Annotated in this window: 211 protein-coding genes and 8 tRNA genes (2 of these 219 cut by a window edge); 76 read left to right on the top strand and 143 right to left on the bottom strand. The window is 70.0% G+C overall.

Translation table 11 applies throughout. From position 1 onward, the window contains the following. Both ACFQ58_RS08645 and ACFQ58_RS08650 read left to right on the top strand, forming a co-directional pair. Positions 1-185: the 3' portion of a DDE-type integrase/transposase/recombinase gene (locus ACFQ58_RS08645; protein WP_376950667.1), read on the top strand. 157 nt of this gene lie to the left of the window's left edge; only the last 185 of its 342 coding nucleotides appear in the window; its start codon lies beyond the left edge, outside the window; it ends in the stop codon at positions 183-185. Continuing rightward, on the top strand, positions 185-346 hold the full coding sequence (locus ACFQ58_RS08650) for a hypothetical protein (RefSeq protein WP_376951112.1): 162 nt from the start codon (positions 185-187) through the stop codon (positions 344-346). The genes ACFQ58_RS08645 and ACFQ58_RS08650 overlap by 1 nt, the downstream gene beginning before the upstream one ends. Before the next feature lie 109 nt (positions 347-455). Here ACFQ58_RS08650 and ACFQ58_RS08655 read toward each other — a convergent pair whose 3' ends face one another. The 5 genes from ACFQ58_RS08655 to ACFQ58_RS08675 all read right to left on the bottom strand — a co-directional run bounded on the left by ACFQ58_RS08655 (position 456) and on the right by ACFQ58_RS08675 (position 6,989). Beyond that, positions 456-1,436, bottom strand: coding sequence for a hypothetical protein (locus ACFQ58_RS08655; protein WP_376950668.1), 981 nt, complete (start codon positions 1,434-1,436; stop codon positions 456-458). Between the two features lie 364 nt (positions 1,437-1,800). Further along, positions 1,801-3,750, bottom strand: a complete 1,950-nt coding sequence (locus ACFQ58_RS08660) for an AAA family ATPase (protein WP_376950669.1) — start codon at positions 3,748-3,750, stop codon at positions 1,801-1,803. A 12-nt stretch (positions 3,751-3,762) separates the two neighbouring features. Beyond that, the gene (locus tag ACFQ58_RS08665; RefSeq protein ID WP_376950670.1) at positions 3,763-4,497 is read right to left on the bottom strand and encodes a PaeR7I family type II restriction endonuclease; all 735 of its coding nucleotides are present in this window, start codon (positions 4,495-4,497) and stop codon (positions 3,763-3,765) included. A gap of 2 nt (positions 4,498-4,499) precedes the next feature. Next, the gene (locus ACFQ58_RS08670) at positions 4,500-6,197 is read right to left on the bottom strand and encodes an Eco57I restriction-modification methylase domain-containing protein (RefSeq protein ID WP_376950671.1); all 1,698 of its coding nucleotides are present in this window, start codon (positions 6,195-6,197) and stop codon (positions 4,500-4,502) included. A 372-nt stretch (positions 6,198-6,569) separates the two neighbouring features. Continuing rightward, on the bottom strand, positions 6,570-6,989 hold the full coding sequence (locus tag ACFQ58_RS08675) for a DUF3846 domain-containing protein (protein ID WP_376950672.1): 420 nt from the start codon (positions 6,987-6,989) through the stop codon (positions 6,570-6,572). 161 nt (positions 6,990-7,150) lie between these two features. Here ACFQ58_RS08675 and ACFQ58_RS08680 point away from each other — a divergent pair, with 161 nt between their 5' ends. From ACFQ58_RS08680 to ACFQ58_RS08690, 3 genes are all read left to right on the top strand, one after another. Next, a complete protein-coding gene (locus ACFQ58_RS08680) occupies positions 7,151-8,152 on the top strand; it encodes a DUF2971 domain-containing protein (protein WP_376950673.1) in 1,002 nt (333 codons plus the stop codon). Between the two features lie 115 nt (positions 8,153-8,267). Next, complete coding sequence (locus ACFQ58_RS08685) at positions 8,268-8,588, top strand: Lsr2 family protein (protein ID WP_376950674.1); 321 nt, start codon at positions 8,268-8,270, stop codon at positions 8,586-8,588. 14 nt (positions 8,589-8,602) lie between these two features. Further along, entirely contained in the window at positions 8,603-9,241 is a 639-nt protein-coding gene (locus ACFQ58_RS08690; RefSeq protein WP_376950675.1) for a hypothetical protein, read from the top strand. A gap of 62 nt (positions 9,242-9,303) precedes the next feature. Here the strand turns inward: ACFQ58_RS08690 and ACFQ58_RS08695 are convergent, their stop codons facing one another. From ACFQ58_RS08695 to ACFQ58_RS08730, 8 genes are all read right to left on the bottom strand, one after another. Further along, entirely contained in the window at positions 9,304-10,578 is a 1,275-nt protein-coding gene (locus ACFQ58_RS08695) for a hypothetical protein (RefSeq protein WP_376950676.1), read from the bottom strand. Positions 10,579-10,586: 8 nt separating this feature from the next. Further along, on the bottom strand, positions 10,587-10,856 hold the full coding sequence (locus ACFQ58_RS08700; RefSeq protein ID WP_376950677.1) for a hypothetical protein: 270 nt from the start codon (positions 10,854-10,856) through the stop codon (positions 10,587-10,589). A gap of 98 nt (positions 10,857-10,954) precedes the next feature. After that, entirely contained in the window at positions 10,955-11,347 is a 393-nt protein-coding gene (locus tag ACFQ58_RS08705; protein WP_376950678.1) for a sulfate permease, read from the bottom strand. Between the two features lie 111 nt (positions 11,348-11,458). Further along, positions 11,459-14,908 (bottom strand): MobF family relaxase, encoded by a 3,450-nt coding sequence (gene mobF, locus ACFQ58_RS08710; RefSeq protein WP_376950679.1) that lies wholly within the window; start codon positions 14,906-14,908, stop codon positions 11,459-11,461. 142 nt (positions 14,909-15,050) lie between these two features. Beyond that, on the bottom strand, positions 15,051-16,196 hold the full coding sequence (locus tag ACFQ58_RS08715; protein WP_376950680.1) for an alpha/beta hydrolase family protein: 1,146 nt from the start codon (positions 16,194-16,196) through the stop codon (positions 15,051-15,053). Then, positions 16,193-17,098: a DUF6545 domain-containing protein gene (locus ACFQ58_RS08720; RefSeq protein ID WP_376950681.1), complete on the bottom strand. Its 906-nt coding sequence runs from the start codon at positions 17,096-17,098 to the stop codon at positions 16,193-16,195. The genes ACFQ58_RS08715 and ACFQ58_RS08720 overlap by 4 nt, the downstream gene beginning before the upstream one ends. Positions 17,099-17,211: 113 nt before the next feature. Then, on the bottom strand, positions 17,212-17,676 hold the full coding sequence (locus ACFQ58_RS08725; RefSeq protein ID WP_336570207.1) for a hypothetical protein: 465 nt from the start codon (positions 17,674-17,676) through the stop codon (positions 17,212-17,214). A 59-nt stretch (positions 17,677-17,735) separates the two neighbouring features. Further along, positions 17,736-18,158, bottom strand: coding sequence for a hypothetical protein (locus ACFQ58_RS08730; protein ID WP_336570206.1), 423 nt, complete (start codon positions 18,156-18,158; stop codon positions 17,736-17,738). A gap of 321 nt (positions 18,159-18,479) precedes the next feature. Here ACFQ58_RS08730 and ACFQ58_RS08735 point away from each other — a divergent pair, with 321 nt between their 5' ends. Genes ACFQ58_RS08735 through ACFQ58_RS08775 form a run of 9 tightly spaced genes read left to right on the top strand, consistent with a single transcriptional unit; the run spans position 18,480 to position 25,559 of the window. Further along, positions 18,480-19,538, top strand: a complete 1,059-nt coding sequence (locus ACFQ58_RS08735; protein WP_376950682.1) for an ArdC-like ssDNA-binding domain-containing protein — start codon at positions 18,480-18,482, stop codon at positions 19,536-19,538. Beyond that, positions 19,538-20,437, top strand: a complete 900-nt coding sequence (locus tag ACFQ58_RS08740; protein ID WP_376950683.1) for a bifunctional DNA primase/polymerase — start codon at positions 19,538-19,540, stop codon at positions 20,435-20,437. Before ACFQ58_RS08735 ends, ACFQ58_RS08740 begins: the two co-directional genes overlap by 1 nt. Positions 20,438-20,469: 32 nt before the next feature. Next, the gene (locus ACFQ58_RS08745; protein ID WP_376950684.1) at positions 20,470-21,099 is read left to right on the top strand and encodes a DUF2637 domain-containing protein; all 630 of its coding nucleotides are present in this window, start codon (positions 20,470-20,472) and stop codon (positions 21,097-21,099) included. 34 nt (positions 21,100-21,133) lie between these two features. Beyond that, positions 21,134-21,493: a hypothetical protein gene (locus ACFQ58_RS08750; RefSeq protein WP_376950685.1), complete on the top strand. Its 360-nt coding sequence runs from the start codon at positions 21,134-21,136 to the stop codon at positions 21,491-21,493. A 56-nt stretch (positions 21,494-21,549) separates the two neighbouring features. Continuing rightward, a complete protein-coding gene (locus tag ACFQ58_RS08755) occupies positions 21,550-22,377 on the top strand; it encodes a hypothetical protein (protein ID WP_376950686.1) in 828 nt (275 codons plus the stop codon). After that, positions 22,374-23,462 carry a ParB N-terminal domain-containing protein gene (locus ACFQ58_RS08760; RefSeq protein WP_376950687.1) on the top strand — a complete coding sequence of 363 codons (1,089 nt, stop codon included), beginning with the start codon at positions 22,374-22,376 and terminating at the stop codon, positions 23,460-23,462. The genes ACFQ58_RS08755 and ACFQ58_RS08760 overlap by 4 nt, the downstream gene beginning before the upstream one ends. Further along, positions 23,462-24,115 (top strand): hypothetical protein, encoded by a 654-nt coding sequence (locus ACFQ58_RS08765; protein WP_376950689.1) that lies wholly within the window; start codon positions 23,462-23,464, stop codon positions 24,113-24,115. Before ACFQ58_RS08760 ends, ACFQ58_RS08765 begins: the two co-directional genes overlap by 1 nt. A gap of 9 nt (positions 24,116-24,124) precedes the next feature. Then, the gene (locus ACFQ58_RS08770; RefSeq protein ID WP_376950690.1) at positions 24,125-25,291 is read left to right on the top strand and encodes a M23 family metallopeptidase; all 1,167 of its coding nucleotides are present in this window, start codon (positions 24,125-24,127) and stop codon (positions 25,289-25,291) included. Between the two features lies 1 nt (position 25,292). Next, positions 25,293-25,559 carry a DUF6112 family protein gene (locus tag ACFQ58_RS08775; RefSeq protein ID WP_376950691.1) on the top strand — a complete coding sequence of 89 codons (267 nt, stop codon included), beginning with the start codon at positions 25,293-25,295 and terminating at the stop codon, positions 25,557-25,559. Between the two features lie 109 nt (positions 25,560-25,668). Here ACFQ58_RS08775 and ACFQ58_RS08780 read toward each other — a convergent pair whose 3' ends face one another. Both ACFQ58_RS08780 and ACFQ58_RS08785 read right to left on the bottom strand, forming a co-directional pair. Then, positions 25,669-26,505: a hypothetical protein gene (locus ACFQ58_RS08780; RefSeq protein ID WP_376950692.1), complete on the bottom strand. Its 837-nt coding sequence runs from the start codon at positions 26,503-26,505 to the stop codon at positions 25,669-25,671. Positions 26,506-27,053: 548 nt separating this feature from the next. Beyond that, the gene (locus ACFQ58_RS08785) at positions 27,054-27,245 is read right to left on the bottom strand and encodes a hypothetical protein (protein ID WP_376950693.1); all 192 of its coding nucleotides are present in this window, start codon (positions 27,243-27,245) and stop codon (positions 27,054-27,056) included. 236 nt (positions 27,246-27,481) lie between these two features. Here ACFQ58_RS08785 and ACFQ58_RS08790 point away from each other — a divergent pair, with 236 nt between their 5' ends. Both ACFQ58_RS08790 and ACFQ58_RS08795 read left to right on the top strand, forming a co-directional pair. Beyond that, entirely contained in the window at positions 27,482-28,306 is an 825-nt protein-coding gene (locus ACFQ58_RS08790; protein ID WP_376950694.1) for a DUF4062 domain-containing protein, read from the top strand. Between the two features lie 171 nt (positions 28,307-28,477). Next, a complete protein-coding gene (locus tag ACFQ58_RS08795; protein ID WP_376950695.1) occupies positions 28,478-29,086 on the top strand; it encodes a hypothetical protein in 609 nt (202 codons plus the stop codon). 76 nt (positions 29,087-29,162) lie between these two features. Here ACFQ58_RS08795 and ACFQ58_RS08800 read toward each other — a convergent pair whose 3' ends face one another. Continuing rightward, positions 29,163-30,596: a hypothetical protein gene (locus tag ACFQ58_RS08800; RefSeq protein WP_376950696.1), complete on the bottom strand. Its 1,434-nt coding sequence runs from the start codon at positions 30,594-30,596 to the stop codon at positions 29,163-29,165. A gap of 235 nt (positions 30,597-30,831) precedes the next feature. Between ACFQ58_RS08800 and ACFQ58_RS08805 the strand changes: the two genes are divergently transcribed. From ACFQ58_RS08805 to ACFQ58_RS08835, 7 genes are read left to right on the top strand one after another with little or no spacing between them, the layout of a single operon-like run. Next, positions 30,832-31,101 carry a DUF6112 family protein gene (locus tag ACFQ58_RS08805; RefSeq protein ID WP_336570201.1) on the top strand — a complete coding sequence of 90 codons (270 nt, stop codon included), beginning with the start codon at positions 30,832-30,834 and terminating at the stop codon, positions 31,099-31,101. Positions 31,102-31,131: 30 nt separating this feature from the next. Then, a complete protein-coding gene (locus tag ACFQ58_RS08810) occupies positions 31,132-32,553 on the top strand; it encodes a conjugal transfer protein TrbL (RefSeq protein WP_376950697.1) in 1,422 nt (473 codons plus the stop codon). Between the two features lie 2 nt (positions 32,554-32,555). Beyond that, positions 32,556-34,016: an SCO6880 family protein gene (locus ACFQ58_RS08815; protein WP_376950698.1), complete on the top strand. Its 1,461-nt coding sequence runs from the start codon at positions 32,556-32,558 to the stop codon at positions 34,014-34,016. Between the two features lie 58 nt (positions 34,017-34,074). Then, the gene (locus ACFQ58_RS08820) at positions 34,075-34,512 is read left to right on the top strand and encodes a hypothetical protein (RefSeq protein WP_376950699.1); all 438 of its coding nucleotides are present in this window, start codon (positions 34,075-34,077) and stop codon (positions 34,510-34,512) included. Then, complete coding sequence (locus ACFQ58_RS08825; RefSeq protein WP_376950700.1) at positions 34,509-36,023, top strand: ATP-binding protein; 1,515 nt, start codon at positions 34,509-34,511, stop codon at positions 36,021-36,023. The genes ACFQ58_RS08820 and ACFQ58_RS08825 overlap by 4 nt, the downstream gene beginning before the upstream one ends. Continuing rightward, a complete protein-coding gene (gene dprA / locus ACFQ58_RS08830; RefSeq protein ID WP_376950701.1) occupies positions 36,020-37,015 on the top strand; it encodes a DNA-processing protein DprA in 996 nt (331 codons plus the stop codon). Before ACFQ58_RS08825 ends, dprA begins: the two co-directional genes overlap by 4 nt. Before the next feature lie 27 nt (positions 37,016-37,042). After that, complete coding sequence (locus tag ACFQ58_RS08835) at positions 37,043-38,851, top strand: type IV secretory system conjugative DNA transfer family protein (RefSeq protein ID WP_376950703.1); 1,809 nt, start codon at positions 37,043-37,045, stop codon at positions 38,849-38,851. A gap of 89 nt (positions 38,852-38,940) precedes the next feature. On the opposite strand, the gene ACFQ58_RS08840 is transcribed toward ACFQ58_RS08835, so the two are convergent. Next, on the bottom strand, positions 38,941-40,287 hold the full coding sequence (locus ACFQ58_RS08840) for an alpha/beta fold hydrolase (protein WP_376950704.1): 1,347 nt from the start codon (positions 40,285-40,287) through the stop codon (positions 38,941-38,943). A 190-nt stretch (positions 40,288-40,477) separates the two neighbouring features. Between ACFQ58_RS08840 and ACFQ58_RS08845 the strand changes: the two genes are divergently transcribed. The 3 genes from ACFQ58_RS08845 to ACFQ58_RS08855 all read left to right on the top strand — a co-directional run bounded on the left by ACFQ58_RS08845 (position 40,478) and on the right by ACFQ58_RS08855 (position 42,106). After that, positions 40,478-41,023, top strand: a complete 546-nt coding sequence (locus ACFQ58_RS08845) for a hypothetical protein (RefSeq protein WP_376950705.1) — start codon at positions 40,478-40,480, stop codon at positions 41,021-41,023. A gap of 68 nt (positions 41,024-41,091) precedes the next feature. Beyond that, on the top strand, positions 41,092-41,544 hold the full coding sequence (locus ACFQ58_RS08850; RefSeq protein ID WP_376950706.1) for a single-stranded DNA-binding protein: 453 nt from the start codon (positions 41,092-41,094) through the stop codon (positions 41,542-41,544). A gap of 7 nt (positions 41,545-41,551) precedes the next feature. Next, on the top strand, positions 41,552-42,106 hold the full coding sequence (locus tag ACFQ58_RS08855; RefSeq protein ID WP_376950707.1) for a hypothetical protein: 555 nt from the start codon (positions 41,552-41,554) through the stop codon (positions 42,104-42,106). A gap of 44 nt (positions 42,107-42,150) precedes the next feature. Here ACFQ58_RS08855 and ACFQ58_RS08860 read toward each other — a convergent pair whose 3' ends face one another. The 12 genes from ACFQ58_RS08860 to rplU form a co-directional block, all read right to left on the bottom strand. Beyond that, entirely contained in the window at positions 42,151-43,197 is a 1,047-nt protein-coding gene (locus ACFQ58_RS08860; protein ID WP_376950708.1) for a tyrosine-type recombinase/integrase, read from the bottom strand. A gap of 244 nt (positions 43,198-43,441) precedes the next feature. Next, entirely contained in the window at positions 43,442-43,669 is a 228-nt protein-coding gene (locus tag ACFQ58_RS08865; RefSeq protein WP_310517934.1) for a helix-turn-helix domain-containing protein, read from the bottom strand. 175 nt (positions 43,670-43,844) lie between these two features. Then, positions 43,845-43,920: transfer RNA gene (locus ACFQ58_RS08870), tRNA-Ala, on the bottom strand. A 78-nt stretch (positions 43,921-43,998) separates the two neighbouring features. Next, complete coding sequence (gene rsfS / locus ACFQ58_RS08875; RefSeq protein ID WP_376950709.1) at positions 43,999-44,406, bottom strand: ribosome silencing factor; 408 nt, start codon at positions 44,404-44,406, stop codon at positions 43,999-44,001. 31 nt (positions 44,407-44,437) lie between these two features. Continuing rightward, complete coding sequence (locus ACFQ58_RS08880) at positions 44,438-45,355, bottom strand: hypothetical protein (protein ID WP_376950710.1); 918 nt, start codon at positions 45,353-45,355, stop codon at positions 44,438-44,440. 404 nt (positions 45,356-45,759) lie between these two features. Continuing rightward, on the bottom strand, positions 45,760-46,359 hold the full coding sequence (nadD, locus tag ACFQ58_RS08885; protein ID WP_376950712.1) for a nicotinate-nucleotide adenylyltransferase: 600 nt from the start codon (positions 46,357-46,359) through the stop codon (positions 45,760-45,762). Between the two features lie 16 nt (positions 46,360-46,375). Next, a complete protein-coding gene (locus ACFQ58_RS08890) occupies positions 46,376-46,594 on the bottom strand; it encodes a hypothetical protein (RefSeq protein WP_376950713.1) in 219 nt (72 codons plus the stop codon). 79 nt (positions 46,595-46,673) lie between these two features. Next, a complete protein-coding gene (locus tag ACFQ58_RS08895) occupies positions 46,674-47,969 on the bottom strand; it encodes a glutamate-5-semialdehyde dehydrogenase (RefSeq protein WP_376950714.1) in 1,296 nt (431 codons plus the stop codon). 47 nt (positions 47,970-48,016) lie between these two features. Continuing rightward, complete coding sequence (gene proB, locus ACFQ58_RS08900; protein ID WP_376951113.1) at positions 48,017-48,796, bottom strand: glutamate 5-kinase; 780 nt, start codon at positions 48,794-48,796, stop codon at positions 48,017-48,019. A 5-nt stretch (positions 48,797-48,801) separates the two neighbouring features. Next, on the bottom strand, positions 48,802-50,364 hold the full coding sequence (obgE, locus tag ACFQ58_RS08905; RefSeq protein ID WP_376950715.1) for a GTPase ObgE: 1,563 nt from the start codon (positions 50,362-50,364) through the stop codon (positions 48,802-48,804). A gap of 70 nt (positions 50,365-50,434) precedes the next feature. After that, entirely contained in the window at positions 50,435-50,692 is a 258-nt protein-coding gene (rpmA, locus tag ACFQ58_RS08910) for a 50S ribosomal protein L27 (RefSeq protein WP_234659018.1), read from the bottom strand. A 21-nt stretch (positions 50,693-50,713) separates the two neighbouring features. Then, positions 50,714-51,022: a 50S ribosomal protein L21 gene (rplU, locus tag ACFQ58_RS08915; protein WP_376950716.1), complete on the bottom strand. Its 309-nt coding sequence runs from the start codon at positions 51,020-51,022 to the stop codon at positions 50,714-50,716. A gap of 242 nt (positions 51,023-51,264) precedes the next feature. On the opposite strand from rplU, the gene ACFQ58_RS08920 reads away from it, so the two are divergent. Together ACFQ58_RS08920 and ACFQ58_RS08925 are read left to right on the top strand one after the other, a co-directional pair. Further along, the gene (locus ACFQ58_RS08920; RefSeq protein ID WP_376950717.1) at positions 51,265-51,678 is read left to right on the top strand and encodes a hypothetical protein; all 414 of its coding nucleotides are present in this window, start codon (positions 51,265-51,267) and stop codon (positions 51,676-51,678) included. A 22-nt stretch (positions 51,679-51,700) separates the two neighbouring features. Then, positions 51,701-51,976 (top strand): DUF4031 domain-containing protein, encoded by a 276-nt coding sequence (locus ACFQ58_RS08925; RefSeq protein WP_376950718.1) that lies wholly within the window; start codon positions 51,701-51,703, stop codon positions 51,974-51,976. Here the strand turns inward: ACFQ58_RS08925 and ACFQ58_RS08930 are convergent. After that, positions 51,962-54,661 carry an Rne/Rng family ribonuclease gene (locus ACFQ58_RS08930; RefSeq protein WP_376950719.1) on the bottom strand — a complete coding sequence of 900 codons (2,700 nt, stop codon included), beginning with the start codon at positions 54,659-54,661 and terminating at the stop codon, positions 51,962-51,964. The genes ACFQ58_RS08925 and ACFQ58_RS08930 overlap by 15 nt on opposite strands. Before the next feature lie 271 nt (positions 54,662-54,932). Between ACFQ58_RS08930 and ACFQ58_RS08935 the strand changes: the two genes are divergently transcribed. Next, complete coding sequence (locus ACFQ58_RS08935) at positions 54,933-55,556, top strand: vitamin K epoxide reductase family protein (RefSeq protein WP_376950720.1); 624 nt, start codon at positions 54,933-54,935, stop codon at positions 55,554-55,556. 48 nt (positions 55,557-55,604) lie between these two features. On the opposite strand, the gene ndk is transcribed toward ACFQ58_RS08935, so the two are convergent. The 5 genes from ndk to ACFQ58_RS08960 all read right to left on the bottom strand — a co-directional run bounded on the left by ndk (position 55,605) and on the right by ACFQ58_RS08960 (position 61,777). After that, entirely contained in the window at positions 55,605-56,027 is a 423-nt protein-coding gene (gene ndk / locus ACFQ58_RS08940) for a nucleoside-diphosphate kinase (RefSeq protein ID WP_376950721.1), read from the bottom strand. Beyond that, positions 56,024-56,482, bottom strand: a complete 459-nt coding sequence (locus tag ACFQ58_RS08945) for a DUF4233 domain-containing protein (RefSeq protein ID WP_376950722.1) — start codon at positions 56,480-56,482, stop codon at positions 56,024-56,026. Before ACFQ58_RS08945 ends, ndk begins: the two co-directional genes overlap by 4 nt. Further along, positions 56,479-57,855: a bifunctional folylpolyglutamate synthase/dihydrofolate synthase gene (locus ACFQ58_RS08950; protein ID WP_376950723.1), complete on the bottom strand. Its 1,377-nt coding sequence runs from the start codon at positions 57,853-57,855 to the stop codon at positions 56,479-56,481. Before ACFQ58_RS08950 ends, ACFQ58_RS08945 begins: the two co-directional genes overlap by 4 nt. Then, on the bottom strand, positions 57,852-61,190 hold the full coding sequence (ileS, locus tag ACFQ58_RS08955) for an isoleucine--tRNA ligase (RefSeq protein WP_376950724.1): 3,339 nt from the start codon (positions 61,188-61,190) through the stop codon (positions 57,852-57,854). Before ileS ends, ACFQ58_RS08950 begins: the two co-directional genes overlap by 4 nt. A 236-nt stretch (positions 61,191-61,426) precedes the next feature. Further along, positions 61,427-61,777 (bottom strand): GntR family transcriptional regulator, encoded by a 351-nt coding sequence (locus ACFQ58_RS08960; RefSeq protein ID WP_376950725.1) that lies wholly within the window; start codon positions 61,775-61,777, stop codon positions 61,427-61,429. Between the two features lie 104 nt (positions 61,778-61,881). Here ACFQ58_RS08960 and ACFQ58_RS08965 point away from each other — a divergent pair, with 104 nt between their 5' ends. From ACFQ58_RS08965 to ACFQ58_RS08980, 4 genes are all read left to right on the top strand, one after another. Then, entirely contained in the window at positions 61,882-63,225 is a 1,344-nt protein-coding gene (locus tag ACFQ58_RS08965; protein ID WP_376950726.1) for an MFS transporter, read from the top strand. Between the two features lie 165 nt (positions 63,226-63,390). Continuing rightward, positions 63,391-65,985: a valine--tRNA ligase gene (gene valS / locus ACFQ58_RS08970; RefSeq protein ID WP_376950727.1), complete on the top strand. Its 2,595-nt coding sequence runs from the start codon at positions 63,391-63,393 to the stop codon at positions 65,983-65,985. Beyond that, positions 65,982-66,428: a GNAT family N-acetyltransferase gene (locus ACFQ58_RS08975; RefSeq protein ID WP_376950728.1), complete on the top strand. Its 447-nt coding sequence runs from the start codon at positions 65,982-65,984 to the stop codon at positions 66,426-66,428. The genes valS and ACFQ58_RS08975 overlap by 4 nt, the downstream gene beginning before the upstream one ends. Continuing rightward, on the top strand, positions 66,428-66,658 hold the full coding sequence (locus ACFQ58_RS08980) for a hypothetical protein (protein ID WP_376950730.1): 231 nt from the start codon (positions 66,428-66,430) through the stop codon (positions 66,656-66,658). Before ACFQ58_RS08975 ends, ACFQ58_RS08980 begins: the two co-directional genes overlap by 1 nt. A 10-nt stretch (positions 66,659-66,668) precedes the next feature. On the opposite strand, the gene ACFQ58_RS08985 is transcribed toward ACFQ58_RS08980, so the two are convergent. From ACFQ58_RS08985 to sufB, 6 genes are all read right to left on the bottom strand, one after another. Beyond that, entirely contained in the window at positions 66,669-67,493 is an 825-nt protein-coding gene (locus tag ACFQ58_RS08985) for a class I SAM-dependent methyltransferase (protein WP_376950731.1), read from the bottom strand. A gap of 4 nt (positions 67,494-67,497) precedes the next feature. Then, positions 67,498-67,827, bottom strand: coding sequence for a metal-sulfur cluster assembly factor (locus tag ACFQ58_RS08990; RefSeq protein ID WP_092669939.1), 330 nt, complete (start codon positions 67,825-67,827; stop codon positions 67,498-67,500). Positions 67,828-67,846: 19 nt separating this feature from the next. After that, positions 67,847-68,614: a Fe-S cluster assembly ATPase SufC gene (sufC, locus tag ACFQ58_RS08995; protein WP_376950732.1), complete on the bottom strand. Its 768-nt coding sequence runs from the start codon at positions 68,612-68,614 to the stop codon at positions 67,847-67,849. A 64-nt stretch (positions 68,615-68,678) separates the two neighbouring features. After that, positions 68,679-69,005, bottom strand: coding sequence for a non-heme iron oxygenase ferredoxin subunit (locus ACFQ58_RS09000; protein WP_376950733.1), 327 nt, complete (start codon positions 69,003-69,005; stop codon positions 68,679-68,681). Position 69,006: 1 nt separating this feature from the next. Further along, positions 69,007-70,188, bottom strand: coding sequence for a Fe-S cluster assembly protein SufD (gene sufD, locus ACFQ58_RS09005; RefSeq protein WP_376950734.1), 1,182 nt, complete (start codon positions 70,186-70,188; stop codon positions 69,007-69,009). Between the two features lie 2 nt (positions 70,189-70,190). Next, positions 70,191-71,609 (bottom strand): Fe-S cluster assembly protein SufB, encoded by a 1,419-nt coding sequence (gene sufB / locus ACFQ58_RS09010; protein ID WP_376950735.1) that lies wholly within the window; start codon positions 71,607-71,609, stop codon positions 70,191-70,193. A gap of 250 nt (positions 71,610-71,859) precedes the next feature. Here sufB and ACFQ58_RS09015 point away from each other — a divergent pair, with 250 nt between their 5' ends. Next, complete coding sequence (locus ACFQ58_RS09015) at positions 71,860-72,798, top strand: heme A synthase (RefSeq protein ID WP_376950736.1); 939 nt, start codon at positions 71,860-71,862, stop codon at positions 72,796-72,798. A gap of 12 nt (positions 72,799-72,810) precedes the next feature. Here the strand turns inward: ACFQ58_RS09015 and ACFQ58_RS09020 are convergent, their stop codons facing one another. Next, the gene (locus tag ACFQ58_RS09020; protein WP_376950737.1) at positions 72,811-75,714 is read right to left on the bottom strand and encodes an AAA family ATPase; all 2,904 of its coding nucleotides are present in this window, start codon (positions 75,712-75,714) and stop codon (positions 72,811-72,813) included. A 143-nt stretch (positions 75,715-75,857) separates the two neighbouring features. On the opposite strand from ACFQ58_RS09020, the gene ACFQ58_RS09025 reads away from it, so the two are divergent. Further along, positions 75,858-76,100: a hypothetical protein gene (locus ACFQ58_RS09025; RefSeq protein ID WP_376950738.1), complete on the top strand. Its 243-nt coding sequence runs from the start codon at positions 75,858-75,860 to the stop codon at positions 76,098-76,100. Positions 76,101-76,110: 10 nt separating this feature from the next. Here the strand turns inward: ACFQ58_RS09025 and ACFQ58_RS09030 are convergent, their stop codons facing one another. Then, a complete protein-coding gene (locus ACFQ58_RS09030; RefSeq protein ID WP_376950739.1) occupies positions 76,111-77,031 on the bottom strand; it encodes a heme o synthase in 921 nt (306 codons plus the stop codon). Positions 77,032-77,343: 312 nt separating this feature from the next. Between ACFQ58_RS09030 and tkt the strand changes: the two genes are divergently transcribed. Genes tkt through pgl form a run of 6 tightly spaced genes read left to right on the top strand, consistent with a single transcriptional unit; the run spans position 77,344 to position 85,462 of the window. Beyond that, positions 77,344-79,440, top strand: coding sequence for a transketolase (gene tkt / locus ACFQ58_RS09035; RefSeq protein WP_376950740.1), 2,097 nt, complete (start codon positions 77,344-77,346; stop codon positions 79,438-79,440). Positions 79,441-79,466: 26 nt separating this feature from the next. Then, positions 79,467-80,579, top strand: coding sequence for a transaldolase (gene tal, locus ACFQ58_RS09040; protein ID WP_376950741.1), 1,113 nt, complete (start codon positions 79,467-79,469; stop codon positions 80,577-80,579). Then, entirely contained in the window at positions 80,576-82,177 is a 1,602-nt protein-coding gene (locus tag ACFQ58_RS09045) for a glucose-6-phosphate isomerase (protein WP_376950742.1), read from the top strand. The genes tal and ACFQ58_RS09045 overlap by 4 nt, the downstream gene beginning before the upstream one ends. A gap of 14 nt (positions 82,178-82,191) precedes the next feature. Continuing rightward, positions 82,192-83,733: a glucose-6-phosphate dehydrogenase gene (zwf, locus tag ACFQ58_RS09050; protein WP_376951114.1), complete on the top strand. Its 1,542-nt coding sequence runs from the start codon at positions 82,192-82,194 to the stop codon at positions 83,731-83,733. Then, entirely contained in the window at positions 83,730-84,695 is a 966-nt protein-coding gene (locus tag ACFQ58_RS09055; RefSeq protein ID WP_376950743.1) for a glucose-6-phosphate dehydrogenase assembly protein OpcA, read from the top strand. Before zwf ends, ACFQ58_RS09055 begins: the two co-directional genes overlap by 4 nt. Continuing rightward, positions 84,692-85,462, top strand: coding sequence for a 6-phosphogluconolactonase (gene pgl, locus ACFQ58_RS09060; protein WP_376950744.1), 771 nt, complete (start codon positions 84,692-84,694; stop codon positions 85,460-85,462). The genes ACFQ58_RS09055 and pgl overlap by 4 nt, the downstream gene beginning before the upstream one ends. Positions 85,463-85,526: 64 nt before the next feature. Here pgl and ACFQ58_RS09065 read toward each other — a convergent pair whose 3' ends face one another. The 16 genes from ACFQ58_RS09065 to ACFQ58_RS09140 form a co-directional block, all read right to left on the bottom strand. Continuing rightward, a complete protein-coding gene (locus tag ACFQ58_RS09065; protein WP_376950745.1) occupies positions 85,527-85,895 on the bottom strand; it encodes an RNA polymerase-binding protein RbpA in 369 nt (122 codons plus the stop codon). Between the two features lie 11 nt (positions 85,896-85,906). Further along, complete coding sequence (secG, locus tag ACFQ58_RS09070) at positions 85,907-86,158, bottom strand: preprotein translocase subunit SecG (protein ID WP_376950746.1); 252 nt, start codon at positions 86,156-86,158, stop codon at positions 85,907-85,909. A 107-nt stretch (positions 86,159-86,265) separates the two neighbouring features. Next, positions 86,266-87,054, bottom strand: coding sequence for a triose-phosphate isomerase (gene tpiA, locus ACFQ58_RS09075; RefSeq protein ID WP_376950748.1), 789 nt, complete (start codon positions 87,052-87,054; stop codon positions 86,266-86,268). Beyond that, positions 87,045-88,259: a phosphoglycerate kinase gene (locus ACFQ58_RS09080; RefSeq protein WP_376950749.1), complete on the bottom strand. Its 1,215-nt coding sequence runs from the start codon at positions 88,257-88,259 to the stop codon at positions 87,045-87,047. The genes tpiA and ACFQ58_RS09080 overlap by 10 nt, the downstream gene beginning before the upstream one ends. Before the next feature lie 10 nt (positions 88,260-88,269). Beyond that, positions 88,270-89,274 carry a type I glyceraldehyde-3-phosphate dehydrogenase gene (gene gap / locus ACFQ58_RS09085; RefSeq protein WP_376950750.1) on the bottom strand — a complete coding sequence of 335 codons (1,005 nt, stop codon included), beginning with the start codon at positions 89,272-89,274 and terminating at the stop codon, positions 88,270-88,272. Positions 89,275-89,378: 104 nt separating this feature from the next. Next, entirely contained in the window at positions 89,379-90,005 is a 627-nt protein-coding gene (locus ACFQ58_RS09090; protein ID WP_376950751.1) for a superoxide dismutase, read from the bottom strand. A 129-nt stretch (positions 90,006-90,134) separates the two neighbouring features. Then, positions 90,135-91,115, bottom strand: coding sequence for a DNA-binding protein WhiA (gene whiA, locus ACFQ58_RS09095; protein WP_376950753.1), 981 nt, complete (start codon positions 91,113-91,115; stop codon positions 90,135-90,137). 55 nt (positions 91,116-91,170) lie between these two features. Further along, entirely contained in the window at positions 91,171-92,043 is an 873-nt protein-coding gene (rapZ, locus tag ACFQ58_RS09100; protein WP_376950754.1) for an RNase adapter RapZ, read from the bottom strand. A gap of 42 nt (positions 92,044-92,085) precedes the next feature. Continuing rightward, a complete protein-coding gene (gene uvrC, locus ACFQ58_RS09105) occupies positions 92,086-94,041 on the bottom strand; it encodes an excinuclease ABC subunit UvrC (RefSeq protein ID WP_376950755.1) in 1,956 nt (651 codons plus the stop codon). A 5-nt stretch (positions 94,042-94,046) separates the two neighbouring features. Next, entirely contained in the window at positions 94,047-96,938 is a 2,892-nt protein-coding gene (uvrA, locus tag ACFQ58_RS09110; protein WP_376950756.1) for an excinuclease ABC subunit UvrA, read from the bottom strand. A gap of 109 nt (positions 96,939-97,047) precedes the next feature. Next, complete coding sequence (uvrB, locus tag ACFQ58_RS09115) at positions 97,048-99,111, bottom strand: excinuclease ABC subunit UvrB (protein ID WP_376950757.1); 2,064 nt, start codon at positions 99,109-99,111, stop codon at positions 97,048-97,050. A gap of 85 nt (positions 99,112-99,196) precedes the next feature. Next, positions 99,197-99,814, bottom strand: coding sequence for a dephospho-CoA kinase (coaE, locus tag ACFQ58_RS09120; protein WP_376950758.1), 618 nt, complete (start codon positions 99,812-99,814; stop codon positions 99,197-99,199). Between the two features lie 102 nt (positions 99,815-99,916). Continuing rightward, positions 99,917-101,365 (bottom strand): 30S ribosomal protein S1, encoded by a 1,449-nt coding sequence (gene rpsA, locus ACFQ58_RS09125; RefSeq protein WP_376950759.1) that lies wholly within the window; start codon positions 101,363-101,365, stop codon positions 99,917-99,919. 142 nt (positions 101,366-101,507) lie between these two features. Next, entirely contained in the window at positions 101,508-103,172 is a 1,665-nt protein-coding gene (locus ACFQ58_RS09130; RefSeq protein WP_376950760.1) for a DUF885 domain-containing protein, read from the bottom strand. A 68-nt stretch (positions 103,173-103,240) separates the two neighbouring features. Next, on the bottom strand, positions 103,241-105,928 hold the full coding sequence (gene polA / locus ACFQ58_RS09135) for a DNA polymerase I (RefSeq protein ID WP_376950761.1): 2,688 nt from the start codon (positions 105,926-105,928) through the stop codon (positions 103,241-103,243). A gap of 119 nt (positions 105,929-106,047) precedes the next feature. Then, positions 106,048-106,653 carry an ANTAR domain-containing response regulator gene (locus tag ACFQ58_RS09140; RefSeq protein WP_376950762.1) on the bottom strand — a complete coding sequence of 202 codons (606 nt, stop codon included), beginning with the start codon at positions 106,651-106,653 and terminating at the stop codon, positions 106,048-106,050. 36 nt (positions 106,654-106,689) lie between these two features. On the opposite strand from ACFQ58_RS09140, the gene ACFQ58_RS09145 reads away from it, so the two are divergent. Beyond that, positions 106,690-106,775: transfer RNA gene (locus tag ACFQ58_RS09145), tRNA-Leu, on the top strand. Between the two features lie 85 nt (positions 106,776-106,860). Here the strand turns inward: ACFQ58_RS09145 and pyk are convergent. The 29 genes from pyk to pyrR all read right to left on the bottom strand — a co-directional run bounded on the left by pyk (position 106,861) and on the right by pyrR (position 140,778). Further along, positions 106,861-108,276 carry a pyruvate kinase gene (pyk, locus tag ACFQ58_RS09150; protein WP_376950763.1) on the bottom strand — a complete coding sequence of 472 codons (1,416 nt, stop codon included), beginning with the start codon at positions 108,274-108,276 and terminating at the stop codon, positions 106,861-106,863. 70 nt (positions 108,277-108,346) lie between these two features. After that, positions 108,347-109,804 (bottom strand): glutamate synthase subunit beta, encoded by a 1,458-nt coding sequence (locus ACFQ58_RS09155; protein WP_376950764.1) that lies wholly within the window; start codon positions 109,802-109,804, stop codon positions 108,347-108,349. Beyond that, on the bottom strand, positions 109,797-114,320 hold the full coding sequence (gene gltB / locus ACFQ58_RS09160) for a glutamate synthase large subunit (protein WP_376951115.1): 4,524 nt from the start codon (positions 114,318-114,320) through the stop codon (positions 109,797-109,799). The genes ACFQ58_RS09155 and gltB overlap by 8 nt, the downstream gene beginning before the upstream one ends. Before the next feature lie 165 nt (positions 114,321-114,485). Next, positions 114,486-115,478: a prolipoprotein diacylglyceryl transferase gene (gene lgt, locus ACFQ58_RS09165; RefSeq protein WP_376950765.1), complete on the bottom strand. Its 993-nt coding sequence runs from the start codon at positions 115,476-115,478 to the stop codon at positions 114,486-114,488. A 64-nt stretch (positions 115,479-115,542) separates the two neighbouring features. After that, positions 115,543-116,328, bottom strand: a complete 786-nt coding sequence (gene trpA, locus ACFQ58_RS09170; protein WP_376950766.1) for a tryptophan synthase subunit alpha — start codon at positions 116,326-116,328, stop codon at positions 115,543-115,545. Beyond that, positions 116,325-117,530 (bottom strand): tryptophan synthase subunit beta, encoded by a 1,206-nt coding sequence (gene trpB, locus ACFQ58_RS09175; RefSeq protein WP_376950767.1) that lies wholly within the window; start codon positions 117,528-117,530, stop codon positions 116,325-116,327. The genes trpA and trpB overlap by 4 nt, the downstream gene beginning before the upstream one ends. Position 117,531: 1 nt before the next feature. After that, positions 117,532-118,302 (bottom strand): indole-3-glycerol phosphate synthase TrpC, encoded by a 771-nt coding sequence (trpC, locus tag ACFQ58_RS09180; RefSeq protein WP_376950768.1) that lies wholly within the window; start codon positions 118,300-118,302, stop codon positions 117,532-117,534. A 3-nt stretch (positions 118,303-118,305) separates the two neighbouring features. Further along, positions 118,306-118,536, bottom strand: coding sequence for a DUF6704 family protein (locus tag ACFQ58_RS09185; protein ID WP_376950769.1), 231 nt, complete (start codon positions 118,534-118,536; stop codon positions 118,306-118,308). Positions 118,537-118,569: 33 nt separating this feature from the next. Beyond that, positions 118,570-119,256, bottom strand: coding sequence for a Trp biosynthesis-associated membrane protein (locus ACFQ58_RS09190; RefSeq protein ID WP_376950770.1), 687 nt, complete (start codon positions 119,254-119,256; stop codon positions 118,570-118,572). An 8-nt stretch (positions 119,257-119,264) separates the two neighbouring features. Beyond that, positions 119,265-120,800 carry an anthranilate synthase component I gene (locus ACFQ58_RS09195; protein ID WP_376950771.1) on the bottom strand — a complete coding sequence of 512 codons (1,536 nt, stop codon included), beginning with the start codon at positions 120,798-120,800 and terminating at the stop codon, positions 119,265-119,267. Further along, positions 120,797-121,237: a phosphoribosyl-AMP cyclohydrolase gene (hisI, locus tag ACFQ58_RS09200; RefSeq protein ID WP_376950772.1), complete on the bottom strand. Its 441-nt coding sequence runs from the start codon at positions 121,235-121,237 to the stop codon at positions 120,797-120,799. Before hisI ends, ACFQ58_RS09195 begins: the two co-directional genes overlap by 4 nt. Further along, positions 121,234-121,995 carry an imidazole glycerol phosphate synthase subunit HisF gene (gene hisF / locus ACFQ58_RS09205; protein WP_376950773.1) on the bottom strand — a complete coding sequence of 254 codons (762 nt, stop codon included), beginning with the start codon at positions 121,993-121,995 and terminating at the stop codon, positions 121,234-121,236. The genes hisI and hisF overlap by 4 nt, the downstream gene beginning before the upstream one ends. A gap of 10 nt (positions 121,996-122,005) precedes the next feature. After that, positions 122,006-122,845: an ATP phosphoribosyltransferase gene (gene hisG, locus ACFQ58_RS09210; RefSeq protein ID WP_376950774.1), complete on the bottom strand. Its 840-nt coding sequence runs from the start codon at positions 122,843-122,845 to the stop codon at positions 122,006-122,008. 47 nt (positions 122,846-122,892) lie between these two features. Continuing rightward, complete coding sequence (locus tag ACFQ58_RS09215; protein WP_376950775.1) at positions 122,893-123,156, bottom strand: phosphoribosyl-ATP diphosphatase; 264 nt, start codon at positions 123,154-123,156, stop codon at positions 122,893-122,895. Positions 123,157-123,165: 9 nt separating this feature from the next. Beyond that, positions 123,166-123,834, bottom strand: a complete 669-nt coding sequence (rpe, locus tag ACFQ58_RS09220) for a ribulose-phosphate 3-epimerase (protein ID WP_376950776.1) — start codon at positions 123,832-123,834, stop codon at positions 123,166-123,168. A 41-nt stretch (positions 123,835-123,875) separates the two neighbouring features. Then, the gene (locus tag ACFQ58_RS09225; RefSeq protein ID WP_376950777.1) at positions 123,876-125,339 is read right to left on the bottom strand and encodes an RsmB/NOP family class I SAM-dependent RNA methyltransferase; all 1,464 of its coding nucleotides are present in this window, start codon (positions 125,337-125,339) and stop codon (positions 123,876-123,878) included. Continuing rightward, positions 125,336-126,277 carry a methionyl-tRNA formyltransferase gene (gene fmt / locus ACFQ58_RS09230; protein WP_376950778.1) on the bottom strand — a complete coding sequence of 314 codons (942 nt, stop codon included), beginning with the start codon at positions 126,275-126,277 and terminating at the stop codon, positions 125,336-125,338. Before fmt ends, ACFQ58_RS09225 begins: the two co-directional genes overlap by 4 nt. A gap of 20 nt (positions 126,278-126,297) precedes the next feature. Continuing rightward, complete coding sequence (locus ACFQ58_RS09235; protein WP_376950779.1) at positions 126,298-128,253, bottom strand: primosomal protein N'; 1,956 nt, start codon at positions 128,251-128,253, stop codon at positions 126,298-126,300. A gap of 1 nt (position 128,254) precedes the next feature. Then, entirely contained in the window at positions 128,255-129,448 is a 1,194-nt protein-coding gene (gene metK, locus ACFQ58_RS09240) for a methionine adenosyltransferase (protein WP_376950780.1), read from the bottom strand. Between the two features lie 16 nt (positions 129,449-129,464). Next, positions 129,465-130,775, bottom strand: coding sequence for a bifunctional phosphopantothenoylcysteine decarboxylase/phosphopantothenate synthase (locus tag ACFQ58_RS09245; protein ID WP_376950781.1), 1,311 nt, complete (start codon positions 130,773-130,775; stop codon positions 129,465-129,467). Between the two features lie 13 nt (positions 130,776-130,788). Next, the gene (gene rpoZ / locus ACFQ58_RS09250) at positions 130,789-131,046 is read right to left on the bottom strand and encodes a DNA-directed RNA polymerase subunit omega (protein WP_092669843.1); all 258 of its coding nucleotides are present in this window, start codon (positions 131,044-131,046) and stop codon (positions 130,789-130,791) included. After that, the gene (gene gmk / locus ACFQ58_RS09255; RefSeq protein ID WP_376950782.1) at positions 131,039-132,025 is read right to left on the bottom strand and encodes a guanylate kinase; all 987 of its coding nucleotides are present in this window, start codon (positions 132,023-132,025) and stop codon (positions 131,039-131,041) included. The genes rpoZ and gmk overlap by 8 nt, the downstream gene beginning before the upstream one ends. Next, the gene (gene pyrF, locus ACFQ58_RS09260; RefSeq protein ID WP_376950783.1) at positions 132,018-132,896 is read right to left on the bottom strand and encodes an orotidine-5'-phosphate decarboxylase; all 879 of its coding nucleotides are present in this window, start codon (positions 132,894-132,896) and stop codon (positions 132,018-132,020) included. Before pyrF ends, gmk begins: the two co-directional genes overlap by 8 nt. Beyond that, entirely contained in the window at positions 132,893-136,186 is a 3,294-nt protein-coding gene (gene carB / locus ACFQ58_RS09265) for a carbamoyl-phosphate synthase large subunit (RefSeq protein WP_376950784.1), read from the bottom strand. The genes pyrF and carB overlap by 4 nt, the downstream gene beginning before the upstream one ends. Next, on the bottom strand, positions 136,186-137,397 hold the full coding sequence (gene carA / locus ACFQ58_RS09270) for a glutamine-hydrolyzing carbamoyl-phosphate synthase small subunit (protein ID WP_376950785.1): 1,212 nt from the start codon (positions 137,395-137,397) through the stop codon (positions 136,186-136,188). The genes carB and carA overlap by 1 nt, the downstream gene beginning before the upstream one ends. After that, complete coding sequence (locus ACFQ58_RS09275; protein WP_376950786.1) at positions 137,390-137,956, bottom strand: hypothetical protein; 567 nt, start codon at positions 137,954-137,956, stop codon at positions 137,390-137,392. Before ACFQ58_RS09275 ends, carA begins: the two co-directional genes overlap by 8 nt. Then, entirely contained in the window at positions 137,949-139,292 is a 1,344-nt protein-coding gene (locus tag ACFQ58_RS09280) for a dihydroorotase (protein WP_376950787.1), read from the bottom strand. The genes ACFQ58_RS09275 and ACFQ58_RS09280 overlap by 8 nt, the downstream gene beginning before the upstream one ends. Beyond that, on the bottom strand, positions 139,289-140,242 hold the full coding sequence (locus ACFQ58_RS09285; protein ID WP_376950788.1) for an aspartate carbamoyltransferase catalytic subunit: 954 nt from the start codon (positions 140,240-140,242) through the stop codon (positions 139,289-139,291). The genes ACFQ58_RS09280 and ACFQ58_RS09285 overlap by 4 nt, the downstream gene beginning before the upstream one ends. After that, the gene (gene pyrR / locus ACFQ58_RS09290) at positions 140,239-140,778 is read right to left on the bottom strand and encodes a bifunctional pyr operon transcriptional regulator/uracil phosphoribosyltransferase PyrR (RefSeq protein WP_376951116.1); all 540 of its coding nucleotides are present in this window, start codon (positions 140,776-140,778) and stop codon (positions 140,239-140,241) included. The genes ACFQ58_RS09285 and pyrR overlap by 4 nt, the downstream gene beginning before the upstream one ends. A 126-nt stretch (positions 140,779-140,904) precedes the next feature. Here pyrR and ACFQ58_RS09295 point away from each other — a divergent pair, with 126 nt between their 5' ends. Next, positions 140,905-141,567 (top strand): hypothetical protein, encoded by a 663-nt coding sequence (locus tag ACFQ58_RS09295; protein ID WP_376950789.1) that lies wholly within the window; start codon positions 140,905-140,907, stop codon positions 141,565-141,567. Between the two features lie 63 nt (positions 141,568-141,630). Here the strand turns inward: ACFQ58_RS09295 and ACFQ58_RS09300 are convergent, their stop codons facing one another. Continuing rightward, complete coding sequence (locus ACFQ58_RS09300; protein WP_376950790.1) at positions 141,631-142,161, bottom strand: DoxX family protein; 531 nt, start codon at positions 142,159-142,161, stop codon at positions 141,631-141,633. A 226-nt stretch (positions 142,162-142,387) separates the two neighbouring features. Between ACFQ58_RS09300 and ACFQ58_RS09305 the strand changes: the two genes are divergently transcribed. Next, positions 142,388-143,680, top strand: coding sequence for a glycosyltransferase (locus ACFQ58_RS09305; protein ID WP_376950791.1), 1,293 nt, complete (start codon positions 142,388-142,390; stop codon positions 143,678-143,680). Between the two features lie 31 nt (positions 143,681-143,711). Here the strand turns inward: ACFQ58_RS09305 and nusB are convergent, their stop codons facing one another. The 13 genes from nusB to ACFQ58_RS09370 all read right to left on the bottom strand — a co-directional run bounded on the left by nusB (position 143,712) and on the right by ACFQ58_RS09370 (position 156,556). Then, positions 143,712-144,125 carry a transcription antitermination factor NusB gene (nusB, locus tag ACFQ58_RS09310; RefSeq protein WP_376950793.1) on the bottom strand — a complete coding sequence of 138 codons (414 nt, stop codon included), beginning with the start codon at positions 144,123-144,125 and terminating at the stop codon, positions 143,712-143,714. Further along, on the bottom strand, positions 144,125-144,685 hold the full coding sequence (efp, locus tag ACFQ58_RS09315; RefSeq protein WP_092669819.1) for an elongation factor P: 561 nt from the start codon (positions 144,683-144,685) through the stop codon (positions 144,125-144,127). The genes nusB and efp overlap by 1 nt, the downstream gene beginning before the upstream one ends. 77 nt (positions 144,686-144,762) lie before the next feature. Then, complete coding sequence (gene aroQ, locus ACFQ58_RS09320; protein WP_376950794.1) at positions 144,763-145,200, bottom strand: type II 3-dehydroquinate dehydratase; 438 nt, start codon at positions 145,198-145,200, stop codon at positions 144,763-144,765. A gap of 44 nt (positions 145,201-145,244) precedes the next feature. After that, entirely contained in the window at positions 145,245-146,324 is a 1,080-nt protein-coding gene (gene aroB / locus ACFQ58_RS09325) for a 3-dehydroquinate synthase (protein ID WP_376950795.1), read from the bottom strand. Then, a complete protein-coding gene (locus tag ACFQ58_RS09330) occupies positions 146,321-146,869 on the bottom strand; it encodes a shikimate kinase (protein WP_376950796.1) in 549 nt (182 codons plus the stop codon). The genes aroB and ACFQ58_RS09330 overlap by 4 nt, the downstream gene beginning before the upstream one ends. Next, positions 146,862-148,076: a chorismate synthase gene (gene aroC / locus ACFQ58_RS09335; protein WP_376950797.1), complete on the bottom strand. Its 1,215-nt coding sequence runs from the start codon at positions 148,074-148,076 to the stop codon at positions 146,862-146,864. The genes ACFQ58_RS09330 and aroC overlap by 8 nt, the downstream gene beginning before the upstream one ends. 24 nt (positions 148,077-148,100) lie before the next feature. Further along, positions 148,101-148,976: a shikimate dehydrogenase gene (locus ACFQ58_RS09340; protein ID WP_376950798.1), complete on the bottom strand. Its 876-nt coding sequence runs from the start codon at positions 148,974-148,976 to the stop codon at positions 148,101-148,103. Then, positions 148,977-150,752 carry an endolytic transglycosylase MltG gene (mltG, locus tag ACFQ58_RS09345; RefSeq protein WP_376950799.1) on the bottom strand — a complete coding sequence of 592 codons (1,776 nt, stop codon included), beginning with the start codon at positions 150,750-150,752 and terminating at the stop codon, positions 148,977-148,979. Between the two features lie 6 nt (positions 150,753-150,758). Next, positions 150,759-151,229, bottom strand: a complete 471-nt coding sequence (gene ruvX / locus ACFQ58_RS09350) for a Holliday junction resolvase RuvX (protein ID WP_376951117.1) — start codon at positions 151,227-151,229, stop codon at positions 150,759-150,761. Between the two features lie 2 nt (positions 151,230-151,231). Beyond that, positions 151,232-153,889, bottom strand: a complete 2,658-nt coding sequence (gene alaS / locus ACFQ58_RS09355; RefSeq protein WP_376950800.1) for an alanine--tRNA ligase — start codon at positions 153,887-153,889, stop codon at positions 151,232-151,234. A gap of 70 nt (positions 153,890-153,959) precedes the next feature. Beyond that, on the bottom strand, positions 153,960-154,163 hold the full coding sequence (locus ACFQ58_RS09360) for a hypothetical protein (protein ID WP_376950801.1): 204 nt from the start codon (positions 154,161-154,163) through the stop codon (positions 153,960-153,962). Positions 154,164-154,311: 148 nt separating this feature from the next. After that, positions 154,312-154,935: a 30S ribosomal protein S4 gene (gene rpsD / locus ACFQ58_RS09365; protein WP_376950802.1), complete on the bottom strand. Its 624-nt coding sequence runs from the start codon at positions 154,933-154,935 to the stop codon at positions 154,312-154,314. A 202-nt stretch (positions 154,936-155,137) separates the two neighbouring features. Continuing rightward, positions 155,138-156,556: a replication-associated recombination protein A gene (locus tag ACFQ58_RS09370; protein ID WP_376950803.1), complete on the bottom strand. Its 1,419-nt coding sequence runs from the start codon at positions 156,554-156,556 to the stop codon at positions 155,138-155,140. A gap of 115 nt (positions 156,557-156,671) precedes the next feature. On the opposite strand from ACFQ58_RS09370, the gene ACFQ58_RS09375 reads away from it, so the two are divergent. The 3 genes from ACFQ58_RS09375 to ACFQ58_RS09385 all read left to right on the top strand — a co-directional run bounded on the left by ACFQ58_RS09375 (position 156,672) and on the right by ACFQ58_RS09385 (position 159,472). Continuing rightward, entirely contained in the window at positions 156,672-157,439 is a 768-nt protein-coding gene (locus ACFQ58_RS09375) for a peptidylprolyl isomerase (protein WP_376950804.1), read from the top strand. A 127-nt stretch (positions 157,440-157,566) separates the two neighbouring features. Then, positions 157,567-158,799 carry a DUF349 domain-containing protein gene (locus ACFQ58_RS09380; RefSeq protein ID WP_376950805.1) on the top strand — a complete coding sequence of 411 codons (1,233 nt, stop codon included), beginning with the start codon at positions 157,567-157,569 and terminating at the stop codon, positions 158,797-158,799. A 106-nt stretch (positions 158,800-158,905) separates the two neighbouring features. Next, entirely contained in the window at positions 158,906-159,472 is a 567-nt protein-coding gene (locus ACFQ58_RS09385; protein WP_376950806.1) for a type IV toxin-antitoxin system AbiEi family antitoxin, read from the top strand. Here the strand turns inward: ACFQ58_RS09385 and ACFQ58_RS09390 are convergent. The 13 genes from ACFQ58_RS09390 to pdxS form a co-directional block, all read right to left on the bottom strand. Then, positions 159,459-161,711 (bottom strand): RelA/SpoT family protein, encoded by a 2,253-nt coding sequence (locus ACFQ58_RS09390; protein WP_376950807.1) that lies wholly within the window; start codon positions 161,709-161,711, stop codon positions 159,459-159,461. The genes ACFQ58_RS09385 and ACFQ58_RS09390 overlap by 14 nt on opposite strands. A gap of 75 nt (positions 161,712-161,786) precedes the next feature. Then, positions 161,787-162,809 (bottom strand): protein translocase subunit SecF, encoded by a 1,023-nt coding sequence (gene secF / locus ACFQ58_RS09395; protein WP_376950808.1) that lies wholly within the window; start codon positions 162,807-162,809, stop codon positions 161,787-161,789. Beyond that, entirely contained in the window at positions 162,809-164,548 is a 1,740-nt protein-coding gene (gene secD, locus ACFQ58_RS09400; protein ID WP_376950809.1) for a protein translocase subunit SecD, read from the bottom strand. The genes secF and secD overlap by 1 nt, the downstream gene beginning before the upstream one ends. A gap of 61 nt (positions 164,549-164,609) precedes the next feature. After that, positions 164,610-164,981, bottom strand: coding sequence for a preprotein translocase subunit YajC (gene yajC / locus ACFQ58_RS09405; RefSeq protein WP_376950810.1), 372 nt, complete (start codon positions 164,979-164,981; stop codon positions 164,610-164,612). Between the two features lie 67 nt (positions 164,982-165,048). Continuing rightward, positions 165,049-166,092 carry a Holliday junction branch migration DNA helicase RuvB gene (ruvB, locus tag ACFQ58_RS09410; protein ID WP_376950811.1) on the bottom strand — a complete coding sequence of 348 codons (1,044 nt, stop codon included), beginning with the start codon at positions 166,090-166,092 and terminating at the stop codon, positions 165,049-165,051. Then, positions 166,089-166,709: a Holliday junction branch migration protein RuvA gene (gene ruvA, locus ACFQ58_RS09415; protein ID WP_376950812.1), complete on the bottom strand. Its 621-nt coding sequence runs from the start codon at positions 166,707-166,709 to the stop codon at positions 166,089-166,091. Before ruvA ends, ruvB begins: the two co-directional genes overlap by 4 nt. Further along, the gene (gene ruvC, locus ACFQ58_RS09420; RefSeq protein WP_376950813.1) at positions 166,706-167,326 is read right to left on the bottom strand and encodes a crossover junction endodeoxyribonuclease RuvC; all 621 of its coding nucleotides are present in this window, start codon (positions 167,324-167,326) and stop codon (positions 166,706-166,708) included. The genes ruvA and ruvC overlap by 4 nt, the downstream gene beginning before the upstream one ends. 9 nt (positions 167,327-167,335) lie before the next feature. Further along, positions 167,336-168,091, bottom strand: a complete 756-nt coding sequence (locus tag ACFQ58_RS09425) for a YebC/PmpR family DNA-binding transcriptional regulator (protein WP_376950814.1) — start codon at positions 168,089-168,091, stop codon at positions 167,336-167,338. A gap of 125 nt (positions 168,092-168,216) precedes the next feature. Continuing rightward, on the bottom strand, positions 168,217-168,936 hold the full coding sequence (locus ACFQ58_RS09430) for a hemerythrin domain-containing protein (RefSeq protein WP_376950815.1): 720 nt from the start codon (positions 168,934-168,936) through the stop codon (positions 168,217-168,219). A gap of 115 nt (positions 168,937-169,051) precedes the next feature. Next, positions 169,052-169,579 (bottom strand): DUF1697 domain-containing protein, encoded by a 528-nt coding sequence (locus ACFQ58_RS09435; RefSeq protein WP_376950816.1) that lies wholly within the window; start codon positions 169,577-169,579, stop codon positions 169,052-169,054. After that, entirely contained in the window at positions 169,576-170,211 is a 636-nt protein-coding gene (locus ACFQ58_RS09440; RefSeq protein WP_376950817.1) for a hypothetical protein, read from the bottom strand. The genes ACFQ58_RS09435 and ACFQ58_RS09440 overlap by 4 nt, the downstream gene beginning before the upstream one ends. Positions 170,212-170,243: 32 nt before the next feature. Next, complete coding sequence (pdxT, locus tag ACFQ58_RS09445) at positions 170,244-170,909, bottom strand: pyridoxal 5'-phosphate synthase glutaminase subunit PdxT (protein ID WP_376950818.1); 666 nt, start codon at positions 170,907-170,909, stop codon at positions 170,244-170,246. Next, on the bottom strand, positions 170,903-171,793 hold the full coding sequence (gene pdxS / locus ACFQ58_RS09450) for a pyridoxal 5'-phosphate synthase lyase subunit PdxS (RefSeq protein WP_376950819.1): 891 nt from the start codon (positions 171,791-171,793) through the stop codon (positions 170,903-170,905). The genes pdxT and pdxS overlap by 7 nt, the downstream gene beginning before the upstream one ends. Positions 171,794-171,903: 110 nt before the next feature. Between pdxS and ACFQ58_RS09455 the strand changes: the two genes are divergently transcribed. Together ACFQ58_RS09455 and pdxY are read left to right on the top strand one after the other, a co-directional pair. Next, positions 171,904-173,256 (top strand): aminotransferase class I/II-fold pyridoxal phosphate-dependent enzyme, encoded by a 1,353-nt coding sequence (locus tag ACFQ58_RS09455; RefSeq protein WP_376950820.1) that lies wholly within the window; start codon positions 171,904-171,906, stop codon positions 173,254-173,256. A gap of 7 nt (positions 173,257-173,263) precedes the next feature. Beyond that, positions 173,264-174,115, top strand: coding sequence for a pyridoxal kinase PdxY (pdxY, locus tag ACFQ58_RS09460; RefSeq protein ID WP_376950821.1), 852 nt, complete (start codon positions 173,264-173,266; stop codon positions 174,113-174,115). 6 nt (positions 174,116-174,121) lie between these two features. Here the strand turns inward: pdxY and ACFQ58_RS09465 are convergent, their stop codons facing one another. Together ACFQ58_RS09465 and thrS are read right to left on the bottom strand one after the other, a co-directional pair. Beyond that, entirely contained in the window at positions 174,122-174,685 is a 564-nt protein-coding gene (locus tag ACFQ58_RS09465; RefSeq protein WP_376950822.1) for an HIT family protein, read from the bottom strand. Next, positions 174,682-176,628 carry a threonine--tRNA ligase gene (gene thrS / locus ACFQ58_RS09470; protein ID WP_376951118.1) on the bottom strand — a complete coding sequence of 649 codons (1,947 nt, stop codon included), beginning with the start codon at positions 176,626-176,628 and terminating at the stop codon, positions 174,682-174,684. The genes ACFQ58_RS09465 and thrS overlap by 4 nt, the downstream gene beginning before the upstream one ends. 155 nt (positions 176,629-176,783) lie before the next feature. On the opposite strand from thrS, the gene ACFQ58_RS09475 reads away from it, so the two are divergent. Beyond that, positions 176,784-177,422, top strand: a complete 639-nt coding sequence (locus tag ACFQ58_RS09475) for a glycosyltransferase (protein ID WP_376950823.1) — start codon at positions 176,784-176,786, stop codon at positions 177,420-177,422. A gap of 70 nt (positions 177,423-177,492) precedes the next feature. Here ACFQ58_RS09475 and ACFQ58_RS09480 read toward each other — a convergent pair. The 3 genes from ACFQ58_RS09480 to ACFQ58_RS09490 form a co-directional block, all read right to left on the bottom strand. Next, positions 177,493-177,567: transfer RNA gene (locus ACFQ58_RS09480), tRNA-Val, on the bottom strand. A gap of 31 nt (positions 177,568-177,598) precedes the next feature. Beyond that, positions 177,599-177,669, bottom strand: a tRNA-Cys gene (locus tag ACFQ58_RS09485). A gap of 53 nt (positions 177,670-177,722) precedes the next feature. Next, positions 177,723-177,795 (bottom strand) — tRNA-Gly (locus ACFQ58_RS09490). Between the two features lie 285 nt (positions 177,796-178,080). Between ACFQ58_RS09490 and ACFQ58_RS09495 the strand changes: the two genes are divergently transcribed. Both ACFQ58_RS09495 and ACFQ58_RS09500 read left to right on the top strand, forming a co-directional pair. Next, positions 178,081-178,153, top strand: a tRNA-Val gene (locus ACFQ58_RS09495). A 167-nt stretch (positions 178,154-178,320) separates the two neighbouring features. After that, positions 178,321-178,680, top strand: a complete 360-nt coding sequence (locus ACFQ58_RS09500) for a VOC family protein (RefSeq protein ID WP_376950824.1) — start codon at positions 178,321-178,323, stop codon at positions 178,678-178,680. A 7-nt stretch (positions 178,681-178,687) separates the two neighbouring features. Here the strand turns inward: ACFQ58_RS09500 and ACFQ58_RS09505 are convergent, their stop codons facing one another. The 3 genes from ACFQ58_RS09505 to zapE form a co-directional block, all read right to left on the bottom strand. Beyond that, a complete protein-coding gene (locus tag ACFQ58_RS09505; protein ID WP_376950825.1) occupies positions 178,688-179,230 on the bottom strand; it encodes a type II toxin-antitoxin system PemK/MazF family toxin in 543 nt (180 codons plus the stop codon). Between the two features lie 42 nt (positions 179,231-179,272). Next, on the bottom strand, positions 179,273-180,535 hold the full coding sequence (locus ACFQ58_RS09510; RefSeq protein WP_376950826.1) for an ammonium transporter: 1,263 nt from the start codon (positions 180,533-180,535) through the stop codon (positions 179,273-179,275). 198 nt (positions 180,536-180,733) lie between these two features. Further along, positions 180,734-181,789 (bottom strand): cell division protein ZapE, encoded by a 1,056-nt coding sequence (gene zapE / locus ACFQ58_RS09515; protein WP_376950827.1) that lies wholly within the window; start codon positions 181,787-181,789, stop codon positions 180,734-180,736. A gap of 142 nt (positions 181,790-181,931) precedes the next feature. On the opposite strand from zapE, the gene ACFQ58_RS09520 reads away from it, so the two are divergent. Together ACFQ58_RS09520 and ACFQ58_RS09525 are read left to right on the top strand one after the other, a co-directional pair. After that, positions 181,932-182,831 (top strand): sulfurtransferase, encoded by a 900-nt coding sequence (locus ACFQ58_RS09520; RefSeq protein WP_376950828.1) that lies wholly within the window; start codon positions 181,932-181,934, stop codon positions 182,829-182,831. Between the two features lie 40 nt (positions 182,832-182,871). Further along, complete coding sequence (locus tag ACFQ58_RS09525; protein WP_376950829.1) at positions 182,872-183,312, top strand: SufE family protein; 441 nt, start codon at positions 182,872-182,874, stop codon at positions 183,310-183,312. A gap of 7 nt (positions 183,313-183,319) precedes the next feature. Here the strand turns inward: ACFQ58_RS09525 and ACFQ58_RS09530 are convergent, their stop codons facing one another. Next, a complete protein-coding gene (locus ACFQ58_RS09530) occupies positions 183,320-184,498 on the bottom strand; it encodes an alpha/beta hydrolase family protein (RefSeq protein ID WP_376950830.1) in 1,179 nt (392 codons plus the stop codon). Positions 184,499-184,587: 89 nt separating this feature from the next. Here ACFQ58_RS09530 and ACFQ58_RS09535 point away from each other — a divergent pair, with 89 nt between their 5' ends. The 5 genes from ACFQ58_RS09535 (at position 184,588) to ACFQ58_RS09555 (ending at position 190,391) form a co-directional block, all read left to right on the top strand. Beyond that, the gene (locus ACFQ58_RS09535) at positions 184,588-185,175 is read left to right on the top strand and encodes a DUF3000 domain-containing protein (RefSeq protein WP_376950831.1); all 588 of its coding nucleotides are present in this window, start codon (positions 184,588-184,590) and stop codon (positions 185,173-185,175) included. Continuing rightward, positions 185,168-186,364, top strand: a complete 1,197-nt coding sequence (locus ACFQ58_RS09540) for an HRDC domain-containing protein (protein ID WP_376950833.1) — start codon at positions 185,168-185,170, stop codon at positions 186,362-186,364. Before ACFQ58_RS09535 ends, ACFQ58_RS09540 begins: the two co-directional genes overlap by 8 nt. A gap of 78 nt (positions 186,365-186,442) precedes the next feature. Next, positions 186,443-187,648 (top strand): thiolase family protein, encoded by a 1,206-nt coding sequence (locus ACFQ58_RS09545; protein WP_376950834.1) that lies wholly within the window; start codon positions 186,443-186,445, stop codon positions 187,646-187,648. A 5-nt stretch (positions 187,649-187,653) separates the two neighbouring features. Further along, entirely contained in the window at positions 187,654-189,798 is a 2,145-nt protein-coding gene (locus ACFQ58_RS09550) for a 3-hydroxyacyl-CoA dehydrogenase NAD-binding domain-containing protein (RefSeq protein ID WP_376950835.1), read from the top strand. Positions 189,799-189,860: 62 nt separating this feature from the next. Beyond that, positions 189,861-190,391 (top strand): dihydrofolate reductase family protein, encoded by a 531-nt coding sequence (locus tag ACFQ58_RS09555; protein ID WP_376950836.1) that lies wholly within the window; start codon positions 189,861-189,863, stop codon positions 190,389-190,391. A 6-nt stretch (positions 190,392-190,397) separates the two neighbouring features. On the opposite strand, the gene dxs is transcribed toward ACFQ58_RS09555, so the two are convergent. From dxs to dut, 5 genes are all read right to left on the bottom strand, one after another. Continuing rightward, positions 190,398-192,341 carry a 1-deoxy-D-xylulose-5-phosphate synthase gene (gene dxs, locus ACFQ58_RS09560; RefSeq protein WP_376950837.1) on the bottom strand — a complete coding sequence of 648 codons (1,944 nt, stop codon included), beginning with the start codon at positions 192,339-192,341 and terminating at the stop codon, positions 190,398-190,400. 128 nt (positions 192,342-192,469) lie between these two features. Continuing rightward, a complete protein-coding gene (gene acnA / locus ACFQ58_RS09565) occupies positions 192,470-195,295 on the bottom strand; it encodes an aconitate hydratase AcnA (protein ID WP_376950838.1) in 2,826 nt (941 codons plus the stop codon). A gap of 157 nt (positions 195,296-195,452) precedes the next feature. Then, a complete protein-coding gene (locus ACFQ58_RS09570) occupies positions 195,453-196,232 on the bottom strand; it encodes a DUF3159 domain-containing protein (RefSeq protein WP_376950839.1) in 780 nt (259 codons plus the stop codon). Next, the gene (locus ACFQ58_RS09575) at positions 196,229-196,849 is read right to left on the bottom strand and encodes a DUF3710 domain-containing protein (protein ID WP_376950840.1); all 621 of its coding nucleotides are present in this window, start codon (positions 196,847-196,849) and stop codon (positions 196,229-196,231) included. Before ACFQ58_RS09575 ends, ACFQ58_RS09570 begins: the two co-directional genes overlap by 4 nt. Continuing rightward, positions 196,846-197,304, bottom strand: coding sequence for a dUTP diphosphatase (dut, locus tag ACFQ58_RS09580; RefSeq protein ID WP_376950841.1), 459 nt, complete (start codon positions 197,302-197,304; stop codon positions 196,846-196,848). Before dut ends, ACFQ58_RS09575 begins: the two co-directional genes overlap by 4 nt. Before the next feature lie 38 nt (positions 197,305-197,342). Between dut and ACFQ58_RS09585 the strand changes: the two genes are divergently transcribed. Further along, positions 197,343-197,807, top strand: a complete 465-nt coding sequence (locus tag ACFQ58_RS09585; RefSeq protein WP_376950842.1) for a DUF3093 domain-containing protein — start codon at positions 197,343-197,345, stop codon at positions 197,805-197,807. Here the strand turns inward: ACFQ58_RS09585 and ACFQ58_RS09590 are convergent. Continuing rightward, positions 197,804-198,097 (bottom strand): DUF4193 domain-containing protein, encoded by a 294-nt coding sequence (locus ACFQ58_RS09590; protein WP_092669728.1) that lies wholly within the window; start codon positions 198,095-198,097, stop codon positions 197,804-197,806. The two genes, ACFQ58_RS09585 and ACFQ58_RS09590, sit on opposite strands and share 4 nt — an antisense overlap. A 191-nt stretch (positions 198,098-198,288) precedes the next feature. On the opposite strand from ACFQ58_RS09590, the gene sepH reads away from it, so the two are divergent. Both sepH and ACFQ58_RS09600 read left to right on the top strand, forming a co-directional pair. After that, positions 198,289-199,413: a septation protein SepH gene (gene sepH / locus ACFQ58_RS09595; RefSeq protein ID WP_376950843.1), complete on the top strand. Its 1,125-nt coding sequence runs from the start codon at positions 198,289-198,291 to the stop codon at positions 199,411-199,413. 97 nt (positions 199,414-199,510) lie between these two features. Continuing rightward, entirely contained in the window at positions 199,511-199,795 is a 285-nt protein-coding gene (locus tag ACFQ58_RS09600; RefSeq protein ID WP_376950844.1) for a hypothetical protein, read from the top strand. 33 nt (positions 199,796-199,828) lie between these two features. Here ACFQ58_RS09600 and clpX read toward each other — a convergent pair whose 3' ends face one another. The 6 genes from clpX to ACFQ58_RS09630 form a co-directional block, all read right to left on the bottom strand. Next, complete coding sequence (gene clpX, locus ACFQ58_RS09605; protein ID WP_376950845.1) at positions 199,829-201,106, bottom strand: ATP-dependent Clp protease ATP-binding subunit ClpX; 1,278 nt, start codon at positions 201,104-201,106, stop codon at positions 199,829-199,831. A 141-nt stretch (positions 201,107-201,247) separates the two neighbouring features. Further along, positions 201,248-201,916: an ATP-dependent Clp protease proteolytic subunit gene (locus ACFQ58_RS09610; RefSeq protein ID WP_376950846.1), complete on the bottom strand. Its 669-nt coding sequence runs from the start codon at positions 201,914-201,916 to the stop codon at positions 201,248-201,250. A gap of 16 nt (positions 201,917-201,932) precedes the next feature. Next, entirely contained in the window at positions 201,933-202,538 is a 606-nt protein-coding gene (locus ACFQ58_RS09615) for an ATP-dependent Clp protease proteolytic subunit (protein WP_376950847.1), read from the bottom strand. Between the two features lie 104 nt (positions 202,539-202,642). Next, the gene (locus ACFQ58_RS09620) at positions 202,643-203,152 is read right to left on the bottom strand and encodes a tetratricopeptide repeat protein (protein ID WP_376950848.1); all 510 of its coding nucleotides are present in this window, start codon (positions 203,150-203,152) and stop codon (positions 202,643-202,645) included. 83 nt (positions 203,153-203,235) lie between these two features. After that, positions 203,236-204,711 (bottom strand): trigger factor, encoded by a 1,476-nt coding sequence (gene tig, locus ACFQ58_RS09625; protein ID WP_376950849.1) that lies wholly within the window; start codon positions 204,709-204,711, stop codon positions 203,236-203,238. A 50-nt stretch (positions 204,712-204,761) separates the two neighbouring features. Continuing rightward, positions 204,762-204,836 (bottom strand) — tRNA-Pro (locus tag ACFQ58_RS09630). 190 nt (positions 204,837-205,026) lie between these two features. Between ACFQ58_RS09630 and ACFQ58_RS09635 the strand changes: the two genes are divergently transcribed. The 6 genes from ACFQ58_RS09635 (at position 205,027) to ACFQ58_RS09660 (ending at position 211,788) form a co-directional block, all read left to right on the top strand. Further along, positions 205,027-208,779 carry an SCO7613 C-terminal domain-containing membrane protein gene (locus ACFQ58_RS09635; protein WP_376950850.1) on the top strand — a complete coding sequence of 1,251 codons (3,753 nt, stop codon included), beginning with the start codon at positions 205,027-205,029 and terminating at the stop codon, positions 208,777-208,779. 75 nt (positions 208,780-208,854) lie between these two features. Continuing rightward, positions 208,855-208,925, top strand: a tRNA-Gly gene (locus tag ACFQ58_RS09640). A 160-nt stretch (positions 208,926-209,085) separates the two neighbouring features. Then, a complete protein-coding gene (locus tag ACFQ58_RS09645; RefSeq protein WP_376950851.1) occupies positions 209,086-209,475 on the top strand; it encodes a hypothetical protein in 390 nt (129 codons plus the stop codon). After that, complete coding sequence (locus tag ACFQ58_RS09650; protein WP_376950852.1) at positions 209,472-210,380, top strand: alpha/beta fold hydrolase; 909 nt, start codon at positions 209,472-209,474, stop codon at positions 210,378-210,380. The genes ACFQ58_RS09645 and ACFQ58_RS09650 overlap by 4 nt, the downstream gene beginning before the upstream one ends. 112 nt (positions 210,381-210,492) lie before the next feature. Further along, positions 210,493-211,011, top strand: coding sequence for a Dps family protein (locus ACFQ58_RS09655; protein WP_376950853.1), 519 nt, complete (start codon positions 210,493-210,495; stop codon positions 211,009-211,011). 60 nt (positions 211,012-211,071) lie between these two features. After that, the gene (locus tag ACFQ58_RS09660; protein ID WP_376950854.1) at positions 211,072-211,788 is read left to right on the top strand and encodes a hypothetical protein; all 717 of its coding nucleotides are present in this window, start codon (positions 211,072-211,074) and stop codon (positions 211,786-211,788) included. Between the two features lie 7 nt (positions 211,789-211,795). Here ACFQ58_RS09660 and ACFQ58_RS09665 read toward each other — a convergent pair whose 3' ends face one another. From ACFQ58_RS09665 to ACFQ58_RS09695, 7 genes are all read right to left on the bottom strand, one after another. Beyond that, positions 211,796-212,458: a response regulator gene (locus ACFQ58_RS09665; RefSeq protein ID WP_376950856.1), complete on the bottom strand. Its 663-nt coding sequence runs from the start codon at positions 212,456-212,458 to the stop codon at positions 211,796-211,798. Beyond that, positions 212,455-213,870, bottom strand: a complete 1,416-nt coding sequence (locus tag ACFQ58_RS09670; protein WP_376950857.1) for a sensor histidine kinase — start codon at positions 213,868-213,870, stop codon at positions 212,455-212,457. The genes ACFQ58_RS09665 and ACFQ58_RS09670 overlap by 4 nt, the downstream gene beginning before the upstream one ends. After that, positions 213,857-215,413 carry a multicopper oxidase family protein gene (locus tag ACFQ58_RS09675; protein WP_376950858.1) on the bottom strand — a complete coding sequence of 519 codons (1,557 nt, stop codon included), beginning with the start codon at positions 215,411-215,413 and terminating at the stop codon, positions 213,857-213,859. The genes ACFQ58_RS09670 and ACFQ58_RS09675 overlap by 14 nt, the downstream gene beginning before the upstream one ends. A 100-nt stretch (positions 215,414-215,513) precedes the next feature. Further along, on the bottom strand, positions 215,514-217,052 hold the full coding sequence (locus ACFQ58_RS09680; RefSeq protein ID WP_376950859.1) for an amidohydrolase: 1,539 nt from the start codon (positions 217,050-217,052) through the stop codon (positions 215,514-215,516). After that, a complete protein-coding gene (locus tag ACFQ58_RS09685; protein ID WP_376950860.1) occupies positions 217,049-217,693 on the bottom strand; it encodes an FMN-binding negative transcriptional regulator in 645 nt (214 codons plus the stop codon). Before ACFQ58_RS09685 ends, ACFQ58_RS09680 begins: the two co-directional genes overlap by 4 nt. Before the next feature lie 13 nt (positions 217,694-217,706). After that, positions 217,707-218,711, bottom strand: coding sequence for an Fpg/Nei family DNA glycosylase (locus ACFQ58_RS09690; protein ID WP_376950861.1), 1,005 nt, complete (start codon positions 218,709-218,711; stop codon positions 217,707-217,709). A gap of 5 nt (positions 218,712-218,716) precedes the next feature. Next, a complete protein-coding gene (locus tag ACFQ58_RS09695) occupies positions 218,717-219,235 on the bottom strand; it encodes a ribose-5-phosphate isomerase (RefSeq protein WP_376950862.1) in 519 nt (172 codons plus the stop codon). 181 nt (positions 219,236-219,416) lie between these two features. On the opposite strand from ACFQ58_RS09695, the gene pepN (ACFQ58_RS09700) reads away from it, so the two are divergent. The 8 genes from pepN (ACFQ58_RS09700) to ACFQ58_RS09735 all read left to right on the top strand — a co-directional run. Further along, entirely contained in the window at positions 219,417-221,969 is a 2,553-nt protein-coding gene (gene pepN, locus ACFQ58_RS09700) for an aminopeptidase N (RefSeq protein ID WP_376950863.1), read from the top strand. A 119-nt stretch (positions 221,970-222,088) separates the two neighbouring features. Beyond that, complete coding sequence (locus tag ACFQ58_RS09705; protein WP_376950864.1) at positions 222,089-223,000, top strand: ATP-binding cassette domain-containing protein; 912 nt, start codon at positions 222,089-222,091, stop codon at positions 222,998-223,000. After that, the gene (locus ACFQ58_RS09710) at positions 222,997-223,851 is read left to right on the top strand and encodes an ABC transporter permease (protein ID WP_376950865.1); all 855 of its coding nucleotides are present in this window, start codon (positions 222,997-222,999) and stop codon (positions 223,849-223,851) included. Before ACFQ58_RS09705 ends, ACFQ58_RS09710 begins: the two co-directional genes overlap by 4 nt. A gap of 10 nt (positions 223,852-223,861) precedes the next feature. Further along, positions 223,862-225,145 carry a sensor histidine kinase gene (locus ACFQ58_RS09715; RefSeq protein ID WP_376950866.1) on the top strand — a complete coding sequence of 428 codons (1,284 nt, stop codon included), beginning with the start codon at positions 223,862-223,864 and terminating at the stop codon, positions 225,143-225,145. Continuing rightward, positions 225,142-225,837, top strand: a complete 696-nt coding sequence (locus tag ACFQ58_RS09720) for a response regulator (protein WP_376950867.1) — start codon at positions 225,142-225,144, stop codon at positions 225,835-225,837. The genes ACFQ58_RS09715 and ACFQ58_RS09720 overlap by 4 nt, the downstream gene beginning before the upstream one ends. 59 nt (positions 225,838-225,896) lie before the next feature. Continuing rightward, a complete protein-coding gene (gene pepN / locus ACFQ58_RS09725; RefSeq protein WP_376950868.1) occupies positions 225,897-228,464 on the top strand; it encodes an aminopeptidase N in 2,568 nt (855 codons plus the stop codon). 81 nt (positions 228,465-228,545) lie between these two features. Then, positions 228,546-229,724 carry a mechanosensitive ion channel family protein gene (locus ACFQ58_RS09730; protein WP_376950869.1) on the top strand — a complete coding sequence of 393 codons (1,179 nt, stop codon included), beginning with the start codon at positions 228,546-228,548 and terminating at the stop codon, positions 229,722-229,724. 2 nt (positions 229,725-229,726) lie between these two features. Further along, positions 229,727-229,771, top strand: partial view of a globin gene (locus ACFQ58_RS09735; RefSeq protein ID WP_376951119.1) — the 5' end (the start) only. 339 nt of this gene lie beyond the right edge of the window; only the first 45 of its 384 coding nucleotides appear in the window; the start codon lies at positions 229,727-229,729; its stop codon lies off the right edge, out of view.

The raw sequence follows: 229,771 nt of genomic DNA on the forward strand, positions 1-229,771 counted from the left end.
CCCGGGAAGGCACGGCCGGGTTTGCCGGGTTGACCCATCACACGGATGCGCGCAGCGTCTACACCTCGATCGCGTTCACGGACCGGCTCGTCGACGAGGGCATCGACCCGTCAGTCGGGTCTGTTGACGACGCGAACGACAATTCCCACGCTGATCCCAGATCGGGCTCTACAAGTCCGAGCTGATCCATCACGAGGGCCCGTGGCAGGACGTCGACCAGGTCGAAGCGTCCGCCGCCCGGTGGGTGCAGTGGTTCAATACCGACCGCACTCACGGCTCGATCGACGACCTCACGCGGCTCGAGCTCGAACGCCTCGACAACGCTCGCACCGAACCCCTCGAATGAGCGTGCTGACACCAGCGAACCGCTTTCCGAACACGCCGGCTGGACTCAATCACCTACTCGTGCAGCAGACCCATACCCACTCCGTCGTGCTTGGTTGTGGCAGGTCCCGTCAAAGGAGGCGTCGAATCAGCCAGTTGGGAACCCCGTAGTCGACAAGCGCACGGCGAGATGCAGCTGGCCACGTGGCACCGTTCGGATTCCCGAGCACGACGGGCGCAGGCATCGCAAGCGCATGCGAGACGTTCGCGTCGAACCATGCCGGTCGTTCGAGCTTCTTCGCGTTGACCTTAACGGGCTGCGGCCCATAAGCGTGCCGCCAACGGCGCAGGAACTCGTCAAGGCCGATCGTGCTGAGCAGAATCCTCGCGTCGATCGTGAAGACCAGTCGCTGCAACAGGGCGATGGTGTCGCGCACAAGCGGCAAGTCGATGACGATCGGGTCTCCGAGCGAGAGTACAGGGACCGCAGCTGGACGAAGCGTGGTCGAGGCCTGAAGGTTCTTCAGCGCGCCTTGCGCGTCGTTTGAGGCATCGGCCAACCGTTGATGAGCTCGCCCATCCGAATGCACTAGAGAGTTCCGAACTTCCTTGAAGTAGCGATAAAGCAAAAGTGCCGCCCGGACATCGCTGTCAGACGGGAGCCAGTAGCGATCCACGTGCACAGACGTTTGATAGAGATCCAGCATGAGGGCGTCGGGCGTTAGCACGGAAAAGACCTCGACGAACCCGGGGCTACCATTCGCCAGATAAGGGAACTGACAGCCGCGCTTGGCATTCGAGATTCCGTACTCGAGTTCGAGACTCTCAGCCCAGGACTCGTATCTGGCGAACACCACGAAGAGCCACATCTCCGCAAGATCGCGGTCCTTTTCCGCTTGAGGTCGAAGGGTGTGAGCCCGTAGGTTCTGCCCCGTTGTGCCGTTGGGCATGGGGAAGAGCGCCTCGATGACCCGATCGTCGGCACCCGCATTGACGATGCGCGCAACCTGCGACGAGAGAAGTTCGACACCGGCGCGGCTTGTGTTGATGAGATGAAAGGACTCGGTGATTGCCCTCATGAAGGTGCGTGACTGCTCCAGAAACGTCTCCACAAAGCGAGACTAAGCGTCGCACCGCGCGCACCTTCGTTTCGACGCGCCTTGGCCGGGCCGATGCGAACGGTTCGGCGCGCCTCAGTCCATTTCGAGCAACTCAGACCACGACCTCTTCACCTGACCGGGCCGAGCCTGCTTCGTGCCGCAGCTCGTGCACACCATCAGGAGTCTCTGTGTGATGTCGCGCTCGTCCAGGAACTTGAAGTTCTGGCCAGACCGACAGATGGGGCAGGACAGGTGAACGTAGCGGGCGGGCATGAATGGAGTATTCCGTACCAAACAGTATGCATGCTAGCGGATATGACAGAAGCCCTCGCCCGCCTCTTCGTCGAGTACGCAGCCGCCTCCAACGTCCGCAACGCTACGTATTGGTGGGGCTCGACTTGCGCTTCAGTATCGCCGTAATCTCAGCGTGCAGGTCGACGAGCTTCGCCGTCCCAAATGTACTGGGGCGAGCCAGCCCTTCCTCCACCATCCGGCTCGCGACGACACGCTTGCCGGGTACGCTGAGTCCCTCACGATCCGCCCACTCCTCAATCGCCTTGGGCCACAATGTGGTGCTGGGGTCAGGCATTGCTGGGAGCCCCGGTATCGCCTTCACGGGGTTGCACTCCACGAGCAGCTTTCCGAGCACGTCAAGGTAGGACGCCTCGTCCAGGACGTTTTCGAGCGTCAGTGCGTCAAGAACTACGATCCGGTCCGCAGGAACCCCACCACGTTCGAGCGCTACCTTCTGGTCTCGCCCTCCTCGGTCTCCATCGACAAGGTACGCGACGCGTGCTCCCTCCAGGTCGAGCTCCGGGTACATGGCTGATGGAGTCTCAGAGAGTCCCGGAGCGACCTGGTACTCAAGATCATCGTCCGAACCGATCGCGGCGCGGATCAAGGAAGGCAGGAGGAGCATCTCGGTCGCGCCTTCCGCCAATACAACGAATCGCGCGGAGGAGAATGCCGCCGTGCCCGCGCCCATGGCAAGCATCAGCGGGGAGAAGCCCGCAGCCTTATGCCAGAAGCTGCTCTCAATCACGCTTCGCTCGCCGTTTGTCTTGTCTGGCAATACAGCCCGGATGTTCGAACCTAGGTCCGGAGGCAGACACGCAGGTGAGTGGGTCGTATAGATGATCTTGGCAACCTGATCCTGCTTCATGAACGTGCTGACGAGATCCGCCTGCGCATCGATGTGCAAATGGGTCTCTGCCTCGTCGATGAGGAGCACCGGCTTGACCTCGGTGTCCCGGGACGCCAGGAAGGCCGTTAGCGCTACAAACATACGCAGGCCTGCGCTTCGTTCAGCGAATGGCGTGATAACGACGCCATCCTGACGGATCCTGACGAAAAGCGTGGACCCCTCAGTCTTGAGATCGACGGTCACATTCGATTGACGCCAGGACTCGGCGAACTTCGCTGCCAGCGTCTGGTTGGCCCGTAGTACTCGCGTCTCGCGGTCCGATTCGTTGCCGGTCTGGAGCGCGCTGAATAGACCAGACAATGAGAGGTCCGCCATGCTGGCCAGGTTGGCAAGTGCTGCGGGAGGGGAATCAACGGTCGCTTGGTCGATGGCATAGGTCGTACTCAACGTGCGGGCGGCGTCGTCGAAGAACAGGAACTGCGGCATCCGCGCATGGAGACGCGCGAGCACCTCATCGGACGGATCCTCACGCTCGATCCACGACACAAGTTCTTGGAGCGCCTGTCGCTTGGACGGAAGCAGACCGAACTCAGTGAGTTCGGCCAGTAGTGTACGGATCTCGGAATCGTGCCGGGTGGCGGCGCTGGCTGGGCCGTGCTCGATGCGGTCGCCATCGAAGGCACCGACTAACGCGACGAATCGATCCTGGAGGGATGACCTGCGTGGGTCGGGCTCGTCGTCCTCAGCTATTGGTGGTGCGGTCAGGGATTCAAGCTGCTTCTGACTCACCGCTCGCAAGGCAGAGAGCGCATGTTCGATCGTCTTTGTTTCCTTACGAGGTTCGGGCGAGATCCCGACCCGGGGCACGCCACCTCCCGCAAGGCGGCTGACGGCCATAGATTCCGGCGCCTCGTCTAGCTCGAGATCGTTCACCAGCGCAATGTCATCTGGATCGAGTCGAAATCGCACTCGGACCACAGTCTGGTCATCGTTGACCGTCATATGGCGTGAACGTTCATGAACGGCCAGCGTATCGCCGCTGGAGATGTACTCGAGAGCACGGAGGAGTGTCGTCTTGCCAGCCTCGTTCGGACCAACGATCGCGATGACTCGGTTGTCCAGATTAACCGAGCCAGCCGCCAGCCGTCCGAACCCACTTACCTCAGCGCTGATGAGCCGCATGCCTGCCCGGCGCTAGAGCGCCGCCTCCGCAGCGATGTGGGCCGAGAACGCCGCAACGAATCGTCGCAGGCTTGTCGCAGTGCTCAGGTTGTCCCACTCGCCATATCTGCCGCCGTTACGGGTCGACGTGATGACCGCGGTCTCGGTGTAGAGGTTCTCCAGCACGAGGCGCCGACAAAGGATTTCGTAGCGTTCCAGGTACGACGCGTCCCGCAGTTCACCGATCACCGGGAAGTGAATGCCACCGGTTCTTGTCGGCCTCCGCGAAGCGGGCGCGTCCTCGACATGCATTAGCCAACCGACGAATGGACGCGGCCCGTCCCCAAACGCACCTTCTCGGTACGCCGTCCAGAGGTCAACCGCCGACCCAATCGCCTCCTCGGTGCGATTGTTGAAGTTGTTACTGAACGACGGACCGACGTGGCTCTTGAGTTCGATCGCGGCTACGAGCGCACCATGGAGCGTGACGACGACATCCCAGTCCTTCGTGGGCCGGAAGTAGCCGGGGAGGGTTGTGACGCTTCTCGTGAGATGCACCTTGGCGTCGAACAGCCCGTTCGCGTATACGAGTTCGGCGATGAGTTCCACGAACCCATCCATGTTCTTGCCGCTAGTGACACCAGCCCGTTCGCCAGCGTCTACATTGCCGCTTAGGCGCTGCGTCGCGGCGGCCGCGGCGCGGGTATCCCAGAAAGCACCGACGGCTTCCGCCGTCCGTGCTTCAAAATCCGCAAGGTCAATCGGCATTCCTAGACGTCTCCTTCCAGGAACGCCAACGTCCCGGGATCAAGCTGGTAGATGCGCTCAAGCAGTGCAGACGAAAGCTTCTCGCCCATCTCCCCCGCCCGAGTCATCGCTAGTCTGTCGTCCGAAGAAATGCTTGACCAGTGCGGCACGCGGATCCGCTTGAGATTCTGCGCCTGGAATCGGAGATACCCACCGCCGATCTTCACCGAGTAAGCCGCGACGAACAGATGTGCGATACCACTCCGAAGGAGCGCCTGAAGCGCCCGAAGGTTCCAGTCCTTCGATGTGATGAAGTACAAGTTGTGGTGCGGGTACAACGTTCCGGGATCGTACGCAATTGCATCGCCGTTGCCCTTGATGTCTGGAATCAGCAGCTTGGGTTCCCACGTCAGGTCAGGGAAGATGCGGTCGATCGTCTTGTACCAGCGCTGTGCGGTGTTCTGCTTTGCGGTGTGTCGTCCGCTGAGCTGTTCGCGGTACACCTCCAGATGCGCTGCGAGCTTCGGGTACTGCCGTAGGTCGACGAGTGATCCGTCATCGGCGTAAGGGTTCACGACGCCTTTGCCGGTCCATACGAGCTTCCCCTCCGGGACACAGCGGTTCGTCGCCAAGGGCAACTTACGGTCGTCTTCGACATCTAGCTCATCGAGCGGGGCGATGAAGGCCTTGTCTGCTCCTGTGGCAACGCCGATGCCGACACGGCATCCGGCTTCCTGAACGGTGGGAAAACGTTCTTCGAGGACTCGAATCACCGACAGCCCTTCGTTAACACTCAGCAACCACGGTTGCGCGCCGCGAACAGCGTCCAGTTCCTGCACGCCGGGATTCGAAGTTGGGCTTGTCCAGCTCGTCAGATCAGCCATGAGCTGATTCAGGTACGCCCGGTCGACTGACTCCGCCCGTGCGACGCGTGAAGGACCCGGGTCACTTCGCTCGATGACCGTGATCGAAGGGTAAGCGCCGACTTGGACCTCAAACGCATCGAGCCCGTACATGTCGACATAACTGCGCAGTCGGAAGCCATCGGCAATGCGGGCGCGAATGCCCCGACCGTAGTCGTTCTTCACCCACGCGTCCGCACAGATGAAGCTGAGGCGACCACCTGGCCGAAGGAGGTCAAGTGAGCGCTCCATGAACGCGACGTAGAGATCGGCGCGGCCCACCATGCTGGAGAACATCGACCGGTACGTGGCGAGCAGGTGATCCTCGATTAGTTCCTGCCTCACGTACGGTGGGTTCCCAATGACGAAATCGAACTCGAATGGGAATGAAGCGAGCAAGTAGTCGTCGTGGACGAGCCAGCCGTCCGCGAGACCAGTAGCCGCGTCAAGGTCGATGCCGGCAGCTGCGAGATGCTCAATCAAGACCGTGCGGAAGCCAATGAACGTGTCGGAGTCCAGTTCAACAGCACGAAGCGCGTCTCGTAGCTCCTCGGTGTCGCCGCTACCGAACGCCCGCCAGGAGGCAAGGAGACGGTCAACCGCGGACAAGACGAAGCGCCCACCACCGAACGACGGCTCGAGCAACGCGAGACTCTGAAGCGGTCGATCAGGCGTGTACTCAATCAGGTCCAACATGAACTCAACGACCGCGTGCTTCGTGAAGATCGCTCCGCGCTTCTTCTCTTCAAAGCCGTAGCTGCGCTCGGCTTCGGTGACCCGTAGTGCTTCGGCGGGGGGCTGGGAGATTGCAATCGTCATGGCTCGATCAGCGTACTCGCGGCCACCGACACGGCACGCGCGGACACTCGACTGGCGAGCCGTTCTGATGGGTGGCGGTGTGATGGTTCCTTTCATGCGCATGTCCCCCTGGTCGTGCAGCGGCCCTGCTGGCCCCGATAATGAGCGTTTGTCGACCTCTGGTCTACGGCAATCGCACCGCGACGTGTCGGGCGGCTTCTTGCCAGCAGCAGCTGGTCCGCGCAGTGAAGAGCGCGGCCTCCAATCGTCGCGGGTGGCGACTCAATGAAGACCGGGCAGGGCGGACAGCTCAGGAGCGCGCGTCGTCGCCAAGTGCGATGACGCGCACGTCCCCTGCGAGCGTCCACCGCTCGAGAAGGAGCATCCCCCAGATCATGGCTTCCGCGAACTCATCGAACGCGAGCTCGTTGCGATATACCACCCGTCGTCGCCGATGACCTTCACCTCGATCGCGAAGCTGCGCGCGTGCATGAGCAGCGCGCGCACTTCTTCGGGGATGTCCGTCGAGTCGCCGGCCCGATCGGGGACTCCGACCGCAACGGCATCGCCGACGAGCATGGCGCGCTGCCTGCCAGCCCGCGTGTAGAACCACCAGATGAAGGTGGCCCTGGGGTTCAATGGCAGCCGCCGAAGCAGTCCCTCCTCGTTGACATAGATAGTGCAGCCCTGACTAACGACGTCCACCGGTTCGAAGTAGCCATCGCCGGCGGCCTGGTAATCATCGAGCCTCGCGAACTCTCGCTCAGCGATCGGAGCGATGTCATCCCATTGGATCAGCCGACCTTTCACCATCTGTCCCTACCTCCTTGATGCGAGCGGCCGACATCCGAACTGGTTCTCGTTCGAAGCCGCATCGCAGCAAGGAGGCGTGCTCGCATTGAAGAGGGGCTCTCGGGACGGTCAACCGTGCGATCGCTCCTGGACTGAGAGCGTGACGCGGCTACATTCGTCTTGTGCCTGAGTTGTTGCCGTTCGAAGACCCAAGCCACGCGTTGTACCTCGGCGACGATGGGTTCGAGGTTGCGCTACCCCCCGAGGTGCTCGTCTGGCATTACACCCAGCACAAGACGCTCAAGACCATCATCAGCAGCCACATCCTGCGCGCATCAGACATTCGTTCGATGAATGACCGCAACGAACTGCACCAAGGCATCAAACGAGTACGACAAGCCTTCAAGAAGCTCAAGCGCGACTGGGACTATCGGGAAGGCGGACCCGAGATAGGTTTCGATGAGCTCGAGGAGGAGCTTGATGTTGCGGCCGACGACGCCTTCGACGGCAGCGCGTTCGTTACGTCGTTCTCGCGCACCAAGGACAGCACCGACCAATGGAAGGCGTACGCGAAGCCCGACGGGTTCGCGATCGGAATCCCACGCGATGTGCGGCTCCCCGTTCTTGGCTCCGAGCCGAGCGAGTATTCGCGCGGACGCTATATCGAAGAGATACCGCTCCGTTGGATCTCGCTAAGGTATGGCAAGGCGGACCAGATCGCGCATGCCGACGAGGGCCTGGGGCGCGTCATGTCGGAGCTAGGTGAGGCCGCTTACATCTCCGCCAAGCACGACGACATCGATTTCGGCAGCATCTTCCGAGATCGCGCGAAGAGTCTCTATGTCGACAGCGTCGCCGCCATCAAGCACAAGGCATTCAAGTCCGAACGCGAGGTTCGCTACGCCGTCACGCGGCCGACGAATCCGGCTGCGATAAAGACCCTCCCTGGAACGGGACGAATGTACATCGAGCTCACGGGCGCGCTGCCCGATCCGTTCGACCGGCACTGGCAACCGAATGAGCCGGAGTACTACCAGCCGACCCCGGCAAATCTACCGATTCGTGCGATCTGCATCGGGCCGGGGAACTCGTTCGAGCGCACGAAGGCTGAGGTCGAGCGCTGGCTATCCACTGCTGGCTACAGCGGCGTAGAGATCATCAGATCGAAGAGTCCGCTTCGCTAGGCCCGTCGATTGAAGGGCCGTGAATAGTGCCATCAGTCAAGGCTCGCTTGTCGCCGAGTTACTCATCTACCGAGGTGTCATACAATCGGCGGATCCTCACTCTTGAAGGCAAACAGTGGCCAAGAAGACGGTAACCACCCTCATCGACGATATCGACGGCAGCGAAGCAGTCGAAACTGTCGCGTTCATCATCGACGGCACGAGCTACGAGATTGACCTCTCAGCAGACAACGCCGGCGCATTCCGCGCCGCCGTTCAGCCGTACATCGATGCGGCTCGGAAGACACCGCGCCGAGGCAGCGGCCGCCGCACTTCAAGCGCATCCACGTCCTCGAAGGAGATCCGCGCCTGGGCGGCCGAGCAGAGCATTGACGTCCCAGCACGTGGCCGCATTCCTGCTGATGTGCAGGAGCGCTACCGCGCCGCTAACGGCTAGCGCCTGGCCCGGGAATGGCGCGCACTGGCGCACGAGCGGCTCGGCTCAAGAAGCTGCTGACTGAGGCGGGCCTTGAGCCGACTGCTTCGAAGAAGCCACTGTGGCCTCTAGCATTCGACACCGGCCAGCAACGGCAGCTCCTGCGGCTGTATCGGGCCCTCGGCGGTCAGCTCGAAGCGCCCCAGTTCGCACCGGGCGCCTGGGACCTCGTTTTCGCAGACGGCCTGCATGTGGAACTCGACGAGCAACTGCACTTCAACAGGTATCGGGCGGCGACGTTGGACTCTCCGTGGACGTCAGAACTCGCCTGGACGCCGGCGTACAAGGCGTACTGCACCAGCGAGGAAGCACGCTGCCTCAAGGATGGCCGAAGCCAGAAGCGGTGGACAAGTCCGCCCGCAGAGCGGATGTTTGGTGTCTCCGGGCCACCGGGAGATCTCGAGATCCTCGGCTCCGCTCGTTGGCGGCAGCGCGCCCTTTACGACTGCATGAAGGACACGCTGGCGGCAAGTGGCTCGGTGCACTTGGCGCGCGTATCGATCTTTGACGAGGTGGACGGGACTGCCCTCGAGAAGGTCCTGACCGGGCGCGCGGACGTCTCACCTGCGGCCCTTAGGAGTCTTACTCTGGAGCGCGCACAGCTGCATGGATGAAATTGCAGTGAGTCCCCCGGCGTGTCCGGAGACAGATTTCCTTGGAACGATCGTCATGACGTTCACCAGCTTCGTCGCTTCAACGATTGCCCCGAGTATTGATGAGGCGAGTTGTATGCGCCCGATGACACATCGAGCGGAGCGATACGGGCGCGCGCGGCGCGACCGGCGGCCCGCGCGTCCGCTGTGGTGAGCCGGCTCGTATTGAGCAGCGGCACCACCTCCTGAGCGGCAAGCTGGACGAGGATCGACTCAAGGCTTCCCGATTCGCGGCCCCGGCGACGGCGCGCCACGATCTCAAGCGCCGCCTCAGAGGTCAGTCGCTCGCGGTGTCCCTCGACCTGCCGAACGATCGCTCGCACCAACTGGTCAAGCTGTTCATGCCGCTCATGGTGTTGCACCACCACCCTGGCACTGCGAACGGCTGCGGCGATATCGCGACTGGTCAGCAGGTCAACCGAGCGTAGCTGACGGATCACGACCTCGACAGCGCGCGACTCCACGATACGGTTTACGTCGACCGGAGGAAGACCCAGCCGGTCGCGCCTCTCTGCATAGGCACGTGCGAACTCCATCATCCGACCGCCATTCTCGACCATGTACTCCTTGAGCGTTTCGGCGAAAATCGAAAACTGGCGCAGATGCTCGTCACGCTTCGGGTCGTCGAAGTAGGCCGCGGCCTCCGACTCGTTCGCGCGACGATCGGCGGCGGTAGTCGGGTGGATTCGCTTCGGCGGCAGTCCCGCGCGAGCCAATCTTCGCTTCAACCGCCGGGCCGCAGCGTTCGCCTCGAGCTCGGCCTGATAGATCTCAGGGTCACTCCGACGCCGACGCTGGAGCTCAGCGCGACGCTCCTTGTTCCGCTCCGCCCATTCCCTCGACACTTGCTTCGAACGCTCCGGGTCCGCATCCCGCCGGGCTGCCGCACGCTCGCTCACCTCATCGCGGTGCGTCGCGTAGTAGCGGTTGTAGTACTCGCGCACCTTGTCACGATTGGCCTCGACCCAGCGCTGCTGGTACGCCCGAACCCGCTCGGGATGTTCCTCCCGCCACCGCTTCGCTCGCTCCCGCGCCTTCCGCCGCGTGTCGGCCTCGCGCCGCTTCCGTGCGGCCGCGCGACGCGCCGAGTCGCGATTCTGCTGTCGCGAACGGTCGAGGTGCTCCTCACGCCAGCGACGATTGAGCTCCCGCACGCGCTCCGGATGGGCTGCCTTCCAGGCCCGACTCTGTTCGTGCAACCGATCGAGGTTGGCCTGCCGCCAGCGACGCTTGAGCTCGCGCGTATGCTCCAGCTTCGCCGCAGCCTCAGCGTCGTCGTCGTGATCAATTGAGGCCACGACGGCTCCTACTCACGCGGCGGCGGCGGCGCGAGCTCGATCACCAGTGCGAGCAGCTCTGAGCGATGCGCCGAGGGGTTCGTGATCACGCGGCCGACCGCGGTTCGAAGGCGCTCGACATCTCCGTCCGCCAGTCCCTCGATCGGTTCGATGCAGTACGCGATGTCGCGCTGAAGGTCGTACTCGGCGTCGTCGACCGCGATCTCCGGGTAGTAGAACAGCGCCGCGAGCGCAGTTCGGCTGAGGAGGTCATCGAACTGCTCCTGCGGGACCGTCATGGCTGTTCCTCCTGCTCGCGGCGTTCGTCGTGCCACAAGACTTACGCGAAGAACAGGTGCACCGACAGTGCCGTGCCGATGCGGCGGCGATGAACGCTCTACCTGACGAGTTCGATCGTCTCGCGCTGAGGCGCCGCTCCGGTGACCTCCCGGTCCCCCGCCGCGCTGTGCATCGCCGCACGGGCCATCCGCGCCTCGCGCAAGCGAACTCGCACGAGCCGGGCCAGCGTCACCGGGCCGGCGACGAGGAACTTGAGCGCGTTCCAGATGAAGAGCAGCCCGATGAGATACAGCCAGCCCGGGCCGCCGGCCTCGGCGAGCCCCACGCACACGAGCGCTCCCCCGCCGTAAGGAATCGCGAGCAGCATTGCCGGCATGCCCCACTTGAGGCCGCGGCGCGTGTGGATCACATCGAGGAGCAGGTTCGTCGGCATGAATCGACGGAACGCGAAGCGCGCGCGGGCGACGAGCGCCCAGATGAGTCCGAACATGCTGCAGTCCTCCACGTGTTCGGCGACGAGAACCTGGAAGAACCGCCGGAGACCGGAGGTCAAGCCATCGCGACGAGCGATGCAACGAATGAGGTCGCCTTCAGCCGCAGTCTAGATCCGAGGCCCGACACTCGGAAGCGTGCTCGGGACACTCGGCTCCGGGCGCTGGAAGCCCACCTCTCGCTCCGAGAGGCTCCGGGCGATGCCCAGCGCGCGCCGCGCCTTCGCGGCATCCTCCCGCTGGACGTCGCTCTGCGGCTTAGCGCCCAACGCGTTCGTGCCCGCGATGCCATAGCGATCGCGATACGCCGCGACCGTCCTCGCGAGACGACGCCACTCCGCTGCGCCGTCTCGTGGCTGCTGGCCGAGGGCGCGCATCCAGCGGTCGTTCGCGAGAAGCGCCTGATCGAGCACGGCATCCGCTCGCGTCTCCATGAGCGCGCACCGCTCGTCGAGCGCTCGCCGGACCTCTGCGTCCACCGCCGTCATCACGGTCGGGAGCAGCCCGACGACCAGTCGGGGCGCGCGGGGCGCTCCGCCGCGAGTCCCGAGTCCACGAGCGGATGCCGCGGCGATCCGCTCGCGAAGCACGGCTGCGATGTCGTGCGCATCATCGAACGGACGAGCGCGAACTGCGGCGGCGAGCAGGTGCCCAACATCGAAGCCAGCAGCCTCGGCTCTCCACAGCTCGGCGCCGAGCGGCCCGAAGGCATCCGACTCGATCGCCGCGTCGACCTGCTCACGTGCAAGCCCTGACCGGCGCACGGCAGTCGCCCACCGGTCCCGCTGCGCCGCGGCGGCGATCGTTTCGTACTCCGCCGCGAGCTGAGCGATAGAGCCCCATGCATCGTGCTCGGCCGCGAGCGTCTCGTGCGCCGACGGCTCGGCTCCGACGCGGTTCAGCACTCCGTAGAGGATGCTGCGTGCGGTCGCCGGCTCGGCGTCGCCGGGTCGCGGGCCGGCGTGCGCGACATCCGGATGGTCAATCGCAACGTACGCGATGTTGGATTCGCGTCCTCGCGTCATTCCCACGTAGAAGTTCTCCCGGGTGGTGCCCGATGCGGCCACGACGTGCGAGGTGTCCGTGGTGATCCCCTGCGCCCGGTGCGCGGTCACGGCGTATCCGAGCTCGACGTGGCGACGGACATAGCCGGGAGGGAGCACGACCGTGGAACCCCAGCGCGATCTCGGGCGACGCACCTCGAGCGCGCCGCTCCTACGCACCCCGACGACCGCCCAGCGATCGCCGTTGCGCACCCAATGGCGGCCGGCGCTCAATCGGCGATCGTTCCGCCGAGTGATCACGGTGTCGCCGACGGATGCCGCGGTGCCGTCATGGAGCTGTGCTTCACGCAGTGCGTCGACTCGGCCCTCCAGGATGAGCTCGGTCCGTGCGCGCACGTTAAGCGCCGTGACCGCCTCATTCGATTCGGCGATCAGGACGCTCGCCTTGCGTGCGCAGATGTCCGCACGCCAGGCCAGGTACGCGGCATCCGTCATCGCCTCGGTGCTGCCCTCGATCACACGCGAGTGCGCGACGAATTGATCGATCGCGTCAGCGTCGCCGTCGCGGAGCGACAGGGACGCGCGCCGCTCCCACTCGTGAACGAAGCGGTGTACCTCGACGAGTTCGGGAGCGTCCGCTCGAGCATGGACGAGCAGCGAGAACGCACCTCCGGCTTCGACCGACTGGAGCTGCGCGGGATCTCCGACGAGCAGCACCTTGGCGCCCGCCGCTTCGGCGAGCGCGGTCACGCGTTCGAGGTGCAATGTGCCCGCAAGGGATGCCTCGTCGACGATGACGAGCTGCCCCTCTGTGAAGGTCTTGCCACTCCGCAGTCGTTCGTGCCACCACTTCGCGAGGTTCTCGGTCGGGATGCCGAGGTCCTCCGCGAGCACGTGGGCTGCGGCAGCGGATGGCGCGAGGCCGATGACCGACCCGCTGCCGTAGGTCTCCTCCCACACCCGGCGAAGTGCACTCATAGCGCGAGTCTTGCCCGTACCGGCCGGACCGACGAGCACATCCACCACTCGCCCGGAGCTGACGATCTTTGCGAGGGCCTGGTACTGCCCCTCCCCGACGCGCGCAGCGCCACGGCCGACGCTGAGCGTTGCTCGCAACGTCGCACGTTCGATGCGCGGCCCGCTGGTCTGAGCAGCTCGATCGAGCAGGTTCGATTCGGCTTCGATGACCTCGGTCGACGTGTAGGTGATCGAATGTCTCGGGCGGAAGACCGAAGATCCGTCCGTGCGACGAAATCGCTCAGGACTCGTGGCGAGTTCCGGCGGGGTCAGCCGAAGCGAGAGCTCCTCGGCCCCGTCGACGATCAACCCGACTACCGCCTCGCGATCGGACGCGGAAGCGAACCGCATAGCCATCGTCTGTCGAGCCGCCTCGGCGACGAGGTTCCAGTGCCGCCAGGTGGAGCGCTTCTCGCTCACTAAGTCCACCACTGCCCTGGCGAGCGCGCTGACATCATCCGGCGCGATCTGGTCTGCGCGAATTCCGAGATGCGGAGTGCTCGCGATCGCCCCTTTCGTCCACGCCGTCGCATCCGCGCCCAAGACGCGACCCGCGCGCTCGCGCCACTCGCTCGTGAGATCGGTCAACGAGCGCACGTGCTTCACGGGCCTGGTCGACAGGGTCGCCTGTGCCCGCAGCTTCATGATCGTCACGCGACCGGGTCGCCGACCGTGCACCGCGATGTGCGACTCGATCAGGCGGTCGGTCTCGACGTCGATGTGCCTCGAGCGCGTCGAGAATTCGGCCACGAGCTTCTCCGGCACGGTCGCGATCGCCCACGCTGGATTGCGGTCGCGTCCTCGTGCGCGCCGCTCCCAAGGCACGCCGATCAGCCGGGTCAGCGCGTCGGCGAAGAGCGCTTCGTGCAACTCCGACACGGCAACGACCGCCGCGTGCAGCGGTCGCCCGTCGAGCGAGCGCCACTTGCCGTCGAGCACGGTCATCGCCTTGGTGCTGATGACGACGTGCGTGTGCAGGTGCGGGTCGCCGGCGCGGCTGTCGAAGTGATCGAACGCGGTTGCGATCACCCCCGAGACGGCGACCTGCGCAATCGCACCGTCGCGCGCGGCAACGCCGGTACGAGTCGCTGCAACTTCGCGCTCGAGGAACGCAAGCGACTCCGCAACCGCTGCATGGTGCGCTTGCACGATGAGCGCCTGCGTCGTTGCATCCGCAATGCCCCAGAGCACGCTCGCCGACTTCGGAATCGAGAACGTGAAGTCGTATCCGGCGACCGCGCGGCGACGGGAGGTCTCGCCAACCAACGCCTTCGCGTACGAGGGGTAGGCGCGACCCAACGCCTCGCCAGATGCCGGATGACATCCCCAGCCGATCAGTCGCTGGAGCTGCTTCTCAGTGACCTCGGTGCCGCCGCCAATCTCCCTCGAACGAAGCGACGGAAGGCCGCTGCCCATCCAACGGCCCGGCGGCGTTCCCTCCGCGCTGTAGTAGCGGGTCAGCGGCGTGGAGAGCGATCGGTCGCCGTCACCGATCGCCACGCTGCGCAGCAAGTACCTGAACCCGTCGCCGGCGCTCATCACCCTCATCGAAACCGTCACCGCCATCACCACCCCCGCCGGGGAGAAGGTGCGCCTCGATCTGCAAGAGGCGTGGCGGCATGTGGGGTCGTGGATTCGAGGCGGCTGTCGGGGAGCCTGGACCTGGTCGGGTCGGGTCAGATCAGATGCGCGGAGACAGCCAGGTGCGGACGGCGAGCCGCCAGCGATCCGGATCCGAGTTCCAGTTCATGGTGTGGTCGGCTTCGAAGGTCTCGAGCTCGACGAGATCCGGGCGCCGATCTCGGAGACGCGCCACGGCGTCGAACGGCGAGGACGAATCGAAAGTGCCATGGAGAATGAGCGTCGGCACCCGGATCTCGGTGGCGCGCGCAACCCAGTCGAAGCGACCAAGGCCGATCGCGTTCGGCAGCCCGACCAGCCGAGCGAGCGCCGGACGATCAAGCCACGGCTGAGCAAGCCCGCCTGCCCAGGCTGGGAGCCCGGATCGGACGCAGTTCGCCCGTATCGTCGCGACCCAGTCGACGACCGGCGAATCGAGCACGAGCGCGGTGATGTCAGACCTCGACTCTGGATCGGACGCGATCTGCAACGCGATCGCCCCACCCATCGACCACCCGAAGAGGATGAAGCGTTCGGCGCCGTGCTCGCGCGCGTAAGCCATCGCCGACCGAACGTCGTCTGTTTCCGTGCGGCCGAGCGTGGAGCGCCCTGACCCGACCCGTGGCCCCTCGCCGTCGTTGCGGTACGTCACGACGAGCGACGTCAATCCGAGCTCAGCGGCGACCTGCACTCCCCGTATCGTGCCGGCCCGAGGACTCCCGAGTCCATGGATGTGGATCGCCCACGTAGATGACGCTGCACCGGCTGTCTCGACAAGCCAAGCTGGAGCCGGCCCGACGGCAGTGGGAACCCGGACGTCGGTCGCTCCGGGGCCGGCGTCTGACGGGTCGGCGAAGTAGATTCCGCTCCATGACGCCCGGTCCCCCGCGCTCACGCCGGCCAGTGTGTTTCGACCCACGGCCTCACGTGCGATCAGCTGCGGACCCCGATCCTCGACCTCGTTGCCAAGCCGGATCAACAGACCGTCCTCGAGGAGCAGGCTGTGCTTCCCGGGCGACGTCGTCTGAGACGTCCGATCCAACACCACCCACTCCCGATCCGCAGTCGACTCCACTCTGCGGACGACGAGGTCGAATCGCCGGCCGGACGACGGCGCGGTCAGCCGCCGAGCGATGACGAACCCGAGCCCACCGAAGGATGCCGCCGCGGCAGCGCCGAGAGCCGCGAACGCCCATCCGGCCCTCATCGATCACGCCTCTCCGCATCCGCGGTCACGGGCACATCCGCCGGCTCAATTGACTCCGGCGCCCCCTCGCCGACCAGGTGTTGCTCTGCCCGGTCGAGCAGTTCTCGCTCCGCCTCCGTCAGCTCGAACGAGACGCGACTGTCGATGACCGCGTCGCGGATCTCGACGATCTCCCGGTGCAGCATCGCCTCAGGCTGCGCCGTGCGGAACGCGGCATCCGTGCTCTGACTGATCCCCGGCCGAGCCGTCGTGGCGCGTGTCCAGACTGGCTCGAGCTCGGCGATGAGCGCCTCGGTCGCCCGAATGCGTGAGTGGGTCTGCCGACTCCGGAGGATCGGCTGTGAGGCGAACCCGAGCACTAGGAAGATGAACGTGCCGAGGTACAGCGGGCCGTACACCCCAGACACGCTGCGCATGAGGTCGAGGTTACCGAGGAGGTGGCTGACATCCATGGCGATGACGACTGCGCTGAGTGCGAGCCCGAGGAGGCTGCCGATGAGGAGCGAGGTCGGTGGAAACCGCTGGCCTCCATGGCTGACGCGGATCCGATTCACGGCGAGGACTGCCATCGCCGCGAGGACGATGCCGTAGTAGGCGAAGTGGATCATCGAGTACGCCACTGCGGCGGGCTGGTCGCCGAGGTGGAGCATGAAGGTCGTGGTCGTGCCGCGCTGATCGATGAAGACGAACGAGACGATCGAACCCACCAGCGCGGCGGCGAGTACCGTCCGGCCGAGCGCGATGCGGACGATGCGGGCCGGTCGATCGGAGGCCTTCATCACCCCGCGTCCGAGGAAGAAGACGCCGATCATCAAGGCGACGTCCGCGAGGAGTGTCACGACGTTCCGCCCGCCGACCGCGCGGTCGAGTGCCTCGTACACCGGATCGACGTTGAGCGTCATGGACACCGCGATGGTGAGGGTTGCGTAAGTGATGGTCCGTTCCTCACGCCCTCGTCGGAACACGAGCAAGCTGATGAGGAGAATCCACATCAGCGTGGAGACCAGGACGGGAATCACCCGAATATCTCCAGGAATCGGGACTCGTGCATGGCGGAACCGCGGATCGCCGCAGCGAGTTGGTCCGCGAGCGACTCGGCGCTGATCTCCTCGAGGGTGTCGAGGTTCTGCCGGCGGAGCAGACGCCGTCGCGTCTCTGGCGGGATATCTGGCAGCAGGAAGTCGGGCGTCTCGGCGGAGTTCTCGGTGCCGTGGCCGAGGATCATGTGCGCGAGTTCATGCAGGACGAACTGCTGGCGATGCAGTCCGGAGTCGCTGTGCGCGTGGAGCACGATGTCCTCGGTGTCCGTCATCAACCAGATCGCGCAGAGCCCCTCGTGATCGCTGAGGCCGCCCAGCTCGACGATGCGGAGCCCCCGCTGGCGTCGCGCCTGCACCGCATCCACGAGCTCGTCGAAGCTGAAGACGTCACCGAGCGCGAGCTCGCAGAACGCCGTCGAGACATCCGCTTCGCTGTTCACGGTCTCGTCACCCCCTGACGTCGTCGGATGCTGCGACAGCGCGCACCACCCGCGGATCCCTATGTCTGCCTGATCTCCTCGTCGAGGAACTTGCTGATCGCCTGGAGCGCGTTCGGCGAGATGTCGCCGAGCGTGCGGGCCGCGTAGGACTTGACGCGTGCAGCCCGCATCGAGCGGACGAGGTCGAGCTGCGCGTTCACTTTCGCCGGCGTCTCGGCTCCGTCGAGTCCCATGAGGAAGTCAGCTTCGACATCGAAGAAGTCTGCGAGCCCTTCGAACAGTGCGCGGTCCTGTACGTACCGGTGCCCGTTGACCATGTAGGTCCAGCGCGAGCGCGAGAGATTGGTTCCACGCGCTTCGAGGAATTCGGCGATTTGGGAGTACGTCGGCTCTGAGCCGGACTCCGCTGTGGCGACGTCGAGGAGAAGCCGGAGGCGCTTAGCGAGGTCTTCGGCTGCGGTGTTGCTCGCGTCTTCGGTCATGTGTCGGAACACCTTCCACCCGCTCGGGTCAGGCGAGGCATCGTCATCTCGATCCCATTTCCGGGTCCGAGTTGGGCATGCTCAATCTACGCCTTGAGCATGCTCAACACAAGGATTGCACATGCTCAAATGTGGTGATAGGAACGGATCGAGTGAACTGTTTGAGCATGCTCAATTGAGCACCGTCGACGAGCCCATCCACGCCGAGCGCGACACGGCGCCCGGCACGTTCCCGTCATGCCTGGAGCCATCCATGACGAATGCGCACACCTATGCGTCAGCCGCGCCGAACCGGCGCGGCCCGCTCGGAAGGTGAACGACGTGTCGACGAAGCCGGTACCGCATCAAGGCTGGGATACGAAGCTCGACGAGATCCACAAGGACCTCGTCGCATCCGTCGAGTCGCTCGTCTCCGGTGAGAAGTGGAAGCGTGCACTCGAGTTCGCCGCCCGCTTCCGCACGCGCTCGTTCAACAACACGATGCTCATCTGCTGGCAGCACGAAGCGGCCTACCGTCGTGGCAGGGTGCCCGAGCCGTTCCCGACTCAGGTCGCCGGGTTCAAGCAGTGGCAGGCCCTCGGGCGCCGCGTGCTCGCGGGCCAAGCCGGATACATGATCCTCGCCCCGAGGACCGCGCGCTTCTCCACGCCGGAGCCCACTGATCCGGGCTCATGGCGACGCCTCGAACGTGGGGAACGTCCTCGCCCAGGCGAGGTCGTCCGCCCTCGGATGATCGGAGTGCGTCCCGCGTACGTGTGGGATGTCTCGCAGACCGACGGCGCCCCACTTCCGTCGCTCCCGATGCCGCATCTGCTCAGCGGCGAGGCACCGGTCGGCCTCTGGGACGGGCTCGCCGATGTCGTGCGGGCCGAGGGCTACCGCCTGACGGCGGCGGACGGCTCGCTCCTCGGCGGCGCGAACGGCGTGACCGACTTCGGCTCACGCGTCGTGCAGGTCCGGTCCGACATGGATGCCGCGGCGCAGGTCAAGACGCTCGCGCACGAGTTGGCTCACATCCGACTCCATGACCCGACGACGGATGCTGCGATCCATCGGGGTATCGGCGAGGTCGAGGCGGAGTCCGTGGCCCTCATCATCGGCGCCGCGCATGGCATGGACACGAGCAGCTACACCATTCCGTACGTCTCGACGTGGGCGACCTCGGTGAAGGAAAGGACGCCGGTCGAGGTCGTCCAGGAGGCGGGCGAGCGCGTGCGCCGCGCCGCCGTCGCCATCCTCAATCTGCTTCCGACCTCACAGGTCGGCGCAGGCGCTTCGCCAGGGCTCGACCGGTCGAAGATTACAAGGAACGCCGTTCCTACGGCTCTCGCATCGCTCCCCAACGGCGAAAGCCATCGAGTCGACGCGAGGAGCCTGTGATGGCCATCTCGGATGTGCTCCTCTCGACGGGACGGATGCCGGCGCGCGACGCGGCCCTCGGCTTCACCCGGGCCGGCATCCCGGTCTTTCCATGCGTCCCCGGCGGCAAGGTGCCGTTGACCCGAGCAGGCTTCCACGACGCGAGTCGGGACGACGAGCAGGTGGTCGCGTGGTGGACACGCTGGCCGAACGCGAACCTCGGGGTACCGACTGGCAATGCCTCGGGCATCGATGTCGTCGACGTCGATGTCGCGGGTGAGACATCCGGATTCACCGCATTCGAGAGGGCCGCCCGCGCGGGCCTCGTCGACGGCGAGCTCGCGCGGGTGCGCACCCCGTCCGGCGGACTTCACGTCTACTACCCAACGTCGCCTTCTCGCCCGCAGCGGTGCTGGCAGGCTGCGGCCGCACACATCGACTTCCGCGGCACTGGTGGATACGTTCTCGTTCCGCCGTCCATCGTGGCCAACGGGGACGGAGCCGCGGGGTATCGGCTCTTCGCGCTGTCGTCGTCGGATGCCCGACCGATCGATGCCGAGTCGCTTCGGAACTTCATCGATCCGCGACCCGTCCGCGAGCCGATGAGCAGTGCGACGGGCTCCTCTCCGGATCCCGCCCGGCTCGCGGGATGGGTCGGCCGGCTGCGGCAGGGCGAGCGGAACCATGGCTTGTTCTGGGCGGCCTGCCGTCTCGCCGAAGCGGGGTATGCATCGTCGGATGTCGAGGCGGCACTCGCGCCAGCCGCGGCCGGAATCGGTCTGCCCGCACGGGAGATCGCCACCACGATCCGCTCTGCGGTCCGCCAGGCGAGAGGCGATCCACCTCGACCCGTGCATGGCGTCTGGGGTTCGACGCCGACCCGCCGCTGCCATGGAGGCGAAACCCCATGCCTGCCGTGACTCGCTCCGGCGTCAACGGCGTACGGATCGCGATGCTAACCGCGATCATCGGCACCGTCTTCATCGCCGCCGGCGCCTTCTGGCTCTCGTTCACCTCCCTCAGCGACCTCGCACGCCGTTCCGGGCTCGACTCGGCCCAAGCGTGGGTCTGGCCGCTGATCGTCGACGGCATCATCGTCGTCGCGACCGTGGCCGCCGTCGCCCTCGCCCGGACTCGCGTCGCCTGGTATCCGTGGGCGCTGCTCATCGCGGGCGCGGCGATCTCGGTCACGGCGAACGCGATACACGCGATCGTCGCCGAAGCTACCGACGTGCCGCTCGTGCTCGCGGCGGCCGTCTCAGCCGTGCCACCGCTCGTGCTGCTCTCGATCACGCACCTCACGTCGGTGCTCATGCGTCACCAGGTCGCGCGCAGCGTCGCGCCGAGTCTTGAAGCGGATGCCGCTGAGGCGAGCACCTCCCAGGCCACGTCGATAGAACTCGAGACCACCGTTCCAAGGCGCACGGATGCCTCGTCGCTCCGGGCGCTCGGATGGTCGAACTCTGCCATCGCCAAGCAGCTCGGTGTTCACCCCTCGACCGTCGGGCGTTGGCTCCGTGAGCGCGTCGTCACACCTGCTGTGCAGGCCAACACGGTGAGGGAGGGCACGAGCGATGGATGAGGACGACTTCGAGAAGACGCGCGCCGCTGCATCCGTGGGATACGAGGTCGCGGAGGCGCATGCGATCGATCGATCTGGGGAGCGCTCGGCGTTCGCTCGCTCGTCGACCATCGCGAGACCCCACGATCGCCTCCGGGGCGACCTCCTCGGCGGCGCCCCTGGGCAGCCCGGAATCATCTGGGTCCGCGCCTCGGACCTGCTGAACAGCGGCACCGGTCGAGTCGCCGGCCGCGGCCTCGATCTGGAGGCGGAGCTGGCGCGGCGCATGCGGCGAACAGCCGGTACCACCCGGCGTGCGATCCGCGAACGCGCTGACCGGCTTTCGCCCCTCTCCGCGTTCGGTCAATCGCGGATCCGCCCCAACTCCATCCGGCACGACCTCGGACGGCACTGATCATGCGCAACGTGGTGACCGCGGACACGCACATCACCGTGTCGGGAGGTGCCGGAATGGACGAGCGAACTGACGACGATTCTCGTCGGGATGCATTCCGCGGCTCCGAAGGCCTTCGCATCGTGCTCGAGCGGCTCCAATCCGACGGCGGTGCCGGATGGCGCACCGACACCGAGGCCGCAGAGCTAATGCGGTACGCCGCAGACCGGTACGCCGCGCTCGCGCGCAAGCACGGCCTGGACCCGTGGGAGGCCGCCGCCGCGGCGTTCGACGCCATGCGAGCGCCCGCTACGTTGCGAGCGGATGACCCGTGGGCGGTCGTCACGCGAGCCGTGCAGGTCACCTGCATCGCCGAGGAGCGCGCCCAGGGCTTGCTCTGCTCGGTGCACCAAGCGCGTCGCCCCCGACTCTCCGGCTACCACGACGCCGAGCGATTCAGCGATCGCGAGCATGCTCTCCCCGACTATCACCCGGCGTTCTGGACCGACCCGGTCGACATCGCTCCTGATCACGCTCCTCCGGGAGTCGAGTCGGCGGTCGAAGACGCGATCTCGCTTTTCACGCTGCTCGGCTGGCCGCCCGATCGCGCCCGCGGCGGCATCGAGTACATCTGCGGCCGCCTGGCGGATGCCCCGTCACGCGCCTCCGCATACGAGTCGCTCCGTCGCGACTACGCCGCGCGGGCTCTGCTCGATGTCCCGAAGGGGGCGTGGCTCTGCATGCTGCGTGCGGTGTTGGGATGCGCGGATCCGTCGCAGGCATATACGGCCGCCGGCCGCGGCATCCTGCTTCGCCTGCTGGTCGGCGAGCCGCTGCGCTCGCTGTTCGGCGACGACGACCTGATCTCCGAGATCGTGGTCAACCTTCCCGGGGCACGGGTATGACGAGCAGCGCCGGCCACATCGAACTGGAGCGCTCGATCGACTCCATCCGCATCGGCGCGCGGCATCGCGTCGACCTCGGGGACGTCGATGCGCTCGCGACATCCATCGAACGGCAGGGTCTGCTGCAGCCGATCACGGTCACGCCAGAAGGGGTCCTCGTCTGCGGTGCTCGTCGGCTCGCGGCGCTGCGGCAGCTCGGCGTGCGCAAGCTCAACGTCTGGGTTCGGTCCGGCATCTCCGATCGGCTCACGGAGCTGCTCGCCGAGCAGGATGACAACCTCCTGCATAAGCCGCTGACCGCGACCGAGGCGGCAACCCTCTACCGGGAGCTGAAGGTACTGCTCGCCGAGGAGGCCGCGCGACGGCAGGAAGCGTCGCGCTTTCACGCCCGCGCCGACGAGTCGAGAGCGGATTGTGCCGCCGAATCGGCGGCACCATCGGCAAGAGGTGACGGCGACGCCCGCTCGCAGGCGGCACGGGTCGTGACCGGCCAACGCGCGTACTCGCGGCTCGAGGAGATCAACGACCTACAGCGCGTTGCGCGGGACCGCGACCTCGACGCCGAGATCCGAGCGCAAGCACTGAAGGAACTCGACGCCATCGACCGCGGCGGTCCCGTCCACCCGGCACATCAGCGGATCCGCGCACGACTCTCACTCGCCGAACTCGAGGTGATCGCATCGGACGTCTCGCAGCCGGACGGCGTTCGCCGAACCTCATCACGTGGCGTCGCCCAGCTGCGGGCGGTCGAGCAGTCCGCGAGCGCCGGCGAGCTCGAGCAACTCGCCCGCGAAGCGCTCGCCCGAGTGAAGGGCGGCACCGGTTCCGGTGACGCGCCCCTCCACAGGCCGACGTCGCCTGTGGAGAACTCTGAGCCCGTGCTGCCGGTTCGAGCGTTCGTGTTCCAGTGGAACGACTTGCGCGACTGGTGGAAGCGATACGACGTCGAGGAGCTCGCTGAAGCGCTCACGGACGAGCAGTGGGACCAGTTCGAGACCACGCTCGCGGGGACGAACGCGTTCGCCGAGGCGCTCCGGTCGCTGAGAACGCGCTCGCGCCAGCCCGCGGCCTTGAGGAGCCGGTGATGTTCGCCCTGCATCGACGCCGGGTGACCATCGCGGCATCCGTCGGCGCGGGTCTGCTGCTCGTGCTGGTGGCGGTGGGAGTCGTCGGGCTGGTGCGCGGCGCGGAACCAGCCGCAGAACCGGAGCGAGTGGCCCACGAGTCATCCGCTCCTGCGAGCAGCCCGACGCCAGTGGTGCGGCCGCGGCCGATCGCGGACACGACGGATCCGAAGCGATTCGCCCGAGCGGTCACCCGGGCGCTGTTCTCCTGGGACAGCAGGTACCCCGGCGGTGTCTCCGAATGGGCGCAGGTCGTGGTCGATGTTGCCGACGCTGACGAGGCATCCGCCGTCGCCGCTGATGTTCGCGAGTATCTGCCGAGTCCGGAGTACTGGGCGCGGCTCGCCGACTACGGCACTCGTCAGTGGATTGACGTCGAGTCGGTCGTCGTGCCCAACACCTGGTCGACGGCGCTGGCGCAGGCTGCACCCGGGCAGATCCCCGCGGATGCCACGGCATTCACAATCGTCGGTGTGAGCAGACGGGCAGGAACATGGGGCGACGAGGAGATGCGAACGAAGCGACGAGTCGCCTTCACGTTGTTCGTCGCCTGTCCATCGAGTGACCCCTGCGTTCTCCTCCGACTCTCCCGGCTCGATTCCCCGCTGGACTGAGGACCAGCGATGAAGAAGCTCATCGGGCTCGTGCTGCTCCTCGTGTTCGTCGCACCTCCGGCTTCGCTCGTCAGCGTGGCGGCGCTCGTGAACCCCGCCGCGATCTCCTGCGGGTCAGGATCGCTGCTCCTTGGCTCCATCCCCGACTCGCTGACCGCGAAGACTCGCGACGGCCAGACGATCACGCTGAATCGCCGACAACTCGAGCACGCCGCGACGATCATCACAATCGGGGGCAAGATCCCGGGGGTCGGCCGACCCGGCGCGCTCATCGCCCTGATGGCGGCGCTCACCGAATCCTCGCTGCGCATGCTCGCGAATCCGAGCGCCTACCCCGAATCGCTGGACTACCCCAATGACGGAGTCGGCTCGGATCACGACTCCCTGGGACTGTTCCAGATGCGCCCCGTGTCGGGCTGGGGCACCGTCGCCGAGCTCATGGACGCCGACTACCAGGCTCGGGCATTCTTCGGCGGACCCGGTGGCCCGAACGGTGGGTCGCCACGCGGGTTACTCGACATCTCAGGCTGGCAGCTGCTCGACGCCGGCGAGGCGGCGCAGGCCGTCGAGGTCAGCGCGTACCCCGATCGGTACCAGAACTACGAGCCCGTCGCCGAGGAGATCCTCACTGCGCTCACCCGCCCGCAGTCGACCTCCGCGAGCACCTCGGATGCGATCGTGCCCGAGACCTCTCGCGTCGTGTTTCCACTCCCCGCCGGCACCTACACCACGTCCGACAGCTTCGGTCCCCGGATCGATCCGTACACCGGAGAGCACCGGTTCCACGCCGGGAGCGATCTGCCTGCTACCGCCGGAACACCGATCCTCGCGATCGCCGACGGCATCGTCACGTTCGCCGGTGAGCGCGGTACCTACGGCGGGCTGATCATCCTCGAGCACACCATCGGCGGCGAACGCGTCGCCTCGTACTACGCCCACATGTACGACAACGGCATCCACGTCGCCGTGGGCGACAGCGTCGCTGCCGGCCAGCACATCGGCGACGTCGGCTCAGCCGGCAAGTCGACGGGACCGCATCTGCACCTCGAGATCCACCCCGGAGGAGCGAACGAGCCGGCCGTCGATGCGTTGGCGTGGCTTGCCGAACGCGGCGCGGCCGGCCTCGCAGGCGCCGAAGTCACGACGGCCGGATGCCGTCCAGGGAAGGCAGCGTGAGATGGACATCTTCCCCGACTTCGGAGCCGTCGGCGGCACAGCCGAACTCGAAAGCATCGCAGGCGCCCTGCTGACCTTCGTGCTCATCGTCGCGGTGCTCATGATGATCATCAGCGGCGTCACGTGGGCGGTCGCATCCGCCATCGGTCACTTCCAGACAGCCACTCGAGCGCGGATCGGGCTCTGGGTAGCGTGCGGAGCCGCGGCGCTCGCCGGTTCCGGTGTTGCCTGGGTCAATTTCCTGCTCGGTGTCGGGTCGGATCTCTAGATCGTCGGTCGTCGCTCGGGTTCTCGATGGATTCGATATACGCCCCGTCGACGGGCGAGTCTGCGGGACAGTCAAACGAATATCTACGCTGCGACCCGTCTCCGGCGGCTCATCGGTCGCGGCGGTCCAAGTTCGAAATGTACTCATTCACGAGCTCGTCGTCGGAGACACGTAAGTCCCCTAAGCGGTACGAGCGCCGCCGTCGGCGCTCGAACACGTGGGTGACGGCCACCATCAACCCCATGAATAGCAACGGAGCCCAGAGCGGAGCGAACGTCAACAACACGATGATCCCAGGCCCGACGGCCCCACTATTCGCAATCAGAACACTGATCACGCACGTTGACAGTGTAAGGACGATGCACAAGACGACCATGGCAGGCCCTGCGACGCGATCACGTTCCTGCCAGCGCAGCACCTGGGCCAGTGGAACGCGCCCTGCTTGGTGATGCTTAAGCAGGTCAGGAGCCTCCTTCAGGTTTGCGAGTGCCGCACGGTAGATCTGATTTCGTTCCTGGCGCTCCGCTTCCAGTCGTTGGCGTTCGCGCCCCGCTGCCTCTTCGGCTGCTCGTTCCTGTTCGCGCTGTTCCTGTTGGCGCTGTTCCTGTTCGCGCTGCCGTTCGCGCTGTTTCTGTTCGCGTTGTTCCCGTTCGCGCCGTTCCCGTTCACGCTGCTCCTGCGTGCGCTGTTCCCGTTCGCGCTGTTCCTGTTCGCGCTGTAGCTGCTCGCGCTGTTCCTGTTCGCGCTGTCGCTGCTCGCGCTGTTCCTGCTCGCGCCGCGCCCGTTCGGGTAGCCACAGCCGTTTCGGCTCATTGTGGTGGGGAGCCCCGGCGGGCTGTGAACCTCGTGCGCGACCTAGACGCTCCAGAGCTATGGAAAGACCCGCGCCCGGGGTACCGTGAATCAGATCTCCGGCATCCCGATTGCCCCAGACGCCGTCACCCACGCAAGATCGGTCAGCGTAGTCGAGACGCATCGCAAGTTGGCCGTCTATCGGCTTCGCATAGCACCTTGCGTCGTAGCGAGTCCGCCAGCTGTCTCGCTCGGTGATAAGCCATTTTGTGACGAACTGGAGGCCTCCATCCCTCGTAAGGACCCAGTAATAGTCCTCTTCGGTTTCCTCGAATCGGCTATTTCTTGTCTTCTCCATCCGAAAATACGTCTGGTGCAGCACCCAATGAGGCCCCACGGCTTCGACCGATCTCAGTCCGGCTTCGGAGCTCACGTGCTGGGACGTGGAATGTTGAGAGCTTGGTCCAACAATGGAGGGGACGGTAGGTGCCAGAGCGTGCGCCGCGACCCGAAGTGCCATCCGTTGGATTCGCGGAAGGTCGAGGTCAGCTGGGTCGTATGTCATCGGGATGCGCTGCCTTCCCCCGGCGGAACCAGTCGCACCGGGTCGCTGCAGTCCGGGATCGATGATCAGCGCCGGCGAGGCTCAGAGACATCGCCCCTCTGAGTCAACCCGTTACAGCCGGTTTGCGCCGATTGCGTTTACGGCTTACCTGACGTTGTGGGCTTGCCGGTGACATCCCCGCGACCTGGCTTGTTCCGCTCCTGCGCGATACCCTGCGCATCCGCGAGCTGGCTGGTGTTCGGCGCTGGAGCCGGCCCGCCGGTGACAATGCCGGCCACCGTGATGGCGGCTGCGAGGCCATTCTTAACGTTGTCCTGAGCGTTTCCCATGAGGGAATCCTCCCGAGAAGACCCGCGGCGTCGCTACCACCCGAACGGGTGCACTGGCTGGTGAGAACGACTGGGCGATTTACCACGCTAGCCTCGGCCTTCATCATTGAGATATCCCGGGACTCCCTTGTTGGCGTAAGAGTGCTCCTGATCTGGAGGACCTTCTTTCCTGACGCCATAGCAATTTGGGGCGTCAAGCGCTCGGCGAGGTCGTGACCGGCCGATAGGTTGAGGCAATGGTCTACTCGGCAACCGTCGTCCGCGTCATGATTGCGTCACCGTCGGATGTCGTCGACGCTCGGGACGCTGTAGAGCAGGCCCTTCATGGCTGGAACGACGCGCACTCAGAAGCCCAAGCGATAGCGCTTCAGCCGTGGCGGTGGGAAACCGCATCAGTGCCGGTCCTAGGGAATGCCCCACAGGCACTCATCAACGCGCAAGGACTCGACGAAGCAGACATTGTCATTGGGCTATTCGGTAGCCGCCTCGGGTCACCGACACCGGCGGCGGTATCCGGCACGGTTGAAGAAATCGAGCGCGCGGCTGCGGCGGGGAAGCCGGTTCACCTGTTCTTCTCGCTGGCCCCATTGCCGCCCGACGTCGACACACGCCAACTCGATGGGCTGCGAGAGTTCAAGCAGGCTATCCGTGAACGCGGCCTTTACGGCGAGTACCACAATCCGACCGAGCTCGGGGTCGAGGTGTGGAAGCTGATCGCACATGACCTGGCAACTCTTGTTCGCGCGCCTACCTCATCGGCGCCCGAACACGATCCTGTCAGCTTCCGCGTCCAATCCCACAGCGCAGGCAAGGACCACTGGATCGAGATCACGAACCGCAGCTCTTCGCACGACGCGGAGCAGGTAGTGGTTGAGCAGGAGGGCAATTGGGCCGGTCGGATACTCGCGACTTGGCACGGGAAAACCATCATTCACCCTGAACAGACGCGCACAGTGAAGGTTCTCTACTTCCTGGGTGGCGGCAGCGGCGACCCCCGAGCGATCCGGATCACGTGGCAATCGGAAGGCAGGGACCACTCGAAGGTCTTCTTCATCGACTGAGGGCGATCTCTCCACAGCGGCAACCTGCCCGATAGCGCTTCCCATGCCGATCTTTGGCCGGTCATCAAGAGAAACCAGTGAGCGGCAAGTGTGAGTGGTTGAGGTATCAACGCCGATCGACCGTTGGTACCGGGACTCACCGTTTGTCCATTGAGGGATACGCTCGGCGGCATGACTCTTGGCCCGTTTGCCGATGCTCTCACCGCGTCGGATTGGTTCGCCTTCCTCGGTGTCCTCGTCGCCGCGATTCTCGGTGTGCTCGTTGCGGTCTGGGGCCAATGGGTGGCGCGGCGCGCGGCGAATGTCGAGAGGTTCGATGCAGCACTCGCTGGCGTCATCGTGGCGCTGGGCAAGCGCGCGACTGAGCTTGACGAGTGGGCATCGCCGGCCGAGGTAGCCGTCGTGGGCAGCCTCGGGATGCGCGCTACGCGAGATGCGCGCTTCGGGGACGCTGGGGGCCCGGTCGACATCGAGTTGCAGACCGCTGTCGAGGCTGCTTGGCTCGTCGCCCCAGGACGAAAGGATCGCGAGTGCATGGATGCGCTATCCGCAGCGGTCTACAACTTCAAAGAGGGGACCGTGCAGTGGCAAATCGACTCCCTCGCGAGGCTCGCCGCTGACATTCGGGCGTGGCGAACAGGCACATTGTCGCCGAATCACTTTCGCTACGGGATGGAGACGTGGTCAGGTGCTGCCTTCGGCGTGGGTGCGCGCGCGAAGGAATCGGCAGTGGAGATCTTAGGGCCTGCAGCCTCTAAATCGGACAAGGCGCAACAATAGCGAATGCCAGGGCGGCATAGTCTTCCGATCCAGATCGCTGAAGGATCGTCCGTGCGCCGCCTGATGTGCGCGCTGCCTAATCCGTCAGCTTCTGAGCCTCTTCCTGCGGGGTGGAGACCCAGGTGCCATCGTCGTCATCGATCCGAACCTCGTTTGCTTCGAAGCGCTGTTGGAGCTGCCAGAGTTCAGACCCGCTCCGGTAGCGCTGCAGTAGTTCGTCGGCGGCGCCGGTGAGGCTTGCGGCGAGCAGTCGCACGACGAGTTCGTTGATCTCGCCGATCAGGGTCGTCTCGACATGGTCGGGGAAGGCTCCATTGTCAGCGTGCTTGACGCGCTTGTAGTTGTTGGAGATCGCGCGGGCCAGCCCAACCTGGCTGTGGATGTAGTCACCCCAAGCGATGCCGAGGTAATCGAGGCAGCGGAAGACATACGTTGCCATGGAGGGCCTTCCACGGCCGTAGGTGGCCTCCTCCCCGGGCCGCTCCCCGATGAGTTGCCCCGCTGCTTCGAGGGCCATCGAGGTTGACATCACTACGTCTTCAATGAAGCGATTGCGCCGACCGATCACCGCCACTGCCGGCAGGATGAAACGCTCCCACTCATCGTACCGTTCGGCCCACGAAGTAAGTCCTTCGATCCCCACCTCTTGAAGGACCAACATGGGTCGTCCGAGTTCCTGCTTCGTCGGCGTCGGTTGCGCGCGCTCACGAATCGTCCGGGCGCTGATCAGCTCAACGTACGGATGCTCGATCAGCGTCCCGCCCATGGTGCGCAAGGCGATGGTCTCGTCGCGCACCTGATGCTCGCGAAAGGACAGCGCAGTCCCGAACAAGAACACAAGCAGATTCATTACCTTGCGGTGCTCGACAAGATGGTGAAAGAACTCTCTCGGGCCCGCCCACTCCGATTCGAGCAGCACGTTGTCGTGGAGCTCGTGGATGCGTTCGTACCCGTCCTGTCTTGCCGCGAATCGCCAGGACGTCTGGATCCGCATCGTGGCTTCGCCTTGCTGCCACTCAATCGGCTCCGGACTCTTGACCGTGACCTCGAGCACGTTCGTTCGGCTCTCTTCGTCCCGGTGCGCTTCTGACTCCACTGCGGTCAGTCGTGTCCAGTGGTTCAGTCCGTCAGCGCGACTGCGACAGGACTTGACGGTGAGCGGCTCGGAGAGCGACACTTCGCGATCATGCAGCAGCGCCTCGTCGGGGGCGATTCGTCCACTTCCGATGCTCGACCCTGCCGCGCTGGAATGGCCCCGCCAACGACAGCCATAGAACGTGGCTGCGCCCTCCCTCGTCCGTAGGAGCATGTTCGTCGGCGGAGTTCGCTGCCGAAACCACTCGTCCACGTGAGCGAATTGTTGGACCGCGTAGCCCGGGAGATACGGAACCTCAATCTCGACACCCATATCGGTGAGCCGTAGCGTGGCGCCAACGTAGGGGGTGTCTTCGACCCCGTCGACCAGGAGACCGGCGAAGCTGTCGCCGAAGTCAAGCTTCTCGATACTCATTCGCATACTCCGTTCGTCCCGCCGCCCAGGCGAGCAGGGCAACCACATGATGGAGCTCTGCGCTCGCGGGCAGTGCGACACTATCGGCGCGCACCGACCATAACGGTCATCAAAGAACGCCCGCTGACGAATCCACACACGACGACCGGCATTAGCCGATGGCTACCGTTTCGCACAACCGTGATACTCAAGGCGCACCTCTCTCTCGAATCCATCCAGGCGAGAGGGAGCTCAAGTGATCGACATCGACCCGAACGGCACGGGCCTTCCCGGCATCGACCAGCTGCGCATCATCGTCGGCGCCGTGATGACGGTCGGGCTGATCCTGAGCGTGCTCGCACTATTGGTCTCCGCGATCGTGTGGGGCTTCGGCTCCAACTCGTCGAACCCCCACCTCGCGTCGCGTGGCAAGCTCGGTGTCCTGGTGGCGTGCGGTGCGGCAATCATCTGCGGTGGGGCAGTAACGCTCATCAACTTCTTCTGGAACGTCGGCCAGGCCGTCTGATCCACGGCGCACGATCGCGATGGAGCGCCGATGAGTGTCTGCGACATCCCGGTGATCGCCGAGGTCTGCAACTCGGTGGGCGAGGGCACCGCGTCGCTGATCGCGGCACCGTTCGACTGGCTCGCGCATGCGATGGGCTCGGCGGCCGCGTGGCTGTTCGAGGCGGTCTGGGACGCGTTCGACACGACGACGCTGGTCGACCTCACCGATCCCGGCTACATCGCCGTCTTCAACGTGCTGTTCGGTGTCGCGGTGCTCCTCGCTCTGATCTTCTTCTGCCTGCAGCTCATCACAGGCCTCGTTCGACGTGACGCGGGGGCGCTATGGCGGGCAGTGCTCGGCCTCGCGAAGGCGGTGCTCGGATCCTTCATCATCGTGACGATCACGGGCCTCCTGCTCGAAATCACCGATCAGCTGACGATCGGGATCGTGCAGGCCAGCGGCAACACCATGGAAGGCATGGGCGATCGCATCGCCCTGCTCGCGTCCGGGCTCGCGGCGATCAACATCGGCGCCCCCGGCGTCGGTGCGATCGTCACGATCTTCTTGTCCGCGCTCGCGATCAGTGCGGCCGCGATCGTGTGGTTCTCGCTGCTGATCCGCAAGGCGCTGCTGCTCGTCGCGATCGTGTTCGGGCCGGTTGCGCTGGCGGGTGCGACGTGGGATGCCGCGAAGGGATGGTTCTCGAAATGGGTGGCGTTCGTGATCGCGTTGATCCTGTCGAAGCTCGTGCTCGTCGTGATCTTCCTTGTCGCGGTCGCTCAGGTTTCTGCGCCGATCGATGCCGACCTGGCTTCCATCAGCGATCCGATCGCCGGGATCGTGCTCATGTTCATCGCCGCGTTCGCGCCCTACATTACGTACAAGTTCCTGAACTTCGTCGGCCTCGACATGTACCACGCGATGTCGAGCGAGCAGGAGGCGAAGTCCGCGCTGAACCGTCCGGTGCCTGTGCCCAACGGACCCATGTCCGACAGCGCGAAGAAGATCCTCGGCCCCGACACCGACAGCGGCTCCGCCTCACCAAGTCGAGCGAGTCATCCCGGTGCTCGAGTGAGCACCGGTGGCGGCGCCACCGGAGGCCGACCGTCCGGCGGCGTTAGGCCCTCAGGCGCTTCGGGTCCCGGTCCCACGACGAGCGGCGCTGCCGCACAAGGCGGAACGACCGGCGGGGCATCCAGCACTGCAGGCGCTGGAGCAGCGGCCGGCGGCATCGGCGCCGGCATCACGGCCGGCGCCGCCGTCGCGGCATCGGCAGCGAACGCCGGCCCGACAGCCGGGCGCGCCGTCGGCGGCGCCGCAGACACGCACACGGCATCGGCCGGCGACACGGCGGCATCCGCCCCGCCGACCGCGCCCCCAGCCGTACTCGGACCGTCGACACCGAAGCCCCGCCCACCATGGCCGGATGCTGCCTCTGAGGCGGCCGGCCGAGCACGAAAGGACGTCTAGCCATGGACTCCGACACGAGCGCCGCCTACCAGCTCGCCCCGGTCCAGTTCTCAAGGCTCACGCGCCGAGGCATCCTGCTCGGTCTCTCGCTCCCCCAACTCATCGCCCTCGCGATCGCCGTGCTCACCGTCGTCATCTCGCTGTACTTGGCCGGCGCATCGGGCATCGCATGGACGAGCCCCATCTGGGCGACCGCGGCAGCCATCGCTGCCATCCCCATCGGCGGACGGAAGATCGTCGAGTGGGTGCCGATCCTCAGCCGCTGGCTGTGGCGCGCCGCGCACGGACAGCTCACCTATCGACGCCGCATCGTCAAGCCCCGGCCGGCCGGCACGCTCGCGCTCCCCGGCGACGCGGCCCCGCTGCGCGAATGGAACGACCCCGAGTCGGGCGCGGTCATGATCCACGATCCGCACACGCAGACCCTCACCGCGGTCGTCGCGGTGTCCCATCCGGCGTTCGCGCTCCTCGACCCCGGCGAGCAGCATCGGCGCGTCGCCGGATGGGGCCGCGTGCTCGCCGGCGCATGCCGATCCGGTCGCATCGCACGCCTCCAGGTGACCGAGCGCACGCTGCCCGACTCGGGCACCGGGCTCGCGGAGTGGTGGGAGCGGCACGGCATCGAAGACGACAGCTGGGCGTCTTCCACGTACCGCGACCTCATCGAGCGTGCCGGACCTGCCGGGGAGCGTCACGCCACCACGATCAGTCTCTCCCTCGATCTCAGAGCTGCCTCGCGCCAGGTCCGTACGTCGGGCGGTGGGATGCGAGGCGCAGCGACGGTGCTCCGTCAGGAGATGACCGCGCTGACCGGCGCGCTTCGGGCGGCCGATCTGATCGTGGGCGGATGGCTCGCCGCCGACGAGCTCGCAAGCATCCTGCGCACCGCCTACGACCCCGCAGTTGGCGTCGAGCTCGACCGCCATCCCACAGTCGGCCGAGTACTGGACGCGGCTGGCCCGGTCGCCGTGGCGGAGAGCTGGGATCGGCTCCGCTCCGACAGCGCGTTCCACGCCGTGCTCTGGATCAGCGAGTGGCCACGATCGCAGGTCTACCCCGGGTTCCTCTCGCCCCTCGTGTTCACGACCGGCGTCCTCCGAACCGTCTCGCTGCACTACCTCCCGGTCCGTGCCGACCAGGCAGCGAGGGACCTCCGCAAGAAGAAGACCGAGCTCATCAGCGATGCACACCAGCGTCGCCGGATCGGGCAGATCGAGGATGCCGGCTCGAGCGCCGAGTACGCGGACGTGCTGCAGCAGGAAGCCGATCTCACCGCGGGCCACGGCGTACTGCGCACGACCGGTCTGATTTGCGTCACCGCACCGACGATCGGCGACCTCGACGCCGCGGTGTCGACAATCGAGCAGGCCGCAATCCAGGCATCCTGCGAAGTCCGACGCCTCGTCGGACAACAGGCGCAGGCATTCACCGCTGCCGCGCTCCCCCTCTCCCGAAGCGTGTGAGCCCGAGCACACCTCCTGAGCGAACACCTTCCGTCCGAAGCATCCGATTGGAGTCATCATGATCGACGACCGCATGGACGCTCCCGCGTCCCGCTGGATCAGCGTCGTCTTCCTCCAGGACGAGGATGCCGGTGAGCTCCTGGCCATGATCGACCATGACGGCGAGACCGCCGCGATCGAGTACCTGCGGCAGTGGGACTACGGCGATGAGACGACGGATGCCGCGCTCGTGAACGGGTACGTCTACGACCGCATCCCGGAGGGATCGGCCGATCGCACCCTCGAGGATCCCGACTCCCCGTACGCGCTCACCTACAGCGAGCTCTACGGGTACGTCTCGCTCCTACGCCGTTACCAGGCGTCGCCCGATCCCGTGCTAATTCAGACGGAGGCGTCGGTCGAGACCTCCGCACCGTTCCGAGACACCGTTCCCCACCACTGGGATATCGATCCCGACATGTCGGCGCACCGGTCCCGGCACTCGATCGCGCTGTGAACACGACCGAGGAGCGGCTGCACACCGCAGCGCTTGCCGTGCCGCACGACGAGCGTCGCCGCGATCGGCGCGCGCGGAAGCGCTCCGCGTCCGAGATCGAAGCGGACGCGCGTCGAGCGAAGACGCTCGAGGCCCGCGCGCGCTGGCAGGCCGAGCGAAACGAAGCGCACGCGGCCGCGTACCTCCCGGCGGCCGGCGAGGCCGGCCCGGCGCAGCTCAGGTCGCCCGGCCGGTTGAAGCTGCCGAAACATCAGGACACCTCGGCGACCCTCGCCGGTCACTACCCATTCCTCGCCGAAGCCGGCCTCGGCTCGGCAGGGGTCTTCGTCGGCCAGGACCTCTACTCCGGCGGTTCCTTCGTGTACGACCCCTGGGTCCTGTACCAGCGCGGCATGATCACCGCACCGAACATCGTTCTCGCCGGGATCGTCGGGTCGGGGAAGTCGTCGCTCGCCAAGTCGCTCTACACCCGGTCCCTGCCGTTCGGCCGACGCGTCTACGTGCCGGGCGATCCCAAGGGCGAGCACACCGCCGTCGCCGAGGCCGTCGGCGGAAGGGCGATCATCCTCGGCCATGGGCTGCGCAATCGGCTGAACCCGCTCGATAAAGGGCACCGCGCGGCATCCGCGTCTGATGCTGAGTGGGCTGCGCAATTGGCGTCCCGCCGCCGTGAGCTCATTGGCGCGCTCGCGGAGACCGTCCTCGATCGGGTGCTGAGTCCGCTCGAGCACACCGCGATCGATCTCGCGCTGGCCGACGCAGTCCGGAGCGCCGAGGTGCCCATCCTCCCGATGGTCGTCGACCGCATCCTCGAGCCGAGCAGTGATGATGACCCGGATGGCCGTCTTGCCGAAGATGGACGCCTGGTCGGCCACGCGCTGCGCCGCCTCGTCGCCGGCGACCTCGCGGGGCTCTTCGACGGCCCATCAACCGTCAGGTTCGACCCATCGCTGCCAATGGTGTCGCTCGACCTCTCCCGAGTCGCGGAGAACTCGACGCTCATCTCGGTGTTGATGACGTGCTCGTCGGCGTGGATGGAATCCGCCCTCGCCGACCCGGATGGCGGGCAGCGATGGGTGATCTACGACGAGGCGTGGCGGCTCATGGCGTATCCGGCGCTCCTGCGGCGCATGGACGCGCAGTGGCGCCTCGCCCGCCACTTCGGCATCGCGAACATGCTCGTCTTCCACAAGCTCAGCGACCTCGACAACGTCGGTGACTCGGGTTCCGCGATGCGCGCCTTGGCGTCCTCGCTCCTCGCGAACGCAGAAACCCGGATCGTGTACCGCCAAGAACCCGACCAGCTCGGCTCGACGGCGATCGCGCTCGGGCTCAGCGGCACTGAGCAGCAGCTCTTGCCCGCGCTCGGTACCGGGCAGGGGCTGTGGCGCGTGAAGGACCGCAGCTTCGTCGTCCAGCACCAGCTGCACCCCGATGAGCTCGCCGCCTTCGACACGACGGCGCGGATGACCGCGAGCCGAGAGCGCTCGCATGAGGAGGCAACCCAATGACCGAGACATCCGCCCTGGAGCGGGAAGCGCGGATGACGCTTGCTACCCTCTCCGAACCGAACGACATCATCACGGGAACGCTCGTCGGCAGGGTCGGCGCGGCAGCGACCGTGGAGCTCGTCACGACAGCCGAACGACTTCCGAACGGCATCGATCCCGCCGAGGGCGAGCTGTGGCGGCGGCGCCTCGCGCCACGTCTCAACCCGGGGATGGTCGATCGTATACGCGTCGACATGGAGCGCCACGACCTGCGCCTGCTCACGCCCGAGGACCTCGACTGGCCGGGCGAACTGCAGCAGCTCGGTGCGAGCGCACCGCTCGCGCTCTGGCTCAAGGGCAGCCCGAGTCTGCTCGCTTCGCCACTGCCCGGCCGGGTCACCGTCGTCGGCGCCCGCGCGTCGACCGGGTACGGCGACCACGTCGCGACGGAACTCGTCTCGGGTCTCGCAGCGCAAGGGCGCGTCATTGTCTCCGGCGGGACGTACGGCATTGATGGGGCGGCGCACCGAGCCGCGACCGCAACCTCCCCTGGATCCACCATCGCGGTGCTCGCGACCGGGCTCGATCGCGCCTACCCGGTCGGCCACGAGCAGCTCTTCGACCGCATCGCCGAGACCGGCGGACTGATCGTCAGTGAACTTCCGCCGGGCGCCGCGCCCACGCGATGGCGGTTTCAGCAGCGCAACCGGATTCTCGCGGTGCTTTCTGGTGCCACCGTCGTGGTCGAGGCCGGACACAAGTCCGCATCGCTCAACGTCGCCGGTCAAGCGCACTCGCTCGGTCGGCCTGTCGGTGCGGTCCCGGGTCCGGTGACGAGCGCAGCGAGCGCCGGTTGCCATCGGCTCATCCAGGAAGGCATCGCAAGCCTGGTGACCGATGCGCAGGATGTCACCGACCTGCTCGACTCCACCTCGGGATTCTCAGGCGACCGCATCTTCGCCTACTCCCCCACTCGACGCTTCGATCGTGCTGGCCCCGGCCTGGTGCTCTGACTGTCAACGACGAACTGAGAGCGGTCGATGAGCACAACACGGGCAGGCACGCTCGGCGACGAGTTCGCCAACCTCGGCATCACGCTCCTGCTCGGCGCGGCTGGACTCGCGCTCCTGCTCCGCGTCGCCGGCAGCATCGCCGCGTGGGCAACTGGGCTCGAGCAACCTGCCGGCGGCCCCGAGGCCGGGCTCGCCGTGCTCCTGAATCCCGGCGATCCATCCGGCGCGCTCGGCGCACCAGGACTGCACCCCGTCGCATTCTGGCTCACCGCTGGCATCCTGATCGCCACCGCGATCGCGGCGGCCGTCTGGTTGTGGCGGATGCTTCGTAGTACGAGCCGCACTCGGAAGCTCGATCCTCACCGCATCCCAGGCATCGCAACGCGTAGCGATGTGTCGCGCTCCGCCTCCCGCTCGGCACTCATGCGACGCGCCGCACACTTGCGCCCCTCACTCCCGGACGCCCGGCCGGCCGACGTAGGCTATGTCCTCGGCCGCGCCCGCGGCACTACGGTCTGGGCCAGCGTCGAGGACTCGATGCTCGTGATCGGCCCACCGCGATCCGGCAAGGGCGCTCACATTGTGATCAACGCGATCCTCGACGCCCCAGGGCCTGTCGTCACGACATCGACCCGACCCGACAACCTCACCGTCACGCTGCGAGCCCGCCAACGGACCGGTCCCGTCGCGGTATTCGACCCGCAGCAACTCGCCGCCGGCGTCCCCGCGGGGATGCGCTGGTCGCCTATCCGTGGATGCGAAGACCCACTCACCGCCATGATCCGCGCCACGGGCCTCGCCGCCGGTACCGGACTCGCTGCCGGCGGCGTCGAAGGCGGCGGATTCTGGGAAGCCAAGACCCGCACCGCCCTCCAATCACTGCTGCATGCCGCGGCGCTGGACCGCCGCCCACCCGCCGAGCTCTTCCGGTGGACCCTCGACCCGTCCGCCGCCCACGACGCCGTCTCCATCCTGCTGAGCAACCCGAACGCCGCGACCGGCTGGGGTGACTCACTCCAGGCCATGCTCGAAGCCGACCCCCGCACCCGCGACTCCATTTGGCAAGGCGTGTCACTCTCGCTCGGCGCCCTCGCCGACCCCCGCGTGCTCGACGCCGTCTCCTCCGGCGACGGCGAAGCCTTCGACCCCGAACAGTTCCTCCGCAGCAACGGCACCCTGTACCTCCTCGCCACCGGCGCCGGCGCGAACAACTCCGCCGCCCTCGTCTCGGCGTTCGTCGAAGACCTCATCGAGACCGCCCGCCGGATGGCCGCCTGCAGCGCCGGCGCACGCCTCGACCCGCCGCTCCTGCTCGCGCTCGACGAGATCGGCAACCTCGCACCGCTGCCCTCACTCCCGAGCCTGATGGCCGAAGGCGGGGGCACCGGGATCACGACGATGCCCGTCCTGCAGTCCCTGGCGCAGGCCCGCACGAAGTGGAGCGACAACGCCGCCAACGCGATCTGGGACTCCTCGATCGTCAAGATCGTCCTCGGCGGAGCATCCAACTCTCGCGACCTGCAAGACCTCTCGATCCTCATCGGCGAGCGCGACGAAGCGACCGACTCCACCTCCGTCGGCGACCGGGGATCGCGGTCCTCCCAGCGGTCGTTCCGACGGGTCGCGACCATGCCGCCCGACACCATCCGAATGCTCCCCTTCGGCACCGGGCTCATCCTGCTGCGGGCCGCTCCCCCGGTCATCGCCAAGCTCCGTATGTGGACAAACCGAGCGGATGCCGCGCAGTTGCGGGCACATCGAACCGAGATCGAGCGGCTCCTGAGGGTGCCTCCACGGGCGGTGCCATCTGATGCGCTATCGATCCACGACGACTGAGTTCCGGCCTTCGGTCTTGGAACATGTGTTCCGCATAAGCGCTTAGCCGAGTGCGATCGCTTATGACAGTCACTCCGCGTCATGCAGCGTCAGATGGCCGCACCCGGATCGACCCCGATCACGAGGCGGAACAACGGCCACGTGCCTGGGACGCCCTTGAGTGGGAACTCGCCCGCGGGTTCGAAACGCAGGCGAGAGCCCAGAACCATTACGCGAACCGCGTCGGTCACAAAGACCTGTCCGGGAGTCGCTGCGGCCTCGACTCGGGCAGCGATATGCGCCGCGATACCGATCACGTCCGAATCCCGAAGGATTACCTCCCCCGTGTGTACGCCGACGCGAAGGCCGATGCCCGTTCGGGTTGCGTCCGTGACAGCCTCCTCGGCGAACCGGAGCGCCAACGACGTTAGCGGGAAGGATGCGAAGAAACCGTCGCCAGCCGTCACGACCTCCCGGCCGAAGTACCTTGCGATCGATTGCCGCACGGATTCGCGATGAGCGACAAGCAGGTCTCGCCATACTGCGTCGCCGGTCTGAGCGAGCGAGTCGGTCGAGCCGACGACATCGGTGAAGACGAGTGTCGCGATCTCGCGCCGCCCGCCGCTACGCGTTCCGGCGAGAAACTCCTCGACCTCGTCGATGAACGCGTCACTGATCGGTGCGATTGGCGACGAGGAATCCGAACGAACGACTTTCAGTCGGCCGTCGGGAAGCTGATCGGCAAGCCAGCGAAATGCCCCGATCGGCAACATCTTGGCGTTCAGGTCGTGCACGACGAGGACGGGAACGTGCACATGCGGGAGGTAGCCGCGGACATCAAGTTCCACCGATTCTTCGAGCAGCCGCGAAGCCCCGCTTGGCGACGCCGAGAGCTGTTCGTACCGTTTCCACCATTCGAACAATCGTGAATCGGATGTCCACGACGGCACGACCATCTTGGCGATCTGCCCTTTGCCCCACCCGGCCCGCACCAACGCCTGCATCGCTGGTCCGGTCAACCTGGCCCGGAATCCCCACGGGAACTGGGCGTCCCGATGACCGACCGCGAGCACTTCCGTGGCGACGATCGCCTCGACGCGGTCGGGATACCGGGCCGCCGTCACGAGACACACGGCACCACCCTCAAGGTATCCGAGCAGCACCGCGCTCGCGCTTCCCACTGCGTCGAGGACGGCAATGATGTCATCGCTCCGCTGATCGACCGAGACGAGATCAGTGGAGCGGTCCGAGAGGCCGGTCCCCCGCTTGTCGAACAGGATGACCCTACCCAGCTTCATAATGCGCTCGAGGAACTCGACGTTCTCAGAGAGCTCGAAGAACACGTCGATGTTCGACGCGAACGAGAACGAAACCAGCAGGTCGCGTTCACCGTCCCCGCAGACCTTGTACGCGATATCCGCGTCGCCGCTTCGGACGTAGTTCGTGATCGGAATCACTGCAGACTCCCACCTCGTTGTCGACGGAGCGACAACGAGATCTCGAGGTCCTTGGGGCCCGACCCGCCCACAGTCCTCACCCTATAGCGAGCCAACGCTACGGGTGCCTCCGCGCGCGAACCCATCCGAGCCGCCATCAATCCACGAGCACTGAGTTCCGGTCCTTCTCCTTCGAATGTATGTTCGAATCGTGCGATATTGGCAGCCGAAGCTCCGGGCCGTCGGGCCCGGCACCTGGCTGCAGTTCGACGGGAGCCGGCGCATTGCAGTCATCCGCACCGTCAACGCCGGCTATCCCCCGCGACCGCTCCTGCGCGCCGACACGTGGGCAGCGGATGACGGCGCGCGAGACTTCATCGGCTACTTCCCCGTCGAAGAGCTCCGCCTCTGCGCCGAGATGGTCTGGAGCCTCTATCAGGAAGCGACCGCCACCCCGCCGGAGGACACCACGATGAACGCCAAGCTGCCCGCCCCCGGCCAGTGGCACCCGCTCCTCAACGCCGACGAGAACCGTCCCGGCTTCTGGACGCTGCGCGACTCGGACGGCCACGCATACGGCGGAATCCGCATCACACGTCAGGGTGCCGACGTCTACTACCTCGCCCAATACCGAGGGAACCCGATCGGCCGATTCGACCGGCTCCGAACCGCGGTCGAGAACGTCCACCTCGCCCATGTCCGTGCGACGCAGCATCCGCGCGCGCCGTTCGACCCGCACTCAGCGCCGCGACCGTGAGTCGCCCGGCACACCTCCTATTCGGAGCGGGCCGTATGGTCCCTCAAACGATCAGGAGGTCGAGTCCCATGGCTCTTCACACGCAGCAGTCGCTCTCCGGGTTCATCGCCTCGGAGCCGCAGCAGTCGGTCACCGAGAACGGCGACACGCGCTTCTACGTCCGCATCGGCCAACCGCACTTCCGCCGCGAGGACGACGGCACCTTCAGCGAACTCGAGCCGAGCTTCCACGACCTCGTGACGTATCGCGCTACCGCGGAGCGCGCACTCGCCCGCTTCGCGAAGGGCGATAGCTTCGTCGCCGAGGGCTACGTCCGCACCTTCGAAGTCGAGCGTGACGGTGCGATCGTCGAGCGCGAGGAGTTCGTCGCGAAGAAGATCGGCCACGACCTCGCCCGCACCAACTACGACGTCGACCGCTCCCGCCGACCCGGCCCGACCGTCGAGCACGGCGCAGCCGACGCGCTCGCGGCCCGGCGCCCCGCGCTCGTGCGCGACGACCGCTCCGGCCTCGGCCTGTGAGCCGACGATGGCGGATGCCTCCTTCCCCTGGCAGGTGGACGACGACGCCCTCGGCGCCGACGCGTTCGACGACCTCGACGGACCCCTGACCCCGGAGCCGCCGCACCCGATCAACTGGAACCTCCTCACCGCCGAGGAAGCCGAGATCGAGTGGATGGAACTCAACCGCTGGGTCAACTGGCTCCGCCGAACCTACGGCCTGCCTGCGTCGGTCGTGCCACCCTTCTGGCACCGCCACTCCGAGCTCGTCTGGGAACTCTCAGCGCTCCACCTGCACTGGCTCAGCGCCTACGACCCTGACCAGCACGGCTCAGCCCCATTCGGCTGGCATCGCGACTTCGCTGACGCCCGCCAACGCCTCCGCGACTGGGTCGCGATCTCTGGCACGCGGCTCGACCGCGACCGACCTACACGACAGACCACGTGGCCTGGCGAGGTCACCGCCGTTGCCGCCGGGGACGTATCCATCGACGATCGTGACGCAGACTTCGCCACGAGCGTCATGGAAGACGTGGACCGCCGACGCAGGTCCGCATCGGGTTTCGATTCGCCTCGCATTTAGGTAGGCTCGCAGCTCCGGGCTCCGTGCGGGCCACCTCGATCCGCTCATCGTCTGGCCCCTCGTGCGCCCCGTTCGTCGCCATCCCGGCCGGCAGTCATGGGGAGCACGGCGCCATCGGGCCGCCGCGCCTGCAGCGCCCCAAGGACGGTCGACGTGTCCGGTGCCAGCACCGCCCGCTTCGCGTAGTACTGCTCCGTCACGCGGGATCGCTTGTGCCCGGCGAACTGCGCGGCCCCTTCGATTCCGAGTGCATCCGCCACCGCAGTCACCGCGGACTTGCGGAGCGCGTGCGGCACGAGTTCCTGATCGAGGCAGGCCCATTCGCGAACCCTCCGCAACGCTCGGTGGACGTCCTGCGTGCCATTGGGTGCTCCCGTCCGCGTGTGGAAGACGAACTCGTTCCCGTCGCCGGCGAGCCTGCGGCGCCGGAGCATCGGCACCAACTCAAGGGGAATCGTGACGACTCGCCAGCCGGCCTCGGACTTCAAGTAGTCCTCGTACCGCTTCGCCTGCCCCTTCGAGTCGACGATCTTGCCGGCGATCGTCACCTGCGGCGGGGTCGCGTCGAGGTGGACATACTGCCACTTGAGCCCCACGGCTTCGCTGACCCGAGCGCCGGTGGCAAGGATCAGATCGACGACATCGCCCAAGAGGTCCGACGGCCTCGGGCCGATCCGATCCTTGCGTTCCTGGAAGTCGCGGATGATCGAGCGGAACTCGCTCAACTGCATCGCGTCCGGCGCGTAGATCGGCTTCGGCCGACGCTTCACGCTCTTCACCTCCCGCGCCGGGTTCGCGAGCATGAGGTCGTTCATGACGGCGTACGAGCAGATCTGGCTGATCAGTGCCTTGCAGGTGTCGGCCTGCCGCGGCGTGTCGGCGTGGATCTCCTTGTACACGCGCAGCACCGTGGTCGCCTTGATCTCGCGAAGCGTGAGCGCGCCCATCAGCGGCGAGAGCTTCTTCTCGATCAGCCTGAGGTTCTCATGCCGCGTCGTGTCGCGTTGATCGCCCGTGAAGGCCATGTGCTCCATGTACTCGCGGGCGAGGTCGATGAACGGCGAGTCCGGCGTCAGCCCACCGGGCGCCACACGGACGGCGTCGTACTCCTCGCGAACGAGCTCGAGGAGGGTCCTGCGTGCCTGCGCCTTGGAAGCGGCCCGCGTGCGAAGCCGGCCGTGGGTCCCGTCGAGCCGCCGGAATCGGATGGTGGCGTGCACCCGCCCGTCCGGCAGCTCCTGGTACGAGATCTCGCCGTGCGATCCGGGCTCCAGTTTGCGTCGTGCCATTGTGTTCGTCCTCTGCTGGAGCAGAGCAGACGTCCCGTCAACGCCGTCACCGTCGGTCCGTCCGATCCTTCAGCCAGGCCGCGACGTTCTCGCGGCTGTACCGAAGGTGCTTGCCGAGCTTCGTGGCCTTCGGGCCGACGCCCTCGAGCCGCCAGTGGTAGATCGTCTCCCTGGATAGCTGGAGGTACTGCGCGAGCTCGTCGACGCTGAGGTAGTCGCCGAGGTTCTCGACGAAACGGTAGGCCGGGACGTTGGGTTGCGGTGATCTGCTCATACTCCGTAGGAGTGCGCGTCACGCCGTGATGCCGACCGTCAGTGGGATCAGGATGTGGATGCCTGTGGAAGCCGTTCGCCGAACGAAAAGAGCCCCAAAAAGGCCGCACCGGCCTTCCACAGGCCCCTCAGCAACGAGAAAACCCCTGAGAATCTTGCGATTCATCAGGGGTTCTTGGTGGATCTGAGGGGACTCGAACCCCTGACCCCCTGCATGCCATGCAGGTGCGCTACCAGCTGCGCCACAGACCCGTTTGAGGTGTGCTGCCCGCTCGGGGCAACGGATTCAGACTACACCAGCCTCCATCGCGAAATGAAATCGAGGCGACCTCAGGACGACGAGCCGGTGGCCGATGACGCAGCCGAGCCGTCGCGCTCGATGAGCGGCGCGACGGGGATCGGCGGGCAGTCGCGCCAGAGTCGCTCGAGGCCGTAGTACATGCGCTCCTCCCGGTGGAAGACGTGCACGACGAGGTCGCCGAAATCGAGCAGTGCCCAGCGGCCGGCGTCCCGTCCCTCGCGCCGCAGCACGTCGTTGCCGGCATCGCGCACCGACTCGACGACGGCATCGGCGATGGCGACGACGTTGCGCTCGGAGTTGCCGCTGACGAGCAGGAACACGTCGGTGAAGGGCAGCGGCTCCGAGACATCCAGTGCGACCAGGTCCTCACCTCCCTTGGCGTCCGCGGCGCGGGCGGCGGCGGCGAGCAGGCGGTGTGCGTGGTCGGATGCGGTCATGTCCTCGACTTCCTGGAAACGGTCATGACGATCAGAAGAGTCCCGCGACCGCACCGACGACGAGCGTGGCGACGACGCCGAGTGCGAGCACGCCGGCGGTGACCGCGAGCACGAGCGGCACGTTCATGCCCTCCTTCGAGGGCGGCGCCATCATCGCCTTGCTCGGAGCCTGCGTGCTGATCGCGCGCGTGGCCGCCACGGGGGCGACACCGGGGCCCGCGACATCCTCGACGCTCCTGTCGAACATGCGGTCGACCTCGCTCGAATCGATCTGGCTGGGGTGCACGCCCGTCGAGCCGTAGCTGCGCGGCAGGTCGATGGAACCGGTCACGATGATCTCCCCGCTCGGCGCAAGCGGGGTGCCGAGGGCACCATGGTCGGGCAACGTCGGGAGGATCAGCGCGTTGGTCGTGGTGGGGACGCCACCGGACGAGCCGCCGCGCGACAACAGTTGGTCGTACGGTTCGACGCGCTCATCGGGCAGGTTCAGCTGCGAGGTCCAGTGACCGACGGGCTTGGGGGCGACCACCGGCTCGTCGAGTCCGGCGTCGACGGTGGTGTGCGGCGCCGCCGCTCGGCCCGGGGCGGGCTGATGCGGATGGCGCTGCGGCCCGGGCGGCTGGGGCGATGGCCGGCGCTGCTCGGGCCCGCCCTGCGGCGGCCGCTGGGGACCGGGGGCGCGCTGCGGTTGCGCTGTCGGCCGGTGGGGCGCATCGTCGAATTCCTCGGCGTCGAAGCCGTCGGCCGCGTGCGCGTCGAGCATCGCGCGGAGCTCACGCCGCGTGAGCGTGCGCTCAGGCGTGGTCTGCGGCGCCGGTGCGCTCCGCGGCGGACCCTGCGGCGGCCGTGGCGCCGATCCCTGCGGTGGGCGCTGCTGGCCCTGCGCCCGCGGATCGCCCGACGGAACCGGCATGGAGCCGGAGGTGTACGCGTCACGAGGGACGGGCATCGAACCCGAGGTGTACGCGTCACGAGGGCGCGCGGCGGGTGCGGGAGCCGGTGAGGACGCAGGTGCGCCCTGCGGGCCCCGTGCCGGCGCATCCGACCATGCCTGGGGTTGACGAGCCGCCGGTTGTGCCTGACGCGGCTCGGCCGGTCGTTGCGGCTGCGGTGCCGCGCTCGGCCCGCCTCGCGTGGGAGCGGGATGGCCGCCGCCCTGCGGACCACCCGTCGACTGGGGGACGCGCGGCGGCGAGTACTGCTGCGGAGCCGACGGGTACGACGGTGGAGTCGGCTGCTGGGGCGTCGGGCCCGCGGGATCCGGTTGCTGGGACGCCGCGGCAGCCTGCTGCTCCCGCAACCGCTCGCGCTCGCGAATCTCGCGGCGCGTGAGCGGCGGTTCCTGCGACGACGTCATTCGACACTCCGATAGAGGTGGTGCTTGGAGATGTACTGGACGACCCCGTCAGGCACCAGGTACCACACCGGGAAGCCCCGGTGCACTCGGTCCCGGCAATCCGTCGACGAGATCGCCAGCGCCGGAACCTCCAGCAAGCTTACGTCCTGCTCAGGCAGACCCGAAATGGAGAGCATGTGTCCCGGTCGACTCACAGCCACGAAGTGGGCGAGCGACCAGAGCTCCTCGACGTCCTTCCACGAGAGGATCTGCTCGATGGCGTCGGCACCCGAGATGAAGAAGAGGTCGGCCTCGGGGCGCTCGGCCCGGAGGTCGCGGAGCGTGTCGATCGTGTACGTCGGCTTCTCGCGGTCGATGTCGACCCGGCTCACGGTGAACCGCGGATTCGAGGCCGTCGCGATCACCGTCATGAGATAGCGGTGCTCGGCCGGGGTCACGACCTCTTTGTAGTACGGACGGCCCGTGGGGACGAAGATCACCTCGTCGAGGCCGAACGACTGGGCGACCTCACTGGCCGCCACGAGGTGGCCGTGATGGATGGGGTCGAACGTGCCGCCCATCACGCCGATGCGTGGTCGGCGCGCCTGGGTGGTCACGACGGGCTCGACAGCCTCAGTGACCGCCGTGCTCCGCTCCGGAGTGGCGAGCGGCGTAGGCCTCGGCCTTCGCACGGTGGCGGTTCGCGACATCGCGGTAGGAGTATGCGACGCCACCGAGCACGGCGAACAGGGCGATCGCGATCAGGCCGTAGGCGAAGGCCTCCATGGGGAGTTCCCTCGCGTGGACGGTCTCGGTCATCACCGTGCCGGTCAGCACTGTCGCAAGGCTCATTCGCCGCTCCTTCGGTTCTCGCGGGGGTCGCGGGGTAACGCTCAGGACAGTCTAGCGGGGAGGCGGGTGCTGGTCCGCGTCAGGCGCGCACATGGCCGGCGCCGCGGACCATCCACTTCGTGCTCGTCAGCTCGGGCAGGCCCATGGGCCCGCGTGCGTGGAGCTTCTGCGTCGAGATGCCCACCTCGGCACCGAAGCCGAACTCGGCGCCGTCGGTGAACCGCGTCGAGGCGTTGACCATGACGGCCGCGGCATCCACCTCCTCGAGGAAGCGCTCGGCGTTGCCGAGGTCGTTCGTGACGATCGACTCCGTGTGCCGGGTCGAGTACCGGCGGATGTGCGCGAGCGCATCATCGAGCGAGTCGACGACGCCCACCGAGAGGTCGAGGCTCATGTGCTCGGTCGCCCAGTCCTCGTCGGTGGTGGGCACGGCCGAGGGGTGCAGGGCGCGCACGCGATCGTCGCCGTGCACGGTCACGCCGGATGCCTCGAGCTTCGCGAGCACGGGCGGCAGCAGTCGCTCGGCGGCGTCGGCGTGCACGAGCAGCGTCTCGAGGGCGTTGCAGACGCTCGGACGCTGCACCTTCGCGTTGTGCACGAGGTCGATCGACCAGTCCTCGCGCGCGCTGGCATCGAGGAACATGTGCACGACACCGGCGCCGGTCTCGATGACGGGCACGGTCGCCTCGTCGACGACCGCGCGGATGAGCGCCGCACTGCCTCGAGGGATCAGCACGTCGACGTAGTCGCGCGCCCGCATCAGGTGGCGGGCGCCGTCGCGGCCGAAGTCGTCGACGGTCTGCACCGCCTCGCCCGGCAGGCCTGCGCTCGCGATCGCCTCGCGGAGCACGTCGACCAGCACCGCGTTGGTGCGTTCGGCCGCCGATCCGCCGCGGAGCGCCACCGCGTTGCCGCTCTTGAGCGCCAGTGCGGCGATGTCGACCGTGACGTTCGGGCGGGCCTCGTAGATCGCACCCACGACGCCGAGCGGGACCCGGACCTGCTCGATCCGCACGCCGTTCGGCAGGGTCCGTCCGCTGACCGTCTCGCCGATCGGGTCGGTCAGCGCGACGACGTCCAGCACGGCGTCGGCGATCGCGCCGATGCGGCGTGCGTCGAGCGTGAGGCGGTCGAGCAGCCCGGAACCGAGGCCTGCGACGCGGCCGGCCTCGAGGTCGAGTCGGTTCGCGGCGACGATGTCGTCGACGCGGGCGCGCAGCTGATCGCTGATCGCCTGCAGCGCGGCATCCTTCTCGGCCGTGGTCGCGCGCGCGAGACGGCGCGAGGCGTCCTTGGCGGCGGCGAGCCGCCCATCGAGCACGGTCTCGAGGTTCGCCATGAGGTCGGCGGCAGGATCGGAGCGGACGTCGGTCATGCTGCCAAGCCTAGTTCGCGGCCCGGACGACGGCGCCCCGTGTGACGTCAGCTCGCGGGCTCGAACCAGGTGCCGATCGCCTCGCCGCTGAGCGCCTCGGACACGAGCGCGGTGGCCGTGACGAGCACGCCGGTACCGGATGCCGCGGCGATGCGGGCTGCGGAGACCTTCGTCTCGGCGCCGCCCGTGCCGACGCCGGCGCGGCCGATCGAGCCGATCTCGACGCCGGCGAGTTCGTCGCCGAACGGCACCTTCGGGATGCGCTCGGCACCCGCGAGATGCGGAGGCCGCGTGTAGAGGGCGTCCACGTCGGAGAGCAGGACGAGCAGCTCGGCATCGACCAGCTCGGCCACCATCGCGGCGAGCCGGTCGTTGTCGCCGAATCGGATCTCGTGGGTCGCGACCGTGTCGTTCTCGTTCACGATCGGGAGGATGCGCAGGCCGAGGAGGCGCTCCATCGCACGCTGCGCGTTGAGCCGGTGCGTATCGTTCTCGAGGTCGCCCGCGGTGAGCAGCACCTGCCCGGCGACGATGCCGTAGCGTCGCAGCGAGTTCTGGTAGCGGTAGATGAGGACGTTCTGCCCCACCGAGGCCGCGGCCTGCTGCGTCGCGAGGTCGTCGGGCCGTGCGTCGAGCTGCAGGTACGGCATGCCCGTCGCGATCGCACCCGAGGACACGAGGATGACCTCGGCCCCGCGCGCGTATGCGGTCGCGAGTGCGTCGACGAGCGGGTCGATCTGGTCGGCGTTCTCGCCGGAGATGGACGACGAACCGACCTTCACGACGATCCGCCGGGCGGCCGAGACCGCGTCGCGCGTCAGGCGCACCCGCGTCACCGCGTGTCCCCGTCGACGGCCCCCCGAGTGTCGTCGTCGTCCCCGCCGTTCGGGTCGTCCTCGTCGGCCCAGAGGCCGGCCTCGCGTTCGCGGTCGAGTTCCGCCCGCGCCTCGGCCTTGGCGTCCATGCGCTCGTGGTAGCCGCTGCGCCGCTCGGCCCGAGTGGCGCGCCGGTTGTCGTCGAGGCGGAGATCCGATCCGCGCGGGGAGGTCATGAGCTCGGCCGTCGAGGTGAGCGTGGGCTCCCAGTCGAACACGACGCCCGCGCCGGGGCCGATCACGACGGTCGAGCCGGCGACGGCACCCACCCGGACGAGCTCGTCCTCGACGCCCAGGCGCGCCAGCCGGTCGGCGAGGTAGCCGACGGCCTCGTCGTTCTGGAAGTCGGTCTGCGCGACCCACCGCTCGGGCTTCGTCCCCAGGATCCGGTAGAACGTGCCGTAGCTGCCGCCCTCGGGGCGCACGACGAAGTCGACCTCGCGGACGGCCTTCGGTCGCAGCACGATGCGCGGGGCGGCGGCCGCCTGGGCGGCGGCGTCGGCGCGCGCACGGTCGACGACCTCGCCGAGGGCGAAGCCGAGCGGTCGGAGCCCCTCGTGGCTGACCGTCGAGATCTCGAACACGCGGTAGCCGCGCGACTCGAGCTCGGGCCGGACGAATTCGGCGAGCTCGCGCGCCTCGGGCACGTCGACCTTGTTCAGCGCGACGAGCTGCGGGCGCTCGAGCAACGGCACCTGCCCCTCGGGGACCTCGTAGGCCGCGAGCTCGGCGAGGATCACGTCGAGGTCGCTGATCGGGTCGCGGCCCGGCTCGAGCGTGGCGCAGTCGAGCACGTGCAGCAACGCCGAGCACCGCTCGACGTGACGGAGGAACTCGAGTCCGAGGCCCTTGCCCTCGCTGGCGCCCTCGATGAGGCCGGGTACGTCGGCCACGGTGAACCGATGGTCGCCGGCCTGCACGACCCCGAGGTTCGGATGCAGCGTGGTGAACGGGTAGTCGGCGATCTTCGGCCGGGCCGCGGACATGGCCGCGATGAGGCTGGACTTGCCCGCCGAGGGGAAGCCGACGAGCGCGACATCCGCGATCGTCTTCAGCTCGAGGGTCACCTCGCCCTCGAACCCGGGCGTGCCGAGCAGCGCGAAGCCGGGCGCCTTGCGCTTCTGCGAGGACAGCGCGGCATTGCCGAGTCCGCCCTGGCCGCCCGGGGCGATCACGAAGCGCATGCCGGGCTCGGTGAGGTCGGCCAGTTCGCCGCCGTCGGCATCCTTCACGACGGTGCCCACGGGCACCGGGAGCTCGAGGGCCTCACCGGTCGCGCCCGAACGGTTGTCGCCCATGCCGGGCTGCCCGTTCTCGGACGACCGGTGCGGTCGCCCGTGGTACGAGAGGAGCGTGGTGACCTGGGGGTCGGCGACGAGGACGATGTCGCCGCCGTCACCGCCGTTGCCGCCGTCGGGGCCGGCAAGCGGCTTGAACTTCTCGCGGCGCACCGACACGCAGCCGTTGCCCCCGTGGCCGGCGCGCACGAAGAGCCGCACCTGGTCGACGAAGCTCACCATGGCCGCGTCACTCCTCTCTGGAAACACGTGAGGGCGAGCCGAAGCCCGCCCTCACGAAACCGACCGACGACTACGCGTCGACCGTGACGATGTTCACGACCTTGCGGCCGCCCTTGTTGCCGAACTCGACCGCGCCGGCCTCGAGGGCGAACAGCGTGTCGTCGCCGCCGCGACCCACACCCGCACCGGGGTGGAAGTGCGTGCCGCGCTGGCGGACGAGGATCTCGCCCGCGGAGACGACCTGGCCGCCGAAGCGCTTCACGCCGAGGCGCTTGGCGTTCGAGTCACGACCGTTGCGAGTGGAGCTCGCACCCTTCTTGTGTGCCATTGTCCCTGTCTCCTCTGGCCGTTACTTGATGCCGGTGATCTTGACGCGCGTGAGCTCCTGGCGGTGGCCCTGGCGCTTCTTGTAGCCGGTCTTGTTCTTGAACTTCTGGATCACGATCTTCGGGCCGCGGAGGTCGCCGAGGACCTCGGCGGTGACCGTGACCTTGGCGAGCGACTTCGCGTCGGAGGTGATCTTGTCGCCGTCCACGAGGAGGACCGGGATGAGCTGGACGTTGCCGTCCTTGTCGGCCTTGATCCGATCCATCGTCACGATGGTGCCGACCTCGACCTTCTCCTGCCGGCCGCCGGCGCGCACTACTGCGTAAACCACTTCTCGTACCTATCTCCGGGGAGCCTCTCGGCTCCGTCAACTTGATGGGATGTCACTGCGCGGATGACCCCAGCGGGAAGGAGGGTCGTCACTGCCAGAAAACTGTGCGGGCACACCGGGATAAGACGGTGGCACCAGCGGTCGAGTCTACCGGATGCCGAGAGGGCGGTCAAACGAGGGTCGGCCGCGTGTCGCGGCCCCTTCGAGCGGATGCCGCGGGGTCCCCGGCGTACACTCGCCGCATGGCCGTGCTCATCGATCCCGCGGTGCGACCCGCCACGACGACGTGGGCGTCGGCCTTGTCGACCATGAACGGCGGACTGTTCCTTGTTCCAGTCGCGGCTCTGCTGGTATTCGGTCTCTTGCCCCAGATGGAGCCGAGCAGGCTCACTACGCCCGTCGTGCTGGCGGTACTCGGCGCCTCTCTGCTGTTCGCGGCGCGAGCCGCCTGGCGGGGTGCGCACTGGCCCCGACAGTACGTGCTCGTCGTGGTCGCGGGCGAAATCTTGGGCCTCGCGCTCGGTTACCTGTACCTCGGCGCCGCGCTCCTCTTCGTGGCCCCGGCGGCATGGTTGCTCTGGCGACCCTCGGCGCGAACGTTCGCCGGTAGCGCGAGTCAAGCCTCCGTCCCCAGCCGACGCAACCCGAGCAGATGACGACGCGACTGGCGGTGCTCAAATGATCCTCATCGATCCGCCGCTCTGGCCGAAGCACGGCACCGTGTGGTCGCACCTCGTGAGCGACACGTCGATCGAGGAGCTCCAGGAGTTCGCCGACCGCAACGGGATTCCCCGGCGCGGCTTCGACCTCGACCACTACGACGTCCCGACCGAACGCTACGACGAACTGGTCGCCGCCGGGGCGGAGCCGGTGCCGCCACGCGAGCTCGTGCGCAGGCTCGCCGCGAGCGGCCTCCGCGTCACGCCTCGCGAGCGCCGGTCACTCGGCGCCTGAGCCCGGCGAGCCGTCGGGGCGCGTGATCACGGGCGGCGAACCCGCCGGGCTCAGCGCGGCGGTCGAGACCCGACGGCCACGCGAGCGTGCGCGCCCCTCCCCTGCGGCCTTCGGCGCCGGCAGCGCGTCGAGCACGGAGTCGAGCAGCGTCTCGGCCTCGGCGACGCGAGCGGGACGTTCGCGACGGACGGGAGCGTCGGGCAGGTCGATGATCGGTGCCGACTGCTCGACTCGCTCGCCCTGCGGCACCGCGTCGGCGCTGGCCGCGACGGGCTCCGACGGCTCGGCGACCTGCGCCTCGGACGGCACCTCGGCGGCTGCGGCCGTGCCGCGATCGCCACCCGAACCCCGCGACGCGCGGCGGCGACCGCGCCGGCGGCCACCCGACGACTCGGACGGCTCGGCGGCGGCCTCGGCAGGCGCCTCGGACGGCTCGCTCGCCCGGAGGTCGGCTTCAGCGATACCGGCGTCCGCCGAGGACTCCGCCGTCGACGCGGCGGGCCGATGCTCGGGATGCGAGACCGTCGACGCCGCGATCTGCGCGAGCGCGTGCTTGACGTCCTCGGTGATGGCGTGCGTGCCCTGGTGCGCCTTGTCGTTCGCGGGCGCGGACGACCCGGACCCGTTGCCGCCGCCGCTTCCCCCTCCGCCGCGGTTGCGACGACGCTCGACCTGCTGCTGCGGCGCGCGGTGCTTGGCGATCGGCTCGTGGTGCACGATGATGCCGCGGCCGGCGCACACCTCGCACGGCTCGCTGAATGACTCGAGCAGCCCGAGGCCGAGCTTCTTGCGGGTCATCTGGACCAGCCCGAGCGAGGTGACCTCGGCCACCTGGTGCTTCGTGCGGTCGCGCGACAGGCACTCGACGAGACGCCGCAGCACGAGGTCGCGGTTGGACTCGAGCACCATGTCGATGAAGTCGACGACGATGATGCCGCCGATGTCGCGAAGCCGCAGCTGACGGACGATCTCTTCGGCGGCCTCGAGGTTGTTCTTGGTGACCGTCTCCTCGAGGTTGCCGCCCGAGCCGACGAACTTGCCGGTGTTGACGTCGATGACGGTCATCGCCTCGGTGCGGTCGATGATCAGCGAGCCGCCCGAGGGCAGCCACACCTTGCGCTCGAGCGCCTTCTCGATCTGCTCCGTGATGCGGAACTCGTCGAACGCGTCGCGTTCGCCCGAGTACGCCTCGACGCGCTCGAGCAGGTCGGGAGCGACCTGGCCGAGGTACTTCTCGATCGTGCGGCGCGCCTCGTCGCCGGCGATGATCATCTTCTGGAAGTCCTCGTTGAAGACGTCGCGGACGATCTTGATGAGCAGGTCGGGCTCGGAGTGCAACAGGGCCGGCGCCTGGACCTTCTCGATGGTGGTCGAGATGTCGGCCCACTGCGCGATGAGCCGGTTGACGTCGCGCGTGAGCTGCTCCTCGGTGGCGCCCTCGGCCGCGGTGCGGACGATGACGCCCTGGTTCTCGGGGAGCACCTCCTTGAGGATCTTCTTGAGGCGGGCACGCTCGGTGTCGGGGAGCTTGCGGCTGATGCCGTTCATCGAACCGTTCGGCACGTACACGAGGTAGCGTCCGGGGAGCGAGATCTGGCTCGTGAGCCGGGCGCCCTTGTGGCCGACCGGGTCCTTGGTGACCTGGACGAGCACGCGGTCGCCGGGCTTGAGCGCAAGCTCGATGCGTCGGGGCTGGTTCTTCTCGCCGTTCTCGGCCGCGGCATCCCAGTCGACCTCGCCCGAGTAGAGCACCGCGTTCCGGCCCCGCCCGATGTCGACGAACGCGGCCTCCATGCTCGGCAGCACGTTCTGGACGCGACCGAGGTACACGTTGCCGATCAGCGATGCGTCCTGGTTGCGGGCGACGTAGTGCTCGACGAGCACGCCGTCCTCCATCACGCCGATCTGGATCCGGCCGCCCTTCTGGCGGACGACCATCTGGCGGTCGACCGACTCGCGACGGGCGAGGAACTCGGCCTCGGTGATGACCGCACGCCGGCGACCGGCGTCACGGCCGTCGCGACGGCGCTGCTTCTTGGCCTCCAGGCGCGTCGAGCCCTTGACCTTCTGGGGCTCGGTGATGAGCTCGGGCTCGCGCGGCTTGCGCACCTTGACGACCGTGTTCGCCGGCTCGTCGCCCGCGCTGCGCGACTCCTCGCCGCTGCGGCGCCGGGCACGGCGTCGCACGCTCGAGCCATCACCGGCATCGCCGTCGCGCTCCTCGCGCTCTTCAGCGGGCGGAGCGAACACCGGCGGTGCGTGGAAGATCAGCGACGTGGTCGAGAGGGCGGCCGGGATCGGCGACTCGGTCGCGGGCGGCTCCTCGGCGGTAACCGGCTCGGGCTCGGACTGGGCGTCGGTGGCATCGCCGGCGCCGTCGGCCGGGGACTCGACGGACGGGCTCGGCGCCACGTCCTGCTGGGCCTGCGCGTCGGTGGCGCCCGTGTCGCGCTCCTGCGCTTCGGTGGTCGAAGGCTCGAGGTCCGCATTGGCGGCGGCGGTCTCGTCGGGAGCCCGGCCGGTGTCATCCGTCATCGTGGGCTCGGGGGTGCCGTCGCCCGCCCCGGCTTCGCGGGGCACGACCAGTGCGCGCCGACCGCTGCGACGCGACCCGAAGAGACCCGCGCGACGGCGCGGCGCCTCGTGCTCGGATGCGTTCGGCGGTGTTCCGTTGTCTTCCACCATCTCTGGTGCACTCCTACGCCGGGACCGATGGCCGCGCCATCTCGCCCGTACTCCTCAGAGCGATCCGCTGCCGTACGGCGGGATCGCCAATCCTTCACTGCTGCGCCCGGCGGGTGCCGGTGACGCCAAATCTCGCGGTTGCTCCGCGGATGGGATGCGGTGCATCCTCAAAGCCCTCGTTGGCGTCGCACCGGGCGCGGCCCGGACGACTCATCCGATTATCGCACGGTCTCCCATCCCTGCGCGGAATCGGCGTGCCAGAATACGGCTCATGCCCGACTCCCCCCGCACGGCGCGGCCGCTCGCGTTCGCCGTCTTCCTCGTGATCGTCGGCGGGCTGGGGCTCCTCGCAGCATTCGAACTCTCGATCGAGAAGATCCTCACGCTGTCGGATCCGAGCTACGAGCCGGGCTGCAACGTGGGCGTGCTCGTCGGGTGCAGCACCAACCTCGCCTCGCAGCAGGGCGCGATCTTCGGCTTTCCCAATCCGTTCATCGGTCTCATGGCGTGGCCGGTCGTCATCACCATCGGGATGGCGCTCCTCGCGCGCGCCCGGTTCGATCGCTGGTTCTGGATCGGGCTGAACGTCGGCGTGACGGGTGCCCTCGCGCTCGTGGCCTGGCTCATCGCGCAGAGCATCTACGTGCTCGACGTTCTGTGCCCCTGGTGCATGCTCACCTGGGCGGTCACCATCCCGACGTTCCTCGCCGTGACGTTCCGCAACCTCCGCGAGGGGGTGTACGGAGGGGACGAGCGCGTCCAGCGCGTCGGCGCCGTGGGCCTGAGCTGGATCGTCGTGATAACGCTCGCGTGCTACGTCCTCGTGATCGTGCTCGCGCAGCTGCAGATGAACGCCATTCCCCGCGTGATCACCGACCTGAGCACCCTGTTCTGAGCCGGGCGGGGCATCCGGGTCGGCCGGATGCCTCCGCCCGCGGATCGCTCAGGCGAACCAGAGCGCGAGCTCGCGCTCGGCCGACTCGACCGAGTCGGAGCCGTGCACGAGGTTCTGCTGCACCTTGAGTCCCCAGTCGCGGCCGAAGTCGCCGCGGATGGTGCCGGGCGCGGCCGTGGTCGGGTCGGTCGTGCCGGCGAGCACGCGGAACCCCTCGATCACGCGGTTCCCGGCGACGCGCATCGCGACCGACGGCCCGGACTGCATGAACTCGAGGAGCGGCTCGTAGAACGGCTTGCCCTCGTGCTCGGCATAGTGGTGCGCCAGCAGCTCGCGGTCGGCCTGGACCATCCGGAGGTCGACGAGCGAGTAGCCCTTGGCCTCGATGCGGCGGAGGATCTCGCCGGTGAGGTTGCGGGCGACGCCGTCGGGCTTGATCAGGACGAGGGTCTCCTCGATGGCGGTGGTCATGCCGGTTCCTTTCCTGGTTCGGTTCCCGGTGCGGCCTCCGCCGCCCGGGCGCGGTCGATGCGCGCGCCGACGATCATGCAGTAGGCCCACATGCCGCCGAAGATCGCGCCGACGAGGTACATCGCGGGGTTGAGCAGCCCGGCCGCGAGGATGAGCACCTGCAGCGCCCAGCCGAGCACGTAGGCCCATTCGAAGCGCAGGAGCGTGATGGTCACGAGCGCGAGCAGGATGAGCACGCCGCCCGCGGCCAGGGGCACCCAGCTTGGCAACCCGAACGGGCCGCCGTCCTCGCGCGACAACCCCCAGATCACGAGCGCGGCGAGGAAGATGATGAGGAGCTCGAAGGTCAGCACGATCGAGGCGAGGGTGCGGCGGAGCGGGCGGGCCGGCCGTGTCGTCGGCTCGACGGCAGCGTCGGGCGCGCCCTCGGGCGCGTCCGGTGCCGTGCCGGTCATCGGGTGCCCCACTCTCGGTCCTCGGCGATGGCGATGGCGTCGCCGACGAGCGTGATCGACCCCGTCACGACGACGCCGCGCTTCTCGCCGCGGGTCGCCCAGTCGCGGGCCTCGTCGAGGGCGTCGTCCAGGCGATCGGCCACGTCCACGCGGTCGGCGCCCACGAGGGCGGCGACGGATGGCGCGAGCTCAGCTGCCGGGACGGCCCGGTCGGACTCCGACTGCGTGACCAGGAAGCGGGCTCCACCCGGCTCCAGCGCACGGACGATGCCGGCCGCGTCCTTGTCGGCGAGCACGCCGAACACGAACAGCACCTCGTCGAAGTCGAAGTACTCGCCGAGCGCCTCGACGAGGGCCGCGGCGCCGTGCGGGTTGTGCGCGGCGTCGACGAGCACGGTGGGCTCGGTCGAGATCGGGTGCAGGCGGCCGGGCGAGGTCACAGTGCCGAGGCCCTCTTCGAGGATGTCGTCGGCGAGGCGCACGGCCCCGCCGCCGAGGAACGACTCGACCGCCGCGACGGCGACGGCCGCGTTCTCGGCCTGGTGGCGCCCGTAGAGCGGCAGCGCGAGATCGCGATACTCCCCCGCGAGTCCTCGGATGCCGACGAGCTGGCCGCCGACCGCGACGCGGGAGTCGAGCACGGCGAAGCCGCCGCCCTCGATCGCGACCGTCGCGTCGTTCGTCGCAGCGACCTCGTGCAGCACCTCGAGCGCCTCGGGCGCCTGGAACGCGGTGACCACCGCGGCGCCGGGCTTGATGATGCCGGCCTTGGTCCGGGCGATCTCGGCGACCGTGCGACCGAGGCGCGACTCGTGGTCGAGGGAGATGGGCGTGAAGACGGCGACCTGGCCGTGGGCGACGTTCGTGGAGTCCCATTCGCCGCCCATGCCGACCTCGAGCACGACCACGTCGACGGGCGCGTCGGCGAAGGCCGCGAACGCGAGCACCGTGAGCGCCTCGAAGAACGTCAGTGGTTCCTCGCCGCGATCGGTGAGCTCGGCGTCGACGAGTCCGATGAACGGCTCGATCTCGCCCCAGATCCGGGCGACGGCCTCGTCGGTGATCGGCGCGCCGTCGATGCGGATCCGCTCGGTGAAGCGAACGAGGTGCGGGCTCGTGAGCAGGCCCGTGCGCAGTCCCTCCGCGCGGAGGATGCTCTCGATCATCCGGCTCGTCGACGTCTTGCCGTTCGTGCCGGTGAGGTGGATGACGGGCGCCGCGCGATGCGGGTCGCCGAGGAGTTCGACGGCGCGCCGGGTCGCGTCGAGTCGCGGCTGCGGTGCGGCCTCGCCGACGCGGGCGAGCAACGCCGCGTACACGCCGTCGGCCGCGTCGCGCTCCTCGGGCGTCGCCTCGGGGATGGCGTCGGTCACGGGACGGTCACCTCCGAGGTCTCGGAGGCCTTCGCCAGGGACACCAGCAGCGCCGATCCGTCGCCGACCGCACGAGCGCCGTCGCCGCCGACGTCGCCGGCGGCGATGCGCAGGTCGGTCGCGAGCGTCTCGCGCGCGATCAGGTCGCGGTGCGCCTCGGCCGCGGCGGCACCCGCGGCGTCGAGCGTGAGCTCGAGCCGGATGCGGTCGCCGACCTCGAGGCCGGCGGCCTTGCGCGACTCCTGCACCGCGCGGACGACGTCGCGAGCGAGGCCTTCGGCCTCGAGCTCAGGCGTCGTGGCGGTGTCGAGGATGGCGAAGCCGCCGTCCGCGAGCAGCCCGAGCGCGCTGCCGCCTTCGCCGGCGCCACCGGCCTCGAGCACCAGCTCGTACTCGTTCGGCTCGAGCGCGATCCCGCCCGCCACGACGGTGTCGCCGTCGAGCGACCAGTCGCCCGAACGCGCCGCCTGGATGGCCTGCTGCACCTGCTTGCCGAGGCGCGGTCCGGCGGCGCGCGCGTTCACCGTGAGCCGCTTGGTCACGCCGTAGGCGGCGGCGCTCGACTCGTCGAGCGCGACCAGGTCGACGCGCTTCACGTTGAGCTCGTCGCGCAGGATCGCCTCGAACGGCGCGAGCGCCGCGGCATCCCCCGTCACCACCGTGAGCGACGCGAGCGGCAGCCGCACCCGGCGGCCGGCCTGCTTGCGGAGCGCGAGCACCGTGCCGGTCACCTCGCGCACGCCGTCCATCGCGGCCACCAGCTGGGGATCGGCCGGGAACTCGTCGGCCACGGGCCAGTCCTCGAGATGCACGCTGCGCCCGCCCGTGAGGCCGCGCCACACCTGCTCGGTCACGAGCGGCAGCATGGGAGCGGCGAGCCGCGTGAGCGTCTCGAGCACGGTGTACAGGGTGTCGAACGCCTCGGCGCCCACGCCATCGGCCTCGACGCCCTGCCAGAACCGGTCGCGCGACCGGCGCACGTACCAGTTCGTGAGCACGTCGGCGAAGTCGCGCAGCTTCTGGGCAGCGAGCGGCGAGTCGAAGTCCTCGAGGTCGGCCGTCACGGCCTTGACGAGGTCGCGCAGCTTCGCGAGCAGGTACCGGTCGAGGACGTCGGTCGAGTCGGTGCGGCGGGATGCCTCGTAGCCGCCCTCGCGCGCCGTGTTGGCGTAGAGCGAGAAGAAGTACCACGTGCTCCAGAGCGGCAGCATCAGCTGCCGCACGCCCTCGCGGATGCCCTCCTCGGTCACGACGAGGTTGCCGCCGCGGAGCACCGAGCTCGACATGAGGAACCAGCGCATCGCGTCGGAGCCGTCGCGGTCGAACACCTCGTTGACGTCGGGGTAGTTGCGCAGCGACTTCGACATCTTCTGCCCGTCGTTGCCCAGCACGATGCCGTGGCTGACGACGTTCTCGAAGGCCGGCCGGTCGAACAGGGCTGTCGAGAGCACGTGCAGCGTGTAGAACCATCCGCGGGTCTGCCCGATGTACTCGACGATGAAGTCGGCCGGATGGTGCGTGTCGAACCAGTCGCGGTTCTCGAACGGGTAGTGCACCTGCGCGAACGGCATCGAGCCCGAGTCGAACCACACGTCGAGCACGTCGGGGATGCGGCGCATCGTGGACTTCCCGGTCGGGTCGTCGGGGTTCGGGCGCGTGAGCTCGTCGATGAACGGGCGGTGCAGGTCGGGCTCGCCGTGCTGGTTGACCGGCAGGCGGCCGAAGTCGCGCTCGAGTTCCTCGAGCGAGCCGTAGACGTCGATGCGGGGGTGCGCGGGGTCGTCGGACTTCCACACCGGGATCGGCGAGCCCCAGTAGCGGTTGCGGCTGATCGACCAGTCACGCGCCCCCGAGAGCCACTTGCCGAACTGGCCGTCCTTGACGTTGGCGGGCACCCACTCGACGTCCTGGTTGAGCTCCTCCATGCGGTCGCGGAACTCGGGCACGCGCACGAACCAGCTCGACACCGCCCGGTAGATGAGCGGGTTGCGGCAGCGCCAGCAGTGCGGGTAGGAGTGCTCGTAGCTCGCGTGGCGCAGCAGTCGGCCCTCGGCGCGGAGCAGGCGGATGAGCGGCGTGTTCGCGTCGCTCCACAGCTGCCCCGCGACATCCGTCACGTCGGGGAGGAATCGACCGCCGTCGTCGAGCGAGAGCCACACCGGGATGCCGGCGGCCTCGCACGCCTTCTGGTCCTCCTCGCCGTAGGCGGGGGCCTGGTGCACGATGCCGGTGCCGTCCTCGGTCGTGACGTAGTCGGCGACGAGCACCGTCCACGCGTTCTGCAGGCCCCAGCGCTCGACGTCGGCGTAGTAGTCGAACAGCCGGTCGTACGTGACGCCCTCGAGCTCGGCGCCGCGAACGGTGCGGGCCACCGCCGCGCGCGCCGCTTCAGGAGAGTCGTAGCCGAGCTCCTTGGCGTAGCCGCCCACGAGATCGAGCGCGATGAGGTACTCGGCGCCGAGCACCTCGGTGTCGGATGGCGCGTCGCCGGCGCGCTCGCGCAGGACGGTCGCGTCGGGGGTGCCGTTCGGGCCCGCGGGCACGACGGCGTACTCGATGTCGGGTCCGACCGCGAGCGCCGCGTTCGTCGGGAGCGTCCACGGCGTCGTCGTCCAGGCGAGCGCGCGCACGGCGGTGAGCCCGAGCGACTCGGCCTTCGCGCCCGTGAAGGGGAAGGTCACGGTGACCGACGGGTCCTGGCGCATCTTGTAGACGTCGTCGTCCATGCGCAGCTCGTGGTTCGACAGCGGCGTCTGGTCGCGCCAGCAGTACGGCAGCACGCGGTGGCCCTCGTACGCGAGGCCCTTGTCGTGCAGCTGCTTGAACGCCCAGACCACCGACTCCATGAACGTGACGTCGAGCGTCTTGTAGTCGTCCTCGAAGTCGACCCAGCGGGCCTGGCGCGTGACGTACTCCTCCCACTCCTCGGTGTAGCGGAGGACGGCGTCGCGCGCGGCCTGGTTGAAGGCCGCGATGCCCATGCGCTCGATCTCGCTCTTGTCGATGATGCCGAGCTGGCGCTCGGCCTCGAGCTCGGCCGGCAGCCCATGGGTGTCCCAGCCGAACCGGCGGTGCACCTGGTGCCCGCGCATGGTCTGGAAGCGCGGGAAGAGGTCCTTCGCGTACCCGGTGAGGAGGTGGCCGTAGTGCGGCAGGCCGTTGGCGAACGGCGGGCCGTCGTAGAAGACCCACTCGCGTGCGCCCTCGCGCTGGTCGATGGACGCCTGGAACGTCCCGTCGGCCTTCCAGTGCGCGAGCACGGCCTGCTCGATCGCCGGGAAGGACGGCGACGGCGTGACGGACGACTGCTCGGGGTCCTGGCCCTTGGGGTACAACGCTCGCTCCTGCTGGATTCGCCGGTTCCACGAGGACGGTGCGCCCGTCGAGCGCCACCGCGGTACCACCCCGCTTGCCCCGGCAATGCCGGAGCCTCTCGTTCCTCAGCTGTGACGGGCTGGTCCCGTCCGGTTCTAGTGACGAGCCGAATGCCGCAGCATCCGTCACGCGTTCTTCCGGAGACTCCCCGGTGATGGCCGGATCGCAGTCGTTGGGTCCCAGCGTACCGGACGGCTCAGCGGTACGCCTCGCGGATGAGCGAGATCAGCGCGTTGGCGTCGACGCCGTTCAACCGCGCCTCGTCGACGAGGTCGTGGATGGCGCCGGCCAGCGCGGTGTGGTGCCCGAGCCGCTTGGCGACCGTCGCGCCGCGGCCGGGGTGCAGCTCGATCAGTCCCTCGTCGCGGAGCACCCGATAGGCCCGGAGCACGGTGTGGACGTTGACCTGGAGCACCGATGCGAGCTCGCGCGCGGCGGGGAGGCGCTCGCCGTAGCCGATGCGTCCATCGACGATCGACGCACGGAGCGACGAGGCGAGCTGCTCGAACAGCGGCCCCGGGATGGTGTGGTCGAGTCGGATGCGCACGGTGCGACACTACGTCGCGTGCACGACCGCTTCAAGCACTCGTGCTAGTGCGAATAGCGCAATTGCCTTGTCGCGCCATCCGCTCGCTGTCAGGATGGTCAGCCGTGACCACTGCAGTCCCCTCCACTGAACCCCTCCCTCCGAGCTCCTCCCCTGTGCGACGCGTCGCCTGGGCGTCGATGGTCGGCACCTCGCTCGAGTCGTTCGACTTCTACGTCTTCGCGTACTTCAGCGCCTACTTCATCGGCCCGCTGTTCTTCGACCCGCTCGGCGAATTCGGCGGCACGCTCGCGGCGTTCGCCACGATCGGCGTCGCGTTCGTCGTGCGACCGATCGGTGCGGCGATCTTCGGCCACCTCGGCGACCGCATCGGCCGGCGAGCGACCCTCCTCTGGACGGTCGGCGTCATGGGCGTCGCCACGGGCCTCATCGGCCTCCTGCCGACGTACGCGCAGGCCGGATGGCTCGGCGCCGTGCTGCTCGTGCTGCTCCGAGTCGCGCAGGGCCTGTCGCTCGGCGGCGAGTGGGGCGGTTCGATCCTGCTCGCGACCGAGCACGCGAGCCCCGTCAAGCGCGCGTTCTACGCCGCGGTGCCGCAGCTCGGCTCCCCCGTGGGCTCCATCCTGTCGGCCGTCGTGTTCATCGTGATGACGCTCGTCCTGCCGGCCGACCAGCTGGCCGAGTGGGGCTGGCGCATCCCGTTCCTGCTCGCGTTCCCGCTCCTGCTCGTCTCGCTCTGGCTGCGGCTCTCGATCGACGAGACGCCCGTGTTCAAGGCGGTCGTCTCGGAGCAGCGCCGCGACCGCGTGCCCTTCGCCACCATGTTCCGCGCGCAGCCCGTCGCGCTGCTCGTCGCGTTCGGCGCGGCGCTGCTCGGCATCGGCTCGTACTCGCTCATGAACACGTACACGGTCAACTACGGCGTGACGACCCTCGGCTTCAGCTTCCAGGACCTCCTCGTGGCGACCACGATCGGCGGCCTGCTGCAGCTGGTCACGATCCCGCTGTTCGGCTGGTGGGCCACGCGCGTCGGTTCGGCGCGCGTCGTCGCCTACGGCGCGCTCGGCACGCTGCTCATCACGTTCCCCATGTACTGGCTGCTGCAGTTCGCGAGCTTCCCGGTGCTGGTCGGCACGATGATCGTGGGCGGCATCCTGCCGACCATGTCGTGGGCGGCGCTCGGCGGGCTCATGAACGACCTGTTCGCCGACCACTACCGGTACTCGGCGCTGTCGGTCGCGTACGCCGTCGCAGCCGCGATCTCGGGATTCATCCCGCTCGTCACGCTGTGGCTCGGCGGGCTGACCGGGTTCGCCTGGTGGCACCCCGGCGTCGTGCTCGCCCTGCTGTCGGCCATCACGCTGGTGTCCGCGTGGGCGGCAGCGCGCATGCGCCACGCGCCGATCGCGGAAGACGGCCGCGAGGTGGCCGAGCCGGTCGCCGCATAGACGGTCGACGGATGCCGCGGCGCGCGGCCGCGGCATCCGCCACGTCTCGGCAACGCGCACCGTTCGGGCCGGTCACGGCATGGATGCGCCGACTCCGGTAGGCTTGAGCGTCCACATTCAGGCACCCCCATGGACTCGGTGCCGCATATACCGAACCGGAGCATCATGACCGACACCGCGCGCATTCCCGACAAGCCCGCTCTCGAGGGCCTCGAGTCGAAGTGGGGCGGCGTCTGGGAATCCGAGGGCACCTACCGGTTCGAGCGCGAGGGCGCGACGCGAGAGGCGATCTACTCGATCGACACTCCCCCGCCCACCGCATCGGGGTCGCTGCACATCGGCCACGTGTTCTCGTTCACGCACACCGACCTCGTCGCCCGCTTCCAGCGCATGCGCGGCAAGTCGGTCTTCTACCCGATGGGATGGGACGACAACGGCCTGCCCACCGAGCGTCGCGTGCAGAACTACTACGGCGTCCGCTGCGACCCGTCGCTGCCGTACGTGCCCGGCTTCACGCCGCCGCACGAGGGCACCGAGGGCAAGACGATCAAGCCGGCCGACCAGGTGCCCATCAGCCGCCGCAACTTCATCGAGCTGTGCGAGCGGCTGACGGCCGAAGACGAGCAGCAGTTCGAGGAGCTCTTCCGTCAGCTGGGCCTGTCGGTCGATTGGACGCAGACCTACCGCACGATCGCCGACGAGGCACTGTTCACCTCGCAGCTCGCGTTCATCCGCAACGTCGCGCGCGGTGAGGCCTACCAGGCGCTCGCGCCGACGCTGTGGGACGTCACGTTCCGCACCGCGGTCGCGCAGGCCGAGCTCGAGGACCGCGAGCAAGCGGGCCACTACCACCGCGTGGCGTTCCACCGCCCCGACGGCGGCCAGGTCGAGATCGAGACCAGCCGGCCCGAGCTCATCCCCGCGTGCGTCGCGCTCGTGGCGCACCCCGACGACGAGCGCTACCAGCCGCTGTTCGGCACGACCGTGACGACGCCGGTGTTCGGCGTCGAGGTGCCCGTGGTCGCGCACCACCTCGCCCAGAAGGACAAGGGCACCGGCATCGCCATGATCTGCACGTTCGGCGACGTCACCGACGTCGTCTGGTGGCGCGAGCTCGACCTGCCCAACCGCGCGATCATCGGCTTCGACGGTCGCATCATCGCCGAGGCGCCCGAGGCGATCTCCTCCGACGCCGGGCGCGAGGCCTACGCGAAGCTCGCCGGCAAGACCGCGTTCTCGGCCAAGCAGGCCGTGGTCGAGCTGCTGCGCGAGTCGGGCGACCTGCTCGCCGACCCCAAGGCGATCACGCACCCCGTGAAGTTCTACGAGAAGGGCGACCGCCCGCTCGAGATCGTCTCGACGCGGCAGTGGTACATCGTGAACGGCGCACGCGACGAGTCGCTTCGCGACCGCCTCGTGGGCCGCGGCCGCGAGATCGACTGGCACCCCGACTTCATGCGCGTGCGCTACGAGAACTGGGTGGGCGGGCTGTCGGGCGACTGGCTCATCTCGCGGCAGCGCTTCTTCGGCGTGCCGATCCCGGTCTGGTACCCGATCGACGCCGCAGGCGACCCGGTGTTCGACCAGCCCATCATCGCCACCCGCGAGATGCTGCCGGTCGACCCGTCCTCCACCCCCGCCCCCGGATTCGACGAGTCGCAGCGTGATCAGCCCAACGGGTTCACCGGCGAGCACGACATCATGGACACGTGGGCGACGTCGTCGCTCACGCCGCAGCTCGCGGCCGGCTGGGAGCGCGACCCCGAGCTGTTCGAGCTCCTGTTCCCGTACTCGCTGCGCCCGCAGGGCCAGGACATCATCCGCACCTGGCTGTTCTCGACCGTGCTCCGCGCAGAGCTCGAGCACGGCGCCGCACCGTGGGGCAACGCCGCGATCTCGGGCTTCATCGTCGACCCCGACCGCAAGAAGATGTCGAAGTCCAAGGGCAACGTCGTCACGCCCGCCGGGCTGCTCGAGCAGCACGGCTCCGACGCGGTGCGCTACTGGGCGGCCTCGTCGCGCCTCGGCACCGACGCGGCCTTCGACCCGCAGAATCCCACGCAGGTCAAGATCGGCCGGCGCCTCGCGATCAAGGTGCTGAACGCCGCGAAGTTCATCCTCGGCTTCGAGGGCCGGTCGGATGCCGCGGTCACCGTGCCGATCGACCGGAGCATGCTCGCCGGACTCGCGACGGTCGTCGAGCAGGCCACGCGGGCTCTCGACGGATACGATCACGCCCGCGCGCTCGAGGTGACCGAGACGTTCTTCTGGACGTTCTGCGACGACTACCTCGAGCTCGTGAAGGAGCGCGCCTACGGCGAGCCGAGCGAGGAGCAGGCGTCGGCGGTCGCCGCGCTGAAGACCGCGCTCAGCGTGCTGCTGCGCCTGTTCGCGCCCGTGATCCCGTTCGCAGCCGAGGAGGCGTGGCGCTGGTCGCACGACGGCTCGGTGCACCAGGCCTCGTGGCCGACGGGCGACGAGCTCGCCGCGCGCGGCGACGCGGGCGTCGAGCTGCTCGAGCTGGCGAGCCTCGCGCTCACCGGCATCCGTCGCGCCAAGACCGATGCGAAGGCGTCGCAGAAGACTCCCGTCGCCCGCGCGGTCATCGCCGCACCCGATGCGGCGACGGCGCTGCTCGCGCATGTCGAGTCCGACCTGCGCGCCGTCGGGCGGATCCGCGTGCTCGAGTTCGACGCATCCGACGAGCTCGAGGTCCGCGACGTCGAGCTGGAGACCCCCGCCGAGGAGGCACGCGCATGAGCGTCACCGTCCGCGACATCGCCGAGAACGACTTCTTCGGCTGGCTGCCCCTCTTCGATGCCTACTGCGCCGGGCGCGGTGCCCCCCTCGACGACACGAAGGCACTCATCGTGTGGAGCTGGATCCAGGAGCCGCGGAACCCGCTGCGCGCCGCCCTCGCGGTCGACGACGAGGGCACACCGGTCGGGCTCGTCCAGTTCCACGCCGAGTCGCGCACCTTCGATGCGAGCACCGGCGTCGTGGTCGACGACCTTTACGTCGGCGACGCCCACCGCGGCAACGGGGTCGGCCGCCAGCTCCTCGAGCTGGTGCGCGCGCAGGCCTCCGAGCTCCACGCGTCGCGCATCACGTGGACGAACGATCCGGGCGACGCGGAGTCGCTCCGCCTCTCCGACGAGCTCGGGCGGCGCAGCGCCGCGATCGGCTTCGAGCTGGACGTCTGATGCGGCTCGGCACGCGCTGGTCCTTCGGCGATGAACCGCCGGCCTCGGTGCCGGCCGACCTGCGACCGCTCATCACGGCGGCCGAAGCGCGCGCCGCCGAGGGTGCCGGGCACCACTGGACGCTGACCTGGCTCGAGGGTCGGCCGATCGCCGAACTCGACGACGGGACGGTCGTGACGACCGGGCCCGTGGACACCGGGGCGGCGCCGGCCACCGACGACGACTGGTGAGTCGACGCGCTCAGGCTCGCGCGATGATCTCCCCGTGCGGCATGAGCAGCCAGCCCTCGGGATCGGCGGCCCACGTCCGCCACGCCTCCGCGACGGCCTCGAGCTCGGAGACCGAGGCGTGACCCGACTCGATCGCGTGCGCCGCGAACTGGGACTTCGTCGCCCGGTCCGACCAGGCGCCGCCCCACCACTCGCGGTCGCGGTCGGATGAGAACACCCAGACCGAGCCCGTGGCGTCGACCTCCTCGAACCCCGCCGCGAGGGCCCAGCGCTTGAGCAGGCGGCCCGCCAGCGCCTCTCCGCCGTTCCATCGGTAGATGTCGCGATTCAGCTGCAACCAGCGGGCGAGCCCGGCGGACTCGGGACTCCAGATCACGCCGCCGTAGTCGGCGTCGCGCGCGGCCAGCACGCCGCCCGGCGCGAGGACCCGTCGGATCTCTCGCATGGCGTCGACCGGTCGGCCGAGGTGCTGCATCACCTGATGTGCGTGCACGACGTCGAAGCTGTCGTCGTCGAAGTCGAGCGCGTACGCGTCGCCGACGCGGAACTCGACGTTCGTCACGCCCTGGCTCGCGGCCAGGCCCGCGGCTCGTTCCACGATCTCGGCCGACGCGTCGATGCCCACGACGGATCCGGGACGGACGCGGCGTGCCAGATCGATGGAGATCGTGCCCGGTCCGCTCCCGACGTCGAGGACCCGCAGGCCGTCGCGAAGGTGCGGGATCAGGTACGCCGCCGAGTTGTCGACCGTGCGCCACTCGTGCACGCGGATGACGCTTTCGTGGTGGCCGTGCGTGTAGCCCTCGCGCGAAGCGGGAGCCGGCGCGCCGTCCATGGGATCAGATCGCGAAGCCGAGTGCGCGCATCATGTCGCGCCCGTCGTCGGTGATCCGCTCGGGACCCCACGGCGGCATCCACACCCAGTTGATGCGGAATCGCTCGACGGTCCCGTCGAGCGCCTCGGCGGTCTGCTCCTCGATCACGTCGGTGAGCGGGCACCCCGCACTCGTGAGCGTCATGTTGATCACGAGCGCATCGTGCTCGTCATCCCAGTTGAGGTCGTAGATGAGCCCGAGGTCGACGATGTTCACGCCCAGTTCGGGGTCGACGACGTCTTTCAGCGCCTCGCTGATCTCGTCGAATCGCTCGGGAGCGAGTGAGGTGACCATGTCTGGAGTCTACCCGCGCCTACTGGATGGCCGACTCGGCCACGTTGTAGCGGTCGTAGCCCTCTTCCTCGAGGCGCTCGGCGAGCTCGGGGCCGCCCTGCTCGGCGATCTTGCCCGCCACGAAGACGTGCACGAAGTCGGGCTTGATGTAGCGAAGGATCCGCGTGTAGTGCGTGATCAGCAGGATGCCGACGTCGGTGTTCGCGTGGGCGCGGTTCACGCCCTCGGAGACGATCCTGAGCGCGTCGACGTCGAGGCCGGAGTCGGTCTCGTCGAGCACCGCGAACTTCGGCTTGAGCAGCTCGAGCTGGAGGATCTCGTTGCGCTTCTTCTCGCCACCGGAGAAGCCCTCGTTGACGTTGCGCTCGGCGAAGGCCGGGTCCATCTTGAGGTTGTTCATCGACTCCCGGACGTCCTTCACCCAGCCGCGGATGGAGGGCGCCTGGCCGTCGATGGCGGTCTTCGCGGTGCGGAGGAAGTTGGTCACCGTGACGCCGGGGATCTCGACGGGGTACTGCATGGCGAGGAAGAGTCCCGCCCGTGCGCGCGCGTCGACCGTCATCTCGAGGACGTTCTCGCCGTCGAAGAGGATCTCGCCCTCGACGACCGTGTACTTCGGGTGGCCAGCGATCGTGTACGCCAGGGTGGACTTGCCGGAGCCGTTCGGCCCCATGATGGCGTGGATCTCGCCCTCGTTGATGGTCAGGTCGACGCCGCGGAGGATCTCGCGGGTGCCCTGGTCGGTCTCGACGTTGACGTGCAGGTTCTTGATCTCGAGTACGGACATGGTGATTCGGTGGTCTCTTTCGTTGCGGGCCGCGCGGCGGCCGGAGGTCATGGGAAGTCGGGGATCAGACGGCGAGCTTCACCGCGGGGTCGATGACGACGCCCCCGTCGGTGATGTCGACCTTGAAGACGGGTACGGGCTCGTAGGCCGGCAGCGTGAGGGGCTTGCCCGTGATGAGGGAGAATTTCGAACCGTGGGCCCAGCACTCGAGCGTGTCGTCCTCGACGAATCCCTCGGAGAGGGAGATGTCGCCGTGCGTGCACGTGTCGCCGATCGCGAAGATCTCGCCCGCGGCATCCTTCACCACGGCGATGGGAACGCCGTCGATGACGAACCGCTGTGCCTCGTTCACGGCGAGGTCGTCGACCCCGCACACGCGCGTGCCTGCCACGTCAGCTCCCCTGGAGTTCGGCTTCGAGCGCCGCCATCAAGCGCTCCTCGAGTGCGGCGTCGCCGATCTGCTGCACGACCTCGGCGAGGAATCCGCGCACGACGAGGCGCCGGGCCTCGTCTTCGGGGATGCCGCGGGCCTGGAGGTAGAACAGCTGCTCGTCGTCGAAGCGACCGGTCGCGGACGCGTGACCCGCGCCCTCGATGTCGCCTGTCTCGATCTCGAGGTTCGGGACGGAGTCCGCGCGGGTGCCGTCGGTCAGCACGAGGTTGCGGTTCTGCTCGTAGCTGTCGGTGCCGGTCGCCGCGTTGCCGATGAGGACGTCGCCGACCCAGACGCTCCGCGCACCCTCGCCCTGCAGTGCACCCTTGTAGGTGACGCGCGAGCGGGTGTGCGGCGCGTCGTGGTGCACGAACACCTGCTGCTCGAGGTGCTGGCCGGCGTCGGAGAAGTACAGGCCGAGGGCCTCGACGTCACCGCCCTGCTCGGCGAGGTGCGTCGACGGGTTGACCCGCACGACCCTGCCGCCGAGCGAGACGACGATGTGCTTGAGCTTGGCGTCGCGCGCGATCCGCGAGAAGTGGCTCGCGAGGTGGACCGAGTCGTCGGTCCACTCCTGCAGGGAGACGACCGTCAGGTTCGCCCCCTCGCCCACCACGACCTCGACGTTCTCGGCCAGGCGGGCGTCACCGGTTCCGCGCAGGACGACGAGCGCGCGGCTGTTCGGCGCCGCCTCGATCACGGTGTGCGCGCCGCGGGGAGCTGCGCCGAGCCCCGAACGCGTCACGGTGACCGTCTTCGCCTCCTCGCCGGAGATCGCGACGAGGAGCGCCTCGCCGAAGCTCGACCAGGCGTTCGCCGACGCGCGGTCCTCGGGAGTGCCGGCACGGCCGATGCGGGCGTCGTCGCGCGGGATCCACGAGAGCGACACCCCCGCGACATCCGTCGACTCGACCTCGGGTCGAGCGCCGTCGAGCTCACCCGAGGTGAGGTCGGCGAACGCCGCGACCGGCGAGTACTTCCACTCGTGCTCGCGGCCCGTGACCGGGGCGAACTCCGAGACATCCGTCGACCGGAATCGCTCGGACCGCGTCTGCACGGGCACGACGGCGCCGTCGGAATGGGGTCGGAAGCCGTGCTGCTCGGAAGTGGGCATGGCGGTGCTCTGCATAGTGTCGGTCATTCCTAGCCGACCGATCCTTCCATGCCCATCTCGATGAGCTTGTTGAGTTCCATCGCGTATTCCATGGGCAGCTCGCGCGCGATCGGCTCGATGAAGCCGCGCACGATCATGGCCATCGCCTCGTCTTCGGGGATGCCGCGCGCCATGAGGTAGAAGAGCTGCTCCTCGCTGACCTTCGACACCGTGGCCTCGTGGCCGAGCTGCACGTCGTCGACGCGGATGTCGATGGCGGGGTACGTGTCGGAGCGCGAGATCGTGTCGACGAGCAGCGCGTCGCAGCGCACGGTGTTCGCGGAGTGGTGGGCGTTCGCGTCGACGCGCACCTCGCCGCGGTAGCCTGCGCGGCCACCCCCGCGGGCGATCGACTTCGAGACGATCGACGACTGCGTGTACGGCGCCATGTGGATCATCTTGGCGCCGGCGTCCTGGTGCTGCCCCGGGCCTGCGAAGGCGACCGAGAGCGTCTCTCCCTTGGCGTGCTCGCCCATGAGGAAGATCGACGGGTACTTCATCGTCACCTTGGAGCCGATGTTGCCGTCGACCCACTCCATCGTGGCGCCCTCGTGGGCGACCGCGCGCTTGGTGACGAGGTTGTAGACGTTGTTCGACCAGTTCTGGATCGTGGTGTAGCGAACGCGCGCGTTCTTCTTCACGATGATCTCGACGACGGCCGAGTGCAGCGAGTCGGACTTGTAGATCGGGGCCGTGCAGCCCTCGATGTAGTGCACGTAGGAGTCCTCGTCGGCGATGATGAGGGTGCGCTCGAACTGGCCCATGTTCTCGGTGTTGATCCGGAAGTAGGCCTGCAGCGGGATCTCGACGTGCACGCCCTTCGGCACGTAGACGAACGAGCCGCCCGACCACACCGCGGTGTTCAGCGCCGCGAACTTGTTGTCGCCCGCGGGGATCACCGTGCCGAAGTACTCCTCGAAGATCTCGGGGTGCTCCTTCAGCGCCGTGTCGGTGTCGAGGAAGATGACGCCCTGCTCCTCGAGGTCCTCGCGGATCTGGTGGTAGACGACCTCGGACTCGTACTGGGCGGCGACACCGGCGACGAGACGCTGGCGCTCGGCCTCGGGGATGCCGAGCCGCTCGTACGTGTTCCGGATGTCCTCGGGCAGGTCCTCCCAGGTCTGGGCCTGCTTCTCGGTGGAACGGACGAAGTACTTGATGTTGGCGAAGTCGATGTCCGACAGGTCGGCGCCCCAGCTCGGCATGGGCTTGCGGTCGAACAGCTGGAGTGCGCGGAGCCGACGCTGCAGCATCCACTCCGGCTCGTCCTTGAGCCGAGAGATGTCGGCCACCACCTCGGGCGACAGGCCGCGGCGAGCGGATGCCCCGGCAGCGTCGGAGTCGGCCCAGCCGAACTCGTACGTGCCGAGCCCTTCCAGCTCGGGGCGGTCGATCAGTACGTCCGTCATGTTCTCCCTCTTCTCCTCCCGCTCACCGGATATGAGTCCGGCCCACCCCTGCCGCCCGGTCGAGGCGCCGGTACGGTCGTGGAGTGATGTGCGGGTGGCGTCGTCGCGAACCTACAATGGCTGTGCCCCGGTGGCGCGCCATGGCGCGCGCGTCGGGCTGTGCCAACCCATCAAGTCTATAGGGTCCGAGGTCCCGGAGTCCTGACTCCCAGAACCCTCCCACCGCGACCCGGATCAGGATTCCACGAGCGTGAACCGCGTGACCGCCTGGCTGCCCGACCGCATCGATCGCCGCGTGCGGGTCGTGGCGTGGCTGTCGTTCCTCGCCCAGACGACCATCATCGCCACGGGCGGAGCCGTTCGGCTCACCGGCTCGGGCCTCGGCTGCCCGACCTGGCCGACCTGCACGGCCGATTCGCTCGTGCCGACGCAGGAGCTCAGCTACCACTCGCTCATCGAGTTCGGCAACCGCCTCATGACGGGCGTCGTCGGCATCGTCGCGCTGCTCCTCGTGGTGTTCGTGTGGCGTCTCCGCCGCGAGCGGCGCGACCTGTTCGCACTCGCGCTCACCGTCCTCCTCGGCGTCGTCGCGCAGGCGGTGGTGGGCGGGATCACGGTCTGGACGGGCCTCAACCCGTTCATCGTGGGCTTCCACTACGTGGCCTCGCTCCTGCTCGTGTGCGTGACCGCCGCGTTCCTCGTTCGCATGCACGCGGTGCCCGGTCCTCGCGAGCGAGCCGTGCCCGGATGGTACGCGGGCCTCGCCCATGCGACCACGGGCGTGCTCGCCCTCACGATCGTGTTCGGCATCCTGACCACGGGCGCCGGCCCGCACTCGGGCGACGCGGCGGCCGGACGCAACGGCTTCGCCGCCGAACTGCTCGAGCACGTGCACGCCTGGCCGGGGTATGCCCTGCTCGTGCTGACGATCGTGCTCGCGGTGGCCGCGTGGCGCCTGGAGCTGCCCACACTGCGCTGGTCGCTCGTCCTCCTGGGCGTCGAGCTCCTGCAGATCGCCGTCGGCCTCTACCAGGCGCGCAACGGCCTGCCGCCGCTCGCCGTCGGCGTGCACATGGTGCTCGCGGCCCTCACGGCGGCCGCGATGACCGTGCTCGTGCTGAAGCTCAAGCGTCCGGTCGCGACGGATGCCGCGGCGAGCGACGCCACGGTCGCGGCATCCGCCCGCTGACCGACGGGGGCGTCAGCCCTCGACGTCTCCGTCCGAGGTGACGCGGTGCACCAGCCGCGCCAGCTCGACGCGGTTGGACGCGCCGGTCTTGGCGAGCAGGTGCGAGACGTGCGTGCTCACGGTCTTGTCGCTGATCATGAGCGATCGGGCGATCTCCGAGTAGGTCCGGCCCACGGCGAGCAGCGCGAGCACCTCCCGTTCGCGTGCCGTCAGCCCGGGCATCGGGCCGGTCGAATTCGCGCTGTTCCGCGTCGGTTCCTCGACCGGCACCCTGGCCCGGCGCGCGAGATCGAGCAGCTCCGCCTCGACCGGATGCATTCCCAAGGCGCGTGCACGGGCCAGCCCGCTGCGCAGCATCTCGGCGCCGACCTGGCGGTTCCGGTCCCTGCCGAGCAGTGACTCGGCCGCCCGGGCGCGAGCGTAGGCCTCCTCCCAGGCGAACCCGCAGGCCTCGAGCCCGTCGACCGCGTCGAGCCACGCCGAGGACTCGGCGGGATCGGCCCGGGCACGCAACCGCTCGGCCAGGTAGAGCGCCTCGAGCGCGTCGAGCTGTCCCCGGTAGATCGGAGTCACCTCGCCGACATCCTTCAGGACGTGCGGGAACCGGCGCTCGAGTCGGTCGAGCTCGGCCACAGGCTCGACTGCGGACGAACCGTGGTCACGCGCGCGTTGCGCGAGGTCGGCCAAGGCGCGCCCGGCGAGCGGCATGAGCCACTCGCACATCGTCGGGAGGCTGCCGGGCGCGGTGGCCCCCTTCATCGCGGCGTCGAAGGCACCACGGGAGTCGCCCGAACCCAGGCGCACCTCGGCGCAGACCGCGTCGTATTCGAGCGCGTGGAAGGCCGACCCGTCGATCATCAGCTCGTCGACCCGCAGCAGGTGACTCTCGGCCTCGTCCTGCCGGCCCTGGCGCGTGGCGAGCAGCGCCCCCGCCAGCCGTGCGTGGACATCACCGAACGGTCCGGGATCGGAACCCAGCGCCACCCGCAATGCCGCCTGGGCTTCGTGCCAGCGGCCGATCATGACCCAGTTCGATGCCTCGATCGCGGACAACCACGCGGCGTAGGCGTGCGGTCCATCCTCGGCTTCGAGCTCGAGTCGACCATCCCGCATGGCTTCGGCCGTGCCCGCCGTGCCCCAGTCCACGGTCGCGTTGGACTCCCAGAGCAGTGCATGCACGTAAGCGAACCAGTCGCGGGACTCCCGGCCGGCGCGGACCGCTTCGTGCGCGATCTCGCGCACGGTCGACGAAGCGTCGCGGAAGACCGCTTCCATCACCAGGGCAGACAGCGCGTGCGAGAGCGCGCGGAGGTCCCCAGCGGCCCGGGCGATCTCGACGGCGCGCCCTGCATGCTCCGCGGCACCGTCCACTCCGGCCCAGAGCTCCGCGTGCGCGAGCTCGGCCAGGGCCAATGCGTACACGGAGTCGGATGGATCCGCTGCAGCGAGCCGCTCGGCCTCCTGCAGGTCGGACAACTCGATGAACGCCTGCCCGCTGAGGAATCGGAGGTGCACTCGCCGCACGACCAGCTCGGCCGCGACGAGCGGGTGCGCCTCGCGATCGGTCATCGCGAGCAGGGCCTCGACGGCGTCCAGCTCCTCTGCGACCGCGCCGACCTCCGCGGCGACCGCCCGGATGCGTCGGAAGATCGACTCGACCGGTTCGGCCGGGCCCGGGAGGTCGGCGCGGAGGTGCGCCGCCTGCCGGAGCAGGCGCAGCTGCTCCGAATGCCCGGACACGGCACCGGCCGTCTCAGCGGCCGCGAGCGCGGCGTCGAAGGCCTCGCGCTGCTGGCCGGCGCGATACCGGTGGTCGGCGAGCGCGATCGCGGAGCCCGACGAACGGGCGGTGCCGCTCGTGTTCGTGATGATGTCGTCCGCGAATCTCCGATGCCAGTCGCGACGCTCGTCCTCGCCGAGCGTCGCTTCGAGGACCTCGGCGTTCAACGGATGGTGGAACCAGAAGGAGTCGTCGGCGAGGCGATCGAGCGTGCCCGAGTCGACGGCTTCCAGGAGCGATGCTCGCACCTCCGACCCGTTCGCCGCGGTGTCCGCGATGCGCGCCAGTTCGTCGGCCCGCATGGCGCGTCCGCCGACGGCCAGCACCGACGCGAGCCTGCGCGTCGGCTGCGACAACCGGAACCACGACTGCAGGACGGCGGAGCTCAGGTCGGACGGGAGCGAGGCCGGGATGGCACGAGCCTCGGGCGTGAGGTCGGCGAGGAGCAGCCGGGTGAAGTACGGGTTGCCGCGACTCCGTGCGTACACCTCCTCGATGAGCGACTGGTGTGGAGAACCACCGAGAAGCGCCTCGATCTGCGCGGCGGTCGCGGCACGGTCGAGTGGCCCCAGCTCCAGCTCCGAGGTGCGAGGCAGGCGGCGGATGTCGGCGAGCCAGCGCTGCAGCGGATGCCCGAGACCCACCTCGCCCGCGCGCAGGGTCATCACGATCGCGAGGCGGCGGGAGGACGGCCCCGCGATGGCGTACATGAGGGTGTCGAGCGTGCTGCGGTCGGCCCACTGGACGTCGTCCACGGCGAGGACGACCGGGGTTCGTGCGGTCTGCTCGTCGAGCCAGGCGTCGAATCGCAGCGCGAACTCGCGTTCACCGCCGTCGACGGGAGCCTCCGGCGGGGCGACGAGATGCGGGTTCGCTCGCAGCGCGGAGCGGATGGGGAGGAACGGGATCGACATCGATGTCAAGGGAAGGCAGGTTCCGATCAGGGCCTCTCCTGCCCCTCGGTGATCGGCGCAGGCCCGCATGACGAGCGCGGTCTTGCCGACACCTGAATCGCCCGAGACGACGACCGTGTGCGCCTCCTCGGCCCAAGCACGGTCGAGGAGCTCCCCCAGGAGGCCGAGCTCCCGCTCACGGCCGACGAAGTCGGCCCCGGCGATCGCGGCCGAAACGACCACCGAACCAGTGTCGCATCCACCGCAGCGGGAATCAGGACTTTCGTCCGGGATCTCAGGGGGTGCGCCCGATCCGATCGCATCGCGGAGCGACGAGCCTCGAGCCATCGGCCATCCGCCGAACCATTCCGGGAAGGAACGACATCATGCGCACCACCACCACCGTGACCGCCGCGGCTCTCGTGGCGTCGGCCGCCGCGCTTCTCAGCGGCATCGCCGCCGCGCCGGCCGTCGCCATACCGGATCCCGGGCAGTGGCCCGCAGGGCACGTGCAGCTCGTCGACCACGACCGCTGCGAACTCCAGCGGGTCGGCACCCAGTTCGTGAAGTGCGACGATCTCACCGGTGCCGGCGTCGCCGCCCCGAGTTACATCCCCGAGCACCCGTGAAGTGCACGGATCAGAACGGCAGCAGCGGGTCGATCCCGACCGCGAGGAACAGCAGCGAGAGGTACACGATCGACCCGTGGAAGACGCGCATCGGCGAGACCTCGACGCCGCGGATGGCGAGGCTGTAGAGGCGGTGGCACTCGGCGATGAACCAGACGCCCGTGACGAGCGCCACGCTCGAGTAGAGCAACCCCATCCCGGCGACGGGGATCAGCAGCAGTGAGGCGGCGACCGTCGCGTAGGCGTACAGGATGACCTGCAGGCCCACCTGGGCGCGTCCGCGCACGACCGCGAGCATGGGCACCCCGGCGGCCGCGTAGTCATCCTTGTACTTCATGGACAGCGGCCAGTAGTGCGGCGGCGTCCAGAGGAAGATGATCAGGAACAGGATGAACGGCGCCCAGTCGAGGCTGCCGGTCACGGCCGCCCAGCCGATGAGCACGGGCATGCACCCGGCGACGCCGCCCCACACGATGTTCTGCGCGGTGCGGCGCTTGAGGATCAGGCTGTAGAAGACGACGTAGAGCAGGATGGCGACGAGCGAGAGCCCGGCAGCGACCCAATTGGCGAACACGCCGAGCCAGACGATCGAGGCGATGCCGAGGGCGTAGGCGAACACGAGCGCCTCGCGGTCGGTGAGTTCGCCCGTGACGAGCGGTCGGCCCTTCGTGCGCCGCATCACGCGGTCGATGTCGCGATCGATGTAGCAGTTGAAGGCCCCCGCGGACCCGGCGCTCATCGCGCCGCCGATGAGCGTGGCGATGAGCAGCCAGAGGTCGGGCAGCCCGTTCGACGCCAGGATCATGGTCGGCGCCGTCACGACGAGGAGGAGCTCGATGACCCGTGGCTTGGTGAGTGCGACGTAGGCGGCGACCTTGCGTCGCACGCTCATCGCTGGACGAGCTTCACGGGTGATGGGAGCGGCCTGCATCGATTCCTCTTCCGGGGCGCGCGCGAATGGCGGGCGTGCGCATCCCGTTCGATTCTAGGACATCGCGGCGCCCGATCCCGGCCTCTCCGGCGGCTCCGGCGCCCGAGTCGCGCCGCGTCAAGGCCCGTCACAGAGTGAGGACTACTCCATATACTGAACCCAGCGCGCCCGGCGGCGCGGATTCGACGTGCACCTCCACCTGCGCATGTCCGGATCGTTGCCGGGCTCCACCGCGCCGTCGCGTTTCCCGGCGGGTCGGGAGCCACCTGAGAGCTCCTCGACGCCCGTCACAACCGGAAGGAACAGCTACCCGTGGCACCTCTGCACTGGGACCCCATCGACGACCGCGCGGTCGACACGGCGCGCGTGCTCGCCGCCGACGCCGTGGAGAAGGTCGGCAACGGCCACCCCGGCACGGCGATGAGCCTCGCGCCCGCCGCCTACCTGCTCTACCAGAAGGTGATGCGCCGCGACCCGGCCGACCACCACTGGCTCGGGCGCGACCGGTTCATCCTGTCGGCCGGTCACAGCTCGCTCACCCAGTACGTCCAGCTCTACCTCGCGGGCGACGGGCTCGAGCTCGTCGACCTCGAGTCGCTCCGCACCTGGGGCTCCAAGACCCCCGGCCACCCCGAGTACGGCCACACCGACGGCGTCGAGATCACGACCGGCCCGCTCGGCCAGGGACTCGCGTCGGCAGTGGGCTTCGCCTACGCTGCGCGCTACGAGCGCGGCCTGTTCGACCCCGACACGGCCCCCGGCGAGAGCCCGTTCGACCACCACGTCTACGTCATCGCGAGCGACGGCGACCTCGAGGAGGGCGTCACCAGCGAGGCATCCTCCCTCGCCGGGCACCAGCAGCTCGGCAATCTCGTCGTCATCTACGACTCGAACCAGATCTCGATCGAGGATGACACCGACATCGCCTTCACCGAGGATGTCGCCAAGCGCTACGAGGCCTACGGCTGGCACGTGCAGACCGTCGACTGGAAGAAGACCGGCGAGTACGTCGAGGATGTCGCGGAGCTCGACGCCGCGATCGAGGCCGCCAAGGCCGAGACGGGCAAGCCCTCCATCATCGTGCTGAAGACGATCATCGGATGGCCCGCCCCGAACAAGCAGAACACGGGCAAGATCCACGGCTCGGCGCTCGGCGCCGACGAGCTGGCCGCGACGAAGGAGGTGCTGGGCTTCGACCCGGCGAAGCACTTCGTCGTCGCCGACGAGGTCATCGAGCACACGCGCGGCAATGCGCGCGACCGCGCCGCCGAGGCGAAGGCCGCCTGGCAGGAGTCGTTCGACGCCTGGGCGTCGGCGAACCCCGAGCGGAAGGCCCTGCTCGACCGCCTGGAGGCCGGCGAGCTCCCCGACGGACTCGAGGAGGCACTGCCCGTCTTCGAGGCCGGCAAGGACCTCTCGACGCGCGCCGCGTCGGGCAAGGTCATCAACGCGCTCGCCGCGCACCTGCCCGAGCTGTGGGGCGGTTCGGCCGACCTCGCCGAGTCGAACCTCACGACCATCAACGGGGCGGCGTCGTTCATCCCCGAGCAGTGGTCGACCCACGAATTCGGCGGCAACCCGTACGGCCGCGTGCTGCACTTCGGCATCCGCGAGCACGCTATGGGGTCGATCATCAACGGCATCGTGCTGCACGGTCCGACCCGCGCGTTCGGCGGCACGTTCCTGATCTTCAGCGACTACATGCGACCGGCCGTGCGCCTGGCCGCGCTCATGAGCATCCCGTCGGTCTTCGTGTGGACGCACGACTCGGTGGCGCTCGGCGAGGACGGTCCCACGCACCAGCCGATCGAGCAGCTGTCGGCGCTGCGCGCCATCCCGAACCTGTCGGTCGTCCGTCCGGGCGACGCGAACGAGACGTCCTACGCATGGCTCGAGATCCTCAAGCGCCGCGGTGGGCCCGCGGGCATCGCCCTGACCCGGCAGAACATCCCCGTGTTCGACCGCGGCGAGGGCGAGGCATCCGGTGACATCCTCGCGTCTGCGGCGAACGTCGCGAAGGGCGCATACGTCCTCGCCGAAGCCGCGTCCGGCGCTCCCGACGTCATCCTCATCGCGACCGGATCCGAGGTGCAGGTCGCACTCGCCGCGCGCGGCGAGCTCGCCTCCGAGGGCATCCAGGCGCGGGTCGTCTCGGCGCCGAGCCTCGAGTGGTTCGAGGAGCAGGACGCCGCGTACCGCGAGTCCGTGCTGCCGGCGTCGGTGACCGCGCGCGTGAGCGTCGAGGCGGGCCTCGCCCTCAGCTGGTACCGCTACCTCGGCACGCGCGGCCGCGCCGTGTCGATCGAGCACTTCGGCGCCTCCGCCGATTACAAGACGCTGTTCCGCGAGTTCGGGATCACGGCCGAGGCCGTCGTCGCCGCCGCGAAGGAATCGCTCGCCTCCGCGTGAGTCCGAGCATGAAGGAGACCACTGTCATGAGCACCAACACTCCGACCGCCGCCCTCTCGCAGGCCGGTGTGAGCATCTGGCTCGACGACCTGTCGCGCCAGCGCATCGCCTCGGGCGGCCTCGAGCGGCTGATCGCCGAGCGCGACGTCGTCGGCGTCACCACGAACCCGACGATCTTCGCCGCCGCGCTGACCGACGGCGAGTCCTATCGCGAGCAGCTCCACGCGCTCGCCGCTGACGGCGCCGATGTCGACCGCGCGGTCTTCGAGATCACCACCGACGACGTGCGCGACGCGGCAGACCACTTCCTGCCGGTCTACGAGCGCAGCCAGGGCTACGACGGCCGCGTGTCGATCGAGGTCTCCCCCGACCTCGCGCACGACACCGACGCGACGGTCGCCGAGGCGCACCGGCTCTGGGAGAGGGTCGACCGGCCCAACGTCATGATCAAGATCCCTGCGACCCTCGAGGGGCTGCCGGCGATCACTGCCGCGATCGCCGCCGGGATCAGCGTGAACGTCACGCTCATCTTCAGCCTCGACCGCTACCGCCAGGTCATCGACGCGTACCTCACCGGACTCGAGCAGGCCAAGGCCGCCGGCATCGACCTCTCGACCATCCACTCCGTCGCGTCGTTCTTCGTGTCGCGCGTCGACACCGAGATCGACAAGCGACTCACGGCGATCGGCACGCCCGAGGCGAGCGCGCTCAAGAGCAAGGCGGGCGTGGCGAACGCACGTCTCGCGTACGAGCTGTTCGAGCAGGAGTTCGCGACCCCCCGCGCCGTCGCGCTGCTCGACGCCGGCGCGAACCGCCAGCGCCCGCTCTGGGCGTCGACCGGCGTGAAGGACCCGTCGCTGCCCGACACCCTCTACGTGACCGAGCTCGTCGCCCGCGGCGTCGTCAACACGATGCCCGAGAAGACGCTCGAGGCCACCGCCGACCACGGCGTCATCGAGGGCGACTCGGTGACGGGCCAGTACGCCGAGGCGGGCCGCCTGCTCGACGCGCTCGCCAGCGCCGGCGTCGACTACGACGACGTCACCGCGCTGCTCGAGCGCGAAGGCGTCGAGAAGTTCATCGTGTCGTGGAAGGAACTGCTGGAGACGGTCCGCGGCGCACTGGAGTCGGCGCGATGAACGTCCGCATCTCCGTCAGCGGGCCCCCCGCCGACGCCGTCCGCCGTCTCGTCCCGCAGCTCGTCGCCGACGACGTCGCCTCGCGCATCACCGCGCTCGACGCGACCCTCTGGGGTCCCGAAGCCGAGGCCGAGTCGTCGAAGCGTCTCGGCTGGACCGAGGCCGTCGCGATCTCCCGTCCCCTCCTTCCCGAGATCGCCGCGCTGCGCGACGAACTCCGCGCCGCGGGCGTCGACCACATCGTGCTCGCCGGCATGGGGGGCAGTTCGCTCGCACCCGAGGTCATCACGCGCACAGCGCGCGCGCACCTCACTGTGCTCGACTCGACCGAGCCGGCGCAGGTCGGCGCGGCCCTCGCCGACCGGCTCGAGCGCACAGCGCTCGTCGTGTCCTCGAAGTCGGGATCGACCGTCGAGACCGACTCGCAGCGACGCATCTACGAGCAGGCGTTCCGTGATGCCAGCATCGACCCGGCATCGCGCATCGTCGTCGTCACCGATCCGGGATCTCCGCTCGACGAGTCGGCGCGCGCCGCGGGGTACCGGGTCTTCAACGCCGACCCCACGGTCGGCGGCAGGTACTCGGCGCTCACCGCATTCGGCCTCGTGCCCTCGGGCCTCGCAGGCGTCGACCTCGATGAACTGCTCCGCGAGGCCGAAGCCATCGAGCTCGCGCTCGCCGTGGACTCCGAGGAGAACCCCGGACTCGTGCTCGGCGCGGCGATCGCCGGAGCCCAGCCTCGCCGCGACAAGCTCGCGATCGTCGCCGACGGCACGCACATCGTCGGCTTCGCCGACTGGGCCGAGCAGCTCATCGCGGAGTCCACGGGCAAGGACGGCACCGGCATCCTGCCCGTCGTCCTCGAACGCGGTGCGCCCGAGCTGGCGACGATCGCCGATGACGTCCAGGTCGTGCGCCTCGTCGACGACGCCGGCACCGACCTGTTCGTCGACACCCACGGCGAGATCCGCGTGTCCGGGACGCTCGGCGCCCAGTTGCTCGTCTGGGAGTACGCGACCGCGGTCGCGGGACGCATCCTCGGCATCAACCCGTTCGACCAGCCCGACGTCGAGTCGGCGAAGATCGCGGCACGCGGCCTGCTCGATGCACGTCCTGAGCCCGCGCCGGCCGCGTTCGTGACGGACGGGATCGAGGTCCGCGGCACGCCCGACGTCATCGGCGCAGCGAGCGACCTGACGTCGGCGATCGAGGTGCTGCTCGAGGAGGTGCCGGCCGACGGCTACATCTCGGTGCAGGCCTATGTCGACCGCGTCGCGCACCCCGAGTTCGCGGAGCTCCGCGACCTGCTCGCCGCACGCAGCGGTCGGCCCGTCACCTTCGGGTGGGGTCCCCGCTTCCTGCATTCGACCGGCCAGTATCACAAGGGCGGTCCGGCGCACGGCGCGTTCCTCCAGCTCGTGCAGCGCTCCACCGACGACCTCGCGATCCCGGAACGGCCGTTCACGTTCGGCGAGCTCATCGCCGCGCAGGCCTCGGGTGACGCGTCGGTGCTCGCCGAGCACGGACGTCCGGTGCTCACGCTCACGCTGAACGATCCGAGCGCCGACCTCGCGTCGCTGCGCTCCGCGATCGGCTGATGCCGGGAGCGCACATGCATCCGGTCGAGATCACGGCGACGCACAATCCGCTGCGCTCGCCGAAGGACTACCGCCTGAACCGGATCGCCGGCCCGTCGAGCCTCATCATCTTCGGCGTGACCGGCGACCTGTCGCGCAAGAAGCTCATGCCGGCGGTCTACGACCTCGCGAACCGGGGGCTGCTGCCCCCGGGCTTCGCGCTCGTGGGCTTCGCGCGTCGCGACTGGGAGGACGAGGACTTCGAGAAGGTGGTGCACGACTCGGTGCAGGAGTACGCCCGCACCGAGTTCCGCGAGGACGTGTGGCAGCAGCTCGCGCGCGGCATCCGCTTCGTGCCCGGCGCCTTCGACGACGACGCGGCGTTCGATCGCCTGCGCCGGACCGTCGAGGAACTGGACCGTGAACGCGGCACGATGGGCAACCACGCGTTCTACCTCTCCATCCCGCCGAAGTCGTTCCCGATCGTCACCGAGCAGCTCAAGCGCTCGGGCCTGACGGAGCAGAAGGAGGGCCAGTGGCGACGCGTCGTCATCGAGAAGCCCTTCGGTTCCGACCTGAAGTCGGCGATCGAGCTGAACGACGTGGTGGCCTCCGTGTTCCCGCCCGACTCGGTCTTCCGGATCGATCACTACCTCGGCAAGGAGACGGTCCAGAACATCCTCGCGCTGCGGTTCGCCAACCAGCTGTACGAGCCGATCTGGAACGCCAACTTCGTCGACCACGTGCAGATCACGATGGCGGAGGACATCGGCGTGGGCGGTCGTGCGGGCTACTACGACGGCATCGGCGCGGCGCGCGACGTCATCCAGAACCACCTGCTGCAACTGCTCGCGCTCACCGCGATGGAGGAGCCGATCTCGTTCGACGCGGCCGACCTGCGTGCCGAGAAGGAGAAGATCCTCCGAGCGGTGCGCCTGCCCGACGACCTCGCGACCGCCACGGCCCGCGGGCAGTACTCGGGCGGCTGGCAGGGCGGTGAGAAGGTCACCGGCTTCCTCGACGAGGAGGGGATGAACCCCGAGTCGACGACGGAGACCTACGCGGCCATGAAGCTGCTCATCGGCACGCGCCGCTGGGCCGGCGTGCCGTTCTACCTCCGCGCGGGCAAGCGCCTGGGCCGCCGCGTCACCGAGATCGCGGTCGTGTTCAAGCGCGCGCCGCAGCAGGTCTTCGCCGACAGCCAGACCTCGCAGCTGGGCCAGAACGCCCTCGTCATCCGGGTGCAGCCCGACGAGGGCGTGACCATCCGGTTCGGCTCGAAGGTCCCCGGCGCAGGCATGCAGGTGCGCGACGTCACGATGGACTTCGGCTACGGCCACGCGTTCACCGAGGCGAGCCCGGAGGCGTACGAGCGACTCATCCTCGACGTGCTCCTCGGCGACCCGCCGCTCTTCCCGCGTCAGGAGGAGGTCGAGCTCTCCTGGATGATCCTCGACCCGATCGAGGAGTTCTGGGCGACGCAGAGCCGACCCGAGCAGTACACGCCCGGCTCGTGGGGCCCCGCGTCCGCCGACGAGCTCCTCGCCCGCGACGGCCGCACCTGGAGGCGCCCATGATCGTCGAACTGCCCGACACCACGACCAGCCAGGTGTCGAAGACCCTCGTCAAGATCCGCGAGGAGGGCGGCGTGGTCGCCCTCGGGCGCGTGCTGACCCTCATCATCGACACCACGCAGGATGCCGAGGAAGAGGCGATCGAGGCGGCGAACGATGCGTCGCGCGAGCACCCCATGCGCGTCATCGTCGTCTCGGAGGACGACGACGCTTCGCCCGACGCCGAGAGTCGCATCGACGCGGAGATCCGCGTCGGCGGCGACGCGGGTGCGAGCGAGGTCATCATCCTGCGGGCGCGCGGCGATGCGGCCAAGGACGAGCAGAGCCTCGTCATGGGCCTCCTGCTCCCGGATGCGCCCGTCGTGACCTGGTGGCCCGGTGCGGCGCCCGAGGTGCCGGGCGACTCCCCGCTCGGCCGCATCGCGCAGCGGCGCATCACGGATGCCTCGACGCAGTCCGACCCGCAGGCGGCGCTCGACCAGCTCGCCGCCAGCTACCGTCCGGGCGACGCGGACTTCGCGTGGACGCGGCTCACGTTGTGGCGCGCCCAGCTCGCGGCGGTCCTCGACCAGCCGCCGTACGAGCCCGTGACCGCGGTGAGCGTGACCGGCGCGATCGACTCACCGTCGACCACGCTCCTCGCGGCCTGGCTCTCGATGCAGCTGGGCGCACCGGCCGACTGTGCGCTCATCGGTCTCGAGCACGGCTCGCACGGCATCCACGGCGTCGTCCTCGTCAGGCCGAAGGGCCGCATCGAACTGGTACGCGATCACCCCGGCATCGCGACCCTGCGCCAGCCGGGGCAGCCCGTCCACGACCTCGCACTCCCCCGGCGCAGTCTCCGCGACTGCCTTGCCGACGAGCTGCGCCGACTGGACCCCGATGAGCTGTACGGTGAGGTGATCACCAGGGGGCTCGCGCTGGTCTCGCAGCGAGCGGCGAACGACGAAGGAGCGACCGCATGACGAACGAGCGCCGCGTGCTCGTCCATCCCGACAAGGAGACCCTCGCCGGAGCGGTCGCCGCTCGATTCATCACCAAGGTGCTCGACCTCCTGGACGCCCAGGAGACCGTGCACGTGGTGCTGACGGGCGGGTCGATGGGCGGTGCGGTGCTCGAAGCGGTGCGCGAGTCGCCCGCCCGGCAGTCCGTGGACTGGGAGCGCCTCCACTTCTGGTGGGGCGACGAGCGCTGGGTGCCCGACGGCGATGCGGATCGCAACGACCGGCTGTCGCGTGAGGCGCTGCTCGACGCGCTGCAGCTGCCGGCCGGGAACATCCATGCGTTCCCGGCATCCGACCAGGGGCTGAGCCTCGACGAGGCGGCCGACGCGTACGCGGCGGAGCTGGCGCGATTCGGCGCCGAGGGGCTCCCGCATCCCGTGTTCGACATCGTGTTCCTCGGCGTCGGGCCCGACGGCCACATCGCCTCGCTGTTCCCGCACCGATCGGGGATCCAGGTCGTCGACCGGCCGGTCATCGCCGTCCGCGAATCCCCCAAGCCGCCGCCCGAGCGACTCAGCCTCACGCGTCCCGTGATCAACGCGTCGCAGCGCGTGTGGCTGGTGCTCGCGGGTGCCGACAAGGCCTCCGCGCTCGGGCTCGCGCTCGCGGGCGCCAGCCGCGACGAGGTTCCCGTGGCGGGCATCAAGGGCCGTCGGCGCACCGTGTTCTTCGTCGATCGGGATGCCGCGGCCGAGGTTCCCGAGGCGCTCATCGCGCGCGACTACTGATCCCGACCGACGCGAACGGGCCGCCCCTTCCGGGGCGGCCCGTTCGTCGTCGTGCTCGACGGCCTCAGTCGGCCGTCTGGGCGGTGCCGCGGCGCGCGCGAAGCTGCTGCAGTGCCTCTTCGAGGAGTGCAGCCGCCTCTTCTTCGGTGCGGCGCTCCTTCACGTATGCGAGGTGCGTCTTGTAGGGCTCGAGCTTCGCGACCGCGGGAGGGTTGTCCTTGTCGCGCCCGGCGGGCAGGCCCGTCGAGGGGCTGTCGATGACGTCGGGGATCTCCTCCTCGGGCAGGTTCGCCGCGAAGTAGCGGACCGTCTCGTTGCCCTGGGCGTCCCAGTAGCTGACGGCGACACGGTCGGCGTGGAACCCGCGGTCCTGCTCGCCCATGGGGCCGGAGCCGACTCGCGAACCCCGGATCGCGCTGTTGCCTGATGCCACGTCGCCCTCCGTCAGATTCCGGCGTCGAACTTCGTGAAGAGCCCGAGCACCACGATGCACGTCACCCACACGAGGCCGAGGACGATCGTGATGCGGTTCAGGTTGCGCTCAGCGACCCCGGACGCGCCGAGGTTCGACGTGACGCCGCCGCCGAACATGTCGGACAGCCCGCCGCCGCGACCCTTGTGCAGCAGGATCAGGAGCGTGAGCAGGATGCTCGTGAGGCCGAGCAGCACCTGCAGGACGACCTGGAGAATCTCCACGGTGAAACCTTTCCGGGCATGACGAAGTGTCGATGCCGCCTGTCGAGTATAGCCGCCCGCGCCGCCGGGCCCACGTCACGACGGGGCCCGGCGCGCGGGATGACGCCTCAGGCGCCGACGTGCTTCTTGAACCGGACGATGCTGGAGAACTCGTCGATGTCGAGGCTCGCCCCGCCGACGAGCGCGCCGTCGACGTCGGGCTCGCGCAGGAACGACGCGATGTTCGCCGCCTTCACCGAACCGCCGTACAGGATCCGCGTCGACGCGGCGAGCTCGTCGTCGGCGACCTCGGCCAGCACCGCGCGAAGCGCCGCCGCCACCTGTTGCGCCTGCTCGGGCGTCGCGGCCTGGCCCGAGCCGATGGCCCAGACCGGCTCGTACGCGACGACGAGTCCCTTCGCGACGTCCACTCCCTCGAGCGCAGCCCGCAGCTGCGCGACCGGGACGGCGCTCGCGCCGTGCTGCTCGAGGTCCTCCGCCGTCTCGCCGACGCAGAGGACGGGGACGAGCCCGTGGCGGTGCGCCGCGGCCACCTTGGCGTTCACGACCTCGTCGGTCTCGGCGTGGTACGAACGTCGCTCGGAGTGGCCGATGATCACGTACTGGCAGTCGAGCTTCGCGAGGAAGGCGCCCGACACTTCACCCGTGTAGGCGCCCGAGTCGTGCTGCGACACGTCCTGCGCCCCGAAGCCGAGCGGCAGGTCGTCGGCCGAGATGAGCGACTGCACCGAGCGCAGGTCGGTGAAGGGCGGGAACACCGCCACCTCGGCGTCGGCGAAGTCGTGCTTCGCGTCGGAGAGGTTCCACGCGAGCTTCTGCACGAACGCGATCGACTGCAGGTGGTCGAGGTTCATCTTCCAGTTGCCCGCGATGAACGGGGTGCGGGTCACTGCCATCCGAGGACCTCCAGTCCGGGGAGTTTCTTGCCTTCGAGGAATTCCAGGCTCGCGCCGCCGCCCGTCGAGATGTGGCCGAACGCGGCCTCGTCGAACCCGAGCTGCCGCACGGCCGCGGCCGAATCGCCGCCGCCGACGACGCTGAGCCCGTCGACCTCGGTGAGGGCGGATGCCACGACGCGCGTGCCCTCGGCGAAGGGCGCGAGCTCGAACACGCCCATCGGGCCGTTCCAGAACACGGTCTTCGCACCGCGGACCCGCTCGGCGAACGCGGCCGCCGTGTCGGGGCCGATGTCGAGGCCGAGGCCGGACGCGCCGAACGGCGTGTCCTCGATCGCGTCGGCCGGGGCGACCTGGTGCTCGGCGTCGGCCGAGAACGAGGCCGCGACGACCACGTCGGTGGGCAGCAGGATGTCGACGCCGCGCTCCGCGGCATCCGCGAGGTAGCCCTTCACGGTGTCGATCTGGTCGGCCTCGAGCAGGCTCGAGCCGACCTTGTGGCCCTGCGCGGCGAGGAAGGTGAACAGCATGCCGCCGCCGATCAGGAGCGCGTCGACACGTGGCAGCAGGTGCTCGATGACGCCGAGCTTGTCGGACACCTTCGAGCCGCCGAGGACGACGACGTACGGCCGCTCGGGGTTCTCGGTGAGCCGGTCGAGCACGTCGAGCTCGGCCGCGATGAGGGAACCGGCGGCGCTCGGACGCAGCTGCTCGAGCTCGTACACGCTCGCCTGCTTGCGGTGCACCACGCCGAAGCCGTCGGAGACGACCGCGTCGGCGAACTCGGCCAGCTGCCCGGCGAACGCCGTGCGCTCGGCCTCGTTCTTGCTCGTCTCGCCGGGGTTGAAGCGCAGGTTCTCGAGCACGAGGACCTCGCCGTCGCCCAGGGCGGCGACCTTGGCCACGGCATCGTCGCCCACCGTGTCGGACGCGAACGCCACCGGGGCGTCGAGCACCTCGCCGAGGCGGGTCGCCACCGGCTCGAGGCTGTACTTCGGATCGGGCGCGCCCTCGGGACGGCCGAGGTGCGAGATCACGATGACCTTGGCACCCTGGTCGACGAGCGAGGTGAGCGTGGGGACCGACGCGCGCACGCGGCCGTCATCCGTGATGACCCCGTCCTTCAGGGGGACGTTGAGGTCGCAACGGACGACGACGCGCCTGCCTGCGAGCGGACCCAGGGAATCGATGGTTCGGAGGGTCACGTCACTCGCCTCAGAGTCGCTCGGCCACGTACTCGGTGAGGTCGACCAGCCGGTTCGAGTAGCCCCACTCGTTGTCGTACCAGCCCGAGAGCTTGACCTGGTCGCCGATCACGCGCGTGAGGCCGGCGTCGAAGATGCAGGAGTACGGGTCGGAGACGATGTCGCTGGAGACGATGTCGTCTTCCGTGTACTTGAGGATGCCCTTGAGCGAGCCCTCGGCCGCCTTCTTGTACGCCGCCTTCACCTCGTCGACCGTCACCGGGCGCGAGCTCGTCACGGTCAGGTCGGTGATGGAGCCGGTCGGCACCGGGACGCGCAGCGCGAAGCCGTCGAGCTTGCCGCGCAGTTCGGGCAGGACCAGCCCGATCGCCTTGGCGGCGCCGGTGGAGGTCGGCACGATGTTGATCGCCGCGGCGCGCGCGCGCCGGAGATCCTTGTGCGGACCGTCCTGGAGGTTCTGGTCGGCGGTGTAGGCGTGCACGGTGGTCATGAGGCCGCGCTCGATGCCGAACTCGTCGTTGAAGACCTTCGCGAGCGGTGCGAGGCAGTTGGTGGTGCACGACGCGTTCGAGATGATGTGGTGCGTCGCGGGGTCGTAGGTGTCCTCGTTGACGCCCATCACGAAGGTCGCATCTTCGTCGGTTGCGGGAGCGGAGATGAGGACCTTCTTCGCGCCGGCCTCGATGTGCTTGCGTGCGTCGACGGCCTTGGTGAAGAACCCGGTCGACTCGATCACGATGTCGACGCCGAGCTCGCCCCAGGGCAGGTTCGCGGGGTCGCGCTCGGCGAAGGCCTTGATCGCCGTGCCGTCGACGATGATGTGGTCGTCGTCGTAGTCGACCGTGGCGTCGAGCGGGCCCGTGACCGAGTCGTACTTCAGCAGGTGGGCGAGCGTCTTGTTGTCGGTGAGGTCGTTCACGGCGACGATCTCGAGGTCGGCGCCCTGCGCGAGGGCGGCGCGGAAGTAGTTGCGGCCGATGCGGCCGAAGCCGTTGATGCCGATCTTTACGGACACGGGTGTCTCCCTGTCGTGTGAAGGCGCGATCGCGCGATCGAGATGGATCTGATGGGGCTGATCGGACGGCGGTGTCCCCGGACGGCGCCCGGGGACACCATCCGCTATGACAGTAGCAGCAGGCCTGAGGTCTTCTCAGAGGCGGCCGTGAAGCGCTGCTGGACGTTGTCCCAGTTCGCGATGTTCCAGAACGCCTTGACGTAATCGGCACGCACGTTCTTGTAGTCCAGGTAGTAGGCGTGCTCCCAGACGTCGAGCATCAGCAGCGGCACGATGCCCGCGGGGAGGTTGCCCTGCTGGTCGAAGAACTGGACGATGATCGGGCGCCGGCCGATCGAATCCCACGCGAGCACGGCCCATCCGGAACCCTGGACGCCGAGCGCGGTCGCGGTGAAGTGCGCCTGGAACTTGTCGAACGATCCGAAGTGGTCGTCGATGGCCGACGCGAGTTCGCCGGTGGGCTTGTCGCCGCCGTCCGGCGAGAGGTTGGTCCAGAAGATCGAGTGGTTGACGTGACCGCCGAGGTTGAACGCGAGGTCCTTCTCGAGCTTGTTCACGTTGGCGAGGTTGCCGGAGTCGCGCGCCTCGGCCAGCTGTTCGAGGGCGGTGTTCGCACCGGTCACGTACGCCTGGTGGTGCTTCGAGTGATGCAGCTCCATGATCGTGCCGCTGATCGACGGCTCGAGCGCCGAGTAGTCGTAGGCGAGTTCAGGGAGGGTGTAGTCAGCCATTGCTTCTCCTTGTCAGCAGCCGGGCGACCCGGACCTCTGCCCGGGCGGACCGCGGCTTCCTCGATCCTATGCCCGTGCCCGCGCCGGATGACGGGGGTTGACGCTCTTCGGCGACGGTTCGCGCGGCGTTCAGACGTCGTCGAGGTCGGGCGGCAGGTTCGCCTCGGTGCCCGGCACCCCGAGCTCGGCGGCGCGCTTGTCGGCCATGGCGAGCAGGCGGCGGATGCGACCCGCCACCGCGTCCTTCGTCAGGGGCGGGTCGGCGTGGTGGCCGAGTTCGTCGAGGCTCGCGTCGCGATGCGCGAGGCGGAGCTCGCCCGCGTACTTCAGGTGCTCGGGGATGTCGTCGCCGAGGATCTCCATGGCGCGCTCCACGCGCGCGCACGCCGCGACCGCCGCCTGCGCCGAGCGGCGGAGGTTCGCATCGTCGAAGTTCACCAGCCGGTTGGCGGTGGCGCGCACCTCGCGACGCTGCCGCAGCTCCTCCCAGTTGCGCACGGTCTCGCTCGCGCCCATGAGCGCGAGCATCGCGCTGATCGCCTCGCCGTCGCGGATGACGACGCGGTGGACGCCGCGGACCTCGCGCGCCTTGGCCGGCACGCCGAGCCGCCCCGCGGCCCCGACGAGCGCCATCGCCGTCTCGCCACCGGGGCAGCTGACCTCGAGCGCGGCGGACCGCCCCGGGTCCGTGAGGCTGCCGCGGGCGAGGAAGGCGCCGCGCCACACGGCGGCGACGTCGTCGCGCGAGCCGGTCGTGAGCTTGTTCGGCAGGCCGCGGACCGGCCGGCGGCGCGCATCGAGCAGCCCGGTCTGGCGCGCGAGCGTCTCCCCGCCGTCGAGCACCCGCACGAGGTACTGGTTCGTGCGGCGCAATCCGGATGCCGAGATGACCGACACGTCGGGGCGCACGCCGTACAGCTCGCCGAGGTCGCGGGTCACTCGTCGGGCGATGGTGGGCGAGTCGAGCTCGGCCTCGATGGCGATCCGCCCCGAGATGATGTGGAGTCCGCCGGCGAACCGGAGCACCGAGGCGAGTTCGGCGGCGCGTACCGAGGTCTTCGTCACCTCGACCTTCGCGAGCTCCTCTTTCACCTCAGCCGTCAGGGCCACGTGGTCGTCCTCTCTGTCGCTGTCGTCGATCGGTGGGCGCCGCTCGGGCGCCGGGTCATTCGCGCCCGAGGTCGCGGTGCTTGACGCTGACCGCGAGCCCGGGGATGCTTCGGAGTCGCGCGGCCAGTTCGCGGACCATCGCGACGGACCGGTGCTTGCCGCCGGTGCATCCGATCGCGATCATGGCGTGGCGCTTGTTCTCGCGTTGATACCCCTCGAGCACGGGGCGGAGCGCTTCGACGTAGGCGTCGAGGAACTCGCGAGCACCCGGCTGCTCGAGCACGTAGTCGCTGACCCTCTGGTCCTCGCCGGTGAGGGGCCGCAGTTCATCCTGCCAGAACGGATTCGGCAGGAAGCGCGCATCGGCGACCAGGTCGGCGTCGGCCGGCACGCCGTACTTGAAGCCGAAGCTCTGCACCGCCACCTGCAGGCCGGCCCGATCGGCCTCTGCGAACGTGTCGGTCACGAGGTTCGCGAGCTGGTGGATGTTGAGGTCGGACGTGTCGACGATGATGTCGCTCGCTTCGCGCACTCCGGCCACGCGGGAGCGCTCTGCCGTGATGCCGTCGAGCAGCGTGCCGTCGCCCTGCAGCGGGTGCGGACGCCGCACGGACTCGAAGCGACGCACGAGCACGGCGTCGCCCGCGTCGAGGAACACCACGCGCACGTTCACGCCGGCGCGGAGCGCCTGCACGATGTCGCGGAACTCGGAGAAGAAGTCGCCGCCGCGGATGTCGACGACCGCCGCGATCCGCGGCAGCGACGCGCCGGCTCGCTCGACGAGCTCGACGAGCGGACGCAGCATCTGCGGCGGGAGGTTGTCGACCACGTACCAGCCGAGGTCCTCGAGCGCGTCGGCCACCGTCGAGCGTCCCGCGCCGGACATCCCCGTGACGATGAGCATCTCCTGCCGGTCGCCGTCGCCCATGGTGTCGGCGCTCCCTTCCTGCAACTCCCCCGGCCACCCAGCCTAGTCGGCGGCGGAGCCGGGCTCGCCCCGCAGGTGCGCGCGGATGGCGCTCGCGAGCGCCGGCCCGATGCCGGGCACCTCGGCGATGGCGGCCTCGTCGGCGCCGCGGAGCCGCGCGACCGAGCCGAAGTGCTTCAGGAGCGCCTTGACGCGCGCCGGGCCGAGGCCCGGGACCTCGCTGAGGACGGTGCCGATGTCGCGCTTGCGGCGCTGGCGCTGGTGGGTGATGGCGAAGCGGTGCGCCTCGTCGCGGACGCGCTGGAAGAGGAACAGGGCGTCGCTGTTCCGCGGCAGGATCACCGGGAAGTCGGCGTCGGGCGTCCAGATCTCCTCGAGTCGCTTCGCGATGCCGCACAGGTAGATGCCCTGCACGCCCGACTCCTCGAGGGCGCGGGCCGCGGCGGCGACCTGCGGCTGGCCGCCGTCGACGACGAGGAGATTGGGTCGGTAGGCGAACTTCCTGCGGCGCTCCGGCGTCACCGGGGCATCTGCCGCGTCGACCCTCTGAGTCTCGGCGTCGGGGCTCATCGGCGACTCGGATGCCACGTCGTCGGACGGTTTCGCGAGGTAGGCGAGCCGGCGCGTCAGCACCTGGTGGATCGAGTCGGTGTCGTCGGTCGAGTTCGGGATGACGAACCGGCGGTACTCGTCTTTCCGGGCCAGGCCGTCTTCGAAGACGACCATCGACGCGACGATGTTCGTGCCGCTCAGGTGCGACACGTCGAAGCACTCGATGCGCAGCGGCGCCTCAGCCATGCCGAGGGCCTCCTGGATGTCCTCCAGGGCCTGGGAGCGCGTGGTGAAGTCGGCACTGCGTCGGGTCTTGTAGAGCATGAGGCTCTGCTTGGCGTTCTGGGTCGCCGTGGCGAGCAGCTGGGACTTCGCACCGCGCTGCGCCACCCGCAGGTGCACGTTGCGGCCCGCGAGTCCACCGAGCCACGCCTCGAGCGCTTCGGCGTCGTCGGGCAGCTCGGGCACGACCACCTCACGCGCGGGCGCCACGTCGTCGCCGTACGCGTTCTCGACCACGAAGCCGACGAGCTCGCCGAGCGGCACGTCGAGCTCCTTGTCGACCGTCCACGACCGTTCGCCGCGGATCCGGCCACCGCGCACCATGAAGAGGTGCACCGCGGCAGCGAGCTCGTCGTGCTCGATGCCGAACACGTCGAGGTCGACCCGGTCTCCGAGGACGACCGCGCTCTTCTCGAAGAACGCCGTCGCGGCCTGCAGCTGGTCGCGCTTGCGGGCCGCCGTCTCGTAGTCCTGCCGGGCCGCCGAGGCGCGCATCTCGCGCTCGAGGTCGCGCATGATGCGGGGGTCCTGATTCTGCATGAACGCGACGAATCGATCGACGTTGGCCCGATGCTCCTCGACCGTGACCCTGCCCGAGCATGGCCCGAAGCACCGGCCGATCTGTCCTGCGAAGCACGGCTTGCCGGTGGCCATCGCCCGCCGGTAGTCGCTGTCCTTGCAGGTGCGGATCGGGAAGAGCTTGATGAGGATCTCGAGCATGTCGGTCACGGCCCACATCTTCGGGTACGGACCGAAGTACCGCGCGCCCGGGATGCCCCGCTTGCGGGAGACCATCGCCCGCGGCGCCTCGTCGGCGAGGGTCACCACGAGGTAGGGATAGGACTTGTCGTCCTTGAAGCGCACGTTGAACGGGGGCTTCAGCTCGTTGATCCACGTGATCTCGAGGTTGAGCGCCTCGACGTCGCTCGCGACCACGGTCCACTCGACGGATGTCGCGCTGAGCACCATGCGGCGGGTGCGCTCGTGCAGGCTGGAGAGCGGCGCGAAGTAGTTCGACAGCCTCGCGCGCAGGTTCTTCGCCTTGCCGACGTAGAGCACACGCCCATCGGCGTCACGGAACCGGTAGACGCCCGGGCCGGTCGGGATCTCGCCCGGCTTCGGCCGGTACGGGACGCTCTCGTTCCTCGATCGTGCCGTACTCATCCTCGTCAGCTGGCGACCTCGACGTGAGCGGAGGCCGCGTCGAAGATCTCGCGAAGGAAGTACCCGGTATGGCTCTCGTGCACGTCGGCGACCTGCTCGGGCGTGCCGACCGCGACGACCTGGCCGCCACCCGAACCGCCCTCGGGGCCGAGGTCGATGATCCAGTCGGCCGACTTGATGACGTCGAGGCTGTGCTCGATCACGATGACGGTATTGCCCTTGTCGACCAGCTTGCCGAGGACCTTGAGGAGCTTGCGCACGTCTTCGAAGTGGAGGCCCGTGGTCGGCTCGTCGAGGACGTAGACGCTGCGGCCGTTGGATCGGCGCTGCAGCTCGGTGGCGAGCTTGACGCGCTGCGCCTCGCCGCCAGAGAGCGTCGTCGCGCTCTGCCCGAGCTGGACGTAGCCGAGGCCGACGTCGACCAGGGTCTTGAGGTACCGGTGGATGGCGGAGATCGGCTCGAAGAACTCGGCCGCCTCGCTGATCGGCATCTCGAGGACCTCGGCGATGTTCTTGCCCTTGTAGTGCACCTGCAGCGTCTCGCGGTTGTACCGCTTGCCGCCGCACACCTCGCAGGCGACGTAGACGTCGGGCAGGAAGTTCATCTCGATCTTGATCGTGCCGTCGCCCGAGCAGGCCTCGCAGCGACCGCCCTTGACGTTGAAGCTGAAGCGGCCCGGCAGGTACCCGCGCGCCTTGGCCTCGGTGGTCTCGGAGAACAGCGTGCGGATGCGGTCGAAGACGCCCGTGTAGGTCGCGGGGTTCGATCGCGGGGTCCGGCCGATCGGCGCCTGGTCGACGTGCACCACCTTGTCGAGGTGGTCGAGCCCACTCACGCGGCGGTGCTTGCCCGGAACCTTGCGGGCCCCGTTGAGCCGGTTGGCGAGCACGCGGTAGAGGATGTCGTTGACGAGCGACGACTTGCCCGAGCCGCTCACGCCCGTGACCGCGGTGAACGTGCCGAGCGGGAACGAGACGTCGACGTTGCGCAGGTTGTTCGCCTGGGCGCCCTCGACCGTGATCATGCGCTCGGCATCGACCGGTCGTCGATCGGCGGGGATGGGGATCTCCTTGCGCCCCGAGAGGTAGTCGCCGGTGATCGACCGCGTGTTCTTGACGAGGTCGGCGTAGCTGCCGCTGTGCACGACGGTGCCGCCGTGGACGCCGGCACCGGGCCCGATGTCGACGATCCAGTCGGCCGTGCGGATGGTGTCTTCGTCGTGCTCGACCACGATGAGCGTGTTGCCGAGGTCGCGCAGCGCGACGAGGGTGTCGATGAGCCGCCGGTTGTCGCGCTGGTGGAGCCCGATGCTGGGCTCGTCGAGCACGTACAGCACGCCCGTGAGCCCGGAGCCGATCTGCGTCGCCAGGCGGATGCGCTGCGCTTCGCCCCCCGAGAGCGTGCCCGCGGCGCGAGCGAGGTCGAGGTAGCTCAGGCCCACCCGGATGAGGAAGTCGAGCCGCAGCTTGATCTCACGGAGCACCTGGGCGGCGATGGTCTGCTCGCGGTCGGTGAGCCGCAGCCGGTCCATGAACGATCGCGCGTCGTGCAGGCTGAGCCGGCAGACGTCGGCGATCGACGCGTCGTGGATGAGGACGGAGAGGACCTCGGGCTTGAGCCGGTCGCCCTCGCACACCGGGCACGGGACCTCGCGGAGGTACTCGGCCCAGCGCGCACGCTGCACGTCGGTCTCGGCCTGCAGGTACTGCCGCTCGATGTAGGGCACGACGCCCTCGAAGCCCGAGGTGTAGCTCATCTCGCGGCCGTAGCGGTTGCGCCAGCGCACCTTGACCTCGAAGTTGTCACCGCGGAGCACCGCGTTGCGCGCCCCGCCCGGCAGCTCCTCCCACGGCGTGTCGAGCGAGAAGCCGAAGTCGCGGGCGAGCCCATCGAGCAGCTTCTCGTAGTAGTTGTAGAGGCTCTTGCCCTGCGAGGTCCACGGCAGGATCACGCCCTCGGCGATGCTCATCGTGGGGTCGCCGAGGAGGAGGTCCTCGTCGACCGACATCCGCGTGCCGAGGCCGGAGCATTCCGGGCACGCACCGAACGGCGCGTTGAACGAGAACGTGCGCGGCTCGATCTCGGTGAGCGCGATGGGGTGCTGGTTGGGGCAGCTCAGCTTCTCCGAGAAGGTCTGCCATGCATCGTCGCCCTCGAGGTCGACGTAGTTGATCTGCACGAGTCCGTCAGTCAGGCGCAGCGCGGTCTCGAGCGAGTCAGTGAGACGGCCGAGCATCTCGTCGGATGCCACGAGCCGGTCGATCACGACCGAGATGTCGTGCTTGACCTGCTTCTTCAGCTGCGGCGGCTCGTCGAGGCGGATGAGCTCGCCGTCGACGACCGCGCGCGAGTACCCCTGCGAGGAGAGCTCGCGGAAGAGGTCGACGAACTCGCCCTTCTTCTGCGAGACCATTGGGCTGAGGATCTGGAAGCGCGTGCCGGCCGGGAGCTCCATGAGCTGGTCGGCGATCTGCTGCACGGTCTGCCGCTGGATGCGCTCGCCGCACACGGGGCAGTGCGGCACGCCGATGCGCGCCCAGAGCAGGCGCATGTAGTCGTAGATCTCGGTGATCGTGCCGACCGTCGATCGCGGATTGCGGTTCGTGGACTTCTGGTCGATGGACACCGCGGGGCTGAGACCCTCGATGAAGTCGACGTCGGGCCGGTCGACCTGGCCCAGGAACTGGCGCGCGTACGCGGAGAGCGACTCGACGTAGCGGCGCTGACCCTCGGCGAAGATCGTGTCGAACGCGAGGGAGGACTTGCCCGAGCCCGAGAGGCCCGTGAACACGACCATCGCATCGCGCGGGATCTCGACGTCGACGTTGTGCAGGTTGTGCACGCGGGCACCGCGGACGCTCAGGCGCGAGTGGGCATCGAGACGTGAAACTGGCACCCTACGAGTGTACGAACCGCCTCCGACACTCCACCCCGGATCGCGCGCGCTGAGAGCGAACACACGTTCGATTCTCGGTCGAGCGTGGTTCGGTTGCCGAGCTGCGCGGTCAGGCCAGATGCCCCGCCTTCTCCATCTGGCGGAGTTCGCGCTTGAGCTCGGAGACCTCGTCGCGCAGCCGCGCCGCGAGCTCGAACTTGAGCTCCCCCGCCGCCTCGAGCATCTGGTCGTTCAGGTCCCGGATGAGCTCCTCGAGGTCGTTCGCCCCCGCGGCCGCGATGCCCTCGCGCTTCATCGGCACCGGCGAGGTCTTGCGGGTGTCGCGGCCCGCGAGCAGGGCCGCCGTGTCGGCGCCCTCGCGTGCGAGGACCTCGGTGATGTCGGCGATGCGCTTGCGCAGCGGCGTGGGATCGATGCCGTTGACCCGGTTGTACTCGAGCTGCTTGTCGCGCCGGCGGTTGGTCTCGTCGATGGCCGACGACATCGAGTCGGTCATCACGTCGGCGTACATGTGCACCTCGCCCGACACGTTGCGCGCCGCACGCCCGATGGTCTGGATGAGCGACGTGGACGAGCGCAGGAAGCCCTCCTTGTCGGCGTCCAGGATCGCGACGAGCGACACCTCGGGCAGGTCGAGCCCCTCGCGGAGCAGGTTGATGCCGACGAGCACGTCGTAGACCCCGGCCCGCAGCTCGGTCAGCAGCTCGACGCGGCGCAGCGTGTCGACGTCGGAGTGCAGGTAGCGCACGCGCACGCCGGCCTCGGTGAGGAAGTCGGTGAGCTCCTCGGCCATGCGCTTGGTGAGCGTGGTGACGAGGACGCGCTCGTCGCGCTCGGCGCGGACGTGGATCTCTTCGAGCAGGTCGTCGATCTGGCCCTTCGAGGGCTTCACGACGATCTCGGGGTCGACGAGGCCGGTCGGGCGGATGATCTGCTCGACCACGCCGTCTGCGATGCCCATCTCGTAGGACCCCGGCGTCGCGGACAGGTAGACGGCCTGGCCAACGCGTGCCTTGAACTCGTCCCACTTCAGGGGGCGGTTGTCGAGCGCGCTGGGAAGACGGAACCCGTGCTCGACGAGCGTGCGCTTGCGCGAGGCATCCCCCTCGTACATCGCTCCGATCTGCGGGACGGTCACGTGGGACTCGTCGATGACGACGAGGTAGTCGTCGGCGAAGTAGTCGAGCAGGCAGTGGGGCGCTTCGCCGGGCGCTCGCCCGTCGATGTGCCGCGAGTAGTTCTCGATGCCCGAGCAGAACCCGATCTGCTCCATCATCTCGAGGTCGAACGTCGTGCGCATCCGGAGGCGCTGCGCCTCGAGCAGCTTGCCCTCGCGCTCGAGCTCCTGCAGCCGCTCGTCGAGCTCGTCGCGGATCGTTCCGATCGCGCGCTGCATGACGTCGGTGCTGGCGACGTAGTGGGACGCCGGGAAGACCGCCACCGCGTCGAGCTTCGAGATCACCGACCCCGTCAGCGGATGGAGGCTGTGCAGGGCCTCGACCTCGTCGCCGAACATCTCGATGCGGATCGCATGCTCTTCGTAGACCGGGATGATCTCGATGGTGTCGCCGCGCACCCGGAACGTGCCGCGCGAGAATGCCACGTCGTTGCGCTGGTACTGCATCGACACGAACTTGCGGATGAGCCAGTCGCGGTCGAGGCGCTGGCCCACCTGCAGGGGCATCATCGCGTTGAGGTACTCCTCGGGCGTGCCGAGACCGTAGATGCACGACACGGTCGAGACCACGACCACGTCGCGTCGACTCAGCAGCGAGTTCGTGGTCGAGTGCCGCAGCCGCTCGACCTCGGCGTTGATCGACGAGTCCTTCTCGATGAAGGTGTCGGTCTGCGGGACGTAGGCCTCGGGCTGGTAGTAGTCGTAGTACGAGACGAAGTACTCGACCGCGTTGTTCGGCATGAGCTCGCGGAACTCGGTGGCGAGCTGGGCGGCGAGGGTCTTGTTGTGCGCGAGCACGAGCGTCGGCCGCTGCACCTGCTCGATCAGCCAGGCCGTGGTCGCCGACTTGCCGGTGCCGGTGGCGCCGAGCAGCACCACGTCGGTCTCGCCGGCGTTGATCCGCCCGGCGAGGTCGGCGATCGCCTGGGGCTGGTCGCCGCTCGGCGCGTACTCGCTCACGACCTGGAACGGGCGCACGGAACGGGTCGACTGCATGGATTCGAGTCTAGGTCGGGCCACCGACACGCGGCCCGGGTACGCCGACAGCGAAGCAGACGACGCGACCCGCGCCATCCTCCGGCTATGCCCGCTTGGTCCGACGCTCGCGATCGATGCGCACCCAGAGGTCGTCGGCTTGGCTCATCGTGTGCGCGAGCGAGCCGCCCGTGTCGACGACGACATCGGCGACGGCACGTCGGTCGGCGTCGCTCACCTGCGCGTCGACGCGGGCCTCGGCCTGGATCGGATCGAGCCCGCGCTCCTTGACGAGGCGCTCGACCTGCGTGCGCTTGGGTGCGCTCGTCACGACGATGAGGTCGAACGGGTGGTCGACCTGCGCCTCGACGAGCAGGGGCACGTCGTAGACGACGACCGCATCGGGGTCCTCCTGCTCGGCCTTGGCGATGAGGCGACCCGAGAGCTCGCGAACGGCCGGGTGGACGATCGCGTTGAGCCGCGCACGAGCGCCCTCGTCGCGGAAGACGATCTCACCGAGCTTCTGCCGGTCGAGCATGCCGTCGTGGCTCAGGACGCCCTCGCCGAACTCGCGCACGATCGCATCGAGGCACGCCGTGCCGGGTTCGACGACGCGCCGCGCAAGCTGGTCGGCGTCGAGGTGGATCGCGCCGTGCTCGACGAGGCGACGGGCGACGGTGGATTTTCCGGAGGCGATCCCTCCGGTGAGGCCGATCAGGTACACACGTCCCACCCTATCCGTGCGGATCACCCCGGCTCGCATCCGCGCAGACACCGGAAGGCCGGCCCCGTGCGGGACCGGCCTTCCGTGGTGCGTTCGAGCTGACTAGTTGCTCGAGAGCTTCTCGCGCAGTGCCGCGAGCGACGCGTCGTCGGCGAGAGTGCCGGCCGACGAGGAGTCGCTCGAGTACGACGAGGTGCCCGACGAGAACGAGTCGTCCGAAGCCTGGGCCGCGAGCGACGCGGCGACCTGCTTCTTGTGCGCCTCCCAGCGAGCCTGGGCGGCAGCGTACTCCTGCTCCCACTTCTCGCGCTGGGCCTCGAAGCCCTCGCGCCACTCGTTGGTCTCGGGGTCGAAGCCCTCGGGGTACTTGTAGTTGCCCTGCTCGTCGTACTCGGTGAGCATGCCGTAGAGCGCCGGGTCGAACTCGGTGCCCTCGGGGTCGACGCCCTCGTTGGCCTGCTTGAGCGAGAGCGAGATGCGGCGACGCTCGAGGTCGATGTCGATGACCTTGACGAAGACCTCCTCGCCGACCGACACGACCTGCTCGGCGAGCTCGACGTGACGGCCCGACAGCTCGGAGATGTGCACGAGGCCCTCGATGCCGTCCGCGACGCGGACGAACGCGCCGAACGGGACGAGCTTCGTGACCTTGCCCGGGGTGACCTGGCCGATCGCGTGCGTGCGCGCGAAGACCTGCCACGGGTCCTCCTGGGTCGCCTTGAGCGAGAGCGAGACGCGCTCGCGGTCGAGCTCGACGGAGAGCACCTCGACGGTGACCTCCTGGCCGACCTCGACGACCTCGGACGCGTGCTCGATGTGCTTCCACGAGAGCTCGGAGACGTGGACGAGACCGTCGACGCCGCCGAGGTCGACGAACGCACCGAAGTTGACGATCGACGAGATGACGCCCTTGCGGATCTGGCCCGGGTGGAGGTTCTGCAGGAAGGTCGAGCGCGACTCCGACTGGGTCTGCTCGAGCAGCGCACGGCGCGAGAGCACGACGTTGTTGCGGTTCTTGTCGAGCTCGAGGATCTTCGCCTCGATCTCCTGGCCGAGGTACGGCGTGAGGTCGCGGACGCGGCGGAGCTCGATGAGCGACGCGGGCAGGAAGCCGCGCAGGCCGATGTCGACGATGAGGCCGCCCTTGACGACCTCGATGACCGAGCCGGTGACGACGCCGTCGTTCTCCTTGATCTTCTCCACGTCGCCCCAAGCGCGCTCGTACTGCGCGCGCTTCTTCGACAGGATCAGACGGCCTTCCTTGTCCTCCTTCTGGAGAACCAGGGCCTCGACGGTGTCGCCGACGTTGACGACCTCGCTGGGGTCGACGTCGTGCTTGATGGAAAGTTCGCGGGAGGGGATGACACCCTCGGTCTTGTACCCGACGTCGAGGAGGACCTCATCGCGGTCGATCTTCACGACGGTGCCCTCGATGAGGTCGCCATCGTTGAAGAACTTGAGCGTCTTCTCGACCGCGGCGAGGAAATCGTCAGCAGATCCGATGTCGTTGATCGCGACCTGCTTGGGCGCCTTGGTCGTTGCGGTTGTCATGTAGTGGATGCTCCGTTATGGACAAAATCAGGCCCGTCGCGGAAAGAGCGTGTGTTAGGACCGCGGCGGGCAGGCGGACATGGATGTCACACGAGTGACGCTTCATCCTAGCCGCATCATTCGCCCCGCGGCAACCGCGCGCTCAGCCGGCCAGCGCCCCACGCAGCGTGTCGAGGCCCATGCCCCCGAGTGCGAGCGCCCGCGAATGGAACGAGCGGATGTCGAACGCATCGCCCTCACGTCGCCGCACGTCGTCGCGGAGCTGCTCCCAGATCCGCTGGCCGACCTTGTAGGAGGGCGCCTGGCCGGGCCAGCCGAGGTAGCGGTGCACCTCGAAGCGCACGAACTCGGGCGACATGTTGACGTTGGCGCCCATGAACTCGAACGCGTACTCCCCTGACCAGGTGCCCTGGCCGTCAGGGCGCGGCTTGCCGAGGTGGACGCCGATGTCGAGCACCACGCGCGCGGCGCGCATCCGCTGCCCGTCGAGCATGCCGAGCCGGTCGGCCGGATCGTCGAGGTAGCCGAGCTCCTCCATGAGTCGCTCGGCGTAGAGCGCCCAGCCCTCGGCGTGGCCCGACGTGCCCGCGAGCTGCCGGCGCCACGTGTTCAGGAGCCCGCGGTTGACCACGGCCTGGCCGATCTGCAGGTGATGGCCCGGCACGCCCTCGTGGTACACGGTCGTCTTCTCGCGCCACGTGTCGAACTCGGTGACGCCCTCGGGCACCGACCACCACATGCGACCGGGTCGCGAGAAGTCGTCGCTCGGCCCGGTGTAGTAGATTCCGCCCTCCTGCGTGGGCGCGATCAGGCACTCGAGCGTGCGGATCTCGGCCGGGATGTCGAACTGCGTGGCACCGAGCTCGGCGACGGCACGGTCGCTCGTCTCCTGCATCCAGCGCTGCAGCGCGTCGGTGCCGACCAGCTTGCGCGAGGGATCCGCTTCGAGGTGTGCGACCGCTTCGGCGACGGATGCGCCGGGCAGGATCTCGCGCGCGACGGCCTCCTGTTCCGCGACCATCCGGGCGAGCTCCTCGAGGCCCCACTCGTACGTCTCGTCGAGGTCGATCATCGCGCCGAGGAACCGGCGCGACTGGAGCGCGTACGCGTCGCGACCGACGGCGTCCGCGGCGCCCGCCTCGGGCGCGAGCTCGCGCTCCAGGAAGTCCGCCAGGCGCGCGTACGCGGATGCCGCGGCACCGGCGTTCCGGTCGAGTTCGCCCTGGAGCGCCTCGCCCGCGTGCTCGCCCGCGCCCCCGACGAACGTCGGGAAGAAGCCGTCGGCACGGGCGTGGCGCCGGGCCTGCACGGCGACCTCGCGGACCTGGCGCACCGCCGGCACGACCCCGCGGCGGACGCCGAGGCGGAGCGTCTCGATGTACCCGTCGACGGCAGCCGGCACCGCGCCGAGCCGGGTGGCGATGCGCTCCCAGTCGTTGGCCTCGTCGGTCGGCATGAGGTCGAAGACCTCGCGGATCTCCTGCGCCGGGCTCGCGATGACATTGAGGTCGCGCATGTAGAGCCCGGCCGCGTCGCTCAGGAGGTCGAGGTCGAGCTCGCTGCCGAGGTCGGCGACGGTGATGCGGTCGACGTCGTCGGCGGGCGCCGCGGCACGCAGGGCCCCCAGCGCGGCTCGCTTCGCCTCGACGCGCGCCGCGTGCCCGTCGGGCGAGTAGTCGGGAAGGCGGTGATCGTGCTCGGTTCGACCTAGGTAGGTGCCGGCGACGGGGTCGAGCTCGACGATGGTGTCGACCCAGTCCTCCGCGACCCGGTCGACGTCGGTGAGCGTGCGCGTTGCGGTGGCCATGCGGGCGAGCCTAGACGAGCGGATGTCGCGGCCGCGAACCTGCGAGGACTCCTCGCCTCGGACGGCGATCAGTGCGCCGCGTCCTCCCAGTCGCGGCCGCGGCCGACCTGCACGTCGAGCGGCACGAGCAGGTCGGCGGCATGCGACATCCGGTCGTGCACGATGGCCTCGACCTCGTCGCCCTCGCCCGCGGCGACCTCGAAGATGAGCTCGTCGTGGACCTGCATGAGCATGCGCGAGCGCAGGTCGCGGGCCTGCAGCTCGCGCTCGACGCCGATCATCGCGAACTTCATGATGTCGGCCGCCGAGCCCTGGATGGGCGCGTTGAGCGCGGCGCGCTCGGCGTTCTCGCGCAGGACGCGGTTGGGGCTGTTCAGGTCGGGGAACGGCCGGCGCCGGCCGAAGATGGTCTCGGTGTACCCGTCGAGCCTGGCCTGCCCGACGACCCCGCGAAGGTAGTCGCGCACGGCGCCGAAGCGCTCGAAGTACTCCTTCATGAGCTGCGTCGCCTCGGCGCGGTCGATCCGGAGCTGCTTGGAGAGGCCGAAGGCGCTGAGTCCGTACGCGAGACCGTATGACATGGCCTTGACCTTGGTCCGCATGAGCGGCGTCACGTCGGCGGGATCGACGTCGAAGATGCGGGCACCCACGAACCGGTGGAGGTCTTCGCCGGAGTGGAACGCCTCGATCAGGCCCGGATCCTGCGAGAGGTGCGCCATGATGCGCATCTCGATCTGCGAGTAGTCGGCGGTGAGCAGCTCGCCGAACTCGGTTCCATACGTGAACGCCGCGCGGATCCGTCGCCCCTCTTCGGTGCGGACGGGGATGTTCTGCAGGTTCGGATCGGTCGACGAGATGCGGCCGGTCGTGGTGCCCACCTGCACGTAGCTCGTGTGCACGCGGCCGTCGGATTGGATCGACTTGTCGAGCGCGTCGACGATCTGCCGCAGCTTCGTCGCGTCGCGATGCTCGAGCAGCAGGCCGAGGAAGGGATGCGGGTGCGATTCCTGCAGGTCGGCGAGCGCACCCGCGTCGGTGGAGTACCCGGTCTTGGTCGCGCGCGTCTTGGGCATGCCGAGCTGGTCGAAGAGCACCTCCTGCAGCTGCTTGGGCGAACCGAGGTTCACCTCGCGGCCGAGCTCGGCGTAGGCCGCCTCGGCGAGCGACGCCGCGCGCTCGCCCAGTTGCCCGGACAGCTCGGCGAGCTTGCCGTGCTCGACGGTGACCCCGCGCAGTTCCATCTCGGCGAGGATCGCCACGATCGGGATCTCGATGTCGGCGAGCACGCGGCGCGAACCTTCGGAGAGGGCTGCGAGCACGACCGGTGCCACGCGGAGCGAGTACCACGCGAACTCGGGCGCCCCTGCGGTCGAGTCGGCGTCGGGGACGAGCTGCGCCGGGTCGGCCATGGGCACCGTCTCGCCGAGGTAGCGGGACACGAGGTCGGGCAGGTCCTTCTCGACGAGGCTCGGGCGCATGAGCCATCCGGCGACGAGGTTGTCGACGACCAGGCCCTGGAACGCGAGGCCGGAGCGGCGCAGGGCCTTGAGCTGCGGTTTCGCGTCGGTCATGACCTTGGGCGCGTCGCTCGCCAGCCAGCGCTCGAACGGCTCGAGGTCGGCCGTGCCGGGCTTCCACGCGAGCTGCACCGACTCGGTGTTCGTCGCGATGCCGGCGCCGATGACCTTGCCGTCGAGCGTCTCGAGGCTGAGGCCCAGCCCCGCCGGCTCGGCTGCCGTCGCCCGCTCGAACCAGCCCGCCAGCTCGGCGCCGCGCAGCTCGTGCGGCGTCGGGGCGGTCGCCGCGGGCTCGGGCTCGGCCGCGAGCGCCGCGGTGCCGTCGGCCGTGAGCCCGTTGGACTCGGCCGCCATCTTGCTGACGCGCTCGAGCAGCGTCTTGAACTCGAGCCGGTCGAACAGCTCGCGGACGGCCGCCTCGTCCATGGGCTGCGCCGCGAGCTGCTCGAGGTCGAGGTCGAGCTCGAGGTCGCGCACGAGGCGGTTGAGCCGCCGGTTGCGCACCGCGTTCTCGCGCTCGCGCCGCAGGTTGTCGCCCACGACGCCCTTGATCTCGTCGATGTGCTCGAGGATGCCGTCGAGGCTGCCGTACAGCCCGAGCCACTTCACCGCGGTCTTCTCGCCGACCTTGGTGATGCCCGGGAGGTTGTCGCTCGTCTCGCCGACGAGCGCGGCCACGTCGGGGTACTGCTCGGGCCGCACTCCGTAGCGCTCGACCACGGCATCGGCGTCGTAGCGCTTGAGCTGCGACACGCCCTGCACGTTGGGGTACAGCAGCGTGACATCGTCGTCGACGAGCTGGATCGTGTCGCGGTCGCCCGACACGACCAGCACGTCGTAGCCCTGGTCCTTGCCGCGCGTCGCGAGCGTGGCCAGGATGTCGTCGGCCTCGTAGTCCTCTTTCTCGAGCACCGTGATGCGCATCGCGCGCAGGGCGTCTTTGAGGAGGCCGATCTGGCCCTTGAACTCAGGCGGCGTCTCGCTGCGATTGGCCTTGTACTCGGTGTACTCCCGCGTGCGGAACGAGTGGCGCGACGTGTCGAAGGCCACCGCGAGGTGGGTGGGCCGCTCGTTGCGCAGCAGCATGAGCAGCATCGAGAGGAAGCCGTGGATCGCGTTGGTGTGCTGGCCGTCGCGCGTGCTGAAGCTGTCGACGGGAAGCGCGTAGAAGGCGCGGTAGGCCAGCGAGTGGCCGTCGACGACGAGGAGGGTGGGCTTTTCGAGGGTGGGGCTCGGCACCCACCAAGACTACAAGCGGCCACCGACGCCGATCGGCCGGCTGCCGGACGACGGACGCCGCGACGAACGGGTCGTCGCGGCATCCGGGAACACGTGGCGCGTGCGCAGCGCCGGAGGGTCTACTTCTTTGGAGCGAGCTGCTCGATGATCGCCTGGGACACGTCCTTCATGGTGAGGCGACGGTCCATCGACGCCTTCTGGATCCAGCGGAACGCCTCGGGCTCGGTGAGGCCCATCTTCTCGTTGAGCAGGCCCTTGGCGCGGTCGACGAGCTTGCGGGTCTCGAAGCGCTCGACGAGGTCGCCGACCTCGGCCTCGAGCGCGATGATCTGCGCGTGGCGCGCGAGCGCGATCTCGATCGCGGGCAGCAGGTCGTTCGGAGTGAACGGCTTCACGACGTAGGCGAGCGCCCCCGCCTCGCTGGCGCGCTCGACGAGCTCTCTCTGGCTGAAGGCCGTGAGGAGCACGACCGGGGCGATGTGCCCCTTGGAGAGCCGCTCCGCGGCCGAGATGCCGTCGAGCTGCGGCATCTTCACGTCCATGATGACGAGGTCGGGACGCAGCTCGGTCGCCAACTGGACCGCCGTCTCGCCGTCTCCGGCCTCGCCGACCACCTCGTAGCCGTTGTCGCGCAGGATCTCGACGATGTCGAGGCGGATGAGCGACTCGTCTTCCGCGACGACGACGCGTCGCGGTGCCGGCTGGGTGTCTTCCGTGTCTGTCACCCTGAAAGCCTACGGTATTCTGGCCGGGGCCTCCGGGCCGGTGTGGCGGAATGGCAGACGCGGAGCACTCAAAATGCTTTGCCCGAAAGGGCGTGTGGGTTCGACCCCCACCACCGGCACCAACAGCAGTCGCGGCGACCGCGACGCCCGAGCACGACGAAGGCCCGGCCATCCGCTCGGACGACCGGGCCTTCGAATCGGGAGGCGCTAGAGGACCTCGCCGACGACGTGCACGCGCACGTCGTTCGTGGTGCCGGGGATTCCGGGAGGGGACCCGGAGATGATGACGACCTTCTCGCCGGCGTCGGCCTTGCCGGTGCGCGCGAGCACCTCGTCGACCTGGCCGACCATCTGGTCGGTGTGGGTGACGCGCTCGACGACGAACGACTCGACCCCCCAGTTCAGCGCCATGCGCCGGCGGATCTCGGGGTAGGGCGTGAAGGCAAGGATCGGGATGATGCTGCGCAGTCGCGACATCCGGCGCACCGACTCACCGGTCTCGGTGAACACGCACAGGTACTTCGCCTCGACGAAGTCGGCGACCTCGACCGCGGCGAGCGTGATCGCACCCGCCTGCGTGCGCGGCTTCGTGCCGAGCGGCGCGATGCGGTGCAGCCCGTGCTGCTCGGTCGACGAGATGATGCGCGCCATCGTCTTGACGGTCTGGACCGGGTACTCCCCCACGCTGGTCTCGCCCGAGAGCATGACCGCGTCGGCGCCGTCGAGGATCGCGTTCGCCACGTCGGAGGTTTCGGCGCGCGTCGGGACCGGCGCGTGGGTCATCGACTCGAGCATCTGGGTGGCGACGATCACCGGCTTGGCGAGGCGCCGCGCGATCTCGATGGCGCGCTTCTGCACGATGGGCACGGCCTCGAGCGGGAGCTCGACGCCGAGGTCGCCGCGCGCGACCATGATGCCGTCGAACGACTCGATGATGTCTTCCAGCGCGTCGACCGCCTGCGGCTTCTCGATCTTCGCGATCACCGGGAGGCGACGGCCCTCTTCCGCCATGATCTCGTGCACCCGCACGATGTCGTGCGCATTGCGCACGAACGAGAGGGCGATGATGTCGGCTCCGAGCTGGAGCGCCCAGCGCAGGTCGGCCTCGTCCTTCTGGGAGAGCGCCGGAACGTTGACGGCGACGCCGGGCAGGTTGATGCCCTTGTTGTTGGAGACGGGCCCGGCGACGATGACCTTCGTGGTCACTACGGTGCCATCGGTCTCGAGGACCTCGACGCGGACCTTGCCGTCGTCGATCAGCAGGTGGTCGCCGGCCTCGACGTCGTGCGGCAGGCCCTTGAACGTCGTGCCGACGATCTCCTTCGTGCCGAGGATGTCGTCGGTCGTGATCTTGAAGATGTCGCCCTCGGCCAGCTCGTGGGGGCCGTTCTCGAACTTGCCGAGCCGGATCTTCGGGCCCTGCAGGTCGACGAGCACCGCGACCGCACGGCCGGAGTCGTTCGCGGCCTTCCGCACGTTCTGGTAGACGCCCTCGTGCACGTCGTAGCTGCCGTGGCTGAGGTTCATGCGGGCGACGTCGACGCCGGCATCGATGATCGCGCGGATCTGCTCGTAGCTGGACGTGGCCGGCCCGAGCGTGGCGACGATCTTCGCTCTTCTCATGTTGGTGTGTGCTCCAGGGGTTGCGCGCCGAAGCGCTGGTACGGACTGCCGGGCGCCGGATGACGCGGGGTCAGATGGCGAAGGCTCGCGCCGTCGCGGGGATCGGGCTCGGCAGCTGCGTCTCACCCTCAAGGTAGCGGTCGACGGACGCAGCCGCAGCACGGCCCTCGGCGATCGCCCACACGATGAGCGACTGCCCGCGACCGGCGTCACCGGCGACGAAGACACCCGGCTCGGAGGTCGCGTAGTCGGCGCCGCGCGCGAAGTTGCCGCGCTCGCTCGCCTGCAGGCCGAGCTGGTCGTTCGCGGCCTCGGTCTCGGGGCCGGTGAAGCCCAGCGCGAGCAGCACGAGGTCGGCGGGGATCTCGCGCTCGGTGCCGGCCTTCGGCACGCGGCGGCCGTCGAGGTACTCGGTCTCGGCCACGCGGATGGCGCGGACCTCGCCGACCTCGTTGGCCAGGAACTCGACCGTCGAGGCGAGGTACTGGCGCACGCCGCCCTCCTCGTGCGCGCTCTGCACCTCGAACAGGGTCGGATGCATCGGCCACGGCTGCTCGGTCGGTCGCGTCGGGCTCGGCTGCTTGCCGATCGCGAGGTTCGTCACCGAGAGCGCGCCCTGGCGGTGCGCGGTGCCGATGCAGTCGGCGCCCGTGTCGCCGCCGCCGAGGACGACGACGTGCTTGCCCTCGGCCGTGATCTGGTCGAAGACGTCCTCGCCGGCGATGCGGCGGTTGGACTGCACGAGGTACTCCATCGCGAAGTGCACGCCGGGCAGGTCACGGCCCGGGATCGGGAGGTCGCGCGGCACGATCGCACCCGTCGCGACCACGACCGCGTCGTAGCGACGACGCAGCTCGCCCCATGAGAGGTCGACGCCGATCTCGACGCCGGCACGGAAGCGCGTGCCCTCGGCGGTCATCTGCGCGAGGCGGGCGTCGAGGACCTTCTTCTCCATCTTGAAGTCGGGGATGCCGTAGCGGAGCAGGCCGCCGATGCGGTCGTCGCGCTCGTACACGGCGACCGTGTGGCCGGCGCGCGTGAGCTGCTGCGCCGCCGCGAGGCCTGCCGGACCCGAGCCGACCACGGCGACCGTCTTGCCCGTGAGCCGGCCCGGGGGCTGCGGCTGCACCCAGCCGTTGCCGAACGCCTGGTCGGCGATCGAGACCTCGACCTGCTTGATCGTCACGGCGGGCTGGTTGATGCCGAGCACGCACGCCGACTCGCAGGGCGCCGGGCACAGGCGGCCCGTGAACTCCGGGAAGTTGTTCGTCGCGTGCAGGCGCTCGCTCGCCGCGCGGCCCTCGCCGCGCCAGGTCAGGTCGTTCCACTCGGGGATCAGGTTGCCGAGCGGGCAGCCCTGGTGGCAGAACGGGATGCCGCAGTCCATGCAGCGGCCGGCCTGACGGCGCAGCTGCGCCGAGTCGCCCGCCTCGTAGACCTCTTTCCAGTCCATGATGCGCACCGGCACGGGGCGCCGCTTGGGCAGCTCGCGCTCGGTGACCTTCAGAAAGCCCTTCGGGTCAGCCACCCGTCACCTCCAAGATCCGAGTCCAGACCACGTCGCCGTCGGGGTCGAGCCCCTCGTCGACCGCCGTCTGACGGGTACGCAGCACGGCCGCGTAGTCGCGCGGCAGCACCTTGGTGAAGCGGTCGAACGCGGCATCCCCGTCGGTGAGGAGGGCCGCGGCGACCGCAGAGTCGGTGTGCTCGAGGTGCTGCTCGAGCAGGTCGCGCACGATCTCGTGGTCGGCGCTGCCGAGCGGGTGCAGTTCGAGCTCGCCACTCGATATGGCCTCGCGGTTGACCCGCGACTCAGCGAGGTCGAGCACGTACGCCGTTCCGCCCGACATTCCGGCGCCGAGGTTGCGGCCGGTCGCGCCGAGGATCAGCGCGAGCCCGCCGGTCATGTACTCGAGCGCGTGGTCGCCCACGCCCTCGACGACCGCGGTCGCACCGGAGTTCCGCACCAGGAAGCGTTCGCCCACGATGCCGCGGATGAACATGCTGCCCTGCGTCGCGCCGTAGCCGATGACGTTGCCGGCGATCACGTTGCGCTCGGCGACGAACCCGGCCTCCCGTGACGGGCGGACGATGATCTGCCCGCCCGACAGTCCCTTGCCGACGTAGTCGTTCGAGTCGCCCTCGAGTCGCAGCGTGATGCCGCTCGGCAGGAAGGCGCCGAGCGACTGTCCGGCGGAGCCGGTGAGCGTGACGTCGATCGACGCCGTCGGCAGGCCCTGGGCGCCGTGCCGCATCGTGACCTCGTGGCCCAGCATCGTGCCGACCGCGCGCTCGGTGTTGCGGATCGGCAGCGCGACCTCGACGCGACCGCCCTGCTCGAGCACGAGCTGGCTGCGTCGGATGAGCTCGTTGTCGAAGTGCTCGTCGAGCTCGTGGTCCTGCGCGCGACCGTTGCGACGCGGGTCGGACTCTGAGAAGTCGGGGCCGACGAGCACCGGCGTGAGGTCGAGGCCCGACGCCTTCCAGTGCGCGACCGCACGGTCGACGTCGAGCAGCTCCCGACGGCCGATGATCTCGTCGAGCGAACGGTAGCCGAGCTCGGCGAGGTACTCGCGCACCTCCTGCGCGATGAACTCGAAGAAGTTGACCACGAACTCGGGCTTGCCCGTGAAGCGCTTGCGCAGCTCGGGATTCTGGGTGGCGACGCCGACCGGGCACGTGTCGAGGTGGCAGACGCGCATCATGACGCAGCCCTCGACGATGAGCGGGGCGGTCGCGAAGCCGAACTCCTCGGCACCCAGCAGCGCGCCGATGACGACATCGCGGCCCGTCTTCAGCTGGCCGTCGACCTGCACGACGACGCGATCGCGCATGCCGTTCAGCATGAGCGTCTGCTGCGTCTCGGCCAGGCCGAGCTCCCAGGGGGTCCCGGCGTGCTTCAGCGAGTTCAGCGGGCTCGCGCCGGTGCCGCCGTCGTGCCCGGAGACCAGGATGACGTCGGCCAGGGCCTTCGCGGTGCCCGCGGCCACCGCGCCGATGCCCGACTGGCTCACGAGCTTGACGTGGATCCGGGCGTGCGGGTTGGCGCGCTTGAGGTCGAAGATGAGCTGCTTGAGGTCTTCGATCGAATAGATGTCGTGGTGCGGCGGCGGTGAGATGAGGCCGACGCCCGCCGTCGCGTGACGCGTGCGGGCGACCCACGGGTACACCTTCGTCGGCGGCAGCTGCCCGCCCTCGCCGGGCTTGGCGCCCTGGGCGAGCTTGATCTGGATGTCCTCGGCGTGCGTGAGGTACATGCTCGTGACGCCGAAGCGACCCGAGGCGACCTGCTTGATCGCACTGCGGCGCTCGGGGTCGAGGAGTCGATCGAGATCCTCGCCGCCCTCGCCGGTATTCGACTTCGCGCCGAGCCGGTTCATGGCGATCGCGAGGGTCTCGTGCGCCTCCTTCGAGATCGAGCCGTAGCTCATCGCCCCCGTCGAGAAGCGCTTCACGATCGACTCGACCGGTTCGACCTCGTCGATCGGCACGGCCGTCCGCACGCCCGTGCGCAGCGCGAACATGCCGCGGAGCGTCATGAGCTGCTCGGCCTGGGAGTCGACCATGTCCGTGTACTCGCGGAACACGTCGTAGCGGCGGTTCCGGGTGGAGTGCTGCAGGCGGAAGACCGTCTCGGGGTTGAAGAGGTGCGGCGAGCCGTCGCGGCGCCACTGGTACTCGCCGCCGGTCTGCAGTCGCTCGTGGGCCCGCACCGCGGCATCCGCCGGGTAGGCGACGGCGTGACGCGCGAGGTTCTCGGAGGCGATCACGTCGATGCCGACGCCACCCAGCTTGGAGGTGGTGCCCGTGAAGAACTCGTCGATGAAGTCCTGCGCGAGGCCGACCGCCTCGAACGCCTGGGCGCCGGCGTACGACGAGATCGTCGAGATGCCCATCTTCGACATGATCTTGAGCACGCCCTTGCCGAGCGCGGTGATGACGTTGCGAACCGCGTGCTCGGGCGTCACGCTCGCGAGCACGCCGGAGCGCACGAGGTCCTCGCAGGTCTCCATCGCGAGATAGGGGTTGACCGCGGAGGCGCCGTAGCCGACGAGCAGCGCGACGTGGTGCACCTCGCGGACGTCGCCGGCCTCGACCACGAGGCCCGCCTTCATGCGGGTCTCGGAACGGATGAGGTGGTGGTGCACCGCCGAGAGCATGAGCAGCGACGGGATCGGCGCGAGGTCCTTCGTGGAGTCGCGGTCGCTGAGCACGATGAACGAGGCGCCCTCGTCGATCGCCTCGTCGACCTCGTGGCAGAGCTCGGCCAGCCGGGCGCGCAGGCCGTCGGGGCCCTCGTCGACGCGGTACAGGCCGCGCAGCGTGCGGCTCGCCCGCGCACCCGACGGCGCAGTCATGTGCACGATCTTGGCGAGCTGGTCGTTGTCGATGACCGGGAAGTCGAGCGACACCTGGCGGGCGTGCTCGGCGCCGGCGGAGAGCAGGTTGCGCTCGGGTCCGAGCGAGGTCGACAGCGAGGTGACGACCTGCTCGCGGATCGAGTCGAGCGGCGGATTCGTCACCTGCGCGAACTGCTGCGTGAAGTAGTCGAAGAGCAGGCGCGGCCGCTGGGACAGCACCGCGATCGGGGTGTCGGATCCCATCGCCCCGATCGGCTCCTGGCCGTTGGCGGCCATGGGGGCGAGCAGGATCTTCACCTCCTCCTCGGTGTAGCCGAACGTGCGCTGGCGGCGGTTGACCGAGGCCGGCGGATGCACGATGTGCTCGCGCTCGGGCAGGTCGGCGAGGTGGATCCGGCCCTCGTCGAGCCAGTCGCCCCACGGCGCCGAGGCGGCGAGGTCGGACTTGATCTCGTCGTCCTCGATGAGGCGGCCCGCGTCGGTGTCGACGAGGAACATGCGGCCCGGCTGGAGCCGGCCCTTGCGGACGATGCGGTGCTGCGGCAGGTCGAGCACGCCGATCTCGCTCGCGAGCACCACGAGCCCGTCGTCGGTGACGACGTACCGGCCGGGACGGAGGCCGTTCCGGTCGAGCGTCGCGCCGACGAGCGTGCCATCGGTGAAGACGATCGCCGCGGGTCCGTCCCACGGCTCCATGAGCATCGAGTGGTACTCGTAGAAGGCGCGCCGCTCGGGATCGATCTCGGTCTGCTTCTCCCACGCCTCGGGCACCATCATCATGACGGCATGCGGCAGGCTGCGGCCCGCGAGCGTGAGGAGCTCGACCACCTCGTCGAACGACGCGGAGTCGCTCGCGCCGGGCGTCACGATCGGCATGAGCGGCGCGAGGTCGCCGAGCAGCTCGGACTCGAGCTGGGACTGGCGCGCGCGCATCCAGTTGCGGTTGCCCTGGATGGTGTTGATCTCGCCGTTGTGCGCGATCATCCGGAACGGCTGCGCGAGCGGCCACGAGGGGAACGTGTTCGTGGAGTACCGCGAGTGCACGAGCGCGAGCCGCGAGGCGAACCGCTCGTCGGAGAGGTCGGGGTAGAACGGCTCGAGCTGGAGCGTGGTGACCATGCCCTTGTAGACCAGGGTGCGGCTCGACAGCGAGGCGAAGTACAGCTCGAGCTCGCGCTCGGCGCGCTTGCGCAGGCGGAACGTGAGCCGGTCGAGGGCGATGTCCGCGAGGTGCTCCCCCTCGGACGTGCTCGCGGAGCTGCGCACGTAGAGCTGCTGGACGACGGGCATCGCGGCGCGCGCCAGCGTGCCCAGCTCGTCGGGGCGCACGGGGACCTCGCGCCATCCGAGCACCTCGACCCCCTCGGACGCCGCGATGCGCTGCAACCGCTGCTTGAGGGCGCTGCGGGAGGTCGGATCGACGGGCAGGAACGCGTTGCCGACGGCGTAGCTGCCGGCCGGCGGCAGCGGGAAGCCGGCCACCTCGCGGAGGAAGGCGTCGGGCACCTGGGTGATGATGCCCGCGCCGTCGCCGGTGCCGGCGTCGGAGCCGACCGCACCGCGGTGCTCCAGGTTCCGCAGCGCGTCGAGCGCGGCGGTGATGATGTCGTGGCCTGCGCTGCCGCGCAGCGTGGCGACCATCGCGAGCCCGCAGGCGTCCTTCTCGGCGGCGGGGTCGTACATGCCCTGTGCGGGCGGCACGGTTCCGAACCGCGAGTGGGGAGGGGGAAGCGACACGTTGGACCGTCCTCGGTATCTCGGTGGCACGGGGACGACGTCGGCCCACGATGGAGGATTCGCAGCGCTAGGTGCGGCGCTACGGCGGAGAACGTGGTGGTGGCGTGCCCCCTACGTGGAGGCCGAGCGGCTCGAGCTTGTGGCAGCCGGCTCGCCGGGTTCGTTCTCACCCTCGACGCCATCGTCGAGAGAGTCTGAGTCGGACTCGGTGGAGTCGTCCGAGTCTACCTCAGCATCGGCGGGCTTCCATTCACGGCCCTGGCGGTACACGCTCGGCTCGATGCCGGGGTGCCGGCGTCGCTGCACGAAGATGATGACGATGCCGATGAGGATGGCGAGGAACGACGCCCACACGTTCGACCGGATGCCGAGGAACATCTCGCTCGGGTCGACCCGGATCGTCTCGAACACCGCGCGACCCGCGCCGTACCAGATCAGGTAGGCGCCGAACAGCATGCCCCACCGCAGCCGGAAGAACCGCTCGAGTCCGAGCAGCACGACGATGCCGGCGATGTTCCAGATGATCTCGTAGAGGAACGTCGGGTGGAACAGGGTCCCGTCCTCGAGGCCGGCGGGGAAGGCCGGATTGGTCGACTCGATCTCGAGCCCCCACGGCAGGTCGGTGGGCCACCCGAACAGCTCGTGGTTGAACCAGTTGCCGAGACGGCCGATCGCCTGCGCGAGCAGCAGGCCCGGCGCGAGCGCGTCGGCGAACGACCAGAACCGCAGGCCGGTGATCCGGCACGCGATGATCACGCCGATCGCGCCGCCGATGAGCGAGCCGTAGATGGCGTTCCCGCCCTCCCAGATCGCGAACACGCGCCAGAGCTCCTGGCCGGCGAAGTAGTCGTCGGGGTGGGTCAGCACGTGGTAGATGCGCGCGCCGATGATGCCGAGGGGGACCGCCCAGAGCACGACGTCGAGCACGATGCCCGGCTCGGCGCCCCGCTTCGTGAGCCGGCGCGAGGTCCAGATCGTGGCGACGATGATGCCGGCGAGGATGCACAGGGCGTACATCTGGATGTTCAGCGTGCCCCACGGGACGGGGATCTCGAGGGTGCGCCACGCCTCATCGGGGCTCGGGATGCTGATCGGTGCGATCACGCCGGCGTCTGCCTTTCGTCGATGGTGCGGAACCGCCCTGCGTGGCGGCCCCGTCGAGACTACTTCACTTGCGGGCGGTGCCGCGCGCGAGCTCGGCCGCGAGCGCTCCGGCGGCCTCGACGCCGCCCTCGGCGAGGGCCTTCACGAGCGCCGAACCGACGATCGCGCCCTCGGCGTACTCGAGCACCTCGGCGACCTGCGTCGCCGTCGAGATGCCGAGCCCGACGCAGCTCGCCGGCGAACCCGCCTGGCGGAGCCGGCCCACGAGGCCTCGAGCCGCCTGGTCGACGTCGGTGCGCGCGCCGGTGATGCCCATCGTCGAGACCGCGTAGACGAACCCGCGACTGGAGTCGACGGCCTGGCGCAGGCGCACGTCGGTCGACGTCGGCGCCGCCAGGAACACGCGGTCGAGCCCGGTGCGCTCGGAGGCGGCGATCCAGTCGGCCGCCTCGTCGGGGATCAGGTCGGGTGTGATGAGACCCGCTCCCCCGGCGGCCGCGAGGTCGTCGGCGAAGCGGTCGACGCCGTACTGCACGACGGGGTTCCAGTAGGTCATGATCAGGACCGGCGCGTCGACGCGCGCCGTGATCCGCCGCACGGCCTCGAACCCGTGCGCGAGGCGGAAGCCGTTCGCGAGCGCCTGCCGCGTCGCCGCCTGGATGACCGTGCCGTCCATGACCGGGTCGGAATACGGCAATCCGAGCTCGAGCACGTCGACGCCGTTCTCGACGAGCGCGACGGCGGCCTCGACGCTCTCGTCGAGCGTCGGGAAGCCCACCGGCAGGTAGCCGATCAGCGCGCCGGCCGCCTCGTCGTTGCGTCGCCGGATGACGGGACCCACGCCGCTCATGCGTCGGCTCCGTCGTACAGGCCGAAGTACCGCGCTGCGGTGTCCATGTCCTTGTCGCCGCGGCCGGAGAGGTTGACCAGGATCGTCGCGTCGCGACCGAGCTCCCGGCCGAGCTCGAGTGCGCCGGCCAGCGCATGCGCCGACTCGATCGCCGGGATGATGCCCTCGCTGCGAGTGAGCAGCCGCAGCGCCTGCATGGCGGCGTCGTCGGTGACCGCCCGGTACTGCGCGCGGCCGATGGCGGCGAGCCACGAGTGCTCGGGGCCGACTCCCGGGTAGTCGAGTCCGGCGGAGATGGAGTGCGACTCGATGGTCTGGCCGTCCTCGTCCTGGAGGAGGTAGCTCCGCGCACCGTGCAGGACGCCCGGCCGCCCCTTCGAGATGGTCGCGGCGTGGCGGGGCGTGTCGACGCCCTCGCCGCCGGCCTCGAAGCCGTACAGCGCGACATCCGCGTCGTCGAGGAAGGCGTGGAAGATGCCGATCGCGTTCGATCCGCCGCCCACGCACGCCGCGACCGCGGTCGGCAGCCGGCCGGTCAGCTCGAGGACCTGCTCGCGCGCCTCTTCGCCGATGACCTTCTGGAAGTCGCGGACCATCTCGGGGAACGGGTGCGGCCCGGCCACCGTGCCGAAGATGTAGTTCGTGGTCTCGACGTTGGTCACCCAGTCGCGCATCGCGTCGTTGATCGCGTCCTTGAGCGTGCGCGAGCCGGTCTTCACGGCGATCACCTCGGCGCCGAGCAGCCGCATGCGGGCGACGTTGAGCGCCTGGCGCTCGGTGTCGACCTCGCCCATGTAGATGGTGCAGTCGAGCCCGAACAACGCGGCGGCCGTGGCGGTCGCCACGCCGTGCTGGCCGGCGCCGGTCTCGGCGATGACGCGGCGCTTGCCGATGCGCCGGGTGAGCAGCGCCTGGCCGAGCACGTTGTTGATCTTGTGCGAGCCGGTGTGGTTCAGGTCTTCGCGCTTGAGGATGACGCGGGCGCCGCCCGCCTGCTCGGCGAAGCGCGGCACCTCGGTGATGATCGACGGCCGGCCGGTGTAGGTGCGGGCGAGCTCGTCGAGCTCGCGGCCGAACTCGGGGTCGAGCTTGGCGAGGGTGTACGCCTCGGAGAGCTCGTCGAGCGCGGCGATCAGGGATTCGGGGACGAAGCGTCCGCCGAACTCGCCGAAGTACGGACCGGTCTGGGCTCGGAGGTCCATGTCATACCGCCAGGAAAGCTGAGAGGTTCGCGATGGGGTCGCCCGTGACGAGGGCCTCGCCCACGAGCACCGCGTCGGCACCGGCGGCGCGGTAGTGCGCGACATCGGCCGCCGACAGCACGGCCGACTCGGCCACGCGGATCGCCCCCTGTGGGAAGCGGTCGGCGAGGCGGCCGAACAGGTCGCGGTCGAGCTCGAAGGTGGTGAGGTCGCGGGCGTTCACGCCGATGAGCCGGGCGCCGAGTTGCGCGGCGCGGTCGAGTTCATCGGCGGAGTGGGTCTCGACGAGCGGGGTCATGCCGAGCTGGGTGATGAGCCCGTGCAACTCGGCGAGCGTCGAGTCGTCGAGCGCGGCGACGATCAGGAGCACGAGGTCGGCGCCGGCGGCGCGCGCCTCGAACACCTGGTACGGCGTCGCGATGAAGTCCTTGCGGAGCACCGGCAGCGACACTGCGGCGCGCACCGCCTCGAGGTCGGCGAGGGATCCGCCGAACTTGCGGCCCTCGGTCAGCACGCTGATCGCGCTGGCGCCGCCGAGCTCGTAGGTACGCGCGAGCGCCGCCGGGTCGTCGATGCTCGCGAGCGAGCCGCGCGACGGGCTCGACCGCTTGATCTCGGCGATGACCTTGACGCGATCGGCGGGCGCGAGCGCCGCGAGCGCGTCGATGGCGGCCGGGCGTGCCAGGGCCGCGGCCTCGACCTCGGCGAGGGGACGGTCGGCGCGACGCGTCTCAGCGTCGGCGACCGCGTTCGCGGTCAGCTCGGAGAGCACGCGTCAGTGCACCTTGGGCGCGGTCTTCGCACCGTCGACACCGTAGCCGGCGCGCGCGAGGGCCCAGCCGACGATCATGCCGATCACGAGCAGCACGGCGGAGGCCCACACGAGCCACGGCACGTCGAGGAAGAAGGCCACCGTGCCGATGGTGATGGCCACGAGCATGATCACCACCGCGGTCCACGCCGCGGGCGAGTGTCCGTGGCCGGGGTCGGCGTGCTCAGTGCTCATGGTGCTCCTTCTGTGGCTGGGTCGCTGGAAAGTCTAGCGGGTGGGGTCCGAGGGGTCGTTCGCGCCATCCGCGTCGCTGTCGGGTCTCTCGACAGGGCCGGTGGCGCTCGTCTCCACGGTCGGGTCGTCGCCGCGGCTGAGCCCGTCCCAGTCGTCGACGGCCCGATCGGATGTCGCGGCCGCCCGCGTTCCGTCGGCCGCGAGCCGCGCGCCCCCGCCGTACCGGCGCGACGTGGGCCAGGCGCGCCCGGTGGCGACGACGAGCACGCCCGCGAGCACGACGAGCACGCCGCCGGCGATCGCGACCACAGGCCAGGCGGTGGCGGTGATCGACGCGATCAGCGCCGCGGTGGATTCGCCGCCCGCGACGCCGGTCGCCTCCGCCACCGCGCCGGAGACCGCCGTGACGGGGTCGGCCGACGAGAGCGACGCGGCGAGCACGAGGCATCCGCCCAGCACCGCGGCCAGCAGGCCCAGCACGATCCGGATCAGCGGGCCGGCGATCGCGAGCGCGCCCGCGAGCGCGAGGCCCGCGAGCGCCAGCGCCGCGATGGCCGGCGAGGCGGTCGCCCCACCCACCTCGAGGGTCGTCGCACCCCCGGCCGCGGCCCCGTCGACGAGCGTCACCGTGAACCACGTCTGGCTCCAGGCCAGCAGGCCGAGGCCCGACCCGGCGAGGATGCCGAGGATCGAGGGCAGCTTCATCCGCTCGAGTCGCACGCGAACCCCTACCGGACGCGACGCATCGCGTTGGCGACGGCCACGGCGCGCAGCGGCGCGGCCGCCTTGTTGACCGACTCCTGGTACTCGGACTCCGGATCCGAGTCGGCCACGAGCCCGCCGCCGGCCTGCACGCGCGCGACGCCGCCCGAGATCGTCGCGGTGCGGATCGCGATGGCGAGGTCGGCGTCGCCGCCGAACCCGAAGTAGCCGACCACTCCCCCGTAGACGCCGCGCTGCGCGGGCTCGAGCTCGTCGATGATCTCGAGCGCACGCGGCTTGGGAGCGCCCGAGAGGGTGCCGGCCGGGAACGTCGCCCGGAACACGTCGATCGCATTGGCGTCGCCGCGGAGGTCGCCCTCGACCGATGAGACGAGGTGCATGATGTGGCTGAACCGCTCGACGCGCATGAACTCCGTCACTTCGACCGAACCGGCGTCGCACACCTTCGCGAGGTCGTTGCGGGCGAGGTCGACGAGCATGAGGTGCTCGGCCTGCTCCTTGGGGTCGGCGATGAGCTCGGCCTCGAGGTCGGCGTCATCCTCGGGCGTGGCGCCGCGGGGCTTGGAGCCCGCGATGGGGTGCGTGTAGACCCGGCCGTCCTCGACCTTCACGAGTGCCTCGGGCGAGGAGCCGACGATCCAGTACGGCTCGCCCGCGACATCCTCGAGGTGCAGCAGGTACATGTACGGGCTCGGGTTGAGGCTGCGCAGCACGCGGTAGACGTCGATCGGGTGGGCCGCGGCATCCTGCTCGAACCGCTGCGAGACGACCACCTGGAAGATGTCGCCCTCGCGGATGTAGTGCTTCGAGCGCTCGACCGCCGCGAGGAAGTCGGCCTTCTCGGTTCGGTACCGCGGTTCGGCGGCACGCGCGAGGTCGATCTCGGCGAGGTACGCCTCGGCGGGCGTCGCGAGGGCGGCCTGCAGGCGATCGAGCCGGGCCTGCGCATCGGCCCAGAGCACCTCGGGCGCGTCGCCGAGGTCGTTCAGCACGGATGCCACGAGCTGCACCGTGCCCGTCCGGTGGTCGATCACGACCAGCTCGGACACGAACGCGAACGCCTGCCCGGGCACCGAGAAGTCGGCGGGCGGACGGTTCGGCAGGTGCTCGATCTGGCGGATCGCCTCCCACCCGATGAAGCCGACGAGCCCACCGGTGAGGGGCGGCGCGCCCGGCACGTCCGGCGTCGCCCAGCGCTCGTACAGCGCCTCGAGGGCGGCGAGCGGGGCCAGGCCGCCGGATGCCTCGCCCAGGGCGCGTCCACGTGCCAGGCCGGTGTCGATCCAGTCCACCGTGCCGTCGCGCTCGGTGAGCACGCCGTACGACGCGGCGCCGACGAACGAGTAGCGCGACCAGATGCCGCCCTGCTCGGCGGACTCGAGCAGGAACGTGCCCGGCCGGTCGCCGGCGAGCTTGCGGTAGATGCCGACGGGCGTCTCGCCGTCGGCGAAGAGCTCGCGGACGACCGGGACGACGCGGCGACCCTCGAGCAGCGCAGTGAAGTCGTCGAGGCGGGTCGTGGCGGTGTTCGCGGCCGTCATCGTGCTCCTCCGTGCGGGGCGTCGGGGTCGGTCGATCCGGCGGGACTCGCGACCACGACGGGCAGCGGGTCGCCGTCGAAGCAGGTGCGCGTTCCGGTGTGGCACGCCACGCCGACCTGCTCGACCTTCACGAGCAGCGTGTCGGCGTCGCAGTCGAGCGCGGCCGCCTTCACGAACTGCGCGTGTCCGGACGTGTCGCCCTTGCGCCAGTACTCCTGCCTCGAGCGCGACCAGAATGTCACGCGCCCCTCGGTGAGCGTGCGACGCATGGCCTCGCGGTCCATCCACCCGAGCATGAGCACCTCGCCGGTGTCCCATTGCTGGATGACGGCGGGCAGCAGCCCGTCGTCGTTGAACGCGGCGCGGTCGACCGCGGACCCATCGGGCGTCCACGCGTCGCTCGTGAACTCCAGCTCCTCGTCGCCCGTGCCGTTCATCGCACGATCCTTCCGTCTGCTGCCAGGGCACGCTTGACGTCGTCGACCGTCAGCTCGCCGTTGTGGAACACGGATGCCGCGAGGACCGCGTCGGCTCCGGCGGCGATCGCGGGCGCGAAGTGCCCGACCTCGCCCGCGCCGCCCGACGCGATGACGGGCACCGATGCGAGTTCGTGCATCAGTCGCACGAGCTCGAGGTCGAAGCCCTGCTTGGTGCCGTCGGCGTCGATCGAGTTCACGAGCAGCTCGCCGGCGCCGAGCTCGATCGCACGGCGCGCCCAGTCCAGCGCATCGAGGTCGGTCTCGGTGCGGCCTCCGTGCGTCGTCACGACGAAGCCCGATCCGGTACGGTCCGAGCGCTTCACGTCGAGCGAGAGCACGCACACCTGCGCGCCGAACCGGTCGGCGATCTCGGTGATGAGCTCGGGGCGCGCGATGGCGGCGCTGTTCACGCCGATCTTGTCGGCGCCGTGGCCGAGCAGCCGCGCGACATCTTCATCGGATCGCACGCCGCCGCCGACCGTGAGCGGGATGAAGACCTGCTCGGCCACCTGCCGAACCATGTCGTAGGTCGTCGAGCGGTCGTCGACCGTCGCGGTCACGTCGAGGAAGGTCAGCTCGTCGGCGCCCTGCTCGGCGTAGCGGGCCGCGAGCTCGACGGGGTCGCCGGCGTCGCGGAGGTTGAGGAAGTTGACGCCCTTGACGACGCGGCCGCCGGCCACGTCGAGGCACGGGATCACGCGGACGGCGAGGCTCATCGACCGCTCCCTACAGGCGCGCCGCGTGGATGGCGCTGACGAGGATGGCGCGGGCGCCGAGCGCGTACAGCTCGTCCATGACGTGGTTCATCTCGGTGCGCGGGATCATGACCCGCACCGCGACCCACTCGGGATCGTGCAGCGGCGACACCGTCGGCGACTCGAAGCCGGGAGCGACCTCGGTCGCCGCCTCGAGCCGCTCGACCGGCACGTCGTAGTCGAGCAGGACGTACTGGCGTGCGACGAGCACGCCCTGGAGGCGCCGGACGAGCGTCTGCGTGCCGAGCTTCTCGACGCCCGAGCCGATGAGCACGGCGTCGGACTCGAGGATGACCGGCCCGAAGATGTCGAGCCCGGCCTTGCGCAGCGTCGACCCGGTCGAGACGACGTCGGCGACGGCATCGGCGACGCCGAGCCGCACCGCGGACTCGACCGCGCCGTCGAGCTTGACGAGCTTCGCGGTCACCCCGTGACGGGCGAGGAAGTCGCCCACGAGGCCCGGGTAGCTCGTGGCCACGCGCACACCATCGAGGTCGGTGAGCTCGCTGAACGCGCCGGGCGCGCCGGCGAAGCGGAACGTGGACTCGCCGAACCCGAGCGGGGCGATCTCGGCGGCCTCGGAACCGGAGTCGAGGAGCAGGTCGCGGCCCGTGATGCCGACGTCGAGGGCGCCGGAGCCGACGTAGGTCGCGATGTCGCGCGGGCGGAGGTAGAAGAACTCGACGCCGTTGCGCGGGTCGGCGACGATCAGTTCTTTGGGGTCACGTCGGCCGGTGTAGCCGGCCTCGTAGAGCATCTGCGCGGCGGTGTCGGCGAGCGAACCCTTGTTGGGCACGGCGATTCGGAGCATTCCCTGGCTTTCGTGTCGACGGAACTGGTCTGCGGTCATGGGCGCGATCACAGATGTCGGTACACGTCGGCCGGGGTCAGTCCCTTCGCGAGCATGAGGACCTGGAGGTGGTAGAGCAGCTGCGAGATCTCCTCGGCCGTCTCGGCGTCGCCCTGGTATTCGGCGGCCATCCACACCTCGGCCGCCTCCTCGACGATCTTCTTGCCGATGGCGTGGACGCCGGCATCGAGCTGCCGGACGGTGCCGCTGCCCTCGGGGCGAGTACGGGCCTTGTCCTCGAGCTCGACGAAGAGGTCGTCGAAGGATTTCACCCGACCAGCCTACCGATGCGCGTGCGGGTGCGACGCCACGGCGTCGCGCAGCAGCTCGATCTGCTCCTCGGGCACGCCGCGGAACACGGCCGAACCGGCGACGAACGTGTTCGCCCCGGCCTCTGCGGCGATGCCGATCGTGTCGATGGAGATGCCGCCGTCGACCTGGAGCCAGACATCGAGCCCCGCATCGGCGACCGCGTCGGCCACGCGGCGCAGCTTCGGCATCGTCTCGGGCATGAACGACTGCCCGCCGAAGCCCGGTTCGACGGTCATCACGAGCACCTGGTCGAACTCGGGCAGCACGTCGAGGAACGGGTCGACCGGCGTCCCGGGCTTCAGCGCGATGCCCGCGCGTGCGCCGATCTCGCGGAGGCGGCGCGCGAGGGCGATCGGGTCGCGTGCGGCCTCGACGTGGAACGTCACGGAGGCCGCGCCGGCCTCGGCGTACCCCGGCGCCCAGCGGTCGGGGTCGTCGATCATGAGGTGGATGTCGAGCGGGATCGGCGCGACCTCCTGCAGGCGCTCGACCATCGGCAGCCCGAACGTGAGGTTCGGCACGAAGTGGTTGTCCATGATGTCGACGTGCACGAGGTCGGCGCTCGAGATGCGCCCGAGCTCGCGCTCGAGGTTCGCGAAGTCGGCCGCGAGGATGCTCGGATTGATGCGCATGGGCATGGGGTCGAGCCTACCGGCGGGCCGGTTGCGGATGACGCGGCTCAACGCCGTCGCACGAGCGCGATGAACATGGCGTCGGTGCCGTGCCGGTGCGGCCAGAGCTGCACGGTGCGGCCGTCACCGGCGAGGTCGAGCGGATGGCGCGACAGCCCCTGCACGATGGACGCCGTGTCGAGCTGCTCGGCCTCGACTCCCCAGCGCTCGAGGGCTCGGCCGAGCGTGCCGTGCGTCTCTGCCGCGTGCGGCGAGCACGTGACGTAGGCGAGGACGCCGCCGGGCGCCAACGCGCGGAACGCGGCATCCGCCAGCTCGCCCTGCAGCGCGGTGAGCTCGGGGACGTCGGCGGGCGACTTGCGCCAGCGCGCCTCGGGCCGGCGCCGCAGCGCCCCGAGCCCGGTGCAGGGCGCGTCGAGCAGGATGCGATCGAATCCGCCGGGCGCGCCGAGTTCGGCCGGGTCGAGGTCGCGGCCGTCGCCCTCGCGGACCCGCACGTCGAGCGGCACGGGGGCGACGGCGCGTCGCACCAGCTCGGCACGCGCCGCGACCACCTCATTGGCGACGAGCGTCGCGCCGCCCGCGAGCGCCTCGGCCGCCAACAGCGCGGTCTTGCCCCCCGGGCCTGCACAGAGGTCGAGCCAGCGTTCGCCCTCGCGCACCGGCACGGATCGGCTGAGCGCCAGTGCGGCGAGCTGCGACCCCTCGTCCTGCACCCGCACGCGGCCCTCGTGCCGCTCCACGACGCGGAGCGGCTGATCGGCGGACAGTCCGACCGGCGAGTAGCGGTCGGGCTCGCCGAGCTCCGCCGCGCCGTCCACCAGTCCGGGCAGCGCGACGAGGTTCACGTGGGGCGACGCGTTGTCGGCCTCGAGCAGGGCGACGAGCTCGTCGCCGCGACCCTCGCGATCGAGCGCCCCGCGGAGCGCTCGGACGACCCAGAGCGGATGCGAGTGCACGGCCGCGAGCGCCTGATCGGGCGAGCCGGCCTCGGCGGCGACGAGCTCGCGCCATCCGTCGGCCTCGCGGCGCGACACGGTGCGGAGCACCGCGTTGACGAAGCCGGCGGCCTTGGGGGCGACGCGGCGCGCGAGCGCCACCGACTCGTTGACCGCGGCGTGCGTGGCGACGCGCGTGGCGAGCAGTTGGTGGGCGCCGAGGCGGAGCACGTCGAGCACGGCCGGGTCGATCGCGTCGACCGGGCGGCCGGCGGCGAGCGCGATCACCGCGTCGTAGTAGCCCAGCCGCCGGAGCGTGCCGTAGGTCAGCTCGGTCGCGAGCGCGGCGTCGGCGTCGGACAGGCCGGCACGGCGGATACGCGCCGGCAGGAGGAGGTTGGCGTACGCGTCGGACTCGCGGACGGCCTCGATCACGTCGTACGCGACGAGTCGCGCACGCGAGATCGCGTCCTGCCGGGCAGCGGTGCCGCGGCCGCGCGGACCACCGCCTCGCACTCCGTCGCGACGCCCGCCGTCTCGACGCCCGTCGTCTCGTCGTCCGCCGTCGTTCATCGGGCCTCCGCCCGCTCGACGCCGAGCCCGCGCCACCAGTCGGCGGCGGCCATCGCGGTGCGACCGGCCGGCTGGACGCGCCGCAGTTCGATGGCACCGTCGCGGGTGCCGGCCAGCACGCGGCGGCCGACCAGGCGGAGCTCGCCGGGCGCGAGCGCCGGATCGTCGGCGCTCGGCGACGCATGGGCCGGCGCTGCCTCGAGCACCTTCACGCGCACGCCGTCGACCTCGGTGAACGCGCCCGGCTCGGGCGTCACGCCGCGATAGCGCGCGTCGACCTCGGCCGAGGGTCGCTGCCAGTCGAGTCGCGCGTCCTCGATCGAGAGCTTCGGCGCGAACGTCGGCTCGCCGTCCTGCGCCACGGCGACCACGCGGCCGTCGGCGATCCCGTCGACGACCTCGGCGACCAGGTCGGCCCCGGATGCCGCGAGCGACTCGAGCGCGAGTCCGGCCGTCTCCCCCGGCGCGACGGGCCTGGTGCGCATCGCGTAGACGTCGCCGGCGTCGAGCTCGGGGACGAGGCGGAAGACGCTCGCACCGAGTTCGGCGTCGCCCGCGATGAGGGCGTGCTGCACGGGCGCGGCGCCACGCCATGCCGGCAGCGCCGAGAAGTGGAGGTTGATCCATCCGTGCCGGGGCGTCGAGAGGAGCGGGTCGCGCACGAGCCCGCCGTACGCGACGATCACGCCGAGGTCGGGGCGCAGTGCGGCGATCCGCTCGGTCGCCTCGGCGTCGAGCCGGCGCGCGTCGATGACGGGGATCCCGAGCCGTTCGGCAGCCTGCGCGACCGGGGACGGCGTGAGCACGCGCTTGCGGCCCAGCGGCGCCGGCGGCCTGGTCACGACGCCGACGACCTCGTGCGGCGATTCGGCGAGTCGGTCGAGGGTGGGCACGGCGGCGGCGGGCGTTCCCGCGAACACGATCCGGAGCTGGGGCACCACCCCATCATCCCAGCCGGTCACGGCAGGTCGGGATCGTCCATGCGCACGCGGAGGGTCGGCGGGCGCCCCGGTCGACGCCCCGCCACGGGTCGGCGACGCTCGGTCGCGGCACGGATCGCCTCGGCCTTCAGTTGAACGGCGACCTCGGTACCCTGCGCGTACCCGAACCGGACCACCGCCCGCTCGAGCCCGTCGTCGATCGGTGCAGGCCCGAGCACGTCGACGCCGTCGACGACGCCCAGGCGCTCGAGGGCCTCGGCCAGCCGCTCGCGGCCCGACACGACCGACGCCATCCGCACGGCCGGCGGGAAGCGCAGCGCTCGCCGGGTCGCGAGCTCCTCGGCGGCCCATACCGGCTGTGTCCAGGTGGCGAGCGCGGTGCCGATCGCCCCGCCGACGCCCACGAGGTACACGGGGGCGCCCGCGGCCGCGAGGGCCGCCGCGTTGGACCACCAGCGCAGGCAGTCCTCGGCCACGCGCAGCGACTCGCGCAGCAGCATCCGCTCGCCGTCGAGCAGGAGTACCGCGCGGTACCCGCCGTCGGCGATCGGCTCGGCGCCGCGTGTCGCGACGACGAGCTTCGGCTCGGCGTCGACGCGCACGAGCGGTCGCTCGCCGTCGGAGACGACGACGCGCGAACGCGGGAAGGCCCGTCCGAGCTCCTCGGCCGTGCGGCTCGCACCGACGACCGCGGCGCGCAACCGCGTGCCCTCGCAGACACGGCACCGCCATCCGTTCGCGGTCGTGCCGCACAGCACGCACGCGGCGGGCCCGCCCGCGCGCGGAACGGCCAGTGCGCCGCCGCACATGGTGCACCGCGCAGGTTCGCGGCACCGGTCGCACACGAGCATGGGGGCGTGGCCGGGGCGCGCCACCTGCACGAGCACCGGACCGCTCGCGATGGCCTCCTGTGCCTCGCGCCACGCAGCGGTCGGGATGCGCGCACCGCCGCTCTCGGGCGCCGGCTGCTGCTCGCTCAGGACGACGCGCGGACGAGTGCCCCGCCGGAGCGGCACGTCATGCACCCAGCCGACCTCGACCAGCCGCTGCACGTCGACGCTGCGCGTGTGGGCGATGAAGACGAGGGCCGCCCCGCTCTGCTCCTGCCGGATGAGCGCCGCGTCGCGGGCATGCACGCCGGGCGCGAGCGGCTCGGACTGCAACCCGTCGCCGTCGTCGAACAGCGCGATCAGGCCGAGCCGGGCGGCCGGGGCGTATACCGTCGAACGGTTGCCGATGACGATGCGCGCGGCCTCGCCGGTGGCGTCGAGGAAGGCGCGATAGCGCTCGGGGCCGGACTGCCGCGCGTCGGTGCGGATCACCCTGCGCGGGTCGACGAGGGCCGCGAGGGCGGCCTCGAGCTGCTCCTGGTCGCGGTAGTCGGGGACGGCGATGATCGAGGAACGGTCGTGCGCGAGCACCCGGGTCGCGGCCTCGGCGAGCGTCACGGCCCACGCGCCGACCCAGGCGCCCGAGGGGAGCTGCACCGTGCGGGCGTCGGCGGTCAGCGCCATCCGCTCGCCCTCGGCCAGGCCCTGCTCGACCCGCCCCGGCTCGTACCCCTCGATGGTCGGTGAGGCGCCGGGGCGCGCGCCGGGGTCGCCCGGATCGGCACGCCAGGCCTTCTCGGCGCGCACGTACCGGCCCGGAACGGCCAAGCGCAGGATGTCGCTCGCGTTGCCGGCCGCGCGATCGGCCGCGGCCCGGGCGAGTCGCCACACCTCGGGCATCAGCACCGGAACGTCGGTCACGACGTCGTGGACCTCGCTCAGCTCACCGCGGAACTCCGAGCGCTCGGCGAGCTCGACCACCCAGGCGTCGGCGATGCGGCCGCCGGTCCGGAGCGGCACGCGCACGCGCACGCCCGCAGACACGACGTCGGCGAGCCGTTCCGGGACTCGATAGTCGAGCAGCTGGTCGAGCTGCGGCAGCGGCGAGTCGACGAGGACCCTCGCCACCGGCCCGGCGGCCACGTCAGAGCCCGGCGGCAGCGCGGAGGTCGTCGACGCGGTCGAGCCGCTCCCACGTGAAGGCCGGCAGCTCACGGCCGAAGTGGCCGTAGGTCGCCGTGTCGGCGTAGATGGGCCGGAGGAGGTCGAGATCGCGGATGATCGCGGCCGGGCGCAGGTCGAACACGTCGCGGATCGCGCCGATGATGCGATCTTCGGGCAGGTGCGCGGTGCCGAACGTCTCGACGTAGAGCCCGACCGGGGCCGCGGCGCCGATCGCGTACGCGACCTGCAGCTCGAGCCGGTCGGCCAGGCCCGCGGCGACCGCGTTCTTCGCGACCCAGCGCATCGCGTAGGCCGCCGAGCGGTCGACCTTCGACGGATCCTTGCCGCTGAAGGCGCCGCCGCCGTGCCGGCTCGCCCCGCCGTAGGTGTCGATGATGATCTTGCGGCCGGTGAGCCCGGCGTCGCCCTGCGGGCCGCCGATCTCGAAGCGCCCGGTCGGGTTGATGAGCACCTTGAGGTCGTGACGCGACAGTTCGACGGTGTCGAGCACCGGGCGGATGACGAGCTCTTCGACCTCGGCGCGCAGCTGCTCGGTCGAGACGCTCGGGGCGTGCTGCGTGGAGAGCACGACGGTCTCGATCGTGCGGGCGGTCTGCCCCTCGTAGCCGACCGTCACCTGCGTCTTGCCGTCGGGACGCAGGTAGTCGAGCTCGCCGTCCTTGCGGACCCGGGCGAGCCGTTCGGCGAGGCGGTGCGCGAGCCAGATCGGCACCGGCATGAGTTCGGGCGTCTCACGGACCGCATAGCCGAACATGATGCCCTGGTCGCCCGCGCCCTGGCGATCGAGCTCGTCGATGCTCGCCCCCTCGCGCGACTCGTACGCGTGGTCGACGCCCTGCGCGATGTCGGGCGACTGCCCGCCGATCGAGACGGAGACCCCGCACGAGCGGCCGTCGAACCAGACGTCGGACGAGTCGTAGCCGATCGAGGTGATGCGATCGCGCACGATCGCCGGGATCTCGACGTACCCCGAGGTCGACACCTCACCGGCCACGTGCACGAGCCCGGTCGTCACGAGGGTCTCGACCGCGACGCGCGCCTGCGGGTCGACGGCGAGCAGCGCATCGAGGATCGCGTCGGAGACCTGGTCGCAGATCTTGTCGGGATGCCCCTCGGTGACGGACTCGGAGGTGAACTGGCGCAGTGCGCTCATGCGGGATGGGTTTCCTTCATCGTGGGGTCGGGGGCGTCGTGGATTCGGGGGCGTCGCCCTCGGCGAGCCGGGCGGCGACGACGTCGAGGATGCCGTGCGCCACCGACATCTTCGTTCCGGATGCCTCCGCGACGACCTCGTCGGAGGCGTCGATGATGCTCACGGCGTTCTCGTCCGCCGCGAAGCCCCGCGTCCAGCCGACCCGGTTGACCACGAGGAGGTCGGCGCCCTTCGCCCGGCGCTTCGCGCGGCCGAGTTCGAGCAGGCGCTCCGGGTCTGCCTCGGTCTCGGCGGCGAACCCGACGAGCAGCGTGCCGTCGTGCGAGGTCGCGCCCAGCCCGGCGAGGATGTCGGGGTTGCGAACCAGTTCCAGGGTCATGTGGTCGCGGCCGTCGACCTTCTTGATCTTGGCCTCGCTCACGGTCGCCGGGCGGTAGTCGGCGACCGCCGCGGCCATCACGACGACATCGGCACCGGCGAGGGCCTCGGTCATCGCGTCGCGCAGTTCGAGTGCCGTCGACACGGCGCGCACGCGGCATCCGCTCGGATCGGCGACCTCGAGGTTCGCGGCGACGAGCGTGACGTCGGCGCCGCGTGCGGCGGCGGCCTCGGCGATCGCGACGCCCTGCTTGCCACTCGAGCGGTTGCCGAGGAAGCGCACGGGGTCGAGCGGCTCGCGCGTGCCGCCCGCGGACACCACGATCCGGCGGCCCGCGAGGTCGTGCGCAGGCTCGGGGCCGGCGCCGTCGGGGATCGTGCCGGACACCACGCCGGGCGCGTCCGCGTCGAGCCCGTGACGACGGGCGACCTCGAGTGCCGCCGCGACGATCACGTCGGGCTCCTCGAGCCGACCCGGCCCGATGTCGGTGCCGGTGAGCTGACCCTCCGCGGGTCCGACGATCGTGATACCGCGCTCGCGCAGCGTCGCGACGTTGGCCTGCGTCGCCGGGTTCCGCCACATCTCGGTGTGCATCGCGGGCGCGACGACGACGGGCGCCTCGCTCGCGAGGACGGTGTTGCCGAGCAGGTCGTCGGCCAGGCCCGCGGCGAGCTTCGCGATGCTGTTCGCCGTCGCCGGCGCGATCACGATGAGGTCGGCGGCCTGGCCGATCGCGACATGGCGCACCTCGGCGACGCCCTCGAAGAGGTCGGTGTGCACCGGGTTGCGCGAGATCGCCTCGAGCGTGGGCAGGCCGACGAACCGGAGCGCCGACTCGGTCGGCACGACGTGCACGTCATGGCCGGCGAGCACGAGGGAACGCACGACCGACACGGCCTTGTACGCCGCGATGCCGCCGGTGATGCCGACGACGATGTTCAGCGCCATGCGCGCCTGCCGGCTACTCGCCGATCGGGCGGAGGCGCAGCTTGTCCTCGTTCACCTCGTGGAGCGCGACCGAGAGGGGCTTGTCGTCGATCGACGAGTCGACGAGCGGTCCGACGTTGTCGAACAGGCTGCCCTCGTGCAGGTCGGCGTAGTAGTCGTTGATCTGTCGCGCCCGCTTGGACGCGAAGATGACCAACTGGTACTTCGAGTCGACCTTCGAGAGCAGGTCGTCGATGGGCGGGTCGATGATGCCGGACAGCTTCTCAGCCATGCAGGGACTCCTTCGAGTGAGGCGCATCTGTGATGCGCGGAAGATCGTGGCGCGGGGCAGGCTGACGCCGACCCCGGCGAGGCCGCATCAAGTCTACGACCTTTTGCGCGGCCTCGCGGACCTCGTGGTTGACGACCTGGTGGTCGAACTCCTCGACGGCTGCCAGTTCGACCTTCGCGGTCTCGAGTCGTCGCTGCTGTTCGGCGGCGCTCTCGGTGCCGCGTCCGACCAGCCGGCGGACGAGCTCATCCCACGTCGGCGGCAGCAGGAACACCAGCGTCGCCTCGGGCATCGCACGGCGCACCGAACGCGCGCCCTGGATGTCGATCTCGAGGAGCACGCTGCTGCCCGCCGCGATCGCCTGCTCGACCGCGCGGCGCGGAGTGCCGTAGCGATGCGCGTTGTGCACGGTGGCCCACTCGAGCAGCTCGCCGGAGTCGACCATGCGATCGAACTCGTCGTCGGAGACGAAGAAGTAGTGCTCGCCCTCGACCTCGCCGGGGCGCGGCGCGCGCGTCGTCGCCGACACGGAGAGCTTCACGTCGGGATGGTGCTCGCGGATGTACCCGGCGACCGTGCCCTTGCCGACGGCGGTCGGGCCGGCGAGGACCACGAGCCGGTCTCCCGTGCCGCCGTGGTCGGCGACCCAGTCGGCGACGTACTCGCGCAGCCGGCGGCGCTGCAGCCGGCCGAGTCCGCCGAGTCGCTTGGAGTTCGCGATCTGGAGTTCGTCCATGATGCGGACGCACTTGGTCTGCCCGATGGCCGGGATCGAGGTGAGGAACTCGGTCACGCGCAGACGGCCCTCGACGCCCTCGGGCTCCTCGTAGGACGCGCGGAGCACGTCGAGCGGACTGCGCCCGCCGGTCGCGATGTCGTGCTTCACGGCGGCGCGGGCCCGGCGGGCGGCCACGGCGGCGCGCGACGCGGCGACGCGGTCGACCTCGGGCGGGGCGGATGTCGCGGTGCGCTCAGACACGGGCGGCTCCGATCTCGTCGGCACGGCGCACGATCGCCTCGGCGAGTCCGTCGGGACCCTCGCCGAGCAGCGAGCGCGACTCGCTCACGATGACCCCGGCCGCGAGCGATCCGTAGATGGCGTCGAGGTCGCGCACGTCGGCGCCCTGGTGGCCGAACCCCGGCGCGAGCACCGGCAGGGTCGGCGCGATCGGGTCGGCCGACGTGTCGATGCCGGATGCCGCGAGGTCGACCGTCGCGCCCAGCACGACGCCGATCGAGCCCAGCGGCCGGTCGGCCGCGTCGTCGCGTGCGGCGTTCCACGCCGCCACGCCGGCGCAGATCGCGCCCGCGACGGTGTCGCCTTCACGACTCGACTGCTGCAGGACGGCACGCTGGATGGCGGCCGCCTCGGGGTTCGACGTCGCCGACAGGACGAACAGGCCCTTGCCCGCGGCATCCGCCCGGCGCATGACCGACTCGATCGAACCGAGGCCCTGGTAGGCGCTGATCGTCATGGCGTCGGACTCGAGCGTTGAGCCGGGCCGCAGCCACGCCTCGCCGTACGCGTCGACGCTCGTGCCGATGTCGCCGCGCTTGACGTCGGCGATCACGAGCATGCCCGCGTCGCGCGCCTCGGCGAGCACGCGCTCGAGCGCGACGTACCCCGCCGCGCCGTGACGCTCGTAGAAGGCGACTTGCGGCTTCACGAGACCGGCGCGACCGGCGGCGGCGCCGACGACCCTGAGCCCGAACTCGCGCGCGCCCTCGGCGGAATCGTCGAGGCCCCAGCGGTCGAGCAGCGCCGCGTGCGGGTCGATGCCGACGCAGAGGCGACCCCACGCGGTAAACGCCGCATGGAGCCGCTCGCCGAACGAGGCGGCGCCGTTCACGCGACCACCCCGACCGCACGCCGCTCGGCGTACTCCTGCAGGCTCGTCACCTCGAAGCCGCCCTTCACGGCATCGAGCGCCGCGACCGCTGCCGAGAGCTCGGCGATCGTGGTGAACAGCGGGATGTCGGCGGCGACCGCCGCAGCGCGGATCTCGTAGCCGTCGGCGCGTGCCGACCGGCCGCTGGGCGTGTTGACGACCACGTCGATCTCGCCGCGGTGGATGAGCTCGACGACCGACACCGCGTCGTCGCCGTGCTTCTCGCTGAACTTGAGCACCGTGCCGGCCTCGATGCCGTGGCGGCGGAGCACCTCGGAGGTGCCCTCGGTGGCGACAAGGTCGTAGCCGAGCTGCTGGAGGCGCAGCACGGGCAGCACGATCGCCCGCTTGTCGCGGTCGGAGACGGACACGAACACGCGACCCGAGACCGGCATGCCGCCGTACGCGGCCAGCTGGCTCTTCGCGAACGCGGTCGGGAAGTCGCGGTCGATGCCCATGACCTCACCCGTCGAGCGCATCTCGGGCCCGAGCACCGAGTCGACCATGATGCCCTCGCGCGTGCGGAAGCGGTGGAACGGCAGCACGGCCTCCTTCACGGCGACCGGCGCGTCGAGCGGCACGCGCGACCCGTCGACCTCGGGCAGGAGGCCGTCGGCGACGAGGTCGCGGACCGACGTGCCCACCATGATGCGCGAGGCCGCCTTCGCGAGCGGGATGCCGAGCGCCTTCGAGACGAACGGCACCGTGCGGCTCGCCCGCGGGTTCGCCTCGAGCACGTAGAGCACCCCGGCGCCGATCGCGAACTGCACGTTGAGCAGGCCCCGCACGCCGATGCCCTCGGCGATCGCGCGGGTCGCCTCGCGCACGCGGTCGATCTCGGCGCGGCCGAGCGTCACGGGCGGCAGGGTGCAGCTCGAGTCGCCCGAGTGGATGCCGGCCTCCTCGATGTGCTCCATGACGCCGCCGACGTAGAGCTCGGTGCCGTCGTAGAGCGCGTCGACGTCGATCTCGATGGCGTCGTCGAGGAACCGGTCGACGAGCAGCGGATGGCTCGGACCGACGATGCCCTGCCCCTCGATGCGGGCGAAGTAGTCGGCGAGCGAGGCCGTGTCGTACACGATCTCCATGCCCCGACCGCCGAGCACGTAGCTCGGGCGCACGAGCACCGGATAGCCGATCTGCTCGGCGACGTGCACCGCACCCGCCAGGTCGATCGCCGTCCCGTTCCGCGGCGCGAGCAGGCCCGCGCGCTCGAGGATGCCGGCGAAGAGGCCGCGCTCCTCGGCCAGGTCGATCGCCTCGGGGCTCGTGCCGAGGATCGGGACCCCGGCCGCCTCGAGGCCCTTGGCCAGGCCGAGGGCGGTCTGGCCGCCGAGCTGCACGACGACGCCGACGAGCTCACCCGACTGCGACTCGGCGTGGATGACCTCGAGCACGTCCTCGAGCGTGAGCGGCTCGAAGTAGAGCCGGTCGCTCGTGTCGTAGTCGGTCGAGACGGTCTCGGGGTTGCAGTTGATCATGATGGTCTCGAACCCGGCGTCGGACAGGGCGAACGACGCGTGGACGCACGAATAGTCGAACTCGACGCCCTGGCCGATGCGGTTCGGCCCCGAGCCGAGGATCACGACCTTGCGCCGCTCGCTCGGCACGACCTCGGTCTCGAGGTCGTAGCTCGAGTAGTGGTACGGCGTGAGCGCCGGGAACTCCCCCGCGCACGTGTCGACGGTCTTGAACACCGGTCGGATGCCGAGGATGTGCCGCACCTCGCGCACGTCGGCCTCGCCGAACCCGCGGAGCTGTCCGATCTGCGCGTCGGAGAAGCCGTGGTCCTTCGCGAGCAGCATGGTGTCGGTGTCGAGGGCCGGCGCGGCCGCGACCTGGTCGGCGACCTCGTTGATCAGGGCGATCTGGTCGAGGAACCACGGGTCGATCTTCGTGGCCTCGAACGCCTGCTCGATCGTGGCGCCCTTGCGGAGCGCCTGCTGCACGAGCACGATCCGGCCGTCGGTCGGCACCGTGGACGCCTCGAGCAACTCGTCGACCGAACGCGGCTCGTCCTCCCAGTGGAAGCTCGACCCGCGCTTCTCGAGCGAGCGCAGCGCCTTCTGCAGCGCGGTCGTGAAGTTGCGGCCGATCGCCATGGCCTCGCCGACGGACTTCATCGTGGTGGTGAGCGTCGGGTCCGCGGCAGGGAACTTCTCGAACGCGAACCGCGGCACCTTCACGACGATGTAGTCGAGCGTCGGCTCGAAGGAGGCCGGCGTGACCTTGGTGATGTCGTTCGGGATCTCGTCGAGCCGGTAGCCGATCGCGAGCTTCGCGGCGATCTTCGCGATCGGGAAGCCCGTCGCCTTCGACGCGAGCGCCGACGAGCGCGAGACGCGCGGGTTCATCTCGATGACGATGATGCGCCCGTCGACCGGGTCGACGGCGAACTGGATGTTGCACCCGCCCGTGTCGACGCCCACGGCGCGGATGATGTCGATGCCGATGTCGCGGAGCTTCTGGTACTCGCGGTCGGTGAGCGTGAGCGCCGGTGCCACCGTGATCGAGTCGCCGGTGTGCACGCCGACCGGGTCGACGTTCTCGATCGAGCACACGACGACGGTGTTGTCGTGCGTGTCGCGCATGAGCTCGAGCTCGTACTCCTTCCAGCCGAGGATCGACTCCTCGAGGAGCACCTCGGTGGTGGGCGAGTCGTGCAGGCCCTGCGTCACGATGCGGACGAGGTCCTCCTCGGTGTACGCGAAGCCCGAGCCGAGCCCGCCCATCGTGAACGACGGGCGGACGACGAGCGGGTAGCCGAGGTCCTCGGCGAACTCCTTGGCCTGCTCGAGGGTCGTCGCGACATGCGAGCGGGCGACTTCCGCACCGGCCTCGATCACGAGGTCCTTGAACAGCTGCCGGTCCTCGCCCTTGCGGATCGCGTCGACCTTCGCGCCGATGAGCTCGACGCCGTGCTTGTCGAGGATGCCCGCGTCGTGCAGGGCGATCGCCGCATTCAGCGCGGTCTGTCCGCCCAGCGTGGGCAGCACGGCATCCGGCTTCTCCTTGACGATGATCGACTCGATCACCTCGGGGGTGATCGGCTCGACATAGGTCGCGTCGGCGAAGTCGGGGTCGGTCATGATCGTCGCCGGGTTGGGGTTGACCAGGATGACGCGCACGCCCTCGGCGCGGAGGACACGGCAGGCCTGCGTGCCCGAGTAGTCGAACTCGGCGGCCTGGCCGATGACGATGGGTCCCGATCCGATGACGAGGACGGAGTTGATGTCGTCGCGCTTGGGCATTACTCGCCGGCCTCCTGGCTGTCGTCGGTGGTCTTGCTCGCGATGACCATGTCGCGGAAGCGGTCGAAGAGGTAGTTGGCGTCGTGCGGTCCGGCCGCCGACTCGGGGTGGTACTGCACCGAGAACGCCGGGATGTCGAGGCAGTTCAGGCCCTCCACGACGTCGTCGTTCAGGCCGACGTGGCTGACCTCGACGCGACCGAAGCCCTCGGCCGAGTCGCTGATCCGGTCGGTCGGCGCGGCCACCGCGAACCCGTGGTTGTGGGCGGTGATCTCGACGCGTCCGGTCTCGCGGTCGAGCACCGGCTGGTTGATGCCGCGGTGGCCGAACGGGAGCTTGTAGGTCTCGAAGCCGAGCGCGCGCCCGAGCAGCTGGTTGCCGAAGCAGATGCCGAAGTACGGGACGCCCTCGCGCAGTGCCGTGCGGAGCAGCTCGACGTGGCGGTCGGATGCGCCGGGGTCGCCGGGGCCGTTCGAGAAGAACAGCGCGTCGGGTCGAAGCGCCAGGACGTCCTCGGCGGTCACGGTCTGCGGCAGCACGTGCACATCGAAGCCGCGCTCCGCGAGGTACTTCAGCGTGGAGGTCTTCACGCCGAGGTCGAGCACCGCCACGGAACCCACGCGCTCGCCGACGGCGTCGAGTGAGTACAGCTCGTCGGTCGAGACCGCACCCGAGAGGTTCCGGCCGGCCATCTGCTCGCCGCCCTGCACGAGCTCGAGCTGCTCGCCGGCCGACATCCAGGCGTCCTCGCCCGAGAACACGCCTGCGCGCATGGCGCCGAGCGAACGGATGTGGCGCGTGACCGCACGCGTGTCGAGGCGGCTGATGCCGACGATCCCGGCCTCGGCGAGGTCGTCGTCGAGGCTGCGCTGGGAACGGAAATTGGAGACGACGCGCGAGGGGTCGCGCACCACGAAGCCCGCGACCCAGATCTTCGAGGACTCCATGTCGTCGTCGTTCATGCCGGTGTTGCCGATGTGCGGCGCGGTCATGAGCACGATCTGCCCCGCGTACGACGGGTCGGTGAGCGTCTCCTGGTAGCCGGTCATGCCCGTCGCGAAGACGGCCTCGCCGAACGTGCGGCCGCGCGCGCCGTACGCGCGCCCCTCGTATCTCGTGCCGTCCTCGAGGACCAGTACCGCGCGGTCGAGATCGACGGCCACGGGCACGGCACCGGTGTCGGCGGGGATCGGGTTCGGGGTCTCAGTCATCCGAGGCCTCGCTTTCTGCAGTCTCTGCGGCCGGCCGCACCTCGGCGGGCGCGGCGGCGATGTCGTTCAGGGCGGCGACGAGCCGGGCAGGATCGCCCGGATAGCGGCACCGCAGGTAGCTGTCGACCCGGGTCGGCGTCTCGGGCTCCGACCGGTCGTCGACGATCCAGGTGAGGGCGACGAGGCCCTCGGGCTCGACTCCCCGGTCGATCGCGTAGGTCGCGGTCCCGGCGCCCACGAGCCGGTCGGCCGGGATGTAGCTCGGCTGCTCGCCCGCGATGCGCAGCAGCACGCCCTCGGCGTGCACCTCGACTCGGGCCGAGCCGCGGAAGGCGAGACCCTCGACCGCGAGCCGCTCGAGCGGCTCGGACTCGGGAGTCGTCGCGACGTAGAGCGCCTCGACCTCGAGCACCGGAGTACCGAGCCCCGCGGGCGCGTCGTACGCCCCGAGTGTCTCGTCGCGCACGGTGCGCCGACGCCATGAGCGCGCCATCAGCAGTCCCGCCATGCCGATCAGCACGACGGCGGCGACGGTTCCGACGATCCAGCCGCTAGCCACGCGACACCTCTTCCGCGGGGCGCACGAGGCCATCGAGCACGGTGGGCACGCCGCGGTGGAACGTCGCCACGACGCGGCCGGGCAGCACTCGGCCGAGGTAGGGCGAGTTCACGCTCCGGCCCGCGAGGCGGTCGGTGCCGAACTCGGCCGACGCGGCGGGGTCGATGAGGGTGAGCTCCGCGCCGGAGCCGGCCGCGATGGGCTCGCCATGGCCGGAGATGCGGCCGATCCGCGCCGGAGTCGACGACAGGACGCGTGCGACATCGGCCCACCCCATGAGGCCCGTGTCGACCATGGCGTGCTGCACGACCGACACCGCGGACTCGAGCCCGACCATGCCGTTGGCGGCGGCGTCCCACTCGCCTTCCTTCGCCTCTACCGGATGCGGGGCGTGGTCGGTGGCGACGATGTCGATCGTGCCATCGGCCAGCGCGGCGCGCAGGGCCTCGACGTCCTCCTGCCGGCGCAGTGGCGGGTTGACCTTGTAGCGCGGGTCGTAGCCCGCACGGTGCCCTCCACCGTCGCCGCGTCCGGCGACCAGGTCCTCGGTCAGCAGCAGGTGGTGCGGCGTGACCTCGGCGGTCACGTCGATGCCCCGCGCTTTCGCCCAGCGGATCACCTCGACCGAGCCGGCGGTCGAGACGTGGCAGACGTGCAGCCGCGAGCCGACGTGCTCGGCCAGGAGCACGTCGCGCGCGATGATCGACTCCTCGGCGACCGCGGGCCATCCGGCCAGGCCGAGCTCACCCGAGAGGGCGCCCTCGTTCATCTGGGCACCCTGGGTGAGGCGCGGCTCCTGCGCGTGTTGGGCGATGACGCCGTCGAACGCCTTCACGTACTCGAGCGCGCGCCGCATGAGCAGCGGGTCGAAGACGCAGAACCCGTCGTCGCTGAAGACGCGGACACGCGCCCGCGAGGCGGCCATCGCGCCGAGCTCGGCGAGCTGCTCGCCCTTGAGCCCGACGGTGACGGCGCCGATCGGCTGGACGGTCGCGTAGCCGGCGGCCTCGCCGAGCGAGAGCTCCTGCTCGACGACGCCCGCGGTGTCGGCGACGGGGAAGGTGTTGGCCATCGCGAACACCGCGGTGAAGCCACCGGCCGCGGCGGCCTGCGTTCCGGTGAGCACGGTCTCGCTCTGCTCGTACCCGGGTTCGCGCAGGTGCGTGTGCAGGTCGACCAGGCCGGGTAGGGCGACGAGCCCGTCGGCGTCGATCACCGTGGCGCCGGCGGCATCCGTCACCGACCCGACGTCGGCGATGCGGCCGCCCTGCACGAGGATGTCGGCACGCTCGCCGGAGGGCAGCGCGGCGCCCCGGATGAGGAACGCGTCGCTCATCGGGCCTCACCCCGCTCGCCGGACAGCAGCAGATAGAGGGCGGCCATTCTCACTGATACTCCGTTCGCAACCTGCTCGCGCACCGTGGACTGCGACGAGTCGGCGGCGCGGGCGGCGATCTCGAGCCCGCGGTTCATCGGGCCGGGATGCATGACCATGGTAGTCGCGGGCAACCGCGCGAACCGCGCGTCGTCGAGACCCCACGTGCGGGCGTACTCCCGGCTGTTCGGGAAGAACGCCCCCTGCATCCGCTCCGCCTGGATGCGGAGCATCATGACCACGTCGGGCTGCGCGGCGAGCGCCCGGTCGAGGTCGTAGTCGACGTGCGCGGGCCACCCCGACACGTCGACCGGCACGAGCGTGGGCGGGGCGACGAGGGTCACCTCGGCGCCGAGCGTCTCGAGCAGCCACACGTTCGACCTGGCGACGCGCGAGTGCAGGATGTCGCCGACGATCACCACGCGCGCGCCGTCGAGGTCGCGACCGCGCGAGGCGGTCCCATGCAGGCGGCGCCGCATCGTGAACGCATCGAGGAGCGCCTGCGTGGGGTGCTCGTGCGTGCCGTCGCCGGCGTTGACGACGCCCGCGTCGATCCATCCGCTCGTCGCCAAGGTCGACGGCGCGCCCGACGAGGGGTGCCGGATGACGACCCCGTCGGCGCCCATGGCCTGGAGGGTCTGCGCGGTGTCCTTGAGGCTCTCGCCCTTGGAGACGCTCGAGCCCTTCGCGCTGAAGTTGATGACGTCGGCCGAGAGCCGCTTGGCGGCGGCCTCGAACGAGATGCGCGTGCGCGTGGAGTCCTCGAAGAAGAGGTTCACGACCGTGCGGCCGCGGAGCGTCGGCAGCTTCTTGACCTCGCGCTCCTGGACTGCGGCCATGTCCTCGGCGACGTCGAGCAGGCCGATGGCCTCGTCGCGTGCGAGGTCGCGTGTACTGAGCAGGTGCCTCACGCGTCGCCTCCCTCGATCGTCACGGCGTCGTCGCCGTCGACCTCGGCGAGCCGCACGTTGATGCGCTCGCGCGTCGAGCTCGGCAGGTTCTTGCCGACGTAATCGGCACGGATGGGGAACTCGCGGTGGCCGCGGTCGACGAGCACGGCCAGGCGCACGGCCCGCGCGCGGCCGAGGTCGGCCAGCGCGTCGAGGGCGGCACGGATGGTGCGCCCGGAGTAGAGCACGTCGTCGACGAGCACCACGACACGGCCGTCGATGCCGTCGCCCGGAACCTGCGTGGGGTGCGTGGCTCGCACCGGGTTGCGGCCCAGGTCGTCGCGGTACATCGTCACGTCGAGGGCGCCCGCGGGCACCGGGACGCCGGCGATCCGGGCGACGATGCGGGCGAGTCGATCGGCCAGCACCACGCCGCGCGTGGGAATGCCGAGGAGGACGAGATCGTCGGCGCCGCGATTGGCTTCGAGGATCTCATGGGCGATGCGGGTCAAGGCCCGCTCGAGGTCGGCCTGCTGGAGCACGGTGCGCACAGCGATGCAGACTCCCTTCTCCGCCTCACGGGACGGACTTCAAGGTTGTCGGTCGATCGATCCTACCAGCGGTGGTGCGGTGAGACGGATGCCGCTGCTCGCGTCGGCGGGCTGTCCGCTACGGTTCGAAGCATGCGCTCCCGTCCGAGTCGAGTGGTCGGCGTCGTCCTCGCCCTCGTCGCCGCCGCGTGGGCGTTCGTGCTCCTGCCGCCGCAGCAGGCGGTGTGGTCGGGGGCCTACGGGATGCCCGGCTGGCTGTTCGCGCTCAACCGGCTGTCGCCGTACGACGCGGTGCGCGACTGGCTGGTCGCCAACGGGCAGCCAGACTTCTACCTGGTCTTCGGCGCCGCGGCATCAGCATCGTTCCTGCTGATCTGGCTCGCGACGGGTCCGGCGTTCGCGGCGCTCGGCTGGTCGGGTCGTGTCCTCGGATGGCTCGTGCTGGCGGGCGTGCCCGTCACACTACTGAGCTACCTCAACCATCCGGATGGTGCGCCCCTGCACGCGCTGTGGGGCGCCGAGGCGTTCGTGCTGATCGCCATCGGCCTCTGGGCCGTGGTGGTCGCGATCGCCGCACCGCGCGGCGCAGGCGTCCCGGCGTGGGAGCGCGTGCTGCTCGCCGGCACGCTCCCCGTGCTCGTCCTCTCGACCCTGGGACTCAGCTACTACCCGCACGGGACGCTCGTCGGGTTCGGCCTCGAGGCCGTGGTGCTGGTCGCCTGGGGCGTGCGTCCCGCTCCGGCATCGACCCGGACCCGCGAGGCGGAGCTTGGGATCACCGGACAGGCGGCCTAGCACGCGGAAGGGGTGCGACGCCGAGCGTCGCACCCCTTCCCGGTTCGGCGGAGGCCGGTCGGATCACCGGGCCTCGCTCCGCCCGCGCAGCACGCGCGAGGCGACCACGAGCGCCGCAGCCACGAGGACCACGTTCTTCGCGACGTACTGGCCGAGCAGCGTCGGGCCCGCCGCCGTGATGAGCTCGTCGGTGAAGAACACGACCGGCGAGAAGATCCCGACGAACGCGACGGCGAGGACGACCAGGCCGAGGCGGGCGAACCTGCCGGAGATGATGAGCAGGCCCGCCGTCGTCTCGATGACGGCGGTGAGGATCATCGCGAGCTGGCCGCCGACGATGCCGAAGGTGAGCACACCCCAGGTCGCCTCGACGAGCGACTCGACCGGGCTGACCCCGGGGAAGAACTTGAGGACGCCGAACACCGCGAAGACGGCGCCGAGGGCGACGCGGAGCGCCGGGATGCTCCAGCGCTCGAGGAACGCCTTGAGCGCGGCCTCGGCGGTCGCGAAGCGGCCGAGGAGCGAGCGCACGCCCGAGAACGAGGGACGGTGCGCGACCGGCTGGAGCCGGGTGGGAGCGGAGAAGGTGGACATGGCGGTGCTCCTTCCAGAGCGACGTTGTGGGTGACGTGCCGGACTGCGGCGACGTCATCCAGTGAATCGGCGCGCGCTGGTCCACGGATCCGGGCGCATCCCGGATCGAAGCGAGGGTTCCCCCTCCGTTTCCGTGCGGGTCTTCCCGGACGTCGTCTCGGGGTCGTGCGACATCCGCCCCTCTTCGGGGGCCGCGGCCCGACCGGCTCGCGTGGTGCCATCGCACATGGCCGACGTGATGATCACGGTGATGCCGTTCGCCGGGCACGTGGCACCGCTCGCGGCCGTCGCCACGGCGTTCCTCGAAGCCGGCCACACCGTCCGCGTCTACACGGGCTCCGCCTACCGGCAACGATTCGCCGCGACCGGAGCGGACGTCGTGACGTGGTCGCGCGCGCCCGATTTCGACGAGTACGACCTTCCGGCGACGTTCCCCACCCTCCGTGGCCGCAAGGGCCCGATGCAGGTACTCGCGAACGTCGAGCACGTCTTCATCCGGACCGCCGCGGCGCAGGGTGACGACCTGGTCGCCGCGTACGCGGAACGTGCGTGGGATCTCATCGTCGCCGACGGCCTCAGCCTGGGTGCTCGCTTCGCGTCCGAACGCACCGGCACTCCGTGGGTGACCGTGAGCATCGTGCCGCTCACCATTCCGACGCCGGGACTGCCGCCGCCGGGATTCGGGATCGCCCCGGCGCGGGGACCGCTCGGACGCGGCCGCGACCGCGTGCTGCACGCCGCGCTCCGACTCGCGACGCGCGGCCTGCGGCGCGCGTACGACGAGCAGCGCGCCTCATCCGGACTGGCTCCGTCGGCCGTCCCGTTCGAGCTCGTCTTCTCCTCGCCCGACCTCGTCTGCGCGTCGGGCATCCCGGATCTCGATTGGCCCCGCGCCGGATGGCCCGTGCCAGTGCAGTACGTCGGTGCGCTCGCTCCGACGGGCCGGGCCGGAACCGCGGCACCGCCCTGGTGGGGCGAGCTCGCCGCGGAACGACCGATCGTCCACGTGACCCAGGGCACGCTGAACGTCGATCCCGACGACCTCATCCGTCCGGCGTTCACCGCGCTCGGCCGGCAGCCGATCTCGATCGTCGCCACGACCGGGCGCGCCGAAGCGCCCGGGCTGCCGTTCCCCTCACCGCCGAACGCATACGTCACCGGACTCGTCGACTACGCCGCGCTGCTGCCGCGGATCGATGCGATGATCACGAACGGCGGGTGGGGCGGCGTGCTCGCCGCACTCTCGCACGGCGTGCCGCTCATCGTCGCCGGCGGCGACCTCGACAAGCCGGAGATCGCCGCGCGCGTCGCGTGGACGGGCGCCGGGATCGACCTGCGAACGGGCACCCCCACGCCGCAGGCGATCCTCCGGGCGTGGCGCAAGTTGTCGAGCGACCCCGGTTACCAAGAGCGTGCGGAGCTGCTCCGTCGCGAACCCCGCAGGCACGATGGTCCGCGCGAGGTCGTCGAGCACGCCATGAGCCTGCTCGCAGCCCGGAGCTTCGAATCCGCGCGGTGAGCGGCGTACGGCGCGGGGCGGGTGCGGCGCGTCAGCCCTTCGAGTGCCAGACCGCCGCGAGCAGGCCGTTCACGAAGCCGGCCGAGTCGTCGGTCGAGAGCACCGTCGCGGCCTCGACGGCCTCGCTGATCGCGACGGGGTCGGGCACCTCGTCGTTGTAGACGATCTCCCACACGCCGATGCGCAGCAGCGCACGGTCGACCGCGGGCATGCGCTCGAGCGTCCACCCGCGCGAGTGGGTCGTGATGAGCTCGTCGATCTCGTCGCCGTGGTCGACGATCCCGTCGACGATCTCGCGCGCGTAGAGCCACGACGCCTGGCGCTCGGGCTCGTTCACGGCGCGCTCCGCCTCGACGGCGAGCAGCTGCTCGACCGGCACCTGGCGCATGTCGGCGGCGTACAGCAGGTCGAGGGCGCGCTTGCGCGCCTTCGTGCGGGCGCTCACTAGTTCACACGGCCGAGGTACTCGCCCGAGCGGGTGTCGACCTTGACCTTGGTGCCGGTCTCGAGGAACAGCGGCACCTGGATCTCGTAGCCCGTCTCGACCGTCGCGGCCTTGGTGCCGCCGGTCGAGCGGTCGCCCTGGAGGCCTGGCTCGGTGTACGTGATCTCGAGCACGACCGACGCGGGCAGGTCGATGTAGAGCGGGTTGCCGTTGTTCAGCGCGATCGTGACGGCCTGGTTCTCGAGCATGAAATTCTTGGCGTCGCCCACGATCGTCGCCGGCACGGTGATCTGGTCGTAGTCGGTCGCGTCCATGAACACGAAGCCGTCGCCGTCGCTGTAGAGGTAGGTGAAGTCGCGACGGTCGACGTTCTCGATGTCGACCTTCGCGCCGGCGTTGTACGTGCGGTCGACGACCTTGCCGCTCACGACGTTCTTCAACTTGGTGCGCACGAACGCGCCGCCCTTGCCGGGCTTGACGTGCTGGAACTCGATGACGCTCCAGAGCTGGCCGTCGATGTTGAGGACGACGCCGTTCTTGATGTCCGCGGTGCTTGCCATGGGTGTTCCGTTCGGTGGAGGAGGGAGAAGTCGATGGGCACGCGGGTGCGCGTGCGACCGATCGATTCTAGTCGAGACTACGGATGGCGCAGCAGCCAGTCGATCGCGAGGCGGTACGAGTCGGCTCCGAACCCCGCGATGACGCCCGTCGCGACGCCCGAGATGACGCTCGTGTGCCGGAACGCCTCCCGCGCGTGGGGGTTGGAGAGATGCACCTCGACGAGGGGCACGCCGGCCGTCGTGAGCTGGGCCGCGGCATCCCGCAACGCGTAGCTGTAGTGGGTGAACGCCGCGGGGTTCAGCACGACGGGCGTGCCGCGGTCGACGGCCTCGTGGAGCCATCCGACCAGCTGGCCCTCATCGTCGGTCTGGCGCAGCTCGATCTCGACGCCGTCGGGCACGAACGACGAGAGGTCGGCCTCGATGTCGGCGAGCGTCTGCGAGCCGTACACCTCGGGCTCGCGGGAGCCCAGCCGACCGAGGTTCGGCCCGTTCAGCACGAGGATCGTGGTCATGCTCGAAGCCTAGCCGCGCGCCATCCGCTCGCCCCGCCCGGCCATCAGGACGCGATCTCCTGGTACGCCGCGAAGAGCAGCGACTGGTCGGGCGCGAGCATCACGGTGGGCTTCGCGAGGTCGTCCAGAACGATGAACCGCAGCTGCCCGGCACGCGCTTTCTTGTCGCGCTGCATGGTGGCGAGCAGCGTGTTCCACCGCCCGGCCGGGTAGCTCGTGGGCAGGCTCAGCAGGTCGAGCACGCGCTTGTGCCGGTCGGCGACCTCGTCGGACAGGCGCCCGGAGAGGCGGCCGAGCTCGGCGGCGAACGCCAGGCCCACGGCGACCGCCGCGCCGTGCCGCCACTGATAGCGCTCCGCGTGCTCCACGGCGTGGCCGAGCGTGTGGCCGTAATTGAGGATCTCGCGCAGGCCCGCCTCGCGGAAGTCCTCGCTCACGACGTCGGCCTTCATCTGGATCGCCAGCTCGACCACGCGCCGGAACTCGGGCGTCGACGGGTCGGTCGCGACATCCGAGTCGGCCTCGATGACGTCGAGGATCTCGGGGTAGCGGATGAAGCCGGCCTTCACGATCTCGGCGAAGCCTGCGAGGATCTCGTTGCGCGGCAGCGTGTCGAGCAGCTCGAGATCGCAGAGCACCGCGGCGGGCGCGTGGAACACGCCGACGAGGTTCTTGCCCTCGTTGGTGTTGATGCCGGTCTTGCCGCCGACCGCCGCATCGACCATGCCCAGCACGGACGTGGGCACCTGCACGATCCGGACACCGCGCAGCCACGTCGCGGCGACGAAGCCCGCGAGGTCGGTGATCGCTCCCCCGCCGACGCCGACGACCACGTCGGTGCGCGTGAAGTCGGCCTGTCCGAGGATCTGCCAGCAGAATGCGGCGACCTCGACGCGCTTGGCCTGCTCGGCATCGGGCACCTCGGCGAGGATCACCTCGTAGCGATCGAGCAGCGACTCGCGCAGCGCGGCGGCGCGCGCGCCGAGCGTCGGCGGGTGCACGATGAGCACCTTGGCCGCGGTGCCGCCGATCGCGTCGGCCAGGCGGTCGATCACGCCGCGGCCGACGACGACGTCGTATCCCGTCTCGCCTCCGACTCGGATGGTGGTGGCGTCATCGGTCATGCTCGTGCTCCGGCCCACTCGGTGATCTCGGCGACGATCTTCGCGACCGAGCGACGCGAGGTGTCGATGGTGAGCCCCGCGACCTGCGCGTACAGCGGTCGTCGCTCGTCACGGATGCGGATCCAGCGGTCGAGGCCGCCGTCGGCGATCAGCGGGCGGTTCCCAGAGGTCAGGCGGGGTGCCACCGCATCGGCCGACACCTGCAGCCAGACCACGTTGAGGTCTGAGAGGTCGTCGCGCGTGTCGGCGTCGAGCACCGCGCCCCCGCCGAGCGAGACAACCGCCTCCTCGCGCAGCGCCTCGGCGACCACCTCCCGCTCGATCACGCGGAAGAACGCCTCGCCCTCCCGTTCGAAGATCTTCTCGATCGGGCCGTGCCGCTCGACGATGCGCTGGTCGGTGTCGACGAACGGCGCGCCGACGGATGACGCGAGCCGCGAGCCCACGCGCGACTTCCCGGAGCCCATCGGCCCGACCAGCACGATCGGCAGCGGCACCGACCGTGCGACCGCCGCCGCGTCACCGGCGCGCGGCACGTCAGGCACGGACCGCGTCGGGCGTGGCGACCTCGCTGGCGAGCGCGTCGGGGATCGCCGCGAGGTAGGCCTCGAGGTTGCGGCGAGTCTCGACGACCGAGTCGCCGCCGAACTTCTCGAGGACCGCGTTCGCGAGCGTCAGCGCGACCATGGCCTCGGCCACGACGCCGGCCGCAGGCACCGCGCAGACGTCGGAACGCTGGTGGTGCGCCGGAGCGGGCTCGCCCGTGGCGATATCGATCGTGGGCAACGCGCGCGGCACGGTCGCGATGGGCTTCATGCCGGCGCGCACGCGCAGCACGGTGCCGGTGGACATACCGCCCTCGGTGCCGCCGGCGCGATCGCTCGCGCGCACGATCCGGCCGTCGGCGAGGTGCAGCTCGTCGTGCGCGGCCGAGCCGCGTCGCGTGGTGGTGAGGAATCCGTCGCCCACCTCGACGCCCTTGATCGCCTGGATGCCCATGAGCGCGGCCGCGAGCTGCGCGTCGAGCCGGCGGTCCCAGTGGACGTGCGATCCGAGACCGGGCGGGAGCCCGTAGGCGAGCACCTCGACGACGCCGCCGAGCGTGTCGCCCTCCTTGTGCGCGTCGTCGACCTCGGCGACCATTCGCGCGCTCGTCTCGGCGTCGAAGCAGCGCAGCGGGTCGGCGTCGAGCGCCTCGACGTCGGACGGCATCGGCAGCGCGCTGCCCTCGGGCACGCGGACCGGCCCGATGGCGACGGTGTGCGAGACGAGCCGGATGCCGAGCTCGCCGAGGAACGCGCGGGCGATCGCGCCGAGCGCCACCCGGGCGGCCGTCTCGCGGGCGCTGGCCCGCTCGAGCACGGGGCGGGCCTCGTCGAAGCCGTACTTCTGCATGCCAACGAGGTCGGCGTGGCCCGGACGCGGGCGGGTCAGCGGCGCCCCGCGGCCGCGACCGAGCGTCTCGGGATCGACCGGTTCGGGGCTCATGACCTGCTCCCACTTGGGCCACTCGGTGTTTCCGATGCGCAGCGCGACCGGGCTGCCGAGCGTCAGCCCGTGTCGGACGCCGCCGGAGATCGCCAGCTCGTCCTGCTCGAACTTCATGCGCGCGCCGCGCCCGTAGCCGAGCTTGCGACGGGCCAGATCGGCGCGGAGGTCGTCGAGCGTGACGGGGATGCCGGCGGGAAGTCCCTCGAGGATCGCGACCAGCTCGGGGCCGTGCGATTCACCGGCGGTGAGCCAACGGAGCATGCCCACCATCCTCCCACAGCGGCGTCAGAGGGCCCGACGCATGACGTCGAGCACGCCCCCCTCGTCGGGCAGCGGGGCCAGCGGGTCGCCGTTCACGAAGATGCGCACCTGGAGCAGTGCCTGATGGAGCAGCATGTCGAGTCCGTGCACGACGCGACCGCCCCGCTCGACCCACGACGCGGCGAGGGCGGTCGGCCAGGGGGCGTAGGCCACGTCGAGCAGCGTCGCCGTCGCGAGCGCGTCCGAGGGAACCACCGCGAGGTCGGCGCTGCCGGGGACGGTGCTGATCACCAGGTCGGCACCCGAGTCCTCGGCGAGCCGGGCGATCGGGCGGGCCTCGATCACCAGGCCCATGGCGTGGCCCAGTTCGACGACGGATGCCGCGCGGCGCGCGTCGCGCACGCACACCTCGACGCTCAGCGCCCCGAGCTCGGCCATCGCGATCAACGCCGACGCGGCCGTGGCGCCGCCGCCCACCAACACGCCTTGGCGGATCTCGCGGACGCCGGCGTCCGCGAGCGCGCGGACGATGCCGCCGATGTCGGTGTTGAACCCCAGCCTCCGCCCGTCATCGGCCAGCAGGAGCGTGTTGACGGCGCCGGCACGCTCGGCGAGCCGCTCGACCTCGTCGGCCAGTTCGAGCGCCTCGGGCTTGAGGGGCATCGTGAGCGAGAGTCCGCGCCACTCGGACCCGAGGCCGTCCAGGTACGCGCCGAGCCCGCCTTCGCCGACCTCGGCGCGCTCGTACTCCCAGTGCGTGAGTCCGAGGCGATCGTAGGCCGCGCGATGCAGCGCGGGGCTCTTGGAGTGCGCGATCGGCGAGCCGAGCACCGCCAGCCGCCGCGGACGACCGGCGCCGTCCGGGATCGACCCGCCCGTGGCATCCGTCGTCTCGGTCATCTAGCCGTTCTCCTCCAGGTACTGCAGGAACTGCTCGACCGCGGCCTCGTGCTCCTCGAGCGTCGCCGAGAACACCGTCTCACCCGTCTCGAGGTTGACGGTCACGAAGTACAGCCACGGCCCGTCGGCCGGGTTGAGCGCCGCGTCGATCGCGACATCGCCCGGGTTGCCGATCGGGCCCGGCGGCAGGCCCGGGTGCACGTAGGTGTTGTACGCGTTCCCGGCGTCGGCGCGTTCGGCGTCGGACGTCTCGACCGTCGAGTCGTCGCCGATGCCGTAGTGCACCGTCGAGTCGAACTGCAGCAGCCCGCTCTCGAACTGGTTCGGGTCGAGGCGGTTGCGGATGACGCGCGACACCTTGTACGAGTCATCCGCCGAGCCCGCCTCGCGCTCGATGAGCGACGCGATGACCACCGTCTCCCAGCGTTTCTCGGCGGGCACGCCGGCCGCGTCGAGTGCCTCGAACGAGCGGTCGACGAGCGTCTGCACGACCTGCTGCGCCGTCACGTCGGGTGGGAACGTGTAGGTCGCCGGGAACAGGAACCCCTCCACGGAGGTCGCCTCCGCGGGCAGGCCCAGCGCCTGCGGATCGGCCGCCGCGGCCTGGAGGTCCTCGAGCGGGATCCCGGTCGCCGAGGACGCCGCCGCGAGCGCGTCGCGCGCCCAGAGGCCCTCCTGGATCACGAACGTGTTCTCGAGCTTGTTCGCGGGGTCGAGCAGCGCGTCGAGCGCCGCCTTCGCGCTCATCTCGTTCGCGAGCTGGTAGGCACCGGGATAGAACGTCGGATGCGGCGACCGGCTCGTGACCTCGTCCGTGAACGCCTCCGCCGACGCGACGACGCCCTCCTCCTCGAGGTTGGCCGCGATCGTCTCACCGCCTTCGCCCTCGTTGATCATGAACACGAGTTCGCCCTCGCCCGATCCGCTGTAGTCGGCGGGGGGCTCGAACCGCTGGAAGAACGCCGTGACGGGCTCCTGGAGGACGAAGAACCAGGCGCCCGCGCCGATGCCGGCGAGCACGAGCAGCGCCACCAGGCAGCCGATCGCGCCCCGTCCGCGCTTCCGGCCCGGGCCGCCCTGATCGCCCTCGCCGTGGTCGAGCGCGGCTGCGCGGCGATCTGCTCGGGAGGCGCGCGGGGGCGGATCGTCGTCCCATGGCGCGAAGAGATCGGGCGCGCCCTCTTCGGCGTCGTGCGCCGCGGCCGGGCCGCGACGCGCGGTCGTCATCCGGACACGTTCCTCCCCGTCGACGAGCGCTCCGGCGTGAGCGAGGGCGTCGTCGCGGTCGTGCGCGTCGAGGCGGTCGTAGGGGTCGTCGCGGTCGTACGCGTCGTCGGCCCCTTCCGGATCGTGCGAGCGGCGCGGATGCGCGGTCGCAGCCTGCGCCTCGTACGCGAGCCGCTGCTGTTCGGCTCGCCACTCCTGCTCGGCGAGACGCTCCTGCTCGGCCCGCCACTCCTGCTCCGCGAGACGCTCCTGCTCGGCCCGCCACTCCTGCTCCGCGAGACGCTCCTGCTCGGCCCGCCACTCCAGCTCCGCGAGACGCTCCTGCTCGGCCCGCCACTGCTCCTTCGCGACGCGCTCCTGCTCGGCCCGCCACTCCTGCTCGGCGCGGCGCTCCTCGAGTTCCGCATTCCGTCGGCGCTCGGCCTCGGCCTCCCGCTGCTGGATCTCACGGAGCTCGCGCCGGCTGCGGGGAGGCCGTGCCTCGCTCGCGGCATCGGGAGGAGACGGCCGGTCGGAGCCGCGGCGACGCTCTGGGGGGAGCTGGGTCACGGGATTTCAGGATCCTTCGTCGGGGAGGACGGTTCGTCCGGGGGCGGTGCCCGATGCCCGCTCGGCATCGATGGCATGTTGCAGAATGATAACGGCTGCAGCTTGGTCGATGATCGGACGCTGCTTCTTCGCGGACTTGCCCGAGGCGCGCAGCGCCTGCTGCGCGCTCACCGTCGACATGCGCTCGTCGACCAGACGCACCTTCGCGCCCGCCGTGGCCAGCCGTTCCGCGAACGCGACGGCATCCGCGGTCGATGCGGTCGGCTGCCCCGAGAGCGAGAGCGGGTTGCCGACGACGAGTTCGACCGCCTCGTGCTCGGCAGCGAGGTCGAGGATGCGGCCGACATCGCCGTCCTCGCCCTCGGCGCTCCTCGCGACCGTCTCGACCGGGACCGCGAGGATCGCCGACGGGTCGCAGCGCGCCACGCCGATGCGGGCCCGACCGACGTCGATGCCGAGCCGCGCACCGGAACGCATGGTCACCCGCCGATCGCCGAGCGGGCGGCCGCCAGCGCCGCGGGGATTGCGGCGAGGTCGTTGCCGCCGCCCTGGGCGAGGTCGGGCTTGCCGCCGCCACCACCGCCGAGCGCACCGGCCATCGCCTTGGCGAGGGCTCCCGCGTTCGCGCCCGCGTCGCGAGCGGCGGGCGACGTCGCGGCGATCGCGAGCGGCTTGCCCTCCACTTCGCCGACGAGCGCGACGACGGATGCCGCGTCGCCGAGGCGCGCGCGGACCGCCGTCGCCAGGGAACGCAGCTCGTCGCCCGATCCGAGTCGGCCCACCGACTCGACCACCGCGACGACGTCGTCGAGCCGCTCGGCCTTCGCGGCGAGTTCAGGAACGCGATCGCTCAGGGCCCTGGCCTCGTAGGCCTGGATCTTCTTCTCGGCCGCCTTGAGGCTGGTGATGAGCTCGCCGACGCGGTCGACGAGCGACTCGGGACGCGTCTTCAGCGTCGAGGTGAGTTCCTGCACGAGCGTGCGCTCGGCCGCGAACCGCCGGAACGCGTCCTGCCCCACGAGCGACTCCACACGGCGGTTCGATGCGCCCACCGACGACTCGCCGATGATGTTGATCATGCCGACCTCGGCGCTGCGCGCGACGTGCGTCCCGGCGCAGAGCTCGCGCGACCACGGACCGCCGATGTCGACGACGCGGACGATGTCACCGTACTTCTCGCCGAACAGCGCCATCGCACCGAGCGCCTTGGCCTCATCGATCGGCAGCTCTCGCGTGACGACCTCGAAGTTCTCGCGGACGGCGCCGTTGGCGACGTCCTCGATCTCGCTGCGCGTCTCGGCCGACAGGGCCTGGTTCCAGCCGTAGTCCAGGCGCAGGTAGCCGGCCTTGTTGAACGAGCCGGACTGGTGCGCCCTCGGGCCGAGCACCTCGCGAAGCGCGGCGTGCACGAGGTGCGTGCCGGAGTGCGCCTGCGTCGCGCCGCGGCGGTAGTCCTCGTCGACGAGGGTGGTCGCGGGCACGCCGACACCCACCTCGCCGGAGGTCACCGTGACGGTGTGGCTGATCAGGCCCTTCACGGGCTTCTGCACGTCGAGCACGTCGAGCTCGAATCCATCGCCCACGATGCGACCCTGGTCGGGTGCCTGGCCGCCGGACTCCGCGTAGAGCGAGGTCTCCGCGAGGATCACCTCGGCGGTCTGGCCCGCGATCGCCCGCTGCGCGGGCCGCCCGTCGACGAGGATCCCGAGCACCGTGGAGGCGGTCGTGAGGTCGGTGTAGCCCGTGAAGACGGTCTCGCCCTTCGCACGGAACTCGCTGTACACCGAAAGGTCGGCCAGCACCTTCTTCTTCGACTTGGCGTCGGCCTTCGCACGCGAACGCTGGTCGGACATCAGGGTGTCGAACGCCTTGCGGTCGACCGCGAGGCCGGCCTCGTCGGCCATCTCGAGCGTGAGCTCGATCGGGAAGCCGTACGTGTCGTGCAGCAGGAAGGCGGTGTCGCCGGCGAGCCGGTCGGAACCCGACTGCTTGGTCTTCGCCACGGCAGTGTCGAGGATGGACGTGCCCGCCGAGAGCGTCCGGAGGAACGCCGCCTCCTCGCCGACGGCGAGCTGCTCGATCTGCGCGTAGTTCGCCGCGACCTCGGGGTAGGCGGTCTTCATCGCGTCGCGGGACGCCGCGAACAGGTCGTGGAAGGTCGGCCCCTCGACGCCGAGCAGGCGCATGGCGCGGATGCTGCGGCGCAGCAGGCGGCGGAGGATGTAGCCGCGGCCCTCGTTCGACGGCGTGACCCCGTCGCTCATGAGCATGAGCGACGAGCGGATGTGGTCGGCGATCACGCGCATGCGCACGTCGTCGTCGTGGTCGGCGCCGTACCGGCGGCCCGACAGCTCGGCCGCCCGGTCGAGCACGGGCCGGACCTGGTCGATCTCGTACATGTTGTCGACGCCCTGCTTGATGAACGCGACGCGCTCGAGCCCCATGCCGGTGTCGATGTTCTTCTTCGGCAGCTCGCGCACGATCGTGAAGTCGGTCTTCGACTTCACGTCGGCGATGAGGTACTGCATGAAGACCAGGTTCCAGATCTCGACGTAGCGGTCGTCGTCGGTGGCGGGCCCACCGTCGATGCCGTACTCCGGACCGCGATCGAAGAAGATCTCCGAGCACGGTCCGGCGGGGCCGGGCTGGCCGGTGTGCCAGTAGTTCGTGTCCTTGCCGAGGCCCTGGATGCGATCGTCGGGCAGCCCGGCGACCCGCTTCCAGATCTCGCGCGCCTCGTCGTCGTCCTCGTACACGGTGACCCAGAGGTCCTCGGGATCGAAGCCGTAGCCGCCGTCGGCCTCGGACGTGGTGAGGAGGTCCCACGCGAACGAGATCGCGCCCTCCTTGAAGTAGTCGCCGAACGAGAAGTTGCCGTTCATCTGGAAGAACGTGCCGTGCCGCGGGGTCTTGCCGACCTCTTCGATGTCGTTCGTGCGGATGCACTTCTGCACGCTCGTGGCCCGGTCGTACGGTGCGGGCACGACGCCCGTCAGGTACGGCACGAAGGGCACCATGCCGGCCACCGTGAACAGCAGCGACGGGTCGTCGGACACGAGCGAGGCCGACGGCACGACCGTGTGGCCGCGTGCGGCGAAGAAGTCAAGCCAGCGCTGGCGGATCTCGGCAGTCTGCATGGTTCCGTTCTGGTTCCTGGGATTGGTGGAGCGTCCCGCGCGACCGGCGGGCGAGGGCGTAGACGGGGAGCTAGCGGCCCGCGACGGAGGGCGCCTCGGCGGCGCGGAGCTCGGCCTCGCGGGCGTGGTACCCCTCGGCGACGGCACGGCCGAATGCCCGCGCCTTCGCGTCGAGGCCGGCGAAGAACTCGCGGCCCTCCGCGGTGCGGTTGACCTGGTGCGCGACGGCGAACCCCGCCGCGACGCCGACGGCGAACCACAGGATGCTCTTCACGTGTCACTCCTCGAAAGTCGAGCCCGGCGACGTGCGCTGCGCACGCATTCATTCAGTCTAGGACGTGCGTGCGGGTACCCGCCCGGCGCGCCGTGGTACGACGAACGGGGCCGCGGCGAACCGCGACCCCGTTCGGTGAACCGACCGACTAGCGGGCGGCGTAGTACTCGACGACGAGCTGCACGTCACACGTGACGGGCACCTCGACGCGCTTGGGGCGACGCACGAGCTTGGCCTGGAGCTTGTCGAGCTCGACCTCGAGGTAGCCCGGAACCTTGGGGAGCACGTCGACGTGGCCACCGGCCGCGGCGACCTGGAACGGCTCGGTGCCCTCGGAGCGCTGCTTGACGCCGACGACCTGGCCCGGCTTCACGCGGAACGACGGACGGTCGACGATGCTGCCGTCGACGGTGATGTGGCGGTGCACCACGAACTGGCGGGCCTGCGAGATGGTGCGGGCGAAGCCGGCGCGGAGCACGAGCGCGTCGAGGCGCATCTCGAGCAGCTCGACGAGGTTCTCACCCGTCAGGCCCTCGGTGCGGCGCGCCTCGTTGAACGCGATGCGGAGCTGCTTCTCGCGGATGCCGTACTGGGCGCGGAGGCGCTGCTTCTCGCGAAGACGCACGGCGTAGTCGGAGTCCTGCTTGCGCTTGGTGCGGCCGTGCTCGCCGGGGGCGTACGGGCGCTTCTCGAGGTACTTGGCGGCCTTCGGGGTGAGGGCGACGCCGAGTGCGCGGGAGAGGCGGGTCTTGCTACGTGACTGGTTCGACACAAGTGTCCTTTCGGAAGAATCTCAAATGCGATTTCACGGCGCGCAGTCGCGCCGGAAGTCCGTGTCAGAGGGATTCGCCAAGGGTGGATCGGCTACAGATCTCACCCGTTCGCCGGTGGTCCTCTCGCAGCCGCGCTCGAGGACCTGGCTTCAGGCCAACATCGATGATATCACGGGGCGTCGCGACGCCCGACCTGCCGACTCAGCGCTCGTCGCGGACGATGCGTCGGAGCTTGGCGAGCCGCGCCGAGACCTCGCGCTCGTTGCCATGCTCGGTCGGCGTGTAGTAGACCGCCCCTCGCAGCGGGTCGGGAAGGTACTGCTGCGGCACCACGCCGATGGGATCGTCGTGCGGGTAGGCATAGCCCTTGCCGTGTCCGAGGCGCTTGGCGCCCGGGTAATGCGCGTCGCGGAGGTGCTTGGGCACGCGCCCCGCCTTGCCCGCGCGCACGTCGGCGATCGCGCGATCGATCCCGAGGTAGGCGGCGTTCGACTTCGGCGCCGTCGCGAGGTGCACGACCGCCTGCGCGAGCGGGATCCGTCCCTCGGGCATGCCGATGTACTGCACCGCGTCGGCGGCGGCGACCGCGACGCCCAGCGCCGTCGGGTCGGCCAAGCCGATGTCCTCGGAGGCGAGCACGATGATGCGGCGCGCGATGAAGCGCGGATCCTCCCCCGCTTCGATCATGCGCGCCAGGTAGTGAAGCGCGGCGTCGACGTCGCTGCCCCTCACCGACTTGATGAATGCCGAGATGACGTCGTAGTGCTCGTCGCCATCGCGGTCGTACCGCAGCAGCGCGCGATCGACCGCGCGGGCGACCACCTCGGGCGTGATCACGGGTCGCGTCGCCCGGGCGTCGGCGGGGGTCGCGGCATCCGCATCGTCGTCGACCTCGACCTCGACCTCGCCGTCGCCCGCGGCCGCCCCGGCCTGCGCGAGCTCGCTCACCGCCGAGACGGATGCCGCCTCGAGGGCCGTGAGCGCACGACGCGCGTCGCCCGAGGCCAGCCGGACGATCGCCGCGCGCGCTTCGGGGGCGAGCTCGACGGCACCGTTCAGGCCGCGGGGGTCTTCGACCGCCCGGTCGACCAGCATCGCAAGGTCGTCGTCGTCGAGCGTCTCGAGCGTGAGCAGGAGCGAACGCGAGAGCAGCGGCGAGATGACCGAGAACGACGGGTTCTCGGTGGTCGCAGCGACCAGGATGACCCAGCCGTTCTCCACGCCAGGCAGCAGCGCATCCTGCTGCGCCTTGGTGAAGCGGTGGATCTCGTCGAGGAAGAGGACGGTGGAGACGCCGTACAGGTCGCGATTGGCGCGTGCCTCCTCCATCACCTGACGGACGTCGCGGACCCCGGCCGTCACGGCCGAGAGCTCGACGAACTTGCGCCCGGACGAGCGGGCGATCGCCTGCGCGAGCGTGGTCTTGCCCGTGCCCGGGGGCCCCCAGAGGATGACCGAGACCGCGCCGGACTCGCCCGTGCGGTCGGCGGCCAGCGCGACGAGCGGTGAGCCCGTGGTGAGCAGGTGCTTCTGGCCGGCGACCTCGTCGAGGCTCCGCGGGCGCATGCGCACTGCGAGGGGGGTCGCGCCGGAACGCAGCCCCGGAGCCGAATCCACCATGCCGACCAGCGTAGCCGCGGCATCCGACACCGACGCCGCCGCCCGCACGGCAAGATTGGCACGCCGGGGCCGCTCCCCCGTAGAGTCTCCCCGCAGGATCCCCCGAAGGAGCAGCGTGGCAGCGAACGACCGTCAGGCGCGCGAGGAGCGTGCGCGCCTCCGCACCTACCAGGCACGTCAGGAGGTGCACCGCCGCGCGGTGCGCCGTCGAAGCCGCGACAACGTCATCGCCGGAGTCGGGCTCGCCGTCGTGCTCGCGCTGGCCGTCGGCGCGCAGCTGTTCTACTTCGGCGGCGGACCGGGGACGCCCGAGGCCTCGCCGACGCCGACGCCGACCCCCACCGCCACGCCGGCCCCGGTGCCATCGGCCGACCTCGCCGAGGACCGCACCTGGACGGGGACGCTCACGCTGAACGACACGGCGCTCGCGGTCGAGCTCGACGGCGCCGCCGCGCCGCAGGCCGTCTCGAGCACGATCAGCCTCGTCGACGACGGCTTCTACGACGGCGTCCCCTGCCACCGCCTGACGACCGAGGGCATCTTCGTGCTCCAGTGCGGCGACCCGAACGGCGACGGAACCGGCGGCCCCGGGTACAGCTACGGCCCGGTCGAGAACGCCCCGGCCGACGGCGTCTACCCCGCCGGCACCATCGCGATGGCCCGCCAGTCCGGCAACGCGGAGAGCCAGGGCAGCCAGTTCTTCATCGTGTACGAGGACACCACGCTGCCCACCGACGCGGCCGGCGGCTACACGGTGATCGGACGCGTCACCTCGGGACTCGACGCCCTCACGGCCGACGTGATCGAGCCCGGCACCTCCGACGGCTCCACGGACGGGCCGCCGGCCCAGCCCGTGACCATCACGGGCTTCTCCCTCGAGTGACGCGCGCGGTCCTCGTGCAGCCTCGTCATCGCGACGAGCGCCGGACCGTGCCCATTCCGGGGGTGCAATAGGCTTGATGCCGTCATCCGCCGCGTACGCGGCATCCGACGAACGACAGGGTGAATCAGTGACCGATTCAGCACAGCAGCCGTGGGGCCGCGTCGACGAGACGGGCACCGTCTTCGTGCGGACCAGCGAGGGCGAGCGCGAGGTCGGGCAGTACCCCGACGCCACGGCCGAAGAGGCGCTGGCGTACTTCGAGCGCAAGTACGCCGACCTCGCCGGTGCTGTCGGGCTGCTCGAGCAGCGCGTGCGTCGCGGTGCGCCGGCAGCGGATGTCGCGAAGGCCGTAACCACCCTGCAGGAGAGCGTGGCGAACGCCCACGCCGTCGGCGACCTCGAGTCGCTGTCGCGCCGCCTCGAGGCGCTGTCGGGCACCACGCAGGAGCTCACCGCGCAGCAGCAGGCCGAGGCGAAGGCGGCGCTGCAGGAGGCGATCGCCGAGCGGACGCGCATCGTCGAGCAGGCTGAGGCGCTCGCAGCGCAGGACCCGTCGAAGACCCAGTGGAAGCAGACGAGCGCTGAGCTCGACGCGCTGTTCGCGCAGTGGCAGAAGCACCAGCAGGACGGCCCCCGCCTGCCGAAGGGCGAGGCCAACGAACTGTGGAAGCGGTTCCGCGCGGCACGTTCGACCATCGAGCAGCACCGCAAGGCGTTCTTCGCCGAGCTCGACGCGGCGCATCGCGACGTCCGCCAGCGCAAGCAGCGCCTCATCGAGCGCGCCGAGGCGCTCGCACCGCGGGGCGCCGACGGCGTCGCCGAGTACCGGTCGCTGCTCGACGAGTGGAAGCAGGCCGGTCGCGCCGGCAAGAAGGTCGACGACACGCTCTGGGCGAAGTTCAAGGCCGCCGGCGACGTGCTCTTCCAGGCCAAGGCCGAGGTCGACGCGAAGGACGATGAGGAGTACCGCGCCAACCTCACCGAGAAGCTGGCGCTGCTCGACGAGGCCGACAAGCTGCTCGCCTCGAAGGACGCACGTGCGGCTCGCAACGCGCTCAACGGCATCCAGCGCCGGTGGGACGAGATCGGCCGCGTCCCGCGCGACCAGGTCCGCTCGGTCGAGGATCGCCTCCGGAAGGTCGAGAACCACGTACGCAGCCTCGAGGACGAGCGCTGGGAGCGCGAGGACCCCGAGAAGAAGGCCCGTTCCGAGGGCATGCTCGGCCAGCTGCACGACGCCATCGCCAAGCTCGAGTCCGAGCTCGCGGCGGCCGAGGCCTCCGGCGACGCGAAGGCCGCGGCGACCGCCCGCGAGGCGCTCGAGGCCCGGCGCGCCTGGCTCAAGGCCGTCGGCGGCTGACGCCTCGGCGACACTATCCTTCCCCAGGCGTTGGGGTGGCTCACGATTCTCCACAGCGTGACCCGGCCGAGCTCCGCGACGCCCCGGGATGCCGCAGCATGGGCGCATGGCACGGCTCCCCACGGTGCTCGGCACCGATGACCTCCCGCTCGCCGAGCTCTGCGCGGCGCGCCTCGACGGCGAGCTGTTCCGGCTCGGCGGCGGATGGTGCCCGATCGACGAGCCCGACCTGCCGGCGCTCCGGGCGGCGGCGATCGGGCCGGACCGTCCGTCGCCGATGATCATCGAGCGACGATCGGCGGCCTGGGTGTACGGCGCGCTCCCCCGGCCGCCGCAGGTCGCCGAGTACTGCGTGCCGCACGAGAGCCGTGTGGCGGCGCGGAACGACCTCGGTCACGTGGTGCGCGAGGTGGCCATCGACGAATCCGACGTCGCCGAGTACGGCGGCATCCGGTGCACGACCGTCGAGCGCACGGTCTTCGACCTCGTGCGCGATGTCGCGGCCGACGAGGCGGCCACGATCGACACCGTGCGGGCGCTGCTCACCGCGGCGCCCTGGGTTCGGGATCGGGTGCAGCGCCGCGTCGCGTCGGCGCACCGGCTGCCGCATCGTGCGATGGCGCTCCGCCGGCTCGCAGGCGCGCTCGACGACGCGGCGTCTAGCCGTCGTTGACGCGGTAGACGTCGTACACGGCGTCGATGCGGCGCACGGCGTTCAGCACCCGGTCGAGGTGCGTCGTGTCACCCATCTCGAAGACGAATCGGCTGAGCGCCAGGCGGTCGGTCGAGGTCGACACGTTGGCGGACAGGATGTTGACGTGGTGCTCCGACAGCACGCGCGTCACGTCGGAGAGGAGCCCTGCGCGATCGAGCGCTTCGATCTGGATCTGCACGAGGAAGACGCTCTTCGAGCTCGGCGCCCACTCGACGTCGATCATCCGCTCGGGCTCGCGCAGCAGCGACTGCACGTTGTGGCACGACGACTGGTGCACCGAGACGCCCGAGCCCCGCGTGATGAACCCCACGATCTCGTCGCCCGGCACCGGAGTGCAGCAGCGCGCGAGCTTCACGAGGATGTCGGGGGCGCCGCGCACGAGCACGCCCGAGTCGCTGTGGCGCGGGAGCGGCCTCGTGCGGACGGGGATCGGCAGGTCGGGCTCGTCGACGTCGTCGACGTCGCGCACGAGCGCGACGACCTTCTCGATGACCGACTGCGTGGAGACGTGCCCCTCGCCGACCGCGGCGTACAGCGAGGAGACGTCGTCGTAGCGCAGTTGCGCGGCGACCTCGGCGAACGACTCCTGGCTCATCAACTTCTGCAGCGGCAGGTTCTGCTTGCGCATCGCGCGGGCGATCGCGTCGCGACCGTGCTCGATGGCCTCGTCGCGGCGCTCCTTGGTGAACCACTGGCGGATCTTGCTGCGCGCACGCGGGCTCTTGACGAAGTTGAGCCAGTCCTTGCTCGGACCCGAGTCGGGGTTCTTCGACGTGAACACCTCGACCACGTCGCCGCTGTTCAGCGTGCTCTCGAGTGGCACCAGCCGGCCGTTGACCTTCGCGCCCATCGTGCGGTGACCGACCTCGGTGTGGACGGCGTACGCGAAGTCGACGGGTGTCGCTCCGGCCGGCAGGCCGATGACCCGGCCCTTGGGCGTGAAGACGTAGACCTCCTTGGCACCGATCTCGAACCGCAGCGAGTCGAGGAACTCGCCCGGGTCGGCCGTTTCGGCCTGCCAGTCGGAGATGTGCGCGAGCCAGGCCATGTCGGCCTCGTCGCGCGAGTTCGCGACCTCGGCGCGACCGCCTGCCACCCGCTCCTTGTACTTCCAGTGCGCGGCGACGCCGTACTCGGCCCGCTGGTGCATGTCGTGCGTGCGGATCTGGATCTCGACGGGGCGCCCCTTCGGGCCGATCACCGTCGTGTGCAGCGATTGGTAGAGGTTGAACTTCGGCGTCGCGATGTAGTCCTTGAACCGGCCGGGAAGCGGGGTCCAGCGCGCGTGGATCGAGCCGAGGATGGCGTAGCAGTCGCGCACGGTGTTCACCAGCACCCGGATGCCGACGAGGTCGTAGATCTCGTCGAAGTCGCGGCCCCGCACGATCATCTTCTGGTAGATCGAGTAGTACTGCTTGGGTCGACCCACGACCTTGCCGCGGATGCGGGCCGCCTTGAGGTCCTCGGAGACCATGTCGATCACCGACTGCACGTACTGCTCGCGCTGCGGCGTCCGGCCCTTCACGAGGCTCTCGATCTCGGCGTAGAGCTTCGGATAGAGCACCGCGAACGAGAGGTCCTCGAGCTCCCACTTGATCGTCTGGATGCCGAGTCGATGCGCGAGCGGCGCGTAGATCTCGAGGGTCTCGGTCGCCTTCCTCGCGGCGGAGTCGGCCGGGACGAAGCCCCACGTGCGTGCGTTGTGCAGTCGGTCGGCGAGCTTGATGATGAGCACGCGGATGTCCTTCGACATCGCCACGATCATCTTGCGGACGGTCTCGGCCTGCGTGGAGTCGCCGTACTTCACCTTGTCGAGCTTGGTGACGCCGTCGACGAGCATCGCGATCTCGTCGCCGAAGTCGGCGCGCAGCTGGTCGAGCGTGTACGCGGTGTCTTCGACGGTGTCGTGGAGCAACGCGGCGGCCACGGCCTTGGAGCCGATGCCGAGATCGGCGAGGATCTGCGCGACCGCGATGGGATGCGTGATGTACGGCTCGCCGCTACGGCGCTTCTGCCCCTCGTGCGCGCGCTCGGCGACGGTGTACGCGCGCTCGATCACCGAGAGATCGGCCTTCGGATGGTGCATCCGCACCGTTCGGAGGACGGTGTCGACGGCGCCGGTCGGCAGGGCCTTCGAGAAGATCCGGGGCACGAGACGGCGCAATGATGCCGTCGAGTTGACTCCGGTCTCCGTCATGCCCGCACCTCCCAGACCTCAATTATCACCGCTCCCGGAGGAGCCGTGCGCCACCGAGGTCGGCGGCGACGGCCCTCAGGGCACGGGGACGGGGCTGACGCCCGCGGCTGCCGAGCCGCCTGCGCGTTCGCGCTCCTTGAGCACCTTCTGGTCGTGCCGCTTGATGTCGGGCTCGCCCTCGCGCAGCTGCGAGTAGAGCGGTGCGGCGATGAACACGGTCGACCAGGTTCCGACGAGGATGCCGATCAGCAGTGCGAGCGAGATGTCGCGAAGCGTGTCGGCGCCGAGCACGCCGGCACCGATGAACAGGATCGCGGCGACCGGCAGTGCGGCGACGACGCTCGTGTTGATCGAGCGCACCAGCGTCTGGTTCACCGCGAGGTTCACCGATTCGGCGAAGGTGCGGCGGGACTCCTGCCCGTCTTCGGCCGTGTTCTCGCGGATCTTGTCGAACACCACGACGGTGTCGTACAGCGAGTAGCTCAGGATGGTCAGCACACCGATCGTCGCGGCCGGGCTGATCTCGAAGCCCACCGCCGCGTAGATGCCGACCGTGGCGATGAGATCGCCGACGAGCGCGATGATGGCCGCGAGCGACATCTTCCAGGTGCGGAAGTACAGCGCCATGATGATCGCCGCGAGCAGCACGAAGGCGATGAGGCCGATGAGGGCCTGCCTCGTCACGTCAGCGCCCCAGCTCGGGCCGATGAACGACGAGGTCACCTCGGACTCGGGCACGTCGTAGGCCTCGGCCAGCGCGGCCGTGATCTCCTGCGACTCCGCCTGCTCGAGCTGCTCGGTCTGCACGCGGACGCCATCGCCGCCCACGATCGTCACGTGCGACACCGCGCCCGGGACGACCGAGGCGACGGCATCGCTCGCGGGCTGGGTGGTCGCGTCCTGGACGCCGGCGATCTGGAACTGCGAGCCGCCACGGAACTCGATGCTGAAGTTCACGCCCCGAAGCAGCGGAACCGCGATCGAGAGGATGATCAGCACCGCCGCCACGGCATACCACTTCTTGCGGCCGCCGACGAAGTTGAACGAGCGCTTGCCCGTGTAGAGGTCATTGCCGAACTGGGTGAGCCGGTTGGCCATCAGGACTCCTTGCCTTCGCCGGCGCCCACGGTGGCGTCGACCTGTGCTGCCTTGCGCTCCGCGATCGTCTGGCGCTTCTGGGCCTCGCGCGAACTGGAGGCGGCCTTCTTCGCCCCCACTGCGACCGGCTTGCGGAACTCGGCACGGCCCCGGTACACGGCGCCGAGCGCCTGCGGGTCGAGGCCCGACCAGGAGTGTCCGCTCGAGAAGAACCGCGTCTGCGCGAGCAGCTGCAGCATCGGGTGGGTGAACAGGATCACGACGACGACGTCGATGATCGTCGTGAGTCCCAGGGTGTACGCGAAGCCCTTCACGCTGCCGACCGCGAGGATGAACAGCACCACCGCGGCGAGCAGGTTGACGCCCTTGGAGGCCAGGATGGTGCGGAACGCGCGCTTCCATCCGGCCTCGACGGCGCCCACGAGCGGGCGGCCGTCGCGCAGCTCGTCGCGGACGCGCTCGAAGTACACGATGAACGAGTCGGCCGTGAAGCCGATCGCGACGATCAGACCCGCGATACCTGCGAGCGAGAGTCGGTAGCCCTCGCGCCAGGACAGGATCGTGATCGACAGGTACGTGATGAGGCCGACGATCACGAGCGATGCGATCGTGACGCTGCCGAGCGCGCGGTACTGGAACAGCGTGTAGATGACGACGAGGATGAGGCCGATGAGGCCGGCGATGAGGCCGGACTGCAGCTGCGACGTACCGAGCGTCGCCGAGATCGTGTCGGAGGACTGCACCTCGAAGCTGATCGGCAGCGCGCCGAACTTCAGCTGGTCGGCCAGGGCCTTCGAGGACTCCTGCGAGAAGTTGCCGGTCACCTGGGGCCGGCCGTCGGTGATCACGCCGTTCATCTGCGGAGCCGAGAGCACGGCACCGTCGAGCACGAAGGCGAACTGGTCGCGCGGCGTCTGGCCGTTGAGCGCGAACAGGCGCTGGCTCACGTCGGCGAACTGCTCGGTGCCGCGGTCGTTGAAGACGATGTTGACCGCCCACTGACCGGTCGAGGCGCCGGTCTGCGTCTGCACCATGCCGTTGGTCGCGTCGACGATGTCCTCGCCGCTGACCTCGACCGGGCCGAGCAGGTACTTGATCTGGCGCGTGCTGTCGCACGTCACGAGCGGCTCATCGGACGCCGCGACGTTGGCTTCGCCCTCGTCGAGGGTGGCGCAGTCGAAGGTGTCGAACTGATCCTGCAGCGCGGGTGTGACCCAGTTCGGGTCGCTCGCATCGGTCGGCTCGACGGTCGGCGTGGCCTCGAGTTCCTCCTCGGCGCCCTCGGTGGGCTCGGGGCTCTCGCTCGGGTCGATCGACTGGTTCGTCGCAGCATCGGCGAGCAGCACCGGGCGCAGCTCGAGCTTCGCGGACGACTCGATCCGGTTCCGGGTCTGCTCGTCGAGCTCGCCCGGGATGCGGACGACCACGTTCGAGCCCTCGGTGTTGATCTCGGCCTCGGCGACGCCCGAGGCGTCGACGCGCTGGCGGATGATCGAGACCGCCTGGTCGAGCTGCTCCTGCGAGACCGAAGCACCGGCCTCGACCTGCGGCGCGAGGATGATCTGCGTGCCGCCCTCGAGGTCGAGTGCGAGCTTCGGCGTCCAGGAGCCGTTGCCCCAGATCACGCCCGCGGCATTGATGCCGAACAGGGCGACGATGATGACGCCGAGCCAGGTGAGGGATCGCACCGCCTTGCGGACGGGCGTGGGTCGGGAGGACCGCTTGGATGGTGCAGCCACTGATTCTGCTTTCTGTGCCGGAGCCCGGGCGTCGTCGCGCGGGCCGAGCGATGGATGAGCTCTAGTCGTCGGACTTCTTGATGTCGGGCGTCTCGTCGCCCGGCGTCTCGTCGACGCGCTCGCCGAACTCGGGCTCGCCCTCGACCGCGGCGGGCGTGGTCGCCTCGACCGCGTCGACGACGCGCGCGATGGTCTGGCGGTGGACCGTCAGCACGGTGCCCGGGGTCGTCTCGAGCTCCACCCGGTTCTCCTCTTCGTCGATGGAGAGGATGGTGCCGAACAGTCCGAAGTTGGTCATGACCTTGGCGCCCGGGACGACCTTCGTCTGCATCTCCCGAGCGTCGTGCTGGCGCTTGCGCGAGTTGCGGAACATGAAGAAGATCAGCACCGCCAGGACGGCGAGCATGATGATGGTGAACGGGTCGAAGACCATGGGGTGGAAACCTTCCGGGGTGCGCAGCGCGCACGATCAAGGGCGGGGTGGCCGAAGCCTCCAAGGATTATAGGTCATCGATCGGAAGGGTCGTCGGACCCTCCACACCCTCGCGCACGAGCCCGAAGTGTCGCCAGGCCGCCGGCGTCGCGACGCGCCCGCGCGGCGTGCGGGTGATCAGCCCGATGCGCACGAGGAACGGCTCGACGACCGCCTCGATGGTCTCGGCCTCCTCGCCGACCGACACGGCCAGCGTGTTGAGTCCGACCGGCCCTCCGCCGAAGCGCGTGAGGATCGTCATCATCACGGCGCGGTCGAGCCGGTCGAGGCCGAGCGGGTCGACGTCGTACAGCTCGAGCGCCGCGCGAACGGCCTCGACATCGGCTCGTCCGCCGTGGACCAGGGCGTAGTCGCGCACGCGCCGCAGCAGTCGGTTGGCGATGCGCGGGGTGCCCCGGCATCGGCCGGCGATCTCGGCGATCGCCTCGGCGTCGATCGCGAGGCCGAGCAGCGCGGCCGCGCGCGCCAGCACCTGCTCGAGCTCGGCCTCGTCGTAGAACTCGAGGTGCGCGGTGAACCCGAAGCGATCGCGCAGCGGGTTCGGCAGCAGGCCGGCACGGGTGGTCGCCCCGACCAGCGTGAAGGGCGCGAGGTCGAGGGGCACCGAGGTGGCGCCGGCGCCCTTGCCGACCATGATGTCGATGCGGAAGTCCTCCATGGCGAGGTAGAGCATCTCTTCGGCCGACCGGGCCATGCGGTGGATCTCGTCGATGAAGAGCACCTCGCCCGGCACGAGCGACGACAGGATGGCGGCGAGGTCGCCTGCGTGCTGGATGGCGGGACCGCTCGACATCCGCAAGGGCCGCCCGCCCTCGTGCGCGACGATCATCGCCAAGGTGGTCTTGCCCAGCCCCGGCGGCCCGGCGAGCAGGATGTGGTCGGGCGTGCGCTGTTGGAGGGCCGCCGCGGAGAGCAGCAGCTGCAGTTGCCCGCGCACCCGGGTCTGCCCGACGAACTCCTGAAGGCTGCGCGGCCGGAGTGCGCCCTCGAAGGCGAGCTCGGCCTCGGAGGCGAGCACGGGGTCGGTGAGGTCGACCTCGGCGTCGCTCATCGCGCCCTCGCCGCCGACTGCGCCGGGCCGAGCCGTGCGAGCGTCAGCCGCAGCAGCGCGGGAACGGACGCCGCGGCGGTCGGATCGGCGGTCTCGAGGGTCTCGGCCAGAGCCTCGCCGGCGAGCTTCTCGGACCAGCCGAGCCCGGTCAGCGCGGCGAGCACGTCGTCGGCGATCCCGCCGGCGACGATCGGCGCTCCGGCGGGCGCGGCCGCCGGAGCGACCAGCTTGCCGGCGAGCGAGACGGTGATGAGCTTGGCCGTCTTCGGCCCGATGCCGCTCACGCGGCGGAACGCGGCATCGTCGTCGCCCTCGACGGCACGCGCCACCTCGGTCGGCGACATCGCCGAGAGCACGCCGAGCGCCGACTTGGGCCCCACGCCGGTCACGCCGATGAGCAGTTCGAACACGTCGAGCTCATCGCGAGTGGCGAAGCCGAAGAGGGTCATCGCGTCTTCTCGCACGATGAGCGCGGTGTGCACGAACACCTCGTCGCCCTGTCGGCTCGCCAGGACGAACGCGGGAGTCGCGTGCACCAGGTAGCCGACGCCGGACACGTCGACGACGAGCGTTCCGCCGGAGGCCGAGGCCGCACGGCCGCGCAGGGAGGAGATCACTCCTTCACCCTACGGGCGGCCCCCGACACGGCCGCGGCACGCTCAGCGGCGCGCCATGCCCGCTGCGCGGGAGTCAGGCCGGATCCGTCCGCGGCGCCGGAGGACCGGGCGCCGGCGGCATCGGCGATCGCGGCCCCGGCGACGCCCCCGGTCCGCCACGCGTGGCAGATCGCGAGCGCCAGGGCGTCCGCGGCATCCGCCGGCTTCGGCACGGCTTCGAGGCCGAGAATGCGGGCGACCATCGCGCCCACCTGCTTCTTGTCGGCGCGGCCGTACCCGGTGATCGCCGCCTTGACCTCGCTCGGCGTGTGGAGCGCGACCGGCAGCGCGCGCCGTTCGGCGATGAGCATCGCGACGCCCGAGATCTGGGCCGTGCCCATGATGGTCGACACGTCGCTGCGGGCGAACACGCGCTCGAGCGCCACGGCCTGCGGCCGGTGCTCCTCGACGATCGCCTCGAGCCCGTCGGCGATGCGGGCCAGCCGCGCCGGTGTGGCCAGCTCGGCCGGGGAGCGCAGCACGACGACGTCGACGAGGGTCGCGGTGCGGTCAGGCGCCACGTCGACGACGCCGACGCCGCAGCGGGTCAGCCCGGGATCGATGCCGAGGACCCGCATGGCGGCGACCTAGTCGTCCTCGAGCTGGGCCTGCACCTCGGGGGTGAGGTCGAAGTTGCTGTAGACGTTCTGCACGTCGTCGCTGTCTTCCAGCGCGTCGATCAGGCGGAACACCTTGCGCGCCGTGTCGGCGTCGACCTCGACCTTGAGGTTGGGCACGAACTCGACATCGGCCGACTCGTAGTCGAGCCCGGCCTCCTGCAGCGCCGAGCGCACGGTGACGAGGTCGCTCGCCTCGGTGATGACCTCGAAGCCCTGGGCGTGCGGCTCGACCTCCTCGGCGCCGGCCTCGAGCACGGCGAGCATGACGTCATCCTCGGTGGTGCCCTCGCCCGAGACGACGATGACGCCCTTCCGCGAGAAGTTGTAGGCGACGCTGCCGGGATCGGCCAGCGTGCCACCGTTGCGGCTCAGCGCGGTGCGCACCTCGGCCGCCGCACGGTTCTTGTTGTCGGTGAGGCACTCCACCATGAGGGCCACGCCGTTCGGGCCGTACGCCTCGTACATGATGTTCTGGTACTCGACGCTCTCGCCCGAGATGCCCGCACCGCGCTTGATCGCGCGGTCGATGTTGTCGTTGGGCACCGAGGTCTTCTTGGCCTTCTGCACCGCGTCGTACAGCGTGGGGTTGCCCCCGAGGTCGGCGCCGCCGAGCTTGGCCGCGACCTCGATGTTCTTGATGAGCTTGGCGAACGACTTCGCGCGGCGCGCGTCGATGACGGCCTTCTTGTGCTTGGTCGTCGCCCACTTGGAATGCCCGGACATGCGTCTCCCGTAACGGTGATCAGTACCGGGACATTCTAGGCCAGCGCACCGATGCCACCGGCGGCGCGGGCTCGGCGGGCCGTGCCAAGGGGGCGGATGCCGCGGCCGGCGCGCCGTCCGTCACGTCAGGCGAAGGCGACCGCCGCGCGATCCGGGAAGAGCCGGATGAGCGCCCGCTCGTACTGCCGCCGGCCGATGATGCGGTACGCGACGCGGATCGGGGCAGGGAGCTGGGTCGCGACCCATTCGTCGCGCTCGGCCTCCGGCACGCTGTCGATCATCAGCCCCAGCAGCAGGAAGACGGGCAGCGGCGGCTTGTGGCGGCGCGCGTGGCGGTGGATGTCGTCCCACTCCTCGTCGGAGAGCACGGCGTCGAGCACCGGGAACGCGTCGCGCTCCTCGTCGGCGAGGTGCTGAACCAGCAGGCGGTCGACCTCGTCGAGCTCCGCGGCGAGCCTCGCGGCCGCAGCGGCGTTCGCGTGCGTCGCCCACTCGTCGATCAGCACGTCGACGGCGTCGAGTCGATCCGAGACCGCTTCGTGCTGGCGGATCATGAGTGCCACGTGGAGGCCGCACGCCGGCGCACGGTCGCGCATCGGGTCCCAGAAGAACTCGTCCTCGGTGCGGTGGTGCACGTGCAGCAGGGTCGTGATGCCGTGCAGGTGCTTCGCGAGGAACTTCGCACGACCGGTGTCTCCCGCCTCGACGTCGCGCACGAGCCGGGGCGCATCGGCGAAGAGGCGGCGGAAGATGCGGTGGATCACCACCACGTCGTCGCTGCGGCAGGTCGTGGCCGGGGCGGCCTCGAGGGCCGGCGCGCCGGTGCTGGGAAGTCGAGTGGTCATGCCCGAAGACAAGCGGATGGCGCGGCTCGCCGCTCCCGTGCCAGCCCGCCGATCAACCCGGGGCTCACCCTGAATCGCGCCCCGAGGCCTGCCCCGATCCGACCACGGGGATGGCTCAGCCGAGGAGCTTCCGGAGCGTGCGGAGGTTCCGGTTGGTGGTGGTGGGCTTGAACCGGGCCTTCGCGAGGAGCTTCGCGAACGGGGTGCTCACGGTGGTGCCCTTCACGGGGTTCCAGTAGACGACGCCGTCGCCGCGCTCGAGCGGATCCGCGTGGGGGTCCGGCACGCCGGCAGCCGCCATGAGCTCGTCGATGACCGACGATTCGGAGGCGAAGACGACGTACGGCTGGCGCGACGCATCGTTCGCATCGAACGGGAACGCCCCGACGATCGCCCGGAGCCGCTCCGGAGTGATCAGCACGATCCACGCCTCGTACCCGAAGCGGTCCGACAGGGCCTGCTCGATGTCGCGCTTCAGCGTGGCGGCATCCGTTCGATCGCTCTCGAAGGCGACGTTGCCGCTGGCGAGCACGGTCTGGACCCCGGTGAAGCCGAGTCCGGCGAAGGTCTCCCGCAACTCGGCGGACTTGACCGTGATGCCGCCGACGTTGACTCCGCGCAGCAGCGCGATCCAGTCGCTCATGCGGCCAGCGTAGGGTGGCCCGCCGGCGCACCGGGCAGCCGCACCCCGACGGCCCGTGCCTCGAGCGCGGCCAGCGCACGGATCGTGTCGGGGTCGCCACGACGCCACCGCGCGACGGCGTCGGCATCGGCCGCGAGGATGTCGAGCAGGCTCCGGTCGGTCAGCGCGCGCAGCGCGAGCAGGTCGGCGCCGCCCGGTCGCGTGAGCACCGCGGTCGTGCGCCGGGCGCGAACCGCGTGCACGAGGCGGGGCGCCACCCACAGCAGGAGCACCGCCGCGATGGGCACGGCCGCGATGCCGATCGCGGCGAACACCGCGATCCAGCCGACCATGTCCTGCTGTCCGCGGCCCACGGACTCGAGGGTCTCCCCCGCCGCACTGGCTCCGTCGAACGGCGCGGCGATGCCCGACCCGATGAGCGGGACGTCGGCGAGGGTGTTCCCGATGTCGGTCATGCTGCCGCGGAATCCCGTGCCGGCCTCCTCGAGTCGCCGGCCCAGGAGGGCGAACTCCGTCACGAATCCGTGGAACACCAGGGCGGCCCACACAGACACGGCGACGAGTCCGAGCGCCAGGACGTCTCCGATGACCTGCACCGCACGCCGGCCGCCGAAATCCGAGTACAGCTTCATGCCCCCACTCTGGCGTGGTCGCGGCTCGGGCGCTACGCGATCGACGACGAGGCCGACGCCACGGCGACCGCGCGGGCGCGGACCTTCGCGAGGAAGTACTCGTGGAAACGGACGTCGCCCTCGATCTCGGGGTGGAAGCTCGTGCCGACGAGGTTGCCCTGCTCGACGGCGACCACCCGGCCGTCGGGGAGCGAGGCCAGCGGCGTGGCCTTCTCCCCCACCGACTCGACCACCGGTCCGCGGATGAACACGGCGTGGACGGGCTCGTCGCCGAGCGCAGGGACGTCGAGGTCGGTCTCGAACGACTGGTTCTGCGATCCGAACGCGTTGCGGCGCACGACCACGTCGAGCCCGCCGAGGTTCTGCTGGCCCTCGATCGTGTCGAGCAGCGTGTCCGCGATCATGATGAGCCCCGCGCACGTGCCATAGACGGGAAGTCCGTCCGCGATGCGGCGCCGGAGCGGCTCGGCGACCCCGAACGCCCGAGACAGCTTGTCCATGACCGTCGACTCGCCGCCGGGGATGACGAGTCCGTCGATCCGCTCGACGTCCTCGGGCCGCCGGACGAGCACGACGCGAGCGCCCAGCTCCCCCAGCACGCGCGCGTGCTCGCGGAAGTCGCCCTGGAGGGCGAGCACGCCGACCGTGGGGCCCGTGGCATCCGCGCGCCCCACGGACTCGTCGCGCAGACTCACCATCCGCGCTCGGCGAGACGGTGCGGCGCCGCCAGGTCGGCGACGTTGATGCCGACCATGGCCTCGCCCAGCCCGCGCGAGACCTCCGCGATCACCTTGGGGTCGTCGTAGAACGTGGTCGCCTTGACGATCGCGGCGGCGCGCTGCTCGGGATTGCCCGACTTGAAGATGCCGGACCCCACGAAGACACCGTCTGCGCCGAGCTGCATCATCATCGCCGCGTCGGCGGGGGTGGCCACACCGCCCGCGGTGAACAGCACGACGGGCAGCTTGCCGGTCTCGGCGACCTCGAGCACGAGCTCGTACGGCGCCTGCAGCTCCTTCGCCGCGACGTAGACCTCGTCGCGCGTCATCGACTTCAACTGGTTGATCTCGGAGGTGATCTTGCGGATGTGCTTGGTCGCCTCGGAGACGTCGCCGGTGCCGGCCTCGCCCTTCGAGCGGATCATCGCCGCGCCCTCGTTGATGCGGCGGAGCGCCTCGCCCAGGTTGGTCGCACCGCACACGAAGGGCGTGGTGAACGACCACTTGTCGATGTGATTGACGTAGTCGGCCGGGGAGAGCACCTCGGACTCGTCGATGTAGTCGACGTCGAGCGCCTGCAGCACCTGCGCCTCGACGAAGTGGCCGATGCGGGCCTTCGCCATGACGGGGATCGAGACCTCGGCGATGATCGCCTCGATCAGGTCGGGGTCGCTCATGCGCGCGACGCCGCCCTGGGCTCGGATGTCGGCGGGGACGCGCTCGAGGGCCATGACGGCGACCGCCCCGGCATCCTCGGCGATGCGCGCCTGCTCGGGCGTGACGACGTCCATGATGACGCCGCCCTTCAGCATCTCGGCGAGGCCGCGCTTCACGCGGCTGGAGCCGGTCTGGGCAGTGCTCATCGGTGGTTCCCTTCGACGGATGGCGCGCGCTCGCGCAACTTCTCGGACAAGATGCTTGCTTGGCCTAGGCCAAAAGATAGCATGGGCGCAGCCCTACGTTCGGAGCACGCATGGATCATGACCTGACCCTCGAGATCGCCGGCCGGTCGGCCGCCGACATCGCCGCGAGCGTCCGCGCGCTCATCGAACGCGGCGCACTGCGACCGGGCGACCCGCTGCCGCCGGTGCGCAACCTCGCCGACGACCTGGGCGTGAATCGCAACACCGCCGTCGCGGCCTACCGGCAGCTCACGCTCGCGGGCGTCGTCGTCACGCGCGGTCGGGCGGGCACATGGGTCGCCGATCGGGCGACCGTGGCGCAGGAGGGCTTCGCCGCCGACAGCGTGCTCCGCGACGTGGCGACCGGGAACCCCGACCCCGACCGCATCCCCGATCCGTCGCGCGCCCTTGCGGCGATGGCCGGTCGCCCGGTGCTGTACGGCGAACCCGTCATCGATCGAGACCTCGAACGCTGGGCGCACGACTGGATGAGCGCCGACCTCGCCCCGTCGGACTTCAGGCTCACGATCACGAGCGGCGCGGCCGACGCGGTCGAGCGGCTCCTCGCTCAGGCACTCGTCCGCGACGACGCGGTCGCACTCGAGGACCCGTGCTTCCTCACCAGCATCCACACCGTCCGCGTGGGCGGGTATCGCGCGGTTCCGGTCCCGGTCGACGATGAGGGGATGACCGTCGAGGGACTGCGCTCGGCGCTCGACCAGGGCGTCCGCGCGGTGGTGTGCACGCCCAGGGCGCAGAACCCCACCGGTGCGAGCCTCTCCGAGCGCCGCGCCGCGGAACTGCGCGAGGTGCTGCGCGAGCACCCCTACGTCCTCGTCATCGAGGACGACCACTTCTCGATGCTGTCGCGCCGTCCCTTCCGCTCGCTCATCGGGCCCGAACACCGACGCTGGGCGCTCGTGCGCTCGGTGTCGAAGTTCCTCGGCCCCGACATGTGTCTCGCGGTCACGGCCTCCGATCCCGACACCGCCGATCGGCTCGCGATGCGGCTCACGCCCGGCACCACCTGGGTCAGCCATCTCCTGCAGCGCCTCACGCTCGCCGTGGTGACCGACCCGGCGGTCGCAGCCGGCATCGCCGACGCGGGTGCGCACTACGCCGCGCGCAACGACGCGTTCGCGGCACGGCTCACCGAGCTCGGCCTGCCCACCGCCGCCGGCGACGGCCTCAACCTCTGGATCGCATTGCCGGTTCCGGCACGGGACGTCTCGGAGCAGCTCATGCGGCGAGGCTGGCTCGCACGCTCGGGCGACGAGTTCGCGCTCGGCGACGCCTCCGCATCGCGACGGCTGCGACTCACGGTGCACGACCTCGGCGAGGCCGACGCCGACCGGCTGGCGACCGACATCGCCGCCGCGGTTCGCGCGGCCGGCGGACGACTCATCCCGACCGGGATGGAATGATCGAGGGGTGAAGGTCCTCTCGATCCAGTCCGCGGTCGCCTACGGCCACGTCGGCAACTCCGCCGCCGTCTTCCCGCTCCAGCGCATCGGCGTCGAGGTCATGCCGGTCTACACGGTCAACTTCTCGAACCACACCGGATACGGCGCCTGGCGCGGTCCGCTCATCAGCCCCGACGACGTGCGCGAGGTCATCAACGGCATCGAGGACCGCGGCGCCTTCCCGGACATCGATGTCGTCCTCTCGGGCTACCAGGGGTCCGAGGGCATCGCCGACGTCATCCTCGACGCGGTCGACCGGATCAAGGCCGCGAACCCCGAGGCCGTGTACTCGTGCGACCCGGTGATGGGCAACGCGAAGAGCGGATGCTTCGTGGCGCCGGCCATCCCGGTGCTGCTGCGCGACCGCGTGGTGCCCGCGGCCGACGTGATCACGCCGAACCAGTTCGAGCTCGGCTACCTCACCGGGACCGAGCCCGGCTCGCTCGAGTCGACGCTCGAGTCGGTCGACCTGGCTCGGGCGACGGGCCCGCGCACCGTGCTCGTCACGAGCGTCGAGCGGCCCGACCGCGAGGAGGGCACGATCGAGATGCTCGCGGTCGACGACCGCGGTGCCTGGATCGTGCAGACCCCGCTCCTGCCGATGAAGGCGAACGGCTCTGGGGATGTCACGGCCGCGCTGTTCACGGCGCACTACCGTCGCACCGGCGACGCGGCCGAGGCACTGGCGCGCACCGCGTCGAGCGTGTTCGACCTGCTGACCAACACCCACGAGTCGGGCGAACGCGAGCTGCAGCTCGTCGAGTCGCAGGATTCCTACGCCCACCCCCAGATGCAGTTCGAGGTGCGCCAGGTCGGCTGATCGGGCTCAGCTCGGCCAGGCCTCGGCGATCTCCTGGCGGACCTCGCCGAGCAGGCGCGGGATCGCCTTGGTGCCGGCCACGATCGGGAAGAAGTTCGCGTCGAGCGCCCATCGGGGCACGATGTGCTGGTGCAGGTGCTCGGCGATGCCCGCGCCCGCGATCCGGCCCTGGTTCATGCCGAGGTTGAAGCCGTCGCACCTCGAGACCTGCTTCACGGTGCGCATGGCGATCTGCGTGAGCTCGCCGATCTCGGCGACCTCGTCGGCGTTCGCCTGGTCGTAGGTCGCGATGTGCCGGTACGGGCACACGAGCAGGTGCCCGCTGTTGTACGGGAAGAGGTTGAGCAGCACGAACGCATGCTCGCCCCGCGCCACGATGAGCGACTGCTCGTCTGAGAGCTTCGGCGCACGGCAGAACGGGCAGGTGTGCTCATCGGGCTGCTCGCCCTGCTGGATGTACACGAGCCGGTGCGGGGTCCAGAGGCGCTGGAACGCGTCGGGGACGCCGGCCAGGTCGGTCGAGGCATCCGTCGGGACGCCGTCGAACTCGCCATGCTCGTAGGAGGTCATGAGAACAGGTCGTCCCGCGTGGTCACCTGGCGGCGGTCGGCGATCGCCTCGAGGATCCGTCGCTCGGCCTCGGCGATCGACACGCCGTTCTCCTGGGTGCCGTCGCGGAACCGGAAGCTCACCGTCTCGGCGGTGCGGTCGCTCTCGCCGGCGATGAGCTGGATCGGCACCTTCTGGGTGGTGTGCGTGCGGATCTTCTTCTGCATGCGGTCGTCGCTGGTGTCGAGCTCGGTCCGCACGCCGGAACCCTGCAGCTGCGTGAGGATGCCGCCGAGGTACGGCGCATACTCGTCAGCCACGGGGATGCCGACGACCTGCACGGGCGCGAGCCACACCGGGAACGCACCGGCGTAGTGCTCGAGGAGGATGGCGAAGAACCGTTCGATCGACCCGAACAGCGCCCGGTGGATCATGATGGGCCGCTTCTTCTGCCCGTCGCGGTCGGTGAACTCGAGCTCGAAGCGCTCAGGCAGGTTCGGATCGACCTGCACCGTAGAGAGCTGCCAGGTGCGGCCGATCGCGTCCTTCGTCTTGAGATCGATCTTCGGCCCGTAGAACGCTGCCTCGCCGGGCATCTCGGTGAGCTTCAGTCCGCTCGATCGGGCGACGTTGCGGAGCGCGTTCGTGGAGTACTCCCAGAACTCGTCCGAGCCGATCCACTTGTCCTTCTCGTCGTCGCGCATCGACAGCTCGAGTTCGAAGTCGTCGAGTCCGAAGTCGCGCAGCATCGAGATGACGAACTCGATGACCTTGGTGGCCTCCTCCTCGAGCTGGTCGGGGGTGACGAACAGGTGCGAGTCGTCCTGCGTGAAACCGCGCACGCGCGTGAGACCGTGCAGCGCGCCGGAGAGCTCGTTCCGGTACACCGTGCCGTTCTCGGCGAGTCTCATCGGCAGGTCGCGGTAGCTGCGCGCCCGCTCCTTGTAGATCAGGATGTGCATCGGGCAGTTCATCGGCTTCAGGTAGTAGTCCTGGCCGGGCTTGGTGACGTTGCCCTCGGCGTCGCGCTCCTCGTCCATCCGGATGGGCGGGAACATGCCCTCCTTGTAGGTCACGAGGTGGTTCGACTGGAGGAAGAGGTCCTCCTTCGAGATGTGCGGCGTGTACACGTACGTGTAGCCGTCGGCGATGTGTCGACGGCGCGCGTGCTGCTCCATCTCCATGCGCACGACGCCGCCGCGCGGGTGCCACACGGAGAGGCCGGAGCCGATCTCCTCGGGGAAGCTGAACAGGTCGAGCTCGCGCCCGAGCTTGCGGTGGTCGCGCCGCGCGGCCTCCTCGAGCCGGTGCTGGTACTCGCGGAGCTCGTCCTTCGTGGGCCACGCGGTGCCGTAGATGCGCTGGAGCTGGGGGTTCTTCTCCGAGCCGCGCCAGTAGGCGGCGGCGATCCGGGTGAGCGCCCAGCCGTTGCCGATCATGCGGGTGTTCGGCAGGTGCGGACCGCGGCAGAGATCTCGCCAGGCGACGTCGCCCGTCTTCGGGTCGACATTGTCGTAGATCGTGAGCTCGCTGCCGCCGACCTCGACCGTCTCGTGGTCGTCACCGCTGCCGACACCATGCCCGGCGGCGCCCTTCAGGCCGATGAGCTCGAGCTTGTACGGCTCCTCCGCCAGCTCGGCGCGCGCCTCGTCGTCGGTGACGACCCGGCGCATGAACCGCTGGCCGGCGCGGATGATGCGCGCCATCTCCTTATCGAGCGCCTTCAGGTCCTCTGGGGTAAACGGCTCGGCCACGTCGAAGTCGTAATAGAACCCGTCGGTCACGGGTGGGCCGATGCCGAGCTTGGCGTCGGGATTGACCTTCTGCACGGCCTGCGCGAGCACGTGCGCGGTCGAGTGGCGCAGGATGGCGAGCCCGTCGGGCGACTCGATGGTGACGGGCTCGGCGACATCGGTGTCCGTCACCGTCGTGGCGAGGTCCTTCAGCTCGCCGTTGACGCGCATCGCGACAACGGACCGGTCGGTGAAGAGCTCGAAGCCATCGGCCACTGGATCCACTCCCTGAGAGGTTGAGACGAACCCTTCAACTGTAGTGCGCCGCCGCCAGCGCCCCTGCGGGGCTACTCCTCTGTCCGCTTTTGCGCCGGACGCGCTCGACCGTGATCGAGCACGGCGTGCCCGATCCCGGGCAGCAGTACGTCGGCGACCTCGAGCGGCTGGCCGTCGTCGTGAACGAGCCCGTCCGTCGTGGCCGGGTCACCGGGACGGACCTGCTGCCGCGGTTCACGCACGCCGACGGGATCGACGTCTTCGGCATCGACAGCGACCGACTGCCCGCGGCCCTCGGCCTCGACCCGCAGCTGGTTCGTCCGAGCGGGAACCTCTCGACCGTGCAACTGCACGCGGCGATGGCACGTCGACGCCTCTACCTGCACCCGGCGCGCTGGACCTCGCTCGGTCTCTCGCTCATCGAGGCCATGCACCTCGGGATGCCGGTGGTCGTGCTGCAGGCGACCGAAGCCGCGCGGGCCGTTCCCCCGGGGGCGGGATTCGTCTCGGCCAATGTCGGCGAGCTGGTCGCGGCGACACGTTGGCTTCTGGAGGATCCCGACGAGGCGACCCGACTGGGCGCGGCCGGACGGGAGGCGGCGCTCGAACGCTACCGGCTCTCGCGGTTCCGGTCCGACTGGGACGTCCTCATGACGGACGAGGTCGAGCGGCCACGCGGTCGAACACGTGCCGTCGCGCTGGACGGTGCGGGAGCCGGGCTGCGCCCGGACGCCTGGCAGGCGGGCTGACTCGCGACCGCCCGGAGCCGGGCTCGTCCTCGTGGAAACGGAAGAACCCCCGACGAATCGGGGGTTCGGGTGGTGGGCGATACTGGGATCGAACCAGTGACCTCTTCCGTGTCAGGGAAGCGCGCTACCGCTGCGCCAATCGCCCGGGTTGAGTGAGCAGCGAGGTGCTCGTCTCGAGGTGGATACGGGATTCGAACCCGTGTATACGGCTTTGCAGGCCGCTGCCTCGCCTCTCGGCCAATCCACCGTTGCTTGGGTTCACCACCAAAGAACAGAACCGGCTTTCGCCGGTCTGATCAGAGCGGATGACGAGACTCGAACTCGCGACCCTCACCTTGGCAAGGTGATGCGCTACCAACTGCGCCACATCCGCGTTGTCGCTGTTTCGGCGACAGAGAGACTCTAACGGATGACGTGAACGAATCACAAACCGAGCGGGCCGAGTGGCACGTTCGTCCCGGTCACGGCTGATTCCGGGCACGCATCCCGGGCGTGTCGGTGACTTCGGGCTCAACCTCGTGGCGCTCTGATGGCCTCCGGAGCCTGCCGTAGGCTGCTGCGTCGATCGAGGCGCCCGGAAGCCGCGCCGATGTGCATCACCGGCCCGGCGTGGGCTAGTATCGACTTCGCGGTCGGCACTGGTCGGCCGCGAGACCTCGGGCGATTGGCGCAGCTGGTAGCGCGCTTCCTTCACACGGAAGAGGTCGTCGGTTCGAGCCCGGCATCGCCCACCGAACAGGCCCCCGCATTGCGGGGGCCTTCCTCATGCGCCGATCCGTCCCGACACCCCGCGGACGCGGATCGCAACCCGTTGCCGCACGCGGGCACCGCGTCTACCGTGGCTGGCGCGCAGGCCCCAAGTGGGCGGCCGCGCGGCACGCGAGCAAAGGGGGAACCCATGACCGGTGAGGTGTCGTTCATCGAGTTCGGCGGCACGGATGCCATGGCCGCGCGTTCGTTCTACGGGAAGCTGTTCGGCTGGTCCTTCGAACCCGGTCCCGGCGGCGATGGCTACGCTATCGACGGCGTCGGAGTGCCGGCGGGCGTGCACGGCGGGGATGCCGGCGCGTCGCCCTACGTGTTCTTCCGCGTCGAGGACCTGGATGCGGCCGTCGCGGCCGTGGTCCGCCTCGGTGGCACGGTCGAGGACCTGCCGGGCGGCGACGACGAGGCGACCGCGGCCATCTTCGGCGAGTTCCGGCTGTGCCGGGACGACCAGGGATCGCCCTTCGGCCTGCACCGTCCGCCGCGCCACTGACGTCGGGTCAGCGCCAGCCGTACCGCTCGCCGAGCGCATCGGCGAGCCGGGAGTAGCGCGTCGCGTCGAGCGACGCGGCCTCGCGGCGCATGCCGCCGGTGCGCACCCGGAACACGCGGTCGATGCGCGCCCAGCTCGGACGGCCGGCGGCATCCCACGCGCCGTCGCCGAGGGCGACGAAGTCGCGGTCGCCGTCATGGGGCTTGCTCGTCAGCTGCACGGCGAGGAAGTCCCCGCCGGCGGATGCCGCCACGATCGCGACCGGGCGGTCCTTGCCGCGCCCGTCGCGCTCCTCGTACGGCACCCACGTCCACACGATCTCCCCCGGGTCGGGTTCGCCGTCGCGCGACGGCGTGTACCCCAGGCGCACGCCGCTCAGGCGCCGCGGATCGACCTCGACCGTGGCCGACTCCCCCGCCTGCCCCGGTGAGCGCAACCCGGTCGAGACCGGCACAGTCGGTTCCGTGACATCCCTCGCCCCACGGCCAGGACCGGCGAGCGAGCGGATGACACGCCCGAGGGCGGTGAGGAAGCGGCTGGTGTCTGGCACACCCGCACACTACCCTCACCGCCCTCGCGGTGATCCGGAGGATCAGACGGTCTCGAGCTCGTAGCCCTTCTCGCCGTGCACGACGGTGTCGATGCCGGCGACCTCGTCCTCGTTCTTCACGCGGAAGCCGATCGTCTTCTGGATGATGAAGCCGATGACGTAGGCGAGGGTGAACGAGTACACCAGGACCGCGATCGCCGCGATGGCCTGGACCAGCAACTGCGTGCCGTCGCCGCCCATGAAGAGGCCGGTGCCGTTGGCGAAGAAGCCGATGTAGAGCGTGCCGATCAGGCCGCCGACGAGGTGGATGCCCACCACGTCGAGCGAGTCGTCGAAGCCCCACTTGAACTTCAGGTCGATCGCGAGGGCGCAGACCGCACCCGCGATGAAGCCGAGGAGGATGGCCCAGACCGGGTCGAGCGCGGCACAGGCCGGGGTGATCGCGACGAGGCCGGCGACGGCGCCCGAGGCGGCGCCGACCGAGGTCGGCTTGCCGTCGCGGATCTTCTCGACCACGAGCCAGGCCAGCAGCGCGGCGGCGGGCGCGGCGATCGTGTTCACGAAGGCCAGGGCGGCGACACCGTCAGCGGCGAGCTCCGAACCGGCGTTGAAGCCGAACCAGCCGAACCACAGCAGGCCGGCGCCGAGGAGGACGAACGGCGGGTTGTGGGGCACATGCGCGCCCTTCGAGAAGCCGACGCGCTTGCCGAGAACCAGGGCGAGCGCGAGCGCTGCCGCACCGGCGTTGATGTGGACCGCGGTACCGCCCGCGAAGTCGATCACGCCGAGGCCGAAGAACTCCTGCATGCCGTACGTGGTCCAGCCGCCGTAGGCGAACGAGCCGTCGTCGGCGAGGCCGAAGTTGAACACCCAGCTCGCGACCGGGAAGTAGACGACGGTCGCCCAGATGGCGGCGAAGATCATCCACGCGCCGAACTTCGCGCGGTCGGCGATGGCGCCGGAGACGAGCGCGACCGTGAGGATCGCGAAGGTCGCCTGGAAGGCCACGAAGGCCAGCGGCGGGTAGGCGGCGTCCTCAGGAGTCTCCAGCAGGCTGGTGAGGCCGATCGCGGACCAGTCGATGGACCACGGCGGGACCAGGCCCTCCGCGCCCGGGAACGCGATGGCGTATCCGTAGAGGACCCACAGCACGCCGATCAGGCCGAGCGCGCCGAAGCTGAGCATCATCATGCTGATCACGCTCTTGGCCTTGACGAGGCCGCCGTAGAAGAACGCGAGTCCGGGGGTCATCAGCAGGACGAGGGCTGCCGCGATCAGCAGGAACGCGGTGTTGCCTTGATCCATGTCGAACCTCTCTCAAGAATCTGGGGGGCAGGTGCTGAACAGTTTCTTGAGAGGACGTTTCCGATCGCGGCGTCGGATGTTTCGCGGTCGTTACGGGATCCGTCGTCGCGTAAACACCATGTTTCGGGGACCGGAGGATCGCATGTGAGGTCGGCGCCCGACGGCATCGTGAGCACCCGCCGGACGTTGCGCGATGGATCAGTCGTGCGGGGGCAGCTCGCCCGTCGTCAGCGCGATCATCCGCGACATCGAACGCAGGTACTTCTTGCGGTAGCCGCCCGAGAGCATGTCGCCGCCGAACACCTCGTCGAGCGGCACGCCGCTTGCGATGATCGGCACCTCGGCGTCGTAGACGCGGTCGATGAACGCGACGAGCCGCAGGGCGGCGTTCTGGTCGGTCAGCTCGTGCACGCCGGTGAGCGCGATGATCTCGAGCCCGTCGATGAGCTTGATGTACTTCGACGGGTGCACGGTGGCGAGGTGCGCGATGAGCGCGTCGAACGAGTCGAGCGACACCCGGTGGCCCCGCCCGCCGAGAGCGGATGCCGCATGCTGGACGCTTGCGTCGTCGGCCTGCGACTCGCTGCGACCCTCGGTGTCGCGGCGGCGGTAGTCGAGCCCGTCGATCCGGAGCGTCTCGAAGTTCGACGAGAGCGCATGGATCTCGCGCAGGAAGTCGGCGGCCGCGAACCGTCCCTCGCCGAGCGCGTTCGGCGGCGTGTTCGATGTCGCGGCGACGCGCGTGCCGCCGGCCATGAGCTCGCCGAGGAACCGCGTCATGAGCATGGTGTCGCCCGGGTCGTCGAGCTCGAACTCGTCGATGCAGATGAGGCGGGCTCCGCGAAGCAGCTCGACCGCGTTGGCGTAGCCGAGCGCACCGACGAGCGCCGTGTACTCGATGAACGTGCCGAAGTACTTGGGTCCGTGGGCGACGTGCCACAGCGCGGCGAGCAGGTGGGTCTTGCCGACGCCGAAGCCGCCGTCGAGGTAGACGCCGGGCAGCTCGATGCGCGCCGGCCGCTTGCGCGAGAAGAACCCGCCGGGGCGCTGGGCCGCGCGCCACGCTCCCGCGAACTCCTTGAGCCGCTCGAGCGCGGCCTGCTGCGACGGGAAATCGGGGTCGGGCCGGTACGACTCGAACGAGGCGTGCTCGAACTGCGGCGGCGGCACCAGCTCGGAGGCGATCTCCGCGCCGGTGATCGAGGGATTCCGGTCGACGAGGCGCTCGGGGGCGGATGTCGCTGCAGTGGTCATCGGCGAGGGGCTCCCGTGTTGCACATGGTGACGGGCCCGGTGACGCCGACCGGCGCGCCGCGTAGATTCGTGGTGGACAGGTGACCAGCCTAGTCCGCACCCCGCAGCCCCCCGTCTGACCGGACGACCCCAGGAGGTCCCCATGACCGTCGAGTTCGACCCCTCCGCCAAGCTGGCCGAGTACACGCACCCCGAGCGCCTCGTCACGACCGACTGGCTCGCCGAACGCCTCGGCCGGCCGGGCCTCGTCGTGGTGGAATCCGACGAGGACGTGCTTCTCTACGAGACCGGACACATCCCGGGTGCGGTCAAGGTCGACTGGCACACCGAGCTCAACGACCCGGTCGTGCGCGACTACCTGACCGGCGAGCAGTTCGCTTCGCTTCTCGGCTCCAAGGGCATCGCCCGCGACGCGACGGTCGTCATCTACGGCGACAAGAACAACTGGTGGGCGGCGTACGCGCTCTGGGTGTTCACGCTGTTCGGGCACGAGGACGTGCGACTGCTCGACGGCGGCCGCGACAAGTGGATCGTCGAGGGCCGGCCGCTCACGACCGAGCCGGCGACGGTCGTCCCCGTCGAGTATCCGGTCGTCGAACGCGACGACTCCACCGTCCGCGCGTTCAAGGAGGACGTGCTCGCGCATCTCGGCAAGCCCCTCATCGACGTGCGCTCGCCCGAGGAGTACACGGGGGCGCGCACGAGCGCCCCGGCCTACCCCGAGGAGGGCGCCCTGCGCGCGGGGCACATCCCCACCGCGGCATCCGTGCCCTGGGCCCGAGCCGCTGCCGAAGACGGCACGTTCCGCTCGCGGGCCGAGCTCGAGGCGATCTACCGCGACGAGGTGGGCCTGCAGGACGACGACGAAGTGATCGCGTACTGCCGCATCGGCGAGCGGTCGAGCCACACGTGGTTCGTGCTGACGCACCTGCTCGGCTTCGAGCATGTGCGCAACTACGACGGCTCGTGGACCGAGTGGGGCAGCGCCGTGCGCGTCCCCATCGTGACGGGCACCGAGCGCGGCGAACTGCCCGCCCGCTGAGCCGGGAGTCGCCCAGCGACAGGATGGGACAATGGTGGTGATGGATGCCACGACCCTGCCCACCGCGCTCGCCGAGACGCGCGAGGACTTCCTCGCCCTCGGCGTGAAGGACCGCCTCACGCTCCTGCTCGACTTCTCGAACGAGCTGCCCGAGCTGCCCGAGCGGTATCGCGACCACCCCGACCTGCTGGAACGCGTCGAGGAATGCCAGTCGCCGGTCTACATCTTCGTCGAGTTGGATGACGCGGGGCTCGTGCACATGCACGCGACGGCTCCCGCCGAGGCGCCGACCACGCGCGGGTTCGCGTCCATCCTCGCGCAGGGCGTCGACGGCCTGACGCCCGACGAGGTGATGGCGATCCCGTCCGACTACCCGCAGTCGCTGGGGCTGAACGAGGCGGTCTCGCCGCTGCGCGTGCGCGGCATGTCGGGCATGCTCGCGCGGGCGAAGCGGCAGCTGGCGGCGCGACTGGCCGCCTGACCGCGGTTCAGCGCTCGGCGAGCCAGTCGCGCACGAGCCCGGTCCAGCGCTCCGGATCGAAGTTCCACAGTCGGGTGTGGCGCGCGTCGTCGAACACCTCGAACTGCACGAGGTCGGCCCGCACCGCCGCGAGACGGCGCGACCCGTCGATCGGCACGAAGCCGTCGTCCTCGCTGTGCATGAGCAGGATCGGCACGTCGAGCTCGTCGGCCCGGGCGACCGCGTCGAGCGCCCCGAGGTCGATCGGTGCTGCGAGGCCCGTGAACGCACCCGCGACCGGCGCGCTGAGGACGCGTGCGACGGCGCCGCCGAGCTCGGCGGGCCAGCCGAGGGCGCGCCCCTGGAACCGGAGGATGTCGGGCCAGTCCACCGCCGGCGACTCGAGGATCACGCCGACCAGGTGCTCCCGGACCTCGGCGGACCGGAGCACCGTCTGCAGCACGATGGACCCGCCCATGGACCAGCCCATGAGGACGATGCGCCGGGCCCCGTGCGCGATCGAGAATCGGACCGCGGCCACCACGTCCTCCCATTCCGTGCCGCCCAGGCCGTACCGGCGATCCTCGCTCTCGGGTGCCTCGCCGTCGTTGCGGTACGAGACGAGCAGGCTCGCCCATCCCGCCTCGCTCGCCGGCTCGACCGCGCGCAACGCCTCGTGCCGCTTCGCGCCGCGGCCGTGCACCTGCACGACCCAGTCGGTCGACGCGTTCCCCGTCGCGTCGGGAGCCGGGATGAACCAGGCGGGCGCCGGCCCGAGCGGCGTCTCGACGACGACGTTCTCGTAGTGCTCGGCCACCTCCCACGGCCCCAGCTGGTACCAGCCGCTGAGGCGCCCTCGCCCCGCCCGATCGAGTCGGCCGAAGTCGACGGCGTCGACCCGACGTCGAACGCGATGGCCGTCGTCGAGGACGTCGCCGAGTCGGGCATGACCCGAATCGTGTTCGAACCAGAGCGCGTAGCGCCCCGCGACGCGCGTATCGGGATTGGACGTGAGGCTGACCTCGCCCGCGGCGAGGTCGACGCCGTCGATGCGCAGGTCGTCCTCGCGCTGCGGCTCGGGCGTGACGACCCGACGTGCGAACACGACGGCGGTGGCCGCCGTCGCGGCGACCAGCGCCGCGCCGAGGACCGCCACCCCGCCGAGCACCGCCGCGACGGGCCCCACGGTGCGCTCAAGTCGTGACATCGTGCCTCCCCGGGCCCCTCCGGCCGCTTCGACGCGAGGTCGCGGCGCGCCGCCACGGACCCCCCTGATCCAGACTCTAGTCTGCACACGTGTCCGACTCGGCGGTGCCACCCCCGGAGTTCGCCGCGGCGCTCGCGTCGCTGCGGAGCGCGACGCCGCGCCGCGAGCTGAGGGTGTCCGAGATCACCGCGCCGTCCTCGCTCGCACCGTGGGCGGTCGCGCTGTCGGCCGATGTCGGCACCGGTCGGCACGGCGACGACTCCGAGCTCGGCACCGGGCGGTTCGTGCTGCTCTACGACCCCGCCGAACCGGAATCCTGGGGCGGCCGCTTCCGCGTCGTGTGCTTCGCGCAGGCGCCGCTCGAGACCGACATCGGCACCGACCCGTTCCTCGCCGAGGTGGCGTGGTCCTGGCTCGTCGACGCGCTCGACGCCCGCGGCGCCCGGTACGTCGCGGCATCCGGCACGGTCACCAAGATCCTCTCGACCGGGTTCGGCGAGCTCGCGCGCCAGGGCGACGGGGCCGAACTCGAACTCCGGGCGTCGTGGACCCCGCTCGATGAGGCGGCGGGCCCGCATGTGGAAGGGTGGAGTGAGTTGCTGTGCATGCTGGCAGGGCTGCCTCCGTCGTCCGAGGGGGTGACGGCCCTTCCGCGACGGAGGAGGAGACGTGGCTGACGAGTTCCACGTGATCGGCTCCCGTGATGAGTACGACGAGGCCGTCGAGCGCATCGCGGGCGGCGAGGGGCCGGTGGCCGTCGACGCCGAGCGTGCGAGCGGGTTCCGCTACTCCCAGCGGGCCTACCTGATCCAGCTCTACCGTCGCGGTGCGGGCACCTTCCTGTTCGATCCGACCGAGCTCGACGGGTTCGACGACCTCCAGTCGGTCATCCACGGCGTCGAGTGGGATCTCCACGCCGCGAGCCAGGACCTCGCCTGCCTGCGCGAGGTCGGGCTCGACCCCGAGCGGATCTTCGACACGGAGCTCGCGGCGCGCCTGCTCGGCATGCCGCGCGTCGGGCTCGCCTCCGTGGTCGAGGAGCTCCTCGGCATCCGCCTCGCGAAGGAGCATTCGGCGGCCGACTGGTCGACGCGGCCGCTCCCCCAGCCGTGGCTGCGGTACGCAGCGCTCGACGTGGAACTGCTCGTGGACGTCCGCGATCAGCTCGCGGAGCGGCTCGACGAGGCCGGCAAGTCAGCGATCGCGGCCGAGGAGTTCGAGGCCACCATCCGTCGCGAGGCGAAGCCGCCCGCCGCGGAGCCGTGGCGCCGACTGAGCGGCATCCACTCGCTGCGCTCACCCCGGAACCTCGCGGTCGCGCGCTCGCTCTGGCAGGCACGCGACGCGCTCGCCGCCGATGTCGACACGGCGCCCGGCCGGCTCATCCCCGACGCGTCCATCCTCGCGGTCGCCAAGTCGCTGCCCGAGTCCAAGCGCGCACTGGCCGACCTCAAGGCGTTCAACGGGCGCGCCAGCCGCACCGAGCTCGACCGGTGGTGGGCGGCGATCGAGGCGGCGCGCACCGCGGAACCCCCCGCGACGCGCGTGCCGAGCGATGCGCCGCCGCCGCCACGTTCGTGGGCCGCCCGGAACCCCGAGGCCGACGCACGGCTCCGGCTCGCGAAGGCCGCGCTGGCCGACGTGGCCGAGCGGATGGACATGCCCGTCGAGAACCTGCTCACGCCCGACCACCTGCGCCGCGTGGCGTGGCATCCGCCCGTCGAACCGACCGCCGAGCGTCTCGCGGAGGCCCTCGCCGAGCTCGGCGCGAGACCGTGGCAGCTTGAGGCAACCGCACAGATAATCGCCGATGCGTTTGTGAAAGCGGCACAATCGCTGGAGGACGCGGCACACGAGGCTTCGTAGGAACCGCCAACCGATTCCCCGTGCTCCGGATGCCTTCCTAGGATCGTGGCATTCCTCACTCGAAAAGGGAGCTGCAGCGTGGCTGAACGAGCTGATGTCGTGTTCGTCGACGGGGTCCGGACCCCGTTCGGACGGGCCGGCGACAAGGGCATGTACTGGAACACGAGGGCCGACGACCTCGCCGTCAAGGCGATCAGCGGACTCCTCGAGCGCAATCCGAACCTGCCCGCCGACCGGGTGGACGACATCGCCATCGCCGCCACCACCCAGCAGGGCGACCAGGGCCTCACGCTCGGCCGCACCGCCGCGATCCTCGCCGGCCTGCCGCTGAGCGTGCCCGGCTTCGCGATCGACCGCATGTGCGCCGGCGCGATGACCGCCGTGACCACCACCGGCGCGGGCATCGGGTTCGGCCAGTACGACGTCGTGATCGCCGGCGGTGTCGAGCACATGGGTCATCACCCGATGGGCCTCGACGCCGACCCCAACCCGCGGTTCCTGGCCGAGAAGCTCGTGAACCCCGACGCGCTCAACATGGGCACGACGGCCGAGCGCCTCCACGACCGCTTCCCCGACCTCACGAAGGAGCGCAGCGACCGCTTCGGCATGCTCAGCCAGCAGAAGGTGCAGGCCGCCTACGACGCCGGGCAGATCCAGCCCGACCTCGTGCCGGTCGCCATCCGCACCCCTGAGGGCTGGGGCCTTGCCACCGAAGACGAGGGTCGCCGCCCCGCGACCACGATGGAAGACCTCGCGACCCTGAAGACGCCGTTCCGCCCGCACGGCAAGGTGACCGCCGGCAACGCGTCGCCGCTGACCGACGGTGCGACCGCGTCGATCCTCGCCAGCGCGGATGCCGCGAAGGAGCTCGACCTGCCCGTCAAGATGCGCATGGTGAGCTTCGGCTTCGCCGGCGTGCAGCCCGAGGTCATGGGCATCGGGCCCATCCCGTCGACCGAGAAGGCGCTGAAGCGAGCCGGCCTGAAGATCGAGGACATCGGCCTCTTCGAGCTCAACGAGGCGTTCGCCGTGCAGGTGCTGAGCTTCCTCGACCACTTCGGCATCGACGACGACGACCCGCGGGTCAACCAGTGGGGCGGCGCCATCGCGATCGGCCACCCGCTCGCCGCATCGGGGGTCCGCCTCATGCTCCAGCTCGCCCGCCAGTTCGAGCAGCACCCCGAGGTGCGCTACGGCCTCACCGCCATGTGCGTCGGCCTCGGCCAGGGCGGCAGCGTCATCTGGGAGAACCCGCACCACAAGCGCTACGGAAAGGGCCGCTGAACGAGATGACCGACTACTCGAAGATCGACTTCTCCGAGCTGGCCGCGGCGTTCGCCGACGACGAGGTCGTCACGCACTCGTACGTGCGCGACATCCGCCTGCCGTCGGGCAAGGTCCTCGCACTCATCACGCTCGACAACGGGCGAGACCACACGCGACCGTCGACGATCGGGCCGATCACCCTGCTCGAGCTCGGCGACCGGCTCGACGAACTGACGGCGCGGGCGGCTGCGGGCGAGATCCAGGCAGTCGCGATCACGGGCAAGCCGTACTTCCTCGCCGCCGGTGCCGACCTCTCCAAGGTCGGCGCGCTCGAGAGTCGCGAGAACGCACTGAGGATGGGCCAGCTCGGCCACATGGTCTTCGGCAAGCTCGGCGAGCTCGGCGTGCCGTCGTTCACGTTCATCAACGGGCTCGCGCTCGGCGGCGGCCTCGAGATCGCGCTGAACTCCGACTACCGCACGGTGGATGCCTCGGCGCCGGCGATCGCGCTCCCCGAGGTGTTCCTCGGAATCGTGCCGGCGTGGGGCGGCGCCTACCTGCTGCCGAACCTCATCGGCATCGAGAACGCGCTGCGCGTGGCGGTCGAGAACCCGCTGAAGAACAACCGCATGCTGAAGGCGAAGGATGCCCTCGAGCTCGGCATCGCGGACGCGATGTTCTCGCCGGTCAACTTCCTCGAGGACTCGCTGAAGTGGGCCGACGGCGTGCTCACCGGCAAGATCGACGTCAAGCGACCCAATGCTCCGGGCAAGCTCGAGAAGCTCGCAAAGTGGGACATCGCCATCAACATCGCCCGCAAGAGCCTCGAGGGCAAGATCGGGACGACCGCGAAGTCGCCATACGTCGCGCTCGACCTGCTCAAGGCCGCGAAGGGCGGCACGAAGGCCGACGCCTTCGCCCGCGAGGACGAGGCGCTCGCCGACCTCGTAACGGGCGACCAGTTCGTCGCATCGATCTACGCGTTCAACCTCGTGCAGAAGCGCGCGAAGAAGCCGGCAGGCGCGCCCGACAAGGAGCTCGCGCGCAAGGTCACCAAGGTCGGGATCATCGGCGCTGGCCTCATGGCCAGCCAGTTCGCGTTGCTCTTCGTGCGCCGCCTGCAGATCCCGGTGGTCATCACCGACCTCGACCAGGCACGCGTCGACAAGGGCCTCGCGTACATCCGCGACGAGATCGGCACGCTCGAGCAGAAGGGTCGCATCGACGCCGACGAAGCCAATCGCCTGCGTGCGCTCGTGTCGGGCACGACCGACAAGGCCGACTTCGCCGACTGCGACTGGGTCATCGAGGCCGTGTTCGAGGACCTCGCCGTCAAGCAGCAGGTGTTCGCCGAGGTCGAGCCGTTCCTCTCCGAGACGGCGATCCTCGCGACGAACACGTCGTCGCTTTCGGTCGAGCAGATCGGTGCGAAGCTCGCGCACCCCGAACGCGTCGTCGGATTCCACTTCTTCAACCCGGTGGCCGTCATGCCGCTCCTCGAGATCGTGAAGGCGCCGGCCACCGACGACGAGACGCTCGCCACGGCGTTCGCCGTCGCGGCGAAGCTCAAGAAGAGTGCGGTGCTCACGGACGACGCTCCCGGGTTCGTCGTGAACCGCCTGCTCGCCAAGGTCATGGGCGAGGCCGCGCGCGCGGTCGACGAGGGCACGCCGGTGCCGGTCGTCGAGAAGGCGCTCGCTCCGATCGGCCTGCCGATGGGACCGTTCGAGCTCATCGACCTCGTCGGCTGGGCTGTCGCGGCGCACGTGCAGGACACCATGGTGCGCGAGTTCCCCGAGCGCTTCTACTCGTCCGAGAACCTCCACGCGCTCGCGAAGCTCGGCGGACCCGTCGTCGAGAAGGACAAGCACGGCAAGGTCACCGACCTCACGAAGGACGCCAAGAAGGCGATCACCATCGGCAAGAGCCCCGTCGACGAGGCGACCATCCTGCGTCGCGTCGAGGACGAGCTCGCCGGCGAGATCAAGCTGATGCTCGACGAGGAGGTCGTCGCGGCGGCCGAGGACATCGATCTCTGTCTCATCCTCGGCGCCGGCTGGCCGTTCCAGGCCGGCGGCGCGACCCCGTACCTCGACCGCGTCGGCGCGTCCGAGCGCGTCTTCGGCGACACGTTCCACCACCCGCCGATCCGCGGCGTGGGCGCCTGACCGACGGCGCGCACGAACGGCCCCCGACGCACGATGTCGGGGGCCGTTCGTATGCTCGTCCGGTGACCAGGATCCAGTACTACGTGGCCTCCACCCTCGACGGCTTCATCGCCGACGAGCACGACGACCTCTCGTGGCTGCTGCAGTTCGGCATGGCCGACTTCAGCGAGTCGTACGACCGGTTCTTCGCCGACGTCGGCGCGCTCGTGCTGGGTGCGACGACCTACGAGTGGATCCTCCGCGAAGGCGGCGGATGGCCCTACGGCACGCTTCCCACCTGGGTGTTCACCCATCGCGGCCTCGACGTTCCCGATGGCGCCCACATCCGCTTCGTCTCGGGACCCGTCGCGCCGGTCGCCGACGCCGCCGTCGCGGCTGCCGGAGATCGGAACGTCTGGGTCGTCGGCGGCGGACCCGTCGCCGCGCAGTTCCTCGAAGCCGGCCGGCTCGACGAGTTGCTGGTCACCTATATGCCCGTGGCGCTCGGGCGCGGGCGACCCCTGCTTCCGCTGTCGAAGGTGACGCCGCCGCTCGAGCTGACCGGGGTCACGAGGATGGGCGACGCGGTCGAGCACGTCTACCGCATCGGATGAACGAGATCAGACGCGCGGCTGCGGGCTCGTGTCGACCGGAACGTCGATGCCCGCGTTGCGCGCGTGCGGCAGCTTGCTGCCGAGCACCATGGCGGTGACGTCGCGTGCGATGTGCTGCGGCGTCAGGCCCACCCGCTCGAGGATGTCGCCGCGAGCGCCGTGGTCGAGGAACTCGTCGGGGAGGCCCACCTCGGTGACGGCCGTGTCGACGCCGGCCTCGCGCAGGTCCTGGCGGATCCGCGTGCCGATGCCGCCGACCCGGATCCCGTCCTCGATGCTCACGACGATGCGATAGTCGGCCGAGAGGGCGATGACGCTCTCGGGCACGGGAACGACCCAGCGCGGATCCACGACCGTGGCCCCGATGCCCTGCGCCTCGAGCCGCTTCGCGACCTCGAGCCCGATTCCCGCCATGGGACCCACGGTCACGACGAGCACGTCCTTGCGCTCGGACTCGACGAGGACGTCGACGCCGTCGTGCGTTCGCCGGACGGCGTCGTACTCGGTGCCGACCGAGCCCTTCGGGAATCGCAGCACCGTGGGCCCGTCGCTCACCCGCGTCGCCTCCCCGAGCTCCTCGGCCAACCGGACGGAGTCGCGGGGCGCCGCGATGCGGATGCCGGGCACGACCTGCAGGATCGAGAGGTCCCACACGCCGTGATGGCTCGGCCCGTCGGGACCGGTCACACCGGCCCGGTCGAGCACGAACGTCACGCCCGCCTTGTGCAACGCGACATCCATCAGCACCTGGTCGAAGGCGCGGTTGATGAACGTGGCGTACACGGCCACGACCGGGTGCAGTCCGCCGAACGCCAGGCCGGCCGCCGAGGTCGCGGCGTGCTGCTCGGCGATGCCGACGTCGAACACGCGGCTCGGGAAGCGCTCGGCCATCCGGTGCAGCCCGGTGGGTCGCAGCATCGCCGCGGTGATGCCGACGAGGCGCTCGTTGCGCTCGGCGAGGCTCACGAGCTCGTCGGCGAAGACGCTGGTCCACGACGGTGCGGACGCGGTCTCGAGCGACTCCCCCGTCTCGGGATCGATCTGGCCGACCGCGTGGAATTGGTCGGCCGCGTCGCGTCGCGCGGGCTCGTAGCCGCGGCCCTTGTCGGTGATCGCGTGCACGATGACGGGCGCACCGTACGACTTCGCCTGTCGCAGCGCCTCCTCGACGGCGCGCTCGTCGTGCCCGTCGATGGGGCCGATGTACTTGATGTCGAGGTTCGAGTACAGCGCTTCGTTGCCGCTGAACCGGCTGAGGAAGCCGTGCAGGCCGCCCCGCACGCCGCGATAGATCGCACGGCCCGGCGAGCCCAGCTTGTCGAACGCGCTGCGGCTGCGCAGGTGCAACGAGCGATACGACTGCTTGGTGCGCACCGAGTTCAGGAAGCGGGCCATGCCGCCGATCGTGGGGGCGTACGACCGGCCGTTGTCATTGACGATCACCACGAGGTTGCGCGTGTTGTCGTCGGAGATGTTGTTCAGCGCCTCCCACGTCATGCCGCCGGTGAGCGCGCCGTCGCCGACGACCGCGATGACGTGCCGGTCACCCTGCCCGGTCATCTCGAACGCCTTGGAGATGCCGTCGGCCCACGACAGCGAGCTCGACGCATGCGAGCTCTCGACCACGTCGTGCTCGGACTCCGAGCGCTGGGGATAGCCCGCCATCCCCCCGGTCTGCCGGAGGGTCGACAGGTCGCGGCGGCCGGTGAGCAGCTTGTGCACGTACGACTGGTGGCCCGTGTCGAAGATGATCGGGTCGCGCGGCGAATCGAACACGCGGTGGATCGCGATCGTGAGTTCGACGACGCCGAGGTTCGGGCCGAGATGTCCGCCGGTCTTCGACACGCTCTCGACGAGCACTTCACGGATCTCACGGGCCAGGTCGTCGAGCTGGTCGTGCGTCAGCGCGTCGAGATCGCGCGGTCCGCGGATCGTGTCGAGCAGCCTCATGCGTCGTGCCTCCGGAGCTGTGGGCGGCTGGTGCCACGGTTTCGTTCGAGTGTACGCCGGGGCACCTGAGAGCCCGGGCAGAGATCGGGGGCGGCGGGCCGAAGCCCGCCGCCCCCGATACCGCGGCCTCAGACGAGCGAACGCAGCACGTACTGCAGGATGCCGCCGTTGCGGTAGTAGTCGGCCTCACCGGGCGTGTCGATGCGGACGACGGCGTCGAACTCGACGGTCGCCTTGCCCTCGGGCGAGTCCTCGCTCGGTGCGGCGACGACGTGGACCGTCTTGGGGGTGTCGCCCTCGTTGAGTTGCTCGAGACCGGTGATCGAGACGATCTCGGTGCCGTCGAGGCCCAGCGAGTCGGCCGACTCTCCGGCCGGGAACTGCAGCGGCACGACGCCCATGCCGATGAGGTTCGAACGGTGGATGCGCTCGAAGCTCTCGGTGATGACCGCCTTCACGCCGAGCAGGTTCGTGCCCTTCGCGGCCCAGTCGCGGCTCGAGCCCGAGCCGTACTCCTTGCCGCCGAAGATCACGAGCGGCGTGCCCTGTGCCTGGTAGTTCATCGATGCGTCGTAGATGAACGACTGGGGGCCGCCCGCCTGCGTGAAGTCGCGCGTGTACCCGCCCTCGACCCCGTCGAGCAGCTGGTTCTTCAGGCGGATGTTCGCGAACGTGCCGCGGATCATGACCTCGTGGTTGCCGCGACGCGAGCCGTAGGAGTTGAAGTCCTTGCGGTCGACGCCGTGCTCGGTGAGGTACTGGCCCGCCGGGCTGTCGGCCTTGATCGAGCCGGCCGGCGAGATGTGGTCGGTCGTCACCGAGTCGCCGAGCTTCGCGAGCACGCGTGCGCCCGCGATGTCGGCCACGGGAGTGATCTCGAGCGCCATGCCGTCGAAGTACGGGGGCTTGCGCACGTAGGTCGACTCCGCGTCCCACTCGAAGGTCGCGCCGGTCGGCGTCGGCAGGTTGCGCCACCGCTCGTCGCCCTCGAAGACGCTCGCGTACTGGCGCGTGAACATCTCCTCGTTGATCGACTCGTCGATCGTCTTCTGCACCTCGGCCGCGTCGGGCCAGATGTCCTTCAGGAAGACGTCGTTGCCCTCGGAGTCCTGGCCGAGCGGGTCGGCCTCGAAGTCGAAGTTCATCGACCCGGCGAGCGAGTAGGCGATCACGAGCGGCGGGCTCGCGAGGTAGTTCATCTTCACGTCGGGGTTGATGCGGCCCTCGAAGTTGCGGTTGCCCGAGAGCACCGCGGTCACGGCGAGGTCGTTCTCCTGCACCGCCGTCGAGACCTCCTCGATGAGCGGACCGGAGTTGCCGATGCAGGTCGTGCAGCCGTAGCCGACGGTGTAGAAGCCGAGGTCCTCGAGGTCCTTCGTGAGGCCGGACTTCTCGTAGTACTCCGTGACGACCTTCGAGCCCGGAGCCAGTGTGGTCTTCACCCACGGCTTGGCCTTGAGGCCCTTCTTCACGGCGTTCCGCGCGAGCAGGCCCGCCGCCAGCATGACGGACGGGTTCGAGGTGTTCGTGCACGAGGTGATCGCCGCGATGGTGACGGCGCCGTGGTCGAGCGTGTAGCTCGCGCCATCCGCCCCCTGCACCTGCGTCGGCTTCGAGGCCGTCTTCGGTGCGTGCGAGTGGTGGTGGTGCACGTGCAGGTTGTACTCGTCCTCGGGGGTGTTGCTCGGCGGGTCGGACGCCGGGAACGACTCGGAGATCTCGAGGTCGACCAGGTCGTGCTCGACATCGGCGTAGTCGGTGAGGTCCCTCTCGAACTGGCCCTTGGCGTCGGAGAGGACGATGCGGTCCTGCGGGCGCTTCGGGCCGGCGATCGAGGGGACCACGGTGGAGAGGTCGAGCTCGAGGTACTCGGAGAACTCCGGCTCGCTGTCGGCGTCGTGCCAGAGCTTCTGCGCCTTCGAGTAGGCCTCGACCAACGCCAGCTGCTCGTCGCTGCGACCTGTGAGGCGCAGGTAGTCGATGGTGACGTCGTCGATCGGGAAGATCGCGGCGGTCGAGCCGAACTCGGGGCTCATGTTACCGATCGTCGCGCGGTTGGCGAGGGGCACGGATGCCACGCCGGATCCGTAGAACTCGACGAACTTGCCCACCACGCCGTGCTTGCGCAGCATGTCGGTGATCGTGAGCACGACGTCGGTCGCCGTGACGCCCATGGGGATCTCGCCCGAGAGCTTGAAGCCCACGACCTTGGGGATGAGCATCGAGACGGGCTGGCCGAGCATGGCGGCCTCGGCCTCGATGCCGCCGACGCCCCAGCCCAGCACGCCGAGGCCGTTGACCATCGTGGTGTGCGAGTCGGTGCCGACGCAGGTGTCGGGATAGGCCTGCAGCACCCCGGCGACAGAGGAGTCCGGCACAGTGCGCGTGAACGTCACGCGGGCGAGGTACTCGATGTTGACCTGGTGCACGATGCCGGTGCCAGGCGGGACGACCTTGAAGTCGTCGAACGCCGTCTGGCCCCAGCGGAGGAACTGGTAGCGCTCGCCGTTGCGCTCGTACTCGATCTCGACGTTGCGCTCGAACGCGTCGGGGCGACCGAAGAGGTCGGCGATGACGGAGTGGTCGATGACCATCTCGGCCGGCGCCAGCGGGTTGATCTTGTTGGGGTCGCCGCCGAGCGAGGACACGGCCTCGCGCATGGTGGCGAGGTCGACGATGCACGGCACGCCGGTGAAGTCCTGCATGACCACGCGCGCGGGCGTGAACTGGATCTCGGTGTCGGGCTCGGCCGTGGGCACCCACGACCCGAGCGCCTCGATCTGGTCCTTGGTGACGTTCGCACCGTCCTCGGTGCGAAGCAGGTTCTCGAGGAGCACCTTCAGGCTGAAGGGCAGCTTCTCATGCCCGGCCACCGTGTCGATCCGGTAGATCTCGTAGGAGGTGTCCCCGACCTGGAGCGTGTCCTTCGCTCCGAAACTGTTCACTGCAGACACGATGTCCTCTCCTTCGCGGATGCCGCCGACGCGACGTTCGTGGGCGGTGCCCGTGCCCTGGCTCGGGGCCCGCCCCAGCAAGGCTAGCCCAACGGCATCGCTCGCCGACAGGCTCGCGCCGGCACCCGTGATTTATCTCGATATCGAGATAACTGTATCACTCGGCGGCGGCCGGCTTCGCCGGATAGACGGCCCGGACGACGAGCCACGAGAACACCAGCAGCAGCGCGTACAGCGGCACGCCCATGAGCAGGCGCGTGGCCCCCAGCGCCTCGACATTGCCGGCGAAGTAGAACGGCACCTGGACGAGCAGGCGGGCGACGAACATGCCGAGCCAGACGAGCGTCAGGAACTGCATGGCTCGATAGGTCCGCTTCCGGCGTCGCCACTCGGTCCCGTCTCCCATGAGGAAGCCGACGATCAGCCCGACGAGCGGCCAGCGCACGAGCAGCGACACCAGGAGGGCGATCGCGTACGCGGCGTTGGTGTAGAAGCCGAGGACGTAGTTGTCCTCCGCGCGACCGGTCCACAGCGACAGCGCCGCGGAGGCACCGACGCCGATGAGCCCGGCGATGGCCTGCGTGGGCTGGCTGCGGGTGACCAAGCGCACGATCGTGAAAACGACGGCGAGCCCGACGGACGCGACCAGCGCCCACACCAGCTCGCGGGTGAACGTGTAGACGACCAGGAAGACCAGGCCGGGGAGGATGGCCTCGGCGAGCCCGCGGATGCCACCGAGCGCGCCGACGAGGTCGGCCGGCGTCAGCGTGTCCTCACGCGCGATCCGCCCGAGGCCGGAGCGCTCGGCGGCGGCCGCGAAGGACTGGCTCAATTCGTCGGAGGGCGACGCCGGAGCCGGCGAGGCATCCCCGCGAGGCGCGTCGGGCTCGGGCCCGGCGTCTGGCCCGGGCCGGGCGTCGCGCTGCTCGTCCGTCACGCCGTCGGACCACCGGACGACGGTGCCGGCATGCGCAGCGGGATCAGGTCGCGCGGCGGCATCGGGGTGGTGCCGCGCACTACCACGATCGAGCGGAAGAGGTCTTCGACCTTCGCTGCGGCCACCGGGTCGGCCGCCGCCTCGCCCGCGATCACGCCGCGGAGGAACCACCGGGGACCGTCGACCCCGATGAAGCGGGCCAGGCGCATCTGGCCGGCCTGGCCGTCGGCCGTCGCGACGGGGATCTGGGCGAGCAGCTCGGGACCGAACGATCCCTCTCGGACCGTGGTGGTGCCGCCCTGGCGGGCGATCTGCTCGGCGATCTGGTCGCGGATCTCGTGCCACAGCCCGCTCGAGCGCGGCGCGGCGAACGGCTGGACCTGCAGGGTCGAGTTGGCGTAGTCGAGCCCCACGGCGACGACGCGCTTGGTGCCCTCCTCGACCTCGAGGCGCAGGTGCAGGCCCTCGCGCGGCAGCACCTTGACGCCGCCGAGGTCGACGTAGGGACGGACGGGATTGGCCTCGGCCTCGTCGAGGGGCCCGTTGGTCGCCCGGTCCGCGGGCGCGGACTTGGGGTGGTCGACGGGGATGTCGTCGATGTTCTCGATGTCGCTCACGCGTGTACTCCTGACTGATGTGCCCCGAAACCGGTGGACCCGAATCCGCCCTCGCCGCGCAGGCTGCCGGGGAGCCGCTCGACCTCGACGAATCGAGCGCGACCGACCGGCATGACGACGAGCTGGGCGATCCGGTCGCCCGCCTCGATCCGATAGGCCTCGCGCGCATCGGTGTTGAGCAGCGCGACCTTGATCTCTCCGCGGTAGCCCGCGTCGACGGTACCCGGGGCGTTGACGATCGTGATGCCGTGCTTGAACGCCAGGCCCGATCGCGGCATGACGAAGGCCACGTAGCCGTCGGGCAGCGCGATCGCGACACCCGTGCCGACCGTCGCCCGCTCCCCCGGCTCCAGCACGATCGCCTCGGCCGCATGGAGGTCGGCGCCCGCATCGCCCGGATGGGCGTACGCGGGCAGGCGGTCGGCCGTGATCAGCACATCGACGGAATCGGTCACCGTTCGAGGGTAGTGCAGAAGTCTGGTCTGATAGACCCATGCCCGAGTACCGCGAACGGCTGTGGCCGACGCCCTGGATCTACCTGACGAGCCTGCTGCTGATCCCAGCGAGCATCCTGGTGCTCGCACCGGTCTCGGTCCCGGCGGGCATCGCCACCGGCGTCCTGATGTACGCCGCAGTCGCGGGCTCCCTGTCGTTCACCGCACCCGTGATCGAGGTCTCCGACGGGATGTTCCGTGCCGGGCGTGCCGAGATCCCGCTCAGCTACACCGGCACCGCCAGCGCGGCGCTCGACGACGCGGCGCGGACGGAACGGGGCACGGGACTTGACGCGCGCGCCTTCCTCGTCATCCGCGGGTGGATCCGCGACGTCGTCCGCGTGCCGATCGTGGATGCAGCTGATCCTGCGCCGTACTGGCTGGTCTCGTCGCGCCATCCGAATGAACTGGCCGCCGCGATCAACGGATCGCGACGGCCATGGGTCGAAGAGGAGCAGGCCTAGGCGGCGCACTCCAGGCAGATCGGACCGAGCTTGGTCTCGTGGTCGATCTGCGAGCGGTGCTTCACGAGGAAGCAGTTCACGCAGGTGAACTCGTCGGCCTGCGGCGGGAGCACGACGACATCGAGCTCGACGTCGGACAGGTCGGCACCCGCGAGGTCGAAGCTGCCGGGGTTGTCGGCGTCCTCGACGTCGACGACACCCGACATCTTGTCGGGCACGCGCTCCTTGAGGGCCTCGATCGACTCGGAGTCGTCTTCGGTCTTCCGCGGCGCGTCGTAATCCGTTGCCATTCCCATCCTTTTTTCGGTGCCGAGGATTCGGCGGCCATAGTCTGCATCAATTCGATGGCGTAAGCAAACCGCTTACAGGCCGTCCTACCCGGTTGATTGGACAACTTCCGGCACGCCCGCCGTATTCCCGAGCGGCGCTCGAGCCGCGTGGCATCCTTGGGCGGAGACGCAGGCACGGAAGGGCTCTCGCGATGCAGGAACTGAAGGTGATCGGTGTCGAGAACGGCGCCCTCGTCGCGGCCTCCGATGACGGGGCGCGATTCCGGATCGAGATCGACGAGGTGCTGCAGTCCCGCATCCGTCACGCGGTGCCGCCCGCCGAGACCGGTCCGAAGCTGTCGCCCCGCGAAGTGCAGGCGCACATCCGCTCGGGCCTGTCAGCCGAAGAGGTCGCGGAGCTGACCGGCGCGTCGGTCGACTACATCCGCCGCTTCGAGGGGCCCGTGATCGCTGAGCGCGAACACGTCGTCACCTCGGCCCTCGCGGTTCCGGTGCATGCCGCCGAGCACTCCGACGCCGACGAGCCGGCCTCGTTCGGCACGGTCGTTCGCGAACGCCTTGCCGGACTCGGCGCGCACGGCGAACGCTGGGCGAGCTGGAAGGACGAGGAGCGCGGCTGGATGGTCAAGCTCGAGTTCACGGCCGACGGCATCGATCACGACGCGCGGTGGTCCTTCGAGCACCGCAAGCAGGCGCTGCACCCCCAGAACGCCGACGCGATGACCCTCTCGAGGCACGGCGAGGTGCGCGGCGGCATGATCCCGCGCCTGCGCGCGGTCGCGCCCGACGACGAGCAGTCGCGGTTCGACAGCGGGGCGTTCACGTTCGACGTCCCGGATGTCGCGAACGACGACACCGCGCCGCAGCCCGATCTCGCCGGACCGCGCCAGCAGCCGGCGCCCGCTCCCGCGTCGAGCCCCGCCGTCGCACGAGCCGCCATCAAGCGCGCCGACGAGCCGGAGCCGCCGAGCGGCGAGACCGCCGACCTCCTCGAGGCGCTGCGGCGCCGCCGGGGCGAGCGCGAGGCGAGCGGCTCGATCGAGCGGATCGCGCCGCCGACTCCGGTCGCGCCCGCATCGCCGGTTCGCGCCGAGGCGCCGGTCGCCGAGCCCGCCCCCTCCCCGTCTGCCGCCGGGTCCGCGTCGTCGGCTGACGACGGCGCCGCGCCCGAGAGCCCGGCGGGCGCCGCGGCTCGCGCGCTGTGGGGCGGCGGGAAGACCGCGACTCAGGCGCCCCGAGCGAAGAAGGGCCGTGCCGCGATGCCGAGCTGGGACGAGATCGTCTTCGGCGCTCGCAGCGACGACGACCTGGCCTAGTCCCCCTCACCACGTTCCGACCCGCAGGATGCCCCTGCCGGCTCGAGTGCTGCCCTGCTATCATTCGAACACAGTTTCGAATGACGTGGAGGTCGGCATGCCGCGCACCCTCGAACCCGCCGAGGTCTGGACGGGCGCATCGGGTGCACCCGAGCGGCTCGTCTGGCGTGCGCGCCGCTTCCGGGTCGAGGACACGCCCACTCCCCTCGTCGGGCCGGCCGACTGGTGGCTCCCTTTCGACGGGCTCGACGTCGCTCCCGGCCGCCCACCGCTCGCGATCACCGGCTGGCGGTTCCAGGCGAGCACCGCCGACGGTGAGACGCACGTGTTCGACGTCGGGCACGACGGTCAGCACTGGCAGGTGCTGCGCGTATTCGACTGAACGCCGATCCCGGCGCGACGCCGGTCGGGTCGGCTAGGCCGACTTCTCGGCGCGTCGGGGCTTGGACGGAACGATCGTCGGAGCCGCGTTGTCGATGACGGTCTCCTTCGTCACGACGACCCGGGCGACCCCGGTGGTCGAGGGCACTTCGAACATGATCGGCCCGAGTACCTCCTCCATGATGGCGCGGAGGCCGCGGGCCCCGGTCTGGCGGAGCACCGCGAGGTCGGCGATCGCCTCGAGCGCCGCGTGCTCGAAGTCGAGTTGCACCCCGTCGAGCTCGAACATCCGCTGGTACTGCTTGACCAGTGCGTTGCGCGGCTCGGTGAGGATCTCCATCAGGGCGGTGCGATCGAGCGGGGTGACCGTCGCGACGACCGGGAGCCGACCGATGAACTCGGGAATCAGGCCGAACTTGTGCAGGTCTTCGGGCAGCACCTCGCTGAAGAGCTCAGCCTCATCCTGCTTCGAGTGCAGCGGTGCGCCGAACCCGATGCCGCGCTTGCCCGCACGCGACGAGATGATGTCCTCGAGTCCGGCGAACGCACCCGCCACGATGAACAGCACGTTCGTCGTGTCGATCTGGATGAACTCCTGGTGCGGGTGCTTGCGGCCGCCCTGCGGCGGCACCGAGGCGACCGTGCCCTCGAGGATCTTCAGCAGCGCCTGCTGGACGCCCTCGCCCGAGACGTCGCGCGTGATCGACGGGTTCTCGGCCTTGCGGGCGATCTTGTCGACCTCGTCGATGTAGATGATGCCGGTCTCGGCGCGCTTGACGTCGTAGTCGGCGGCCTGAATGAGCTTGAGCAGGATGTTCTCGACGTCTTCGCCGACGTAGCCGGCCTCGGTCAGCGCCGTGGCATCCGCGACGGCGAACGGCACGTTGAGCTGCTTGGCCAGGGTCTGGGCGAGGTAGGTCTTGCCGCACCCGGTCGGGCCGATGAGCAGGATGTTGGACTTGGCGATCTCGACGTCGTCGTGGGCACGATCGGCCGACGTGAGCGACGTCTTGGCCCGCACGCGCTTGTAGTGGTTGTACACGGCCACGGCGAGGGCGCGCTTGGCGCCATCCTGGCCGATCACGTACTCCTCGAGGAACGAGAAGATCTCCTTCGGCTTCGGCAGCTCGAACTCGCCCGACTCGGGCTCGCCGGCCTCGGCGAGGCGCTCCTCGATGATCTCGTTGCAGAGTTCGACGCACTCGTCGCAGATGTACACGCCGGGACCGGCGATGAGCTGCTGCACCTGCTTCTGGCTCTTTCCGCAGAAGGAGCACTTCAGAAGGTCAGCACTCTCCCCGATGCGTGCCATCGCGTCCTCCCTCGCAACGAAATCTGTTCCGAGCCTAGCCCGATGCGGGCCCAGTCGGGTCGATCCGCCACGGGTTTGGCGGAAACGAGACGAACGAGGGGCGGACGCCCTGCGCGTCCGCCCCTCGCCGATCCGGCCGGCCTATCGGGCCAGCGCCGGCAGCGTCTTGCGCGACGTGAGCACCTGGTCGATGAGCCCGTACTCGCGTGCCTCCTCGGCCGAGAGGATCTTGTCGCGGTCGATGTCGGCGTTGACCTGCTCCATCGTCCGGTTGGAGTGCTTGGAGAGCGTCTCCTCGAGCCAGGTCCGCATGCGCAGGATCTCGGCCGCCTGGATCTCGATGTCGGAGGCCTGGCCGTGACCGGCCTCACCCATCGCCGGCTGGTGGATCAGCACGCGCGCGTTCGGCAGCGCGAGGCGGCGACCCGGCGTGCCCGCCGCGGCGATCACGGCGGCGGCCGAGGCTGCCTGCCCGAGCACGACGGTCTGGATCTGCGGACGGATGTACTGCATGGTGTCGTAGATCGCGGTCATCGCCGTGAACGAGCCACCGGGCGAGTTGATGTACATCATGATGTCGCGGTCGGGGTCCATCGACTCGAGCACGAGCAGCTGCGCCATGATGTCGTCGGCCGACGCGTCGTCGACCTGCACGCCGAGGAAGATGATGCGGTCCTCGAAGAGCTTCGCGTAGGGGTCCTGGCGCTTGTAGCCGTAGGCCGTGCGCTCCTCGAAGCTCGGCAGGATGTATCGCGAGCCCGGCGCGGGCATGCCGCTGAACGCGGTGCCGCCGAAAGCGGGGATGTTCATTCGCAGTCTCTCTTTCTCAGGCCTTGGGATCGACCGTCTCGGGCGCGGTGCCGCCACCGCCGGACACGTCGAGCGCGGACTCGCGGATGTGGTCGACGAAGCCGTATTCGAGCGCCTCGTGCGCGCTGAACCAGCGGTCGCGGTCGCCGTCGCGGTTGATCTGCTCGACCGACTTGCCGGTCTGTGCCGCGGTGATCTCGGCGAGGCGCTTCTTCATGTCGAGGATGAGCTGCGCCTGGGTCTGGATGTCGCTCGCGGTGCCGCCGAACCCGCCGTGCGGCTGGTGCAGGAGCACGCGCGCGTTGGGGGTGATGTACCGCTTGCCCTTGGTTCCGGCGGTGAGGAGGAGCTGCCCCATCGACGCGGCCATGCCGATGCCGACCGTGACGATGTCGTTCGGCACGAACTGCATCGTGTCGTAGATGGCCATTCCCGCCGTGATCGAGCCGCCGGGCGAGTTGATGTAGAGGTAGATGTCCTTCTTGGGGTCCTCGGCGGCGAGGAGCAGCAGCTTCGCGGCGATCTCGTTCGCGTTGTCGTCGCGCACCTCGGAGCCGAGCCAGATGATGCGGTCCTTCAGCAGTCGATCGAACACACTGGGCTGCAGTGTCGGTTCGGCCATGGATTTCGCTCCGTTTCCTTAGGCGTTGCAACGAATCTATCCGTTGGAACGCGCGCGAACCGGGCTGTTCGCCGTCGGCGGATGCGGCGGCGCGGCGCCGGCAGTCAGGCGGTCGTGCGCGTGCCGTCGACCTCCGGGCCGACCAGTTCACGGGCGTATGCGTCGACCGCGCGACGATACTGCGTGAGATGCGGCGCGAGCGCGATGAGGGCGACGGATGCCGCGGCATCCGCCCTCCCGGACGAGGCGAGCGCGAGCGCGCGGAACGCGGCCACGGCGTCCGCGAGCTCGCCGGCGGTGTCGCCGATCGCGTCGAGGAGCTCGAGCGACTCGGCGGGCCGATCGAGGTTGCGGAGCGTCGACGCGAGCTGGATGTGCGCCTGGAGGCGGCCGGTGCCGGCGAGTCCGAGCTCGAGCGCGCGACGGTAGAGCGGCTCGGCCTCCGCCTCGAGCCCCGCCGAGTCCCGCGCGCCGGCCGCCTCGAACGGCCCCCGCGGGTCGTCGGCGGGAAGTTCCGCGACGAGGGCGTCGATGCGTTCGATCACCGCGTGCTCACCGAGCTCGGCCGCGGCCGCCCAGACCTCGTCGATGCGGCGCTGCCAGTCATCCTGCATCGGTACCCTCATCCCCTTCCGAAGACGACGGATGGGGCCGGGCAGGACTGCCCGACCCCATCCGTGGTCGTTCGACGCGTCGATTACTCGGCGTCGGCCTTCTTGGTGGTGCGCTTGCGAGCCGGCTTCTTCTCCTCGGCGGGCGCCTCATCGGCCGCGGGGACCTCTGCGGCGTCCTCGTCGGCGGCCTTCTTCGTAGTGCGCTTGCGAGCCGGCTTCTTCTCCTCGGCGGGAGCCTCGTCGGCGGGCGCCTCGTCGGCGGCGGGCTCAGCGGTCTCGTCGGCGACCGCGGTGAACTCGGACAGGTCGACGGCGTTGCCGGAGGCATCCACCACCTTCGCCTTGCCCAGGGCGATCGCGAGCGCCTTGTTGCGCGCGACCTCGCCGACCATGGCGGGGATCTGGCCGTTCTGGCTGAGGATCTGCACGAACTCGTTCGGGTCCATGCCGTACTGGGCGGCGCCCTGCACGAGGTACTGCGTGAGCTCCTCCTGCGAGACCTGGACCTTCTCGGTCTCGGCGATCTTGTCGAGGATGATCTGCGTCTGGAACGCCTTCGTGCTCGACTCGGTGACCTCGGCGCGGTGCTCGTCGTCTTCGAGGCGACCCTCGGACTCGAGGTGGCGGTGCACCTCGTCCTCGATGACGCTGTCGGCGACCGGCACCTCGACCAGCTCGAGCAGCTTGTCGACGAGGAGGTCGCGGGCCTGGGTGCCCTGACCGAACGACTTGTTCTTGGCGACCTGCTCCTTGAGGCTCGCGGTGAGCTCGTCGAGCGTGTCGAACTCGCTCGCGATCTGCGCGAAGTCGTCGTCGGCCTCGGGAAGCTCGCGCTCCTTGACGGCCGTGACCGTGACGGTGATCTCGGCGGTCTCGCCCTGGTGGTCGCCGCCGAGCAGCTTGGAGTCGAAGGTGGTGGTCTCACCGGCGGTGAGCGACTCGAGCGCCTCGTCGATGCCCTCGAGCAGCTCGCCCGAGCCGATCTCGTACGACACGCCGCTGGCCGTGTCGACCTCGGCGCCCTCGATCGTGGCCACGAGGTCGAGCGTGACGAAGTCACCGGTCTTCGCGGGGCGATCGACGGTGATCAGGGTGCCGAAGCGGCTGCGCAGGCGCTCGAGCTCCTCGCCCACCTCGTCGTCGCCGACCTCGACGGAGTCCACGGTGACCTCGAGGCCCGCGTAGTCGGGCAGTTCGATCTCGGGGCGCACGTCGACCTCGATGGCGAGCAGGAGGTCGCCGGAGAAGTCCTTCTCGTTCGGCCACTCCACGATGTCGGCCGAGGGGCGGCCGAGCGGTCGCAGCTCGTGCTCGGCGACCGCCGCACGGTAGAAGCTGTCGAGACCCTCGTTGACCGCGTGCTCGAGCACGGCGGCCTTGCCGACCCGCTGGTCGATGATCGGCGCGGGCACCTTGCCCTTGCGGAAGCCGGGCACGTTGATCTGCTCGGCGATGTGCTCGTAGGCGTGGGCGATGCTGGGCTTCAGCTCCTCGGGCGTCACCGAGATGGTGAGCTTGGCGCGCGTCGGGCTCAGCTTCTCAACCGAAGTGGTCGGCATGGGGAAGTCTCTCCTGTTGTGTGAAGTACGTGGTCGAGCCATGCGACTCGTCGGGGCGACAGGATTCGAACCTGCGACCTCCCGCTCCCAAAGCGGGCGCTCTAGCCAAGCTGAGCTACGCCCCGAGTCGCCGGCTGGACTCGCCGGTCCGGCGCGTCGGCGCGCCGGAGCACGCGATGCGCGGGATGGACCCGGGAAAGTCTACTGCACGCGCCGCAGGCGCCCCGCGCCGCGACTCGTCCGCGCCCGCCCTGTGGACGGAAACTCCGTGCGTGCACCGAGGTTCCGGCGTTTCCTGCGTGTCAAGGTGAGCCCATGACCGATGTGCCCCCTCTCGCGGCGCCCGATCTGCGGCGCTGGCCGAGCGACCCCGCGCAGTTCGTCGACGCGACACGCTGCCCGGCCTGCTTCACCCCGCTGCGGCGAGCGGGCTGCGACGCGTGCGGGCTCCGACTCGATGTGCCGGCTGCAGCCGAGCTGTTCGCCGCGGGCCTCCGCGTGCGGGATGCCGAACGTGATCGTCAGGCCGTGATCGGGCGGATGCGCGCTGCACAGGCGCAAGCCGAGCAGGCGCGGGTCGAGCTCGATCGGCGAGTCCCCGACCTGCCCGCCCTGATCCCGCCTCCGTTGCCGGTCGCGTCGGTCGCTGTTCCCAGCGCGTCGCCGCCCGCGGCGGCTCCCGCTCCCGCAGCGCAGGCGGCGACAGCCGACACCCCGCCGCCTCCGCCCGAGATCCGGGAGCCGGGGGCCTCGACCGACGCTCGACCACGGCGGTCCGGCGTGCAGGTGCTCCTGCTCACGCTGGGCGTCGTCCTCCTCTCGGTCGCCGCGATCGTCTTCCTGCTCGTGGCCTACCTCGTCGCGACCCTCGAAGTCCGATCGATCATCACGGCGGCCGCGAGCATCCTCGTGCTCGGGCTCGCGTGGGTGCTGCGCGCCCGAGGGCTCGGAGGAACGGCCGAGGGCGTCGCATCGGTCGCGGTCGTGCTCCTCGTGCTCGACGGATGGATCGTCCGTGCCAACGAGCTCTTCGGGACCGTGCGGCTCGACGAGTTGGCCTATTGGGGCGGTGCGCTCCTCGTGGTCGCGGCGATCCTCGCGATCGCCCGCCGGGTGAGCCGCGTGCGCGTGCCCGGATTCGCCGCGGCGGCGCTCGCCCCGGCCGGCGCGTTCCTCCTCGGCTACGGTGCCGCACCCGACGACGAGGTCGGGACGGCGGCCTGGCTCGGCGGGCTGGCAGCGGTGCTCGTCGGCGCCGTCGGCCAGTTCGCGCGGCCGTCGGTGGAGCGCACGATCATGCTCGCGGCGGCGTTCGGCGCCGGTGCGATCGCGCTCGTCGCGGCGTCATGGGCGCTCCCGGCGACGTCGTGGGGATCGACCTGGGCACTGCTCGGGCTGACGGCGGCGTGGATCGCGCTCCTCCTCGCCCGGTGGCGAGCCGTTCGGACCGCCGACCCCTGGACGATCGTCGCGGCGGTCGCGGCGGGCATGGCCGCCGCCCTCGCGCCGGCGGTCGGCGCCGCGATCGAACTCGACGCCGCCGAGGCGATCTGGATCGCACCCGCGGCCGCCGCCGGGGTCGCGTGCATCGCAGCCGGTCTCACTCGTGCGGGCGCAACGCCGCGCCGCCACGCGCTGCCTGGCCTCGTCGCCGCCGCAGCCGTCGCCGCCATCGCCGCGCTGCCGGCGCTCCAGGTCCTGCCTGCGCTCGCCGTCGATCTGCCTGCCGCGACGATGGCGGGGTGGGGGGCCGACGCGACGGCACCGCGCGAGTCGCTCGGCGGGATGCTGGGCGTCGACGAACTGCGCCTCGGCGCAGTGCTCGCGCCGCTGGCGCTCGCGGTCGGCGCGCTGATCGTGCTCATCCTGCTGCGCCGGCTGCGTCCGCTCGCCGCGCTTCCCACGGCTCTCGCACTCACGGCCGCGGTGGCCGCCGCCATCGGGGCCCCCACCCTCCTCGCCGTCGAGGGCATCCTGCTCGGCGTGGCGATCATCGGACTGGCCGCCGCGGCGCTCCGGGCGGTCCGATCGATCCCCGGCGTCACGGTGGTGCTCGCGGTGTTCGGACTGACGTCGGCGTCCATCGCATGGGTGCTCGCCCACGCGAGCGTCGACCTCTGGTGGTGGGTCGTCCCGGTGCTCGTCGCCGCGGCGCTGTGCGGGCGCGCGCTCGCGCGGCGGGTGTGGTCGACGTCGACGACCGCGGTCGCCGCGCCGCTCCACACCGCGGCCGCGACCGTGATGGTGCTCTTCGGCGCGTTCGCCCTGCCCGGATGGTCCGTCGTGGCCGGTACGGCCTTCCCGGAGCCATGGAGCTCGGCGGTGTTCCTGCTCGCCCTGGCCGGGGCGGTCCTGGTCGCCGTGCCGGCGGCGCTCGTGCGGATGCCGCTGCCGGACCGGAGGGCCGTGGCCATCCCGTCATTCGCAGCCGCCCTCGGCGGCAGCATCCTCCTCGCCGCGATGCCGTCCCTGCCGCTCGGCTGGATCCCGCCCGCCGTCCTCGTCATGTCCGGGGCGGCATGGATCCGCTCCACGCTGCTGTCCATCCGGTATGCGGCCGCGGTCATCGTGCCCGTGTCGATGGCGTTGGCGGCCGCCGGACTCGTCACCGAGTACGGTCCCGCGGACGGCGGGACCTACGGGACGGCCGCCGCCGCCCTGCTCGCCGCCGTCCTCGGCCATGTCGCCGTGCCGCGAGACCAGCGCACCCGGTGGGCCTGGAGCGCCGCCGTCGGACTGGTCGCCTTCATCGCTCTCGTGGGCACCGTCGTCCCGCCGACGGCGCCGGCCGACCCCTGGCTCGTCCTGCTGCTCCTCGCGCCCGTCCCCGTCCTCGTGGCGGCGCTCGACGGGGACCCGATCGGCGGCACCGCGCCGACACGCCACCTGTCGTGGCTGACGCTCGTCCTCGCGGTCGGCAGCATCTGGGCGTGGCTCGGTGAGGAGGATGTGAGCGAGGTCGAGTCGTACACACTCCCGCTCGCGGGTGCCCTCCTCGCCGCCGGCGCGCTGATCATGTGGCGGGGCAATATACCCGAGACGACCGTCTCCGGCCGGACCGCCGTGCTCGCCTCCGCGGCCGCGGTCGCCGTGCTTCCGAGCGTGGCCACCGCCGGCGACTCCGAGCTCCGCACGCTCGTGCTCGTCTCGTCCGGCACGGTCGCGGTCCTCGCCGGGCTGTTCCTGCCCGAGCGCGCTCGGGGCGTGCCTGTGCGCCTGCTCGCCGTCGGCGCCGGCTGGGTCGCGGTGACGGGCGCGGGCCTCGTTCGCGGCCTCGCGGTGGCGCTCGGCGAATCGAGCCGCCTGTTCATCGAGTTCTGGCCCCTCCTCGCGCTGGCCGTCGGCACCGTCGCGGCGATCGCCTGGATCCGCACGCAGAGCCGCCCCACGGCAGCGGCCGAGTCGGCGTTCGCGGGCTCCGTGGCAGCGGTGTCGATCCCCACGCTGGCCGCGGTCCTCGACGATCGCGAGCCGGTGCTCCGTGCCCTCGTGCTGCTGACGGCGCTGGCCCTGCTCCACGTCGCGAACACGGCCACCGCCGCTCGGCCGATCGGCGGGCCGATCACGAGGTGGTCGAGCCTCGGCGTCCTCGTGCTCGCCGGTACCCTCGCCCTCACCGTCGGCACCGTCGATCCCTTCGACGTCGTGACCGTTCCCGTCGCCGCCGCACTGATCGGCGCCGGCGCGCTGCGGATGGTTCGCGACCGCTCGGTGGGCAGTTGGCCGGCCCTCGGTCCGGGCCTGGCCGTCCTCCTCGTGCCGGCGCTCATCGCCGACTGGACCGAGCCCGAGCTGTGGCGACTCGTCGCCCTGGGGGTGGTCTCGGCCGTGGCGGTCGTGGTCGGCGCCGCGCTCCGACTGCAGGCTCCGGTGCTCCTCGGCGGTGCGATCCTCCTCGTGCACGCGATCGCGCAGCTCTGGCCGTACCTCAGCGCGTTCTACGAGGACGTGTGGTGGTGGCTGTGGCTGGGCATCGCGGGCGCGCTGCTCATCGCGATCGCGGCGACCTACGAGCGCCAGCTGCGTCTCGCTCGTAGCGCCATCCGCACCATCGCGGGCCTCCGCTAGCCGCAACCACCACGACCGCCCGTCAGGCCGGCCCCAGCCGGTGTACTACGATGATCGGGTGCCCACGAGGGCCGCGGGGATGTAGCTCAATGGCAGAGCCTCAGTCTTCCAAACTGATGGTGCGGGTTCGATTCCCGTCATCCCCTCCGTTGAATTTCTGTCTGACCGGCTGTTTTGGGGCAGCTATGGTCGATGTCCGCAGCAGTGCGCTCGACCTGAGAGGGTCGCACGGCATCGGCCCCAACCGGGCGGCCCGGGAGTACGCTGGGCACAGCAGCAAGCACCGTGGCCTCGAGGGGGTGCGTCATGGGTGCAACCCGGTCGGAGCGGACGCGGGTCATCGCCGACCTGGCATGGCTCGGCGGGCTGATCCAGATCGCCTTGGGCACGGCATTGCTCGCCGGCCCCGAGGCGCCGATCGTCGCCGCGACGCTCGCGATCGTGGGCGGCGCCGCCGTGATGCTCGCCGGAACGCTCGTGCTGTTCCGGGTGCGGACGTCGTGGACGACCGTCACGGTCGCGTTCGTCGCTTCGTTCGGTGCCGCCGTGTACGCGGCCTGGGTCGCCGCTCCGTACTGGCGAGGAGCCCTGATCGTCGCGGTGCTCGCGGTCGGCGGGCTCGTCGTCGAGTGGACGCAGCGCCGGCCCGCCGCTGTCGGCGCGCGGTCCGGCCCGAGCAGGGGTCAGTCGTCGTGACCTCCCCGTCGAGTACGCGCTCCGGGTCCCGGCATCGGTCCCGCCTGCATCCCAGTCGACCCGAATCGGGGCTGGCCGGCCGCTGGACCGAGATCGACGGCGTCGAGGTGTTCTACCGGGAGTCCCCCGACCCGCCCGATGCGCCGGTCATGATGCACGTGCACGGCTTCGGCCTGTCCGGGCGCTACCTGTTGCCCACCGCGGAGCGACTCGGCGGTGAGTTCCACACGTTCGTCCCGGACCTGCCGGGGTTCGGCCGCAGCCAGCGGATGGCGAACGCGCTCGACGTCCCCGACCTGGCGCATGCCGCCGCACGCTTCCTCGACGACCGCGAGATCGAGAAGGTGACGCTGGTCGGGAACTCGATGGGCTGCCCCGTCATCACCGAATTCGCGTATCACCACCCGGATCGGCTCGAGCGCGCGGTGCTCGTCTCCCCCGCTGGCGGGTTGTTCAACCAACCGCTCACGCGCGCCATCCGGCAACTCAGCCGCGACGGCATGCGCGAACCGCCGCGCATGATCAGCGTCGCCGCGCCCGACTACCTTCGATTCGGCGTGCCGAGCACGCTCAAGATGTTCCGCGCGCTCACGCAGTACCCGTCGCTGGACCGGTTGCTGGACCTCAAGGTGCCGACGCTCGTGGTCATCGGCGACCGCGACCCGCTGATGCCGCCGCCGAGCCGCGTCCACGAGGTGGCGGCGATGACGGACTCGCACGTCCTCCTCGTCGGTATCCGCGGTGCCGCGCACGCCATCAACTTCAGCCACCCCGGTGAGCTCGCCCACATCATCCGGCAGTTCATGGCCGACAAGGAGATCACCGACGACCCCGAATCGCCCGGAGTCTCGCGGGTCGTCGAGATCCACCGCGGCACGCACCATCCACGACCGACGAGCGAGTGAGTCGCGCGCCCGAACCGGTCAACCCCCTGCCGATCCGATGGGAATGCCGCCGCGGTATCCGTGGTTCGGCGTAGCGTGGCATGCGTCACGTCATCGAGTGGAAGGGGACCACATGACCGACTCCAAGACGGCATCCAAGACCGCATCCCGCAAGCCCAAGGCGCCGATGAAGGGTGCCGATCCCGAGGTCGCCTCGGGTGTGTCGCAGTTCTTCACCCCCCTGGTGCACGAGCTGACCGCGCTCGCGCTCAACGGCAAGCAGGCGCATTGGAACGTGCGAGGCCGCGACTTCCTCGAGGTGCACGAGTTCCTCGACGTCGTCGTGGAGCACGCGCAGGAGTGGGCCGACCTCGCCGCCGAGCGGGTCGTCGCCCTCGGCCTGCCCATCGACGCGCGACTGTCGACCATCGCCAAGGAGAGCGACGCGGTGAACCCGTCCGCCGGCTTCAAGCAGTCCGACGAGACCATCGCGGACGTGGTCGCGCAGATCGACGTCGCCACCGAGAAGGTGAACGCGGCGATCGAGGGGCTGGAGGAGCTCGATCCCACCAGCCAGGACGTCGCCATCGAGATTCGGCGCGGCCTCGACAAGGACCGCTGGTTCCTCGCGGCGCACGTGAGCGTGAAGTAGCCGCGGCGGCCTCGTCGCTCACGGATGCGGCGGCGACGGGCCCGGGTGCAGAATGCCGGTATGGCGGATGCGCCCGGGCCCGACACGTCCCCGCCGGGCTCCGGCGACGCAACGGAGGCCGACGGGCTCACCGACGCCCAGAAGTCGCTCCGCGCGCAACTGCTCGCCACGGAGCATTGGAGTCTCCTCGCCTCGCGGAGCACCACGCAGAGCGAGGTGCTCACCCGCATCGCGATCTTCCTCACCGTCGTCTCAGCCGGGCTCATCAGCCTCGGGATCCTCGGCAACGCGACCCAGTTCCGAGGATGGTTCGGGGTCGCGGCGCTCGGCGTCCTGTTCCTGCTGCTCCTGCTCGGGCTGATCACCATGATCCGGGCGTTCAACACGGCGACCGAGGATCTCATGTACGTGCTCGCCATGAACCGGCTCCGAGCGGCGTACATCGACCTCGATCCGGGCCTCGCACCCTACTTGATGATGTCGGCCCACGACGACCTCAGAGGCTCGAACGTCACGTATCACGCGTTCTTCGACCGTGACGTGACACAGGTGATCGGCAGTTCGATGGTGGTGATCACCCTCGTGACCGCCGCGGTCGCGGGCCTGTTCGCGGGCGGCGTGGTCCTCGCGTTCGAGCTTCCCGTCGGTTTCGCCGTGGCGGTCGGCGTCGCTGCGGGCTTGGCGGCGTTCGCCTGGATGATGTACCGCGGCTACCGCCTGTACTGGCGCGTCTGGCGCGAGTACACGCCGCTTCGACCGACCCCTCCGGACGCGTGAGGCGTCGTCAGCGGCGCAGCCAGGCGAGCACCGCGAGCACCCGCCGGTGATCGGTTCCGGAGTCCTCGAGCCCGAGCTTCTGGAAGATCGAAGTCACGTTCTTCTCGACCGCGCCGACGCCGATGAAGAGCTGCCTGGCGATGCCCGAGTTCGTGCGCCCCTCGGCCATGAGCTCGAGCACCTCGCGCTCGCGAGGCGTGAGCGCCTCGAGCGGGTCGCCTCGTCGGGAGAGCAGCTCCCGCACGACCTGCGGATCGAGCACGGTACCGCCGTCCTCCACGCGCTCGACGGCGTCCTTGAGATCCTCGAGCGACGCGACGCGATCCTTCAGGAGGTACCCCATGCCGCCGTCGGCCGACGAGAGGAGCTCGTGCGCGTACGTGCCCTCGACGTACTGGCTGAGCAGCAGCACCCCGAGGCCGGGCGTCCGTCGTCGCAGCTCGATGGCGGCTCGGACGCCCTCGTCGCGGAACGTCGGCGGCATGCGCACGTCGAGCACCGCGACATCGGGTATCGCCCGCTCGAGGTCGGCCAGGAGCGCCTCGGCGTCGCCGTAGGCGCCGACGGTCTCGAAGCCCGCCTCGTCGAAGAGCCGCACCAGTCCCTCGCGCAGGAGCATCGAATCCTCGGCGAGCACGACGCGGATCGGACGGTCGGGCGTGGCGGTCACGCGCCCACACTAGCGGCCGGAACGTACGGGAAGTGCGCGCCGATCACGGTCGGCCCGCCCGCGGGGCTGTCGATGAGGAGCACCCCGCCGAGCCCCCGGATTCGCTCGTCGAGCCCGGCGAGGCCGTGGCCCGGCATCGCCGTCGCACCGCCGCGCCCGTTGTCGGTGACCCAGAGGTCGAGCCAGAGGCCGGAGGAACCGGTGTCGCGCGTCGAGAGCCGCAGCCGGATGGCGCTCGCGGCCGCGTGCTTGGCGGCGTTGGTGAGCAGCTCGGCCGCGATGAAGTACGCGTTGCGCTCGATCGCGGCGGGGAGCGCGGCGTCCGCAGGCAGGTCCAGCTCGAGTATCACCGGGACCGGGCTGCGGCCGGCCAGGGATTCGAGCGCGCTCGCGAGCCCGCGATCCTGCAGCAGCGGCGGCGCGAACCCTCGCGACAGGGCGCGCAGCTCATCCAGCGTGTCGCGGGCCTGGTCGCGCGCCTCGCCGAGGAGCGTGCGGGCGGCGTCGGGGTCGGACTCGAGCTTGCGCTCGATCGCGGCGAGGTCCATCTGCAACCGCACCAGGCGCTGCTGCGGGCCGTCGTGGATGTCGCGCTCGAGGCGTCGCAGCGCGGCATCCTCGGCCTGCACGGCGGCGCCGCGCGAGGCCGCGAGCTGCTGCACCTGGCGCTGGAGCGCCTCGGAGCGCCACGCCCCGAGCATGCCGCGTGCGATCTGGTCGTGCATCCACGTGAGCCCCGCGGTCACGAACGGGAGCGTGAGCAGGAACACGGCACCGAGCACGAGCTGCACGATCGACTCGCCGACGAGGGGCTCGATGTCGACGGCCGCGGAGCCGCCCGGCCAGATGCGGTCGAGCACCCACTCGTGCGGCCAGAACTCCCGGCCGCCGACGGGGAGGAACATCGCCCAGAACCAGTACGTCACCCCGCCGAGCCCGACCGCGAGCCACACGATCGTGACGGTCCAGCTGAAGAGCGCGACGATGGGCGCCACGACCATGCCGTGCAGGAGGTACAGCCAGTAGTGCCCGTCGACGAACGGCGCGAAGAACGCACGCCACGGCCCGTCGCCCCCGGGAGCTGCGGCCTCCCAGTTCGGTCGCCGGATCTCGGGGCGACCGGCCCAGGCCAGGCGCACGAGCTCGACCATGCCGAACCCGCGAGCGGTGTACAGCGCGGCGACCACGATCGCGAGTCCCACCACGACGACGAGCAGGCTCGCACCGGTCGAGAACAGCGTGACGAGCACGACGAACCCGACGATCGCGATCGGGAAGCCGAGCAGCAGGAAGCCCAGCTCGCGCGGGACGGCCGCCCACAAGCCGCCGTACCCGCGCCGACGTCGCGGCGCGGCATCCGTCATCGGCTGGGTGGTGGCGCGAGGCGTGCTCGCGGAATCAATGGTGGTCATGGTCGGTCTCCTCGGTCATCGTCGCACGCTGACCGGGTTCGACGACGGCGAACTGGCCCATCATCCCCTGGTCCTCGTGCCACAGCAGGTGGCAGTGGTACATGTACGGCGTGTCCGGATCGGCGTAGTCCTCGAATCGGAGGATCAGCTCGTACTCGGTCTCCGGGCGGGCGAAGATCGTGTCCTTCCATCCGGCGAGCTCGGGCGGCGGCAGCGCGCCGTCGATCGACGCGATGCGGAACTGCACGTCGTGGACGTGGAAGCTGTGCGGCATCGCGCTCGTGTTCTCGACCAGCCAGCGTTCCGTAGTGCCGACGGTCGACGTGTGGTCGATGCGGTCGAGCTCCATCTGCCGGCCGTCGATCTGGAAGCCGTCGAGGGTGAAGGACCGCGTCTCGGCGATGTCGGCGGTCGCGACCGGCGGGAGGTCGGCGAGTCGGTCGGGCACGTCAGGCGCCGGATCGAGCTCTGCGGCGGCGCGCAGCTCGAGGACGTCGAACTCGTCCGTGCCGCCGTTGATGGCGGCGATCGTGGGCTGCAGCCCCGCGGCATCCGGCGTCATGACGGACTGCAGGGTGAGCCGTTCACCGGGTGCCAGGCGCACGAGCACCTCGGCGCGCTCGCCGGGCGAGAGCACGACCCGGTCGAGCTCGATGGATGCCTCGAGCAGCCCGCCGTCGGTCGCGATCAGCTCGGACGGCCGCCCGTCCTCCCACGTGAACGCGTAGCTCCGGGCGGTCGAGGCGTTCAGCAAGCGCAGCCGCACGAGCTCGTCGTGGACCTCCGCGTACGGACCGCGCGCGCCGTTGACGAGCAGCTCGTCGCCGAGCCGCCCGGCGAAGCCCTGCGCGGCCGACTCGAGCCGGCCGTCGTCGGTGAACGCGGCATCCTGGACGATGACGGGCAGGTCGTCGACGCCATACTCGCGCGGCAGCGGCAGCGCCCCTTCGGCGTCGTCGCGCACGAGGAACATGCCGGCGAGGCCGCGCGCGACGTGCTGCTCCGTCTCGCCGTGCGGATGCGGGTGGTACCAGAGCGTCGCGGCGGGCTGGTCGACGGTCCACTCGGGCGACCACGTCCGGCCGGGATCGACCATCTGGTGCGGGCCGCCGTCCATCTCGGCGGGCAGGTGCATGCCGTGCCAGTGCACGGTCGTCGCGACATCCAGTCCGTTCGCGACATCCACACGCACGCGCTCGCCCCGCTCGGCCACGAGGGTGGGGCCGAGGTAGGCGCCGTCGAAGCCCCAGGTCTCGCTCTCGACGCCCGGCGCGAACTCGGTCGTGCCGGCCCGCGCTTCGAGCGAGAAGACACGGGTGCCGTCGGCGTCGACGGTCGATTCGGCGAGCGGCGGGATCGGAAGCGGCGTGTCGAAGTCGACCTCGCCGACGGTCGAGACGCGGCCCGGGCCGACGAGCCCGCACCCCGCGAACGCCACGGTCACGGCGGCGCCGGCGGCGAGGAGGCCGAGCGCGGTCGCGGCGGCGCGAGGTCGGCGGACGGCGGACGACCGGTGCGTGTCGGCGTGGAGGTCGGGAAGCATGCATCCAGACTCCCGTCGGGGAGCCGGCGGCCCCAGCCGGTGGGCATCCGAAGCCGGACGGGGGTCAACCCCCGGTCCGCGCATGGCCCGACGGACGCCGTCAGCGCGCGTCGTGCGTCACGCGGCCGCCGAGGAGGGTCATCGCCACGGGCATCTCCCGCAGCTCGTCGGCGGGCGTCGCGATCGGGTCGAGCTCGACGATCGCGAGGTCGGCCGCCGATCCCTCGACGACGTCGGTTCCGGCGCCGTCCGTCGACGCGGCCAGCGCGAGCCGCGCATCGACCGCCTGCTCGGGATGCCACGGGGCGCGGCCGTCACGGGCGCGGCCGACCGCGGCCGCGATCGCCACCCAGGGGTCGAGCCGCGCCACCGGCGCGTCCGAGCCGAGCGCGAGTTCGACCCCGGCGTCGGCGAGGTCGCGCAACATGAACGCGCGATCGGTGCGTCCGGCCCAGTAGCGCTCCGCTACGTCCCGGTCGTCCATGGCGTGCTCGGGCTGCACACTCGCCACGATGCCGAGTCGGGCGAACCGCGCGAGGTCCTCACGGCGGAGCAGCTGGGCGTGCTCGATGCTCGCGCGGCCGTGCCATCCGCTCGGCTGCACCGCCTCGAGGGCGTCGAGCGCGCGCTCGTTCGCGCGGTCGCCGATGGCGTGCACGGCGGGGTCGAGGCCGATCTCGCGGGCCCGCTGCAGGTGCGGCACGAGCTCGTCGTATGGGACGTTCGCCTGACCGTACGGGTGCTCGTCGGGCCCGAGGCCGGGATACGGGTCCACGCACCAGGCCGTGCGCGTGTTGAGCGAGCCGTCGGTGATCACCTTGTAGCTGCCGACGCGCACGAGTCCGCGGGTGCCCTCGATCGTCTCGCCCGTGCGCAGTCGGGCCTCGGCGGCCCGCTCGAGGTGCTGCGTGTAGACGCCGAATCGCACGCGCAGCGCGTCGACGCCGCCCGCCGCGCGTCGGGCCCAGTCGTCGCGGTTCCAGCGCATCTCGTAGTCGACGACGCCCACGACACCGCGTGCGGCGGCGGCCCGGGCCGCGTCGGCGACCCACTCGTCGAGCACGTCGTCGGCGACGTCGTCGAGCGCGCGCACCAGCCGGAAGCAGTCGTCCTCGCGGAGCACGCCGCTCGTGCCGGCGCGTTCGAGGAGGCCGTGGCGGCGACCGGCCGCGGAGTTCACCCAGCACGAGTGCAGGTCGCCCGACACCAGCACGACGGGGACGTCACCCGCGACGCAGTCGAGCAGGTCGATGCGCTGCCGGTCGGACCAGAGCCCGTCGCGGTAGCCCATGCCGACCACCTCGCGGGCGCCGTCGCGCACGGCGGCCGCGACGAGCTCGGCCGCCTCGGCCGCCGAGGACACGGCAGCGAGGTCGAGGCGGCGCGCGGCCATGGCCCACTGCGCCAGGTGGACGTGCCGGTCCCACAGCCCGGGGACGATCCACCGGCCGTCGAGGTCGAGGCGTTCCGCGCCGGATGTCCCGTCCGCGACGTCGACCGAGGGCGCTCCCCCCGCCGGCACCACCGCGCGCACGGTTCCATCTGCGACGTGCACGTCGACGGGCGCGCCGGCGCCGGGCAGCCGCACGCCGGCGAGGATGACGGGCGCGGCCGACGCCGCGCCATCCGCCGCGCTCACGCCTGCGCCGCCCGGAACGCCTCGTGCGTGCGTCGCATCTCGGCGGCCAGCGCCGGGCTCGCGTACGGTCCGTCGCCCTCGAGCTCGGCGATGATGCGGTCGACGGTCTCGGCCGGCTTGTTCTGGCTCATCTTGTTCTTGGCGACGAATCGCGTGATCGGGATGCGCATGCCCACCGTGCCCGCCGAGATGCGCTCGGCGTAGGCCGCGTTCTCGGGCGTCGATCGCATGCTGCGCGGCTGCGCCATCCGCTGTTCGAAGTGGTCGACGAGCGCGTCGAGGACCCGCAGGTTCTCGTCGGGATCGAGCAGTTCGGGCGTGCCGTGGAGGTGCGCGGTCACGAAGTTCCACGTCGGCACCGCGGGATTCGCGTCGTACCAGCCGGGCGAGATGTAGCCGTGCGGGCCCTGCACGATCACGAGCACCTCGTGGCGGCCCAGCTCGTGGACCTGCTCGTCGGGGCGGCCGACGTGCGTGAGCAGCACGATGCCCTCGGCCGTCTCGTCGAGCAGCACGGGGTAGTGCGAGGCGACGAGCCCCGCAGCATCCGTCATGCTCACGATCGTCGCCCACGGGTGCTCGCGGATCAGGCGCTTGACGCCGTCGTCGCTCGCGAGGGTGAAACTCGGGTTCTGTCTCATCGGGGTTCCGTTCCTAGGCCTGGCAGTAGGGGCACCAGTACAGCTTCCGGCCGCCTAGCTCCTCCATGACGACGTTGGTGCCGCAGACGCGGCACGGCAGGCCCTCGCGCTTGTAGACCCAGTGCCGATCGTCGCGGTTCGCCATGGCGGCACGCCACGCCTCGTCGTCGAGGTCGTCCATGGTCATCATCTGCCCGGTCTCGACGCCGATGCGAAGGAGCCGCGCCCAATCGCGCCACAGGTGGCGCACGTGTTCCTCGGGCACCTGCCGGCCGGGCGTGTGCGGGTTCTGCCGCGCCCGGAACAGCAGCTCGGCGCGGTACACGTTGCCGATGCCGGAGACGACGTTCTGGTCCATCAGCAGCAGGCCGATCGGCGTCGGCTTGCGGCGGACGACGCTCGTGAACCGCTCCTCCGCCTCGGCCCCGTCGTCGATGAGCGGGTCGGGGCCGAGCCGGGCGACCACCTGCTCGACCTGCGGCGGATCGAGCACCTCGCACGCCGTCGGCCCGCGGAGGTCGGCGACCACCGACTCGGTGAGCAGCCGCACGCGCACCTGCCCGACCGGCTCGGGCGGAAACGCCTCGAGGGCGTCGCCCTCGCGTTCGGACTCGGACATGCGCAGGCGGGTTCGACGCGGGGCGCCGATCGAGGTGATCGAGTTCTCGCCCGCCGCGTCGAGCACGACCGCGTCGGGGTTGGGTCCCTCGAGGAACGTGCCCTTCTGGCTGGTCTGCCCCATGCGTCCGTTCGACGAGGCGATCGTCGCATCCATCAGGATGTCGCCCGCGAAGTCCCACGCGCCGTACATGCCGAGGTGCACCCTGAGCCAGCGGTCGCCCTCGAAGCCGAGGAACATCTGCTTGCCCACGGCCCGTGCGTCCGTCATCCGCCGCCCGTCGAGGTCGGCCGCGCCCTCGGCGAACCGGCCCTGCGGACTCGAGGCGCGCACGACGTGGCCCACGAAGTTGCGCTCGAACTGCCGGGTGATGCGGTGGACGGAATGGCCCTCGGGCACCGGCGCTACTCCCCCGCTGGCGCCTCGGCCGGCGCCTCGACATCGACGCCCTTGCCGGCGATGTCGCCCGTGGTCTCGTACTCGGCGAGCTGTGCGATGCGGCGGACGTGGCGCTCGTCGCCCGAGAACGGCTCGGCGATGAAGGCGTCGATGTAGCGGATCGCCTCTTCGACGGTGTGCTGGCGGGCGCCGATGGAGATGACGTTCGCATCGTTGTGCTGTCGCGCGAGGATCGCGGTGTCCATGCTCCAGACGAGGGCCGCGCGGATGCCGCGGACCTTGTTCGCGGCGATCTGCTCGCCGTTGCCCGATCCGCCGAACACGACGCCGATCGTGCGCACGCCCGCGGCCTGGTCGCGCGCGACGGCGAGCGCGGCGTTGATGCAGAAGGCCGGGTAGTCGTCGAGCGCGTCGTACTCGGTGGGGCCGTGGTCGACGACCTCGTGCCCGCCGTTGGTCAGGTGCGCCTGCAGCGTGCGGCTGAACTCGAGGCCGGCGTGGTCGGTCGCGATGTGGATGCGCATGGGGCAAGTCTAGGGATCGGCCGGGCCTCCCCGAGCCGGATGGGGCGGGGGGCGTGTCTGCTCACCCCGCGCCGCTGCGCCGCAGCGGGTGCGGGGTGAGCAGACACGCCATAGGCTGATCGGGTTGCCCGCGCCACGAACGCCGGGCCGACGCATCCGTTCGACGCAGATGGAGACCCGCGTGCCTGGAGAGAACCTCACCCGCATCGAAGCCGAGGAGCGCGCCGCGCTCGTCACGGTGCACGACTACGACGTCCGGCTCGACGTCACGACCGGCCCGGAGGTGTTCCGCTCGGAGACGACAGTGCGGTTCGCCGCCGGCGAGGGCGCGTCGACGTTCATCGACGCGATCACGGCCGCCGTGCACTCGGTGACGCTGAACGGCGTCGAGCTCGACCCCGCCGAGGTGAGCGACGGCGTGCGAATCCAGCTGCCCGACCTGAAGGCCGAGAACGAACTGACCGTCGTGGCCGACGGCCGGTACATGCACACCGGCGAGGGGCTGCACCGCTTCGTCGACCCGGTCGACGACGAGGTGTACCTCTACACGCAGTTCGAGGTGCCCGACTCGCGCCGCATGTTCGCGGTGTTCGAGCAGCCCGACCTCAAGGCGGCGTTCCGGTTCACAGTGACCGCGCCCGCGCACTGGGAGGTCGTCTCGAACTCGCCCACGCCCGAGCCGGTCCCGGCGCATGAGGGTGCGAGCACCTGGGCGTTCGAGCCGACCCCCCGGATCTCGAGCTACATCACCGCGCTCATCGCCGGCCCCTACGACGTCGTGCGCGACGAGCTGACGAGCGCCGACGGCCGGGTCGTCCCGCTCGGCGTCTTCGCCCGCAAGAGCCTCTCGGAGTACCTCGACGCCGACTACATCTTCGAGAAGACCAAGCAGGGCTTCGAGTACTTCGAGGCGAAGTTCGGCGTCCCGTACCCGTTCGCGAAGTACGACCAGCTGTTCGTGCCCGAGTACAACGCGGGCGCGATGGAGAACGCCGGTGCGGTCACGTTCACCGAGTTCTACGTGTTCCGCTCGAAGGTGACCGACGCGGTCAAGGAGCGCCGCGTCGTGACGATCCTGCACGAGCTCGCGCACATGTGGTTCGGCGACCTCGTCACCATGAAGTGGTGGAACGACCTGTGGCTGAACGAGTCGTTCGCCGAGTGGGCGTCCACGATCGCGACGGCCGAGGCCACCGAGTGGCACGGCGCGTGGACCACGTTCAACGCCATGGAGAAGAGCTGGGCGTACCGCCAGGACCAGCTGCCGTCGACGCACCCGATCGTCGCGGAGATCCGCGACCTCGAGGACGTGCTCGTCAACTTCGACGGCATCACCTACGCCAAGGGCGGCTCGGTGCTCAAGCAGCTCGCGGCCTGGGTGGGCGTCGACGCCTTCTTCGCCGGCGTGTCCGCCTACTTCCGCAAGCACGCATGGGGCAACACGACGCTCGCCGACCTGCTCGCCGAGCTCGAGGTCGCGAGCGGCCGCGACCTCTCCGGGTGGTCGGGGCAGTGGCTCGAGACCGCGGGCGTCAACACGCTGCGTCCCGAGTTCGAGACCGACGCCGACGGCCGCATCACTTCGTTCGCAGTGCTGCAGTCCGCGATCGCCGAGCACCCGACGATCCGCCCGCACCGGCTTGCGATCGGCTTCTACGACCTGGTCGACGGCAAGCTCGTGCGCGACCACCGGGTCGAGCTCGACGTCGACGGCGAGCGCACCGAGGTCGCCGAGCTCGTCGGCCTCGCCCGCCCCGACCTCGTGCTGCTCAACGACGACGACCTCGCCTACGCCAAGATCCGCCTCGACGCGGCCTCGCACGGCGTCGCCCTCGCGAACCTGTCCGAGATCGACGACTCGCTGGCGCGCGCGCTGGTCTGGGGGTCGGTGTGGGATGCCACGCGAGACGCCGAGACGCGCGCGAGCGACTACCTGGCGCTCGTGCTCGGCAACATCGCGAGCGAGACCGAGTCGACGACCCTGCGGATCGTCCTGGCGAACGCGATCCTCGCCGCGAGCGCGTACACCGATCCTGCACGTCGAGCCGACGCGCTGCGCCGGCTCGCCGACGGGTTCTGGGAACTCTCGACGCAGGCCGAGCCGGGCGGCGACGCGCAGTTCCAGTTCGTCAAGTCGTTCGCGGCGATCGCCGAGCACGGCTCGCACCTCGACGACCTCCAGTCGCTCTACGAGGGCTCGCTCGAGCTCGACGGCCTCGCGGTCGACACCGACCTCGGCTGGGAGCTGCTCGTCGCGCTGGCCGCGGCCGGCCGGGCGGGCGACGCCGAAATCGACGCGCGCCTCGCGACCGACGACACCGTGACGGGGCGCGAGGCGGCCGCGAAGGCGCGGGCCGCGATCCCGACCGTCGAGGCCAAGGAGCGCGCGTGGGCGTCGATCGTCGACGTCGACACCGCATCGAACTCGGTCGTGCGCGACACCGCGGCCGGGTTCCTCCGCGCCGCCGACCCGGCGCTGCTCGAGGCGTTCGTCGAGCGCTACTTCGACATGCTCGAGCGCGTGTGGGAGCAGCGCAGCTACGCGATCGCCGAGAAGCTCGTCGACGGCCTCTACCCGTCGCGTCTCGCCAACGCCGAGCTCGCCGAGACCAGCCGCGGATGGCTCGACGCCCACCCCGACGCGCCGCCGGCGCTGCGACGCCTCGTGGTCGAGAGCCTCGCCGGCGTCGACCGCGCGGTGGCCGCCCAGCAGCGCGACGCGCAGGAGGCGTAGCCCCCGACGCGATCATGCTTCGGGGCGGTGGGCGTGGTACCTCGGTACCATCGCCCACCGCCCCGAAACCGTCCTCGGGGCCGATGTGCCCGCTTCGCGGCATCCGTAGCTTCGAAGCCATGATCACTGCAGAGGGACTCACCAAGCGGTTCGGCGAGAAGACCGCCGTCGACCGCCTCGACTTCACCGTGCACCCCGGTCGCGTGACCGGCTTCCTCGGACCCAACGGGGCCGGCAAGTCCACCACGATGCGCATGATCGTGGGCCTCGACCGGCCGACCGTCGGCGGCGTCACGGTCAACGGCCGACGCTACGCCGAGCACCGCGCCCCGCTCCACGAAGTGGGCGCGCTGCTCGACGCGAAGGCCGTGCACACCGGACGGACGGCGGAGAACCACCTCCTCGCGCTGGCCGCCACGCACCGCATCGGCCGGCAGCGGGTGCGCGAGGTCATCGAGCTGACCGGGCTCGAATCCGTGGCGCGCAAGCGCGTGGGCGGCTTCTCACTCGGCATGGGCCAGCGCCTCGGCATCGCCGCGGCGCTGCTCGGGGACCCCGCGACGCTCATCCTCGACGAACCGGTCAACGGACTCGACCCCGAGGGCGTGCTCTGGGTGCGCCGGCTCGTGCGCGACCTCGCGGCGGAGGGCCGCACGATCTTCCTCTCGTCGCACCTCATGAGCGAGATGTCGCTCACCGCGGACCATCTCATCGTGCTCGGCAAGGGCCGCATCATCACGGATGCCCCCGTCGCCGACGTCATCGCCGGCGGCACGCGTGCTCGCGTCCTGGTGCGATCCCCGCGCGCATCGCAGCTCGCCGACCTGCTCGCGGGGCCGGACGTGACCGTCATGCGCGCCGAGTCGGGCGTGCTCGAGGTCACCGGCCTCGACGCTCCCGCGATCGGCGACCTCGCCGCCCGCCACTCGCTGGCGATCCACGAACTCACCCCGAAGAACGCGTCGCTCGAGGAGGCCTACATGGCCCTCACGGCCGACGCGGTCGAATACCGTACGGAGGCACTCCGATGACCACGATCACCACCCCGGCACCCGGCAACGTCGAACGGCGCGACGGGCGCACCGGGCTCGGCTTCGGCGGAGTGCTCCGCTCCGAGTGGATCAAGCTGCGCACCCTCCGCTCCACCGTCTGGTCGTACCTGTTCGTGATCGTGATCACGCTCGGCATGGCCCTCGTGATGGCGCTCACCATGACGAGCGACCTCGGCGGCGAGGCCGGTCTCCGCGGCATGCCCGCGGCTGCGCAGACGGAGCTCTTCGTGCAGTCCTCGGTCTTCGGGGTCTACCTCGCCCAGCTCGTCGTCGCCGTGCTCGGCGTCCTCGTCGTCTCGGGCGAGTACTCGACCGGCATGATCCGTTCCACGCTCGCCGCGGTGCCGACCAGGCTCCCGGCCCTCGCGGCGAAGGCCGCGGTGCTCGCGGTCGCGACGTTCGTCGTGGGGATCGTCTCGACCGTCGGCGCGTTCTTCGTCTCGACCGCGGTGTACTCGGGCTACGGCCTCTCCGCGAGCCTCACCGACCCCGACCTCTTCATGCCGCTGCTCGGCGCCGCCCTGTACCTCGCGCTCCTCGCGGTGTTCTCGCTCGGCATCGGCGCCATCGTGCGCTCGAGCGCGGGCGGCATCGGCATCGTGCTCGCGCTCATCCTGGTCATCCCCGTGGTGCTCCAGATGATCCCGGCAGACTGGGCCCAGTCGATGGTCCCCTACCTGCTGTCGGATGCCGGGACCGGCATGTTCGCGCCGGCAGGCATGACGGGCGGCGACTCGATGACCGCCTGGCAGAGCCTGCTCGTCGTGCTCGCGTGGGTCGCCGCGTCGGCGACCGGAGCCGCGGCGCTCCTCGTGAAGCGCGACGCGTAGAGTCCTGTCCATGACCGAGTCGCGGCTCGCCCCCGACCCTGTGAACACCGGGGCCGGGGGCGAGCTGCGCCTGCCGAAGCCGCCTGGCGTCATCCGGCAGTTCTGGTCGCGGCATCCGCGTCTCACCGACGGGCTCATCGCCGGCGTCTACGCGGTGCCGACCGTGATCGGCGTCGTCGTCACCACGATCCAGGTCGGCCTCCCCACCTGGCTGGCGGTGCTGAACATCGCCGCGGTGCTCGCCGCCGGACTCGGCCTGGCGCTGTTCCGGCGAACCCGTCCCTGGCTCGTGATGGGTCTCGCGTGGGTCGCGTGCGTCGTGTCCGCACCCACCGGATCGATCGACACCCTCGCGATCCTCTTCGGCCTCTACGCCCTCGCCGTCTACGTGTCCTCGCGCGCGGCCTGGTCGGGATTCGGCGCATCCGTCGCCGTCGGCGCCGCGACGAGTTACCTGTCGGTCTGGCTGCGGAGCGCCGTCGTCGTCGAGCCCTTCGAGTTCGACGCGTTCGGTTCCTCGATCACGTTCGCGGTCTTCATGCTCATCGCGACGCTCATCGGCGTGACCGTCGGCAATCGACGCCGCTACCTCGACGCCCTGATCGCGCGTGCCCACGATCTCGCCCGCGAGCGCGACCAGCAGGCCCAGCTCGCCGCCGCGGCCGAGCGCTCGAGGATCGCCCGCGAGATGCACGACATCGTGTCGCACGGGCTGACCGTGATGATCACGCTCGCGGAGGGCTCCGCGGCGACCGCCGCTCGCGACCCCGAGCGCGCCGCCGACGCGATGCGCAACGTCGCCGACACCGGACGCGGCGCGCTCGGAGAGATGCGCCGCATGCTCGGCGTGCTGACCGGCCCCGAGGACGCCTCCGCCGAGCGCTTCCCGCAGCCCGACGTCGCGGCGATCGCCGGGCTCGTCGACGACTTCCGCGAGGCCGGACTGCCGGTGCGGCTCTCGACCACGGGTCCCGCGATCACCGAGCCGACGTTGCAGCTCGCCGTGTACCGCCTGGTCCAGGAGGGACTCACGAACGCGCTGCGGCACGCGGCCGGCGCTCAGCACGTCGAGGTCGGCATCGAACGCGTCGACGACGTCGTGACCGTCATCGTCGAGGACGACGGGCCGACGCAGGCGACGCGGATGACGGGCGCCGGCCGTGGCCTCGCGGGCCTCCGCGAGCGCGTCGCGCTGTACGGCGGCTCGCTCGAGGCGGGGCCCCGACCGAACGGCGGCTGGCGGCTCGCCGCCACCCTGCACGGGGCGTCCGAGACCGGCGAGGGAAACGCGTGAACGACCGGCCCCGCGGCATCCGCATCGCGATCGTGGACGACCAGGCGCTCGTGCGCACGGGCTTCCGGATGGTGCTCGAGGCGGAGCCGGGGTTCGAGGTCGTCGGGGAGGCCGCCGATGGCGCGTCCGCGATCGATCTCGCTCGGTCGACGGCCATCGACGTGATGCTGATGGACGTGCGCATGCCCGGCGTGGACGGCATCGCCGCCACGGCGGCGGTGACGGCAGCGGAGGAAGCGCCGCGGGTGATCGTGCTGACGACGTTCGACCTCGACGAGTACGCATTCGCGGCCATCCGCGCGGGAGCGAGCGGGTTCCTGCTGAAGGACGTGCGCCCGCAGGAGCTCACGACGGCCATCCGCACCGTGCACCTGGGCGAGGCGACCCTCACGCCCCGCATCACGCGACGCATGATCGAGTTGTTCGCGGCCGAGCTGCCGGCCCCCGCGGGGTCGGCGGCGCCGTCATCGATCGCGCTCGACACGCTGACCCCGCGCGAGCGCGAAATCCTGGTCGCCATCGCCGAAGGCCTGAACAACGCCGAACTCGCCGCGCGCTTCCACCTGTCGGCATCGACCGTGAAGACCCACGTCGGACGGATCCTGCAGAAGCTCGACGCCCGCGACCGCGTGCACGTCGTGATCCTTGCCTACCAGCACGGGCTGATGTCTCCGGAGCGACCTGCTTCCTGAGTCGGTCGACCGACGGGCGTAGGTAGGCTTGCCGGGCACACCGATACGAAGGGGCATCGATGCCAGCAGCTGATCTCACCCGAGTCGAAGCCGAGGAGCGCGCCGCCGTCGTGAGCGCGCCGCAGTACGAGGTCGTCCTCGACCTCACGGGCGACGACGGGCGGTTCCGCTCCGAGACCGTGGCGCGCTTCACGTCGACGCCCGGCGCATCGACGTTCATCGAGTCGACCACGGCCGAGCTGCACGAGGTGGTCCTGAACGGCGTCGCCCTCGACGTGGCATCCGTGTCGGACGGCCACCGGATCCGACTCGACGGACTCGCCGCGGAGAACGAGCTGCGCGTCGTCTCGACCCGCGAGTACACGAACACCGGCGAGGGCCTGCACCGCTTCGTCGATCCGGTCGACGGCGAGACGTACCTCTACACCGAGTTCGCGGTCGCCGAGGCGAATCGCGTGTACGCGGTGTTCGACCAGCCCGACCTCAAGGCGTCGGTACGGTTCACGATCACCGCACCGGCGCACTGGAGCGTGCTGAGCAACGCGCCCTCCCCCGAGCCCGTCGCGGACGAGGCATCCGGGACCGCCACCTGGGCGTTCGAGACCGGCCCGGTGATCTCGAGCTACATCGTCGCGATCATCGCGGGCCCGTACGCCTCGTGGCGGTCGAGCGCGGCCAGCAGCGACGGCCGCGAGGTGCCGCTCGGGCTGTTCACGCGCCGCTCCCTCGCGCAGTACGCCGAGCCCGAGGTCATGTTCGACCTCGTGCGCGACGGACTGGCGTTCTACGAGACCGCGTTCGACGTGCCGTACCCGTACGGCAAGTACGACCAGATCTTCGTGCCCGAGTACAACTGGGGCGCCATGGAGAACGTCGGCGCGGTCACCTTCAACGAGTCGTACCTGTTCCGCGCGCGCGTGTCCGACGCGCGGCGGGAGCAGCGCGCGATCGTGGTGTTGCACGAGCTCAGCCACATGTGGTTCGGCAACTCGGTGACCATGAAGTGGTGGAACGACCTGTGGCTCAACGAGTCGTTCGCCACCTGGGCGTCGACCCTCGCGACCTCCCGCGTCACCGAGTTCACCGACGTGTGGGCCACCTTCGCGACCGATGAGAAGACCCACGCGGCCGAGCAGGACCAGCTCCCCTCGACGCACCCGATCGTCGCCGACATCGAGCGGCTCGGCGATGTCGAGGTCAACTTCGACGCGATCACCTACGACAAGGGCGCCTCGGTGCTCAAGCAGCTCGTCGCGTGGGTCGGCCTCGACGCGTTCCAGCAGGGCGTCGGCGCCTACCTCGCGAAGCACGGCGGCGGCAATGCGACGCTCGCCGACCTGCTCGCCGAGCTCGAGGCCGCGAGCGGACGCGAACTCGCCGACTGGTCGGCCAAGTGGCTCGAGACGGCCGGGGTGAACACCCTGCGACTCGTGACCGAGACGGATGCCTCGGGGCTGATCTCGTCGGCGCGGGTGCTGCAGTCCGCCGCGGCATCCCACCCGACGCTGCGGCCGCACCGCGTCGCGATCGGCGCCTACGACGACGTTGACGGGCGCCTGCGGCGCGTCCACCGCGTCGAGCTCGACATCGACGGCGCGACCACGGAGGTGCCCGGCCTCGTCGGCCTCGCGCGACCGGCGCTGCTGCTCGTGAACGACGACGACCTCACGTACGCGAAGGTCCGCCTCGACGACGCGTCGTTCGGCACCGCGCGCGACCGCCTCGCCGAGATCGCCGATCCGGTGGCGCGCGCCGTGATCCTCGGATCGGCGTGGGACGGCGTCCGCGATGCCGAGCTCTCGGCCTCGGACTTCGTCCGGCTCGTGGTCTCGAGCGTGGGTCACGAGTCGCAGTCCGCCGCGCGCGCTCTCGCCCTCGCGCGGCTCGAGGTCGCCGTCGGACGATACGTCGCCGACGACCACCGCACCGTGCTCGCCGAGGAGGCCGCCGACGCGGTGTGGGCGCTCGCCGAGCTCGCGCCCGCGGGCTCGGACGCGCAGCTGCAGTTCGTGAAGGCGTTCACGCGCCTCGCGTGCGTGCCCGCCCACGCCGACGTGCTCGACGCGCTGCGGTCGGGCGACGTGCGACTTGAGGGGCTCGACATCGACCTCGACCTGCGCTGGGAGATCACGATCGCCCGCGCCGCCCTCGGTGCGGCCGACGACGCCGAGATCGAGGCGGCGCTCGCCGCCGACGACACCGCGAAGGGCCGCCAGCTCGCCGAGACCGCGAGCGCCGCGCGCCCCGACCAGGCGGTGAAGGATGCCGCGTGGCGGCGCGTGGCCACCGACACCACCCTCTCGAACGACGTCGCCCGTGCGGTGGCCGACGGATGGCAGCGCACCATCGACCCGACCCTGCTCGCCGGCTCGGTCGACGACTACCTCGGCATGCTCGAGCGCGTCTGGTCTGAGCGCAGCTTCACGATGGCCTCGCTCATCGTGCGCCGCCTCTTCCCCGCGCCCGTGATCGATCCCGAGCTCGCGCGCCGCACACGAGCGTGGCTCGACGCGCACGCCGAGCCGGCTCCGCTGCACCGCCTCGTCGCCGAGCAGCTCTCCGAGCTCGAACGCGCGCTCGCGGCCCGCGACCGGGACGCCGTCCGGGTCGGACACGCCGCCGCCTGACGCGACGGTTCCACCGGCGATCGGCGGGAGTCGGACGACCGCCCAGCCCCCGCCGATCCGGCCTCAGTACACTGCTGCATCATGCGTCCGTTCGAAGAGCCCGCCCCCGAACCGATCGACATCCCCTCCCAACTCGACGCGTTCTGGGCGACCCCGTGGGGCCTCATCCTGTCGGACGTGATCCAGGTCGCGATGATCGTGCTCATCGCGCTCATCATCCGCTGGCTGCTGCACTTCGTGATCCGGCGGACCGTGAACCAGATCGTCACAGGCGTCAAGCGCAAGCAGGACGTCACCGATACGCAGGCGCTCGCCGCGTCGCCGCTGGCTGCCGTGCGCGTGGTGCAGCGCACCCGGACGCTCGGCTCGGTCCTGAAGAACATCGTGAACGTCACCCTGTTCATCGTGGTGCTGCTCTCGGTCGTCGGCATCCTCGCCCCCGACGTGCTCGGGTCGTTCACGCTGCTCTCGGCGGCCATCGGCGCCGGCCTCGGCTTCGGCGCGCAGAACATCGTGAAGGACGCGCTCAACGGCCTGTTCATGGTCGTCGAGGACCAGCTCGGCGTGGGCGACATCGTCGACCTCGGTTTCGCCACGGGCATCGTCGAAGAGGTCCGCATCCGCGTCACCAGCGTGCGCGACGTCAACGGCACGCTGTGGTTCGTCCGCAACGGCGAGATCCTGCGCGTCGGCAACATGTCGCAGGGCTGGGCGCGGGTGATCATCGACCTGGCCGTGCCCTACGAGGCCGACATCGACGAGGTCGAAACGACGCTGCTGCGGACCGCGACCGAGATGGCGCAGACGGGCAAGTGGCGCTCTCGGATCCTCGAGAAGCCCGAGGTGTGGGGCCTCGAGTCCGTGTCGGCCGAAGCCATGGTGATCCGCGTGGTCATGAAGGTGCGCACCTCGTCGAAGGACGACGTGGCACGCGAGCTGCGCGTGCGCCTGAAGAAGGCGCTCGACGAGATGGACCTCAAGCTGCCGAGCCTGTCGAGCGTGGTGCTGTCGGGCTTCGACGGCGTGACGCGGGTCAAGGGCGCGAAGCCGCCGAAGACCGCCCCGAACCCGGTGCTCGACCGCCAGCCGCCGTCCAAGCGCTCGCTTCGCGCAAAGCGCGCCGCCGCCTCGATCAGCGGCGCCGGCAGCGTCGCGAGCGATCCCGCACCGACGACGACGTTGCCGAAGACCGCGAAGCCGGCGAAGGACCCGAAGGCGACGGATGGCACATCCGACGCCGACACGAAGGACGCCCCGTGAGCCTGCCCTCCCCCAGCTTCTACGACGAGATCGGCGGACGCGACACG

Origin of the sequence: Agromyces sp. NPDC056523 (assembly GCF_042794545.1) — a bacterium.
Classification (GTDB): domain Bacteria; phylum Actinomycetota; class Actinomycetes; order Actinomycetales; family Microbacteriaceae; genus Agromyces.

Excerpts from the sequence above, each read along its gene's own strand:
- ACFQ58_RS08660 (WP_376950669.1), bottom strand. The coding sequence starts at position 3,750 with ATGCGGCTCATCAGCGCTGAGGTAAGTGGGTTCGGACGGCTGGCGGCT.
- ACFQ58_RS08665 (WP_376950670.1), bottom strand. The coding sequence starts at position 4,497 with ATGCCGATTGACCTTGCGGATTTTGAAGCACGGACGGCGGAAGCCGTC.
- ACFQ58_RS08670 (WP_376950671.1), bottom strand. The coding sequence starts at position 6,197 with ATGACGATTGCAATCTCCCAGCCCCCCGCCGAAGCACTACGGGTCACC.
- ACFQ58_RS08675 (WP_376950672.1), bottom strand. The coding sequence starts at position 6,989 with ATGGTGAAAGGTCGGCTGATCCAATGGGATGACATCGCTCCGATCGCT.
- ACFQ58_RS08690 (WP_376950675.1), top strand. The coding sequence starts at position 8,603 with ATGGCGCGCACTGGCGCACGAGCGGCTCGGCTCAAGAAGCTGCTGACT.
- ACFQ58_RS08700 (WP_376950677.1), bottom strand. The coding sequence starts at position 10,856 with ATGACGGTCCCGCAGGAGCAGTTCGATGACCTCCTCAGCCGAACTGCG.
- ACFQ58_RS08705 (WP_376950678.1), bottom strand. The coding sequence starts at position 11,347 with ATGTTCGGACTCATCTGGGCGCTCGTCGCCCGCGCGCGCTTCGCGTTC.
- mobF (WP_376950679.1), bottom strand. The coding sequence starts at position 14,908 with ATGAGCGCCGGCGACGGGTTCAGGTACTTGCTGCGCAGCGTGGCGATC.
- ACFQ58_RS08715 (WP_376950680.1), bottom strand. The coding sequence starts at position 16,196 with ATGAGGGCCGGATGGGCGTTCGCGGCTCTCGGCGCTGCCGCGGCGGCA.
- ACFQ58_RS08720 (WP_376950681.1), bottom strand. The coding sequence starts at position 17,098 with ATGACGCTCAACGTCGATCCGGTGTACGAGGCACTCGACCGCGCGGTC.
- ACFQ58_RS08730 (WP_336570206.1), bottom strand. The coding sequence starts at position 18,158 with ATGACCGAAGACGCGAGCAACACCGCAGCCGAAGACCTCGCTAAGCGC.
- ACFQ58_RS08740 (WP_376950683.1), top strand. The coding sequence starts at position 19,538 with ATGGCCATCTCGGATGTGCTCCTCTCGACGGGACGGATGCCGGCGCGC.
- ACFQ58_RS08745 (WP_376950684.1), top strand. The coding sequence starts at position 20,470 with ATGCTAACCGCGATCATCGGCACCGTCTTCATCGCCGCCGGCGCCTTC.
- ACFQ58_RS08755 (WP_376950686.1), top strand. The coding sequence starts at position 21,550 with ATGGACGAGCGAACTGACGACGATTCTCGTCGGGATGCATTCCGCGGC.
- ACFQ58_RS08760 (WP_376950687.1), top strand. The coding sequence starts at position 22,374 with ATGACGAGCAGCGCCGGCCACATCGAACTGGAGCGCTCGATCGACTCC.
- ACFQ58_RS08765 (WP_376950689.1), top strand. The coding sequence starts at position 23,462 with ATGTTCGCCCTGCATCGACGCCGGGTGACCATCGCGGCATCCGTCGGC.
- ACFQ58_RS08770 (WP_376950690.1), top strand. The coding sequence starts at position 24,125 with ATGAAGAAGCTCATCGGGCTCGTGCTGCTCCTCGTGTTCGTCGCACCT.
- ACFQ58_RS08775 (WP_376950691.1), top strand. The coding sequence starts at position 25,293 with ATGGACATCTTCCCCGACTTCGGAGCCGTCGGCGGCACAGCCGAACTC.
- ACFQ58_RS08785 (WP_376950693.1), bottom strand. The coding sequence starts at position 27,245 with ATGGGAAACGCTCAGGACAACGTTAAGAATGGCCTCGCAGCCGCCATC.
- ACFQ58_RS08790 (WP_376950694.1), top strand. The coding sequence starts at position 27,482 with ATGGTCTACTCGGCAACCGTCGTCCGCGTCATGATTGCGTCACCGTCG.
- ACFQ58_RS08795 (WP_376950695.1), top strand. The coding sequence starts at position 28,478 with ATGACTCTTGGCCCGTTTGCCGATGCTCTCACCGCGTCGGATTGGTTC.
- ACFQ58_RS08800 (WP_376950696.1), bottom strand. The coding sequence starts at position 30,596 with ATGAGTATCGAGAAGCTTGACTTCGGCGACAGCTTCGCCGGTCTCCTG.
- ACFQ58_RS08810 (WP_376950697.1), top strand. The coding sequence starts at position 31,132 with ATGAGTGTCTGCGACATCCCGGTGATCGCCGAGGTCTGCAACTCGGTG.
- ACFQ58_RS08815 (WP_376950698.1), top strand. The coding sequence starts at position 32,556 with ATGGACTCCGACACGAGCGCCGCCTACCAGCTCGCCCCGGTCCAGTTC.
- ACFQ58_RS08820 (WP_376950699.1), top strand. The coding sequence starts at position 34,075 with ATGATCGACGACCGCATGGACGCTCCCGCGTCCCGCTGGATCAGCGTC.
- dprA (WP_376950701.1), top strand. The coding sequence starts at position 36,020 with ATGACCGAGACATCCGCCCTGGAGCGGGAAGCGCGGATGACGCTTGCT.
- ACFQ58_RS08835 (WP_376950703.1), top strand. The coding sequence starts at position 37,043 with ATGAGCACAACACGGGCAGGCACGCTCGGCGACGAGTTCGCCAACCTC.
- ACFQ58_RS08850 (WP_376950706.1), top strand. The coding sequence starts at position 41,092 with ATGGCTCTTCACACGCAGCAGTCGCTCTCCGGGTTCATCGCCTCGGAG.
- ACFQ58_RS08855 (WP_376950707.1), top strand. The coding sequence starts at position 41,552 with ATGGCGGATGCCTCCTTCCCCTGGCAGGTGGACGACGACGCCCTCGGC.
- ACFQ58_RS08865 (WP_310517934.1), bottom strand. The coding sequence starts at position 43,669 with ATGAGCAGATCACCGCAACCCAACGTCCCGGCCTACCGTTTCGTCGAG.
- rsfS (WP_376950709.1), bottom strand. The coding sequence starts at position 44,406 with ATGACCGCATCCGACCACGCACACCGCCTGCTCGCCGCCGCCGCCCGC.
- ACFQ58_RS08880 (WP_376950710.1), bottom strand. The coding sequence starts at position 45,355 with ATGCCCGTCCCTCGTGACGCGTACACCTCCGGCTCCATGCCGGTTCCG.
- ACFQ58_RS08890 (WP_376950713.1), bottom strand. The coding sequence starts at position 46,594 with ATGAGCCTTGCGACAGTGCTGACCGGCACGGTGATGACCGAGACCGTC.
- ACFQ58_RS08895 (WP_376950714.1), bottom strand. The coding sequence starts at position 47,969 with ATGACCGACGTCCGCTCCGATCCTGCCGCCGACCTCATGGCGAACCTC.
- obgE (WP_376950715.1), bottom strand. The coding sequence starts at position 50,364 with ATGGTGAGCTTCGTCGACCAGGTGCGGCTCTTCGTGCGCGCCGGCCAC.
- rpmA (WP_234659018.1), bottom strand. The coding sequence starts at position 50,692 with ATGGCACACAAGAAGGGTGCGAGCTCCACTCGCAACGGTCGTGACTCG.
- ACFQ58_RS08920 (WP_376950717.1), top strand. The coding sequence starts at position 51,265 with ATGGCCGTGCTCATCGATCCCGCGGTGCGACCCGCCACGACGACGTGG.
- ACFQ58_RS08925 (WP_376950718.1), top strand. The coding sequence starts at position 51,701 with ATGATCCTCATCGATCCGCCGCTCTGGCCGAAGCACGGCACCGTGTGG.
- ACFQ58_RS08930 (WP_376950719.1), bottom strand. The coding sequence starts at position 54,661 with ATGGTGGAAGACAACGGAACACCGCCGAACGCATCCGAGCACGAGGCG.
- ACFQ58_RS08935 (WP_376950720.1), top strand. The coding sequence starts at position 54,933 with ATGCCCGACTCCCCCCGCACGGCGCGGCCGCTCGCGTTCGCCGTCTTC.
- ndk (WP_376950721.1), bottom strand. The coding sequence starts at position 56,027 with ATGACCACCGCCATCGAGGAGACCCTCGTCCTGATCAAGCCCGACGGC.
- ACFQ58_RS08945 (WP_376950722.1), bottom strand. The coding sequence starts at position 56,482 with ATGACCGGCACGGCACCGGACGCGCCCGAGGGCGCGCCCGACGCTGCC.
- valS (WP_376950727.1), top strand. The coding sequence starts at position 63,391 with ATGACCGACACCGCGCGCATTCCCGACAAGCCCGCTCTCGAGGGCCTC.
- ACFQ58_RS08975 (WP_376950728.1), top strand. The coding sequence starts at position 65,982 with ATGAGCGTCACCGTCCGCGACATCGCCGAGAACGACTTCTTCGGCTGG.
- ACFQ58_RS08980 (WP_376950730.1), top strand. The coding sequence starts at position 66,428 with ATGCGGCTCGGCACGCGCTGGTCCTTCGGCGATGAACCGCCGGCCTCG.
- ACFQ58_RS08985 (WP_376950731.1), bottom strand. The coding sequence starts at position 67,493 with ATGGACGGCGCGCCGGCTCCCGCTTCGCGCGAGGGCTACACGCACGGC.
- ACFQ58_RS08990 (WP_092669939.1), bottom strand. The coding sequence starts at position 67,827 with ATGGTCACCTCACTCGCTCCCGAGCGATTCGACGAGATCAGCGAGGCG.
- sufC (WP_376950732.1), bottom strand. The coding sequence starts at position 68,614 with ATGTCCGTACTCGAGATCAAGAACCTGCACGTCAACGTCGAGACCGAC.
- sufD (WP_376950734.1), bottom strand. The coding sequence starts at position 70,188 with ATGACCGACACTATGCAGAGCACCGCCATGCCCACTTCCGAGCAGCAC.
- sufB (WP_376950735.1), bottom strand. The coding sequence starts at position 71,609 with ATGACGGACGTACTGATCGACCGCCCCGAGCTGGAAGGGCTCGGCACG.
- ACFQ58_RS09025 (WP_376950738.1), top strand. The coding sequence starts at position 75,858 with ATGCGCACCACCACCACCGTGACCGCCGCGGCTCTCGTGGCGTCGGCC.
- ACFQ58_RS09030 (WP_376950739.1), bottom strand. The coding sequence starts at position 77,031 with ATGCAGGCCGCTCCCATCACCCGTGAAGCTCGTCCAGCGATGAGCGTG.
- tal (WP_376950741.1), top strand. The coding sequence starts at position 79,467 with ATGAGCACCAACACTCCGACCGCCGCCCTCTCGCAGGCCGGTGTGAGC.
- ACFQ58_RS09045 (WP_376950742.1), top strand. The coding sequence starts at position 80,576 with ATGAACGTCCGCATCTCCGTCAGCGGGCCCCCCGCCGACGCCGTCCGC.
- zwf (WP_376951114.1), top strand. The coding sequence starts at position 82,192 with ATGCATCCGGTCGAGATCACGGCGACGCACAATCCGCTGCGCTCGCCG.
- ACFQ58_RS09055 (WP_376950743.1), top strand. The coding sequence starts at position 83,730 with ATGATCGTCGAACTGCCCGACACCACGACCAGCCAGGTGTCGAAGACC.
- pgl (WP_376950744.1), top strand. The coding sequence starts at position 84,692 with ATGACGAACGAGCGCCGCGTGCTCGTCCATCCCGACAAGGAGACCCTC.
- tpiA (WP_376950748.1), bottom strand. The coding sequence starts at position 87,054 with ATGGCAGTGACCCGCACCCCGTTCATCGCGGGCAACTGGAAGATGAAC.
- ACFQ58_RS09090 (WP_376950751.1), bottom strand. The coding sequence starts at position 90,005 with ATGGCTGACTACACCCTCCCTGAACTCGCCTACGACTACTCGGCGCTC.
- rapZ (WP_376950754.1), bottom strand. The coding sequence starts at position 92,043 with ATGGGCGACGGCGACCGGCAGGAGATGCTCATCGTCACGGGGATGTCC.
- uvrC (WP_376950755.1), bottom strand. The coding sequence starts at position 94,041 with ATGAGTACGGCACGATCGAGGAACGAGAGCGTCCCGTACCGGCCGAAG.
- uvrB (WP_376950757.1), bottom strand. The coding sequence starts at position 99,111 with ATGCAGTCGACCCGTTCCGTGCGCCCGTTCCAGGTCGTGAGCGAGTAC.
- rpsA (WP_376950759.1), bottom strand. The coding sequence starts at position 101,365 with ATGACAACCGCAACGACCAAGGCGCCCAAGCAGGTCGCGATCAACGAC.
- ACFQ58_RS09130 (WP_376950760.1), bottom strand. The coding sequence starts at position 103,172 with ATGGCCACCGCAACGCGCACGCTCACCGACGTCGACCGGGTCGCGGAG.
- pyk (WP_376950763.1), bottom strand. The coding sequence starts at position 108,276 with ATGAGAAGAGCGAAGATCGTCGCCACGCTCGGGCCGGCCACGTCCAGC.
- gltB (WP_376951115.1), bottom strand. The coding sequence starts at position 114,320 with ATGTACGACCCCGCCGCCGAGAAGGACGCCTGCGGGCTCGCGATGGTC.
- trpA (WP_376950766.1), bottom strand. The coding sequence starts at position 116,328 with ATGAGCGGCGTGGGTCCCGTCATCCGGCGACGCAACGACGAGGCGGCC.
- trpB (WP_376950767.1), bottom strand. The coding sequence starts at position 117,530 with ATGGACCTCCGAGCCCAGACCGGTCCGTACTTCGGCGAGTTCGGCGGA.
- ACFQ58_RS09185 (WP_376950769.1), bottom strand. The coding sequence starts at position 118,536 with ATGAGCACTGAGCACGCCGACCCCGGCCACGGACACTCGCCCGCGGCG.
- ACFQ58_RS09195 (WP_376950771.1), bottom strand. The coding sequence starts at position 120,800 with ATGACGGCCGCGAACACCGCCACGACCCGCCTCGACGACTTCACTGCG.
- hisI (WP_376950772.1), bottom strand. The coding sequence starts at position 121,237 with ATGAACGGCACGGGCGACGAGGAGCTGGAGTTCACGAGCGACGCGTGG.
- hisF (WP_376950773.1), bottom strand. The coding sequence starts at position 121,995 with ATGAGCCTCGCCGTCCGCGTGATCCCGTGCCTCGACGTGGCCGGCGGC.
- hisG (WP_376950774.1), bottom strand. The coding sequence starts at position 122,845 with ATGCTCCGAATCGCCGTGCCCAACAAGGGTTCGCTCGCCGACACCGCC.
- rpe (WP_376950776.1), bottom strand. The coding sequence starts at position 123,834 with ATGCCCATGCGCATCAATCCGAGCATCCTCGCGGCCGACTTCGCGAAC.
- ACFQ58_RS09225 (WP_376950777.1), bottom strand. The coding sequence starts at position 125,339 with ATGAACGACGGCGGACGACGAGACGACGGGCGTCGAGACGGCGGGCGT.
- metK (WP_376950780.1), bottom strand. The coding sequence starts at position 129,448 with ATGAGCGCACTGCGCCAGTTCACCTCCGAGTCCGTCACCGAGGGGCAT.
- ACFQ58_RS09245 (WP_376950781.1), bottom strand. The coding sequence starts at position 130,775 with ATGGCGCTGAACATCGTCGTCGGCATCACCGGCGGCATCGCGGCGTAC.
- rpoZ (WP_092669843.1), bottom strand. The coding sequence starts at position 131,046 with ATGGCTGAGAAGCTGTCCGGCATCATCGACCCGCCCATCGACGACCTG.
- carB (WP_376950784.1), bottom strand. The coding sequence starts at position 136,186 with ATGCCCAAGCGCGACGACATCAACTCCGTCCTCGTCATCGGATCGGGA.
- carA (WP_376950785.1), bottom strand. The coding sequence starts at position 137,397 with ATGACTGAGACCCCGAACCCGATCCCCGCCGACACCGGTGCCGTGCCC.
- ACFQ58_RS09280 (WP_376950787.1), bottom strand. The coding sequence starts at position 139,292 with ATGAGCGACGCGTTCCTCATCCGGGGCGCCGCGCTGCCCTCCGGCGAG.
- ACFQ58_RS09295 (WP_376950789.1), top strand. The coding sequence starts at position 140,905 with ATGCGCTCCCGTCCGAGTCGAGTGGTCGGCGTCGTCCTCGCCCTCGTC.
- ACFQ58_RS09300 (WP_376950790.1), bottom strand. The coding sequence starts at position 142,161 with ATGTCCACCTTCTCCGCTCCCACCCGGCTCCAGCCGGTCGCGCACCGT.
- ACFQ58_RS09305 (WP_376950791.1), top strand. The coding sequence starts at position 142,388 with ATGGCCGACGTGATGATCACGGTGATGCCGTTCGCCGGGCACGTGGCA.
- efp (WP_092669819.1), bottom strand. The coding sequence starts at position 144,685 with ATGGCAAGCACCGCGGACATCAAGAACGGCGTCGTCCTCAACATCGAC.
- aroQ (WP_376950794.1), bottom strand. The coding sequence starts at position 145,200 with ATGACCACGATCCTCGTGCTGAACGGGCCGAACCTCGGTCGGCTGGGC.
- aroB (WP_376950795.1), bottom strand. The coding sequence starts at position 146,324 with ATGACCGATGACGCCACCACCATCCGAGTCGGAGGCGAGACGGGATAC.
- aroC (WP_376950797.1), bottom strand. The coding sequence starts at position 148,076 with ATGCTCCGTTGGCTCACCGCCGGTGAATCGCACGGCCCCGAGCTGGTC.
- ACFQ58_RS09340 (WP_376950798.1), bottom strand. The coding sequence starts at position 148,976 with ATGACCGAGACGACGGATGCCACGGGCGGGTCGATCCCGGACGGCGCC.
- ruvX (WP_376951117.1), bottom strand. The coding sequence starts at position 151,229 with ATGCGTTCCGGTGCGCGGCTCGGCATCGACGTCGGTCGGGCCCGCATC.
- alaS (WP_376950800.1), bottom strand. The coding sequence starts at position 153,889 with ATGCAGACTGCCGAGATCCGCCAGCGCTGGCTTGACTTCTTCGCCGCA.
- ACFQ58_RS09370 (WP_376950803.1), bottom strand. The coding sequence starts at position 156,556 with ATGGTGGATTCGGCTCCGGGGCTGCGTTCCGGCGCGACCCCCCTCGCA.
- ACFQ58_RS09385 (WP_376950806.1), top strand. The coding sequence starts at position 158,906 with ATGGCACGGCTCCCCACGGTGCTCGGCACCGATGACCTCCCGCTCGCC.
- ACFQ58_RS09390 (WP_376950807.1), bottom strand. The coding sequence starts at position 161,711 with ATGACGGAGACCGGAGTCAACTCGACGGCATCATTGCGCCGTCTCGTG.
- secF (WP_376950808.1), bottom strand. The coding sequence starts at position 162,809 with ATGGCCAACCGGCTCACCCAGTTCGGCAATGACCTCTACACGGGCAAG.
- yajC (WP_376950810.1), bottom strand. The coding sequence starts at position 164,981 with ATGGTCTTCGACCCGTTCACCATCATCATGCTCGCCGTCCTGGCGGTG.
- ruvB (WP_376950811.1), bottom strand. The coding sequence starts at position 166,092 with ATGAGCGACGCCGAGGTCGACCTCACCGACCCCGTGCTCGCCTCCGAG.
- ruvC (WP_376950813.1), bottom strand. The coding sequence starts at position 167,326 with ATGCGGGTCCTCGGCATCGATCCCGGGCTGACCCGCTGCGGCGTCGGC.
- ACFQ58_RS09425 (WP_376950814.1), bottom strand. The coding sequence starts at position 168,091 with ATGTCCGGGCATTCCAAGTGGGCGACGACCAAGCACAAGAAGGCCGTC.
- ACFQ58_RS09430 (WP_376950815.1), bottom strand. The coding sequence starts at position 168,936 with ATGACCACTCGACTTCCCAGCACCGGCGCGCCGGCCCTCGAGGCCGCC.
- ACFQ58_RS09435 (WP_376950816.1), bottom strand. The coding sequence starts at position 169,579 with ATGAGCGACTGGATCGCGCTGCTGCGCGGAGTCAACGTCGGCGGCATC.
- ACFQ58_RS09440 (WP_376950817.1), bottom strand. The coding sequence starts at position 170,211 with ATGAAGCTGTACTCGGATTTCGGCGGCCGGCGTGCGGTGCAGGTCATC.
- pdxT (WP_376950818.1), bottom strand. The coding sequence starts at position 170,909 with ATGGTGAGTCTGCGCGACGAGTCCGTGGGGCGCGCGGATGCCACGGGC.
- pdxS (WP_376950819.1), bottom strand. The coding sequence starts at position 171,793 with ATGAGCACTGCCCAGACCGGCTCCAGCCGCGTGAAGCGCGGCCTCGCC.
- ACFQ58_RS09455 (WP_376950820.1), top strand. The coding sequence starts at position 171,904 with ATGGATCATGACCTGACCCTCGAGATCGCCGGCCGGTCGGCCGCCGAC.
- ACFQ58_RS09465 (WP_376950822.1), bottom strand. The coding sequence starts at position 174,685 with ATGACCTCCTACGAGCATGGCGAGTTCGACGGCGTCCCGACGGATGCC.
- thrS (WP_376951118.1), bottom strand. The coding sequence starts at position 176,628 with ATGCGCGTCAACGGCGAGCTGAAGGACCTCGCCACGACGGTGACGGAC.
- ACFQ58_RS09500 (WP_376950824.1), top strand. The coding sequence starts at position 178,321 with ATGACCGGTGAGGTGTCGTTCATCGAGTTCGGCGGCACGGATGCCATG.
- ACFQ58_RS09510 (WP_376950826.1), bottom strand. The coding sequence starts at position 180,535 with ATGGATCAAGGCAACACCGCGTTCCTGCTGATCGCGGCAGCCCTCGTC.
- zapE (WP_376950827.1), bottom strand. The coding sequence starts at position 181,789 with ATGACCACTGCAGCGACATCCGCCCCCGAGCGCCTCGTCGACCGGAAT.
- ACFQ58_RS09520 (WP_376950828.1), top strand. The coding sequence starts at position 181,932 with ATGACCGTCGAGTTCGACCCCTCCGCCAAGCTGGCCGAGTACACGCAC.
- ACFQ58_RS09525 (WP_376950829.1), top strand. The coding sequence starts at position 182,872 with ATGGATGCCACGACCCTGCCCACCGCGCTCGCCGAGACGCGCGAGGAC.
- ACFQ58_RS09530 (WP_376950830.1), bottom strand. The coding sequence starts at position 184,498 with ATGTCACGACTTGAGCGCACCGTGGGGCCCGTCGCGGCGGTGCTCGGC.
- ACFQ58_RS09550 (WP_376950835.1), top strand. The coding sequence starts at position 187,654 with ATGACCGACTACTCGAAGATCGACTTCTCCGAGCTGGCCGCGGCGTTC.
- dxs (WP_376950837.1), bottom strand. The coding sequence starts at position 192,341 with ATGAGGCTGCTCGACACGATCCGCGGACCGCGCGATCTCGACGCGCTG.
- ACFQ58_RS09585 (WP_376950842.1), top strand. The coding sequence starts at position 197,343 with ATGCCCGAGTACCGCGAACGGCTGTGGCCGACGCCCTGGATCTACCTG.
- ACFQ58_RS09590 (WP_092669728.1), bottom strand. The coding sequence starts at position 198,097 with ATGGCAACGGATTACGACGCGCCGCGGAAGACCGAAGACGACTCCGAG.
- sepH (WP_376950843.1), top strand. The coding sequence starts at position 198,289 with ATGCAGGAACTGAAGGTGATCGGTGTCGAGAACGGCGCCCTCGTCGCG.
- ACFQ58_RS09600 (WP_376950844.1), top strand. The coding sequence starts at position 199,511 with ATGCCGCGCACCCTCGAACCCGCCGAGGTCTGGACGGGCGCATCGGGT.
- clpX (WP_376950845.1), bottom strand. The coding sequence starts at position 201,106 with ATGGCACGCATCGGGGAGAGTGCTGACCTTCTGAAGTGCTCCTTCTGC.
- ACFQ58_RS09610 (WP_376950846.1), bottom strand. The coding sequence starts at position 201,916 with ATGAACATCCCCGCTTTCGGCGGCACCGCGTTCAGCGGCATGCCCGCG.
- ACFQ58_RS09615 (WP_376950847.1), bottom strand. The coding sequence starts at position 202,538 with ATGGCCGAACCGACACTGCAGCCCAGTGTGTTCGATCGACTGCTGAAG.
- ACFQ58_RS09620 (WP_376950848.1), bottom strand. The coding sequence starts at position 203,152 with ATGCAGGATGACTGGCAGCGCCGCATCGACGAGGTCTGGGCGGCCGCG.
- tig (WP_376950849.1), bottom strand. The coding sequence starts at position 204,711 with ATGCCGACCACTTCGGTTGAGAAGCTGAGCCCGACGCGCGCCAAGCTC.
- ACFQ58_RS09635 (WP_376950850.1), top strand. The coding sequence starts at position 205,027 with ATGACCGATGTGCCCCCTCTCGCGGCGCCCGATCTGCGGCGCTGGCCG.
- ACFQ58_RS09645 (WP_376950851.1), top strand. The coding sequence starts at position 209,086 with ATGGGTGCAACCCGGTCGGAGCGGACGCGGGTCATCGCCGACCTGGCA.
- ACFQ58_RS09655 (WP_376950853.1), top strand. The coding sequence starts at position 210,493 with ATGACCGACTCCAAGACGGCATCCAAGACCGCATCCCGCAAGCCCAAG.
- ACFQ58_RS09660 (WP_376950854.1), top strand. The coding sequence starts at position 211,072 with ATGGCGGATGCGCCCGGGCCCGACACGTCCCCGCCGGGCTCCGGCGAC.
- ACFQ58_RS09670 (WP_376950857.1), bottom strand. The coding sequence starts at position 213,870 with ATGACCACCATTGATTCCGCGAGCACGCCTCGCGCCACCACCCAGCCG.
- ACFQ58_RS09675 (WP_376950858.1), bottom strand. The coding sequence starts at position 215,413 with ATGCTTCCCGACCTCCACGCCGACACGCACCGGTCGTCCGCCGTCCGC.
- ACFQ58_RS09685 (WP_376950860.1), bottom strand. The coding sequence starts at position 217,693 with ATGAGACAGAACCCGAGTTTCACCCTCGCGAGCGACGACGGCGTCAAG.
- ACFQ58_RS09695 (WP_376950862.1), bottom strand. The coding sequence starts at position 219,235 with ATGCGCATCCACATCGCGACCGACCACGCCGGCCTCGAGTTCAGCCGC.
- ACFQ58_RS09705 (WP_376950864.1), top strand. The coding sequence starts at position 222,089 with ATGATCACTGCAGAGGGACTCACCAAGCGGTTCGGCGAGAAGACCGCC.
- ACFQ58_RS09710 (WP_376950865.1), top strand. The coding sequence starts at position 222,997 with ATGACCACGATCACCACCCCGGCACCCGGCAACGTCGAACGGCGCGAC.
- ACFQ58_RS09715 (WP_376950866.1), top strand. The coding sequence starts at position 223,862 with ATGACCGAGTCGCGGCTCGCCCCCGACCCTGTGAACACCGGGGCCGGG.
- pepN (WP_376950868.1), top strand. The coding sequence starts at position 225,897 with ATGCCAGCAGCTGATCTCACCCGAGTCGAAGCCGAGGAGCGCGCCGCC.
- ACFQ58_RS09730 (WP_376950869.1), top strand. The coding sequence starts at position 228,546 with ATGCGTCCGTTCGAAGAGCCCGCCCCCGAACCGATCGACATCCCCTCC.